Source organism: Sorangium aterium (genome assembly GCF_028368935.1).
GTDB lineage: Bacteria > Myxococcota_A > Polyangia > Polyangiales > Polyangiaceae > Sorangium > Sorangium atrum.
Map to the genome: position 1 here is coordinate 2,013,817 of NZ_JAQNDK010000001.1, position 230,686 is coordinate 2,244,502.

The 230,686-nt window shown below is 70.4% G+C and carries 141 protein-coding genes and 2 pseudogenes (2 of these 143 running past the window's edge); 79 read left to right on the forward strand and 64 right to left on the reverse strand.

The genetic code is table 11. The features are described from left to right. Positions 1 to 2,290 carry the 5' portion of a PEP/pyruvate-binding domain-containing protein gene (locus POL72_RS07270; protein WP_272094297.1) on the reverse strand. The gene continues 773 nt to the left of window position 1, outside the view, so only the first 2,290 of its 3,063 coding nucleotides appear in the window; its start codon is at positions 2,288 to 2,290; the stop codon falls past the left edge of the window. 269 nt (positions 2,291 to 2,559) lie between these two features. Between POL72_RS07270 and POL72_RS07275 the strand changes: the two genes are divergently transcribed. Next, entirely contained in the window at positions 2,560 to 3,522 is a 963-nt protein-coding gene (locus POL72_RS07275) for a hypothetical protein (protein WP_272094298.1), read from the forward strand. A 44-nt stretch (positions 3,523 to 3,566) separates the two neighbouring features. Here the strand turns inward: POL72_RS07275 and POL72_RS07280 are convergent, their stop codons facing one another. Then, positions 3,567 to 4,787, reverse strand: coding sequence for a lanthionine synthetase C family protein (locus POL72_RS07280; protein WP_272094299.1), 1,221 nt, complete (start codon positions 4,785 to 4,787; stop codon positions 3,567 to 3,569). A gap of 57 nt (positions 4,788 to 4,844) precedes the next feature. After that, positions 4,845 to 5,672 (reverse strand): SDR family oxidoreductase, encoded by an 828-nt coding sequence (locus POL72_RS07285; protein ID WP_272094300.1) that lies wholly within the window; start codon positions 5,670 to 5,672, stop codon positions 4,845 to 4,847. Between the two features lie 264 nt (positions 5,673 to 5,936). On the opposite strand from POL72_RS07285, the gene POL72_RS07290 reads away from it, so the two are divergent. After that, on the forward strand, positions 5,937 to 11,639 hold the full coding sequence (locus tag POL72_RS07290) for a CARDB domain-containing protein (protein ID WP_272094301.1): 5,703 nt from the start codon (positions 5,937 to 5,939) through the stop codon (positions 11,637 to 11,639). Between the two features lie 107 nt (positions 11,640 to 11,746). Then, the gene (locus POL72_RS07295; RefSeq protein WP_272094302.1) at positions 11,747 to 12,205 is read left to right on the forward strand and encodes a hypothetical protein; all 459 of its coding nucleotides are present in this window, start codon (positions 11,747 to 11,749) and stop codon (positions 12,203 to 12,205) included. A 16-nt stretch (positions 12,206 to 12,221) separates the two neighbouring features. On the opposite strand, the gene POL72_RS07300 is transcribed toward POL72_RS07295, so the two are convergent. Then, the gene (locus tag POL72_RS07300; RefSeq protein ID WP_272094303.1) at positions 12,222 to 12,776 is read right to left on the reverse strand and encodes an RBBP9/YdeN family alpha/beta hydrolase; all 555 of its coding nucleotides are present in this window, start codon (positions 12,774 to 12,776) and stop codon (positions 12,222 to 12,224) included. A gap of 613 nt (positions 12,777 to 13,389) precedes the next feature. Between POL72_RS07300 and POL72_RS07305 the strand changes: the two genes are divergently transcribed. Further along, positions 13,390 to 13,551 carry a hypothetical protein gene (locus POL72_RS07305; RefSeq protein WP_272094304.1) on the forward strand — a complete coding sequence of 54 codons (162 nt, stop codon included), beginning with the start codon at positions 13,390 to 13,392 and terminating at the stop codon, positions 13,549 to 13,551. A 24-nt stretch (positions 13,552 to 13,575) separates the two neighbouring features. Here POL72_RS07305 and POL72_RS07310 read toward each other — a convergent pair whose 3' ends face one another. Then, the gene (locus POL72_RS07310; RefSeq protein WP_272094305.1) at positions 13,576 to 14,334 is read right to left on the reverse strand and encodes an SDR family oxidoreductase; all 759 of its coding nucleotides are present in this window, start codon (positions 14,332 to 14,334) and stop codon (positions 13,576 to 13,578) included. 158 nt (positions 14,335 to 14,492) lie between these two features. After that, positions 14,493 to 15,527 (reverse strand): zinc-dependent alcohol dehydrogenase, encoded by a 1,035-nt coding sequence (locus POL72_RS07315; RefSeq protein ID WP_272094306.1) that lies wholly within the window; start codon positions 15,525 to 15,527, stop codon positions 14,493 to 14,495. A gap of 136 nt (positions 15,528 to 15,663) precedes the next feature. On the opposite strand from POL72_RS07315, the gene POL72_RS07320 reads away from it, so the two are divergent. Next, complete coding sequence (locus POL72_RS07320; RefSeq protein WP_272094307.1) at positions 15,664 to 17,181, forward strand: xylulokinase; 1,518 nt, start codon at positions 15,664 to 15,666, stop codon at positions 17,179 to 17,181. Positions 17,182 to 17,272: 91 nt separating this feature from the next. On the opposite strand, the gene POL72_RS07325 is transcribed toward POL72_RS07320, so the two are convergent. Beyond that, positions 17,273 to 18,637: a serpin family protein gene (locus POL72_RS07325; RefSeq protein ID WP_272094308.1), complete on the reverse strand. Its 1,365-nt coding sequence runs from the start codon at positions 18,635 to 18,637 to the stop codon at positions 17,273 to 17,275. Positions 18,638 to 18,932: 295 nt separating this feature from the next. Here POL72_RS07325 and POL72_RS07330 point away from each other — a divergent pair, with 295 nt between their 5' ends. From POL72_RS07330 to POL72_RS07365, 8 genes and pseudogenes are all read left to right on the forward strand, one after another. Further along, positions 18,933 to 19,334, forward strand: coding sequence for a type II toxin-antitoxin system PemK/MazF family toxin (locus POL72_RS07330; protein ID WP_276596391.1), 402 nt, complete (start codon positions 18,933 to 18,935; stop codon positions 19,332 to 19,334). Positions 19,335 to 19,416: 82 nt separating this feature from the next. Then, positions 19,417 to 20,145: a HEAT repeat domain-containing protein gene (locus POL72_RS07335; RefSeq protein ID WP_272094309.1), complete on the forward strand. Its 729-nt coding sequence runs from the start codon at positions 19,417 to 19,419 to the stop codon at positions 20,143 to 20,145. Positions 20,146 to 20,207: 62 nt separating this feature from the next. Next, positions 20,208 to 21,530 carry a type 2 periplasmic-binding domain-containing protein gene (locus POL72_RS07340; protein WP_272094310.1) on the forward strand — a complete coding sequence of 441 codons (1,323 nt, stop codon included), beginning with the start codon at positions 20,208 to 20,210 and terminating at the stop codon, positions 21,528 to 21,530. 194 nt (positions 21,531 to 21,724) lie between these two features. Further along, the gene (locus POL72_RS07345; protein WP_272094311.1) at positions 21,725 to 22,189 is read left to right on the forward strand and encodes a MarR family winged helix-turn-helix transcriptional regulator; all 465 of its coding nucleotides are present in this window, start codon (positions 21,725 to 21,727) and stop codon (positions 22,187 to 22,189) included. Between the two features lie 75 nt (positions 22,190 to 22,264). Beyond that, positions 22,265 to 22,804 (forward strand): carboxymuconolactone decarboxylase family protein, encoded by a 540-nt coding sequence (locus POL72_RS07350; RefSeq protein ID WP_272094312.1) that lies wholly within the window; start codon positions 22,265 to 22,267, stop codon positions 22,802 to 22,804. Between the two features lie 33 nt (positions 22,805 to 22,837). Continuing rightward, a pseudogene (locus POL72_RS07355) lies at positions 22,838 to 23,017 on the forward strand (DUF6210 family protein); the annotation flags it as partial. Between the two features lie 168 nt (positions 23,018 to 23,185). Then, positions 23,186 to 23,593 carry a VOC family protein gene (locus tag POL72_RS07360; protein WP_272094313.1) on the forward strand — a complete coding sequence of 136 codons (408 nt, stop codon included), beginning with the start codon at positions 23,186 to 23,188 and terminating at the stop codon, positions 23,591 to 23,593. 129 nt (positions 23,594 to 23,722) lie between these two features. Continuing rightward, positions 23,723 to 24,352 carry an SGNH/GDSL hydrolase family protein gene (locus tag POL72_RS07365; RefSeq protein ID WP_272094314.1) on the forward strand — a complete coding sequence of 210 codons (630 nt, stop codon included), beginning with the start codon at positions 23,723 to 23,725 and terminating at the stop codon, positions 24,350 to 24,352. A gap of 41 nt (positions 24,353 to 24,393) precedes the next feature. Here POL72_RS07365 and POL72_RS07370 read toward each other — a convergent pair whose 3' ends face one another. Further along, entirely contained in the window at positions 24,394 to 28,623 is a 4,230-nt protein-coding gene (locus POL72_RS07370; RefSeq protein WP_272094315.1) for an nSTAND1 domain-containing NTPase, read from the reverse strand. 437 nt (positions 28,624 to 29,060) lie between these two features. Between POL72_RS07370 and msrB the strand changes: the two genes are divergently transcribed. After that, the gene (gene msrB, locus POL72_RS07375; RefSeq protein ID WP_276596392.1) at positions 29,061 to 29,522 is read left to right on the forward strand and encodes a peptide-methionine (R)-S-oxide reductase MsrB; all 462 of its coding nucleotides are present in this window, start codon (positions 29,061 to 29,063) and stop codon (positions 29,520 to 29,522) included. 99 nt (positions 29,523 to 29,621) lie between these two features. Here msrB and POL72_RS07380 read toward each other — a convergent pair whose 3' ends face one another. Next, positions 29,622 to 30,674, reverse strand: a complete 1,053-nt coding sequence (locus POL72_RS07380) for an ATP-grasp domain-containing protein (RefSeq protein WP_272094316.1) — start codon at positions 30,672 to 30,674, stop codon at positions 29,622 to 29,624. An 837-nt stretch (positions 30,675 to 31,511) separates the two neighbouring features. On the opposite strand from POL72_RS07380, the gene POL72_RS07385 reads away from it, so the two are divergent. The 5 genes from POL72_RS07385 (at position 31,512) to xseB (ending at position 36,867) form a co-directional block, all read left to right on the forward strand. Further along, entirely contained in the window at positions 31,512 to 32,489 is a 978-nt protein-coding gene (locus POL72_RS07385) for a phosphotransferase family protein (protein ID WP_272094317.1), read from the forward strand. A 69-nt stretch (positions 32,490 to 32,558) separates the two neighbouring features. Beyond that, a complete protein-coding gene (locus tag POL72_RS07390; protein ID WP_272094318.1) occupies positions 32,559 to 33,860 on the forward strand; it encodes an MATE family efflux transporter in 1,302 nt (433 codons plus the stop codon). 205 nt (positions 33,861 to 34,065) lie between these two features. Further along, the gene (locus tag POL72_RS07395) at positions 34,066 to 34,689 is read left to right on the forward strand and encodes a glutathione S-transferase family protein (RefSeq protein WP_272094319.1); all 624 of its coding nucleotides are present in this window, start codon (positions 34,066 to 34,068) and stop codon (positions 34,687 to 34,689) included. 215 nt (positions 34,690 to 34,904) lie between these two features. Continuing rightward, the gene (gene xseA / locus POL72_RS07400) at positions 34,905 to 36,548 is read left to right on the forward strand and encodes an exodeoxyribonuclease VII large subunit (RefSeq protein WP_272094320.1); all 1,644 of its coding nucleotides are present in this window, start codon (positions 34,905 to 34,907) and stop codon (positions 36,546 to 36,548) included. A gap of 4 nt (positions 36,549 to 36,552) precedes the next feature. After that, positions 36,553 to 36,867, forward strand: coding sequence for an exodeoxyribonuclease VII small subunit (xseB, locus tag POL72_RS07405; protein WP_272094321.1), 315 nt, complete (start codon positions 36,553 to 36,555; stop codon positions 36,865 to 36,867). 110 nt (positions 36,868 to 36,977) lie between these two features. Here the strand turns inward: xseB and POL72_RS07410 are convergent, their stop codons facing one another. Together POL72_RS07410 and POL72_RS07415 are read right to left on the reverse strand one after the other, a co-directional pair. Continuing rightward, the gene (locus POL72_RS07410; protein WP_272094322.1) at positions 36,978 to 38,528 is read right to left on the reverse strand and encodes an outer membrane protein assembly factor BamB family protein; all 1,551 of its coding nucleotides are present in this window, start codon (positions 38,526 to 38,528) and stop codon (positions 36,978 to 36,980) included. 91 nt (positions 38,529 to 38,619) lie between these two features. After that, entirely contained in the window at positions 38,620 to 38,889 is a 270-nt protein-coding gene (locus POL72_RS07415; RefSeq protein WP_272094323.1) for a hypothetical protein, read from the reverse strand. 22 nt (positions 38,890 to 38,911) lie between these two features. Here POL72_RS07415 and POL72_RS07420 point away from each other — a divergent pair, with 22 nt between their 5' ends. From POL72_RS07420 to POL72_RS07440, 5 genes are all read left to right on the forward strand, one after another. Next, the gene (locus tag POL72_RS07420) at positions 38,912 to 39,778 is read left to right on the forward strand and encodes a hypothetical protein (RefSeq protein ID WP_272094324.1); all 867 of its coding nucleotides are present in this window, start codon (positions 38,912 to 38,914) and stop codon (positions 39,776 to 39,778) included. Beyond that, positions 39,775 to 41,970 carry a P-loop NTPase family protein gene (locus tag POL72_RS07425; RefSeq protein WP_272094325.1) on the forward strand — a complete coding sequence of 732 codons (2,196 nt, stop codon included), beginning with the start codon at positions 39,775 to 39,777 and terminating at the stop codon, positions 41,968 to 41,970. The genes POL72_RS07420 and POL72_RS07425 overlap by 4 nt, the downstream gene beginning before the upstream one ends. Positions 41,971 to 41,975: 5 nt before the next feature. Continuing rightward, positions 41,976 to 44,561, forward strand: a complete 2,586-nt coding sequence (locus POL72_RS51155; protein WP_272094326.1) for a helicase HerA-like domain-containing protein — start codon at positions 41,976 to 41,978, stop codon at positions 44,559 to 44,561. Positions 44,562 to 44,658: 97 nt separating this feature from the next. Next, the gene (locus POL72_RS07435) at positions 44,659 to 45,006 is read left to right on the forward strand and encodes a tetratricopeptide repeat protein (RefSeq protein WP_272094327.1); all 348 of its coding nucleotides are present in this window, start codon (positions 44,659 to 44,661) and stop codon (positions 45,004 to 45,006) included. A gap of 238 nt (positions 45,007 to 45,244) precedes the next feature. Further along, the gene (locus POL72_RS07440; protein ID WP_272094328.1) at positions 45,245 to 45,736 is read left to right on the forward strand and encodes a hypothetical protein; all 492 of its coding nucleotides are present in this window, start codon (positions 45,245 to 45,247) and stop codon (positions 45,734 to 45,736) included. On the opposite strand, the gene POL72_RS07445 is transcribed toward POL72_RS07440, so the two are convergent. Next, a complete protein-coding gene (locus POL72_RS07445) occupies positions 45,708 to 46,301 on the reverse strand; it encodes a TetR/AcrR family transcriptional regulator (protein WP_272094329.1) in 594 nt (197 codons plus the stop codon). The genes POL72_RS07440 and POL72_RS07445 overlap by 29 nt on opposite strands. 56 nt (positions 46,302 to 46,357) lie before the next feature. Between POL72_RS07445 and POL72_RS07450 the strand changes: the two genes are divergently transcribed. Continuing rightward, positions 46,358 to 47,332, forward strand: coding sequence for an aldo/keto reductase (locus POL72_RS07450; RefSeq protein ID WP_272094330.1), 975 nt, complete (start codon positions 46,358 to 46,360; stop codon positions 47,330 to 47,332). A gap of 108 nt (positions 47,333 to 47,440) precedes the next feature. Continuing rightward, positions 47,441 to 47,812 carry a hypothetical protein gene (locus POL72_RS07455; protein ID WP_272094331.1) on the forward strand — a complete coding sequence of 124 codons (372 nt, stop codon included), beginning with the start codon at positions 47,441 to 47,443 and terminating at the stop codon, positions 47,810 to 47,812. A 144-nt stretch (positions 47,813 to 47,956) separates the two neighbouring features. Here the strand turns inward: POL72_RS07455 and POL72_RS07460 are convergent, their stop codons facing one another. Then, complete coding sequence (locus POL72_RS07460; RefSeq protein ID WP_272094332.1) at positions 47,957 to 48,802, reverse strand: helix-turn-helix domain-containing protein; 846 nt, start codon at positions 48,800 to 48,802, stop codon at positions 47,957 to 47,959. Between the two features lie 384 nt (positions 48,803 to 49,186). On the opposite strand from POL72_RS07460, the gene POL72_RS07465 reads away from it, so the two are divergent. Together POL72_RS07465 and POL72_RS07470 are read left to right on the forward strand one after the other, a co-directional pair. Continuing rightward, complete coding sequence (locus POL72_RS07465) at positions 49,187 to 50,437, forward strand: hypothetical protein (RefSeq protein WP_272094333.1); 1,251 nt, start codon at positions 49,187 to 49,189, stop codon at positions 50,435 to 50,437. Positions 50,438 to 50,695: 258 nt separating this feature from the next. Then, complete coding sequence (locus POL72_RS07470) at positions 50,696 to 51,613, forward strand: hypothetical protein (RefSeq protein ID WP_272094334.1); 918 nt, start codon at positions 50,696 to 50,698, stop codon at positions 51,611 to 51,613. A gap of 73 nt (positions 51,614 to 51,686) precedes the next feature. On the opposite strand, the gene POL72_RS07475 is transcribed toward POL72_RS07470, so the two are convergent. The 4 genes from POL72_RS07475 to POL72_RS07490 all read right to left on the reverse strand — a co-directional run bounded on the left by POL72_RS07475 (position 51,687) and on the right by POL72_RS07490 (position 57,282). Beyond that, the gene (locus POL72_RS07475) at positions 51,687 to 52,616 is read right to left on the reverse strand and encodes a YkgJ family cysteine cluster protein (RefSeq protein WP_272094335.1); all 930 of its coding nucleotides are present in this window, start codon (positions 52,614 to 52,616) and stop codon (positions 51,687 to 51,689) included. Between the two features lie 48 nt (positions 52,617 to 52,664). Then, complete coding sequence (locus POL72_RS07480; RefSeq protein ID WP_272094336.1) at positions 52,665 to 54,137, reverse strand: protein adenylyltransferase SelO; 1,473 nt, start codon at positions 54,135 to 54,137, stop codon at positions 52,665 to 52,667. 169 nt (positions 54,138 to 54,306) lie between these two features. Then, positions 54,307 to 56,001, reverse strand: coding sequence for a DUF1592 domain-containing protein (locus tag POL72_RS07485; protein WP_272094337.1), 1,695 nt, complete (start codon positions 55,999 to 56,001; stop codon positions 54,307 to 54,309). Positions 56,002 to 56,079: 78 nt separating this feature from the next. After that, positions 56,080 to 57,282 (reverse strand): hypothetical protein, encoded by a 1,203-nt coding sequence (locus POL72_RS07490; RefSeq protein ID WP_272094338.1) that lies wholly within the window; start codon positions 57,280 to 57,282, stop codon positions 56,080 to 56,082. Positions 57,283 to 57,601: 319 nt separating this feature from the next. Here POL72_RS07490 and POL72_RS07495 point away from each other — a divergent pair, with 319 nt between their 5' ends. Further along, entirely contained in the window at positions 57,602 to 59,446 is a 1,845-nt protein-coding gene (locus tag POL72_RS07495) for a vWA domain-containing protein (protein ID WP_272094339.1), read from the forward strand. Between the two features lie 159 nt (positions 59,447 to 59,605). On the opposite strand, the gene POL72_RS07500 is transcribed toward POL72_RS07495, so the two are convergent. Continuing rightward, positions 59,606 to 60,544 carry a LysR family transcriptional regulator gene (locus POL72_RS07500; protein ID WP_272094340.1) on the reverse strand — a complete coding sequence of 313 codons (939 nt, stop codon included), beginning with the start codon at positions 60,542 to 60,544 and terminating at the stop codon, positions 59,606 to 59,608. A 171-nt stretch (positions 60,545 to 60,715) separates the two neighbouring features. Here POL72_RS07500 and POL72_RS07505 point away from each other — a divergent pair, with 171 nt between their 5' ends. After that, entirely contained in the window at positions 60,716 to 61,159 is a 444-nt protein-coding gene (locus POL72_RS07505; RefSeq protein ID WP_272094341.1) for a DoxX family protein, read from the forward strand. A 34-nt stretch (positions 61,160 to 61,193) separates the two neighbouring features. Here the strand turns inward: POL72_RS07505 and POL72_RS07510 are convergent, their stop codons facing one another. Then, positions 61,194 to 63,638 (reverse strand): substrate-binding domain-containing protein, encoded by a 2,445-nt coding sequence (locus POL72_RS07510; RefSeq protein ID WP_272094342.1) that lies wholly within the window; start codon positions 63,636 to 63,638, stop codon positions 61,194 to 61,196. A gap of 196 nt (positions 63,639 to 63,834) precedes the next feature. Continuing rightward, on the reverse strand, positions 63,835 to 65,388 hold the full coding sequence (locus POL72_RS07515) for a hypothetical protein (protein ID WP_272094343.1): 1,554 nt from the start codon (positions 65,386 to 65,388) through the stop codon (positions 63,835 to 63,837). 896 nt (positions 65,389 to 66,284) lie between these two features. On the opposite strand from POL72_RS07515, the gene xylA reads away from it, so the two are divergent. Beyond that, entirely contained in the window at positions 66,285 to 67,616 is a 1,332-nt protein-coding gene (xylA, locus tag POL72_RS07520) for a xylose isomerase (RefSeq protein WP_272094344.1), read from the forward strand. On the opposite strand, the gene POL72_RS07525 is transcribed toward xylA, so the two are convergent. From POL72_RS07525 to POL72_RS07540, 4 genes are all read right to left on the reverse strand, one after another. Continuing rightward, the gene (locus POL72_RS07525; RefSeq protein ID WP_272094345.1) at positions 67,597 to 68,133 is read right to left on the reverse strand and encodes a DUF2306 domain-containing protein; all 537 of its coding nucleotides are present in this window, start codon (positions 68,131 to 68,133) and stop codon (positions 67,597 to 67,599) included. The genes xylA and POL72_RS07525 overlap by 20 nt on opposite strands. A gap of 323 nt (positions 68,134 to 68,456) precedes the next feature. Then, on the reverse strand, positions 68,457 to 69,155 hold the full coding sequence (locus POL72_RS07530) for a response regulator (protein WP_272094346.1): 699 nt from the start codon (positions 69,153 to 69,155) through the stop codon (positions 68,457 to 68,459). Then, positions 69,110 to 70,192, reverse strand: coding sequence for a sensor histidine kinase (locus tag POL72_RS07535; protein ID WP_272094347.1), 1,083 nt, complete (start codon positions 70,190 to 70,192; stop codon positions 69,110 to 69,112). Before POL72_RS07535 ends, POL72_RS07530 begins: the two co-directional genes overlap by 46 nt. Before the next feature lie 118 nt (positions 70,193 to 70,310). Continuing rightward, complete coding sequence (locus tag POL72_RS07540; RefSeq protein ID WP_272094348.1) at positions 70,311 to 71,126, reverse strand: hypothetical protein; 816 nt, start codon at positions 71,124 to 71,126, stop codon at positions 70,311 to 70,313. A 296-nt stretch (positions 71,127 to 71,422) separates the two neighbouring features. On the opposite strand from POL72_RS07540, the gene POL72_RS07545 reads away from it, so the two are divergent. After that, positions 71,423 to 72,844, forward strand: coding sequence for a hypothetical protein (locus POL72_RS07545; RefSeq protein ID WP_272094349.1), 1,422 nt, complete (start codon positions 71,423 to 71,425; stop codon positions 72,842 to 72,844). Between the two features lie 43 nt (positions 72,845 to 72,887). On the opposite strand, the gene POL72_RS07550 is transcribed toward POL72_RS07545, so the two are convergent. Next, entirely contained in the window at positions 72,888 to 73,970 is a 1,083-nt protein-coding gene (locus tag POL72_RS07550) for an FG-GAP repeat domain-containing protein (RefSeq protein WP_272094350.1), read from the reverse strand. Positions 73,971 to 74,244: 274 nt separating this feature from the next. On the opposite strand from POL72_RS07550, the gene POL72_RS07555 reads away from it, so the two are divergent. Further along, complete coding sequence (locus POL72_RS07555) at positions 74,245 to 75,306, forward strand: DUF8021 domain-containing protein (RefSeq protein WP_272094351.1); 1,062 nt, start codon at positions 74,245 to 74,247, stop codon at positions 75,304 to 75,306. A 132-nt stretch (positions 75,307 to 75,438) separates the two neighbouring features. Here POL72_RS07555 and POL72_RS07560 read toward each other — a convergent pair whose 3' ends face one another. After that, positions 75,439 to 76,743 (reverse strand): glucuronyl esterase domain-containing protein, encoded by a 1,305-nt coding sequence (locus tag POL72_RS07560; RefSeq protein WP_272094352.1) that lies wholly within the window; start codon positions 76,741 to 76,743, stop codon positions 75,439 to 75,441. A gap of 570 nt (positions 76,744 to 77,313) precedes the next feature. Beyond that, positions 77,314 to 78,429, reverse strand: a complete 1,116-nt coding sequence (locus POL72_RS07565) for a glucuronyl esterase domain-containing protein (RefSeq protein ID WP_272094353.1) — start codon at positions 78,427 to 78,429, stop codon at positions 77,314 to 77,316. A 777-nt stretch (positions 78,430 to 79,206) separates the two neighbouring features. On the opposite strand from POL72_RS07565, the gene POL72_RS07570 reads away from it, so the two are divergent. From POL72_RS07570 to POL72_RS07580, 3 genes are all read left to right on the forward strand, one after another. Then, on the forward strand, positions 79,207 to 80,550 hold the full coding sequence (locus POL72_RS07570; RefSeq protein WP_272094354.1) for an erythromycin esterase family protein: 1,344 nt from the start codon (positions 79,207 to 79,209) through the stop codon (positions 80,548 to 80,550). Between the two features lie 75 nt (positions 80,551 to 80,625). Then, positions 80,626 to 81,306: an HAD family hydrolase gene (locus tag POL72_RS07575; RefSeq protein WP_272094355.1), complete on the forward strand. Its 681-nt coding sequence runs from the start codon at positions 80,626 to 80,628 to the stop codon at positions 81,304 to 81,306. An 83-nt stretch (positions 81,307 to 81,389) separates the two neighbouring features. Continuing rightward, positions 81,390 to 81,869, forward strand: coding sequence for a YbhB/YbcL family Raf kinase inhibitor-like protein (locus POL72_RS07580; protein WP_272094356.1), 480 nt, complete (start codon positions 81,390 to 81,392; stop codon positions 81,867 to 81,869). Positions 81,870 to 82,051: 182 nt separating this feature from the next. On the opposite strand, the gene POL72_RS07585 is transcribed toward POL72_RS07580, so the two are convergent. Beyond that, a complete protein-coding gene (locus POL72_RS07585) occupies positions 82,052 to 82,345 on the reverse strand; it encodes a hypothetical protein (RefSeq protein ID WP_272094357.1) in 294 nt (97 codons plus the stop codon). Positions 82,346 to 82,914: 569 nt separating this feature from the next. Between POL72_RS07585 and POL72_RS07590 the strand changes: the two genes are divergently transcribed. From POL72_RS07590 to POL72_RS07600, 3 genes are all read left to right on the forward strand, one after another. Further along, on the forward strand, positions 82,915 to 83,310 hold the full coding sequence (locus tag POL72_RS07590; RefSeq protein WP_272094358.1) for a hypothetical protein: 396 nt from the start codon (positions 82,915 to 82,917) through the stop codon (positions 83,308 to 83,310). Positions 83,311 to 83,424: 114 nt separating this feature from the next. Next, a complete protein-coding gene (locus POL72_RS07595; protein ID WP_272094359.1) occupies positions 83,425 to 84,213 on the forward strand; it encodes a DUF5819 family protein in 789 nt (262 codons plus the stop codon). Positions 84,214 to 84,217: 4 nt separating this feature from the next. Continuing rightward, entirely contained in the window at positions 84,218 to 85,204 is a 987-nt protein-coding gene (locus POL72_RS07600) for an HTTM domain-containing protein (RefSeq protein WP_272094360.1), read from the forward strand. Between the two features lie 76 nt (positions 85,205 to 85,280). Here the strand turns inward: POL72_RS07600 and POL72_RS07605 are convergent, their stop codons facing one another. Next, entirely contained in the window at positions 85,281 to 86,276 is a 996-nt protein-coding gene (locus tag POL72_RS07605) for a quinone oxidoreductase family protein (RefSeq protein WP_272094361.1), read from the reverse strand. A 102-nt stretch (positions 86,277 to 86,378) separates the two neighbouring features. Continuing rightward, the gene (locus POL72_RS07610) at positions 86,379 to 87,656 is read right to left on the reverse strand and encodes a PAS domain-containing protein (RefSeq protein WP_272094362.1); all 1,278 of its coding nucleotides are present in this window, start codon (positions 87,654 to 87,656) and stop codon (positions 86,379 to 86,381) included. 339 nt (positions 87,657 to 87,995) lie between these two features. Here POL72_RS07610 and POL72_RS07615 point away from each other — a divergent pair, with 339 nt between their 5' ends. From POL72_RS07615 to POL72_RS07660, 10 genes are all read left to right on the forward strand, one after another. Beyond that, positions 87,996 to 89,231 carry a DmpA family aminopeptidase gene (locus POL72_RS07615; RefSeq protein ID WP_272094363.1) on the forward strand — a complete coding sequence of 412 codons (1,236 nt, stop codon included), beginning with the start codon at positions 87,996 to 87,998 and terminating at the stop codon, positions 89,229 to 89,231. Positions 89,232 to 89,365: 134 nt separating this feature from the next. Further along, entirely contained in the window at positions 89,366 to 95,383 is a 6,018-nt protein-coding gene (locus tag POL72_RS07620; RefSeq protein ID WP_272094364.1) for an AAA family ATPase, read from the forward strand. A gap of 128 nt (positions 95,384 to 95,511) precedes the next feature. Then, positions 95,512 to 101,586 (forward strand): sensor histidine kinase, encoded by a 6,075-nt coding sequence (locus tag POL72_RS07625; RefSeq protein ID WP_272094365.1) that lies wholly within the window; start codon positions 95,512 to 95,514, stop codon positions 101,584 to 101,586. Positions 101,587 to 101,746: 160 nt separating this feature from the next. Beyond that, positions 101,747 to 107,773: an AAA family ATPase gene (locus POL72_RS07630; RefSeq protein WP_272094366.1), complete on the forward strand. Its 6,027-nt coding sequence runs from the start codon at positions 101,747 to 101,749 to the stop codon at positions 107,771 to 107,773. Between the two features lie 212 nt (positions 107,774 to 107,985). Continuing rightward, positions 107,986 to 114,018 (forward strand): AAA family ATPase, encoded by a 6,033-nt coding sequence (locus POL72_RS07635; RefSeq protein WP_272094367.1) that lies wholly within the window; start codon positions 107,986 to 107,988, stop codon positions 114,016 to 114,018. Between the two features lie 207 nt (positions 114,019 to 114,225). Beyond that, positions 114,226 to 120,255, forward strand: coding sequence for a sensor histidine kinase (locus POL72_RS07640; protein ID WP_272094368.1), 6,030 nt, complete (start codon positions 114,226 to 114,228; stop codon positions 120,253 to 120,255). Between the two features lie 503 nt (positions 120,256 to 120,758). Further along, positions 120,759 to 126,806: an AAA family ATPase gene (locus POL72_RS07645; RefSeq protein ID WP_272094369.1), complete on the forward strand. Its 6,048-nt coding sequence runs from the start codon at positions 120,759 to 120,761 to the stop codon at positions 126,804 to 126,806. 936 nt (positions 126,807 to 127,742) lie between these two features. Then, positions 127,743 to 128,534 (forward strand): hypothetical protein, encoded by a 792-nt coding sequence (locus POL72_RS07650; protein ID WP_272094370.1) that lies wholly within the window; start codon positions 127,743 to 127,745, stop codon positions 128,532 to 128,534. 144 nt (positions 128,535 to 128,678) lie between these two features. Next, positions 128,679 to 129,605: a hypothetical protein gene (locus tag POL72_RS07655; RefSeq protein WP_272094371.1), complete on the forward strand. Its 927-nt coding sequence runs from the start codon at positions 128,679 to 128,681 to the stop codon at positions 129,603 to 129,605. A gap of 326 nt (positions 129,606 to 129,931) precedes the next feature. Next, positions 129,932 to 130,288, forward strand: coding sequence for a hypothetical protein (locus tag POL72_RS07660; RefSeq protein WP_272094372.1), 357 nt, complete (start codon positions 129,932 to 129,934; stop codon positions 130,286 to 130,288). Between the two features lie 121 nt (positions 130,289 to 130,409). Here POL72_RS07660 and POL72_RS07665 read toward each other — a convergent pair whose 3' ends face one another. Both POL72_RS07665 and POL72_RS07670 read right to left on the reverse strand, forming a co-directional pair. Further along, positions 130,410 to 131,033 (reverse strand): hypothetical protein, encoded by a 624-nt coding sequence (locus POL72_RS07665; protein ID WP_272094373.1) that lies wholly within the window; start codon positions 131,031 to 131,033, stop codon positions 130,410 to 130,412. 327 nt (positions 131,034 to 131,360) lie between these two features. Then, positions 131,361 to 133,601: a DUF3160 domain-containing protein gene (locus tag POL72_RS07670; protein WP_272094374.1), complete on the reverse strand. Its 2,241-nt coding sequence runs from the start codon at positions 133,599 to 133,601 to the stop codon at positions 131,361 to 131,363. A gap of 154 nt (positions 133,602 to 133,755) precedes the next feature. Here POL72_RS07670 and POL72_RS07675 point away from each other — a divergent pair, with 154 nt between their 5' ends. The 7 genes and pseudogenes from POL72_RS07675 to POL72_RS07705 all read left to right on the forward strand — a co-directional run bounded on the left by POL72_RS07675 (position 133,756) and on the right by POL72_RS07705 (position 151,070). After that, entirely contained in the window at positions 133,756 to 134,403 is a 648-nt protein-coding gene (locus POL72_RS07675) for an RNA polymerase sigma factor (protein ID WP_272094375.1), read from the forward strand. Next, positions 134,379 to 136,025, forward strand: a complete 1,647-nt coding sequence (locus tag POL72_RS07680) for a FecR domain-containing protein (protein ID WP_272094376.1) — start codon at positions 134,379 to 134,381, stop codon at positions 136,023 to 136,025. The genes POL72_RS07675 and POL72_RS07680 overlap by 25 nt, the downstream gene beginning before the upstream one ends. Continuing rightward, a complete protein-coding gene (locus tag POL72_RS07685; RefSeq protein WP_272094377.1) occupies positions 136,022 to 137,086 on the forward strand; it encodes a hypothetical protein in 1,065 nt (354 codons plus the stop codon). The genes POL72_RS07680 and POL72_RS07685 overlap by 4 nt, the downstream gene beginning before the upstream one ends. Positions 137,087 to 137,156: 70 nt before the next feature. Continuing rightward, on the forward strand, positions 137,157 to 137,759 hold the full coding sequence (locus POL72_RS07690; protein WP_272094378.1) for a hypothetical protein: 603 nt from the start codon (positions 137,157 to 137,159) through the stop codon (positions 137,757 to 137,759). Between the two features lie 232 nt (positions 137,760 to 137,991). Beyond that, positions 137,992 to 144,019: pseudogene (locus POL72_RS07695) on the forward strand (AAA family ATPase). 165 nt (positions 144,020 to 144,184) lie between these two features. Further along, a complete protein-coding gene (locus POL72_RS07700) occupies positions 144,185 to 150,226 on the forward strand; it encodes an AAA family ATPase (protein WP_272094379.1) in 6,042 nt (2,013 codons plus the stop codon). A 109-nt stretch (positions 150,227 to 150,335) separates the two neighbouring features. Continuing rightward, positions 150,336 to 151,070 carry a DUF7873 family protein gene (locus tag POL72_RS07705; protein WP_272094380.1) on the forward strand — a complete coding sequence of 245 codons (735 nt, stop codon included), beginning with the start codon at positions 150,336 to 150,338 and terminating at the stop codon, positions 151,068 to 151,070. A 604-nt stretch (positions 151,071 to 151,674) separates the two neighbouring features. On the opposite strand, the gene POL72_RS07710 is transcribed toward POL72_RS07705, so the two are convergent. Beyond that, entirely contained in the window at positions 151,675 to 152,205 is a 531-nt protein-coding gene (locus POL72_RS07710; protein ID WP_272094381.1) for a GNAT family N-acetyltransferase, read from the reverse strand. A gap of 644 nt (positions 152,206 to 152,849) precedes the next feature. Between POL72_RS07710 and POL72_RS07715 the strand changes: the two genes are divergently transcribed. Both POL72_RS07715 and POL72_RS07720 read left to right on the forward strand, forming a co-directional pair. After that, positions 152,850 to 155,195, forward strand: coding sequence for a collagen-like domain-containing protein (locus POL72_RS07715; RefSeq protein WP_272094382.1), 2,346 nt, complete (start codon positions 152,850 to 152,852; stop codon positions 155,193 to 155,195). Between the two features lie 830 nt (positions 155,196 to 156,025). Further along, on the forward strand, positions 156,026 to 157,252 hold the full coding sequence (locus POL72_RS07720; protein WP_272094383.1) for a glycosyltransferase: 1,227 nt from the start codon (positions 156,026 to 156,028) through the stop codon (positions 157,250 to 157,252). Between the two features lie 148 nt (positions 157,253 to 157,400). Here POL72_RS07720 and POL72_RS07725 read toward each other — a convergent pair whose 3' ends face one another. Both POL72_RS07725 and POL72_RS07730 read right to left on the reverse strand, forming a co-directional pair. Further along, a complete protein-coding gene (locus POL72_RS07725) occupies positions 157,401 to 158,555 on the reverse strand; it encodes a serine/threonine-protein kinase (RefSeq protein ID WP_272094384.1) in 1,155 nt (384 codons plus the stop codon). A 444-nt stretch (positions 158,556 to 158,999) separates the two neighbouring features. Next, positions 159,000 to 163,865, reverse strand: coding sequence for a zinc metalloprotease (locus POL72_RS07730; protein WP_272094385.1), 4,866 nt, complete (start codon positions 163,863 to 163,865; stop codon positions 159,000 to 159,002). Positions 163,866 to 164,294: 429 nt separating this feature from the next. Between POL72_RS07730 and POL72_RS07735 the strand changes: the two genes are divergently transcribed. Both POL72_RS07735 and POL72_RS07740 read left to right on the forward strand, forming a co-directional pair. Continuing rightward, a complete protein-coding gene (locus POL72_RS07735; protein WP_272094386.1) occupies positions 164,295 to 164,456 on the forward strand; it encodes a hypothetical protein in 162 nt (53 codons plus the stop codon). A gap of 175 nt (positions 164,457 to 164,631) precedes the next feature. Then, positions 164,632 to 165,153, forward strand: a complete 522-nt coding sequence (locus POL72_RS07740; protein WP_272094387.1) for a hypothetical protein — start codon at positions 164,632 to 164,634, stop codon at positions 165,151 to 165,153. A gap of 33 nt (positions 165,154 to 165,186) precedes the next feature. Here the strand turns inward: POL72_RS07740 and POL72_RS07745 are convergent, their stop codons facing one another. The 3 genes from POL72_RS07745 to POL72_RS07755 all read right to left on the reverse strand — a co-directional run bounded on the left by POL72_RS07745 (position 165,187) and on the right by POL72_RS07755 (position 170,634). Beyond that, positions 165,187 to 166,749, reverse strand: coding sequence for a hypothetical protein (locus tag POL72_RS07745; RefSeq protein WP_272094388.1), 1,563 nt, complete (start codon positions 166,747 to 166,749; stop codon positions 165,187 to 165,189). Positions 166,750 to 167,296: 547 nt separating this feature from the next. Then, positions 167,297 to 168,802: a hypothetical protein gene (locus POL72_RS07750; RefSeq protein WP_272094389.1), complete on the reverse strand. Its 1,506-nt coding sequence runs from the start codon at positions 168,800 to 168,802 to the stop codon at positions 167,297 to 167,299. Positions 168,803 to 169,224: 422 nt separating this feature from the next. Further along, positions 169,225 to 170,634 (reverse strand): B12-binding domain-containing radical SAM protein, encoded by a 1,410-nt coding sequence (locus tag POL72_RS07755; RefSeq protein ID WP_272094390.1) that lies wholly within the window; start codon positions 170,632 to 170,634, stop codon positions 169,225 to 169,227. Between the two features lie 44 nt (positions 170,635 to 170,678). Between POL72_RS07755 and POL72_RS07760 the strand changes: the two genes are divergently transcribed. Then, positions 170,679 to 172,481: a monovalent cation:proton antiporter-2 (CPA2) family protein gene (locus POL72_RS07760; protein ID WP_272094391.1), complete on the forward strand. Its 1,803-nt coding sequence runs from the start codon at positions 170,679 to 170,681 to the stop codon at positions 172,479 to 172,481. A gap of 31 nt (positions 172,482 to 172,512) precedes the next feature. Here POL72_RS07760 and POL72_RS07765 read toward each other — a convergent pair whose 3' ends face one another. Further along, entirely contained in the window at positions 172,513 to 173,907 is a 1,395-nt protein-coding gene (locus POL72_RS07765; RefSeq protein ID WP_272094392.1) for an FHA and sigma-54 interaction domain-containing protein, read from the reverse strand. A 1-nt stretch (position 173,908) separates the two neighbouring features. After that, positions 173,909 to 175,402 carry a serine/threonine-protein kinase gene (locus tag POL72_RS07770; RefSeq protein WP_272094393.1) on the reverse strand — a complete coding sequence of 498 codons (1,494 nt, stop codon included), beginning with the start codon at positions 175,400 to 175,402 and terminating at the stop codon, positions 173,909 to 173,911. Between the two features lie 383 nt (positions 175,403 to 175,785). On the opposite strand from POL72_RS07770, the gene POL72_RS07775 reads away from it, so the two are divergent. The 5 genes from POL72_RS07775 to POL72_RS07795 all read left to right on the forward strand — a co-directional run bounded on the left by POL72_RS07775 (position 175,786) and on the right by POL72_RS07795 (position 182,322). Beyond that, entirely contained in the window at positions 175,786 to 176,175 is a 390-nt protein-coding gene (locus POL72_RS07775; RefSeq protein ID WP_272094394.1) for a CesT family type III secretion system chaperone, read from the forward strand. Positions 176,176 to 176,227: 52 nt separating this feature from the next. Then, the gene (locus tag POL72_RS07780) at positions 176,228 to 177,064 is read left to right on the forward strand and encodes a PspA/IM30 family protein (protein ID WP_272094395.1); all 837 of its coding nucleotides are present in this window, start codon (positions 176,228 to 176,230) and stop codon (positions 177,062 to 177,064) included. Positions 177,065 to 177,077: 13 nt separating this feature from the next. Continuing rightward, positions 177,078 to 179,900, forward strand: coding sequence for a cation-translocating P-type ATPase (locus POL72_RS07785; RefSeq protein WP_272094396.1), 2,823 nt, complete (start codon positions 177,078 to 177,080; stop codon positions 179,898 to 179,900). 176 nt (positions 179,901 to 180,076) lie between these two features. After that, positions 180,077 to 182,038 carry a sugar-binding protein gene (locus POL72_RS07790; RefSeq protein ID WP_272094397.1) on the forward strand — a complete coding sequence of 654 codons (1,962 nt, stop codon included), beginning with the start codon at positions 180,077 to 180,079 and terminating at the stop codon, positions 182,036 to 182,038. A 95-nt stretch (positions 182,039 to 182,133) separates the two neighbouring features. Beyond that, positions 182,134 to 182,322, forward strand: coding sequence for a hypothetical protein (locus tag POL72_RS07795; RefSeq protein ID WP_272094398.1), 189 nt, complete (start codon positions 182,134 to 182,136; stop codon positions 182,320 to 182,322). Positions 182,323 to 182,343: 21 nt separating this feature from the next. On the opposite strand, the gene POL72_RS07800 is transcribed toward POL72_RS07795, so the two are convergent. The 4 genes from POL72_RS07800 to POL72_RS07815 all read right to left on the reverse strand — a co-directional run bounded on the left by POL72_RS07800 (position 182,344) and on the right by POL72_RS07815 (position 187,652). After that, positions 182,344 to 183,477 carry a DUF6544 family protein gene (locus POL72_RS07800; RefSeq protein ID WP_272094399.1) on the reverse strand — a complete coding sequence of 378 codons (1,134 nt, stop codon included), beginning with the start codon at positions 183,475 to 183,477 and terminating at the stop codon, positions 182,344 to 182,346. A 732-nt stretch (positions 183,478 to 184,209) separates the two neighbouring features. Beyond that, a complete protein-coding gene (locus tag POL72_RS07805; protein ID WP_272094400.1) occupies positions 184,210 to 185,325 on the reverse strand; it encodes a hypothetical protein in 1,116 nt (371 codons plus the stop codon). A gap of 115 nt (positions 185,326 to 185,440) precedes the next feature. Beyond that, positions 185,441 to 186,568, reverse strand: a complete 1,128-nt coding sequence (locus POL72_RS07810) for a hypothetical protein (protein WP_272094401.1) — start codon at positions 186,566 to 186,568, stop codon at positions 185,441 to 185,443. A 25-nt stretch (positions 186,569 to 186,593) separates the two neighbouring features. Continuing rightward, the gene (locus POL72_RS07815) at positions 186,594 to 187,652 is read right to left on the reverse strand and encodes a hypothetical protein (protein ID WP_272094402.1); all 1,059 of its coding nucleotides are present in this window, start codon (positions 187,650 to 187,652) and stop codon (positions 186,594 to 186,596) included. A gap of 107 nt (positions 187,653 to 187,759) precedes the next feature. On the opposite strand from POL72_RS07815, the gene POL72_RS07820 reads away from it, so the two are divergent. Beyond that, the gene (locus POL72_RS07820) at positions 187,760 to 189,100 is read left to right on the forward strand and encodes a sigma-70 family RNA polymerase sigma factor (RefSeq protein WP_272094403.1); all 1,341 of its coding nucleotides are present in this window, start codon (positions 187,760 to 187,762) and stop codon (positions 189,098 to 189,100) included. 140 nt (positions 189,101 to 189,240) lie between these two features. Continuing rightward, complete coding sequence (locus POL72_RS07825) at positions 189,241 to 189,975, forward strand: hypothetical protein (RefSeq protein ID WP_272094404.1); 735 nt, start codon at positions 189,241 to 189,243, stop codon at positions 189,973 to 189,975. 349 nt (positions 189,976 to 190,324) lie between these two features. On the opposite strand, the gene POL72_RS50225 is transcribed toward POL72_RS07825, so the two are convergent. Beyond that, the gene (locus POL72_RS50225; protein ID WP_276596395.1) at positions 190,325 to 191,659 is read right to left on the reverse strand and encodes an EGF domain-containing protein; all 1,335 of its coding nucleotides are present in this window, start codon (positions 191,657 to 191,659) and stop codon (positions 190,325 to 190,327) included. 765 nt (positions 191,660 to 192,424) lie between these two features. Further along, a complete protein-coding gene (locus POL72_RS07835) occupies positions 192,425 to 194,086 on the reverse strand; it encodes a hypothetical protein (protein ID WP_272094405.1) in 1,662 nt (553 codons plus the stop codon). A gap of 384 nt (positions 194,087 to 194,470) precedes the next feature. Here POL72_RS07835 and POL72_RS07840 point away from each other — a divergent pair, with 384 nt between their 5' ends. Next, positions 194,471 to 194,977 (forward strand): hypothetical protein, encoded by a 507-nt coding sequence (locus POL72_RS07840; RefSeq protein WP_272094406.1) that lies wholly within the window; start codon positions 194,471 to 194,473, stop codon positions 194,975 to 194,977. A 148-nt stretch (positions 194,978 to 195,125) separates the two neighbouring features. Continuing rightward, positions 195,126 to 195,611, forward strand: coding sequence for a hypothetical protein (locus POL72_RS07845; protein ID WP_272094407.1), 486 nt, complete (start codon positions 195,126 to 195,128; stop codon positions 195,609 to 195,611). Between the two features lie 7 nt (positions 195,612 to 195,618). On the opposite strand, the gene POL72_RS07850 is transcribed toward POL72_RS07845, so the two are convergent. After that, entirely contained in the window at positions 195,619 to 197,913 is a 2,295-nt protein-coding gene (locus tag POL72_RS07850) for an FG-GAP-like repeat-containing protein (protein WP_272094408.1), read from the reverse strand. Positions 197,914 to 198,234: 321 nt separating this feature from the next. Further along, the gene (locus POL72_RS07855) at positions 198,235 to 200,415 is read right to left on the reverse strand and encodes an FG-GAP-like repeat-containing protein (protein WP_272094409.1); all 2,181 of its coding nucleotides are present in this window, start codon (positions 200,413 to 200,415) and stop codon (positions 198,235 to 198,237) included. An 823-nt stretch (positions 200,416 to 201,238) separates the two neighbouring features. Here POL72_RS07855 and POL72_RS07860 point away from each other — a divergent pair. Beyond that, a complete protein-coding gene (locus tag POL72_RS07860; protein ID WP_272094410.1) occupies positions 201,239 to 201,784 on the forward strand; it encodes a hypothetical protein in 546 nt (181 codons plus the stop codon). A 162-nt stretch (positions 201,785 to 201,946) separates the two neighbouring features. On the opposite strand, the gene POL72_RS07865 is transcribed toward POL72_RS07860, so the two are convergent. Genes POL72_RS07865 through POL72_RS07920 form a run of 12 tightly spaced genes read right to left on the reverse strand, consistent with a single transcriptional unit; the run spans position 201,947 to position 215,932 of the window. Further along, positions 201,947 to 202,801, reverse strand: a complete 855-nt coding sequence (locus POL72_RS07865; protein WP_272094411.1) for a transglutaminase family protein — start codon at positions 202,799 to 202,801, stop codon at positions 201,947 to 201,949. Beyond that, a complete protein-coding gene (locus POL72_RS07870) occupies positions 202,798 to 204,843 on the reverse strand; it encodes an alginate O-acetyltransferase AlgX-related protein (RefSeq protein WP_272094412.1) in 2,046 nt (681 codons plus the stop codon). The genes POL72_RS07865 and POL72_RS07870 overlap by 4 nt, the downstream gene beginning before the upstream one ends. Further along, complete coding sequence (locus POL72_RS07875; protein WP_272094413.1) at positions 204,830 to 205,549, reverse strand: glycosyltransferase family 2 protein; 720 nt, start codon at positions 205,547 to 205,549, stop codon at positions 204,830 to 204,832. The genes POL72_RS07870 and POL72_RS07875 overlap by 14 nt, the downstream gene beginning before the upstream one ends. Next, positions 205,546 to 206,604 carry an NAD-dependent epimerase/dehydratase family protein gene (locus POL72_RS07880; RefSeq protein WP_272094414.1) on the reverse strand — a complete coding sequence of 353 codons (1,059 nt, stop codon included), beginning with the start codon at positions 206,602 to 206,604 and terminating at the stop codon, positions 205,546 to 205,548. Before POL72_RS07880 ends, POL72_RS07875 begins: the two co-directional genes overlap by 4 nt. 17 nt (positions 206,605 to 206,621) lie before the next feature. Further along, positions 206,622 to 207,665: a TolB-like translocation protein gene (locus tag POL72_RS07885; protein WP_272094415.1), complete on the reverse strand. Its 1,044-nt coding sequence runs from the start codon at positions 207,663 to 207,665 to the stop codon at positions 206,622 to 206,624. Further along, positions 207,666 to 208,625, reverse strand: coding sequence for an NAD-dependent epimerase/dehydratase family protein (locus tag POL72_RS07890; RefSeq protein ID WP_272094416.1), 960 nt, complete (start codon positions 208,623 to 208,625; stop codon positions 207,666 to 207,668). Position 208,626: 1 nt separating this feature from the next. Then, complete coding sequence (locus POL72_RS07895; RefSeq protein WP_272094417.1) at positions 208,627 to 209,934, reverse strand: alginate O-acetyltransferase AlgX-related protein; 1,308 nt, start codon at positions 209,932 to 209,934, stop codon at positions 208,627 to 208,629. Positions 209,935 to 209,943: 9 nt separating this feature from the next. Further along, positions 209,944 to 211,401 carry an MBOAT family O-acyltransferase gene (locus POL72_RS07900; RefSeq protein WP_272094418.1) on the reverse strand — a complete coding sequence of 486 codons (1,458 nt, stop codon included), beginning with the start codon at positions 211,399 to 211,401 and terminating at the stop codon, positions 209,944 to 209,946. 9 nt (positions 211,402 to 211,410) lie between these two features. Continuing rightward, complete coding sequence (locus POL72_RS07905; RefSeq protein ID WP_272094419.1) at positions 211,411 to 212,451, reverse strand: sialate O-acetylesterase; 1,041 nt, start codon at positions 212,449 to 212,451, stop codon at positions 211,411 to 211,413. Then, entirely contained in the window at positions 212,448 to 214,430 is a 1,983-nt protein-coding gene (locus tag POL72_RS07910; protein ID WP_272094420.1) for a tetratricopeptide repeat protein, read from the reverse strand. Before POL72_RS07910 ends, POL72_RS07905 begins: the two co-directional genes overlap by 4 nt. Positions 214,431 to 214,439: 9 nt before the next feature. Then, positions 214,440 to 215,501, reverse strand: coding sequence for a hypothetical protein (locus tag POL72_RS07915; RefSeq protein ID WP_272094421.1), 1,062 nt, complete (start codon positions 215,499 to 215,501; stop codon positions 214,440 to 214,442). 23 nt (positions 215,502 to 215,524) lie between these two features. Continuing rightward, on the reverse strand, positions 215,525 to 215,932 hold the full coding sequence (locus POL72_RS07920; RefSeq protein ID WP_272094422.1) for a hypothetical protein: 408 nt from the start codon (positions 215,930 to 215,932) through the stop codon (positions 215,525 to 215,527). A gap of 204 nt (positions 215,933 to 216,136) precedes the next feature. Between POL72_RS07920 and POL72_RS07925 the strand changes: the two genes are divergently transcribed. Together POL72_RS07925 and POL72_RS07930 are read left to right on the forward strand one after the other, a co-directional pair. Beyond that, positions 216,137 to 216,280 carry a hypothetical protein gene (locus POL72_RS07925; RefSeq protein WP_272094423.1) on the forward strand — a complete coding sequence of 48 codons (144 nt, stop codon included), beginning with the start codon at positions 216,137 to 216,139 and terminating at the stop codon, positions 216,278 to 216,280. Between the two features lie 305 nt (positions 216,281 to 216,585). Then, positions 216,586 to 216,843, forward strand: a complete 258-nt coding sequence (locus tag POL72_RS07930; protein WP_272094424.1) for a hypothetical protein — start codon at positions 216,586 to 216,588, stop codon at positions 216,841 to 216,843. A gap of 33 nt (positions 216,844 to 216,876) precedes the next feature. Here POL72_RS07930 and POL72_RS07935 read toward each other — a convergent pair whose 3' ends face one another. Both POL72_RS07935 and POL72_RS07940 read right to left on the reverse strand, forming a co-directional pair. Next, complete coding sequence (locus POL72_RS07935) at positions 216,877 to 217,851, reverse strand: NAD(P)-dependent oxidoreductase (protein WP_272094425.1); 975 nt, start codon at positions 217,849 to 217,851, stop codon at positions 216,877 to 216,879. A 14-nt stretch (positions 217,852 to 217,865) separates the two neighbouring features. Beyond that, positions 217,866 to 218,651: an aldo/keto reductase gene (locus POL72_RS07940; RefSeq protein WP_272094426.1), complete on the reverse strand. Its 786-nt coding sequence runs from the start codon at positions 218,649 to 218,651 to the stop codon at positions 217,866 to 217,868. Between the two features lie 102 nt (positions 218,652 to 218,753). Between POL72_RS07940 and POL72_RS07945 the strand changes: the two genes are divergently transcribed. The 6 genes from POL72_RS07945 (at position 218,754) to POL72_RS07970 (ending at position 227,897) form a co-directional block, all read left to right on the forward strand. Further along, positions 218,754 to 220,538: a bifunctional serine/threonine-protein kinase/formylglycine-generating enzyme family protein gene (locus POL72_RS07945; protein WP_272094427.1), complete on the forward strand. Its 1,785-nt coding sequence runs from the start codon at positions 218,754 to 218,756 to the stop codon at positions 220,536 to 220,538. A 123-nt stretch (positions 220,539 to 220,661) separates the two neighbouring features. Continuing rightward, positions 220,662 to 221,504, forward strand: a complete 843-nt coding sequence (locus POL72_RS07950; RefSeq protein WP_272094428.1) for an ABC transporter ATP-binding protein — start codon at positions 220,662 to 220,664, stop codon at positions 221,502 to 221,504. Positions 221,505 to 221,597: 93 nt separating this feature from the next. Beyond that, positions 221,598 to 221,843, forward strand: a complete 246-nt coding sequence (locus POL72_RS07955; RefSeq protein WP_272094429.1) for a hypothetical protein — start codon at positions 221,598 to 221,600, stop codon at positions 221,841 to 221,843. Beyond that, positions 221,840 to 222,235, forward strand: coding sequence for a type II toxin-antitoxin system VapC family toxin (locus POL72_RS07960; protein ID WP_272094430.1), 396 nt, complete (start codon positions 221,840 to 221,842; stop codon positions 222,233 to 222,235). The genes POL72_RS07955 and POL72_RS07960 overlap by 4 nt, the downstream gene beginning before the upstream one ends. A gap of 335 nt (positions 222,236 to 222,570) precedes the next feature. After that, a complete protein-coding gene (locus POL72_RS07965) occupies positions 222,571 to 225,762 on the forward strand; it encodes a CARDB domain-containing protein (protein WP_272094431.1) in 3,192 nt (1,063 codons plus the stop codon). Positions 225,763 to 225,965: 203 nt separating this feature from the next. Next, a complete protein-coding gene (locus POL72_RS07970; RefSeq protein ID WP_272094432.1) occupies positions 225,966 to 227,897 on the forward strand; it encodes an ABC-F family ATP-binding cassette domain-containing protein in 1,932 nt (643 codons plus the stop codon). Between the two features lie 375 nt (positions 227,898 to 228,272). On the opposite strand, the gene POL72_RS07975 is transcribed toward POL72_RS07970, so the two are convergent. After that, positions 228,273 to 229,373 (reverse strand): sugar ABC transporter permease, encoded by a 1,101-nt coding sequence (locus POL72_RS07975; protein ID WP_272094433.1) that lies wholly within the window; start codon positions 229,371 to 229,373, stop codon positions 228,273 to 228,275. Next, positions 229,370 to 230,686, reverse strand: partial view of a sugar ABC transporter ATP-binding protein gene (locus POL72_RS07980; RefSeq protein ID WP_506377470.1) — the 3' portion only. It continues 162 nt past the right edge of the window; the window shows 1,317 of its 1,479 coding nt (coding positions 163-1,479); the start codon falls outside the window, past its right edge; the stop codon is at positions 229,370 to 229,372. Before POL72_RS07980 ends, POL72_RS07975 begins: the two co-directional genes overlap by 4 nt.

Genomic DNA, 230,686 nt, shown 5'->3' on the forward strand with positions numbered 1-230,686 from the left:
CGGCGCGGAACTCGGGATCCTGCTCGAGCTCGGCCAGGAGCTCCGCCGCGCCGCTCGCCTCGAAATGGTCCATGTAGTGCGAGAACGGGATCGCGAACGCGGCGGGCGGCACGTACAGCGGCAGCAGGTCGAGCGGGCAATACTGCCCCACGCCGCTCACGCGGTACAGCTCGGCCATGCCTGCCGCCTTGGAGCCGATGCTGTCGCCCATGGCGTAGCCCGCGGCGTCGAGCGGCACGATCCCGCGCACGGAGAGGTCGAGCGCCGGCGACAGCCGCTCGCCGGTCGGCTTGCGCTTCTCCCAGTAAGCGTCCGCCTCCTGCGCGGTGGCCTCGCGGATGTCGAAGTCCGACGCGCGCACCTCGAGCCGCACCAGCTTGCCGAAAAGGGCCTTGAGGCGCTCGTCGTCGCGCGCGCCGCGCAGGGCCATGTTCGGCGTGCCCCGGCCGCGCGCCAGCACGTTCACGTGCGCCAGCGGCGTCTGGAAAGCTTCTGTGATGAGGCCGCCCATGAACGCGGTCTCGTTCGGCACGTCGTCGGTCACCACGATCACGTTCGGTCCGAGCTCGGCCGACTCCAGATCGCGCGCCGGGACGAACGTCAGCGTGCCAAAGCCCTCGGCCGGGTTGAGCGACTGGTATGTGAGCCCCTTGTACGGCGCGTTCGGCCCCACGATGGGCGCGGTCCCTTCGATCTTCCGCAGCTCGATGATCTGGCGCCCTTCGGTGGGCCGTATCGCCCACGCCTCCGGGTCGGGCACCGCCTTCATCGCCGCGAAGAACGCGCGCCGCATCTGCTCTCCGACGATCTGGTCTCCGGGCGAGAACTCGACGGTCTTGGCGCCGTTGGTGTGCTCGACCAGGGTGCCGAGGAGGTAGCGGCGGCCCTCGGACCGGAAGTACTCGGTCTGGCTGAACAACCCCCAGCCGACGTTGAACTCCGCGGCTTGCTCCGGGTCGCAGCGATCGAGGTGCGGCTCCTTCCGGATCTGCTCGCGAACCCAGGTGTAGTGGAGCGCCCACTGGCGCGTGCTCAGGAGATGCACCGTGTCGTTCGCTGCCATGTCGACCACGAACTTGACGCCGAGCTCGCCGACCGCGGTGCCGCCCTCGGCCAGCTCGGCGAAGTCCGCGGCCGTCTCCAGCCGGTGCGCGCGCCCGCTCGCGAGCTCGCGCCCCGGGAGCTCGGCGCAGCCCTCGTTCGCGGCGCCGGGGCTCGCAGCCCCGCAGAAGCGCGGCGCCCCGGTGGCGTCGGGCACGCGGGCCAGCGACGCGCCTTCGGGCCAGGCCATGAAGTCGACGCGATCGCTCGGCTCCGGCGTGTCCTCGCGCCACAGCGTCGCCACGCCCTCGAACTCGGGCGAGGCCTCGAGGTCGGCCGTCTCGCTCGCGCTCACCGGGACGCTCACCCGCTCCCCGGGCGCGAGCGTGGCGGACGGCTCGGGCCACGCGAGCAGCGCGCCCGCGTCGGCGCCGGGCAGCGCTTGCCCCGGAGAGAGCGCCGCGAGGCGCAGCGCGAAGCCGTCGAGCGCGACGGGCGCGCCGCTCGCGTTCAGGACCTCGACGAACCCCGCGGGCCGCAGCGAGAGCTCGGAGATGACCAGCGGCCCGGCGATGGCCGGGAACGGCTCGGGCCACTGGAAAGGCGCGAAGCGGATGCTGTCGTCGAGGTTCGGTGGATCCGGCGGACCGCAGGTCTCGCCGTTCTCCCGGTCGGGCGTGGCATAGCGGCAGATCGACAGCTCGCCCGTGCCGTCGGGCAAGCGCGCGTAGCTCTCGGACCGCGGCAGCTCCGGCACATTCACCAGGTCGGCGAGCTGGCACGACGCCGACCACAGCGCCACGCGCGCGCCCGAGTTCGAGAGCTTGAACGGCAGGTGCAGCGGGCCCTGCTCCGGCGTGTCGTCGGCCCAGAGCAGCACCCCTCGCCCCGGCTCGATCGTCATCCGCGGCAGCGGCGTCGCCTTGCCGGACTTGTCGCTCACCGAGTACTCCCCGAGATCGAGCGCGCGCTGGCCGATGTTTATCAGCTCGATGAAGTCGTCCGTCTCGCCGACCTCATCGACCCAGGCGCCGTCGTTGCCCGTCATCACCTCGTTGATGCGGAGATCGCCGCTCAGCGCGGGCGCGGCGGCCACAGGAAGCTCGAAGTCGCACACCTCCGGCTCCGGCGGGGGCTTCTGGACCTCGCCCGAACAGCCGACGCCGAGGGCGAGCGACAAGAGGGCGGCCCCTGCGCGCGGCTGGGACCAAGGATGAACGTGGTGATTGCTGGGTGAGCGCTCCGTCATGTGTGCTCCCGTCGTGCCTGCTCCGTCATGCCCGCCCCATCATGCCCGCTGCGTCAGCACGCAGCGTGCCGCACGCACCCGCGCCTGGCCCATCGCAGAAAACGCATGGAACCAAGCCGCCCGGCCACACCGCCTGGCCCGCCGTGCGCCGGGCTGTGCCAGCCCCTGCGCCGTCACCGCCAGGGGGCTGCGGCGGCGCACACGGTCAACGGCTCATTCAGCCGGCGCGCGACTTGGATGCTGGTCTGAGCTCATGTAGCATCGCCCGCATGCGTGAAAGCGTGCATGGTCGATATGCATGGATCGCTCTCCTCACCTGCGCCCTGGCCGCCTGTTCGGAGTCGCCGGCCGACGAGGGCGGCGCGGGCGGCGGCGGCGCGGGTCCAGCCGGCAGCGGCGGCTCCGGCGGCGCCGCGGAGGCCAGCTCGAGCGCGGCCCAGGGCGCGACCTCCAGCGCCGCGACGGGCGCCGGGGCCGGCGACGGCGGCGGCGGCGGCGGCGGAGGAGAGCCGGAGGGCGGGTGCGGGAGCGTCTCGGAGGTGCCGTCCGAGCTGGGATTCGACCCTTTCTACAAGAAGTGCATCGACGCCGCCGGGATTCCCGTCATCAGCTCCGAGAAGGTGCCTGACGCGGCGCTGCTGCGCACGTGCTCGGTGGTCGTCCGCATGCTCGGCCACCGGGACGACGTGCGTCAGGCGATGATCGAGAACCACACGCGCGTCGCCGTGATGGCGGAGACCGAGGTGACGACCGACATCCCCGAGCACAGCGACCTGTACGAGGCGTTCCCGGGGACGGACTGGGACACGCGGGCCCGCGGCCTCGGCGCGACCCCCGCCCGGCCCGCGAGCTCCTGCGCGGAGGAGAACGTCCTGTGTTATCCGAGCGATCCGTACCTCGGCGAGGACATCCTGGTGCACGAGTTCTCGCACGCCATCGCGATCATGGGCATCGCCTTCGTCGAGCCGACGTTCGACAGGGAGCTCGAGGACGTCTTCGATGCCGCGCTCCAGGCCGGGAAATGGGAGAACACCTACGCGGCGACGAACAAGGACGAATACTGGGCCGAGGGGGTCCAGTCCTGGTTCGACGCCAACACCGAGGCGATCCCCACGAACGGGATCCACAACGAGATCGATACCCGGGCCGAGCTGCGCGACTACGATCGCCCGCTCCACGATCTCATCGCCAGGTACTTCGCCGACGACGCGTGGCGGCCAAGCTGCCCCTGAGGCCTCGTGAGCCGGGCGAGGGCCGCAGCGCCTCCAGGGCTCCGCTACGCGGGCGGATAGAAGACATCGAGCGTCGGGAAAGCTGGTTTGGCGCGGATGCAGTCCCAGAGGTAGATCGCGAACCCCAGATCGCCCGTCCAGAGCGAGTAGCGCAGCTGTCCGTACCGGCGCGCGTCCTCCTTCGTCTGAAGGATGCCGTGCATCGCGAAGGCGCGCGCGCGATGAAGCCAGAGCGCGTCGCCCGTGCGCGCGTGGAGCGTGAGGAAGGCGTAGCCGTTTCCGCCCGTGCCATGGCAAAGGTTCGAGCCTTTGCAAAGCGGGCCGGCCGCCCACGTCGCCTCGCCAGCGGCCAAGAGGAGCTCGTCGAGCGTGGGGCCGGGGAGTTCGGCAAGACAGATGACGAAGCCGGGCGCGCCATGGCAGAACTGCATGAGCCGGGGGTACGGGGCATCGCCTTGTAAAGCCAGCTGCGCCGGCCAGCTGGCCATTCTGCCTTCTCGCGTGGCTGTCCGCCCGATCGTGGTGGCGATGACCTGCTCCCAGGCTGCCCAGTCGCCCGCGTCCAGCAGGCGCCGGCCGTGGAGGAGAGCGCGCGCGGTCGCGACGAACCCGTGGACGGCGTCGAGATAGGTGCTCCGGCGGCCATAGAGGTCCTGCGACCAGTGATGGCAGCCGTGCTCGTCGGACCACTGGAGCTGCGACCAGAGGCGCGCGGCGGTGCGGCGGAAGAGCTCGGCCCAGCGCGCGTCGCCGAAGCGCTCGTGCAGGAACGACGCGGCCAGCATGGTGCCGGGCGCCCCCCACATCAGCTCGCGCGCCGGGTGGTCGAGGTTGCCCTCGATGAGCGCCGCGAGCCGGTCGGCTCGCTCGTCGGTGGGCCGCTCGCCCTGCGCCATCAGGAGGATGGGCGTGTCCCCCATCATGAACGCGGCGCTCTCATTACCCGGCATCGAGGCCAGCCATGCGCGGTTGCGAAGCAAGAGCGCGTCGAGCTGCTCGGTGGTGCGCCTCGCGCCCGGCGCTGCTCCCACCTGATGCAGGTAGCGCAGCGCCCAGATGACGCCTGCAGCGCCGTGGTAGAGTGGCAGCGCCGGCTGGCTCGGGTCGTCGCCGGGCTCGACGTCCTTCGGGTGCAGCGGCCAGTACGCGTCTTCCGAGAAGCGCCCCTCGGTGTCGCGAACGATGTCCTCGATGGCGTCGCGGGCGACGCCCTCGTCCCATGCGACGGACGCCAATGCCTCGTGGCGCTCGGGTTCGTGCAGCATACGGTGCCTTTGCCTGCTCTGCGAGCGTCGCGCTCGACCGCGGGCCGCCGCGCGGCGCTACGCCGCCAGCGCCTCGGTCAGGGCCCAGAGCCGCTCCTGCGCGGCCTCGTCGAGCGCCTCCGCCGCCGCCGGCTTGATACGGCTCTTCTCGAAGTACTCGCCCGTCACCCCGGCCAGCTCCGGCGCCGTGGCCACGTGCAGCGAGCACTCGGCCCCTCGCTCGGGCGTGAGCAGGAACAGGTTGAAGAGCTTCACAAGGAGCTTTGGATAATCGCGCATCAAGTCCGTCCTGACCACGCCCGGATGGACGGCGTTGACCGTGACGCCGGTACCCTCGAGCCGTCGGGCCAGCGCCTTGGTGAAGAGCACGTTCGCGAGCTTCGACTGGGCGTACGCCGCGGTCGTGCCGTACTTCCGCCGCTCGAACTGCAGGTCCTCCCAGTCCATCCGGCCGCGGTAATGCAGCTTCGAGGACAGGACGACGATCCGCGACGGCGCGCTCTTCTTCAGGAGCGGGAGGAGGTCCTGCGTGAGCAGCCACGTCCCCACGTGGTTCACCCCGAACGTCGCCTCGATCCCGTCCTCGGTCGTGCCGCGCGAGTTCCGCCACACCCCGGCGTTGTTCACCAGGACGTCCAGGCGCTCGTGCGCCGCGCGGAAGCGCTCGCCGAAGGCGCGGATGCTCGCCTTGCTCCCGAGATCCAGCGCGATCACCTCCACGTCCTTGCGGCCGGTGGAGCGGGCGATGTCGTCGCGCGCCGACTCCCCTCTGCCAGTGTCGCGGCACGCCAGCACCACCTTCGCGCCGCGCTGAGCGAGGCCGCGGGCCGTCTCCTTGCCAATGCCCGTGTTGCCGCCGGTGACGATGCAGACCTTCCCGTTCATGATGCTCCTCTCTCAGGTTCCGGCGGTGGGCGCAAGGCGCAAGGTCACCGCGCGCGCGCGCGCGCGCCAAGGACTACGGAAGACGTCACGGAAGACGCCGGGGAAGCGAGGCGCCCCACCTCGTGACGGCGTAACGTCCCTATCCCGCGAAACTCCGGCGAGAATCTGCGACCCCCTTGACGTGGACGTGCCCCCAGCTTCTCCTGATTCTCTATGCTCAGCCTAAGAGTATCTCGGGTGCGACGGGCGTGCTTTGTGTTCGGCATGCTGGCGATGACCGTGGGGTGCGGGACCAGCGGACCCCCGGACGATCCCGAGCCGATCGGGGCCGCGATCGGGGCGCTCACGGGCGACGAGCCCGACCTCGTGATCTCGAGCGTGAGCGCGCCCCGGAGCGCCGTGCCGGGCAGCTATTTCACGACGTCCGTCACTGTGTGCAACCAGGGTAACTCGGCGAGCTACGGCACCCATGTCGAGGTGCGCCTGTCGGACGACGACATCATCACACCATCGGATCCGGCCGTCGGCTATGCGCCGCTGGGGTACCTCGGCCCGGGGCAATGCGTCGAGGTCGGCGCCGAGACCACGGCGGCCGTGCCCGACGGCGCCTACACGCTCGGCGTCGTGGTGGACCAGCTCGACCAGGTGATCGAGCTCTCGGAGGCCAACAACACGGCGCTGGCGGGTGAGATCGGCGTCGGCTTCGGCCCGGATCTCATCGTCTCGGCGGTGAACGGGCCGCCAAGCGCCCTCCCCGGCGGCGGCTTCGAGGTCCAGGTCACGGTGTGCAACCAGGGCACGACGCCGAGCCAGAGCGCGCTCGTGGATGTGCTCCTCTCGGTGGACGCCACGATCGAGCCGCCGGATCCCCCCCTCGGCGGCGCCCCGATTCCCTGGTTGAACGCTGGCCAGTGCGAGTCGGTCAGCGTGCCGGTCAGCGCCAGTGTCCCCGAAGGCGTCTATCACCTCGGCGCGATCGCGCACGAGAGCGGCTGGAACCCGGAGCTCATCACGTCCAACAACGCGCGGGCGGGCAGGCTGCTCGGCGTCGGCTACCAGCCGGACCTCGTCGTCTCGGCGGTGAGCGGGCCGCCGAGCCAGGTGCCCGGCGCCTGGTTCGAAGCCTCGGTCACCGTCTGCAACCAGGGTACGCAGCCGAGCTACGGCACCGAGGTCGATCTCCTGCTCTCGCCCGATGGCGAGATCACGCTCGCCGATTTCCCGATCGGCGACGGCTACGTGCCCTCCCTGAGCCCCGGACAGTGCTTCTCCGCGACGATCCCTGCGAACACGTACGTGCCCGACGGCGCGTACACGGTCGGCGCGATCGTGGACGCCCCGGGCTGGGTCGTCGAGCTCATCGAGGCGAACAACGCCGCGGCGGGCGGCGCGATCGGCGTCGGCTACCGGCCGGACCTCATCGTGTCCGCGGTGAGCGGGCCGCCGAGCGCGACGTCTGGCGGCTCCTTCGACGCCTCGGTCACCGTCTGCAACCAGGGCACGCAGACGAGCTATGGCAGCAACGTGGAGCTGTACCTCTCCTCGGACGCGATCATCACGGCGGCCGACGTGCCTGTGGGCGGCGAGTTGGTGCCGTACCTCGATCCGGGGCAGTGCACCACGCGGACGCTCCACGTGGGCGCTTACGCGCCTGACGGCGCCTATCACCTGGGTGCGATCGTCGATCGGTACGGCGGGGTTCCCGAGCTCATCGAGAACAACAACGCCGCAGCCGGCGCCGTGGTCGGCATCGGCTATCGGCCGGATCTCATCGTCTCCTCGGTGAGCGCCCCGCCGAGCGCCCTTCCAGGCAGCGGCTTCAGTGCCACCGTCACCGTCTGCAACCAGGGCACGACCCCGAGCTACAGCGCCGCCCTGGAGCTGCGCCTGTCAGCCGACGACAACATCACGGGGACCGACCCGCCCGCGGGCGGCGCCCAGGCGCCGTACCTGGATCCGGGGCAATGCGCGGCGGTGACCATCCCTGCGAGCGCGTACGTGCCAGACGGCGTCTATCACCTCGGCGCGATCGTCGATCTGTACAACTGGCAAGAAGAGCTGAACGAGGCCAACAACGTCACGTCGGGCGGGCTGCTCGGCGTGGGCTATCGGCCGGATCTCATCGTCTCCGCCGTGAGCGGGCCGCCGACCGTCGTGCCCGGCAGCGGATTCAGCGCCTCCGTCACCGTGTGCAACCAGGGCACGACGCAGAGCTACGGCAGCGACATCGCCGTGGTGCTCTCGTCCGATCAGGCGATCACGCCGCTCGACGCCCCCGCCGGGGGCGGCTATGTGCCCGGTCTGAGCCCCGGGCAGTGCACCTCCGTCGCCGTGCCGGCGAACGCCTACGTGCCCGACGGCGCCTATCACCTCGGCGCCGTCGTGGACCCGGGCGGCTCGCTCCTCGAGCTCATCGAGACCAACAACGCGGCGGCAGGCAGCCTGATCGGCGTCGGCCATGGCCCCGACCTCATCGTCTCCGCCGTGAGCGGGCCGCCGAGCGTGTTCCCCGGCGGCGGCTTCGACGCCTCGGTCACCGTCTGCAATCAAGGCACGCAGACGAGCTTCGGCACCCACGTGGAGCTGCGCGTCTCCGCGGACGCGGCGGTCACGACGGCCGACTTCCTCGCCGGCGGCGGTCCCGTGCCGTACCTCGATCCGGGCCAGTGCGCCACCATGACCTTCCCGGCGAGCGCTTATGTGCCCGAGGGGGCCTACCACCTCGGCGCGCTCGTCGACCCGCAGGGCTGGGTACCCGAGCTCATCGAGACCAACAACGCGGGCTCGGGCTCTCTGATCGGCGTCGGATACTGGCCTGATTTCATCGTCGCTTCCGTGAGCGGCCCGCCCAGCGCCCTGCCGGGCAGCGGCTTCGACGCAGAGATCACGGTCTGCAACCAGGGCACGACCCCGGGCTCCAGCATGGTGGAGCTGCGCCTGTCCGCCGACGCCACGATCACGGAGGCCGACGCGCCCGCAGGCAGCGCGCCGACGCCCTACCTGGAGCCCGGCCAGTGCGCGGCCGTGACGATCCCCGCCAGCGCCTACGTGGCCGACGGCGCCTATCACCTGGGCGGGGTCGTCGATCCGCACGGCTGGCAGCCCGAGTTGATCGAGACCAACAACGCGACGCCGGGCGATCGGATCGGCGTCGGTTATTGGCCCGACCTCGTCGTCTCGTCCGTGAGCGGGCCGTCGAGCATCACGCCCGGCAGCAGCTTCAACGCCGCCGTCACCGTCTGCAACCAGGGCACGACCCCGAGCTACGGCGCCAACGTCGAGCTGCTCCTGTCGGGCGACGGGGCGATCACGCCCTCGGACATCCACGCCGGGAGCGGCGATGTCCCCGGGCTGAGCCCCGGGCAGTGCGCCTCCGTCGCCGTGCCCGCGAGCGCCTATGTGCCCGACGGCGCTCACCACCTCGGCGCGATCGTGGACCCGAACGGCGCGATCGCCGAGCTCATCGAGACCAACAACGCCGCGGCAGGCAGCGTGATCGGCGTCGGCTACGCGCCGGATCTCGTCGTCTCCGCCGTGAGCGGGCCGCCGAGCACGACCCCTGGCGGAAGCTTCGACGCGTCGGTCACGGTCTGCAACCAGGGCACACAGACGAGCTACGGCGCCCAGGTGGAGCTGCTCCTCTCCGCGGACGCGAACCTCACGTTGACCGACTCCCCTGCCGGCAACGGTCCGGTGCCGTATCTGGATCCGGGCCAGTGCGCCACCGTGACCTTCCCGGCGAGCGCGTACGTGCCCGACGGGGCCTATCACCTGGGCGCGATCGTCGACCGGGACAACTGGATTCCCGAGCTCATCGAGACGAACAACGCGGAGGTGAGCGCGTTGCTCGGCGTCGGCTACTTGCCCGACCTCATCGCCTCCGCGATCGCCGGCCCGCCCAGCGCCCTGCCGGGCAGCGGATTCGACGCTTCCGTCACCGTCTGCAACCAGGGCACGCAGCCGAGCTACGGCGCCGACGTGGATCTCTACCTGTCCGTCGACGCCACGATCACGCACGACGACACGCCGGCAGGACACGGCATGGTCCCCTTCCTGGCGCCCGGGCAGTGCACCTCCGTGCTCGTCTCCGCGAGCGCCTATGTTCCCGATGGCGCGTATCACCTCGGAGCGATCGTCGATGCACACGACTGGCACGAAGAGCTGATCGAGTCCAACAACGCCGCCTCGGGCGACCTCATCGGCGTGGGCTTCCAGCCCGACCTCGTCGTCTCGGCGGTCAGCGGCCCGCCCAGCGCCCTGCCGGGCAGCGGATTCGACGCTTCCGTCACCGTCTGCAACCAGGGTACGTCCCCGAGCTACGGCGTCGATGTCGAGCTGTTCCTGTCGAGCGACGACGCGATCACGCCCTCGGACGTCCACGCGGGGAGCGGCTATGTGCCCGGGCTGAGCCCTGGACAGTGCACCTCCGTGCACGTCGCCGCGAGCGCCTATGGGCCCGACGGCGCCCACCGCCTCGGGGCGATCGTGGATCCGGGTGGATCGCTCGTCGAGCTCATCGAGAGCAACAACGCCGTGGCGGGCGGCGTGCTCGGCGTCGGCTTCGGGCCGGATCTCATCGTCTCCGCCGTGAGCGGGCCGCCGAGCCTCGCCCCGGGTGAAGGCTTCGACGCCGAGGTCACCGTCTGCAATCAGGGCACGCAGCCGGGCTCCGGCGGCGACGTGGAGCTCCGCCTCTCGTCGGATGCGACCATCACGACGGCCGACTTCCTGGCCGCCAACGGGCCGGTGCCTTACCTGACGCCGGGCCAGTGCGCCACCGTGACCTTCCCTGCGAACGCTTACGTGCCTGAAGGCGCCTACCACCTGGGCGCGATCGTCGATCCGCACGGCTGGACTCCCGAGCTCATCGAGACCAACAACGCCGCGGCGGGCAGCGTGATCGGCGTCGGCTATCGACCGGACCTCATCGTCTCGGCGGTGGCCGCCCCGCCCAGCGCCCTCCCGGGCAGCAGCTTCAACGCCGCGGTCACCGTCTGCAACCAGGGCACGCAGCCGAGCTACGGCACCGACGTGGAGCTGCGCCTGGCGGCTGGCGACCAGGAGGTGAGCACCGGGTTCTATGCCGGAAGCGCGCCGGTGCCGTACCTGGATCGCGGCCAGTGCACGGTCGTGGCAATCCCCACCTACCTGGCGGCGCCCGACGGCGCCTATCGCCTCGCCGCCACGGTGGACCCCAACGGCTGGATGCAGGAGCTCATCGAGACCAACAACACCAACACGAGCAGCGTGTTCGGCGTCGGCTACCGGCCGGATCTCATCGCGTCCGTGAGCGGCCCATCGACCGCCGCGCCGGGCAGCGGCTTCAACGCCGTCGTCACCGTGTGCAACCAGGGCACCACCCCGAGCGGCGGGACGAGCATCGATGTGCTGCTGTCGTCCGACGGGACGGTCACGCCGTCCGATATCCATGTCGGCAACGGCTATGTCCCCGGGCTGAGCCCTGGCCAGTGCGAGAACGTCACCGTGGCCGCCGGCGCCTACGCTCCAGACGGCGCCTACCGCCTCGGCGTGATCGTGGACCTGAACGGCCCGGTCCAGGAGCTCATCGAGACCAACAACACCGCCGCCGGCGAGCTGATGGCCATCGGCTACGGCCCCGATCTCGTCGTCTCGGCGGTGAGCGGCCCGTCGAGCGCCACGCAGGGCAGCCTCTTCAACACCTCGATCACCGTGTGCAACGAGGGGACGGACCCGAGCTACGGCACCATGGTGGAGGTCCGGCTGTCGGCCGACGCGACGATCACGACGGCCGACTTCCTCGCCGGAGGCGCCTGGGTGCCAGGCCTCGGTGTCGGCCAGTGCGAGAGCCTCGTCGTCCCCTCTGACACCTACGTCCCCGTGGACACCTACACGCTCGGCGCCATCGTGGACGCCTACCGCGAAGTCCCCGAGCTCCTCGAGGGCAACAACGCCATGGCCGGCGGCGAGCTCGTCGTCAGCTTCTGATCGCCCGCTTCCACAGTTCGCGGGCGTGACGGCGCTCCTCCGACGTCGCCGGTGCACATCAACACGCCGTCGCGCACGAAGCCATCGCCCGCTTCGCCGAGCTGCGCTTGCCCCTGGAGGTCACGACCGCGGCCTCGCGCCTCCTCCAGGACGAGGCTCGCCACACCGAGCTGTGCGCACGCGCGGCCGAGGCGCTCGGCGGCAACCACGGAGCGACCCTCGCCCCCTCGGATCTCCAGCTCCCGCGAAACGGCCTCCCGACCCATCTCTTCGTTGCCCGGTGGACAGCATCGATGTTCTGCGTGGGCGAATCCGCGTCCGTCGGCATCCTCGACGTCCTCCAGCAGCACACCACCGATCCTTGCCTGGCCGACGGCGGCCCGTTGCCCGACGCGCCGCGGCCCTCCGGCCCGAACCTCGGGATCCCCTCGCGCCCGGCCGCGGCGCGCGCCTTCTACGAGCGGATCGACCGCGTGATCCTCCCCTCATTCGCCGCGCTGGGCGTGCCGGCGCACGAGGCCTGGACGCTGCGCCTCGAGGTCCCGGCCCAGGCCGAGAACCGCTGAGACGGCGCTCGCCGCCTCAAGCGCGAAACACCCGAGAGACGGGCTCGCCTATCAGCGCAGCGAGGAGCCGCTCGCCCTCGGGCCAGGGCCCGAAGCCGGCGTCGACGTTGATGTGCCCGCACGGCCCCGCATGGATGAAGCGGCTCCCCCAGGCGCGCGCGAAGGCTTCGGCTCGCTCCGGGGTGCAGTACGGGTCGTTCGAGCTCGCGACGACCATCGACGGGAACGGGAGTCTGCCGCTGGGCAGCGGGTGGAACGTCGACGCCTCGCGCGGGTAGCTCGGCGATTCGGTGTCGGCCGGCGCGACGAGCAGCGCGGCGCGCACGGGTCGCGCGCCCAGCGCCGCCCAGTGGACCGCCGTGCTGACGCCGCAGCTGTGCGCGACGAGCACCGGGGGCTCGGCGCTGGCGGTGACCGCCCGGTCGAGCGCCTCGACCCACGCGCGCCGGTCAGGGTGCTCCCAGTCGGGCATCTCCACGCGGCGCGCGAAGGAGAGCCTCTGCTCCCAGAGCGTCTGCCAGTGGCGAGGGCCGGAGCCGCTGTAGCCAGGGACGATGAGCAGCGAAAGCATCGTGAGAAGACCTCCCCGCGAACGAGGAGGGTACAGAGGAAGCGGGTGGAAATCACCCCGTCGCCACCCCGCAGACCCCGGAGCGGAGTCGACCCCTTCGACGCGTGGACAAGCCGTTGATATCACTCGCTTTTCCAGCAAGGAGGCGGGACGCGTAGAAAAAGTTGCGTTCGGCCGTGCGCGGGTCGCCCCAGGGCGTCGCGGCTCATGTCGCATGCGAGACGCCGTCGACGTTCTCCTCCTGGCTCGCGAGGCGCAGTCGCCGCCGGGACGCCATCCCCCGCCGGCGGCGATCAAGCTGCCCCTGCAGCTCCCGCATGGGACTTCCATGTCCCTCGATTCCTGTGTAAATATACCAGATGCTGGCGGCGCTGGATGTCGAATCGCCGCCGGCAGGATTCTCCTGGTTGAAACAACGTGTGACATGACCGCGAAAGGGGTTTCAATGAATCAAGGATCGTCTTCGGGGCGTCTGCCCAGGAGCCGCATCGGGAGCTCCCTCTCCGTGTTTCTATGCGTGCCCGTGGTGGCGCTCGCGCTCGCCGGTTGCGGCGCCACGGATCCCTCCTCCTCGTCCGAAGCTGACGAGTCCACGCCGAACGGAGACGAAATCATGAGCTGGGAGGAGTTCAAGGCGAACGTCTACCGCGACCCGCAGCGCGGGGTCTACGTCGTCGACGACGAGCAGGGGCTCAACGACGCGGAGCTGCGTGTCGTCTACGAGCGCTATGTCAAGACCGGGGCGCTCGTCGTGAAGCCGCTCGAACGGCGCTGACTGCACCTCACAGACTCGAATGCCTCACGCTGCGCCGGCCGACGACAGGGCGAGCCAGTCGTCGAAGCGCGTCGGCATGACGCGCGCGCCGTCGTCGGGGGTGAGCGACCGATCGTCGATCCGGGCGCCGAAATAGGTCGCCTCCGGGTCGGCGATCACCTCGCGGCGGTCCTTCTTCGCGCTCAGGTACTTGCCGACGAACTCGGCGAGCGGGCGCCTCTCGGGGCCGGCCACCTCGACGATGCCGTTCACGGGCGCCCCGAGCGTGACGTCGGCCAGGGCCTCGGCGACGTCCTCGGACGCGATCGGCTGCAGGTGCGCCGACGAGAGGCGGACCCGCTCCGCGTCGGCGCTGGAGCGCGCGATGCCGTCCATGAACTCGAAGAACTGCGTGGCCCGCAGGAGGGTGTAGGGGATCCCGGAGGCCTCGATCAGCGCCTCCTGCGCCATCTTCGCCCGAAAATAGCCGCTGACGAGCATTCGATCGGTGCCGACCACCGAGAGCGCCACATGATGTCTGACGCCCGCGGCGGCCTCGGCGGCGAGCAGGTTGCGGCCCGAGGTCTCGAAGAAGTCGAGGACCGCCTTGTCCTCGAACGACGGCGAGTTCGCCACATCGACAACGACCTCGGCTCCTGCGAGCGCTCCGGCCAGCCCTTCGCCCGTGAGGCAGTTGACGCCCGTGGAGGGCGACGCCGCGACGACCTCATGGCCCCGCTGGCGGAGCCTGCGCGCGAGCTTCGTCCCGATCAGCCCGGTTCCACCGATAACCACGATCTTCATGTCTTTCTCCCTTGTCCGTCACGCGAGCGACCGGCGCCTTGCTCCTGTGACCCCGCGCTCACCGTCGATGACGAAGTAGGTCTAGCTCGTGTGACAGGGGGCGAAGGAAAATGACAGCCGCGCTCCCTCCGTCCGGAGATCCCGCGCGACGACCCGGATCAGAACGGCGTGTCGCCTTCGTCCGGAACGATGATCGACTTCAGCGCGCCGTCCTGGCAATCCGCCTGCAGGCGGAAGCCCTTTTCGGCCTCGGACAGGTCGAACCGGTGGGTGACGATCGACTCGACGTCCACGGCCCCCTCGGCGACCAGGCGGATCGCCCGCGGGTACACGTGCCCCATGCGGCGGGAGAACTTGATCTTCAGCCCCTTGCGGCGGCACAGCGCCGCCGGCAGCGCGTAGCGGTCGCCGTCGGGGATGCCCGCCAGCAGGATCCGCCCGCCGATGCGCGCGGCCTCGGCCGCGTGGTGGAAGCCCTCGGGCGAGTTCGTCGCCTCGAGCACGAGGTCGACGCCCCGGCCGCCCGTCCACTCCGCGACGGCCGCGAAGCTCGGCGCCACGTCGTGCGCGCCCAGCCGGCGCGCGGCCTCGGCCCTGTACGCGACGGGGTCGACCGCGAAGACGCGCGCGACGCCGGCCAGGCGCGCGAGCTGGACAAGGCACAGGCCGATCGGCCCGCACCCCAGCACCACCACCGTCTCCTGCAGGTGGGGCCGCGCCAGGTCGATCGCGTGGACGGCGACGCCCAGCGGCTCCAGCATCACGGCCTTTCGCACCGAGAAGCCGCGGGGGACCGGCACGACCTGGTCGGGGCGCACCGCCAGCCGCTCCGCCATGCCGCCGTGGAGCGGCGGCGCGCCCAGGAACTCCACGTGCGGGCACAGGTTCACGTGGCCGCGGTGGCACCACTCGCAGCGGCCGCAGGCGTGCGCGGGGTCGACGGCGACGAGCTGCCCCCTCGAGAGGCCGAGCTCCGGGTGGTCGTCGACGACCCAGCCGGCGAACTCGTGCCCTGGCACGAAGGGGTCCCGGACCTGCGCCGCGCCGATCCCGCCCTCCAGGTAGTAGTGCAGATCGCTGCCGCAGATCCCGCAGCCCGCGACCTGGATCGTCACCATGCCCTCGCGCGGCCGCGGAGGTTCGACCTCGCCGAGCCGCACATCGCGGATGCCGTGAATGAAGGTTGCGCGCACCGTTCCAGACTCCCTTTCAAGACGCCGCCGGCTCCCCGGCAGGGCCGCGCTGGACGATTGTGCCGGCGCGATTCCGTACTGTAGTCTGCGCCGGTGATCGCTTGTCAATCCTGCGTTCCGGGGCGCTGACGGCGCCATGCGGGCCGACCTCGTCCTCGGCATCGACCTGAGCACCACCGCCGCCAAGGCGGCGGCCTTCGACGTCCAGGGGCGCTTGCACGCCGCCGGCCGCGCGCCGCTCTCGCTGGCCCGGCCGGCTCCTGAGCGATTCGAGCAGGATCCCCGGGACTGGTGGGCCGCCCTGTGCCAGGCGGTCGCCGGCGTCACCGCCGCGGTGGACCCGGGCCGCATCGCGGGCCTCTCCATCGCGCACCAGCGCGAGACCTTCGCCTGCCTCGGTCCCGACGGCGAGCCGCTCCGCCCCGCCATGCTCTGGCTGGACGGCCGCGCGCGGGGGCACCTCGGCGCCTTGATCGACCGCATCGGGCAAGACCGCCTGAGGGCGCTGTCCGGCAAGGCCGCGGACTTCGGCCCGGCGCTGCCCAAGATCGCCTGGCTGGCCAGCGAGGAGCCGGAGACCCACCGCCGCACCGCCCTCTTCTGCGACGTGCAGGCCTACCTCGTGCAGGCGCTGACCGGGCGCGCCCGCACCAGCTGGGCGAGCGCCGATCCGCTCGCGCTCTTCGACATCGGCGCGCACCGCTGGTCCGAGGAGCTCTGCGCCGCCGCCGGCATCACGCCCGACCGGCTGCCGGAGGCGCTCCCTCCCGGCGCGCCGCTCGGCGCGGTGTCCGCGGCCGCAGCGGCGGCGACCGGGCTGCGCGAGGGCACGCCGGTGCTGGCTGGCGGCGGCGATGGCCAGATGGCCGGGCTCGGCGTCGATGCCCTGGACCCGCGGCGCGCCTACCTGAACCTCGGCACGGCGGTGGTCTTCGGCGTCTTTTCCCCGGAGCCGCGGCAGGACCCGGCGTGGCGGACCATGACCAGCGCCTCCGGCCGCGGCTACGTGCTGGAGAGCAGCCTGCGCAGCGGGGCGCTGCTCTCGGACTGGTACCTGCGCCGCCAGCTGGGCGTCGATCCGCGCGACGGCGCCGCGATGGCCGCGCTCGAGGCCGAGGCGGCGTCGCTGCCGCCCGGCAGCGGCGGCCTGCTGCTCTTGCCCTACTGGGAGGGCGCCATGAACCCCCACTGGGATCCCGACGCCCGCGGCGCGATCCTGGGCCTCACGGACGCGCACGGGCGCGGCCACGTTTACCGCGCCCTGATCGAGGGCGTCGCGCTGGAGCAGGCGCTGGTGCTGGACCTGATGCGGGGCGCGGCGGGGATCGAGGTCGCGGAGTTCGCCGCGGTCGGCGGCGTGGCCGCGAGCGACCTCTGGTGCGCCGTGATGGCCGATGCGACGGGCGTCGCCATCCAGCGGTCCGAGACGGTCGAGGCCGCCTGTCTGGGCGCCGCCATGTGCGCGGCCGCCGGCGCCGGGCTGGCCGGGAGCATCGAGGCGGCCGCGAAGGCGATGCGCGGGAGCGCCACGGCGACGTTCCATCCCGATCCCGCGCGCCGGGAACGCTACGCGGCGCTGCTGGGGATCTACCGGGACATGTATCCGCAGCTCTCGGGGCTCCTGCGCCGCCTCTCGGCCTTCACGAGGGCGTAGGCGCACGAGCGAGGTCGAGCTTTCACGGAAGGCGTCGTGATCAGGATCCTACCGATCCGACGACGGTTGGAAGGACCTGGCCGACGTCTCCTCAGTGCGCTGTCGGATCGTTGACGCGCCCCGCGAAGAGGAGCGCCCCCGTCGGCAGATCGCTGATGAAGAAGAAGAACGGCCGGTCCAGCACGATCTCCGCGGGCTCCGGGAAGAAGCCCGCGCCCGTGGCGGCGATGAGGACTGCCGTCGCCGCCGCGGCTTTGGTCCCGGCCTCGTCCACGTCGATGACCGCCTTGTGGATGACGTCCTGGATCTGGACCCCTCCACCCGGAATGATGCCCGAGAAGTCGGCGCTGGGGCCAAAGGCGACGCCCATGCCGAGATCCACGAGCGCCTTCTTGAGAGAGGCCGAGGTGCCGAACGAGAACTTTGGCATCGTGATATCGACCGACCGCGACTGCGTCGAGGCGATGATCGTCTCGAGCCCCGCGCCGTCGAGCGACTCCGCCAGCGCGTCCGCGTTCCCCTCGGCAGGCAGGACGAGGAACATCGAGACGGGGGTGCCCGCATAAGGGATCTCCACCGCTTCCCAGCCGTCGCCGGCGCCGTAGCGCGTCTCCTGTGTGCCGTGCATCATCTGGGCGGTGACGCTCGTGCCGTCGCCGCGCTGGAACGCGCCGGGCTTGGTCGCGCCCTCGCTGAACGGCGTGTGCCACGCGGCGTCGAAGTAGATGGCGTTGGTGAGCACGACGCGCGTCTCCGGGGTCACGTTGTTGTCGAGGAGCTTCGGAATCATGCCCTCCGTCTGGTCCTTCACCCACGCGTTGATGAGGTCCTCTGCCTCCTTCGGGGCATCGAAGTCGGCGAGCCGCACGCGCGCGCCGTAGCTCTCGCCGAGCACCTTCAAGAACGGCTGTTCGAGCGCGAGATCGACGTGCGACCAGATGGCGTTGGCCGTGTGGAGACGGAACCCGCCTCCCTCGACGTTGCTCGAGCCCTCGGCGCGCTTGTGGAGCTCGAGATCCACGTAGTTGAACGCCGGGTGCAGCCGCTGCTGCGGGAGCTCGAACCGCATCGTCGCGGCCATCGCCTGCTCCGTGGTGGTCCGCGCGCCCGCGTACGTCATCGCGAGCGCCGTCGAGATGCTGTAAGGCGAGTAGACGACGTTCCCGTTCGCGCTGGGGAGCACGCGGCCGAGGTCGAGCGCGAAGCTCGCGTTGTTGCGCGTCAGCAACACCTGATCCTCCTCCGAGACGACCGGGCTCTCGATCCGCGCCGCGTCCGAGGGCAGCACGCATCCAGCCTTCTTCTCGAAGCACTCGACGGCCCCGCCGTCGCCTCCCTGGCCCGAGCCGCCCTCTCCCTGGTCCGGGCCACCGCCGCCGGTGCCGCCTCCATCGTTCGAGCTGCACCCCGCGAGAGCCGACATGAGCACGGTCGCCAAGATAATTGATGTTCTCATGATGCCAGGGATTAGCAGCCTGCGTGCCAGAGCGCCTTTTGCGCCGAAAATCGCATGTTGGTCCCGGCGACACGCGTGCAGCCGGCAAGTCTGGAGCAGATTGTGCCAAGATGAGCCGTACGCGGTGCTCACCGGCGAGCTGGGAGGGGCCGGTGATGGCGCAACCGATGGATCGGCGGGGTCGATGTGCCTGTGCTTCTTGCCAGACCCGCGGTGTGCTGGAAGGGCCGTGCAGCAGGAGCGGGTTGCGCCGAGGTGCGCCACGGACCATCCTTCGGGCCGAAGCGCGAGGCACATGAAGATGGACGAGAGCGCAGGAGAACCGACTGGCACGCGCTCGGCGCGGATCGATCGCGGCGATGTATTCTGGATAGGGCCGGACGACTCGCGGGGGCCTGTCCCGAGCTACTCCCATCCCCATGTGGTGGTCCAGGACGACGTCTTCAACCACTCGCGCATCACGACCGTGGTCGTGTGCGCGCTGACGTCGAACTTGCACCGGGCGAACGAGCCTGGGAATGTCCTGCTCGATGTGGGCGAAGGGAACCTCCCCAGGCAGAGCGTCGTGGTCGTGTCGCAGATCTCCTCGGTCGAGAAGGCCCGCCTTGGCGAGCGGATCGGGTCGCTGTCCGACGCACGGGTGGATCAGATCCTCGCCGGCCTGCGCTTCCAGCAGGCGTCGTTCTTCAGGCGGTAGCGAGCAGATGCACCTCGTGGGGCAGGTCGACTTCACCGAGGCAGCGACGTTGGACGAGCGCGGTTTCTTTGGAGGAGGATGAATGCCTCACCACGGTGATCCGGAGGACGTCTTCAAGACGGCGCTTGCCCAGGATCGGGCGCGAATCGATGCGGCGATCGAGCGTCTCTCGGGGGAAGAGCCGAAGCCCGAGCGGTTCCTGCTCGCGCTCGCCGGGGCGTGGGGCCGCCCGGTTTCATGTCTGAAGTGGCTGCCGCCGGTCGCCCCGACCGAGCGTGGCGTGAAGAGCGCGGCCCGCTGGATACATGCATCCAATCCAAACGTCCAGCGAACCGCCCTCGCCGCCCTCGCGAGAGCCGGGGTGGCTGCGCGTCCTGTCCTGAGTACGGTCGCCGACGCCCTCACGAGCAAGGAGCCCACCGTTCGGATCGCCGCGGCCCGCGTGCTCGCGCGCGCTGCGCCGTGTCCCGAGCAGGCTCCGGCGCTCCGCCGTGCGCTCTCCGACGAGCTCTTCACCGTGCGCTGGCTGGCGGTGGAGGCGCTCGCGCGCAGCGGCGATGACCATCCGCTGGCGCCGGTCCTTGCGGCGTCACGTCCACGGCTCGACGCTCGGCTCGCCCCCTATCAGCTCGAGGGCTGGTTGCGCGCGGTCGCCGCCCTTGGACGGGATGCGTCCGCGCTGTTGCCCGAGATGAACGAGCTCCTGGACCGAACCTCCCGGCTCAGCCAAAGCGACACCTGGTGGAATGAATCGAGATTCACGCTCGAGCGACTCGTACGGGAGCTTCGTGCGACCCAGGGTGAACCCTGAACGGGTTCATCTCCCGCACACGCGAGGCCATGCCAGCGCCTCCGTCCATGGACGACATGACCATGAGCCGACGACCGAGCGCCTGCCTGCGGACCGCCGTACTCGCGCTCTCCGCTGCCGGTTGCGGCGGCGTGGCGGGGACCTCCGCCGCCAACATGCCCTGCCCGCCCCCCACATCGCCTCCGGCGGCCTCGTCGGCCGATTCCGGCGGCAAGCCTGGCCGCACGAAGCTCGGCGTCGCCCTCGTCCCCTGGATCCCAGACGCCGCCGGCGATGGCTTCGCGTCCCTGCGAAAGATGATCGAGGACGCGTTCGAATCGCAGCATGCTGCGATCGATCTCGAGCTGCGCCTCGTCAAGTCCGACGACAGCTACCACAATCCGGTGCGCCTCGCCGGATGGCTCGCGTCCGGTCGCTACGATCTCGTCGAGATCGACACCATGGTGCTGGGGGATCTGATCGACGCGGACGTCCTCGAGCCGTGGCCTTCCGTGCCGGAGCGCGACTACCTCGCCGCAGCGAGGGCAGGCAGCACCGAGATCGACGGAAGCGGCAAGCCCGCCTGGTGGGGTGTCCCCCATCTCACCTGCGGGTTCTTCCTGGTCACGAGATCCGAGAAGCTCGATGCCGCTTCCAGCATCACCGGCCTCGTGAAGGCCGCGCGCGAGAGCGGGAAGCCCCTGCTCGGGAACTTCGTGAGCAGCTGGGATCTACCCGCCCTCTACCTGGACGCGCGTGTCGACAACGGGCTCGATGCCACGAATCCAGCGGCCCTGAGCAATGCCCTGAAGCCGCCCCTTGACGCCGACAGCACAGCGGCGCTCAAGCAGCTCGCCGAGCTCTGTCGGCAGGGTGACAACAATCCATGCATCGACGGCACGTACGACGAGACGCAGGATGCTCCGGTCGAGGAGTTCGTGAAGGGCCGCGCGATCGGGTACTGGGGATTCAGCGAGCGCCTGCATCGGACCGTCGCGCTCATGAAGGCTCGGGGCATGCCCGTCGCGGGGCTGCGTGTGTCGACGATCCCGCTCGGGACCAGCGCCACGCCCCTCCTGTTCACCGACGCCTTCGTGCGGCGAAAGGGATGCTCCGGCGATTCAGCCTGCAATGCCGCGGCCGCCGCGTGGGCGGAGTTCATCACCCGCGACGACGTGGTGCGCGATCTGCTCGTCTCCAGGGATGCCGGGCCGGCCGCGGTGCCGCGGTACCTGTTGCCGGCCACGAGCTCGGCGTTCCAGGCCGAGCCGATCGCCAGGGACGCCCTCTACGCGGAGCTCCGTCCTCTGGCCCAGTCGGGGAGATCCTTTCCGTCGCACGCGTCGATGTACGAGCGGCGGGGCGCGCTCGTGCACCTGATCGAGACCCAGCTCGCGGCGCGCTGAGAGCCATGTCGCTCGAGAGGCTGGCCGGCTCGCGGCGCGCGGGCCGAGCGGCTCCACGTCCCCCCTCGCCGTATCGCTCGATCAGCTGCGACGCGCGCCCGCCTCCCTCGGTCCCGCGCCCCGGCGAGGCCGCGCGGCGCGTCCCATTATTAGTTGCATTGACAAGCAAATACTTCGCGCTATGCTGGGCCATCATGCGCGACCAGTTCACGGCCGAAGGGGGGATCGTCCTCGACAACGCGCTCAGCTACTGGGTGGCTCGCGTCTACCTCGCCTCCCGCGCCGCGATGTACCGGCGCTTCCGCGCGCACGGCGTCGAGATCACGCCCGAGCAATGGATGGTCCTCGTCCGCCTGTGGGAGCAGGAGGGCGTCACGCAGACGCACCTGGCCGAGCGCACCTTCCGGGACGTGCCCACGATGAGCCGGATCGTGGCGCTCATGGAGCGCGACGGGCTCGTCGAGCGCCGGCTCGACCCGACGGATCGGCGGGCGCGGCTCGTCTACCTCACCGCGCGCGGGCGAACGCTGCGCAAGACCCTGTCGGGCGAGGCCATGGCCCTCGTGGACACGCTGCGCGCCGGCATCCCGGAGGAGGATCTCCTCACGACCCGGCGCACGCTGCAGCGCATCCTCGCGAACCTCGAGCCCGAGGGCTGAAAGGATCACGGCCCTCCGCGCCGCCTTCTTCACGACCAATTAATTGCATAGACAACCAATTCAGGAGACACCCGCATGAGCCAGACCGCTGCTTCCCCTCACTTCCCTGCGCACACGCTCGACACGGCGCCCGCGGCGGCCCGCCCCGCGCTGGAGCGGACCTCGCGGAAGTTCGGCTTCCTGCCGCTGCCCTCCGCGCGTTTCGCGACGTCGCCGCTCCTGGTGCGCGCCTTCGACGAGCTCCTCTCGGTCTTCGAGGGGGCCACGCTCTCGTCGGTCGAGCGCGAGGTCGTGGTGATGGTCGTCGCCGGCGAGAACGGCTGCGATCTCTGCCGCACGATGCACCGCGGGCTGCTCCTCCGCGCGGGGGCTTCCCCCGAGGTCGCCGCCGCGCTGTTCGAGCGAAGGCCTGCGCCCGACGCGCGCCTCCAGGCGCTCGCCTCGTTCACCGAGGCGACGCTGCGCGAGCGGGGAGAGGTGCCGGACGCCGATCTCGACGCCTTCCTCCGCGCGGGCTTCACCGCCGAGCAGGCCCTGGAGGTGATCGTCGGTATCGGCACCTACACGCTGTCGACGTTCGCGAACCGGATGACCCGCACCCACGCGCTGCGCTGATCCGCGCAGAGGCGCGGGGCCGAAGGCGACGTCGTTGATCGCATCCTGCGCGAGCGTCGCATTGCTGGCATCGTGACCGACCGGGCGCGCCTCGTGGACTCGCACGAAGCGTGGGTGCACGTTGTGATAGAAGGCGAGCCGGACTGGAGTCCTTTCACCGGGTTCGGACCGTACCCGCGTCCTGGGATTCTCACCTGGCCCAATTCGGACTGAGGGGCGCCCCGCTCGTCGGGCGGAGCCGCTCGTCGGCGGACACCAGGCGCATCGTGACCTCGGCGGTCTTCAGCTGTCCGCTCGGCACCGGTCTCTCCGGCGCGTTCGCACAGGGCCTCCTGCGCCTTCTCGCTTGCCTCGGACGACCGCAAGGGGTACCCCGTATCAATGCCCAAGGACGCCAGAGTCTTCGTCTTCGATCACGTCTCGGTCGGTGTCGAGAACCTCGAGCGTGCTGCTGAGTTCTACGACGCCTGTCTGGCGCCGCTCGGTTTTGTCCGGCTCTCGCAAAACGCCCGTAGCGTGGGGTACGGGCCCGAGGGATACGAAGCTGAGCCGCCCTTCGCCATCGTCGCGTCCGGTGCTGACGCGAAGGCTCCCGGTCGCGGCTTCCACCTCGCCTTTGCCGCCTCGAGTCGCGAGGCGGTCGATCGTTTCCATGCGGAAGCCCTCAGCAAGGGCGGTGTCGATGAGGGGCCGCCCGGCATTCGTGAGAACTACGAACCCGGCTACTACGCGTCCTTCGTTCGCGACCCCGACGGCCACCGGCTGGAGGCGGTGCTCCACGAACATTGACCGTGCGGCCCGTGCGAGCGCTCGGGGCTCTCGTCCTCCGACTCGACGGCGCGGGAGCGCGCTGCGGCGCTCAAGCGACCCGACCGACCGCCGAACCAACCGCTGCGACTCATTTCACGGGAGAGAATCATGCCGTCTGTCGTTCTCCTGGGCGATTCAATCTTCGACAATCTTGCGTATACCAATGGCGAGCCCGACGTCGCCTCGCACCTCCGCGCTCTCTTACCCTCCTGGCGAGTCACCCTGTGTGCCGTCGACGGCACGACCACTTCCGATATCGGACCCCAGCTCGATCGAATACCGAAGGACGCGACCCACGTCCTCCTCTCGCTTGGCGGAAACGACGCGCTCTCGAACGCTGAGATTCTCGGGCTGCCCGTCCGCTCGACGGCCGAGGCTCTCGACCTGTTCCGCGAGCGCGTGGATGCGTTTGAGCAATCCTACTCGTGGGCGCTCGAGGCGGTCGTCGCGCTCGGTCGACCGACCACGGTCTGCACGATCTACAACGGCGACCTCGCTCCCGATGAGGCCGAGCGAGCTCGCATCGCCTTGATGATGTTCAATGACGTCATCCTTCGCCAAGCTTTCTCGCGCGCGCTCGACGTCGTCGATCTCCGCCTCGTTTGCTCGGAGGCGGGAGACTTCGCGAACGCCATCGAGCCGTCGGGCGCCGGCGGCTTGAAGATCGCACAGGCGCTCGTCCGCGCCCTGGGCGCCGCCGCGGTCCAGAAGCGAGCGACGACCGTGACCGCGGGCTGACGGCGGGGCGTCGGGCGGACCTTCGTCCGCTCGCCTCATGCTCAGGGCGACGGGCAGTCGGAGGCGCTCGGCGCGGCCCGGACGATGGTCTCGCCTTCGAGGCGAAGCGGGACGTAGCAGCGCACGAGACGGCCGATCTCCTCGGGAGGGCGAGCCTCGAGGTGAACGTCCCAGATCCGCGCGGTCTGATCGTCGGCGGTGACGACGCGCTCGCCATCGGGGCTGAACGACGCCGAGGAGATGCGCTCTCCGTGACCTTCGAGCCGCGCCAGCTCCCTGCCGCTCCGCGCGTCCCAGATGCGCGCCGTCCGATCCTCGCTGGCAGTGACGACGCGCTCGCCATCGGGGCTGAACGCTGCCGACCACACGAGGTCCTGGTGGCCCTCGAAGACGAGGAGCTCCTCTCCGCTCCGCGCGTCCCACATTCGCGCGGTCTTGTCGAAGCTGGCGGTGACGACCCGCGCGCCGTCGGGGCTGAACGACGCGCCGAACAGCTTGGCCAGGCTCCCCTTCTTGCCTTCGAGCCGGACCAGCTCCTTGCCGCTCCCTGCATCCCAGATGCGCGCCGTCCTGTCGTCGCTGGCGGTGACGATGCGCGCGCCATCCGGGCTGAACGAGGCCGACCACACCTGACCTTGGTGGCCCTCCAGACGGACCAGCTCCTTGCCGCTCGCTGCGTCCCAGATCTGCGCCGTGTCGCTCACGCCAGCGGTGACGACGCGCTCTCCATCCGGGCTGAAGGCCACCACGACGCTGCGACCATCGTTGGCAGGGGTCGCGGTCGTTTTGCCGTCCGGGGTGGTGATGGTCACCGAGCGCGCGAGGTCGGGGCTCGCGAGGCGGACGAGCTCCTTGCCGCTCGCCACCTCCCAGACCCGCGCGGTCTTCGCCGAATCGGGGACGACGACGCGCTTGCCATCGGGGCTGAACGAGGCCGACCAGAGGGGATAGCCGCAGTCTGGAAGGCGCATGATCTCCTTGCCGCTCTGCGCGTCCCAGACGCGCGCGGTCTGGTCGAAGCTCGCGGTGACGACGCGCTTGCCGTCGGAGCTGAACGAAGCCGACCACACCTGGCCTTGGTGGCCGTCCAGGGACAGGACGCGCTCGCCGTGCACCGCCCAGAGCCGCGCGGTCTTGTCGGCGCTGGCGGTGACGACGCGTGTGCCGTCGGGGCTGAACGACGCGAACGACACCCCGTCGGTGTGGCCCTCGAGGCTCGCCGACAACCTGCCCGTGCGCGCGTCCCACAGCCTCGCGGTCTTGTCGTGGCTGGCGGTGACGACCCGCGTGCCATCGGGGCTGAATGACGCCCACCACACGACGCCGTTGTGCGAGAAGCTGGCGAGCTCCTTGCCGTTCGCGACGTCCCACAGCCGCACGAAACCATTGATGGCAGCGGTGACGACGCGCTTGCCGTCGGGGCTGAAGGACGATGTCCAGATCATCTCGCTATCGCTCTTGAGCTGGGACACCTCTTTGCCGCTCGCCGCGTCCCATAGCCGGCTGGCCACGTCTTTGCCGGAGGTGAGCACGCGCGTGCCATCGGGGCTGAACGACGCCGCGAACAAGGGCCCAGCGTGGCCTTGGAGGCGTATCAGCTCCTTGCCGCTCTGCGCGTCCCAGATGCGCGCGGTCGTGTCCCAGCTCGCGGTGACGATGCGTGTGCCGTCGGGGCTGAACGCCGCCGCCTCCACGTGATCGGTGTGCCCTTCGAGGCGCGCCAGCTCCTTGCCGCTCTGCGCGTCCCACACCCGCGCGGTCTTGTCATGGCTGGCCGTGACGACGCGTGTGCCGTCGGGGCCGAACGATGCCACCATCCGCTCTCCATCGGCGTGGCCCTCGAGGCGCGCGAGCTCCTTGCCGCTCTTCGCGTCCCAGAGACGTGCGGTCCCGTCGTCGCTCGCGGTGAGGACGCGCGCGCCGTCGGGACTGAAGGCCACCGAATACAGGCGCCTGGTGTGGCCCTCGAGGCGAGCGAGCTCCTTGCCGCTCCTCGCGTCCCACAGGCGCGCGATCGTGTCGAGGCCGACGGTGGCGACGCGCTCGCCATCCGGGCTGAAGGCCGCCGACCACAGCTTGTCCGTGTGCCCTTCCAGGCGGGCCACCTCGCGCCCCGTGAGGGCCCCCGGCAGGGCGCGCGCCAGCAGGAAGCGCGTCGCGGGCGCGGTCGGCCGATCCTTGTACGCGGCGTCGAGATAGACGGCGGCGCGCGCCGGCCGGCCGGCCAGGTACTCCTCGCGCCCCTGCTGCTCGTAGAAGCGCGCCAGGCGATCGCGGTATCGCATGCTCGCCTCCTCCGCCGCTCGTTGCTGGCGCACCGCCCACCACGCGAGGCCCATGAAGACCACCGTCACGAGCGCGGAGGACGCGGCGAGGATCCGCGCGCGCCGCGAGGCATCGACCTGGCGCCGCCGCTCCTCGGCCGCGAGGCGCGCCGCCGCTTCCTGTTCCTGGCGCTGCCGCTCCTCCGCCGCGCGGAAGAACTCCAGCTGCAACGCCGTGAGATCGCCGCCCGCCCGCTCGGCGAAGGCGCGCAGGAGATCCAGCTCCGGCGCCCGCCACAGCGAGCCCTCCTGGCGTCCGAGCGCGTCCCAGCGCGCCGCCGCCTCGCCGACGCGGCGGTGGAAGCGCACGTCATCACGGCCCTTTTCCAGCCACGAGCGCAGCTCCTTCCAGTGATCGAGCAACGCCTCGTGCGTCACCTCCGCCACGTCGTCCGAGAGCGTCACCAGGCGTGCCCGCTCGCCCGCGAAGCGACGCAGCACGCCCAGCGCCGCGTCCGCGCTCTCGCCGTGCGCCGTCAGCTCGGCCACGGGCACGCGCCGCCGCGTGTCACGCGTCCCCTCGCCGAGCTGGACAAGCCCCAGGAAGGCGCGCCGCGCGATCCTGCGCCCCTCGTCGTCCAGCTCGCCGAAGATGCGCTCCGCCTCGCCCGCCAGCGCACCGCCGACGCCGCCGATCGCCTCGAGCGTCGCCGCGGCTGGCTGCCCCGCGGCGAGGCCGGTCCAGATCTGCGTCAGCGCGAACTCGAGCAGCGGCAGCGCGCCCTCGCGCCCGTCCGCCTCGCGCGCCAAGAGCTCCACCGTGGCGTCGTCGAGCGGGCGGCCAGCGGCGAGCGCCGGCGCGGCGATGGCCCGGCGCAGCTCCGCGGGCGCCATGACCGGCACCAGCTCGTGCGCCTGGGCGATGGCGCGGTTGAGCGCGGGGTGCCTGCGCGTCGCGTCGAGGAAGTCGCTGCGCAGCGTGAGGACCACGGAGACACCGCTCGCGCGGTCGGCGGCGGCGTGGAGCAGGAGCGAGACGAAGGCGCTCTGTTCCGCGGGGTCGTTGCACAGGGCGTAGACCTCCTCGAACTGGTCGACGAGCACGAGCAGGGGACGTCGCCCGTCGCGCAGCTCGGCGTAGCGGCGCAGGCCCACGTGCTCGCCCCCCTCGACGTCGAGCAACAGCGAGCGGAGACGCCTGGCCTCCTCGATGCGCTCGGCGGCCGGGCGCGCGGGCCAGCGCGGGTCGAGCGTGCACAGGGCGTCGGCGAGCGCGGTCGTTGGCCGCTCGCCGGGCTTGAGGAGGATCACATCGGGCGCCGGGCCATCGCCGAGCGGCTCGCGCGCGACGAGCGGCACCAGGCCGGCGCGGGCGACGGAGGACTTGCCCGAGCCCGACGAGCCGACGACGGCGCACAGGCGCAGGGCCCCCTCGCGGCGCACCTGCGCGTCGAGGCGACGCCACAGGCGGCGGGTCAGGTCCTCGCGCCCGAAGAACAGCGCCTCGTCACCGGGCTCGAAGGCCGAGAGACCGCGGTAGGGCGAGGCGGCGAGCGCGGGCGCGAGGGTCGGCCGTGAAGCGGAGACGGCGGCGCGGAGGCCGTCGACCACCGCCAGCCAAGCGGCGTCGCGATCGGGCGCCAGCGTGACGGCGCGATCGTCGGGCGGCAGGACGCGGAGGCCGCCCAGCACGGGCTGCCACGGAGACGGGCGCACGATGACCGGCACGAGGCGCTGCCGGCCGTCGTCGTGACGCGCGAGGGCGCGCTCGATCAGGGCATAGCAGCGATCGGAGGCGAGGAAGTCCGCGCTGATCAGGAGCACCAGTACGTCGGCGGCCTCGATGCGCGCCTCGACCTCGGCGCCGACCGTCGCGCCGGCGAGGATGCGGCCCTCGTGCCAGCCAGCGACGATCCCGGCGCGCTCGAGGCCGGCGAGGTGGCGCACCAGCGCGTCGAGGTGCGGACGATCTTCGTCCGCGAAGGCGAGGAAGAGCTGCGCCGGCATCTCGCGGTGGGCCTCCTGAGGGTCGATCGGTCCCGCCGCGCAGGTTATCACGACGCGCCGGCGCGCGGGCCGAGAGCGCGGCCGGATCGTCGATGAGCCGATCCAGCGATGGCACCACCGCCGTGAAGTGGACGAGCAGGTGGATCGACTCCGCGGCAGCTCGCGTCGGCCGGGGGCGGTTCGCCCCTCATTTCCGTCACGTTCGATCCGGCGGCCGTCGACCGAACCCACGCCCCGCTGGCGGACCTGCAACGGCCGGGCATCGGGCCGACGACCGTTTCGATTGGGCGCCAGTCAGAGGGATGCCATTTCGAATCCACCCAGATCGCTAAAGCGGACCATGAACACACGTGCCGTACCGAGACGCAGCGCCCGCACGAGCGTGTTCTGTGCTTCGTCGTTGCGCTCGCAATGTGCGAGCGAATAGCTTAAAATTCATGTGGGCCGCCGACGCCGAGCCGAGCGCGCACGACGTCACGACCCAACGACGGGATCGAGCGATGGCGGACAGAAAGATCTCCAAGACCGAACCCGAGTGGCTGTTGCTGCTCGGGCCGCACCGCTACCGAATGCTCCGCTACGGCAACACCGAACGTCCGCATACGGGGCAGTACTGGAACCACCACGGTACGGGCATCTATCGATGCGCCGGCTGCGGCACCCAACTCTTTTCGTCGCAGACGAAGTTCGACTCTGGGACCGGCTGGCCCAGCTTCAGCGCAGTGCTCGACGAGAAGCGGATTGAGCGCCGGGCCGATCGGAAGCATGGCCTCGATCGGGTGGAGGTCGTCTGCGCCCGCTGTGATGGACATCTGGGGCACGTCTTCGACGACGGGCCAGCGCCGACGGGCGAGCGCTTCTGCATCAATTCTGCCTGCCTCGAGTTCGAGAGCGAATGACTCGCGAGACGGCGAACATCGCGTCGACGCCGTGACATGGCGGGGTGAGGCTGGAGGCGCTCACCGACGACGCCGGAACAGGATGGGAGGGGTTGGCCACTACCCGAGCAGCCATACGGCCGGGCTCTGCTCGACACGTTCGCCGGCGAGCGTCGCAGCGCTGTCGAGGATCTGGGTCCACGGCAACGCTGGGTACCCGGCACGGTGCGCGAGGTCGGCGCCGAGCGCAGCGACAAGCAGGGCGTGCGCGGAGGGCACGTTGTAACCCGCGGCATAGAGTGGGTTGAGCTCAAGAACCACCGGCTGGCCGTCTCGAGCGAACGCTACGTCAGCCACGTAGTTCGCCGGGAGATCAGCCGTGAGGAGCGCTGGGGCAAGGGCGCGAACCGCCCTCTGCACCACCTCGCTCCTGGCGGTGAGCTCATCGGAGAGGAGCCGGCGCGCGCCGTCGATGAGGACCTCGAAGGGTCCGTGGTAGCTGGCCATGAGGAGGCGGCCACCCAGCACCGTCAGCCGCACTTCGAAGGGCACCCGTATGGGGTTGCAGTCGCCGGGCAGGGTGGCGAGCTCGATGCGCTCGAGGTCGAGGTGCTCGCGCAAGGCGAGGCCACCGACATCGAGAGCGACACGCAGGCGGCGGACCACCTCGAAGACCGTGGCCTCGATGTCCGCCTGGTTGCTGCCGTAGTAGAGCTCGGGGTTGGCGGACTTGGCCGACGAGTAGAAGCCGCGGACGAAGACCCCGGCGTGGGGATCAATCTCCGCATCGAAGAGGGCGCCGTAGATCGCCTCGGTCAACAGGCGGCGCACGGCCGCGGGGGAGTCGATCGCGGCAGCGACGGCGGCGTCCACGGGCAGCAACGCCGTGCGCGGCGTGGGGACACCGGCGTTCGTGAGGACCGAGTAGAATCGATCGAGCCCGAGGACCCGCTCCACATGCTCGGGGAGGTCGAGCACGCACGCGGCGCCGGCAGCAACCGCCCGATCGAAGACGGATTGGTAAGTGGCGCGAGGGAGCATCGGCAGATCGATCCAGGACACACAGCCGCGGACCCCCTGCGGCGCGTCGAGCAGGGCCACGTCGCGGACCGCGAGGTCCCAGCCATGGAGGCGGGCAAGTTGGGTCCAGAACGCATGGCGACGCCGGATCATGGCCACGTTGCGGGGGTCGGCCTGGGCATCGAAGGCACGGTTGAGGTCGGAGATAAGGGCGACGCGGGACACGGCTCAAGCATCGCACGTTTCCGTGGCGGCGCCTCGGGTCGCCCGGTATCACGGTCGGGCTCATGCTCCGGAAGGCACCTTGAAGGACTCGATCACGTGCCGCCGCACGGCGAGCGCCGTGCCCGCGGCGCGCGCGGCCTCCGTCGCGATCTTGATTCGCAGGACGAAGCCGTCGGAGCTCCGCTGGCTCGGCGACGGCGATCTGAACCCGCGAGACGCTCCGCTCGATGTCCACGCCGCACCGCCCGGCGCCCCATCCGAGCAGTGCGCTGACGTCGCCAGCCGGCAGAGCCTTCGGCTCGATCTGCGCGAGCAAACGCGTCCGTCCGAGCGGGCGCCCGCTCGGCGAACGTCCGCCGGTCTTCTACCAGCTGGGGCTCCGCCGGCCTCGCCGGCGCCGCTCCGATCGCCGCGCTCGGTCCGGGCGTGCTCCCGCCGCAGCCTGCGAGGAGATGGCCCGCCGCGAGGGCGGACGCGACCAGGAACGAACCGCAGAAGACGCGACGAGCGCAGGGCGCGTTGACGCGCATGGTGAGCCCCCCGCGACTCCAGCTCTCCTCGGCGGCGTATGTCGGCATAGGGCGCAGGATAACACGATAACCTGCGTGAGCCCCCGCCGGCTACGCGGGCGCCTCTGGTCCCTCCTGCCCCTCCTGCTCCGGGCCCCGGCACGACTCCAGGTCGTGACTTGACAGCTTCCCAGGATCCAGCACAATGGACGCCATTTCGCTCATCACAAGGGCCGCCAATCGACGAAGGAAGACCGTGGAGAGCAAGACCAAGAACACGAAGTCACGCCCGCAGATCGCCGCCATGGTCGCCAGAGCGTTTGGCGGCATGGCGCTCGCGGGCGGCGAAGACGCCGTGGCTGAGCTGAAAGACGGCTGGTTCAATGCGGCTTACAGCGTCCGGCTCGCCGATGGCCGGGAGGTCATCCTCAAGATCGCGCCGCCCAGAGATGCGGAGGTCATGTTCTATGAGAAGAACATCATGACCACCGAGGTCGCCGCCATGCGCCTGGTCCGGCGAAACCCGGCCATCCCGGTGCCCCAGATCTACCATTTCGACGACGCTCGCGACCTGTGCGACTCGGACTACTTCTTCATGGAGAAGATCGCCGGGGGCAACCTCGAGCACGTGAAGTCGAGCCTCTCCCCCGAGACGCAGGCGTCCATCGACCTGCACATCGGCGAGATCGTCCGGGAGATCAACGGCTTCACCGGCACCTATTTTGGTTACGATGGGAACCCGGACCTGCGCGCGAGCACCTGGAGAGAGGCGTTCATCAAGATCATGGAGTCGGTGCTGGAAGACGGCGCCCGGAAAGGCGTGGTGTATGACCAGGGCTACGACGAGATCCGCGCCGCCGTCCTCAGGCACGCCCCCGCGCTGGAGGAGGTCGCCACGCCCCGCCTCGTCCACTGGGACGTCTGGAACCCCAATGTCTTCGTCAAGGAAGGCAGGGTCACCGGCATCATCGACTTCGAGAGGGCGCTCTGGGCCGATCCCTTGATGGAGGCCCAGTTCCGGCTGCTCTCCTCCGAGGGCATCAACAGCAGCATGCGCGGCTATGGCAAGACTTCCTTCACCTTCGAAGAAGAGCGAAGGTGCCGCCTCTACTCGCTGCACCTCGCCCTCGTCATGAACACGGAGTGTTATTACCGCAACTACGACACCAACTTCGTCCTCGACCTCTCCAGGCAGTGGATGGGCGAACACATGGCCTGGCTGAGCGCAAACTGAACGCTCATGGGCGAGAGCTCCAGGGTTGAAAGTCTGGGGACCGAGCGGGTCGGGAAGCTGCTGCTGGAGATGTCTTCCCAGACAACGCTCTCGCTGCTGGTCTATGCCATCTACAGCCTCACGGACATCTACTTTCTCTCCGTGGGCGTCAACTCGCTGGCCGCCGCCGCGGCCTCGATCATCTCGCCGGTCCTGATCGCCCTCGGCGCCGTCGCCACGACCGTCGGGGCCGGCGGCGCCTCGGTGGTCTCGAGGGCGCTCGGCGAGCAGGACATGGAGAAGGCCTCCCGGACGGTGGCAAACACCTTCCTGATCTTCTGGACGGCGGCGATCACCATCACGGTCCTGGGCTCGGTCTTCATCGAGCCGATCGTCCATCTGCTCGGGGCCACCGACAGCATCGCGCCCTATGCCATCGAGTACGGGCGGATCATCTTCCTCGGCGCCATCGCCGGCACCGGCTACTCGGCCATCGTCAGGGCGGACGGCAACGCCAGGTACTCGACCGCCCAGTGGATCATCCCCATCTGCGTCAACATCGCCCTGTGCTGGCTCTTCATCATCGTCTTGCAGATGGGCGTCTCGGGCGCTGCCCTGGCGACGGTCTGTTGCCAGGCGACCTCGGCTGGGATGGGTGTCCACTTCTTCTTTTTCAGGAGGAACCGCTCCTATCGCATCAAGGCGTCTTATTTCAAGCCGGACTTGCCCATCATCATCGAGGTGGTGACGATCGGGTCCCCCTCGCTCATCAAGAGCGCCAGCGTCGGCCTGATCGCCATCATCACCAACAACCTGCTCAGGCTGATCGGCGGCGACAGCGCCCTGAGCGTGTTCGCGATCGTCGGCCGGCTCTACTCCGGGCTGATCGCGCCGCTGACCGGCATCGTCCAGGGGATGCAGCCGCTGGTGGGGTACAACTTCGGCCAGAAGAAGCTCGAGCGGGTACGGGAGGCCATCCGGCTCTCCCTTGGCGCCGCGGTCGCCTATGGATCGCTCGTCTGCGGCGTCTGCCTGGTGATGCCGGCTGCGCTGATCGCCCTGCTGTCCAGGGAGAGCGCGATCATCGCCGAAGGGCAGACCGCGTTGCGGCTGCTGGCGCTCTCCTACCCGCTTGCCGGCGTGGCCATGGTCACGGCGGCCTCGTTCCAGTCGGTCGGCCGGGCCAAGGAGGCGCTGCTGCTCACCCTCGGGGGCATCCTCCTGGTCAAGCTGCCGGTGCTGCTGCTGGCCTCCCGCCTGTTCTCCCTGACCGGTATCTGGGCCTCCGAGGCGATCTCGGAGCTGATTCTTTGCATCGTCTCCTTCCTCTTTCTGAAGAATAGCCACGCTGGTTCTGGGCATGGCATGGCAAGAGCGCCTGACGCCGGCTGAGCCTGGCTCCAGGCCACCGAAATGCGGCGCAGAGTCCGTCTGCGCACCGCGAATGTGTCCGTTGACACTCGTCGCAAGGTGCGGCTATACACTCGGCCATTCGCCTGCTGGCCGACACCGTTCATTCAAAAACACAGCAGGTCCGGACGTAAGTAAACAGAAGCAACGAACCAGCCGCGGCGCGCGGCTGAGGAGGGAGGCATCGATGAAGCTCTATGAGTTCGCTCCTACCCGCTCGATCCGTGTGCGCTGGGCGCTCCAGGAGCTGGGCGTGGACTTCGAGACCGTCCAGGTCAACCTCCGGGCCGGCGAGAATCGCCGCCCCGAGTTCCTCAAGCTCAACCCTGCCGGCAAGCTCCCCGTGCTCGTCGACGGCGACCTCGTGCTCACCGAGTCCGTTGCCATCGTGCTTTACCTGGCCGAGAAGTACCCCGAGAAGGGCCTGCTCCCCACGGACCCGAGGGAGCGGGCCAAGGTCAACCAATGGCTGCTGTTCGCGGCGACCGAGCTGGAGCAGCCGCTGTGGCGCATCGCGCGTAACAAGTTTCTGTATCCGGAGGACAAACGCCAGCCTGGCGACATCCCCGTCGCCTGCGAGGACTTCAAGGCCATGGCCGACGTGCTGGAGAAGCACATGGATCAGCGGCAGTTCGTCGTCGGCGACAGCGTGACCGTCGCCGATCTCGTGATGGCCTACACCCTCGACTGGGCCAACGAGATCCACCTCCTGGACGGCTTCCCGCAGCTCCGGGCCTACATGGATCGGATGTACGCCCGCCCGCACGCGGCCCCGCGCATCGCCCAGGCGTTCGCCAGCCTCAAGGCGTGAGGGGCAGGTCGCTGGAGGAGCTCTCGTCCTCCAGTCCGAGAGCCCGCTCGTCGTCGCCACGGCGCGGGGCCATGGCGCGGGCTGCGGCGCAGCGCGCGCCCGGCCGCCACGCAGCGCACGCTCGGCCACCGCGCGGCGCAGCCGCGCGCCCCGGCAGGTCGGCCGGGAGCTCCCCCGCGATGCCCGTGCGCGACCCGCGATGATAGAGTGGCGCGATGAGCCGCCGCGTCAGCAGCGACGGGACCGGGACCCTCCAGATCCACTTCGCCTTCGATCGCAGGCTGGTGGACGTCGTGAAGTCGCTCCCGTCCCGGCGCTGGAATCCCGAACAGAAGACCTGGCGCGTCCCGGAGACACACGTGGTCGCGGTGGTGGAGGTGCTGCACGCCGAAGGGTTCGGCTTCTGCGAGGTGACGCAGCGCCTCTACCGGGAACGCGGCGGGGCCCTCGCCCTCGACGAAGGGGGCGTCACGCCGATCGCCACCGTGGAGCCGGCCCGAGCCGATGAGCCGCGCGACGGGGACGCTCGGCCGAGGCCAGCTATGGCCGCGTCCGACTTCACCGTCTCGAAGCTCAACGGGCAGGTCCGCGCCGCGCTCGAGGCGGCGTTTCCAGCCTCGATCTGGCTGGTGGGCGAGGTCTGCGGGTACAACCGGGCCGCCCACAAGAGCATCGTCGGCTTCGAGCTCGTCGAGCGCGACGCCAACGGAAAGGAGATCGCCCAGGTCAAGGCGACCCTCTTCGAGAGCGCGCGCGCCGAGATCGAACGGCGCCTCGCCGCGGCGGGCGACCCGTTCCAGATCGAGGACGAGATCCAGATCCGCGTGCGCGGGCGCGTGGAGCTCTACGTCCCCTGGGGCTCGTATCGGTTCCTGATCGAGGACCTCGACGTGGGCTACACGCTCGGCGAGGCCGCCCGGCGGAGAGAGGAGATCGTGCGCCGGCTCGCCGAGGAAGGGCTGCTCGATCGGAACCGCTCCCTGCCCTTCCCCGCCCTGCCCCTCCGCGTGGGCCTCGTGACCAGCCTGGGCTCGGACGCCTACAACGACGTGCTCGGCACCTTCAGGGAGTCAGGCTTCGCGTTCCGCGTCGTGGCGCACGGGGTCCGCGTCCAGGGGCGGCAGACGGAGCCGTCGGTCCTGAACGCCCTCGACTACTTCCGGGCGCGCGCCGCGGAGCTCGACGTGCTGCTGATATGCCGCGGCGGCGGCTCGCGCACCGATCTCGCCTGGTTCGACTCGGAGCCGATCGCCCGCGCCGTCGCCACCTTCCCCCTCCCCGTGGTCGTCGGCATCGGCCACGAGCGAGACATCTCCGCGCTCGACTTCGTGGGTTTTCGCGAGAAGACCCCGACCGCCGCGGCCGCGATGCTCGTCCAACGCGTCTCGGAGGCGAGGGATGAGGTCGAGTCGTCGCTCCTGAGCATCCTCGACCAGGGCCGGCGGGTCCTCCGGTCGGCCTCGTCGGATCTCACCCGCCGGGCGACCCGGGTCCCGCGCTCCGCGTCGCTTCTCATCGCGCGCCGCGCGGGCCAGCTCCAGGAGGCGGTCCGCCAGCTTCGCCAGGGGGCGAGGCGCGATCTCGACGCCGCCTCGCATCGGGTCGACGAGATGGCCTCGCTCCTCGGGCCGCGCTCGTCCCGGAGGCTCGCGCTCGAATCCGAGCGCCTCGAGTCGCGCGAACGGCGCCTGCGCCTCCTCGATCCGCGGCGCGTCGTGGAGCGGGGATATGCGATCCTGCGCACGACGGAAGGGGCGGTGCTCACCGACGCGGCGCGCGCGCCCCAGGGGACGACGCTCATCGCGGAGCTGAAGCGGGGCGTGCTGCGGCTTCGCTCGGACGGATCGGAGGAGACATAGGGTCATGGCAAAGCCGAAGCGCGGGACGAAGGAGCTGTCCGACGGGGACACGGCAAGCCCGCAGCGCGCCACGAAAGAGGTCTCGTATGGCGAGGCGTCGTCGCGCCTCGAGGAGATCTTGCAGAACATCGAGGAAGGTCAGGTCGACATCGACGCGCTCTCCGCGCTCGTGAAGGAGGCCGCGGATCTGGTGACGCTCTGCCGCCAGAAGATCCACGCCGCGGAGATCCAGGTGCAGACCATCACAGAGCAGCTCGAGCGCGAGGCGCCGGTGACCACGGACGCGGACGACGACGAAGACGACGAAGACGACGAGTAGGCGGGCGCAGGAGGAGGAAAGGCTTCGTGGCCGACGGACGGCCACCGGCGCCCGCGCCTGGCACCACGGCACGGCCGGCTCCGGCGTCCGCCGTCCGGCGGCGGGCAGCGCTACGGCAAGTCGAACGCGAAGAGCGTGTTGCCCGGCGTGCCGATGCCGAAGCTCTCGTAGCCGCTCCCCCAGAACACCATACCGCGCGTCACCGCCGGCCCGGCGTTGACGGAGCCGTCGGCCGGATGGCTCCAGAGGACGTCGCCCGTCTCGGCGTCGAGCGCGTGGAAGTCGCCGCTCATCGAGCCGCCGTAGACCACGCCGTTCGCGACCGTCAGCGGCCCCCTGGTCTGCGCGCCCGGCGTGGGATCGGGCGTCTGCCACAGGATGTCGCCCGTGGCGGCGTCGAGCGCGCTCCACGAACCCCAGTTGATGACCTCCCCGGAGGGCTGCAGCGTGTACTCGACCTGGCCGTTGTTGCCGATCGGCACGTAAATCCTGCTCTCGTCGACGGCGACTCCCCACATGATGCCGCCCAGCTCCCCGCCGGGGCCGACCAGCGTGCTCCACACCACGCTCCCGTCGTCCCGATCGAGCGCCCAGAAGATACCGCTCTTCTGGCCGGCGCCGACCAGATCGCGGCGCTCCGCCCCCGCGCCGGCCGTGAAGAGCGTGGCGCCCGTGCCGAAGTCGTAATCCGGGCCCGCCGGATCGGGGCACCAGTTGCCGCCGAAGTAGCAGGCTCCCGTCCAGGCGTCGAAGCCCTGGAGCCGCCGCGCCCACTTCAGCGCCCCGGTGCGGAGGTCGAGCGCGAGGACGGCGTCGATATAGTCGTCCGACGCAAGGCAGGCCTCGGCGGCGACGGTGTCGTCTCCGGCGGCCTCCACGCACGCGGAGACGGACGGCGGAACGGTGTAGTTGTTGCCGGTGGTCACGTACAGCGTGCGGCGCTTGAGGTCGAGCGCGGGCGCGCCGCCCCAGACTGCGCCGCCGGTGTAGCCGGCGGGCACCGTGTAGCGCTTCCAGAGCACCGCCCCGGTCCCCGCGTCGAGCGCGACCACGCTGCCGCGGAAGCTGCAACACGGATATGCGTTGTCCGCCGCGAAGAGCTCCTCGCGCGAGGAGACACCCACGTACACGCGGCCGCCATGCACGACGGGAGACTGCGTGATGATCGCCGCGGGGTGCGTGTCGAGCTGCCTCTTCCACAAGAGCGCCCCGGTGCGCGTGTCCACGGCGATCATGTGCGCGCCGGCGAGGGTGCTGAGGAACAGCGTGTGGCCGTGGAGCGCGGGGGTCGTGCGCGAGACGGCGCCGGCCGTGCCCGTGAGGCCCGCGATCGTGCGCGTCCAGATCGGGTGCCCGGTCCTGGCGTCGAGCTTGTACAGCTTGCCGCCCCCGTCCGGAAAGTAGACCGCGCCGTGCTCGACGGCCGGCGTCGCGGGGACGATGCCGGTCGTGGTGAAGGCCCACTTCACGGCGAGCGATGCGACGTTCGATGGCCCGATGTCGTGCTCGTCGCGCGCGTAGTGGGTGTTGGCGAGATCGTAGCCATAGACGGTCCAGCGCCCGGCGCCCGTGCCCATGGCCGTGCTCCCCAGGACGACACTGAGGAAGGCAAGACATACGGCGGCCCCGATCGCGGACCGGACCCAGAAGATACGCTTCATGGTGCTCCTCCCGGGGCATCGAGGTGAGCGGCGATCGGCCGCGCGACGCGCCAGTTCCGTCGCCTCCGCAGCACGAGGCCCCGAGTCTAGGTCACGCGGAATCGAGCTGGGCGTCAATCGGATAGAGAAAGGCGGCGCGGCGGCGCGGAGCCCCTTCCCATGGCTGGATACCGGGGTAATCTCGGCCACTCGGGAGGTGGGCCACGAACCGGAACAGCGCATCGAGTCCGCGCTCGCGGGCGACGACCACGAAGACCACTGCAGCGAGGAAGAGCAGCGCCGAGGAGCCGAAGAAGGCCGCCGCGCCGCGGAAGGCCGCCGCGCCGAAGGCTCCCGCGAGGCAGAAGGGCGCGGCGCGCAAGAAGGAGCCGCCGCCCTCGCCGGTGCCGAGGCTCCTCGGCGTCCTGGAGTCCCAGAAGCAGCTCGGCGGCGCGTCGTACCCGCCGACGCTCGAGCGGCTGACGGAGCTGACCGGTGACACGCTCGCGGTGACGAGCAAGGCGCTGACGACCAAGGAGGCGAAGGCGCGCGTGCTGCTCTCCCGCGCCGCGGGAGGCAAGAAGAAGCCAGCCCCCAGCGCCACGCTGGTGCTGCTCGCGGAGGACCTGGAGGCGATCGCGCAGTCCGATCGGCTCCTGGAGGTGCAGCTCCAGTCGGCGCGGACGGCCGACGCTCCCGCGGTCGACCTGGCGCAGCTCCCCAAGGGCCTCGTGACTCCCCTGGGCCGCGCGTTCAAGGCAGCGCTCGCTCAGCGCATCACCGAGCGCCGGCTCCCCCGCACCATCGGCGCTTTGCTCGGGAAGAAGCCGCTGTTCTTCTTCCTCGCAGACGCCGTCCTCCCGGCCGCCGGCGCGCCGGCGCGGCCCGCCGCGATCGCGACCGACGGCGCTGACCGCCCCACGGCCGACGGCCACGGCAGCTCGGCCCCCAGCAGCGCCGGCAGCTCGGCCCAGAGCGGCCCCGGCGCGCCGGCCATCTCCTTCGCCGATCGCTTCGACGCCGCCTTCTCCTCGCTCGACCGCGCGTCCGGCCGCCTCAACTACGTCACCCTCCACGCGCTCCGCGCCGCGCTGCCGGACATCCCGCGCGACACCTTCGACAAGGAGCTCGGCGCGCTCCGGCGGCAGCGGCGCTACTCGCTCGACCCGTCCGACGGGCGCCACCACCAGATGGCCGAGGCGGAGCGCGACGCCGGCATCGTGGAGGGCGGGAACCTGTTCGTCTACGTGGCGCGGAGGGACGACGCATGAGCGAGGAGCCGACGTTCGAGCGCTTCCTGGCGGCGGTCCGGGGCACCAACCCGTTCCGCAGCCACCGCATCACCGACGTCGGGGGCGGCGAGGCCACGGTCGAGTCGATCCACAAGAACGCCTTCACCAAGCTCGTGCGCGTCGTGCAGGACGCCGCGAAGGAGCCGATCAGCATCGGCGCGCTGCTCATCGGCGCGCCCGGCGTCGGCAAGAGCCACCTGCTCGCGCGGCTGTTCCAGTGGGCCGGGGAAGACAGGGCGACGGTCGTCTACCTGCACAACATCCTCGCCTCGCCCGAGCGGATGCTCCGGTACGTGCTCAGCGCGACCGTCAGCGATCTCGCGGGGCACCGCGGCAGCGACTACACGCAGTCGCGCCTGTACACGGTCCTCAACCGCGCCGTCATCCGGACGGGCGCGCTCAAGGGCCGCAAGATGATGACGGGGCCCAGGGAGATCGACGCGCGCAAGGAGGCGCTGGCCCGCCTCGGCGCCAAGATCGACCCGCAGAACGCGGTCATCCCCGTGCTCAACGCGTTCCTCACCGGGACCTCGCACGCGAGCCTCGGCGACGCCGGCGCCGAGAAGCGCGCCCAGGCGGCGGTGCTGTGGCTCTCCGGCGAGACCCTCGGGCCCGACGAGGCGCGCCTGCTCGACCAGGCGGCCGGGGAGGACGGCCTCGCCCTCGCGGACGACGCCGCGGTGGAGCGCGTCCTCCACGTCCTCTCGCACCTGTGCGCCCTCGCCGAGCTCCCGCTCGTGCTCTGCCTCGACCAGATCGACAACCTCGACGCCGACGCCGTGCGCGCCCTGATGTCCTACGCGCACGCGCTGCTCGACCGCGCGAAGCACCTCGTCGTGATCGTCTCCGGCGTGAAGCAGTCGATGCTCTCCCTGCGCACCGGCGAGGTGATCCCGGCGGCCGCGTGGGACCGCATCGCCGAGCGGATCCTCGAGCTGCACATGATCTCGCCGGAGGAGGCCCGCGCCATCCTCGAGGGGCGGCTCGACGCCGCGCTCTCCGGCTTCGACGAGAAGGAGATCGAGGAGCTCATGGCCGCGCGCAAGCGCGATCGGCTCTTCCCGCTCGGCAGCGCGTGGCTCGAGCGGCGCCTCGACGGCGTGCAGGAGCTCCGGCCGCGGGACGCGATCCTCTGGGCGCGCGACCGCTGGGAGGCGCAGCAGGATCGGCTCGCGGCCGTCGGCGGCAAGCGCTGGCTCAAGGAGTGGCCTGGCCCCGAGCGCGAGCCGAAGGAGCCGGACGGGAGGCTCGAGGACGTCATCGACGCCGAGGTGAAGAAGAAGCTCGTCGAGGGCACGACCCGCCGCCGGCTTCAGCAGGCGTCGCTGCCGCCCGACGAGGACAACCTCGCGAGCCTGACGCACCACCTGCTCGCCAGGTGCGCCGGAAAGGGCGCCTCGACGCTCCTGAGCGTCGAGCACGCGACCGCGAAGAGGCGCGGCAAGGCCGCCCCCGCGCACCACCTCGTGGCCAAGGAGAAGCGCGCGGACGGCGTCATCGTGACCACCGGCGTGACGTTCCTCTGCGCGCCGAGCGGGCACGGCGCGCGGCTGCCGCTCCAGCGCATGGTCGAGGACACGAAGCACACGGACAAGCGCATCCTCGTCACCGACGAGGAGCGCCGGCCGCTGCGGCTCGGCGGCGCCGGCAAGGCCGCGTACGACGCGCTCTGCAAGCTGGGCCGCCAGCGCTTCCTCCACCTCCACCTCGACTTCGCCGGGCACGCGGAGCTCGACTCGCTCGTGGGGCTCCTCGGCGCCGCGAGGAGCCACGACCTCGAGATCGAGCACCCGCGCGGGCAGTACCGCAAGGTGACCGAGGCCGAGGTGCTGGCGTCCTTCGAGCGCCAGAGCCTCCTGCTCGCGCACCCGCTGCTGCGCGAGCTGCTCACCGAGGAGATCGTGAAGGGCGGCGGGGACTCGACGCCGCCCCCGGCGTGGGATCCGCAGCAGACGCGGGAGCACATCATGGCCGAGCTGTCGTGGCGCCTCGGCCTGATGGCGAAGGAGCTCGCGCAGATCTTCGCGAGCCGGAAGAAGCTGCAGGAGAAGCGCTTCCCGGAGGTGTGGTCGCACATCAAGAAGACGGCGCAGGCGCTCCACGACGAGGGCCACGTCCACGCGACCGCGACCGACGACGACCTCTTCGTCCAGCTGCGGGGCAAGAAGTGAGGCTCGTGCACGTCAACGTGACCCAGCTCCGCGTCGCGGCGACGTGCCCGAGGCTCCACTGGTTCGACGCGCGCGCCACGGCCGAGCGGCAGGACGGGCGGACGGTCGTGAGCCGCATCTGGCGCAAGGGCGGCGAGGCGCCCGGCTGCGGCGCGCTGTTCCACACCGCGGTGGAGCGCTTCAACGCCGCCGCGGCGAGCTCGGACGAGGTGCTGGCGGCGCTGGAGGCCGCCGGCGACGCCCCGGGCCTCCAGCAGGCGCTGATGCGCTGGTTCAACGCCTCCTGCCTGAACCTCGACGCGCTCGCGGCGCGCCCGGTGCCGCTGCGGCTGGGCTTCATCTCGGCGGTGCAGCTCTACATGGAGGAGCTCGCGCGGCTCGCGGCGCACGCGAGGGCGGCGGGCCTGCCCGCGGCGGAGCTCCGGGCGCAGCTCTTCGGGGACTCGCGCAAGCGGGTCGACGTGACGTTCCACGTGGGGGAGGACGTCCACGTCCACGTGACCGGGGCGATCGACTACGTGTACTTCGATCCGCGGCTCGGGAAGCACCGCATCGTGGACTACAAGCTCACGCCCGCGACCTCCCCGAACAGCGATCTCTTCCAGGTCTTCACGTACGCGCTGATGCACCACCACCAGCACGGCACGCGGCCGGACGTGGCGGTGTTCTACCTGCACCCCACCCGCAGCGTCCGGGAGGCGCGCTGGGAGGAGATCGAGGCGAAGCGCGGCAAGGTCTACGAGCTCATCGCCAGCATGGTGGCCTGGTCCGACCACGCGGTGGGCGCGGGCGGGCTCCCGCCGCCGGGCGACCGCGCGTACTGCGGCGGCTGCAAGCACGAGCGCTCCGGGGCCTGCGTCGCGCAGCTCGGCCACAAGGACGTGGGCGCGTGGGACAGGCGCTGGACGGCGCTCGAGGCCACGCGCGGCGGCGGAGCGCCGGAGGGGAGAGAGCCCGCCGCCGCCAGCGCGCCGGCGGCGGACGAGCCGATGGTGGAGGACGATCCCGAGCTCGACGAGGCGCTGGCGGTCGTGAAGCCGGCCGTCGAGCGCCCGAAGCCGGCGCCGGCGCCGGCGCCGGCGCGGGGCCGTGGGCGAAAGGCGCCCGCGGAGGCGCCGCCGGGCGGTACCAGCGCCAGGCCGGCGGACGCGCCGCCGGGCGGTACCAGCGCCAGGCCGGCGGACGCGCCGCCGGGCGGTACCAGCGTCAAGCCGCCGGAGGCGCCGCCAGGCGGTGAGCGCTCGACCCCCGCGGCGCTCGACGCGGGAGCGAGGCCGCCGGAGGCCCGCACTGCGAACGTCACCGGCATGCTCCTCGGCTTCGACGACGGCGGCGCGCCCGTCTGCGTGGACCCTTCGGTGCTCCGGACGCACGTCTCGGTCGTCGGCGCGGCCGGGAGCGGCAAGACGTGGATGGCCAAGGTCATCGCCGAGGAGGCGCTGCGCGCCGGTGTCCCCGTCGTCGCGATCGACCCCCAGGGCGATCTCGTCCAGATGATGGAGGCGCGCCCGCCGTCCGACGTGCCGCCGGAGCTGCGCCGCGCCTGGGAGGAGCTGAGGGAGCGCATGGAGCCGCGCATCCTCACGCCCGGGTCCTCGCACGGCCTGCGGCTCTGCCTCGACCCCCTGCGGCTCCCGAGCGCGGGCGAGCTCTCGCACATCGCGAACCCCGCGCTCCGCGCCGAGGAGGAAGAGGGCTTGCTCGTGGCGGTGGCGGCCAACCTCGTCAGCCTCTGTGCGTGCGGCGGCGAGGAGGAGTCGCAGCGCACGTTCCTCTACCAGGTGCTGCGGCACCTGCCGCGCGCGGCGCCGGTCCGGCTGCGGGACATCGTGGCCGCCGTCACCGCGCCCGAGGACCTGGGCATCGACGATGTCGACAGCCTGATCCGCAAGTCCGAGCGCGAGCGGCTCGCGCGCAAGCTCAACACGTTCGTTCAAGGCCCGTCGGCGCGGCTCTTCTCGGGCGGAACGCGCCTCGACTTCACCGAGCTGCTCCGGCCCTCGAAGCCCGGGCGCGTCCCGCTCAACGTCGTTTACCTGAACGCGCTCAGCAACGACGACGAGAAGCATTTCTTCCTCGCCGCCCTCGCGACCGAGCTGTACCGCTGGATGATCACGACCGTGGACGCGACCTCCGGCGGCGTGAACCTGCTCTTCTACATCGACGAGGCGCGCGACTGGATCCCTGCCGGCGGCAGCAAGCCGCCCGCCAAGCAGCCGCTCATCCGGCTCTTCACCCAGGGCCGGAAGTACGGCGTGGGCTGCTTGCTCTGCACCCAGAGCCCTCGATCGGTGGATTACAACGTGTTCGGCAACACGAGCACGAAGCTCATCGGGCGGCTCGAGGCGGCCCAGGACGTGGAGCGCGTGATCGACTGGTTCACGATCGAGGGCGGGGCCCCTCCGTGGGTCGCCGCGCGCAAGGGGGCGCCGAAGGGGAGCTTCGTCGCGCGCTGGCCCGACATGCCGGCGGAGCTCGCGGGCCGCGCGTTCAAGGGGCGAACGCTCTTCACGCGCCACGCCGGCGCGTGGTCGCCCGACCGCGTGGAGCGGGCCGTCACCGAGGCGGGGCTCCGTGGCACGGGCGGGTGAGGCGGCGAGCGCGGGCGGGGTCGACGCCTCCTCACCAGCGACGTACTCCCCGGGATCGAGGGAGGAACGACGGTGGTGCATGGATCTGGACAATCCCGTGATTCGACTCTGTGCGGAGGGCACCCGGGCGGAGTTCGAAGGCAGGAAAGAGGATGCCCGGGAGCTCTATCGTCAGGCGTGGGCCATCTGCAAGGACGACTACGACGCCTGCGTGGCGGCGCACTACGTCGCACGGTTTCAGGACACGCCAGAGGAGGCGATGTCGTGGAATCGAGAGGCGCTCGTTCGCGCAAGGAGAGTCGACGATGAACGTGTCCGGAGCTTCTACCCTTCGTTGTATGTGAACCTCGGCCGCTCCCATGAGCTGCTTGGCAACCGGGAGGAGGCGGAGCACTTCTACCGGCTCGCGGCCGAGCTCGGCCTCGAGCATCGGCCGGACGTCTAGAGATCGTGACATCCCCAGAGAGCCCGCGACACGAGGAGCTGCCATGAAGATCGCGCTCGAAAGAAGGAGGCAGTTTCCTCTGATACTGCTCGCGGCCCTCACCGGGTGTCAAAGAGCGCCCACACAATCGAGCGAGATTTCAACCGCGAGCGCGACGGCCCCCGCCAGCGGCACGATCGCACCGGCGAAATCGCATGCTCCTCCGGTCGCTGGGCAGGCCGCGCCTTCGAAGAACGAGGTGGCCGAACGACTGGCGGGCATCGGCCCGGGCGAGGAGCGTGAGATCGGCGCAGGCGTCTTCATGACGATGCACAGAGTCCAGGCCACCGAGCCGCTCGGAGATGGCTGGCACCTCGCGCGATCGACGGAAGGCGCCTTCTCCGTGGAGTTGCCGCTCCCGTTCAACGACTTTCGAACGCGCGCCCGGGCGACCGACGATGTCGAGCTGCGCACGCACACGGTCGGCGGAAAGACGCCTGGACTGCTCGCCTTCAGCGCGAGCTGCATGGCGCGGCGAGATGGAAAGCTCGGGCCGGAGGCGCGCGCGCCCGGCAGTGACAGGTTGGAGGTGAAGGGGACGCCGCCGGCGGCACATCAGCGGACGGTGGATTTCGAGGACATGACCTGCTTCCTCATCGTCGAGGCCCAGGGCTCGGATCCGCTGCCGCCCGAGGCCGATCGGCTGCGCTTCCTCCAGTCGCTCAGACGGACGGGAAAGCCGGTCTGGTGAAGTTGAGCACGCGCGACACGAGCGCGAGCAGCATCTCGCGCGCGTGGCCGCCGTCGACGGCTGGATCGCGCAGCCGGATCGCCTTGCTGCCATCCAGCACGGCGAGCAGCATCGTCGCGAGGGCCGCCGCCGGCAATGTGTCGTCGACGAGGCCGGCGGCCTGTCCGCGCGCGATCGCGCTCGCGAGGAGCTGCTTCATCTCGGCGCTGTGGCGCCGGAGCCGATCCGCGATCGCGGCGTTGCGCTGCGACTCGGCGAGCAGATCGAAGAGGAGGGACGGCCCCTTGCCGCCGTAGAGGTCGGCCACGAGCGCGGGGAGGTCGCGCGCGTCCTGCACGTCACCCGACAGGTGCGCGGTCGCCTCATCGAGCACGAGCTGGAAGATGCCCTCGAGGATAGCCTCCTTGCTCGGGAAGTAGTGGTAGAGGTGCCCGGGGCTGACGCCCGCCTCGGCGCAGATGCTCGCGATGGAGGCCTGCACCCCCTCGGCGGCGAAGCGGCGCAGGGCGGCGCCGAGGAGCTCGCGACGCTTCTTCTCGTGCTGGTCGGGGTTGACAGTGCGCATGCGGCGATTCATTGATAGAGCGTTCGCTCTAACATTGAGGGGGTCGAACGATGCCCATGATACCGCGCACGCATCTCGGCAAGAACGGCCCGCTCGTCGGCGCGCTGGGCCTCGGCTGCGGCGGGATGTCGCCCGGCCGCGGCGCCGACAGCGACGCCGAGAGCATCGCCACGATCCAGGCGGCGCTCGACGCCGGGATGAACCTCCTCGACACCGCCGATTTCTACGGCATGGGGCATAACGAGGCGCTCATCGGACGCGCCATCGAAGGCCGGCGCGACCGGGCCTTCGTGAGCGTGAAGTTCGGCATGCTGCGCACCCCGGGCGGGAAGTTCCTTGGGATGGACGGCCGCCCGGCCACGGTGAAGACGTTCGCGGCCTACTCGCTCCAGCGCCTCGGCGTCGACGAGATCGACCTCTACCAGCCCGGGCGACCCGATCCCGACGTGCCCTTCGAGGAGACGATCGGCGCCATCGCCGACCTCGTGCGCGAGGGCAAGGTCCGTCACGTGGGCGTGTCCGAGGTCGGCGCGGAGCTCCTGCGCCGCGCGCACGCCGTGCACCCCATCGCCGCGCTCGAGATCGAGTACTCGCTCGCGTGCCGCTTCATCGAAGCGGAGATCTTGCCGACCGCGCGCGAGCTCGGGATCGGCGTCGTCGCCTACCGCGTGCTCGCCGACGGGCTGCTCAGCGGCGCGACGGCGCCGAGCCCTGGCGCGCACTTCGTGGCGCCGCGGATGGAAGGACACGCGCTGGAGCAGAATGTCCGCACGGCTCGCCCGCTCGTCGAGCTGGCCGCCCGGAAGCGCTGCACGCCAGCCCAGCTGGCCATCGCGTGGCTGCGCGCGCGCGGCGACGACATCGTGCCGCTCGTCGGCGTCCGCCGGCGCGCGCGGCTCGACGAGAACCTCTCGGCGCTCGACGTGCGCGTCTCCCCGGACGAGCTCGCGCAGCTCGACGCCGCGTTCGCGCCGGGCGCGATCGTCGGCGATCGGTATCCCTCGTTCGTCATGACGTACGCGGCGCGCTGAGCGACCCGGGTCGCGACCACACGCTCCCGTCACCGCCCGCCAACCGCCATGGGCGTGGATCACCCGCCCTGCTTGCCGGCGCGCCCGCGGCGTGCCTTGATCGCGCGCGTGACAACGGGGTTCTTCGAGGCGCGTGGCTTTCGTTTCCGGCTCGATCGCGAGGGCGCCGAGGTGAGCGGCGCGCCGACGCGCGCGGTCCAGGCCACCATCGAGCCCGGCGAGGCGAGCCTCGACGGTGACGAGCCGCTGGCCGAGCTCCTGGGCAGCCGGCTGTCGGCGCTGCTCGGCGCGCCGGTGAGCGACGAGGAAGGCATCTTCGACCTGGCGGTCGAGCGCGATGGGGCCGTGGTCGCGGCCGTACAGCTCTCGTGCGGCGAGGACGACGAGGACGTGCTCGAGCTGCTCGGCGAGCGGTCGCCCTCGCTCCCCGTGCGCGCGCTGGTCGAGGCCCTGGTCGAGGCGCTGCGGGGACCGGGGTGACGGCGCGCGCGGCGCGCCAGCGCGCCGTGGCGGTCCAGGTGAAGCCGATCGAGGACGATCGCGTCAGAAGCGCACCGCACCCCAGGGCTCCCGGCGCTCGAATCGACCGGAAATCGCGCTCGGCGTGACAGGCCTGCCGGACGATCACCCAGGGCGAGGCAGCGCGCGCTCGCGGGCGCGCCACGCGGCCGGGGCCACGCCGTGCCGGCGGCGGAAGAGGCGGCTGAACTGGCTGGCGTCGGCATAGCCGACCCGCTCGGCGATGATCTCGACGAGCTCGTCCGTGTCGCGCAGGCGACGCCGCGCCTCGGCGAGGCGGCCTTCGAGGATCCACGCCACCACGGAGCGCCCCGTCGACCGCTTCACCGCGGTCGTGATGTACGCGGGAGATCGGCGCACCGCGCGGGCGACCTCACCGAGGGTCAGCGGTCCCAGACAGCGCGCCTCGATCACGGCGAGCGCCTCGGCGACGATCGACGGGGCCGCTGGGAGAGCCGCGTCGCGCGGGGCGGCGCGCACGATCTCGGCGAGCAGGAGCCCGAGGAGGCTCTCGGCCACGACGGGCAGCACGCCCGAGGATCGCGACAGCTCGCGCTCGAGCTCCTCAAGCAGGCCGAGCACGTGGGGCTGCCTGCTGGTCGGCAGCTCGACGACCGGGAAAGCCCCGCGCCGGACGCGATCGAGCGGGGCGAGCAGCTCCTGAAAACGATCCTGGGGGAGGCACGAGCGACAGAAGGCCACGCCGCGGAGATCCGCCTTGCTCGCCGTGAGCCACCGGTGGGCATCACCGGCAGGGACGAGGTGGACCTGGCCCGCCGTCAGCTCCAGCTCGCCGCGGTGCTCCACGCGCACGCGGCCGCCGAGGTGAAAGGCGAGGACCGAATAGGTGTGCACGGCGGCGCGCTGCATCGGGCGGATCTCCGGCGCGCGACAGGCACGTACGTGGATCACGCCGGTCTCGAGGGCGTCAATTGTAAGCTGCGACTCCATGTCCACCACCCCAGGGTAACACACGTTGTTCGGGCACGATCATGGACGACCGGCCTGGCCAACCTCTCGCGGCTCCCTCGATCCGGCAGGCAATGCGGTGTCACACTGAACCCTACGAGCACACACCATGGCGAATGGATCACGTACGGCTGAGCTCACTTGACAGCTGGGGACCGGTCGTTTGTTCTGAAAACTGCGAGGTCACCCGGGGGTCCTTATCGCGGCGCGCCGCGACCTCGCGCGGACGCCCGAATTCACCGTGATCTAGATCGAACATGATGGCTGCGCGCCCGGTATGGGCGCGCGTCTCTCGACCGGCGCGTTCACGACATCGGGATCGTGCCGGGCGATGCTCCCCTGTCAGTTCATCACCAGGGAGGGTTTATGCAACTCAAGTTCAATTCCCATCAAGGCGTGTTATTGGCCTGTCTCTTCTTCCTTGTCCCGCTGCTGGGGGCCGGCGCCGCGGGTTGCGTCGGGCAGGAGGAGGAGTGGGACTCCGAAGAGGCCGTCGCGGCCGCCGTCCAGGCCCACCAGGCCCAGAGCGGCGAGCAGCTCTTCGAAAGAGAGACATTCGGCGGCAACGGGCGCCGCTGCGTGACCTGCCACAGCGAGGAGACAGGCACGCTGTCCCCGGCGGACGTGCGGCGGCGGTACGCGGCCAACCGGCGCGATCCGCTCTTCCGCCCGATCGACAGCGACGATGGCGTCGGCAACAGCTACACGCGGCTCCTCAACGAGGCCACGATCCGCTACGAGTTCCCGCTGCCGCCGAACATCTGGCTGCACGACGACCCCGCGGCCACCACCGTGACCGTCTTCCGAGGCATCGCCTCCATCAAGGACTCGCCAGCGCTCGATCCGCTCATCACGTTCGACACCCGTGAGCCCGACCTCGAGACGCAGGCCGCGAACGCGATCCTGCGGCATTTCGAGCCGACGGTCACGCCCACGCGGCGACAGCTCGAGAAGATCGCCGATTACGAGAGGACGCTGTTCAGCTCGCGGGAGCTGCGCCGCTACGCTCACGGCGGGCCCGAGCCCGAGCTGCCTCGTGGCTGCACGCCGTCCGAGAAGCGCGGGCGCAAGCACTTTCTCCCGAACAAACTCTGCGGACAGTGCCACAGCGGGCCCATGCTGAACACGGCCAGCGACCAGTTCGTCCTCGGGCCGTTCCTTAGGATCACGGGCGTGCTGACCGGGTTCTCGGGAGAGGTCCTCGGCACCACCGAGACGCGGCCAACGCCGAACCCGATGCGCCGCTACGATATGGTCTGCCCCTCGGACGGGAGCAGCTTCCTCTGCTCCGACCCAGACCAGTTCTTCCCGCTGATCGCCGTCTATCAGCCGCGGCTCGAGAACGGCATCCTCTCGATGCTCGCCGCCGATCCGGCCTACGCCCTCGTCCTCGGCAGCCTGGACGGCCTGGGGGACGGCAAGACCACCTCCCTCTGGGGCATCAACGAGACGGCGCCCTATTTCCACGACAACTCGGCCCATACGCTGGAGGACGTCGTCCACCACTACAAGCTGGTGTTCGAGGCCGCCCCCATCCTGGCCACCCCCCTCGGGGGGCGAACGACCCTGACCGCCCAGGAAGAGGCGGACATCGTCGCGTACATGAAGCTCCTCTGAGCGGAAGGCCCTCTCCCGGGCGGGCCGGGGGCCTCCTCGGCCCTGCGGCCCGGCCGGAAAAACAGCACCGCCGTTGAGCGGAAACCGGACGAGCGGGCACACAGGGCACGGCGCTCGACCTCCACGCGTTCGACGCCGCCGGCGCCCTGGTCACGACCACAGGCGCACCCCGACGGGGCCGACGCCGTCATCCTCGACTCGGTCGCATCGCCGGGCGCGCAGCGCCTGTCTCGGTACGATACCCAGTACGATCCGGTGGTGAAGGATCTGTCCGCGATCTGCGCCGCCGATCCGGTCTGCGGGGCGAAGCTCGGCCCCGAGCCCTGGGCGAAGCTCGACGCGCTCTTCGGCAAGCTCGCAGAAGGCCACTGCGCGGAGCTCGGCGCCGACGTCGCGCTGTTTGCCTCCATCGCTCCGCTCTTCGTGCAGATCCGGAGCCTGCGGACGCACCTCTTCCCGCTCGCTTACCGCATCGACCGCTGCGAGCCCGGCGACGTGCAGGCGGTCGGTCATTACATGCAGACGCTGCTCGAGCTGATGTCGCAGCCCGGCGGAGGCGAGCCGCGGGGATCGATCCTCCTGGGGACACACGTGGCCCTCTCCGAGCTGTGGGAAGAGCCGGCCCCCACCCCGGCCGAGCTCCAGGCGCGCTGCGATGCGCAGCGCTTCTGCCCGCGGGAGGCGCTGGAGCTCGGCCAGCTCTACGAGGCCTGGCCGCGCTACCCGCACGACCGGCTCTGGGGCGGGTGGCCGGACTCCACCGTGCCCATCCTGGCGATGAATGGCCTGCTCGACCCGCAGACGCCGATCGATCTGGCGGAGCTCTCGGCCGACGAGCTCACCGCACCTCATCAGACGTTCGTGGCCGTGCCCTGGAGCCCGCACGGCGTCGCGTTCGAGTCCCCCGTGAAGACCCCCGGCGCGGCGCCGTGCGGCACGCAGATGATGGCGAAATTCATCGCGGCCCCCGAGGCTCCGATCGATACCACGTGCCTCGACGACCTCGCGCCCGTCGCGTGGGACGAGGACCCGGCCGTCGTCGAGGTGCTCTTCGGCGCGAAGGACATGTGGGAAAACCCGGCTTCGCCCGCCCACGAGCTGCGGAGAGCGGCGCCGATCGACTGGGCGGCCGTCGCGCGCCTCGCGCGTGAGAGGACGCGCTGGCTCGGGCGGTGAATGACGCACACCTCACTCGCCTTTCTGGCGGCTGAGCCCGTATCCCACGAACCTGCACCCCGCTTCGAGCCGTTCACGGCGCCCGGCCGGGCGCGAGACCCACCGCCGCGATGAGCTCGCCCAGGCCGGGATCCGTCGCCTTGTCGGCGCTGCGCGCCGATTCGAACGGCCGCTCCCCGCGGATCCACGCGTCGGCGAGCGAGTCGGGCCCGTTCAGGAGCAGGTGCATGGCCGCCGTCAGCTCCAGGGGGCGCATGTCGAGGCGGAAGAGCTCGGACAGGCTGAGCTGCAGGCCGGCGCTGATGGCGTGGACGCCGCGAATGGGCTCCATGAACGAGCGCCCTCCCACGCCGCGCGCCAGGAACGCGGCGCGCGCCTCGGGGTCCCGCAGCCTGGTCGCGCACTCTCCCGCGTCGAGCGAGTTCATCCCTCGACAGGAGAGCGGTCGAACCTCGTAGATCGAGCACCGCCCCGACCGCAGGAAGGGGCAAGGGTGGTCCGGCGAAAACCGCTCTGCCGACGGCAGGCTCCGCGTCCTGTCGTGGCACCCGGACACGTGCTGAGCCACGCGCGCGAGCTCCGCGTCGGACAGGGTCGACCTCAGGTGGTCGGCGATCGCGAGCGCCTCCGGCGGCGTGACCCCGACCGATTGATGGCAGCAGTGATCGCAGCCCGCCCTGCACGCCACCGCGCCATCGGGCGCGCGCGCCAGGAGCCCCGCCGCGAGCCGCGACGTCGCTGCCATCGCGTCCCGCGCCAGCTCGACCGCGCCATCCACGCTCGGCTCCCCGCGCAGCGCAGCATAGGCCGTGTTGGCCGCGGCCGCCGCGATGTCGTTCTGCCACGCCTCCCGGAACACCGGGCTCCTGAGCGCCACGCGCTCATTCCCGCTCACGGGGTCGCGAAGGACCGTGAGGTGCACGCGACCCACACCGTCCTTGCGGGCATCTCGCCGGCCCTTCTTTCCTGACGCGGAGCGCGGCTTGCCTTTCCTCTGACTCATGGTGGCCGGTTCCTGGAGGGTGGTTACCGCCCGAGCGCTCGAAGAGACTCAGGTCCCGCAGAACGTGTATTGCACGCGCTCGTCCAGCTGCGGGGGCTCGCCTAGATGAGCGCTCTCCGGCTGATCGTCGTACGGTCGCCCGAGGACCCGCACCAGCGTCTCGAACGGCTCGAAGTCGTCACGGAGAACGGCCGCCTGGATGAGCGCCTCGATCCGGTGATTGCGCGGGATGAACGCCGGGTTGACGAGCCGCATCGCGCTCGCGCGCGCTTCACCGTCGACGTCCTCCCGGGCGAGCCGCCGGCGCCACGACTCGGCCCAGTCGCGGAAAGCGCCGGGCTCCGCGAACAGGGCGGCCACTTGCGTATCGGCCGCTGGATCGGCCGCTGAAGCGCAGAGCCGGCGAAAGAAGACCGTGTAATCGACGCCGTTCGACGCGAGGCGCTCCAGCAGATCCGCGGCGAGCGCGAGATCGCCCTCCTCCTCGCGCGCGAGCCCCAGCTTGGCCCGCAGGACGCGCTCGTGCGCCGCGACGAAGAGCGCGGAGAAGCGCTCCACGCGCTCGGTCGCCAGGCGGATGGACTCCTCCTCGCCCTCGGCCAGGAGGGGCAGGAGCGCCTCGGCGAGCCGCGCCATGTTCCACTGCGCGATGCGCGGCTGGTTCCCGAAGGCATACCGGCCGCCCCGATCGATCGAGCTGAACTTCTTCGCGGGATCGTACTCGTCGAGGAACGCGCACGGCCCGTAATCGATGGTCTCCCCGGAGATCGACGTGTTGTCGGTGTTCATCACGCCGTGCACGAAGCCGACGCCGAGCCAGCGCGCGACAAGGGTCGCCTGCGCGTCGACGACGCGCTCGAGCAGCGCCAGCGCGTCATTGCCGCTGCCCACCGCCTCGGGGTAGTGCCGGGAGAGCGCGTACGACGCCAGGGTGGCCAGCGCCTCGCGGTCGCCCCGCGCGGCGAAGAACTGGAACGTGCCCACGCGGATGTGGCTCGCGGCCACGCGCGTGAGCACCGCGCCGGGGAGCACCTCCTCGCGATAGACCGGCTCGCCCGTCGTCACCGCGGCGAGCGCCCGCGTCGTCGGCACGCCGAGCGCCGCCATGGCCTCGCTCACGACGTACTCGCGCAGCACCGGCCCGAGCGCCGCGCGCCCGTCTCCGCCCCGCGAGAACGGCGTCCGCCCCGCGCCCTTGAGCTGAAGATCGCGCCGCTTGCCGTCCCTGCCGACGACCTCGCCGAGCAGGATGGCCCGCCCGTCCCCGAGCTGGCTCACGAAGCTGCCGAACTGGTGCCCCGCGTACGCGAGCGCGATCGGCTCCGCGCCCTCGGCCAGCGCGTTGCCCGCGAGCACCTCGGCCCCCTCCGCCGAGGCGAGCTGCTCCGCGTCGAGCCCGAGCACCTCCGCGAGCGCGCGGTTGACCTTCACGATGCGCGGCGCGCGGACCCGGGCGGGGGAGACGCGCGCGTGGAAGCGGTCGGGAAGGCGGGCGTAGGTGTTGTCGAACGGGAGCTTCATCGGCGAACCTTACGCGCGGAGGTGCCGCTGCTCAAGCCGCCGGAAGAGCCCGTCACCGGCTGCGCCAGGACGCCGCGGGAAGCCGTCGGCGCCGGCCTTCACCCCGATGGCGTTCGGCAGGTTGCAGAGGTACTTGCGGACAGACGCTTCGTCCTACCGAATTCCCTCCTCAGTCTCCCACGACGCGCAGGCGGAAAGAGTCCGTCTGGGTGAGATCGGTGAGCAGATCGAGGAGGGTATAGCCGTCGACAGACAGGCTGGCGCTGAGCCCGTCGACGTCGCAGGCGTCGTTCCCGTTCGGCGCCCGCCCGGTGGCAAAGGCGACCCACCGCTCGGCATAATGGCGCCTGGCGCCCGGATCGGCGGCGAGCTCGTTCATCAGCTCGATGGGTGACGTGATCCTCTTGACGTTGTTGGCGCCAAAGGTGACATCGGCGGTCCCGTCGATGGCGCCGCCGAGCGGATCGATGGTCTGCACCTTGCCGACGGCGTCGTACCTCTCGAGCACGAAGCCCGGCGGGTTGACGTACGTGTCGTGGCATACCGCGCAGTTCGTGGAGGAGGTCAGCGCATCGACGACCTCACGCTCCGTGGAGAACTCGCCCGGAGGCCGCGGCGTCTCGCTCGCGCCGGGCACGGGGGCCAGGTTGACCCCGAGCAGCCTTGTGGAGACGAACGCGCCCCGGAGGATCGGGTTCGTGGCGTCATAGCGCGAGTAGGAGCTCAAGAACCCGACGCGGGTCAAGAAGCCCGGCCGCTCGTTCGGATCGAGCTCCACCCGCGTCAGCTCCGCGCCGTAGTCGGCCGCATCGAGCCCATAGAGCGGGGCGGTGTCCTGATTGACGTAACCGACGTTGCTCAGAAAGAGGTCCTTGAACGCCCCCCCCTCGAACGCCACGTCCTCGAAGAGGGCGTCCATCTCTGCCATCATCGGAGCGACAACATCCGGGGAGTAGTCGGGGAACCGGGTCGTGTCGTGTTCGATCGCTCCCCAGCGCGAACCCGTGCGAATGTCCGCATAAACACGATGGAACTGGGCCACGACCGGCGCCGTCTTTTCGCGGTCCTGGATCATCCGCTGGGCCTGCGCCAGGATCTGCGCTTTGGTAGCGAGCTGGCCAGCGTCGGCCGCGGCGTCCAGGATGTCATCTGGAATGGAATCCCACAGCAGGAACGAGAGCCTGGCCGCCACTTCGTGGCTGGAGAGCTTGATCGCGTCTCCTTCGCGGTCCTGCGTCAGCTCGGGGCGCATGAGGAACGAGGGCGAAGCGAGGAAGGCGAAGAGGATGGCCTCGGCGATCTCATCGGGCGTGCCCCGGGGCTCCACGGCGGTGAGCCGCAGCAGGCTCTGCACCTCTTCTTCGAGCAGAGGACGGCGGAACGCCTTGCGACCAAAGGTGATGATCGTCTCTTCCAGGCACGTCGGCGCCGCCGGATCACAGGCGAGGAACGTGGGTTTGTTCGGCCCGCCCATCACCTCGGCGGCGACGTGTTCGGCGGCCGCGAGATAGCCGTTCCATGCGGGGTCTGTCATGTCCCCCTCGAAGTCGGGGACGAGGAGCGCAGACGGCGGGAGGTCGCCGGCGCTCGCCAGCGTCGTCACGCCGAGCAGATCCCGCACCACCGCGTCGTACTGCCGGTCGAGCAGGCGCGGGATCTGGGACGTCACCGGGATGCCGGGGAGGCAGGGATCCCCCCCTCCGACGCCTGATCCCGCCCCGACGCCGGCCGCTGTGCCGCTGCCGCCGCCGCTCTGCTCGTCGGCGTCGGTGCCCTTGCCCAGGATCGTGATCCCGCACCCAGGGGCGATGAGCGAGAGCGCCGCGAAGCAGCAGAGCGAAGATACGGCGTGCAAGAGCCTCATGACAAAGCCTCCCGCCGTAGCAATCTCCGAGTCTCTCCCCGGGGATCACAATTTCGTCGCGCGCCGGGCGGCCGGTGATCAGAGCGAGAGACCGGCGCCGACGCGGAGCGTCCACGTGACCGCGGGCACCTCGTGGATGAGCTGCGCGGGGTTCTCGAACACGAACGATCGCCGCACCAGCGGAAATTCCGGTCCACCTTGCGCGTCGACCCGCAGGAGGGCCCCGAGCGAGGCGGTCACGCGCGCGAGGAGCCCGAGGCTGGCCCAGGGGACGGTGCCCTCCTCCACGTCGGAGATCGCCTTGCCGACCAGCCCGCTGCCATGAAGGAAGCCGCCCTCCGCGCCCACGCAGGGCCCGAGCGAGAGCCGGCGTGCCGGGCGGACGAGGTCCGCGCAGGCGTCGACCCGGCCGATCCCGCGCAGGAAGCGGGCGCCGCCCGGCCCGGCATCGACAGCGCCGGTGGAGGCCACCTCGGCAGCGACGCGGAGCGCCGCGCCGAGGCCCAGATCGGCGCGCAGCTCGACGAAGGGCCCCCCGCCGAGCAGCGCCTCGGGGGCGACCCCGGACACCGCGCTCCCCTGGAGGCCGAGCGTCCACGGGCGCTCCACGGGCCGCCGCGGCTGCGGAGAGCGCGAGGCCCCAGCGACCGGTGACGGCAGGCCGATCGGCGCGGTCGCGGGGCGCGCGGCCGGGGGCGGCGAGGCCGGGGGCGGTGGCGCAAGCTGCGGCGGGCTCCCCGCGCCGGGCGCTCCTTCGGCGGAGACGCCGGCCGCGGCCGGCTGCGCAGGACCGCCTGGATCCGCGGCGGCGGGCGCAGCGGCGTCCGGCGCTCCTCCGGCGCCCGGCGCGCCCGGCGCTCCTCCGGCGTCCGGAACCTCGGACGAGCGCGGCCCTGCGGCAGGCGGTTGCGGATCGAGAGACGCGGTGGGGTCGACCCGGAGGGCCGTGATGAGCGCGAGGGCCGCGACGACCTCACCGCACGTCGCGCCGTCGACCTCGCGGACGCGCGCGTCCGCGCCCTTGCCGAGCGTGATCCGGCCACGGCTCCTGCCCTCGCTCGAGGTGATGCGCACGCGCACGTCGAGCGCCGCTTCGTCCGCCGCGGCGGCGCGGGCGCGGTCCGTGCGCGCGGTCACCTCGCGCAGGAACGCCTCGGCGTCGGGACAGCCGTCGTGCGCCTCGTACGCGATGCGCAGGCGCTGGGCCTCCGCCCAGGCGTCACCCCCGGTCAGGGCGCCTGCGAGCACGACGACGGCTGCGAGCCAGCGCGGGTGGAGCACGGCACTCTCGAACGCACGCACGGCGCGGGAGGGTACACCGAGCCACCGTCCGCGGCGGCATTGCGGTCATCGCCGCGCCCTTCTCGCGCTCGATCCCGGGCCATGTGGCGCCTCTGCGTGGCCCAGACCCGTGAGGGCGCTCGGCCCCCCTCCTCGCCGGCGCGCGGCTGACGCGCCCCATCGTACATTGGCACACCTCGAATCGATTCAGGCCACTATGAGCCGAACACCGTGGCGCAACGAGGTGTCCATCGTCGGAATAATTGACGATTTTACCTGGCACCCCCCGTGCGAGAGCGCACGGCCCGTGGAGGTGTTCATGGCACAGTTTCAGCGTACAGCGCTCGCTCTCATCATCCCCGCCTCGTTGTCGATCGCGTGCTCCTCGTCGAGCGACGCGCCGCCGCACGAGCCGCTCCAGCTGGGCGAGGCGCCGGCGGCGATCTGCGGCGGCGGCGCGACCCGCGAGGGAGACGGCTCCGGGCGCGACCCGGTGGCGGGCGTGGGCGCGGGCACGGGCACGGGCGCGAGTGCAGGCTCGAGCGGCGGCTTCACGGACCCCAACGGCGAGCCGCCGGTGGGTGAAGGAAGCGCCACGGGCAGCGGGGGTTCCGGAGGCAGCAGCGGCGGCTCCGGAGGCGGGTGCGCCGAAGGCGGGGCCGGCGGCGGCGGCGACGGGGCCGGCGGGTGCGGCGACGAGGCAGGCAGCGGCGGCTCGGCCGGCGGCGGCTCGGGCGGCAGCGGCGGCTCGGGCGCCGCGGCGACCGGCGGCGGCACAACGGCGGGCAGCGGGGCCGGCAGCTCACGGGACGCCGGGCCCCGGCTCACGCCGCAGGCCAGCGGCGGCTCGTGCGCGGGGGTCAACCTCTCCACGCCGCTCACGCTTTACCTTTCGTCCGACGACTCGAACTCGATGGCATCTCCGGTCATCGTCCGCCGCCAGATCGAGCGCGGCGCGCCGCAGGTCGACCCTTATGTCGTCCGCACGCACGAGTTCCTCAATTACTACCGGTACTCGTTCGCCCCGGCCGATCCGGGAGAGCTCTCGATCGTATCGCAGCTCGGCTCCTGCGTGCTCACGGGCGATCTGGCGCTCCAGATCGCGGTGCAGTCGAGCCGGGCGCCCGCCGCGCGAGAGCCCATGACGATCACGCTCGTGCTCGACACCTCGGGATCGATGTCGGGAGAGCCGATCGAGCTCGAGAGGGCGGCCGTCCGGGCCATCGCGTCGACGCTCGTCGAGGGCGACGTCGTGAACGCCGTCACGTGGAATACGGGGCAGAGCCCCGTGCTCGAAGGCCACGTCGCCTCGGGCCCCGACGACCCCGTCCTGCTCGGCGTCGCGAGCGCGATCGTGGCCGACGGAGGCACCGATCTGAACAGCGGCCTCGCCGCGGGCTACGCGCTCGCCAACGCGCACAGGACCGCGGGCGGCGTCAACCGCGTCGTGCTGATCAGCGATGGACAGGCCAACGCCGGCGTGACTGAGGAAGCGATCATCGGGGCGAACGCCGAGGACGCGGACGGAGAAGGCATCTACCTCGTCGGCGTCGGCGTCGGCGACGGCGTGAACGACACCCTCATGGACGTGGTCACCGACGCCGGCCGCGGCGCGTATGTCTATCTCGACAGCGCCGACGAGGCGAGGCGCGTCTTCGTCGACCGGTTCGCCGAGACGCTCCTCGTCGCCGCGCGCGACGTGAGGATCGAGCTGACGCTGCCGCCGTACTTCGGCATCCAGAAGTTCTACGGAGAGGAGTACTCGCCCGATCCGGCCAAGGTGCGCACGCAGCACCTCGCCCCGAACGACTCGATGATGCTGTATCAGATCCTCCGCCCGTGCGACCCGTCGCTGCCGAGCGCGAACGACCCTTACCGGGTCCGCGTCACCTGGCGCGACGCGGCGACCGGCGAGGCCAGGGAGGCCGTGCAGCAAACCACGCTCGGAGGGCTCGGGATCGACGACGGCAACCTCACGAAGGCCGCGGCGATCATCGCGTATGCCGAGGCGCTCAAGCAGCTCGTCGAGCTCGACGCCGGAGGGCGCGCGAGCGCGCTCTCGGCCGCCCGGGAGACGGTACTCGCCGCGAACACGACAGGCGCGGACGCCGATCTCCTCGAGATCGCGGCGACCCTCCAGAAGATGATCGACAACCAGCCATAGAGCGGTTTTCAGCTGAGCCTAGTACGAGCGTCGCAGAGCGGCGGTCACCCGCACAGGAGACGGGTCCAGATCGGCGTTTTCGGCGCGGAAGCGCACTCCAGTGCGCTGAGCACCGAAAACGTCGAGATGGGCCCGTATCCGAAGCGGGTGACCGCCGCTCTAGCACGCGAGCCGCTTCACCCAGGCAAGGACGAAGTCGCGGAACACCACCACGTTCCGCGGCACGTGCCGCGCGCTCGGATAGACGAGGTACACCGTCCCGGCGCGCTGCGACCACTCCGGCAGCACGTGGACGAGGCGCCCGCTCGCCAGCTCGGGCGCGGCGAGGACGCGCGGGAGCGGCCCGATACCGCCCCCCGCCCGGAGCAGCGAGCGGATGAGCTGGAAGTCGTCGGTCGCGATGCGCCCGGTCGCCATCGCGTCGCGCACCGCGCGGGCGCCGTCGACGGGCTGCTGGCCGCGCCGGGCATCGGGGAGGAACACCACCCGCTCGTGGTCGGCGAGCTCCTCCAGCGCGCGGGGCATGCCGCGGCGCGCGAGGTACGAAGGAGCAGCGAAGAGCTGCACGTAGGAGTCGAGCAGCTTGCGCACGACGAGCGAGGAGTCCGGGAGCTCGCGCATCGCCCGGATCGCCACGTCGAAGCTCTCGCGCAGGAGGTCCACCCGGCGCGTGGACATGTCGACCTCCACCGACAGCAGCGGGTAACGTGCGCCGAACTCGACGAGCATCTCGCCGAGGAAAGACTCCCCACCATCCGGGGGAGCGCTCAGCCGTATCGTGCCCTGAGGCTGCCCTTGATAGGCGTCCAGCGCCTGCGCCGCGTCGCGGAGACCGGCGATGTGGGGCGCCACGTCGCCGAAGAAGCGACGGCCCGCGTCGGTCAGCGCCACGGCGCGCGGCGACCGCTGGAGGAGACGCACCTTGAGGCCGTCCTCGAGCCGCGTCACCGCGCGGCTCACCGTCGATTTCGGGACCCCGAGCTGCTCCGCCGCGGCGGTGAACGAGCCGAGCTCCGCCACCCTGGCGAACGCGGCGATCTCATCGAGCTGGGGCGCCCGGGCAGGGCGCGCTCGGGCTGCCGCGCGGGGGCTGGGCATGATAGGACCTCACGAGGGGCGGGCGGCGTCGGACGAGGGCTCACGCCAGGTTGCGCCAGCGCAACGTTGAGTTGAGCCGTTGCACGATAGCACCGGGCGTCGCGAGGGCGCATCAGGAAAGGCATGGGCGCTCCGCTCGGGAGAGCCCGCCACACCTCAGCGAGGCTCATCATGAACAACGTCAAGCGTTTCGCCCCCGCCGCTGCCCGCATCCTGCTAGGGCTCGTGTTCTTCGTGTTCGGGCTCAACGGCTTCTTGCATTTCCTGCCGCAGCCCCCGGCTCCGGAGGCCGCGGCCAGCTTCGGGGGCGCGCTCGCGGCGACCGGGTACATGTTCCCGCTCATCAAGGGGACCGAGGTCGTCGCAGGCGCGCTGTTGCTCTCGAACCGCTACGTCCCCCTCGCGCTCGCGCTCCTCGCGCCCATCGTCGTGAACATCGTCGCCTTCCACACGTTCCTCGCGCCGGGGAACCCGCTCGCGTGGTTCATCCTCGCCATCGAGCTCTACCTCGCCTTCGCGTACCGCGCCGCGTTCCGCCCGATGCTCGCGGCGCGCGTCGACGCGAGCGTCGGCGCGGAGCAGAGCAAGCTCCGGCCGGTCGAGAGCGCGGCTTGAGCCGCCCGCCCGGCGCTCCCCCGATCGGCCCCCGTCACCGCCGCGGTGAGCCCTGGTAAAGGATGCGGCCGCCGGTCTTCGCCAGGGCGTACCGGAAGCCGCGCGCCAGGTCGACGTGCGTGACCATCGCGCCGACGTCCAGGCCCTGGGCGACCATCATCTGCGCCGCTCCCGCGGTCACGCCGACGAGCACCGCCTCCGCGCCGAGCAGCGCCGCCGCCTGCGCCGCCCGGACGAGCTGGTTCGCCGCCGTGGCGTCGACCACCGCCATCCCCGTGACGTCGATCAGCACCACCTGCGCGTCGTGCTCGTGGATCTCCTTCAGCAGCGACGCGATGAAGCGGCTCGAGCGCTGGGCATCCATCGTGCCCACCACGGGCATGACAAGGATTCCATCGGCGATCGGCACCACGGGGCTCGACAGCTCATGGATCGTCCGGAGCATCGACTCCTGGAGCTCGTTGGCCCGCTCCAGCTCCGCGGTCCGCTCGGAGATCCGGCTGAACAGCCGGGCGTTCTCGATGGCCACGGCCGCGGTGCCGGCCACGCGCTCGAGGAACGGCACGTCGTCGCTCCCGCAGGCGTCCTCACGCTCGCTGCTCAGGACGAGGACGCCGACGACGCTGCCCCGCGCCCGCAGCGGCACGCCGACGAGCGTCCGCGCGCCGGCGTGCTCGCGGAGGAGGGAGGCGTCCTCTCGCCCGTCGTGCCCGGCCGGATCGATCACGATCGGGCGGCCGGCATCGAGCACACGGCCGACCAGCGAGCGCGGCGAGAAGCGCACGCGCTCCTCGACGATGGGCTCGCTGCGCGCCGCCACGCCGATCAACAGCACCTCGATCGGCCGGCCGGCCGCGTCGCAATCGATGCGCCGGCTCGCGACGCGGCGGGCCGCGTCGAGCGCGAGGTGATCGCTGAGCGTCGTGGACCACGGCGTGTGCTCGAGGGTGACGCAATCGACGCCCGTGTGGATGATGCGCGAGGCCGGCAGCTCCGCGAGGGTCGCCTCGACGCCCTGGGCGATCATCCGGTGGACGATCTCGGCGGCGCGATACCCCATATCGTACTCGCGCTGCACGATCGTCGCGTGGATCGCGCCCCGGCGGAGCAGCGCGACCGTCGCGGAGAAGAGATCGAACGCGACGATCTTGAGCTCTCCGCCCCTGCCGAGCTCCCTCGCGGCGCGGCCCCAGGCCGGCCCGCCGCCGCCCGCCACCCCGAAGGCGCCGGCGATGTCCGGCCGCTGCTGGAGGGCCGCCCGCGCGAGCACCGTCCCGAGCTCCTGGTCGTGGTCGTTGTCCTGGTGGGGGGGCAGCACGGTGAACTCCGCCCCTTCCATCGCCGCGCAAAACCCCTCGATGCGCTCGCGCGTGTTGATCGCGTCCTTCGTGGGCCGCTGCGGCGCCACGACCCCGCCGCTCGGCAGCAGCCGGCGCATCACCTCGCCCGCCAGCCTGCCCGCCGCCACGTTGTCCGTGCCGATATAAAGCGGTGCCCGGCTGCCCGGCACCGGCGGCGTGTCGACGACGACCACCGGGATCCCCGCCTCCGCCGCCCGCCGGAACCCCTCCTCGGCCTCCTCGGGGGCGCCCGGAGCGATGATGATGCCGTCCACGCCCCGGCGGATCCCGTCCTCGAGGATCTCGCTCTGGCCTCCCGGGCCGCTGGCGGGGCCGACGCGGAAATCCACGGAGATGCCCAGGCAGCGCGCGGAGTCGACCGCGCCGTCGCGCATGTTGTGGAAGTACGTCATGGGGGCCGAACGGCGGGCCCGGAACACGCGGGCTTCCTGCTCGCCCAGAGCGGCCGCGGCGCCCTCTCCGCCGCCGGCGTCCTCGACCAGCCACAGATCCACAGAGGTCCATTGCTGGTCGATCTGCACGCTCTTGATGCCGTGAGCGAGGGTGTCCAGGAGGTGGCGCGGCTCCACCGTGGTGCCCACCGCGTTCAGCACCTGCTCGAGAAGGCGAATCTCCTGTGCCAGTCTCGCCTTCTCGTCATAGAGCCTGTGCCGCTCCAGCGCGGCCCCGGCGGCGTCCAGGAACACCTCCAGCATCGCGCGGCGCTCGCCCTGCGGAGGCTCGAGGGTCGCCTGCTCCAGGGCGAGGTAGCCTGCCGGCGCTCCCCGGACGACGACGGGCGCGACCAGCACCCCCGCGTCGGCGGGCACGGCCCCCTCCGCCGCGATCGCGAGGGGAAGGTGCGCTTCATACCACGCATGTGCGCCGACGACGCACATCCCGCCCGCCGCCTCTGGCGCCGCGCGCGGGGCGCGCAGACCGCTCTCGCTGGCGAGGCACGCTTCGGTCGAGAGGATCACCCCCTGCCGAGCGAGCGCGTCGAACCCCTCGAGCGCCCTGTAGACGAGGCGGTGCCCTTCGCAGAGGAGCAGGCTGCCGCGCGGCGCCCGCGGCGCGATCGCCATGGCCCGTCGCACGATCTGCTGCAATGTCGCGAAGAGATCCACTCCATGGCGCATACGGGTCCCGCTCGATCCGCCGTCACGACGCGCGACGCGGCGGTCCAGAAAGCGCGATCGACCACAGTTCTGTCAAGGTCGATTTGCCCCTCTCCCCAGGCGTGCGGGCCGGCTCGCGGCCCGCCGTCGGCGGCCGGGGGCGTCGCGGCGCGCGCCGCGTCGTTGTGGAGGTGGCGAGTCGCCCGCGCGGCGCGCGCTACTCGCAGGGCAGGACGCGCAGAACGCGGATCGAGGTGTTCGTGCTGCCGGGCGCGGCGAAGGCCACGCTCCCGTCGGGGAACGCGACGAAGTCCTGGTAGCGATTGCCGAGCACGTCGACCTCCAGCGGCTCGCCCTCGGCCTCGCCGGTGGCGCGATCGCGCGTCTGCAGGTACAGCGCGCGCGCCGCGTCGTTGCGGGCGATATCGCCGGCCTTCGTCGTCGTCTCCCAGGCCGCGAGCATGCGGGAGCGGCCATAGGCGGCCAGGTGCGGAGCGCGGTGGTTCATGCCCGCCTCGCTGGCGATCGTGATGTCTTTGTCCGCGGCGCCGTCGGTGAAGTGGAGCAGCCGGACGTCCGCGAGCCCGTTCGCGCCCGCCGGCTGGCCCGAGCGGATATTGCTCGTCGTGAGCCAGTAGCCGCCGCCGGCCGCCGTGACGAGGTTTCCAAGGTTCGAGTAGGCGAGATCGACCGGATAGATGGTCTTGTAATTCGGCGCGAACGCGATGCGGTTGTCGTTGTCGGTCTTGCACACCGTCACGAACTTCCGGGCGCTGTCGTCCCAGAGGATGCGCTCGTAACCGCTGTGGCTGCAGCCCCAGTCGAAGCCGTCCCGCTGCAGCTCCCCGCTCGCGTCGACGACCTTCATGCGATCGCCCTGATGGATGTTGATGCACCCGCCTTGCGAGACGCTGATCGCGGCGCCGAAATAGCCCGCATAGCGCGAGCCGTCGAAGGCGATGCGGCCGTGGTGCGCGTACCACCAGATCATGTACACATCGGGCCCGGCGGGTCCGGTCGAGTAGGGCGGCAGCGCGGCGCTCGAGCTCGTGAGCTTCGTCGCCCAGGTCGCGCGCTCGCCGTCGAAGCGGACCATGTACATGTCGTGACAGGCGATCGGGGGGGACGGCGGCGTACCGCACAGGTTCGAGGGCGTTCCGCAATTCAGTGTCCCGCCGCCTTCTGCGTCGCGGGTCAGCAGCAGCACGCCGCCGCTGTCGTCAGCGTAGAGGTCGGCGAAGTCGTTCGCCGGCAACCCGAACGGGCGCCCCGCGGCCTTGTCATCGGCGTCGAGCTGGACGACGTGGACCTGCCCGTCGTCGCTCATCCATGCAAGGCGCGACCCGCCGGACGGTATCGGCGAGATGACGAGCGGCTTCAGCGCGGCCTCGTCTTCGTTGTTGATCACGCGGCCCCCGACGTCGACCTCGGTGATGCGGACGTGGTCCCGGGTGACGCCGCACGCGCCAGGTCCCGGATCCCCGCCCGCGCCTCCGCCGCTCGCGCTCGACGCCTCTCCCCCGCTGGCGCTCGACGCTCCACCCCCGCTGGCGCTCGACGCTCCACCGCCGCTCGCGCTCGACGCCCCTCCCCCGCTCGCGCTCGACGCTCCACCGCCGCTGGCGCTCGACGCTCCACCGCCGCTCGCGCTCGACGCCCCTCCCCCGCTCCCGCTCGATGCGCCTCCACCGCTGCTCGACACCTCACCGCCGGACTCGCCAACGCAGCCCGGGGGCAAGGTGACAAGAACCAAAGACCAGATGACTCGCATGCATCGTCTCGACATCTCGCCACGCTACAGCGCTGACCGGCCCCTCATGGGGCAGAATCTCTGCTCGGCGCGGAGGAGCGCTCCCGGGCTCTCCGGTGCCTGTGCGGAGATCTCGCCGGCCGGGAAACCAGGCCAGCACCCTGGACCAGAACAGCCATCGATGGCGGACATCCGCTCACCCACCGCCGCGCCATGATTCCCAGGACAGTCTCAGGCGCCCCAGAGCAGCGACCGCCCCCTCGTGGCGCGGGTCCTGGCGAGCGTTGACACGCACACGCTGGCCTGGTAGGAGACGCAAGCGTCCGTCCGAGCGCGGCCGTCGGCAAGCGATGCCGGTGAGCTCTTGCCTCGCGAGGCCACCGATGTACAGCGCTTGGCCCCGCCCAGGCGCCGCCCACGTCGAGTTCCGCCGCCAGTCGCTTTAATGCCATGTGGCTGTAAGAGACCACCACCGCGGACCGGCTCGCCCAACACGGCCGGCGTCGCAGAGGGCGGCAGCCTGAGCGCCTCGACGGATCCAGCGAGGGAAACGCAGGCAACCTCGGTAAGGTCTAGCGGCTCGTCCGCGCGGGGCAGGTTGACGCGGCACAGCTAGCCAGAGTCGACGGTGCGAGGCCCCGGCGCCGGAGGCCCGCCCTAGCCTCCGACCCGGCACCATGTTATTGCTAGCCCGCCGATTCCGCCACGCGCGCAATTGATGCGCGCCGGTGGTTCACCTGACTTGAGGAGCGCTGGAGCCACAACAACCGCAACATGCCTGGAAGCCCAACCTGGGCGTGGAGACGCCGCCTCCACCCTGGCCCGCAGACCAGAGCCCTGGGGCTTGCCGCGGACACCGTTGTCGAAAGCGCCCTCTGAACTAAGGCACACGCAAACCACGAGCTGGAGATCCGTTTATGACCGTTGTCACTGGAGACAGAGAGTACTTCCCGGGTGTTGGCAAGATCCCCTACGAGGGGCCCGAGTCCGACAACCCCCTCGCCTTCAAGTGGTACGACGCCAACCGCGTCGTTGCCGGCAAGGCCATGAAGGATCACTTCAAGTTTGCCGTGTGTTACTGGCACACGTTCTGCGGGCGTGGGCACGATCCGTTCGGCCCGGGGACGATCAACTTCCCCTGGGATGAGGGCAAGGACGCGCTGGCCCGCGCTCGCATGAAGATGGACGCGAACTTCGAGTTCATCACCAAGCTGGGCGCGACGCACTACTGTTTCCACGACATCGACCTCGTCGAAGAGGGCGAGAACCGCGCCGAGACGTCGCGTCGCCTCCAGAGCATCGTCGAGTACGCCAAGCAGAAGCAGGCGCAGTCGGGCGTCAAGCTGCTGTGGGGCACGGCGAACCTGTTCTCCAACCCGCGTTACATGAACGGCGCCTCCACGAACCCGGATTTCTCCGTGCTGGCGTACGCCGGCGCCCAGCTCAAGGACGCCCTCGACGCGACCATCGCGTTGAACGGCGAGAACTACGTGTTCTGGGGCGGCCGCGAAGGCTACATGAGCCTGCTGAACACGGACATGAAGCGCGAGAAGGCGCACTTCGCTCGCTTCTTGACCATCGCCCGCGACTACGCGCGCGCGCGCGGCTTCAAGGGGGTCTTCTTCATCGAGCCCAAGCCGATGGAGCCCTCCAAGCACCAGTACGACTTCGACGCCGAGACCGTGATCGGGTTCCTGCGCCAGCACGGCCTGGACAAGGACTTCAAGCTCAACCTCGAGACGAACCACGCGACGCTCGCCGGCCACACCATGGACCACGAGATGCAGGTGGCCGCGGACAACGGCATGCTCGGCAGCATCGACGCCAACCGCGGCGACTACCAGAACGCGTGGGACACCGATCAGTTCCCCTACAACATCAACGAGACGGTCGAGATGATGCTCATCCTGCTCCGCAGCGGTGGGTTCCAGGGCGGCGGCGTCAACTTCGACGCCAAGCGCCGCCGCAACTCGAGCGATCTCATCGACACCTTCCACGGACACATCGGCGGCATGGATGTGTTCGCCCGCTCGCTCCTCATCGCCGATGACCTGATCCGCAAGTCGCCGCTCGAGGCGATGCGCAAGGCGCGTTACGCGTCCTTCGACGGCGGCAAGGGCGCCGAGTTCGAGCAGGGCAAGCTGACGCTGGAGCAGCTGGCCGAGATCGGCAACGCCGGCGGTGAGGTCAAGCTCACGAGCGGTCAGCAAGAGCTGTACGAAAACATCGTCAATCGCTGGATCCGATAAGTCGAGCGATCGCGGGAACGACGGCCGGGCGACGCAGCTGCGCGCCCGGCTGTTTTTCTTTCCGAGGAGATGTAGATCTCCTGCGGATGATCTGCTCTGCGACGGCGACGTTGATCACCCAGCCTGCGCCCATCAGGAGCGCTCTGACGCCCTCGCTCGGCACGCCGACGAGCAACACCCACGGTACGTGGGTCAGCACCTGAGTCCCCGCCCCCAGACCGATCGCATAGCCTCGCAGCATCCAGGCGCCGTGCCCTTCGAAGTCGCGCCGCCAGATGGCGACAAGGCCGAGCACGAGCGACGTGAACATGGCAGAGCCGAACAGCACCCGGAGGACGGCGAGGGCGTCGCCGTCCCCCTTGGGGAGCTCGTAGGAAGCCTGCATCCACAGACCCGAAGCGGCAGCGACGAGCCCCGACGGGGCGACGGCCCACCCCGTCATGCGATGCCAGCGAGGCTTCCGGCGGCGAAAGCCCGAGGAGAACTGGAACGCACCCAGGACCGAGAATACGGTCACACTGAAAATGCAGCACGATGGGCACGGGCGCAGCGAAGAAGCGGGCGTTGTCCGGGGTGACCTTGGCGCCGGCGCTCAGCTCGGCCAGGCGGAAAGCGCCGGCTGCGACAGGGACCGCGCTGAGGCCGAGCAGAAGCGCGGGTACGAGCCAGTCTCGCTTCGCCGAGGGGGCCGTGGTGCTCTCGTTCGTCATGCCGCCAAGCTAGGGACGGCCATGGTTGCGTCGCAATTGGCGCAAATGTCGGATCCGAGTCGGCCGATTGCCCGATGGGGCGATCGTACTTTCGGCCAGGTGCACCGCCACCTCGCCCCGGGCCGACGGGTCAGTCCCGGACGCGACCGGTCTCGTAGGCCCAGATGGCGATCTCGACCCGGTTGCGCGCGCCGAGCTTGGTCATGAGGCTGGCGATGTGCGCCTTGACGGTGCTCAGGCTGATGTGGAGCTCGTCGGCGACCTCGGCGTTGGTTCGACCGCGGGCCACGGTGAGGAGGACCTCCTCCTCGCGGGCCGTGAGGGACTCCCCGGGCTGCGCTCGCGCCAGCTGGGGCTTGGAGGCGGCGAACGTGGAGAGGAGGCGGGCGGTGACGCGTGGAGCGATCAAGGCGTCACCGCTCGCGGCGGCGCGGATGGCCTGCGCGAGCAGGTCGGGACCGGCGTCTTTCAGCAGGAAGCCGCGGGCGCCGGCCTTGAGGGCGCCAACGACATAGTCGTCATGATCGAAGGTGGTGATCACCACGACCGCCAGGGGATGATCGACCCCTGGGCCGGCGAGCCGTCGGGTCGCTTCGATGCCGTCGATCCCGGGCATGCGAATGTCGAACAGGCACACGTCGGGACGGAGAGCGAGCGCCAGCTCCACGGCCTTGATTCCGTTGTCGGCGACGCCCACGACCTCGATGTCGGGCTGGGCGTCGAGGATGATGCTGAGCCCGGTGCGGACGATCTCTTGATCGTCGGCGACGATGACGCGAATGCTCAACTGGGTTGTCCTTTCCGAGGCAGTACGGCCGTCACCGTCCATCCGCGCTCCGGGCCCGGGCCCGCATGGCACGTGCCCCCGAGCAGCGTCGCTCGTTCGATCATGCCGACCAACCCGTATCCCGTCGACGTCGACTGGCCACCGTGGGCTCCCTGGCCGTCGTCGGTGATCCGCAAACGTACGGACGTGTCGTCGGCCGTGACCTCCACGTCAATCCGGGTCGCGTGGCGAGCGTGTCGGCGAGCGTTGGTGATCGACTCCTGCGCGAGGCGAAAGATCGCGGCGGAGACCGACGATGGCAGGTCATCGAAGCTCCCGGTCAACTTCACCTCGACAGAAGGCCCCGTGGCGGACGTGCCCGCGAGCTGTCCGAGGTCGGCGACCCGCGGGCTCGGCGCGAGCTCGGCCGACTCGCCGCGACGCAGGAGCCGGACCATCGTGCGCATCTCGCCGAGGGCGCGAGATGCCTCGTCCGCGATCACGCGGAGCGCGTCGACGGGAGCCTCGGGGCGAGACGACGCGGCGACCAGGCCAGCCTGCGCGCGGATCGCGATCGCCGATACATGGTGGGCGACGGTGTCGTGCAGGTCGCGGGCGATACGCTCTCGCTCGGCCAGCTTGGCTTCATCGAGCTCTCGCAGACGCACGCGATCCCGATAGCGCACCGCCGCGCCGAGCGCCATCGTGGAGAGCAGGACGGCGTAGCCCCCGATGACATCGCCCGTCCTGGCATGGGAACGGATCATGTCGAGCGCCGCCGAGGTCACCATGATCGGCAGCCCGATCATCGCTTCACGCCCCGTACCCCACCGGAACAACGAGTAGGGCAGCAGCACCATGTAGACCATCGCGTACAGCCCCGGCGACGCGCTGCCGGTCACCATCACGGCGAGCTGTATCGCCATGAGGAGGCCGAACGCGATCACGACCATCTCCAGCGGCCTGGTTCTCCGCCAGAGCAGCGTCGGCAAGAGCCCGAGGCAGAGGACCAGCGAGGCGATCCGCCACGGCAGGCCGCGCCGGATCGCGACCTCGAGAGACCCGAGCGCGGCGAACACGGCCAGGAGCACCCAGTCCATCCGGACGCGTCGAGGGGGGTGCGGCGCTCGTGGCTCGGACCCCACGGATCGAAAGAACTCGCGCACCTGCCTCATGACGATGGCTCACCTTCTCGGCTCGGCCACGGATCGACGCCCGTTACAAACAGAGCCCCTGCCCGCAGACGAGCCTGCATTCACAGCCGTTCTCCTGGAGGCCTCCGGAGATGTTCATGCTGGTGTTGCCGGCCGCCCTCAGGTCGGCTTCGATCCTCTCGAGAGCGCATGCCGGGACCTTGAAGTCGTCGGTGATCTGTACATCCTCGCCCACGCTGCGCAAGGCATCGAGCCGCAGCGTCGCGAGCTCCGTGTTTCGATGGATCCAGAGCCGCTCGTCGACGGCCTCGAGCTTGCGAAAATCGGCCTCCACCAGCTCGAACGCCAGGTAGATCCACAGCGTACCGCGAACTCGCGCCAGGTTCGGCATGCGGATCGCCTTGATCTTCGCCGTGACCAGCTCCCCGCTCGAGGCACCGCCCTCGGCCCGGATACCGCCGACCTCGAGCAAGCTGGGCAAGTCGAGCGTCCTGGCGAAGTCGGACCTGACCGAGATCATGCCGTTGATGGCAGAGTAAGCGCGCGCTGCGAGGGCGTCCGCGTCCGACGCGATGAGCAGATCGCCTTGGTAGACGCTGCCTTCGAGCGCCTCCGGCCCGCTCTCGCACTCTCCCCCGCCGCCTTCTCCGGAATCCCCAGCGCCCCCAGCGGAAGCCCCCGACGTCGCGCCAGGGCCCGTGTCCCCGCCCGAGCCGCCCTCCCCCGCGCCGCCGCCGTCGCTGCCTCCGCCCAGACCTCCCGACGCACCGTGAGAGGTCCCGCTCGTTGCGCCGCCCGGGCCCCCCGTGACCGTGTCGCCCGCGCTGGCGCTGTCCCCATCGCCCGAGCCGCACGCGACGAACGACGAGACCGCGGCCATCCACGTCAGCCGGCCGAGCCGAACGCCGGGTTCTCGCGCGTTCGCCAGCAGCTCCGGCAGCTGAATTCACACCGTTCATGAGAGAGGAGGAAATCGAAACGCCTCGACAACGTCAAGCCCCCAGCCGCTACGCGACGTGCTTTGAGTCGACAGAACAATCGTTTGCACGATCCGCCCCTCCTGGAAAGCGAAGTGTTCACGTGCCCACGAGCGCCCCGTGCTTGATGATTTCTTGACGCCGCCCGGGCGGCTCTTGACGTTTTCTTGAAGCCGGCGGACCTAGCTTTGGGGCTGTCATGCAGAACAGGCCACCCATCTTCGTCATCCCCACGTACCGGTTGCGCGACGTGGGCGAGACCATCCACCTCTACGACGAGCACTTCTGGCGCAACGGACATGCGATCCCGATGGTCGTCTTCGACGATTCGAACGTCCACAACCAGCAGAAATACTACGCTCTGCTCGAGGCGACGGCGACCTACAACGACCTCTACTACGTCGGTCCGCGCGAGAAGGAGGCGTTCATCGCCTACCTCAACCAGCGGCTCCGCGATCGCAAGCTCGAGCCGCTCGTCAGGAATTTGTTTAGGCCGAGCTACGGCGGGAACCGCAACTATACCCTGATGTACACGCTGGGAACCCGCATGCTGAGCGCCGACGACGACATGCGGCCTTATGCGCTGGTCGAGCACAGCCCGGAGTCGCTCGAGCAGGACGAGGTCTGCCGTGGCAAGCTCCTGAAGGCGAACGGCGACGGCTTCACCCGCAAGTCGTTCGACATCCTGGCCGCGTTCCTCGACGTGCTGGGCAGGCGCGTCGCGGACGTCCCGGCCAACCACGCGCGCGGCGAGCTGCTCCGCGACAGCGCCATGGACCTCGAGACCAACGCCACGCAGGGCCTCGTCCGCGAGAACTCGCTGCTGCTCGACCCGGGCGAGGTGCCCGACGAGGCGGTGGTCAAGGTCGCGCAGACGTTCCGGTCCGGGACGAACGACATCGACGCCATCGATTACGTGGAGATGTTCCTCGACGACGAGGGGCAGGTGGAGCTCGATGAGCTGAACGACGTCTACGTCCTCGTCAACTTCCGCCCCGCGGTCACCAACAAGAACTGGCGCATCGACTGCGGGGTGGCCGGCTATGACAACAGCTTCGGTCTTCCACCGTTCTTTCCGACGCGGCTCAGGTTCGAGGACTACATCTACCGGCTCTGGATCCAGCAGCAAGGCGTGGCCGCCGCCCACGTCGACGCCGCCCAGACGCACATCAAGAGCAACTACATGCGAAGCCCGCTCGCCGCGGAGGTGTTCAACGAGGAGGTGTCGAACCTCCTCAAGCTGAAGATCAAGTCGACCCTCTCGAAGGTCGAGGACCTCAGCATCGGCTTCGACTACGGCGGCGAGGTGACCGCGGAGGACTGCGACCGCATCCTCGGGCGGATCACCGCGCTCCATGCGCGGGTGCTGGGCACCGCGGCGGCGACGGTGAATCACGAGCGCGCCGACGCCCTGCGCCGCTTCGCCGTGACCCTCGAGAAGACCTTTTACGGGTTCGAGCCCGATTTTTTCCAGCAGAACCTCGTCCGCATCGTCGACGACGTGATCAGCCAGTTCAAGGGCTCGCTCGAGCTGTGGCCGACGCTCGTCGAGATCTGCTACCTCCAGAAGAGCCGCGCCGGTCTGCCGCAGTCGCGCGTCCAGAACGAGCGGCGGCATTGACGCGAGCGCGCCGCCGCGTGCCTGGGCGCGCGGCGGGGCCGCGTCACCCGCCGTCGTGAGGCCCCAGGATCACCGGCCCGGGAGCGAGCAGCTGCGTGCCGTCCATCAGCCAGACCGCCGCTTGGTTCGTCCCGACGGCGTACCAGAGGACGTCCGCCATGTTGTCGAAGTTCACGTCGGTGCCGGGGCGCACTTGCCAGCCGCGGCCGAGCGGCCCCGGGATCACCGGCCCCGGCGACAGCAGCTGGGCGCCGTCCATCAGCCACACGGCCATCAGGCCCTGCTCGGGGCTGTTCCAGAGCACGTCCCCCATGCCGTCGAGGTTGAAGTCCGACGACGTGACGATCTGGAAGCCGCGGCCGAGCGGCCCCGGGATCACCGGCCCTGGCGACAGCAGCTGGGCGCCATCCATCAGCCAGATCTCCATCAGGTTCTTCTCTACGTTGTTCCAGAACACATCCCCCATGTCGTCGTAGTTCACGTCCTGCGCGGTGGGCGCCGACCATCCCTCGCCGGGCGGCCCTGGGAGCACCGGCCCCGGCGCCAGCAGCTGGCCTCCGTCCATCAGCCAGATCGTTATCAGGTTCTGTCGCTCGTTGTTCCAGAGCAGATCCGACATCCCATCGATGTTGAAATCGGTCGCCGAGGTGACCGTCCATCCCTCGCCGGGCGGCCCTGGGAGCACCGGCCCCGGCGCCAGCAGCTGGCTTCCGTTCATCAGCCAGATCGTCATCAGGTTCTGGTCTGCGTTGAGCCAGACAACGTCGGCCATGCCGTCGCGGTTGAAGTCGCCCGCATTGACCGCCTCCCAGCCCTGGCCGATGGGTCCCGGGATGAACGCCCCCGGCGCCAGGAGCCGGTTCCCCTCCATCAGCCAGATCGCGATCAGGTTCTGCTCCTTGCTGCTCCAGAGTATGTCTCCCATGCCGTCGGCATCGAAGTCATTCAGGCGGACTGCCTCCCACCGGTGGCGGCCCAGCCTCGGTGTCGCGACCCCCATCAGGGACGCCGCGGGCTCATCCGCCCCACGCTCCTCGTGCAGGTCCACGCCCGCCGAGCAGGCGGCCATGGTGTGAATCGCAGCGATTACGCGCAGCGCCGCCCCTGTAGCCGCAGACCGTCTCATACCCGCCCTCTCTTGCGCCTCAGGCGCAGGCACGGGTGCCGTTCGGGCATTTCCTGTCCGGTATCCGGCCTCGTGGGCGCGCCGAGCACGCGCGCCCGTGGAGCGGCAAGGGCCAGTCCAGCGACGGCGAGCAAGCCCGGGCCAGCGTGTGAGGGGCACGTTGTGACGATATTTTTCTCTGTCTCGGAGGAGCACGCGAACATCGAAGAGATGTGCGCGATCGCTGCGAGCAAGATGGCCTTGACGTGCCGACGTGGGAGATGTAGCCGAGGATATGGCTGACCATGGCGTGATATCCACCCTCTCTGTGTGTCGCTCCCTCGCTGCCTGTCTGCCGTTGCTCGCGCTCATCGCCTGCGGCGGCGACGGCGCCAACACACCACCTACGCCGGAAACGAGCGGCAGCGGCGGCACGGGCGCGACGTCGACCAGCGAGAGCGTCGGCGCGACGGGCGGCGGCGGGGCCGGCGCGTCGCCGACCGGCGGAGTCGGCGGGGGGGCGATGTCCGCTGGAAGCGGGGCCGAGAGCGCGACCACCGGGACAGCGACAGGGACAGGGACGGGCGGAGGCGGGAATTCCACCGCTTGCACGCGCGAGCTCCTGAAGAGCACGATCGACGCTTATTTCGAAGCGCTCGCGGCGCACGATCCGTCGACATTGCCCCTCGCCGACAGCGTAAAATTCACGGAAAATGGCAAAGCCCTGACGCTCGGCCAAGAAGGGCTCTGGAAGACCGCCGGGGCGCTCAAATATGCTCACAGCGCGCTCGACACCGAGACCTGTAGCTCCGCGAGCCAGGCCGTGGTGCCGGACGGCAGCATGGACATCCCGCTCGCCCTTCGACTCAAGCTCCAGGGCCAGGAGATCACCGAGATCGAGACCATCGCCGTGCGGCCGGGGGACTACAAGGTCTCCGGGCAAAATTTCGCCTCGAACACCGGCGCCATCATCGCGAGCGGAGATACCGTCAAGTGGGAGGAGCCCGTTCCGGAGGACGAGCGCAACTCGCGGGACGAGCTCGAGGGCTGGATGGAGAAGTACTTCTGGATGTTCCCGCGCGGCGTCTGCAATACGGTCAGCAACTGCAAGCGCATCGAGAACGGCGGCGGGTCGTTCACGTGCAGCGCCGGCGCGAGCTGCGATCCTGGCCAGCCGGGCTCGGGGTCACCCGCGCTGCCCCCTCGCCTCATCTTCGCCGACGTCGAGAGGGGAATCGGGGTCGGGTTCACCATGTTCATGGGGAACACCGACATGCACATGTTCAAGATGCGCGGCGGCCAGGTCTACGGCGTGAGCGCGTTCCTGGGCGCGGCCAGCAGCTCCGGCTGGGAGTGAACGGGCCTCGCCTCCGCTTCAGGGCGGTTCGGCCATGCCTCGCAGAACGGCCCGGCCACGCGTTCTCATGACCGGGCCGCCGGGCCCCGCACCTTCGGTGCTCGGGGCCCGTCGCTCACCGACGACTCGCCGCTACGGGATCGTCGGGGCCGTCCACTCCACCCACTTCGCCTTGTCGAGCTCGTTCTTCGGCTTCCAGACATCGGTGTTCGCGCTGGCGTCGTTGAGCAGGAACTTCTTGACGAAGGCGTCGATCGCGGCCTGCTCGCCGTTCTTGTAGTCCGTGCCGCAGTGGTTGTGCCCGCTGTCGACGTACCCGATGTTCTGCTTCACGCCGAGGGCCTCGTAGACCAGCCTGGCGGCTCCGCCGGCCTGATCTGCATTGTTCGTGCTCAGCCACTCGTAGTTGAGGTTCCCGAGGATCAGGAGGCCGCGAGGCGCCACCATGCTGACCAGCTGGTGGTGGTCGAGCGGGAGCTTGGTCACCGCGCTGCCGAACTGCTCGATCGTCTTGCTGAACCACTTCTGCTCGCCGTAAGTCCTCGTGAGGTTCTGGACGCCGGCGCTGCCGGTCTGGCCCTTGTTATCGACCTCCGAGACGCGCCACGCCGCCACGCCGCCCGAGCCAGACTCCTGCGGGATCGTCAGCGCGAAGCGCGAATCCATCGCGCCGACCATCAGCGCCCCCTTGCCGTTGCGGGAGCAGCCCGTGATGGCGAGCCGCTTCGGATCGATCTGCGCGTCGGGCGTGGACTCGAGGGCATCGATGATGCGGCTCGCGCCCCAGGCCCAGGCGATCAGGGCGCCGCTCTCCGCGTTCCCATGGAACTTGGAGAAGATGCCGCCGCTCCGGTCGCTCTCCGGCTGCACCCCGTTGTGATCGTAGTTGATGATCGCGACGCCCATCTGCTTCAGATGGTTGTTGTCGAGCGAGCCGTTGCTGAGCCCGATCAGCGCAGGATAGGGAGGTGAGCCGGTGCTGGGCAGGGAGATGCTCACGGAGAAGGAGACATTTTGGGCGCCGCCGCTCACGTTGATCGTCAGCTTGCCGCCGGCGAAGCTGCCCTTGACGGTGGCCTTCTTCACCTCCTTCGGGCCGGTCTCCCAGTGCTGGACCAGCTCGGAGATCTCACGATGCCGGCACACCCACTGCGCGCGTGTCGTCACCTTCGTACCATCCATCATGGTGAAGGGATCGTGCAGCTTGTCGTACGCCTTCAGCTCGCCGAAGGAGGGCATGTTCGGCACCGGACAGTCCTCGCCGGGGGTCTCGACCCCGACCAGCGTCGTGTCCCCGCCGCCCGTCGGGTTCGAGCCGCCGCCGCCCGTCGGGTTCGAGCCGCCAACGCCCGTCGGGTCAGCGCCGCCGGCGCCCGTCGGGTCCGACCCACCGGCCCCCGAAACGCTCGTCGACGGACCGCCCGTTCCCGAGGTCACGCCGCTGGTGCTACCGCCGCCGGTGCCGGACACGGACGACGTGTTGCCAGCCGACGAAGAGCCGCTGGTCGGGCCGCCGGAGCTGGTGGTGGTGGTGTCATCCTCATCAACTGTGACGCCACCATCGCTGGGGCCGCACGCGACGAACAGGGGGAGGAGGGCAGTCAGGGGGAGAAGCTGGGAGAAGGTTGGTCGGAACGACATCATGGGACGCCCATTCCCAGCGGACGACGGTTCGATCACGCTTACCGCCGGGAATCGCATCGCTGGAGTGGGCAGCCTTCAACCCAGCCGCAAATATCCATCATACATGCAGCCGATGTAATCCATCCTGATCGGCTCTGGGAACGCCTCGCACCAAGTGGCGCTTGGGGGGGCATCCGATGAGGCGACATTTTTCGAGCAGGCTTCTCCCCTCGCGATCTCGCAGCGACTGGTCGTCTGCTCGTGCTCGTGCTCGTGCTCGTCGCCGGCGAGCGAGCCGGGCCTGGCCGGCGAATGACCGACGCCCGGGAACCACGCCGAATGGGGGCAAGGCCAGAACGGCTTTCATGCCCCCCAAGGGCATCACTACTGCAGCACGGTATCCATATCCCAGTCAATCCACATGTCTTTCCATTCGCTGACCGGCTGCTGAACGCCATTGTCCATGATGTTCAGCACGTCCGTGTTTGCGCTGGTATTGCCTTCGAACGCTCGCTTGAACATTTCGCCTGCAAGGGCGGTTTGAGAGGCCGATGCGCCGCAGTGGTTTGCGCTGTACATCTGAAAACCCATGCGCTCCGGGACACCGAGCGCTTTCCATACCGGTTTTGCTGCCCATGCGGAGAGCGCCTCACAGGTTCCACCCAGGTGACACCATGAGTTCTTGCCATTGGCATTCGTGAAGTGCACCAGATACCGTGGAGCGATGGTCGCCAGGAGCATATGCGTATCGAAGGGGAGGTTGTACACCTTCGAGGGGTCGCTTCGGAGCCAACGGGCTGCACTGGTCACCCAGGGTCCGCAGATGCCGCTGTCTTCAAGGTTGTCGATGCTCTGAGGCTTGGCGTCTGAGCACTGCCAAACAGAACCACCTTCACCGTGCCTGAACCACTCTGCCTGACGCAGGTTGGCTACACCACCACCGCCCGACTCCACGATGACGACCACCGGCGCACGACTGAAGACACCCGCCAGGTAAGCACCTTTTCCACATCCGGAGCACCCCGACACCATCACCTTCGTGGGATCGTGCCCGCTGCCCGGGTTCTGCTCCAACACGTCCATCACCCGGTCAATCATCCACCCGTTGGCGATGTTGGTGTTGACCTCGGACAAGCCGAAGAGATTTCTAATCTTGCCTTCAAAGCCGCTTCCAAACGACAGCGTTTTACTGCCTGACGGGAAGATTCCACCGGACAACTTGAGGGCGATCACACTACCGGATCCACTGATACTCGCCGAGAAGCTCTCTGTTTTTCCACCCACCTTGGCGGTGATTGAAACGTTACCTCCGGATACGGTTCCGGTCACCTCATCCGGCTCGGCGGGAACTGGACCGTAGAGGTACTTGGCTGCCATTGCCAGGATTTCCTTGCGGCGGCACTCCCACTGCTCCTTGGTGGTGACCTTCGTTCCGTTGAAGAACGTAAACGGATCCGGGAGTTTCTCGTTTACCTCGGTCAGACCGCTCGGCTCAGGCAACGTGGGCAGGGTACACGTGAAGGCGCCGCCGCCAGTCCCGCTGGTCGCGCTGGCCCCGCCAGTCCCGCTGGTCGCGCTGGCCCCGCCGGTCGGGGAGCCGCCCGTGCCGGCTCCACCCGTCGTAGCGCCGCCGCCCGAGCTGGCGGATCCGCTGGTCGCGGAAGCACCGCTGGTCGCGGAGCCCGGGCCTGTGGTGACTCCCCCGCTCCCGCTCGGCGTCCCGCCGCCTGTGCCCGAAGCATCTCCCCCGGCACCTCCGGATCCTACTTCTGAAGCGCAGCCAGGGAAGTTCAAGAGGGCGAGGACGGGAATCGCGAGAGCGGTTAACTTGCGCGAGGCACGAGAACGGACAGACATGAAGGCCTCCATGTTTCGAGTGCACATTCCCGGCGGGGGGCGGTTCGATCACGCTTATCGCTATGAATCGTACGACCGGAGCGGGCAGCGTTTGGTCAGGATGCAAATGTTCAACAAATTTGTAGTCGATGTCATCCATCCGGTTCGTCTCCGGGAACACATCACGAAAGCTCACACCTGCGGGACATCCGAGGAAGCGACACGTTTTGGGCAAGGCGTGTTCGTCGCGTCGCGTTCACGTAGAGTCTGATCGTCTGCTCGTGATCGAAGGACGAACCGGAGTCCGGCGGCGATGCGCCCGCGGAGGCACGGGCTCGGCGGCGCCGGGTGGCCCTTCTTCCGCCGCCAGGCGGCCTGCACACGCGCCCTTCTCCCGCGCGAGCTTGCCGTTCCGCCGCGGTGCCCCAGGAGGATCCCATCATGGCGCGACTGCGACGCCTCATCGAGCCGGGGACGCGCGCGACGCCCGACCTCCTGGCCGGGCTCCGCGCGCTGGCCCGGCCGCTGCGCTCCACGGCCGATCTCGACCCCTTGATCGAGCGGATCGGCGACGCGCGCTGCGCGCTCCTCGGCGAGGCGACGCACGGGACGCGCGAGTTCTACACGTGGCGCGCAGAGCTCTCCCGGCGGCTGATCGTCGAGGCGGGCGCCTCCTTCATCGCCGTCGAGGGCGACTGGCCCGATTGCTACCGCGTCAACCGGTATGTGAAGGGCTACGCGGACGCGGGGAGCAGCGCCCGCGCGGTGCTGCGCGCCTTCGATCGCTGGCCGACCTGGATGTGGGCCAACGAGGAGGTCGCCGACCTGATCGAGTGGCTGCGCAGGTACAACGAGGGTCGGTCCGAGGAGCAGCGGGTCGGCTTCTACGGGCTCGACGTCTACAGCCTCTGGGACTCGCTCCGCGAGGTCATGCGCTACCTGGAGGGGGCCGCCCCCGACGCGCTTCCGGCCGCGCGGCGCGCGCTCCGCTGCTTCGAGCCGTATGCCGACGATGCCCAGGGGTACGCCAGGGCGACGGTGCTCGTGCCGGAGTCGTGCCAGGCGGAGGCCGTCAGGCTGCTCGCCGAGGTGCGCAGGAGAGCGCCGGCGTTCGGCGCCGACGGGCGCGACGGGCACTTCGTCGCCGAGCAGAACGCGCTCGTGGTCAAGAACGCCGAGGCCTACTACCGGGCGATGGTGCTCAGCGACGCGGAGTCCTGGAACGTCCGCGATCGGCACATGGCCGAGACGCTCGATCGGCTGCTCGAGCAGCACGGCCCGCGCGGGCGCGCGATCGTCTGGGCGCACAACACGCACATCGGCGACTCGCGCTTCACCGACATGGCGGAGCGGGGTGAGGTGAACCTCGGCCAGCTCGCCCGCGAGCGCCACGGGGAGGAGCGCGTCGCGCTCGTCGCCTTCGGCACCCACCGCGGCACGGTGATCGCCGCCCGGGAGTGGGACGCGCCGATGGAGGTGATGCGCTTGCCGGTCGGGCGGCCCGAGAGCTGGGAGGACCTGCTGCACGAGACGGGCGGCCGGGATCAGCTGCTGATCTTCGAGCCGGGGCGGCTGCCGCAGGAGTCGCTGGCCTGGCGCGGCCACCGCGCCGTCGGCGTCGTCTACCACCCCGAGTACGACTGGTACGGGAACTACGTGCCGACGGTGCTGCCGCGCCGCTACGACGCGCTCCTCTTCGTGGACGAGTCACAGGCCGTCCGGCCCCTGCACCTCGCGCCGCGGGCAGAGAGGGAGCCGCCGGAGACCTACCCCACCGGCGTGTGACGCCGGCGGCATGGCGCGCGCAGCGCAAAGCGCGCTGGGGGCGCGGGCATCCCGGCGCCGGAGGAGGTGAATCCAGTGAACCGCGAGAGCGCTGTGTACGCGATCCTCTTCGACCTCGACGGGACCCTTGTGGACACGGTCTACGCCCACGTCCTGTCGTGGCAGCGCGCGTTCGCCGAGGCGGGCATGCCGATCGACGCCTGGCGGGTGCACCGGCGCATCGGGATGAGCGGCGGGCTCTTCGCTCGCGCGGTCGCGCGCGAGGTCGGCTATCCGCTGGCGGCCGAGCAGGCGCGCTTCGTCCAGGAACGCCACGGCGAGATCTTCCAGCAGATCCTGCCGGAGCGACGGCCGCTCCCGGGGGCCGTCGCGCTGCTCCGTCAGCTGCGCGAGGCGGGCGTGCCGCACGGCATCGCCACCTCCGGACGGCGGCCGGATATCGACGCTTCGCTCGCGGCGCTCGAGCTCCCGCCGGACATGGTCGTCGTCGCTCGCGGCGACGTGAGCCGCGCGAAGCCGGCGCCCGATCTCTTCTTCGCTTGCCAGCAGCGCCTCGGGGTGGCGGCCGAGGACTGCTACGTTGTCGGTGACTCCGTGTGGGACCTGCTCGCCGCGCGCCGAGCCCGCATGTTCGGGGTCGGCTTGCTCTCCGGTGGGTACGGACAGGACGAGCTGCTCGCGGCGGGGGCGTACCGGGTATACCGCGACCCCGCGGAGCTCGGCGCCGCGCTCGACGAGCTCGGCGTCCTGCCCTGAGGGCCGCCTGGTGGAGGCGGTCCGCGCGCGGCGGCGGGGATCAGGCATGGGCCTCTGGGAGGCTCTGAAGGCGAGGTGATCCGATGCTCTCGTTACAATCTCCCGATTTCCACGATGGCGATGTGATCCCGATCGTGCACACCTGCGAGGGCAAAGACGTGCCGCCCGCGCTCTCCTGGTCGGGTGTCCCCGGCGGCACGAGGAGCCTTGCGCTCATCGTCGACGACCCGGACGCGCCCGATCCGCGCGCCCCCAAGACGACGTGGGTCCACTGGGTGCTCTACAACATCCCGCCCGACGCCGGCGGCCTGCCCGAGGGCGCGCGCAAGGCCGACCTGCCGGCGGGCACGCTCGAGGGAAGGAACGACTGGAAGCGCGCCGGCTACGGCGGCCCGTGCCCGCCGATCGGCAAACACCGTTACTTCTTCAAGCTGTATGCGCTCGACACGGTGCTGCCCTCGCGAGGCGGGCTCACGAAGGTGGAGGTCGAGAAGGCGATGGAGGGACACGTCCTCGCGCGCGTCGAGCTCGTCGGGACGTACCAGAAGAGGGGCGGCCCGTAGGAGCCGAGCGCCGTCGGCCCCCTGCTCGCGTTCGCCCACGCGCGCGCCTTCGTTCGCTGCGGGCTCATCCGTGTCATTCGACTCGCTGCGGCGTACCTTCGCACGTCTCACTCGCCTTCCTGGCGGATGAGTCCGTATCACACGAATCTTCACCTCGCCGTGGACGCGCCTGCGGCCCGCGCTCAACCGCACTTGCAGACCGGGCGACCGTCATCGTCACAGTGGCACTGACATACTCCCTCGGGACACGTGACGACTTTATCGCCCTTCGGGCAGGTGGCGACGCACGAGGCGCTCGAGGCCTCCTCGGCGCCCGCCGCGACCTCGGCGTCGCTGGCCTGCGAAGGATCAGGCGCCTCGGCGTCGATCGACGCCGAGGCGCTGCGGTTTACAGGCTCCGCGCCAGCGCTCGTCCAGAGCGCCGTGGAAGCGGGCAGCATCGACAACCCGAACACCGATAACAGCGTACCGCGCATCTTCACTCCTCCTGATCAGCGATGCTTCCATGAATGGCATCATGGGTCGCCAGGGGCCGAGGCACGCGGCGTGCCGAATGGCGCGGACGGCGGCGGCGCTCGCGCCGTCGTGACGGGTACGGGAGCGCTGCCCCGCGTGTGTCTGCGGTGTTCGGACGGCGGAGCCAGCCCGGCTGCGCCGGTCGAGCTCGCCTGTCACGCCATCACCCAAGGCGGCGAGATCGCTGCCTCGAACGCGACAATCCGAGCAAAGGGTTGCGCGCGATCGTTTGCTCGAACACGCAAACCGCCCGCGGGCGGGCGGCGCCGCCGAGCGGCCGCGGCCTCACATTGGCGCGGCGAGAGCGCGCGGCGCGCGCTGCACCCGCGGTGAGCACGGCTGGCACGACGAGTGCTCTTCCGCCAAGGAGCAGGCACACACAGGGGCAGATGGCCTGCGAGCTGGCTCGATGCACCGAGTCCTGCGGAGCTGCTCGAACACAGGGGCTCCGCACGGTCGGCAAACGCAGCTGGCGTGTCTGGCCTCTCCGACCATCAACCATCACAAGATCGAACGAAAGAGGAAGAACATGACACGAAAGATCATCACCGCGGTCGCCGGCATGTCGTTGTTCGTCGGCGTGGCGATGGCCCACGCGGCGACGCTGCCCACCTCGAGCCTGAAGGGCCGCTCAGTCCTCCAGACGAACGCGAGCGCCGGGATCCCCGAGAAGGTGGCCTATTACTGTGGGTTCCCTGGGGCCAACGTGGCCACCACGACGAACATCGGCATCGCGGGCATCGCCATCGGGACCTCGGGATCCGTCGCCCAGTCGTCGGTCGCCCAGGCCGGCGGGTACGGCAACCTCGGCGTCTCGACGGCCAACGCAGGGGGCTTCCACGGCCGCGGCCCTGGAGGCTGGAGGAGCGTCGCGCTGAACGACGCGCCGGCGCCGGGTCAAGCCGACATCCTCTTCGACAACTAGCGCTCCGCCCGCCCCGGCGGCCCGCTGGGGCCGGAGCATTCACGGGCCGCGCGCGGCGCTCCGGCCGCGCGCGGCCTTCTCTCCGACGACCCCGAACCCGGGATGGACGAAACCATGCGCCGTTTACTCCGTGTGCTCTCGACGTCCGCGCCCGCGCTGCTCGCCGCGGCGCTCTGTTTTCATTTCGCGATGACAGTCGCCTACCTGACGCCGCAGAACCCGCTTCAGCTCCGCTTCGCGCGGCTCATCAGCGGGTACATGAACCCGTTCCTCCAGCAGAACTGGCACCTCTTCGCCCCCGATCCCATCACCGACACGCGCTTCGTGATGGTCGCCTGCCGCCTGCGCGAGCCGGACGGGAGCACGACAGAGACCGGGTGGACCGATATCACGACCCCTTACTGGGAATCCCACCTGGAGAACCGCCTCGGCCCCGCGACGCGCATCGGACGATCGGTGACGGGCGCTGCGCGCATGATCTACACCGTCGATCCGACGTCGCTGCAGATGGCGAAGAAGCTCGATCAGCAGCGCGCCCGCGCGCAGGCGGGCGGAGGCGGCGCCGAGGCCGCCGATGCTCAGGTGGTCGACATGCTCAGGGACCAGGTGAAGAAGGAGCAGGACGCCGGCTTTCAGCTCGGCAAGACCGTCCTGGAGCGGGCCGGCTCCGCGCACTGTGACAGCCTGTTCGGCCCGAACCGCACCGCGGCGGTGCGGCTGCGCCTGGCGGTGCTGAAGTTCCCGCGCTTCTCCCGGCGCGACCTGCCCGACGCGAAGGGTGAACTGTCGTACTACGATTTCGACTGGGCTCCGTATCAACCGGTGGCGCCGCTGGAGGCGGCGACCGAGGACAGACGCCAGACGCCCGTGGCCCTCCGGGCAGCGGCCGTGGAGGAGCGGTGACGCCATGCTGAGCAAGCTGAACGCACGCTGGCGTCGCATCGTGGAGCTCGCGAGCCGCGAGCGCTGCCTGATCGGGGCCAGCCTCTTCCGGATCGTCGCCGGGTTGACCCTCCTCCACCTCTACCTGGCCAACTATTTCCAGCGCCATTACCTCTACGGCCCCGAGGGGGTGTGGCCATTCGCGCGGTCGCTCGAGGAGGCCCACAGCACCGGCGCGTTCTCGATTTACCTGCTCAGCAGGTCGCCGCTCTACTTCGAGGTCGTCTTCCACCTCGCCATGCTGTTCGCGGCGCTGTGGGTCATCGGCTTCCGCACGCGGCTCATGTCGCTGCTCACGTATGTCGGGCTCTGGTCGCTGCATCAGCGGAACCCCGTCCTGCTCGACGGCGGCGACAACCTCGTCCGGCTCGCGCTCCTCTATGGCATCTTCGCCGAGCTCGGCGCCTACTTCTCGCTCGACGCCGACCGCCTCCGCGCGCAGCGGGAGCGCGGCGGGGACCTCCAGCGGATCAAGGGGACGCTCCACAACGCGGCGATCCTCGCCTGCGCCGTCCAGGTGTGCCTGGTCTACGGGGTCGCAGGGCTCTACAAGGTGCAGGGGGAGCTGTGGCAGAACGGGACGGCCCTTTATTACATCACCCGCGTCGGCGAGTTCACGTGGCCCGGCCACAGCGACAGCCTCTCCCGCAGCGTCGCGGTGGTGACGGCGCTGACCTACGCGACGGTCGGGTTCCAGCTCAGCTTCCCGTTCCTGTTCGCCCTGAACCGGCACACACGCAGGCTCTCGCTCGCCGCGGCGTTCCTGTTCCACGCCGGCATCGCCGTCATGATGGGGCTCGGCACGTTCGCCGCCTTCATGATCAGCGTCGAGCTGGCGCTCATCGCGGACGCGGAGTACCGGGCGATCGGCGCGTTCGCCAGGCGCCTCGTGTCCTTCGAGGCGCCCGCGCTCCGGCGCCTCCTGCCCGCGCGCCGGATCCAGACGAAGTAGCGCGGCGTGGCGCAGGCGCGCTCGAGCGCCCGCGCCATGTCCCTCCCGCCGGCGTCCCAGCGCTCCCCGCCCAGCCTCACCAGCCTTCCGCCACGCGGATCGCGATCTTCCCGATCGTGCGGCCCGACTCGATGGCGCGGTGGGCCTGCGAGAGCTCGCGCACCGGGTAGCTCGCGCTGACGATGGGCCTGATGTGGCCTTGCGCCGCCAGCTCCGCCACAGCGGCGAGCGCGCGGCCCTGCGCGTGCGGGTCGAGCCGCCAGATCGTGGCAGCGCCCATCACATGATAGATGAGCGACGCCGCCTTCATGAACAGCCGGTCCGCGACCGGCGCGGGCGTCGGCACGATGCTCACCACGGTGCCCATCGGCGCCACGGCGTCGAGCGCCTGATCCAGCGCGCGGCCGCCGGCGTTGTCGAAGGCCACCGCGACGCCCGCCCCACCGGTCAGATCCCGGCACGCCTGGCCCACGTCCTGCGTCGTGTGATCGAGCACGACCGCGGCGCCGAGCTCGCGGCAGAGCGCCGTCGACTCGGGTCGGCTGGCGGTCGCCACCACCCGTAGCCCGAGGTGACGCGCGAGCTGCAGCTGCAGGTGGCCCACGCCGCCCGCGCCCGCGGTGACCAGCACCGCGGCGCCGGGCGCGGGCCGCGCGCGCGAGAGGCATTCCCAGGCCGTGACGCCCGCGAGCGACAGGCATGCAGCCTGCTCATGAGAGAGGGCCGCCGGTTTGCGCGCGAGGGTGCGGCTGTCGGCCACCACCCGCTCCGCGTTCGCGCCTTGCCCGAACAGGCTGGGTGAGCCGAACACCTCGTCTCCGACCGCGAGCTCGTCGACGCCGGGGCCGACCGCGTCGACGATCCCGGAGACGTCGTAGCCGAGCACCAGCGGGAACTGCCGCTCGATGCGGCGGGGCCCGGGCGCCGCCGAGCGCGCCCGGATGTCCGCCGGGTTGACGGACGACGCGATCACCCGCACCCTCACCTGGTGGGGTCCGGGCGATGGCTCGGGCAGCTCCAGCGGCACGAGCTGCGAGGCGTCGCCATGGTGATGGATTCCGATTGCCTTCATGCGTTGCAGTCCTCCAGAACGACGCCGGCGCGCGGCGGCGCAGGCGCAGTGTGCCCGCCGCGCGCGGCGGCGCCAGCCCCGCTGCGCGACGCAGGCGTGGGATCAGCGGCGCTCGCGCCGCTGATGGACGATCGCCTTGCCCTGACGGGCGAGGGCATAGAGGATCCCGGCCTGGAGATCGCGCTGCGTCAGGAGGTTGCCCAGATCGATCCCCTGCGCGACAAGCGTCCGGGCGACGTCGGGTGACGCCCCGACGAGGACGCACGTGGCGCCAAGGAGCGCGGCGGCCCGCGTGGCCTGGAGGAGGCGGGCAGCCACGTCGGCGTCGAGGACCGGCACGCCCGTGATGTCGATGAGCACCGTCTCGGCCCGGTGGCGCTCGATGCCCTGGAGGAGCGTCTCCAGGAGCTGGGCGCCGCGGGCGGAGTCGATGGTCCCCACGAGGGGCACCACGAGGATGCCTTCGTGGACCGGGATGACCGGCGTGGACAGCTCCTGGATGACGTCGAGGAGCTGCCGCTGCGTCGCGAACCACACGAGCTCCTTCTGCACCGCCTCGTCGGCGCGCTTCTTCTCCGTGATGTCCTCGACCATGACCAGGAGATAGCGGCAGACGCCGTGCTCGTCTTTGAGGGGCACCTTCACCATGTGAAGCCACCGCTCCCCGGTCGGCGTGGCGATGCGCGACTCGGGCACGTCCACGATCTCGCCCTTCTCGATCACGTCGCGATCCAGGCGATCGAGCCACCTGGCCTCCTCCAGTCGATGCGGAAAAAGGTCGAAGACGTTCTTGCCGAGAACGCCGCTCCGCGGGGTGCCGAAGACCTTCTCGTAATGGCCGTTCATCCGGACGAGGCGGAATTCCGTCACCTCCTTGATGAAGACCGAGACGGGCACGTGCTCGATGATGGTGTCGAGGAAGCTCTCGATAGGCACCGTCCCTGGCGTGCTGCGCGGCGCAGCCGGGTCGTTGACGCAGACGAGCGCGCCGCGCGCGCCATCGACGCGAAGCTGCGTGACCGAGATCTCGAAGGACGGCGCGCCGGGCGCGCCGCCCCGGAGCTCGATGCCGGCCTGCTCGCGCTCGCCTTCGAGGACGGCGCGGATGGCTGCGAGCACCTCCTGCGCCTCGCCGGCGAGCCCCTCGGGCGACGCGGGCAGGACGGCCGGCGCGTGCGCGGGAGACACCGGCCAGGCGGGGAGCGCGCCTTCCGCGAGGATCTGCTCGAGGCGAGGATTGGCGCACCGGAGCGCTCCCTTTGCATCGAAGACGGCGGCGGCTACCGGGAGCGCGCAGAGGAGCGGCAGGGGGTCGACGCCAGCGTGCGGCAGGGGACCAGCGCCGACGTGCAGGCCGGGCCCATCGAGATCTAGGGTCATTCGGGATCCTTCTACGCGACACGAGCTGCCCAGCGCTCTCCGAGCCGGACGACCCGTCGAATACCCCAACCTTTCAACGCGCTCTCCGGGAATCGTGATGCGCTCGTCATCGTGTGATACATCTAACAATTTCGTACAGGTAGCGCCGTAGCTCCCCGGAAAGACCGATTGTTGCTCAAACCCTGTTCAGGCGCGCGGGCTCCGCTCGAACCCTGCTCGGGCCGCTCGCGGTGCACCGGCAAGGACACGGCCTGATCGGGCGGCCTCCAACGCGCCTGGCACGGAGATTGATACCGTTTGTATCGATGATCATATCGATGATATCGATGCTCCCCGTGGATGCCGAATACCTCTCTCGGCCGCCTGCCGCCACCGGGCCGCACGCCGCGCCCGGCCGCCTCGTCCTGCCGCTGCCCGATCGCTCGGCGCCCGGACGAGGCGGGCAGCGCGCCGTTCGCGCCCGGATCCCCGGAGCCCGCGGGAGACGCCGTGCGCGCGCGTGATCTCGGCGTCGCGCCTGGCATCTTCGATCCGGGCCCGCTGAACGCGATCACCGACGTGGGCGGCGTGCGCGTCGGGCACGCCACGGTGATCGAGGGGGACGCGATCCGCACCGGCGTCACCGCCGTATTCCCCCACGGAGGGAACCTCTACCTCGATCGCGTCCCCGCGGCGATCCATGTGGGCAACGGGTTTGGCAAGCTCGTCGGCGCGACCCAGGTCCGCGAGCTGGGTGAGCTGGAGACTCCCATTCTCCTCACGACCACGCTTTGCGTGTTCCGGGCCGCCGACGCGCTCGTCGAATGGATGCTGGCGCAGCCGGGCATGGAGGAGGTGCGCTCGCTCAACCCGGTCGTCGGCGAGACCAACGACGGCGCGCTCAACGCGGTCCGGCTCCGTCCGATCACCGCCGAGCACGTGCGCGCGGCGCTGGGCTCGGCGCGGGAGGGGCCCACGCTGGAGGGGTGCGTCGGCGCGGGCACGGGCACCGTCGCCTTCGGATGGAAGGGGGGGATCGGCACCGCCTCGCGGGTGCTGCCGGCGTCGCTCGGCGGGGCCTGCGTCGGCGTGCTCGTCCAGTCGAACTTCGGCGGCGTGCTGCAGGTGATGGGCGCGCCCGTCGGCGAGGAGCTCGGCCGGTACGCTTTCCGGTCGCAGGTCGAGGCGGCGGCGGGCGACGGCTCCATCCTCATCCTCGTCGCGACGGACGCGCCGCTGTCGGATCGCAACCTCGGACGACTCGCTGCCCGCGCGATCCTGGGCCTGGCACGCACCGGATCCTCCGGCGCGAACGGCTCCGGCGACTACGCGATCGCCTTCTCGACGAGCGCCTCGGTGCGGCGCCGCTCCGGCGCGAAGCGGCTCGCGATCACGGAGCTCTCGAACCAGGAGACGTCCGCCCTCTTCCAGGCCGTGATCGAGGCGACGGAGGAGGCCATCTACAACTCGCTCTTCACGGCCGAGACCACCACGGGGAGCGGTCGCACCGTGGACGCCATTCCGCTGGATCGCGTCCGTGAGGTGCTGTCGAGGCACGGCGTCCAGCGGCCGTCCGGCCGCTCCCGCCCTGCATGACGCAAGAGACCGCCGCAGGCGGGCCGGCGCGAGAGCTCGCCGCCATTTCCCGTGGCGCAACGAGGCGCTTTTGGCAACATCACGAATCGACCCGGCGCCTCGGAGGCCGATCCGGCCTTGGACACCCTCCCTTTATGACCGACAGTCCACGTTACCGCGTGCTGGAGGTGCTGCACCAAGGTGCGGACACGATCCTCTACCGCGCGCGGCGCGAGAAGGACGGCCGGCCGGTGGTGCTCAAGGCCCTGCGGCGCGACCACGCCAGCCCCCGCGCCCTCGGCAGGCTCCAGCACGAGCTCGAGGTCGCCAGGGCGCTGAGGTCGCCCGCGGTCGTCAAGGCCTGCGGGATCGAGCCGTTCCGCGACCAGATGACCCTGGTCCTCGAGGACTTCGGCGGCCGCTCGCTCGACCGGCTGCTCGATGGCGATGGGCCGATCCCGCTCGAGCGCTTCTTCCCCCTCGCCCTCCGCCTCGCCGCCGCGCTCGCCGAGCTCCACCGACACCACGTCGTCCACAAGGACATCAAGCCCCAGAACCTGCTCTACAACCCCGACTCCGGTGAGGTGAAGATCACCGATCTCGGCATCGCCTCCCTCTCCCACCGCGGCGCCCAGGAGCTCGCACACGACGGGCTCATCGAGGGCACGCTGGCTTACATGGCGCCAGAGCAGACGGGCCGCATGAACCGCCGGGTCGACGAGCGGACCGACCTGTACTCCCTCGGCGTCACCTTCTACGAGATGCTGACTGGCACCTTGCCCTTCCAGGCCAGCGATCCTGTCGAATGGGTCTATTGCCACATCGCCCAGGCGCCCCAGCCGCCGCACGCGCTCGTCCCCTCGATTCCACCGCAGCTCTCCGCCGTCGTCCTCAAGCTGCTCTCCAAGGCCGCCGAGGAGCGCTACCAGAGCGCCCTCGGCCTGCGCCACGACCTCGAACGGTGCTCTTCCCAGCTGCGCCAGAGCGGCGCCATCGAGCCCTTCCCGCTCGGACAGCGCGACGTCTCCGACAGGCTCCAGATCCCGCAGCGGCTCTTCGGTCGCGAGCGCGAGCTCGAGGCGCTGCGCGCCGCCTTCGAGCGCGTGGTCGCCAGCGGCCGGCCAGAGCTCGTGCTCGTCTCCGGCTACTCGGGCATCGGCAAGTCCTCGCTCGTCGCCGAGCTGCACGGGCCTGTCGTGCGCGAGCGCGGCTCCTTCCTCTCCGGAAAGTTCGACCAACTCAAGCGCGACGTCCCCTACCGCCCCCTCCTTCACGCCTTCCGGGGGCTCATGCAGGAGATCCTCAGCGCCAGCGAGCCGCAGGTCGAGCGCTGGAGAGAGCGCCTCCGCGAGGCCCTCGGCGCGAGCGGCGCGTTGCTCACCGACATGCTCCCCGAGCTCGCCCTGCTCCTCGGCCCGCAGCCGCCCGTGCCCGAGCTCCCGCCCGCCGAGGCCCAGAGCCGGCTGCTCGCCACGCTCCAGCGCTTCGTCGCCGCCTGCGCCCGGAAGGAGCACCCCGTCGCCCTCTTCCTCGACGACCTGCAATGGGCCGACCCCGCCAGCCTCCTTTTGCTCGAGCAGCTCGCCACCCTCGCGGGCGACGCGCACCTCCTCGTGATAGGCGCTTATCGCGACAACGAGGTCGGCCCCGCGCACCCGCTCCGGCTCACGCTCGCCGAGGCCCAGAAGCGCGGCGCCGCCGTCTCCGAGCTCGTCCTCGCGCCGCTCTCCGCAGCCCACGTCGGGGCGCTCGTCGCCGAGACGGTCCACGCGCCCGAAGCGCAAGTCGAGCCGCTCGCCCGGCTCGTCCACGAGAAGACCGGCGGCAACCCCTTCTTCGTGCTCCAGTTCCTCATCACCCTGCACGACGAGGGGCTCATCACCTTCGATGCCGACGAGGGCGCATGGCGCTGGGACAGCGCCGCCATCCGCGACAAGGGCTTCACCGACAACGTCGTCGAGCTGATGGTGGGAAAGCTCAATCGGCTCTCGGTCCCGACGCGCGACGCGCTCAAGCTCGCCGCCTGCCTCGGCGGCAGCATGACCCTCGACGCCCTCGCGGTGGTCGCGAGGCGGCCGACGGAGGAGCTCCGCGAGGCGCTCGAGGAGGCCGCGCGGGAGGGGCTGCTGCTCCGCCGGGACAGCGCCTATCGCTTCCTCCATGACCGGGTGCAGCAGGCCGCAACTTCGCTCATCCCGCCAGGGCAGCTCGCCGAGGTGCACCTCGGGATCGGCCAGCTGCTCTTGAAGGCACGGCGCGCGGAGGAGCCCGATGAGGCGCTCTTCGAGATCGTCGGCCACCTCAACCGCGGCGCCGCGCTCCTCCGTTCCCAGGCCGAGCGCGACGAGCTCGCCGCCCTCAACCTCCGCGCCGGCAGGAAGGCCAAGGCCGCCGCCGCCTACCAGTCCGCCGCCGCCCTCTTCGCCGCCGGCCTGGCCCTCCTCGCGAGAGATCCCCGCGAGCGCTGGGAGACTCGGTACGATCTGGCCTATCCCCTGAGCCTCGAGTGCGCTCACGCCGCCTACGTCACCGGCAGCTCCGAGGAGGCCGATCGGCTGCTCGAGGAGCTCCTGGGGCGCACGAGGAACGAGCTCGATCGCGCCGCGGTCGTCGAGCTCGCCGTCACCTTCTACCAGACCCGAGGCCGGTCCGACCACGCCGTCGAGCTCGGGCTCGCGTGGCTCCGCGCCTCGGATATCGATCTTCCTCTCCACCCCACCGACGCGCAGGTCGAGGAAGAGACCGAGGGCCTCTGGCAAGCTCTGGGCGACCGGGCGATCGAGGACCTCATCCACCTGCCCCCCATGGAGCACCCGGAGTGCAAGGTCGTGATGGCGGTGCTGCAAGCCGTGGCCGGCCCCGCGATCTTCGTGGACCAGGACCTGCACTACCTCATCGTCCTGCGCCAGGTGAAGCTCGGCCTGCGCCACGGCAACGCGGAGAGCTCCGCCCACGCGTACGCGGCCTTCGCGCGGCTGTTCGGCCCGCGGTTCGGGCGATACAAGGAGGCCTACAAGTTCGGAAAGCTCGGCTACGACCTCGCGGACAGGAGCGACCTCCTCACCGTGAAGTCGCTGGTATTCACCCTCTTCGGGCAGCAAGTCGTCTTCTGGACACGCCATTACCGGGAGACGTACCCCTACACCCGCGCCGGGTTCAGCGCCGCGGTCGAGTCCGGCGATATGCGCATGGCGTGCTTCAACTGCGTCTGGGCTCCGCTGTTCCCGCTGCTCGCCGGCGAGCCGCTGGAGGACGTCCTCCACGAGGTCGAGGAGCGCAGCCGCTTCGTGCGCAAGGCCGGCTACGAGTTCACCCACGGCGTCCTGGCCAGCGCCCGCGCCCTCATCCAGACGCTGCGCGGGAGGCCGGTCCGCTTCTCGAAGCTTGACGGCTCCGAGCTGGATAGCCAGGCCTTCGAGGCGGGGCTCGATGAGGGGGACATGAGGGGCGCCCGCGGCCTCCATTACAGCATGAAGGCGCGCGCCCTCTTCATACTCGGCTCCCACGACGAAGCGCTCGCCGCGGCGACGCGCGTGATCGTCGACCACCCCTTCAAGAGAGAGCCTTACGCGCTCATCGCCGAGAACTGCTATTTTCATGCGCTCGCGCTCGCGGCCCTCGCAGACGAGGGCGCGCGCGGAGCGCGGCGGTCGCCGGCGCGGGAGCTCCCCGAGGGCCTCCTCGACGGCGAGCGGCAGCTCGGCGCGTGGGCCGCGAGCTGCCCCGACAACTTCCTCCACAAACACGCCCTGGTCCGCGCCGAGATCGCCCGGCTCCTCGGGAACGAGGCCGAGGCCATCCGGCTCTACGAGCAGGCCATCTCCTCGGCGCGGGAGAACGGCTTCGTCCAGCAGGAGGCCATCGCCTGCGAGCTCGCCGCCCGGTTTTACCGCAACCGCGGCCTGTCCACGCCCGCCGACGCCTACCTGCGGGACGCCCGCGCCGCCTACTTCCGCTGGGGCGCGCACGCCAAGGTCGAGCAGCTCGACCAGCGTTATCCCTTCCTCGTCGAGCGAAAGCCTATCGCCCCCACCGTCACCTTCGCCGTCCGCGCCGAGCAGTTCGACGTCCTGTCCGTCGTCAAGGCCTCTCAGAGCATCTCCGGAGAGCTCAAGCTCCCGCGCCTGCTCGAGATGCTCCTGCGCATCGTGGTCGAGCACGCGGGCGCCGGAGAGGGGGTCGTGCTCCTGGTCCGGGAGGAGCGCCTGTCGACGGCGGCGGCGATCGCGACGTCCAGGGGCGCCGCGCGGCTGCTCGACGCGGGCGAGGCGTCGGCGGCGCTGCCGCAATCCATTCTCAACTATGTCCTCCGCAGCCACGAGCGCGTGCTGCTCGACGACGCGGCGGCCAGGCACCCGTTCTCGGAGGACGCGTATTTCGCGCGCAAGAGGCCGAGGTCGGTGCTGTGCCTGCCGATCATGCGGCAGGCCCGGCTGCTCGGCGTGCTCTACCTGGAGAACGGGCTCGTGGCCGGGGCGTTCACTCCAGGGCGGCTCACCGTGCTCGAGCTGCTCACCTCGCAGTCGGCCATCTCGCTCGAGAACGCCATGCTCTACGCCGATATCGAGCAGGAGAACACCGAGCGGCGCCGGGCAGAGCAGGCGCTGCAGGCGAACCAGGCGACGCTGCAGGCCATCGTCGACAACTCCGCCGCGACCATCTTCCTCAAGGATCGCGAGGGCCGGTATCTGCTCGCCAACCGCCACGCGGGGAACGTCGCCGGCGTGCCGAGCCATGAGCTCCTCGGAAAGACCGACGACGAGCTCTTTCGGGGTTCCAACGCCGAGGTCCTCCGAGACAACGACCGGCGGGTGCTCGACGCGGGCGAGCCGCTGGAGTTCGAGGAGGTGGTGATGCAAGAGGGCGAGCCGCGCACCTACCTGTCCCTCAAGTTCCCGCTCGGCGAGGGCGTCATGCCCGGCGTCGTCTGCGGCATCTGCACCGACATCACCGAGCGCAAGCGGGCCGAGCTCGCCGAGCGCTTCCTCGCCGAGGCGAGCCGCAAGCTCATGGCCCTCGGCTACGGCGCCACCCTCGAGAGCGTCGCGCAGCTCGCCGTGCCCGAGCTGGCCGACCGGTGCGTCATCGACGTGGACCTCGCCCAGGACGCCCCGGGGCGGACGGTCACCGCGGGGATGCCTGCCGAGCTCGCAGGCGCTGTGACGGACGCGCTGCGGCCTCTGACAGCGACGTCGCCGGACCGGCCCGAGATAGGCGACATCCGCGCCGCGCCTCTCCTCGATCCGCTCGGCGTTCACTCCTTCCTCCGCGTCCCGCTCCTCGCGCGCGACCGGCGCTTCGGGGTCATGACCCTGCTGGCGGCCGCGCCCCGGCACAGTTACGGCCCTGCCGACCTGTGGCTGGCCGAGGAGCTGGCGGGCCGCGCCGCGCTCGCCCTCGACAACAGCCGCCTGTTCGCCGAGGCCCAGCAGGCGATCGAGCGCCGCGACGAGTTCCTCCTCGTCGCATCCCACGAGCTCAAGACGCCGCTCACCTCGCTGAAGATGCAGGCCCACCTCCTCGCCCGGCTCCTGCCCCGCCTCCAGCGCGGGGAGGTCGCCCCGGAGCGCATCGACGCCGCGCTCCAGCTCCTCGATCGCCAGATCGCGCGCCTCGCCCACCTGGTCAACGAGCTGCTCGACGTGACCCGCCTGAACGCCGGCCAGCTGACCCTCGCGCGCGCGCCCGTCGATCTGGCCGCCCTGGCGCGCGAGGTCGTCGAGCGGATGCACCAGCAGCTCGCCGACGCCCGCTGCCGCACCCGGCTCGAGCTGGACGAGCCCGTGATTGGACACTGGGATCCTTCCCGCATGGAGCAGGTCCTCATCAACCTCCTGTCCAACGCGATCAAGTACGGCGCGGGAGGCCTCATTCACGTCATCGCGCGCCGCGAGGGCGCTCGCGCGGTGCTCGTCGTCCGCGATCATGGCATGGGCATCGCGGAGGCCGATCAGGCAAGGATCTTCGAGCGCTTCGAGCGCGCCGTCTCCGTCCGCAACTTCGGCGGCCTCGGCCTCGGCCTCTACATCGTTCGATGGATCGTCACCTCCCATGGCGGCACCATCCGCGTCGAGAGCAAGCCGGGCGCGGGCGCCACCTTCATCGTCGAGCTGCCTTTGCACCTGCCGGAGGCGGAGACGGAAGGCCAGGGCACCTTTCTCCCCCCGGCGTGAGCGTTCACCGGGAGCCTCAGCGGGCGCTGACGCGCCGCCGTTTGCTCGTGACGGGTCGCAGCGCTTTTGGCAATGTACCAAGTTGAACCGCAGCACGCTGCTGACGCTCCGGGTTCAAAGGTCCTCCTATGCCCCATAGTCCACGTTACCGCGTTCTGGAGGTGCTGCACCAAGGTGCGGACACGATCCTCTACCGCGCGCGGCGCGAGGAGGACGGCCGGCCGGTGGTGCTCAAGATCCTGCGGCGCGACCACGCCAGCCCCCGCGCCCTCGGCAGGCTCCAGCACGAGCTCGAGGTCGCGACGGCGCTCGCTTCGCCGGTCATCGCCAAGGCCTACGGGATCGAGCCGTTCCGCGACCAGATGACCCTGGTCCTGGAGGACTTCGGCGGCCGCTCGCTCGACCGGCTGCTCGACGGCGACGCGCCGATGCGCGGGATGCGCGGGATGCGCGGGATGGGCGGGATGGCGATCGAGCGCTTCCTCCCCCTCGCCCTCCGCCTCGCCGCCGCGCTCGCCGAGCTCCACCGACACCACGTCATCCACAAGGACATCAAGCCTCAGAACCTGCTCTACAACCCCGACACCGGCGAGGTGAAGATCACCGATCTCGGCATCGCCTCCCTCTCTCACCGCGGCGCCCAGGAGCTCGCCCACGACGGCCTCATCGAGGGCACGCTCGCCTACATGGCGCCTGAGCAGACGGGCCGCATGAACCGCCGGGTCGACGAGCGGACCGACCTGTACTCCCTCGGCGTCACCTTCTACGAGATGCTGACTGGCACCTTGCCCTTCCAGGCCAGCGACCCCGTCGCGTGGGTCTATTGCCACATCGCCCAGGCGCCCCAGCCGCCGCACGCGCTCGTCCCCTCGATTCCACCGCAGCTCTCCGCCATCGTCCTCAAGCTGCTCTCCAAGGCCGCCGAGGAGCGCTACCAGAGCGCCCTCGGCCTGCGCCACGACCTCGAGCGGTGCTCTTCCCAGCTGCGCCAGAGCGGCGCCATCGAGCCCTTCCCGCTCGGGCAGCGCGACGTCTCCGACAGGCTCCAGATCCCGCAGCGGCTCTACGGCCGCGAGCGCGAGCTCGAGGCGCTGCGCGCCGCCTTCGAGCGCGTGGTCGCCAGCGGCCGGCCAGAGCTCCTGCTCGTCTCGGGCTACTCGGGCATCGGCAAGTCCTCGCTCGTCGCCGAGCTGCACGGGCCTGTCGTGCGCGAGCGCGGCTCCTTCCTCTCCGGAAAGTTCGATCAGCTCAAGCGCGACGTCCCCTACCGCCCCCTCCTTCACGCCTTCCGAGGGCTCGTGCAGGAGATCCTCGGCGCCAGCGAGCCGCAGGTCGAGCGCTGGAGAGAGCGCCTCCGCGAGGCTCTCGGCGCGAGCGGCGCGTTGCTCACCGACATGCTTCCGGAGATCGAGCGCCTACTCGGCCCGCAGCCGCCCGTGCCCGAGCTCCCGCCCGCCGAGGCCCAGAGCCGGCTGCTCGCCACGCTCCAGCGCTTCGTCGCCGCCTGCGCCCGGAAGGAGCACCCCGTCGCCCTCTTCCTCGACGACCTGCAATGGGCCGACCCCGCCAGCCTCCTTTTGCTCGAGCAGCTCGCCACCCTCGCGGGCGACGCGCACCTCCTCGTGATAGGCGCTTATCGCGACAACGAGGTCGGCCCCGCGCACCCGCTCCGGCTCACGCTCGCCGAGGCCCAGAAGCGCGGCGCCGCCGTCTCCGAGCTCGTCCTCGCGCCGCTCTCCGCAGCCCACGTCGGGGCGCTCGTCGCCGAGACGGTCCACGCGCCCGAAGCGCAGGTCGAGCCGCTCGCCCGGCTCGTCCACGAGAAGACCGGCGGCAACCCCTTCTTCGTGCTCCAGTTCCTCATCACCCTGCACGACGAGGGGCTCATCACCTTCGATGCCGACGAGGGCGCATGGCGCTGGGACAGCGCCGCCATCCGCGACAAGGGCTTCACCGACAACGTCGTCGAGCTGATGGTGGGAAAGCTCAATCGGCTCTCGGTCCCGACGCGCGACGCGCTCAAGCTCGCCGCCTGCCTCGGCGGCAGCATGACCCTCGACGCCCTCGCGGTGGTCGCGAGGCGGCCGACGGAGGAGCTCCGCGAGGCGCTCGAGGAGGCCGCGCGGGAGGGGCTGCTGCTCCGCCGGGACAGCGCCTATCGCTTCCTCCACGACCGGGTGCAGCAAGCCGCAACTTCGCTCATCCCGCCAGGACAGCTCGCCGAGGTGCACCTCGGGATCGGCCAGCTGCTCTTGAAGGCGCGGCGCGCCGAAGAGCGCGAGGACACGCTCTTCGAGATCGTCGGCCACCTCAACCGCGGCGCCGCGCTCCTCCGTTCCCAGGCCGAGCGCGACGAGCTCGCCGCCCTCAACCTCCGCGCCGGCAGGAAGGCCAAGGCCGCCGCCGCCTACCAGTCCGCCGCCGCCCTCTTCGCCGCCGGCACGGCCGTCCTCGCGAACGAGCCGCAGGAACGCTGGGAGACGCAGTACGCGCTGACCCACGCCCTGAACTTCGAGCGAGCGCACTGCGCGTACATCGTCGGCAACTTCGATGAAGCCGAGCGGCTGCTCGAGGAGCTCACGGATCGCTCGATGACCAAGATCGAGAGGGCCGCCGTCGTCGAGCTCTCTGTCGCGTTGCACGTGACCCGCGGGCAGAGCGCACGCGCTGTGGAGCTCGGTCTCTCCTTCCTGCGCTCCTACGACATCCATTTGCCGACCCACCTCACCGACGCGCGCATCGAACAAGAGACCGAGAGCGTATGGCAGACTCTGGGCGACCGGGCGATCGAGGACCTCATCCACCTGCCCCCCATGGCGCACCCGGAGATCAAGATCGCGATGAGCCTCTTGAAGAGCGTCTCCGTCGCCGCGTATTTCGTGGACCAGAACCTGCATCACCTGGTCCTCGAGCGCATGGTCACGCTCAGCCTTCACCATGGCAACGCCGAGAGCTCCGCCCACGCGTACACCGCCTTCGCGCGGGTGCTCGGCCCGCGGTTCGGGAGATACAAGGAGGCTTACCTGTTCGGCAAGCTCGGCTACGACCTCGCGGAGAGGAGCGACCTCCTCGCCGCGAAGCCCACCGTGATCTTCCTGTTCGGGCAGCTGACCGTCTTCTGGACGCGCCATTACAGAGAGACCTACCCCTACAATCGCCTCGGCTTCAACGCCGCCGTGGAGTGCGGCGATCTGAACAACGCATGTTTCCATTGCGTCTGGGCATCGGTGTTCCCCCTGCTCTGCGGGGAGCCGCTGGAGGACGTCCTCCACCTGACCGAGGAGCGCCTCGGCTTCGTGCGCAAGGCCGGTTACGCGTTCATCCATGGCATCCTCCTCAGCGTCCGGTACCTCATCCAGACGCTGCGCGGGAGGCCGGTCCATTACGCGATGCTGGATGGCTCCGAGCTGGATCAGGAGGCCTTCGAGGCGGGGCTCCCTCCGGGGTCCTCGTACGGAGCTCATAGCTTGTACTACAGCCTGAAGGCGCAGGCGCTGTTCCTTCTCGGCTCTCCCCGGGAGGCGCTCGCGGCGTCGACCCGCGTCGTCGTCGATTACGACTGGAGGATGGACGCATGCGCGGAGATCCCCGAGACCTTCTATGTTCACGCGCTCGCGCTCGCCGCGGTATCTGACGACGCGCACGACGCGCACGACGCGCACGACGCGCACGACGCGCCGCCGTTGCCAGAGCGGGAGCTCCCCGAAGGGCTCCTCGCGTGCGAGCGGCAGCTCGGCGTGTGGGCCGCGAGCTGCCCCGACAACTACCTCCACAAGCACGCCCTGGTCCGCGCCGAGATCGCCAGGCTCCTCGGGAACGAGCCCGAGGCCATCCGGCTCTACGAGCAGGCCATCTCCTCGGCGCAAGAGGGCGGCTTCGTCCAGCACGAGGCCATCGCCTGCGAGCTCGCCGCCCGGTTCTACGGCAACCGCGGCCTGTCCACGCCCGCCGTCGCTCACCTGCAGCGGGCGCGCGCCGCCTACTTCCGCTGGGGCGCCCACGCCAAGGTCGAGCAGCTCGACCAGCGTTATCCCTTCCTCGTCGAGCGAAGGCCGATCGCCCCCACCGTCACCTTCGCCGTCCGGGCCGAGCAGTTCGACGTCCTGTCCATCGTCAAGGCCTCTCAGAGCATCTCCGGCGAGCTCAAGCTCCCGCGCCTGCTCGAGACGCTGCTGCGCATCGTGGTCGAGCACGCGGGCGCCGGAGAGGGGGTTGCGCTCCTGGTCCGGGAAGATCGCGTGTCGACCGCGGCGATCACGGCGTCGGGGAGCGCGGCGCGGCTGCTCGACGCGGGCGAGGCCGTGGCGGCGCTGCCGCAATCCATCCTCAACTATGTCCTCCGCAGCCACGAGCGCGTGCTGCTCGCCGACGCCGCCGCGAGGCACTCGTTCTCGGACGACGAGTATTTCGGCCGCAAGAGGCCGAGGTCGGTGCTGTGCCTCCCGATCGTGCGGCAAACGCGGCTGCTCGGTCTGCTCTACCTGGAGAACAACCTCGTCACCGGCGCGTTCACCCCAGGGCGGCTCACCGTGCTCGAGCTGCTCGCCTCGCAGTCGGCCATCTCGCTCGAGAACGCCATGCTCTATACCGACATCGAGCAGGAGAACGCCGAGCGGCGCCGGGCGGAGCGAGAGCTCCGTGAGAGCCAGGCCACGCTGCAGGCCATCGTCGACAACTCCGCCGCCGCCATCTACCTCAAGGATCGCGACGGCCGGTTCCTGCTCGTCAACCGGCGCGTGAGCCGCGCCCTCGGCAAGCCAGCCGAGCAGATCCTCGGAAAGACGAGCGCCGAGCTCTTGCCTGCCACCGCCACCGCGATCATCGAAGAACACGACCGGCGGGTGCTCGAGGCGGGCGAGCCGCTGGAGTTCGAGGAGGAGGTGCAGTTGGAGGGCGAGCTGCGCACCTACCTGTCGCTCAAATTCCCGCTCGGCGAGGGCGTCATGCCCGGCGTGCTCTGCGGCATCTCCACCGACATCACCGAGCGCAAGCGCGCCGAGCTCGCCGAGCGCTTCCTGGCCGAGGCGAGCCGGAGGCTCATGGCGCTCGGTTACGGCGCCACCCTCGAGAGCGTGGCGCAGCTCGTCGTGCCCGAGCTCGCCGACCGGTGCGTCATCCACGTGGACCTCGCCCAGGACGCCCCGGGGCGGACGGTCACCGCGGGCGTGCCGGCCGAGCTCGCAGGCGCGGTGACGGACGCGCTGCGGCCCCTGGCAGCGAGCTCTCTAGATCAGGCCGAGGTGGGCGACATCCGCGCTGCGCCCCTCCTGGAGCCGCTCGGCGTTCACTCCTTCCTGCGCGTCCCGCTCCTCGCCCGCGACCGGCGCTTCGGGGTCATGACGCTGCTGGCGGCCGCGCCCCGGCGCCGTTACCGCCCCGCCGACCTGTGGCTGGCCGAGGAGCTCGCGAGCCGCGCCGCGCTCGCCCTCGACAACAGCCGCCTGTTCGCCGAGGCCCAGGTGGCGATCGAGCGCCGCGACGAGTTCCTCCTCGTCGCATCCCACGAGCTCAAGACGCCGCTCACCTCGCTCACGATGCAAGCGCACCTCCTCGCCCGGCTCCTGCCCCGCCTCCAGCGCGCCGAGGTCGCTCCGGAGCGCATCGACGCCGCGATCCAGCTCCTCAACCGCCAGATCGCGCGCCTCGCCCACCTGGTCAACGAGCTGCTCGACGTCACCCGCCTGAACGCCGGCCGGCTCTCCCTCGCGCGCGCGCCCGTCGATCTGGCCGCCCTGGCGCGTGATGTCGTCGAGCGGATGCACCAGCAGCTCGACGACGCCCGCTGCCGCACCCAGCTCGACCTGGACGGGCCCGTGGTGGGCGACTGGGACGCTTCCCGCATGGAGCAGATCCTCATCAACCTCCTGTCCAACGCGCTCAAATATGGCGCGGGGGGCCCCATTCACGTCATCGTGCGCAGCCTGGCCAGCCGCGCGGTGCTCGTCGTCCGCGATCATGGCATGGGCATCGCGGAGGCCGATCAGGCAAGGATCTTCGAGCGCTTCGAGCGCGCCGTCTCCGTCCGCAACTTCGGAGGTCTTGGCCTCGGCCTCTACATCGTTCGATGGATCGTCACCTCCCATGACGGCACGATCCGCGTCGAGAGCAAGCCGGGCGCGGGCGCCGCCTTCATCGTCGAGCTGCCTTTGCGCTCGCCGGACACGGGGACGGACGTCCAGGGCACCTTCCTCCCGCAGGCGTAGGCGCGGCAGGCGCAGGCGCGCGCTGCGCACTCGCCGCCGACGGCTGCCTCGTCGGGCGCTGACGCGCCGCCGTTTGCTCGTGACGGGTCGCAGCGCTTTTGGCAGTGTATCGAATTGAACCGCAGCACGCCGCTGACGCCCCGGGTTCAAAGATCCTCCTATGCCCCATAGTCCACGTTACCGCGTGCTGGAGGTGCTGCACCACGGTGCAGATACCCTCCTCTACCGCGCGCGGAGCGAGGAGGACGGCCGATCGGTGGTGCTCAAGGTCCTGCGGCGCGACCACACGAGCCCCCACGCTCTCGGGCGGCTCCAGCACGAGCACGAGATCGCCAGCGCGCTCGATACGGCGGTCGTCGTCAAGGCCTACGCGATGGAATCGCTCGGCGACCAGGCCGCGCTGGTCCTGGAGGACTTCGGTGGCCGCTCGCTCGACCGGCTGCTCGATGGCGACGGGCCGATGCGCGCGATGCGCGGGATGGCGATCGAGCACTTCCTCCCCCTCGCCCTCCGCATCGCCGCCGCGCTCGCCGAGCTCCACCGACACCACGTCATCCACAAGGACATCAAGCCCCAGAACCTGCTCTACAACCCCGACACCGGCGAGGTGAAGATCACCGATCTCGGCATCGCCTCCCTCTCCCCCCGCGAATCCCAGGACCTCGTCCACAACAGCCTCATCGAGGGGACGCTGGCTTACATGGCGCCTGAGCAAACAGGCCGCATGAACCGCTGGATCGACGAGCGGACCGACCTGTACTCCCTCGGCGTCACCTTCTATGAGATGCTGACGGGCGCCCTGCCCTTCCAGGCCAGCGATCCCGTCGCGTGGGTCTATTGCCATATCGCGCAGAGCCCGGTCCCACCCCACGCGCTCGTCCCCTCGATTCCACCGCAGCTCTCCGCCATCGTCCTCAAGCTGCTCTCCAAGGCCGCCGAGGAGCGCTACCAGAGCGCCCTCGGCCTGCGCCACGACCTCGACGTGTGCTTCGCGAGGTGGCGGGTGACCGGCGAGATTCAGCCCTTCGCGCTCGGGGAGCGCGATCTCTCCGACCGGTTCCGCGTCCCGCAGCGGCTCTACGGCCGCGAGCACGAGGTCGAAGCGCTGCTCGCCGCGTTCGAGCGCGTGGTCGCGAACGGCCGGCCAGAGCTCGCGCTCGTGTCAGGGTACTCGGGCATCGGCAAGTCCTCGCTCGTCGCCGAGCTGCACAGGCCCGTCGTGCACGAGCGCGGCTTCTTCCTCTCCGGCAAGTTCGATCAGACCGCGAGGGATGTCCCCTACCGTCCTTTCCTGCAGGCGTTCCGGGCGCTGTTTCAGGAGATCCTCGGCACGAGCGAGGAGCAGGTAGAGCGCTGGCGAGAGCGCCTCCGCGAGGCCCTCGACCAGAACGGCAGGCTGCTCGCCGACGTGCTCCCCGAGGTCGAGCTGCTCCTCGGCCCGCAGCCGCCCGTGCCCGAGCTCCCGCCCACCGAGGCACAGGCCCGGCTGCACGCGACGCTCCAGCGCTTCGTCGCCGCGTGCGCCCGGAAGGAGCACCCCATGGCGCTCTTCCTCGATGATCTCCAGTGGGCCGACGCGGCCAGCCTCCTCTTGCTCGAGCACCTCGCCACCCATGCCGGCGGCGCGCACCTGCTGCTGATCGGCGCCTACCGGGACAACGAGGTCGGCCCAGCGCACCCGCTCCGGCTCACGCTCGCCGAGGCCCGAAAGCGCGGCGCCGCGGTCTCCGAGCTCGTCCTCGAGCCGCTCTCCGCAGCCCATGTCCGGGCGCTCGTCGCCGAGGCGGTCCACGCGCCCGAAGCGCAGGTCGAGCCGCTCTCGCAGCTCGTCCACGAAAAGACCGGCGGCAACCCCTTCTTCGTCCTCCAGTTCCTGATCGCGCTGCACGAAGACGGGCTCATCGCCGTCGACGCAGAGCAGCGCATGTGGCGGTGGGACATCGCCGCGATCCGCGACAAAGGCTTCACCGACAACGTCATCGAGCTGATGGCCGGCAAGCTGAACCGGCTCTCGGTCCCGACGCGCGACGCGCTCAAGCTCGCCGCGTGCCTCGGCAGCAGCTTGGACCTCGACACCCTCGCGCTGCTCGCGCGCCGTAGCCCGGCGGAGCTCCGCGACGCGCTCGACGAGGCCGTCCGGGAGGGGCTGCTCCTCCGCCAGAGCAACGGAGTTCGATTTCTCCACGACCGGGTGCAGCAGGCCGCTTATTCGCTCATCCCGGCAGAGCAGCTCGCCGAGGTGCACCTCCGGATTGGCCAGCTCCTGTTGAAAGGGCGGCGCCAGGACGAGCGCGACGAGGTGCTCTTCGACGCCGTCGGCCACCTCAACCGCGGCGCCGCGCTCCTCCGTTCCCGGGCCGAGCGGGACGAGGTCGCCGCGCTGAACCTCCGCGCCGGCAGGAAGGCCAAGGCCGCCGCGGCCTTCCAGGCCGCCGCCGCGCTCTTCACCGCGGGCCTCTCCCTGCTCGCGCCGGACTCCTGGGAGACGCAGCACGAGCTGACCTACGGCCTGACCTTCGAGCGCGCGCACGTCGCGTACATCACCGGCGCCATCGACGACGCCGAGCGGCTCCTCGAGGCGCTCGAGGATCGCGCGAGGACGAGGAGCGAGACGGCCGCCGTCGTCGAGCTCGTCATCACGCTGAAGGTCACCCGCGGGCAATACGCCCGCGCGGCGGAGATCGGGCTCGCGTGGCTCCGCACCTACGACATCGATCTTCCCGTCCTCCCCACCGACGCACAGCTCGAAGAGGAGACGAAGAGCGTCTGGCAGGCCCTGGGCGGCCGGGCGATCGAGGACCTGATCGATCTGCCCGCGATGACGCACCCGGAGATCAAGGCCACGATGAGCGTGCTGCTGGGCGCTGGCATCCCCGCGTCCTTCGTGAACCCGAGCCTGCCCTTTCTCATCGTCCTGCGCATGGTCCAGCTCAGCCTGCGCCACGGCAACGCCGAGAGCTCCCCTCACGCGTACATTTCCTTCGCGAGGATGTTCGGCCCGAAGTTCGGGCGATACAAGGAGGCCTATCGGTTCGGAAAGCTCGGCTGCGACCTCGCGGACAGGAGCGGCCTCCTCACCACGAAATCGGCGGTGTTCACCGTCTTTGGACAGCATGTCGTCTTCTGGACGCGCCACTACCGAGAGACGTATCCGTACTCGCGCGCCGGCTTCAGCGCCGCGGTCGACTCGGGCGATCTGAACCACGCGTGCTTCAACCGCATGTGGGACGCGCTGTTCCGGCTGCTCTCCGGCGAGCCGCTCGCGGACGTGATCCATCAGATCGACGAGCGCCTCGGCTTCGTGCGCAGCGCCGGTCACCCGTTCGCCTATGGCATCCTCCTCGGCGCGCGCGGCATGATCCAGGTGCTGCGCGGGAGGCCGGTCCGCCTCTCGATGCTCGATGGATCCGAGCTGGATCTGCCGGCCTTCGAGGCGCGGCTCGGCGAGGGGGACCTGCAGAACGTTCAAAGCTTCTATCATGAAATGAAGGCCCAGGCGCTCTTCGTGCTCGGCGCTCCCGGAGAGGCGCTCGAGGCGGCGGCCCGCGCGATGATCGAACATGGACACGGGGTCGTGCCGACCGCCCTCCTCGCCGAGAACTTCTATTATTCCGCGCTCGCGCTCGCGGCCCTCCTCAACGCGCCGCACGCGGAGCGGGAATCCTCGCCGCTGGAGCTCCCCGAGCAGCTGCTCGACTGCGAGCGGCGGCTCGGAGAGTGGGCCAGGAACGGCCCGGACAACTTCCTCCACAAGCACGCCCTGGTCCGCGCCGAGATAGCCCGGCTCCGCGGGCAGGAATCGGAGGCGATCCGGCTCTACGAGCAGGCCATCTCCTCGGCGCAAGAGGGCGGCTTCGTCCAGCACGAGGCCATCGCCTGCGAGCTCGCTGCCCAGTTCTACCACGCGCGCGGCCTCGCCATGGCCGCCGACGCTTACCTGGAGAAGGCCCGCGCCGCCTATTTTCGCTGGGGCGCCCACGCCAAGGTGGATCAGCTCGACCAGCGCTATCCCCACCTCGCCCCGCGCAAGCCGATCGCGCCCACCGTCACCTTCGCCGTGCGGGCCGAGCAGTTCGACGTCCTGTCCGTCGTGAAGGCCTCTCAGAGCATCTCCGGCGAGCTCAAGCTCCCGCGCCTGCTCGAGACGCTGCTGCGCATCGTGGTCGAGCACGCGGGCGCCGAGGAGGGCCATGTGCTCCTGGTCCGGCAAGATCGCGTGTCGACCGCGGCGGCGATCGCCGCGTCCGGCGGCGCGGCGCGGCTCCTCGACGCGGGCGAGGCGGCGGCGGCCGCGCTGCCGCAGTCCATCCTCAACTACGTTCGCCGCAGCCACGAGCGCGTGCTGCTCGCCGACGCCGCCGCGAGGCACCCGTTCATGGAGGACGAGTATTTCGGCCGCAAGAGGCCGAGATCGGTGCTGTGCCTCCCGATCGTGCACCGGGCCCGGCTGCTCGGCCTGCTCTACCTGGAGAACAGGCTCGTCACCGGCGCGTTCACCCCAGGGCGGCTCACCGTGCTCGAGCTGCTCGCCTCGCAGTCGGCCATCTCGCTCGAGAACGCCATGCTCTATACCGACATCGAGCAGGAGAACGCCGAGCGGCGGCGGGCAGAGCGAGAGCTCCGTGAGAGCCAGGCCACGCTGCAGGCCATCGTCGACAACTCCGCCGCCGCCATCTACCTCAAGGATCGCGACGGCCGGTACCTGCTCGTCAACCGGCGGGCGGGCCGCATCTTCGGCATGAAGGCCGAGCAGCTCGTCGGCAAGACGGGCGCCGAGCTCTTGCCTGCTACGCTCGTCGAGGCCACCAGCGACCACGACCGCAAGGTGCTCGAGGCGGGCGTGCCGATGGAGTTCGAGGAAGAGGTGCTGATAGACGGGGAGCTGCGCACCCACCTGTCGATCAAGTTCCCGCTCGGCGAGGGCGTCATGCCCGGCGTGCTCTGCGGCATCTCCACCGACATCACCGAGCGCAAGCGCGCCGAGCTCGCCGAGCGCTTCCTGGCCGAGGCGAGCCGGAGGCTCATGGCCCTCGGATACGGCGCGACCCTCGACAGCGTGGCGCAGCTCGCCGTGCCCGAGCTGGCCGATCACTGCGTCATCGACGTGGGCCCCGCTCACGGCGACCCGGCTCACGCGGTCACCGCGGGCGTGCCACAGGAGCTCGCAGGCGCGTTGATGGACGCGCTGCGACCCCTGGCAGCGAGCTCTCTCGACCGCCCCGAGGTGGGCGAGCTCCGCGCTGCGCCGCGGCTCGAGCAGCTCGGCATTCACTCCTTCCTCCGGGTCCCGCTCCTCGCGCGCGACCGGCGCTTCGGGGTCATGACCCTGCTGGCGACCGCGCCACGGCGCCGCTACGGCCCCGCCGACCTGTGGCTCGCCGAGGAGCTCGGGTTACGCGCGGCGCTCGCGCTCGACAACACCCGCCTGTTCGCCGACGCCCAGGTGGCGATCGAGCGCCGGGACGAGTTCCTCCTCGTCGCATCCCACGAGCTCAAGACGCCGCTCACCTCGCTCACGATGCAAGCGCACCTCCTCGCCCGGCTCTTGCCCCGCGTCCAGCGCGCCGAGGTCTCTCCGGAGCGCATCGACGCGGCGATCCAGGTCCTGAGCCGCCAGATCGCGCGCCTCGGCCACCTGGCCAACGAGCTGCTCGACGTCACCCGCCTGAACGCCGGCCACCTGACCCTCGCGCGCGCGCCCGTCGATCTGGCCGCCCTGGCGCGGGAGGTGTTCGAGCGGATGAAACAGCAGCTCGCCGATGCCCGCTGCCCCACGAAGCTCGACCTGGAAGGGCCCGTGGTCGGGGACTGGGATGCTTCTCGCATGGAGCAGGTCCTCATCAACCTCCTGTCCAACGCGATCAAGTACGGCGCGGGAGGCCCCGTTCACGTCGTCGTGCGCGACGAGGGCGATCGCGCGCGGCTCGTCGTCCGCGATCACGGCATGGGCATCGCCGAGGCCGATCAGACAAGGATCTTCGAGCGCTTCGAGCGCGCCGTCTCCGTCCGCAACTTCGGCGGCCTCGGCCTCGGCCTCTACATCGTTCGATGGATCGTCACCTCTCACGGCGGCACCATCCGCGTCGAGAGCAAGCCGGGCGCGGGCGCCACCTTCATCGTCGAGCTGCCTTTGCGCCAGGCGGACGCCGAGGCCGACACCCAGGGCGCTCCCTTCCCGCCGGAGTGAGCCTCCACCGGGCAGGCGCGCTCACTCGATCGGCCGCGACGGACACGCACCCTTTCCGTCCTCGCTTCCGCCGTGCATGACGGCTGCGCCGACGCAGGCGAGCCAGCGCGAGATCACGCCGCCGTTTGCTCGTGACGCGGCGCACCGCTTTTGGCAGTGTATCGAATTGGGCCATGGCACGTCGCTGACGCACCGGTTTCAAAGTTCTTCCTATGCCCCATAGTCCACGTTACCGCGTGCTGGAGGTGCTGCACCAAGGTGCGGATACCCTCCTCTACCGCGCGCGGCGCGACGAGGACGGCCGGCCGGTGGTGCTCAAGGTCCTGCGGCGCGACCACGCGAGCCCACGCGCCCTCGGCAGGCTCCAGCACGAGCTCGAGGTCGCCAGCGCGCTCGATACGGCGGCCATCGTTAAGCCGTACGCCATCGAATCGTTCGACGACCAGGCGGCGCTGGTCCTGGAGGACTTCGGCGGCCGCTCGCTCGATCGGCTGCTCGAGGGCGACGTGCCGATCCCTCTCGAGCGCTTCCTCCTCCTCGCCCTCCGCCTGACAGCGGCGCTCGCCGAGCTGCACCGGCGGCACGTCATCCACAAGGACATCAAGCCCCAGAATCTGCTCTGGAATCCCAGCTCTGACGAGGTGAAGATCACCGATCTCGGCATCGCCTGCCGTCTGCCCTGCGAATCCCAGGACGTCGTCCACAACGGCCTCATCGAGGGGACGCTCGCCTACATGGCGCCGGAGCAGACAGGCCGCATGAACCGCCGGCTCGACGAGCGGACCGACCTGTACTCCCTCGGCGTCACCTTCTACGAGATGCTGACGGGCGCCCTGCCGTTCCGGGCCAGCGATCCCGTCGAGTGGGTCTATTGCCATATCGCGCAGAGCCCGGTCCCACCCCACGCGCTCGTCCCCTCGATTCCACCGGTCCTGTCCGCCGTCGTCCTCAAGCTGCTCTCCAAGGCCGCCGAGGAGCGCTACCAGAGCGCGGCGGGCCTGCGCCACGACCTGGACGAGTGCTTCGCGAGGTGGCGGGCGAGCCGCGCCATACAGCCCTTCGCGCTCGGCGGGCGCGATCTCTCCGACCGGTTCCGCGTCCCGCAGCGGCTCTACGGCCGCGAGCGCGACGTGGAGGCGCTGCTCGCCGCGTTCGAGCGCGTGGTCGCGAACGGCCGGCCAGAGCTCGCGCTCGTCTCGGGCTACTCGGGCATCGGCAAGTCCTCGCTCGTCGCCGAGCTGCACAGGCCTGTCGTGCGCGAGCGCGGCTTCTTCCTCTCCGGAAAGTTCGATCAGACCACGAGGGATGTCCCGTACCTTCCTTTCCTTCAGGCGTTCCGGGCGCTGTTTCAGGAGATCCTCGGCGCGACCGAAGAGCAGGTCGCGCGCTGGAGACGCCACCTGCGGGAGGCGCTCGGCCAGGACGGCGGTCTGCTCGCCGACGTGCTCCCCGAGCTCACGCTCCTCCTCGGCCCGCAGCCGCCCGTGCCCGAGCTTCCGGCCACCGAGGCCCAGAGCCGGCTCCTCGCCGCGCTCCAGCGCTTCGTCGCCGCCTGCGCCCGGAAGGAGCACCCCGTCGCGCTCTTTCTCGATGATCTCCAGTGGGCCGACGCGGCCAGCCTCCTCTTGCTCGAACAGCTCGCCACCTACGCCGAGCCCGAATACCTCCTGCTGATCGGCGCCTACCGCGACAACGAGGTCGGCCCGGCGCACCCGCTCCGGCTCACGCTCGCCGAGGCCCGAAGACGCGGCGCCGCCGTCTCCGAGCTCGTCCTCGCGCCGCTCTCCGCCGCCCACGTCGGCGCGCTCGTCGCCGAGGCCGTCCACGCGCCCGAAGCGCAGGTCGAGCCGCTCTCGCAGCTCGTCTACGAGAAGACCGCCGGCAACCCCTTCTTCGTGCTCCAGTTCCTCTGCGAGCTGCACCAGGAAGGCCTCATCACGCTCGACGCCGAGCGGCGCGCATGGCGCTGGGACATCGCCGCCATCCGCGACAAGGGCTTCACCGACAACGTCGTCGAGCTGATGGTGGGCAAGCTCAAGCGGCTCTCCATCCCGGCGCGGGACGCGCTCAAGCTCGCCGCGTGCATCGGCAACACGCTGGACCTCGACCCCCTCGCGATCATCGCGCGCCGTCCGGCGGAGGAGCTCCGCGACGCGCTCGGGGAGGCGGTGCGGGAGGGGCTGCTCCTCCGCCGGGGCTCTGGCTATCGCTTCCTCCATGACCGGGTGCAGCAGGCCGCGTATTCGCTGATCCCGCCCGAGCAGCTCGCCGAGGTGCACCTCTGCATCGGCCAGCTGCTCGTGAAGGCGCAGCGCGCCGAAGAGCGCGAGGACACGCTGTTCGAGATCGTCGGCCACCTCAACCGCGGCGCCGCGCTCCTCCGTTCCCGGGCCGAGCGGGACGAGGTCGCCGCGCTCAACCTCCGCGCCGGCAGGAAGGCCAAGGCCGCCGCGGCCTTCCAGTCCGCCGCGGCGCTCTTCGCCGCGGGCCTCTCCCTGCTCGCGCAGGACTCCTGGGAGACGCGGCACGAGCTGACCTTCGAGCTGACCTTCGAGCGCGCGCACGTGGCGTACATCACCGGCGGCTTCGACGAGGCCGAGCGGCTCCTCGAAGCGCTCCGCCAGCGCGCGAGGACCCATGGCGAGACGGCCGCCGTCGTCGAGCTCGCGCTCGCGTTCTACCTGACCCGCGGGCAATGCGCCCGCGGGGTGGAGATCGGGCTCGCGTGGCTCCGCGGCTGCGACATCGAGCTCCCGCTCCACCCCACCGACGCACAGCTCGAAAAGGAGGCGGCGTGCGTCTGGCGGGCCCTGGGCGAACGGGCGATCGAGGACCTGATCCATCTGCCCCCCGTGACGCACCCGGAGATCAAGATCACGATGGGCGTGCTGCATGCGATGGCCACGCCTGCGTTCTTCGCGGACGTGGACCTGCACTGTCTCATGGTCCTGCGCAGGGTCGAGCTCAGCCTGCGCCACGGCAACGCCGAGAGCTCCGCTTACGCGTACGCCGACTTCGCGAGGGTGCTCGGCCCCAGGTTCGGGCGATACCAGGAGGGGTATCTGTTCGGCAAGCTCGGCCACGACCTGGCGGAGCGGAGCGGCCTCCTCACCACGAAATCGGCGGTGTTCACCGTCTTTGGACAGCATGTCCTGTTCTGGACACGCCACTACCGAGAGGCGTATCCGTACTCGCGCGCCGGCTTCAGCGCCGCGGTCGAGTCCGGTGACCTGAACATGGCGTGCCTCAACTGCATCTGGGTCGCGCTGTTCAGGCTGCTCTCCGGTGAGCCGCTGGAGGACGTGCTCCGCGAGGTCGACGAGCGGCTCGGCTTCGTGCGGAGGGCCGGGTACGCGTACGCACACAGCTCCCTCCTCGGCGCCCACGCGATGATCCAGGCGCTGCGCGGGAGGCCGGTCCGCGTCTCGATGCTGGACGGGTCCGAGCTGGATGCTTCGGCCTTCGAGGCGCGGCTCGACAAGGGGGATCTGCACCGGATCCGCAGCCGCTATTATAGCCTGAAGGCCCAGGCGCTCTTCGTGCTCGGCGCTCACGGCGAGGCGTTCGCGGCGGCGACCCGCGCGATCCACGAGAACCCCTTGAGGACCGAGCCGCACGCGCTCATCGCCGAGAATTGCTACTATCTCGCGCTCTCGCTCGCGGCGCTCGTCGACGCCGGCCGGGGGCGCGAGGCGCGCGAGGCCCATGATGCGCGGCCCTCCCGGCCGGTGGAGCTCCCCGAGCAGCTCCTCGAGTGCGAGCGGCAGCTCGGCGAGTGGGCCAGGAACGGCCCCGACAATTTCCTCCACAAGCACGCCCTGGTCCGCGCCGAGATCGCCCGGCTCCGTGGGCAGGAATCGGAGGCGATCCGGCTCTACGAGCAGGCCGCGTCGTCGGCGCAAGAGGGCGGCTTCGTCCAGCACGAGGCCATCGCCAGCGAGCTCGCCGCGGCGTTTTACCGCGCGCGCGGCCTCGCCACCCCCGCGGACGCCTGCCTGCAAAAGGCCCGCTCCGCCTATTTCCGCTGGGGCGCCCACGCCAAGGTGGAGCAGCTCGATCAGCGCTATCCCCACCTCGCCCCGCGCCAGGCGATAGCGCCCACCGTCACGTTCGCCGTGCGAGCCGAGCAGTTCGACGTCCTGTCCGTGGTCAAGGCCTCTCAGAGCATCTCCGGCGAGCTCCAGCTCCCGCGCCTGCTCGAGATGCTCCTGCGCGTCGCGATCGAGCACGCGGGCGCCGGAGAGGGGCACGTCCTCCTGGTCCGGAAGGATCGCCTGTCGATCGCGGCGGCGCTCTCGACATCCGGGGGTACGGCGCGGCTCCTCGACGCGCGCGAGGCGGCGGCGGCCGCGCTACCGCGATCCGTGATCAACTACGTTCGCCGCAGCCACGAGCGCGTGCTGCTCGACGACGCGACCGCGAGGCACCCGTTCCTGGAGGACGAGTATTTCAGGCAGAGGGGGTCAAAATCGGTGCTGTGCCTCCCGATCGTGCGGCATACCCGGCTGCTCGGCCTGCTTTACCTGGAGAACAGGCTCATCACCGGGGCGTTCACCCCCGGGCGGCTCAGCGTGCTCGAGCTGCTTGCGTCGCAATCGGCCATCTCGCTGGAGAACGCCATGCTGTATGCCGAGGTCGAGCGGGAGAACGCCGAGCGGCGGCGGGCCGAGCAGGCGCTGAAGACCAACCAGGCGACCCTCCAGGCCATCGTCGACAACTCCGCTGCGTCCATCTACGTCAAGGATCGCGAAGGCCGGCTCCTGCTCGCCAACCGGCACGTGGGCGCCGTCATGCGCATGCCGATCTCGGCGATCGTCGGAAAGACGGTCGCCGAGATCGTGTGTTCTCCAGTCGTCGAGACCCTGCACGACCACGACAGGAAGGTGCGCGAGGCGGGCGCGCCGATGGAGTGGGAGGAGGAGCTGCCGCTGGAGGACGGGCTTCACACCTTCCTGACGGTCAAGTTCCCTCTCGGGGAGGAGGTCATGCCCGGCGGGCTCTGCGGCATCTCCACCGACATCACCGAGCGCAAGCGCGCCGAGCTGGCCGAGCGCTTCCTCGCCGAGGCAAGCCGCAAGCTCATGGCCCTCGGCTACGGCGCCACCCTCGAGAGCGTCGCGCAGCTCGCCGTGCCCGAGCTGGCCGACTGGTGCGTCATCCACGTGGACCTCGCCGACCGGGCCCCGGGAACCACGATCACCGCAGGCGTGCCGGACGGGCTCGAAGGTGCGGTGATGGACGCGCTGCGGTCCCTGGCTGCGAGCTCTCTCGACCGCCCCGAGGTGGGCGAGCTCCGCGCTGCGCCGCTGCTCGAGCAGCTCGGCGTTCACTCCTTTCTCCGGGTCCCGCTCCTCGCGCGCGACCAGTCTTTCGGGGTCATGACGTTTCTGGCGACCGCGCCCCGACGCCGTTATGGCCCTGCCGACCTGCGGCTCGCCGAGGAGCTCGGGAGCCGCGCCGCGCTCGCGCTCGACAACAGCCGTCTGTTCGCCGAGGCGCAGGAGGCGATCGAGCGCCGGAACGAGTTCCTCCTCGTCGCCTCGCACGAGCTCAAGACACCGCTCACCTCGCTGAAGATGCAGGCGCACCTGCTCGAGCGGCTGCTGCCCCGCTACCGGCGCGCGGAGATCTCCCCGGAGCGCATCGACGCCGCGCTCCAGGTCCTCAACCGGCAGATCGCGCGCCTCGCCCACCTGGTCAACGAGCTGCTCGACGTCACCCGACTGAACGCCGGCCGGCTCACCCTCACGCGCGCGCCGTTCGATCTGGCGGCCCTGACGCGAGAGGTCGTCGAGCGGATGAGACAGCAGCTCGCGAGCGCGCGTTGCCGCGCCGAGCTCGATCTGGAAGGGCCCGTGGTCGGGCACTGGGATGCCTCTCGCATGGAGCAAGTCCTCATCAACCTCCTGTCCAACGCGCTCAAGTACGGCGCGGGGGCTCCCATTCACGTCGTCGTGCGCGGCGAGGGCGATCGCGCGCGGCTCGTCGTCCGCGATCACGGCATCGGCATCGCCGAGGGCGATCAGGCCAGGATCTTCGAGCGCTTCGAGCGCGCCGTCTCCGTCCGCAACTTCGGAGGTCTCGGACTCGGCCTCTACATCGTTCGGTGGATCGTCACCTCTCACGGCGGCGCCATCCGCGTCGAGAGCCAGCCGGGCGCGGGCGCCACGTTCGTCGTCGAGCTGCCTTTGCATGCGGCGGAGACAGAGACGGACGGCCAGGATGCCCTGCTCCCGCAGGCGTAGGTGCGCGCTGCGCGCTCGCTACCCGACTGCGCGTCAGCAGCTCGCTTTCCGTCCACGCCATCGCCATGCCTGGGCGAGGGAGTCGCCGCAGGCGAGCTGGCGCGAGGACGCGCCGCCGTTTGCCCGTGACGAGGCGCACCGCTTTTGGCAGTGTAGCGAGTTGAGCCGCAAGGCGTCGCTGGCGCCTCGGTTTTCAAAGATCCTCCTATGCTCGATAGTCCACGCTACCGCGTGCTGGAGGTGCTGCACCAAGGTGCGGATACCATCCTCTACCGCGCGCGGCGCGAGGAGGACGGACGGCCGGTGGTGCTCAAGGCCCTGCGGCGCGACCACGCCAGCCCCCGCGCCCTCGGCAGGCTCCAGCACGAGCTCGAGGTCGCCAGAGCGCTCGATTCGCCCGTCGTCATCAAGGCCTATGGGATCGAGCCATTCCGCGACCAGGTGACCCTGGTCCTCGAGGACTTCGGCGGCCGCTCGCTCGATCGGCTGCTCGATGGCGATGGGCCGACGCGCGCGATGGGGATGCCGATCGAGCGCTTCTTCCCCCTCGCCGTCCGCCTCACCGGCGCGCTCGCCGAGCTGCATCGGCACCGCGTCATCCACAAGGACATCAAGCCCCAGAACCTGCTCTGCAACCCCGACACCGGCGAGGTGAAGATCACCGATCTCGGCATCGCCTCCCTCTCCCCCCGCGAAGCCCAGGAGCTCGCCCACGACGGGCTCATCGAGGGCACGCTCGCGTACATGGCGCCTGAGCAGACCGGCCGCATGAACCGCCGGATCGACGAGCGGACCGACCTGTACTCCCTCGGCGTCACCTTCTACGAGATGCTGACTGGCGCCCTGCCCTTCCAGGCCAGCGACCCCGTCGGGTGGGTGCACTGCCACATCGCCCAGGCGCCGCAGCCGCCGCACGCGCTCGTCCCCTCGATTCCACCGCAGCTCTCCGCCGTCGTGCTCAAGCTGCTCTCCAAGGCCGCCGAGGAGCGTTACCAGAGCGCCCTCGGCCTGCGCCACGACCTCGACACGTGCTTCGCAAGGTGGCAGTCGACCGGCGCCATCGAGCCCTTCGCGCTCGGCGGGCGCGATCTCTCCGACCGGTTCCAGGTCCCGCAGCGGCTCTACGGCCGCGAGCGCGAGGTGGAGGCGCTGCTCGCCGCGTTCGAGCGCGTGGTCGCGAACGGCCGGCCCGAGCTCGTGCTCGTGTCGGGCTACTCGGGCATCGGCAAGTCCTCGCTCGTCGCCGAGCTGCACAGGCCCGTCGTGCGCGAGCGCGGCTCCTTCCTCTCCGGCAAGTTCGAGCAATTCAAGCGCGACGTCCCTTACCACGCCCTTCTCCAGTCGTTCCGGGCGCTCTCGCGGGAGCTCCTGTGCGCGAGCGAGGAGCAGCTCGAGCGCTGGCGACAGCGCCTCCGCGAGGCCCTCGGCCAGGACGCCAGTCTGCTCGCCGACGTGCTCCCCGAGCTCACGGTCCTCCTCGGCCCGCAGCCGCCCGTGCCCGAGCTCCCCCCCGCCGAGGCCCAGAGCCGGCTGCTCGCCGCGCTCCGGCGCTTCGTCGCCGCCTGCGCCCGGAAGGAGCACCCCGTCGCCCTCTTCCTCGACGACCTGCAATGGGCCGACGCGGCCAGCCTCCTCCTGCTCGAGCAGCTCGCCACCTGTACCGGCTCCGAGCACCTGCTGCTGATCGGCGCCTACCGCGACAACGAGGTCGGCCCGGCACACCCGCTCCGGCTCGCGCTCGCCGAGGCGCAGAAGCGCGGCGCCGCCGTCTCCGAGCTCGTCCTCGCGCCGCTCTCCGCCGCCCACGTCGGCGCGCTCGTCGCCGAGGCCGTCCACGCCGGCGCCGAGCAGGTCGAGCCGCTCTCGCAGCTCGTCCACGAGAAGACCGGCGGCAACCCCTTCTTCGCGCTCCAGTTCCTCATCGCCTTGCACGAAGAGCGGCTCATCGCCTTCGACGCCGACGAGGGCGCGTGGCGGTGGGACACCGCCGCCATCCGCGACAAGGGCTTCACCGACAACGTCGTCGAGCTGATGGCGGGCAAGCTCAAGCGCCTCTCGGCCCCCGCGCACGACGCGCTCAAGCTGGCCGCGTGCCTCGGCAGCAGCCTCGACCTCGAACCCCTGGCGGTGGTCGCGGGCCGTCCAGCGGCGGAGCTCCGCCACGCGCTCGAGGAGGCCGTGCGGGAGGGGCTCCTGCTCCGCCGGGGCTCTGGCTATCGCTTCCTCCATGACCGGGTGCAGCAGGCCGCTTATTCGCTCATCCCGGCAGAGCAGCTGGCCGAGGTGCACCTCCGGATCGGCCAGCTGCTCTTGAAGGCACGGCGCGCCGACGAGCCCGACGAAACGCTCTTCGAGGTCGTCGGCCACCTCAACCGCGGCGCCGCGCTCCTCCGTTCCCAGGCCGAGCGCGACGAGCTCGCCGCGCTGAACCTCCGCGCCGGAAGGAAGGCCAAGGCCGCCGCGGCCTTCCAGTCCGCCGCGGCGCTCTTCGCCGCGGGCCTCTCCCTGCTCGCGCAGGCCTCCTGGGACGCGCAGCACGAGCTGACCTACGACCTGACGCTCGAGCGCGCGCACGCCGCGTACATCACAGGCAGCTTCGACGAGGCCGAGCGGCTCCTCGAAGCGCTCATGGAGCGCGCGAGGACCAGGACCGAGACGGCCGCCGCCGTCGAGCTCATCGTCACGCTCCAGTTGATCCGCGGGCAATCGGCCCGCGCCGTGGAGATCGGCCTCTCGTGGCTCCGCACCTGCGACCTCGCTCTTCCACGCCTCCCCACGGACACACAGCTCGAAGAGGAGACGAAGGGCGTCTGGCAGGCCCTGGGTGACCGGGCGATCGAGGACCTGATCCACCTGCCCTCCATGACCGACCGGGAGGTCAAGCTGACGATGGGTGTGCTGGAGGGCGCGGGCATCGCGGCGTCCTTCATGACCCCGAACCTCTACTTTCTCATCTTCCTGCGCATGGTCCAGCTCAGCCTGCGCCACGGCAACGCCGAGGGCTCCGCTGTCGCGTACACGTCGTTCGCGAGGATGTTCGGCCCGAGGTTCGGGCGATACCAGGAGGCCTATCGGTTCGGCAAGCTCGGCCACGACCTGGCTCAGAGGAGCGGCCTCCTCACCACGAAATCGATGGTGTTCGCCACCTTCGGACACCATGTCGTCTTCTGGACTCGCCACTACAGAGAGACGTATCCGTACGGGCGCGCCGGCTTCAGCGCCGCGGTCGAGTCCGGCGCGCTGAGCATGGCGTGCTTCAACTGCATGTGGGACGCGCTGTTCCACCTGCTCTCCGGCGAGGCGCTCGACGACGTGCTCCACGAGGTCGACGAGCGCCTCGGCTTCGTGCTCAGCGCGGGTTTCGCGTTCGCGCACGGCGCCCTCCTCAGCGCCCACGCCATGATCCAGGCGCTGCGCGGGAGGCCGGTCCGCTTCGCGATGTTCGACGGCTCCGAGCTGGATCCTCCGGCCTTCGAGGCGCGGCTGAAGGAGGGAGAGCTGGAGACCACGCGCGAATTTTATTACAGCTTGAAGGCGCAGGCGCTCTTCGTGCTCGGCGCTCCCGGGGAGGCGCTCGAGGCGGCGACCCGCGTCGTCACCGAGCAACCCTTCTGGAACCAGCCGCACGCGCTCATGGCCGAGAGCTTCTATTATCTCGCGCTCTCGCTCGCGGCCCTCTCCAGCGCGCCGCACGCGGAGCGCGACTCCCCGCCGCGGGAGCTCCCGGACCAGCTGCTCGACTGCGAGCGGCAGCTCGGCGCGTGGGCCGCGAGCGGCCCCGACAACTTCCTCCACAAACACGCCCTGGTCCGCGCCGAGATCGCGCGGCTCCGCGGGCAGGACATGGAGGCCATCGGCCTCTACGAACAGGCCATCTCCTCGGCGCGCGAGGGCGGCTTCGTCCAGCACGAGGCCATCGCCTGCGAGCTCGCCGCCCGTCTCTACCGCGACCGCGGCCTGTCCACGCCCGCAGACGCTTACCTCCAGAAGGCCCGCGCCGCCTACTTCCGCTGGGGCGCCCACGCCAAGGTCGATCAGCTCGACCAGCGTTATCCCTTCCTCGTCGAGCGAAAGCCGATCGCCCCCACCGTCACCTTCGCCGTCCGCGCCGAGCAGTTCGACGTCCTGTCCGTCGTCAAGGCCTCTCAGAGCATCTCGGGAGAGCTCAAGCTCCCGCGCCTGCTCGAGATGCTCCTGCGCACCATGGTCGAGCACGCGGGCGCCGAGCAGGGGTGCGTCCTCCTGGTCCGGGGCGAACGCCTGTGGAGCGCGGCGATCGAGGCGCCGGGGGGTGCGGTGCGGATGCGCCACGCGGGCGAGGCCCCTTCGGCCGCGCTGCCGCAATCCATCCTCAACTACGTCCGCCGGAGCCACGAGCGCGTCCTGCTCGACGACGCCTCCGCCAGGCACCCGTTCTCGGAGGACGAGTATTTCACGCGCAAGAGGCCGAGATCGGTGCTGTGCCTCCCGATCGTGCGGCAGGCGCGGCTGCTCGGCCTGCTCTACCTGGAGAACAACCTCGTCACCGGCGCGTTCACCCCGGGGCGGCTCACCGTGCTCGAGCTGCTCGCCTCGCAGTCGGCCATCTCGCTCGAGAACGCCATGCTCTATACCGATATCGAGCAGGAGAACGCCGAGCGGCGCCGGGCGGAGCGAGAGCTCCGTGAGAGCCAGGCCACTCTGCAGGCCATCGTCGACAACTCCGCCGCCGCCATCTTCCTCAAGGATCGCGAGGGCCGGTATCTGCTCGTCAACCGCCAGGCGAGCAACGTCGCCGGCCTGCCGGGCCATCGGCTCCTCGGAAAGACCGACGCCGAGCTCTTGCCCGCTGCGCTCGCCGAGATCATCGGCGATCACGACCGGCGGGTGCTCGAGACAGGCGAGCCGCTCGAGTTCGAGGAAGAGGTGACGATGGAGGACGGGCCGCACACCTTCCTGTCGCTCAAGTTCCCTCTCGGGGAGGAGGTCATGCCCGGCGTGCTCTGCGGCATCTCCACCGACATCACCGAGCGCAAGCGGGCCGAGCTCGCAGAGCGTTTCCTGGCCGACGCGAGCCGAAAGCTCATGGCCCTCGGCTACGGCGCCACCCTCGAGAGCGTCGCGCAGCTCGCCGTGCCCGAGCTGGCCGACCGGTGCGTCATCCACGTGGAGCACCCCAGCTGCACCGCGGGACACACGGTGACCGCAGTCACGGCGGGCGTGCCGGCCGAGCTCGCAGGCGCGGTGACGGACGCGCTGCGGCCCCTGGCAGCGACCTCGCCGGACCGCCCCGAGGTGGGCGACGTCCGCGCCGCGCCCCGCCTGGAGCAGCTCGGCGTTCACTCCTTCCTTCGCGTCCCGCTCCTCGCCCGCGACCGGCGCTTCGGGGTCATGACCCTGCTGGCGACCGCGCCCCGGCGCCGGTTCGGCCCTGCCGACCTGTGGCTGGCCGAGGAGCTCGGGCTCCGTGCGGCGCTCGCGCTCGACAACACCCGCCTGTTCGCCGAGGCCCAGGCGGCGATCGAGCGCCGGAACGAGTTCCTCCTCGTCGCATCCCACGAGCTCAAGACACCGCTCACCTCGCTCACGATGCAAGCGCACCTCCTCGCCCGGCTGCTGCCCCGCTACCGGCGCGCCGAGGTCGCTCCGGAGCGCATCGACGCCGCGATCCAGCTCCTCAACCGCCAGATCGCGCGCCTCGCCCACCTGGTCAACGAGCTGCTCGACGTCACCCGCCTGAACGCCAGCCGGCTCTCCCTCGCGCGCGCGCCCGTCGATCTGGCGGCCCTGACGCGCGAGGCCGTCGAGCGAATGAGGCAGCAGCTCGCGGACGCCCGCTGCCGCACCCAGCTCGATCTGGACGAGCCGGTGGTCGGGGACTGGGATGCTTCTCGCATGGAGCAGGTCCTCATCAACCTCCTGTCCAACGCGATCAAGTACGGCGCGGGGGCCCCCATTCACGTCGTCGTGCGCGGCCTGGAAGGCCGCGCGCTGCTCGTCGTCCGCGATCACGGCATGGGCATCGCGGAGGCCGACCAGGCCAGGATCTTCGAGCGCTTCGAGCGCGCCGTCTCCGTCCGCAACTTCGGAGGTCTCGGCCTCGGCCTCTACATCGTTCGGTGGATCGTCACCTCCCACGGCGGCACCATCCGCGTCGAGAGCACGCCAGGCGCGGGCGCCACCTTCATCGTCGAGCTGCCTTTGCATGCGGCGGAGACAGAGACGGACGGCCAGGGCGCCCTGCTCCCGGACGCGTAGGAGCGCGCTCCCTGTTCGTCTGCCCGGCCACCTCGAGCGCATCGCGGCCCACGAGAGCCTGAGCCTCGCCCCACAGGTTCCTCCGCTGTGAACGGATCCCGAGGTTGCGCGGTCGCCTCGTCGACGACCACCTCGGTCCAGCGCTCTCGGGCGTGGAGCGGTTCGCGGACACGGAGCGCTCCGGCGAGGAGAGATCGTCGCGGTTCCATGCCGTGATCGAGGCCGAGAGAGGTCCTGTGGGACTCCCCACTCCACCGCCGAGACACCGCGTGTCAGCTGCCGTACCGTGAACGCCATTCCATTGGATCGCCTCTGTGAGCTGCTGTCCAGGTACGACGCTCCGCGGCAGTCCGACGGCTCCCGCCCTGCATGACGGAGGCTCCACAGGCGAGCCGGCGCGAGATCGCGCCGCCGTTTGCTCGTGACGAGGCGCGGCGCTTTTGGCAGTGTACCGGGTTGAATGGCGACACGCCGCCGGCGCCCCGGTTTTCAAAGATCCTCCTATGCTCGATAGTCCGCGTTACCGCGTGCTGGAGGTGCTGCACCAAGGTGCGGACACGATCCTCTACCGCGCGCGGCGCGAGGAGGACGGCCGGCCGGTGGTGCTCAAGGTCCTGCGGCGCGACCACGCGAGCCCCCGCGCCCTCGGCAGGCTCCAGCACGAGCTCGAGGTCGCCAGGGCCCTGGAGTCGCCCGTCGTCGTCCGAGCCTACGGGATCGAGCCGTTCCGCGACCAGATGACCCTGGTCCTCGAGGACTTCGGCGGCCGCTCGCTCGACCGGCTGCTCGATGGCGACGGGCCGATGCGCGCGATGGGCGGGATGCTGATCGAGCGCTTCCTCCCCCTCGCCGTCCGCCTCACCGGCGCGCTCGCCGAGATGCACCGGCGGCACGTCATCCACAAGGACATCAAGCCCCAGAACCTGCTCTACAACCCCGACACCGACGAGGTGAAGATCACCGATCTCGGCATCGCCTCCCTCTCTCGCCGCGAAGCCCAGGAGCTCGCCCACGACGGGCTCATCGAGGGCACGCTGGCTTACATGGCGCCAGAGCAGACGGGCCGCATGAACCGCCGGGTCGACGAGCGGACCGACCTGTACTCCCTCGGCGTCACCTTCTACGAGATGCTGACTGGCACCCTGCCCTTCCAGGCCAGCGATCCTGTCGAATGGGTCTATTGCCACATCGCCCAGGCGCCGCAGCCGCCGCACGCGCTCGTCCCCTCGATTCCACCGCAGCTCTCCGCCATCGTCCTCAAGCTGCTCTCCAAGGCCGCCGAGGAGCGCTACCAGAGCGCCCTCGGCCTGCGCCACGACCTCGAACAGTGCTCTTCCCAGCTGCGCCAGAGCGGCGCCGTCGAGGCCTTCCCGCTCGGACAGCGCGACGTCTCCGACAGGTTCCAGGTCCCGCAGCGGCTCTATGGCCGCGAGCGCGAGGTGGAGGCGCTGCTCGCCGCGTTCGAGCGCGTGGTCGCCAGAGGCCGGCCAGAGCTCGTGCTCGTCTCGGGCTACTCGGGCATCGGCAAGTCGTCGCTCGTCGCCGAGCTGCACAGGCCCATCGTGCGCGAGCGCGGCTTCTTCCTCTCCGGCAAGTTCGATCAGCTGAAGCGCGACGTCCCCTATCGCCCCCTCCTCCACGCCTTCCGGGGGCTCGTGCAGGAGATCCTCGGCGCGAGCGAGGAGCAGGTCGAGCGCTGGCGAGAGCGCCTCCGCGAGGCCCTCGGCGCGGGCGGCGGGCTGCTCGCCGACATGCTCCCCGAGCTCGCCCTGCTCCTCGGCCCGCAGCCGCCCGTGCCCGAGCTCCCGCCCGCCGAGGCCCAGAGCCGGCTTCTCGCCACGCTCCAGCGCTTCGTCGCCGCCTGCGCCCGCAAGGAGCACCCCGTCGCCCTCTTCCTCGACGACCTGCAATGGGCCGACCCCGGTAGCCTCCTTTTGCTCGAGCAGCTCGCCACCCTCGCAGGCGACGCGCACCTCCTCGTGATAGGCGCTTATCGCGACAACGAGGTCGGCCCCGCGCACCCGCTCCGGCTCACGCTCGCAGAGGTGCAAAAGCGCGGCGCCGCCGTCGGCGACATCGTCCTCGAGCCGCTCTCCGCCGCCCACGTCGGGGCGCTCGTCGCCGAGGCGGTGCATGCGCCCGAAGCGGACGTCGGGCCGCTCTCACAGCTGGTTTACGAGAAGACCGGCGGCAACCCGTTCTTCGTGCTCCAGTTCCTCATCGCCCTGCATGAAGAGGGGCTCATCACCTTCGATGCGGACGAGGGCGCATGGCGGTGGGACAGCGCCGCCATCCGCGACAAGGGCTTCACCGACAACGTCGTCGAGCTGATGGTGGGCAAGCTGGAGCGGCTCCCGGTCTCCACGCGCGACGCCCTCAAGCTCGCCGCGTGCCTCGGCGACGGCGTGGACCTCGACACCCTCGCGATCATCGCGCGAAGGCCGGCGGAGGCGCTGCGCACGGCGCTCGAGGAGGCCGTGCGGGAGGGGCTCCTGCTCCGCCGGGACAGCGCCTATCGCTTCCTCCACGACCGGGTGCAGCAGGCCGCTTATTCGCTCATCCCGACAGGACAGCTCGCCGAGGTGCACCTCGGGATCGGCCAGCTGCTCTTGAAGGCACGGCGCGCGGAGGAGCCCGATGAGGCGCTCTTCGAGGTCGTCGGCCACCTCAACCGCGGCGCCGCGCTCCTCCGTTCCCAGGCCGAACGCGACGAGCTCGCCGCCCTCAACCTCCGCGCCGGCAGGAAGGCCAAGGGCGCCGCCGCTTACCAGTCCGCCGCCGCCCTCTTCGCCGCCGGCCTGGCCCTCCTCGCGCGAGATCCCCGCGAGCGCTGGGAGACTCGGTACGATCTGACCTACGACCTGAGCCTCGAGCGCGCGCACGCCGCCTACGCCACCGGCAGCTTCGAGGAGGCCGAGCGGCTCCTCGACGAGCTCATGGAGCGCGCGAGGACCAAGATCGAGCGCGCCGCCGTCGTCGAGCTCGCCGTTACGCAGAACGTCACCCGCGGTCAGTGCGCCCGCGCCGTCGAGCTCGGGCTCTCGTGCCTCCGCGCCTGGGACATCGAGCTGTCGCTCCCCGTCACCGATGCGCAGGTCGAAGAAGAGACCGAGAGCGTCCGGCAGGCCCTGGGCGGCCGGGTGATCGAGGATCTGGTCGACCTGCCCCCCATGGAGCACCCCGAGATCAAGGTCGCGATGCGCGTCCTGATGGGCGTGAACATCCCTGCCTATTTCGTGGATGTGAAGCTGCACTATCTGCTCCTCGTGCGCATGGTCAAGCTCAGCTTGCGCCACGGCAACGCGGAGAGCTCCGCCCAGGCGTACACCGCATTCGCGCGGATGTTCGGCCCGCGGTTCGGGCAATACCGTGACGCCTACCTGTTCGGAAAGCTCGGCTACGATCTCGCGGACAGGGGCCACGCCCTCGCCACGAAGGGCGCGGTGTTCACCCTGTTCGGGCAGCAGATCGTCTTCTGGACGCGCCACTACCGGGAGACCGCCTTCTATGCTCGCCGCGGCTTCAACGCCGCGCTGGAGGGCGGCGACTGGAACAACGCATGTTACAATTGCATCTGGGCAGCGATGTTCCCGCTGCTCTCCGGCGAGCCGCTGGAGGACGCCCTTCACCTGACCGAGGACCGCCTCGCCTTCGTGCGCAAGGCCGGCTACGCGTTCGTCTATGACATCCTCCTCGGCGCCCGGCACCTCATCCAGACGCTGCGCGGCAGGCCGGTCCATTACGCGATGCTGGATGGCGCCGAGCTGGATCAGGCGGCCTTCGAGGCGCGCCTCGGCCGGGAGGGCGGGGTCGTCTCTGGCTGTTTCCACTTCAGCATGAAGGCTCAGGCGACGTTCATCCTCGGCTCTCCCCGGGAGACGCTCGCGGCGACGGCCCGTGTGGTCGTCGACTACGACTGGAAGTTCGACGCGTGCGCGCTGTACGCCGAGTGCTTCTATTATCGCGCGCTCGCGCTGGCCGCGCTCGTCGATGACGGCGAGGACCGCGCCGCAGCGCAGTCGCCCCGGCCGGAGCTCCCGGACGGGCTGCTCGACTGCGAGCGGCAGCTCGGCGAGTGGGCCGCGAGCGGCCCCGACAACTTCCTCCACAAACACGCCCTGGTCCGCGCCGAGATCGCGCGGCTCCGCGGCCAGGACCTGGAGGCCATCGGGCTCTACGAGCAGGCCATCTCCTCGGCGCGCGAGGGCGGCTTCGTCCAGCACGAGGCCATCGCCTGCGAGCTCGCCGCCCGGCTCTACCGCGACCGCGGCCTGTCCACGCCCGCCGACGCTTACCTCCAGAAGGCCCGCGCCGCCTACTTCCGCTGGGGCGCCCACGCCAAGGTCGATCAGCTCGACCAGCGTTATCCCTTCCTCGTCGAGCGGAAGCCGATCGCGCCCACCGTCACCTTCGCCGTCCGCGCCGAGCAGTTCGACGTCCTCTCCGTCGTCAAGGCCTCCCAGAGCATCTCCGGCGAGCTCAAGCTCCCGCGCCTGCTCGAGATGCTCCTGCGCATCGTGGTCGAGCACGCGGGCGCCGGAGAGGGGTACGTGCTCCTGCTCCGGGAAGATCGCCTGTCGACGGCGGCGGCGATCGCCGCGTCCGGGGGCGCCGCGCGGCTGCTCGACGCGGGCGAGGCGGCGGCGGACGCGCTGCCGCAATCCATCCTCAACTACGTTCGCCGGAGCCACGAGCGCGTGCTGCTCGACGACGCCGCCGGGCGGCACCCGTTCTCGGAGGACGCGTATTTCACGCGGAAGAAGCCGAGATCGGTGCTGTGCCTCCCCATCGTGCGCCAGGCGCGGCTGCTCGGCCTACTGTACCTGGAGAACAAGCTGGTGGCCGGCGCGTTCACCCCGGGGCGGCTCACCGTGCTCGAGCTGCTCGCCTCGCAGTCGGCCATCTCGCTCGAGAACGCCATGCTCTACACCGATATCGAGCAGGAGAACGCCGAGCGGCGCCGGGCGGAGCGGGAGCTCCGCGGGAGCCAGGCCACGCTGCAGGCCATCGTCGACAACTCCGCCGCCGCCATCTACCTCAAGGATCGCGACGGCCGGCACCTGCTCGTCAACCGCGAGGTGGGGCGCCTCCTGGGCATGCCGCCCGAGCAGCTCATCGGCAAGTCGACCACCGAACTCTTCCCTTCCACGGATCCCGAGATCATCGCTGACAACGACCGGCGTGTGCTCGACGCGGGCGAGCCGCTGCAGTGCGAGGAGGTGGTGATGATGGAGGACGGGCCGCACACCTACCTGTCGCTCAAGTTCCCGCTCGGCGAGAGCGTCATGCCCGGCGTGCTCTGCGGCATCTCCACCGACATCACCGAGCGCAAGCGGGCCGAGCTCGCAGAGCGCTTCCTCGCCGAGGCGAGCCGCCAGCTCATGGCCCTCGGCTACGGCGCCACCCTCGAGAGCGTCGCGCAGCTCGCCGTGCCCGAGCTGGCCGACCGGTGCGTCATCGACGTGGACCTCGCCCAGGATGCCCCGGGGCGGACGGCCACCGCCGGCGTGCCTCCCGAGCTCGCAGGCGCCGTGACGGACGCGCTGCGGCCCCTGGCAGGGCGCTCTCTGGATCACGCCGAGGTGGGCGACATCCGCGCTGCGCCCCTCCTGGAGTCGCTCGGCGTTCACTCCTTCCTCCGGGTCCCGCTCCTCGCGCGCGACCGGCGCTTCGGGGTCATGACCCTGCTGGCGACCTCGCCACGGCGCCGCTACGGCCCCGCCGACCTGTGGCTGGCCCAGGAGCTCGGGAGCCGCGCCGCGCTCGCCCTCGACAACAGCCGCCTGTTCGCCGAGGCCCAGGTGGCGATCGAGCGCCGCGACGAGTTCCTCCTCGTCGCCTCCCACGAGCTCAAAACACCGCTCACCTCGCTCAAGATGCAGGCTCACCTCCTCGCCCGGCTCCTGCCCCGCCTCCAGCGCGCCGAGGTCGCTCCGGAGCGCATCGACGCCGCGCTCCAGGTCCTCAACCGCCAGATCACGCGCCTCGCCCACCTGATCAACGAGCTGCTCGACGTCACCCGCCTGAACGCGGGTCGGCTCACCCTCGCGCGCGCGCCGGTCGACCTGGCCGCCCTGACGCGCGAGGTCGTCGAGCGCATGCACCAGCAGCTCGCCGACGCCCGCTGCCGCACCCAGCTCGACCTGGACGAGCCCGTGGTCGGGGACTGGGATGCTTCTCGCATGGAGCAGGTCCTCATCAACCTTCTGTCCAACGCGCTCAAGTACGGCGCGGGGGCCCCCATTCACGTCGTCGTGCGCGGCCTGGCCGATCGCGCGCTGCTCGTCGTCCGCGACCACGGCATCGGCATCGCCGAGGCCGATCAGGCCAGGATCTTCGAGCGCTTCGAGCGCGCCGTCTCCGTCCGCAACTTCGGAGGCCTCGGCCTCGGGCTCTACATCGTGCGATGGATCGTCGCCTCCCATGGCGGCACCATCCGCGTCGAGAGCGCGCCGGGCGCGGGCGCCACCTTCATCGTCGAGCTGCCTTTGCACCCTGCGGAGTCGGACACGGCGGCGGACGGCCGAGGGGACCTGCTCCCACAGGCCTAGCTCCGGGTCGCCCAGGTTCTTCCTTCGTTGTGAGGGAGGTGATGCCGAACCGCCCGGCCCCGTGGAGGAGGCGCGGCGCAGGGCGGCCACGGGGGGAAGCGCCGCCGCTTCCGGGCGAGAGCGAACGCGACGATGCGAAGTGGCGCCCCGGGCTCTGGGACGCCACATTGGCCCCAAGGTGAGGTCACGCTCCTCGGCAGCGCCGCTCTTCCTGATTTCTGCGGCGCTCGGCGGCAGCGCGGTCGCGCACGCTCAGCCGACCGCGGCGCCCTTGCGTATCGAGTACCGTGCGGAGGCTGGATGCCCGACAGAGGCGGAGTTTCGTGCGCGCGTCGGCGCGCGCCTCCGGCGGCACATCGCGGAAACAGACGCTGCGAGCGCGTACGTCGTGATCATCGAGAAGCGCGATCGCCGCTTCATCGGGCGCCTCAGCGTCCGCGCGGCGGACGGGACGGCGTCCGACCGCGATGTCGCGGATGATACCTGTGCCGATGTCGTCGCCGCGCTCGCCGTCGTGACCGCGCTCGCCGTCGATACCCAGGCCGGGGACGCGCCCGCCACAGCCGCCACACCCACGGTTTCCGCGTCCGCGAGCGCCGTCGCCGCGCTGCCCCCGCCGGTCGGTGCACCGCCTGCCAGCGCCCCGCCTGCTGGTGCCCCGCCACCCGGTCCCTCGCCGGCCGCTAGCACGCGGGCGCGGCCGCCGGCGCCGGAGCCCGACGCTCCGACACACCTGGTGCTCGGCGCGCAGCTCCTCGTCGGCCAGATGATCGGCCTCCCCTCCCTCGGCGCGCGCATCTCCGCGGAGCCTCCCCTCGCCGTGACGACCCGCGGCGTCGGCCCGGTGCGCTTCGACGCGGACCTCGAGGTGTCCTCCGACGTCCCCCTGGCGGGGGGCTCTGCATCGTTTCTGCGTGCCGCCCTCGCCGCCGACGCGTGCCCGCTCGGCGCGTCGCTCGGCGTCCTGCGCCTTTCCCCCTGCGCGCGCGTCGAGGGCGGCCTCGTCTCGGCAAGCCGACGAGGCATCGCCCCCGCGCGCAGCGTGACCCCTCCCCGTCTGCCGCGCCCGCGCTGAAGGCGGGCACCGGCAAGCTGCTGGCGCTCACGAAGTGGAGCCTCGGGGCGGCGATCGGCGTCGGCCTCATCGGCGCGGGCGTCGCGCTCCTCCGGCCGTCGGCGCCGCCCTCCGCGGCGGCACCGTCGAGCGCCCCGCAGGCCGCGCTCACGCCGCCCGCCGCCGGCGAGCCGCCGGCGGCGGCCGCGCTGCCGGCCGCGCCCTCGCCGGCGCCCTCCGGGCCCATGACGCGCGCGCCGCTCCCGCTCCAGGCGAGCGCCCCGCCGGCCCCAGCGCCCGCCGCCGCGAGCCCGCCGCGCCCGAAGAGCGCCGCGCCGCGCGCGGGATCCGCTCGCGGCGCGCCGGGCGATGCGCTCGGCGAGCAGATCGCCATCGACGCGCTCGGCGAGCAGGTCGCCATGATCGATCGCGCGCGCGACGCGCTCGCCGCTGGCGACGCGGCGGGATGCCTCACGGCGCTCGACGCCCACGACAGCAAGTTTCCTCGGAGCGCGATGGGCGAGGAGGCCACCGTGCTCCGCATCGAGGCGCTGATCCGCCGCGGCGATCGGTCCCGCGCCGCCGAGCTGGGCCAGCGCTTCCTCGCCTCGCGCCCGACGAGCGCGCATGCCTCGGGCGTGCGTGCGCTCCTCGGCGCAGCGAAGGAGCCTTGATCGAGCGGCGCGCGCCTCGCGCGGCCTGCTCGCCCGCCTGCGTAAACGTGCTTTCGAGGGCGCCGGAGAGCGTGCCTATCGTGTTCGGTTCGTCGAATGGTTCGAGCGCTGTCAGCGTGAGATAGTTCAACAGAGAGGTTTCGCATGGTCTGGTCGTCATGGAGCAAGCGCCACGCGCGCAAGGCGGTCCTGGTGGGAGCGGCGATGGCGCGCCTCTCGCTGCCGGTGAGCGCCGCGGCGCAGGAGGCGATCGCCCCGGCGTGGGACGAGACCGAGCGTCGGGAAGACATCGCCCAGCGACGCGAGCGCGCCGCGCTCCTTGCGACGCACCTCCCCGACGTGATCAGGCTGCACTCCGCCGGGAAAGGGGTGCCCATCCTCGTCAGCGGTATCGGCGGGGCGAGCCTCGCCTTGAGCTTGACCGCAGCCCCGGCTGAGCCTCGCTTCCTCGCCTTGACCGCCGGCTCCGCGACGTTACTCGCGGGAGGCATCGCCGCGCTCGCTGTGCCGGAGGCGTACCGGCGCGAGACGGTTGGCGCCGCCGCGCTGCTCTCGCAAGGCAGCGTCTGGCTCGGGCTCGCGTTCTTCACAGAGAGCGGTTTCGGGAGGGTGGCGCCGGTCGCGCTGTCGTCGGGGTATTACCTGTCGGGCTTGCTCTCCTGCCTGAACCTGGCGCTGTCCGGATATCCTCCCGTGTCCCGCCTCCGCGCCGATCACGCGCTGGTGGCGACGTCCGAATGGCGCGCGCGGCTGTCAGGCGCGCAGATCGCGAGCATCGAACGGGATCTGCTGACCACCGCGCCTGCGATCCCGAGCTGGGCCATCCACCTCCCGATCGCGCTCGGCGGGGTCGCCGCGACCGTGCCCGCGTGGGACGGCGATCTGCCAGCAGAGACGCGGATGTTGAGCTTGACGTCCGGTCTCCTCGCCTCCGCGTGGTCGCTCGGCGCCATGTTCGATCCCGAACATCCGGTGCAGTCCTACCAGCGGGACCTGCGCAGGGCCGGCCTGCAGGTCGCGCCTTCAGGACCCGACAGCAACGTGGGCCTCACGATCTCGGGCAAGTTCTAGAGCGACAGACGGGCCGAAGCCGCATGCAAACGGCAAGGAGTCGAATCGCCGAGGCGCCATGAGACGCCAAGACTCTTGTGTTTCTCTTGGCGTCCCTGGCGCGCTTGGCGGTTCATTTCTCCGGTTTCCAAGCTGATCTGCGCTCTGGCGGGTCATCCCCCGAGCGCCTCCAGGGGAGCGCGCTCGGGGCCAGCGCTCCGGCAGGCCCTGTCGTGGCCCGCCATCGCGCTCGTGTGTCCTCGGTCGACATCTGGAGGAGCTCGGGGACACAGCAGTGATTGTCAGCGTTTCGCGCTCCTTCGAGCGCTCATCAAGGAGGATTGGCCATGAGCAATGTTCTCATCGTCGTGTTCATGCTCATCGTGGGATGTGGCGGGGAGGCCCCGGCCGCGAGCTATGTGGCTTGCGAGTTCACCGGCAGCACCCCGGGAGGCGTGACGGTCCGTAGCTGCGCCGAGCTCGAGACCTACGATGCGGACAAGCACGAAAGCCAGTGCAAGGACACGTCAAACCTCGAGGCCGAGCTCGTCGATCGATGCTCCACCGACGACGTGCTCGGCGCTTGCGTCCTCACCGGCGACGGCGAGACCATGACGACGTACTATTACGAAGCAGGGCCGCTCACGGCGGACATCGTCAAGCCGATTTGCGACGAAGTGAATGGCACCTGGACGCCGCGCTGACCCGATGCGTGTCGCCGCGGTCTCGGAGGAGCCCCTGGCGCGCCGCCGGCGCGAGCTGGGTGGATCGCGGGTCGGTGCACCCCCGCCGCCGAGCGCCTCGACTCGCCGTGGATCGACGTGATCACGGGATCGTGTCGTCGACGTAGTATCCGGCGCTTCCAACCGGAACCGTCACGGCGCCGGAGCCGACGGTGAACGCCCCGTTCGGCGTGATGTTGGCCGGGTTCTGTCCTTGCGTGATCGTCTGGTACCAGGTCAGCCGCGTGATCTCTCCGCCGCCCGTGCCGATCCGCAGGTGCACGTTGCCGCTGTCATAGCGGTATCCACCGCTCACCTGGTCGCTCGAGAACCACGTCCAGGAGGAGCTCACCGGCAGCTGAAACTGCTGCGTTCCGCTCGGCGTCGGCGGCGCGCCGCTGCCGTCCGTGTGGCTGAAGCTCACGCCCTTCTTGCCGAGGTACTGCAGGCTCGCCGTGGTCACATCAAAGTACTCGGTGTTCGCCTGGTAGCTGCCCACGTTGCTCCCGCCGATCGCAAGGGCTCGAAAGAACGGCTGGCCGTTCGAGAAGGTCGCCGTGTACAGCCGCCATGGGGTCGACATGCCAGGGTCGAGCTGCGCTTCGCTCACCGAGTCGACCTCCTCCTCTCCTGGTTGCTCTATCCTCTCGGCGACGACGCAGCCCGACGCCGCCAGCATCGCGAAGACCGCCGTCCCTGCCTGCACCAACATGCTCTGCGCTTGCATACGAGCCGAACCTCTCTATGTGCTTTCATGGCCCAGATCCGCCGGGAGCCGACGATCCCGGGAGGCCTGCCGGACCCCAAGTAAATGGAGTAAACGAAGCAGGAGATCGGCGGGATACTCCGCGAGCTTTGCCCCCAGCGCGAGATCGAAATGGCGACAAGCGCATGAAGGCGGTCCGTTCAGGAGGCTGACGGGGGAGGCTGGCGGGGTCGATCGAGCACCATGATCCCGCTGGCGCGCGGCGGGCCCTGGTCGGCACAAGTCGGCACGACTCGGCACGAATTCAGGGGACCGCCATCGCCAGCGCCGAGCGCTGCATCGCCGGAATTAGCGAGAGACGAGGTCCGTCATCCAGGGCACGTCGGGGGTCGTTCTCAGGACCGTATGGGCCCACTGCTGGTCGTCCATCCGCTCGAAGTCCTCGGTGACGGCCTCGAAGTACGACGAGGCGAGCCCCACGAACGCGCGAGGCGCGCCGCCGCAGGGATCGGCCGTCACGACCATGAGCCGCGGCAGGCCGGTGCCCACGTGCAGCACGCGGCCGACCGGCGCGCCGCCCTCGTCGGTCGGCTGGGTGTGCACGTCGGCGATCGTCGGATCCTGCTCCAGGCTCTTCATCTGGTCGAAGAAGAGCTGCATGTACCACCCCTCGACATAGGGCGTACCGCACCCTTGCGGCTGGACCTTCACGGCCTGGTTGATGAAATCGAGGTGCTCCTGGGTGAGGGGGAGGCCGGCGCGCTCGTTCGCGGCCATCTCGCCGAGCGTCCGCGCGACGTCGTGGAGCTGGGAGAAGTACGCCGACACCCTCTCCCCGAGCTGCGGCGCGCTCGACAGATCGAGCGCGCCGACGATCTCGACGCCGTGCTCGGCCAGCTCGGCGATGCGCGTGTAGAACGCCGGGTACGGGTCGACGTACGCGTCCGGGAACTCGCACGTGTCCCCGCCCGTGTACGACTGCTTGGCGTAGAGCAGCGTGTCGTGGCGGAGCTCGGCCCAGGAGGCGAGCTGGGTGCTCAGCAGGCGACGGCCCCACGCCTCGGTCTTCGTCACGCCGGGCAGCCCCTCGCCGTCGCCGATCGCCCGCGCCGGCGACAGCTCCCGCAGCGCGCCGAGCCAGCGGTTGTAGAGGTTCTTGCCCCAGAAGTCCTCGGGGTGCGCGTCGACGAGCACGCGCATCATGTGCAGATCGGGCGCGTAGCCGAACTGCCCGAGCTCGGGGGCGAGCAGCTGGCCCGCCTGATCGTTGCCGAGCGCGGCGAAGCCCACGTCGAGCGGGTTCGGCATCATGCGCTTGACGGCGCCGCCCTGCACCCGGTCGAAGACCACGTTCGAGAAGACGTGGGAGTCGACGACGTACCGCTGGCCGAGCAGCGCGAAGCTCGACGAGAGGGGCAATGTGCCCTTGCCGAGCCCGTTGATCATGATGTGGCTCGAGATCCGCTGCGTCCCGTAGCCCTCCTTCACGATCACGTCGGCGATCCGCGCGTCCGGGACGCCGGCGAGGCCGGAGGCGTCGCCGAGGCCGAGGTCGGCGAGCAGGTCGTCGAGCTCCGGCAGGGTCATGTAGTCGCTCTCGCCGACGAAGGCCTGGACGGCGTCGTCGATGCGCTTGTAGCGCGCGAGGGTCTCCGCGTCGGCCAGGGCGCGCAGCACGTAGGCGCCCTCGAGGTGCCGCCGCTGGAAGCGCTGGGTGCCGTCCTGCTGGGTCTCGAGGAAGCGGAAATCCACGCGGCCGAGCCACATCATGCTGCGGAAGTAGCGCGCGAGCTCGGGGTACAGCTCTTCGGCGTAGTGGCCGCGGGGCTCGAACTGCGAGAAGTCCATGAGCCGCTCGGAGCCGAAGAGGCGGACCGCCGCCATGCCGTCGTGGGCCTCGGCGCCCGCGACGAGCTCGTCGATCGCCGCGGCGCTGGCGCCCGCGACGGGGGCGACGGGCGCGCCCTCGAGCAGCGCGAGCGCGACGGCCGTGAAGAGATCCGCGTCCGCGCGCGCCTCGGCGCCGAGCTCTGCTCCGGCGCCCTCGGCGAGCCGCGCGCGCATCTGCTTCAGCATCGTCCCGAGCTCGGGCGCGAGCGAGGCGTGCTCCACCGCCTTCAGGATCGCGTCGTACGAGCGGTGGACCGCGAACAGGATCGAGTCCGCGGACACGTAGAGCGGCAGGTCGAGCGCGTAGATGCTGCTGTAGCCGTAGGCGAAGGTCGGGAAGGACTTCTTGCTCGAGATGACGAAGCCGTTCTCGGAGAGCTTCGCGAGCTCGCCCTCGTCGAGGGCGAGCGCGGTGCCCTGGAGGAGCGAGAGGCCCGCGGCCTCCGCCGGCGCATAGGACAGGCCCGACGCGAAGGGGACGGGGTACCGCGAGGCGAAGTCCTCGGCGGCCATGCTCGCCGAGGCCTCCTGTTCGGCGAGCAGCGCGGTGAGCTCCGCCTGCTGCTCGGGCCCGAGCTCCGTGCCCGGCAGCTGGGTGCCGTCGGCGCCGGGCGCGGGCTGGCTCCCCTCGCCCGAACAGCCGGCGGCGAGGGCGACGAGGATCGGGACGACGTGAAGGCGAAGAAGCAGGTTGCGCATCGTGCTCCCCTTTCGAAGCGTGCCCCTCGGCCCGGGGCGTGACGGCCTCGCAAGCAAAGGTGGTGCCGTGGGCTCTTCTCCGGCCTTGGGGACGATCGCGCGACCCCCTGAGCCGTGAGCCTCCCCTCGCGGGACTTCAGCGGAGGAGCCCCGTTTGACCCGCCCCTTGAAGCTCGTCCGACCGCCGCCGCCCGCCCCGAAGCGGGCCTTCGCTGGCGACGACGCGGCCCTCGTGCACGCGTTCCGGCGGGGCGACCCGGGGGCGCGCGCCGCGCTCTACGACCGGTTCGCGGATCACGTCCACCGGGTGCTCTACCGGCTGCTGGGCTTCAGCCACGACCTGGCCGACCTGCACCACGACGTCTTCGTCCGCGCGCTCGGCTCGCTGCCGGGCCTGGAGGACCCGAGCGCGCTCAAGGGCTGGCTCACGATGATCGCCGTGCACGTGGCGCGATCGTCGATCACCCGCAGGAAGCGGCGCAGCTGGCTCTGGTTCCTGCCGAGCGAGGAGCTGCCCGAGGTCGAGTCCGGCGCGGCGTCGGGCGACGTGCTGGACGCCTTGCGCGCGACCTACGCGGTCCTCGACGCGCTCCCGGTGGACGAGCGCATCGCCTTCGCGCTCCGGTTCATCGACGGGATGGAGCTCACCGAGGTCGCCGCGGCGTGCGAGACCTCGCTCGCGACGATCAAGCGGCGGCTCGCCCGCGCCAGCGCCCGCTTCGAGGCCGAAGCCCGCAAGCAACCCGCGCTCGAGGCGTGGCTCGATGGAGGTACCCGGTGGGGCAATCCGAGCGCCCGCTGACCGCCCTGGGGCGGCACGTGGCCGAGCTGCAAAACCGGACGCCGGCGGCGCGGCTCGATCGCGAGCGCGGGCGAGCGCGGCTGCTCGCGGCGGCGCGGCTGCCCGATACGGAGCAAGCCGCTCGTGGATCGGGGCTCCGCCGCGGGTCCCCCGGAGCGCCGCGGCTGGCGAGGCTCCGCGGCGACGGCGCGGCGAGCGGCCCCGGACTGCCGGCGCCCGGAAGGCCCTTCGCGGCGCGGCGCGCCGTCTCGCTGGCGGCAGCGGCGCTGGTCGTCGCCGCGCTCGCCGTGGCGTTCGTGGCGCGCCCCCGCGCTCCCATGCGCTTCGAGCTCGGGACGGCCGAGCCAGGGGTCGTCGGCGCGTGGATCGCCGCGCCGACCACGGCGGAGCTGCCGATCCGGTTCTCCGACGGCTCGCTGCTCCGCCTCGCGCCCGGGGGGCGCGCCCGCGTCGCCTCGGTGGACGCGGACGGCGCGGAGCTCTCCCTCGAGCGAGGCGCGCTCGATCTCTCGGTCGTCCACCGCGAGGGCGCGCGCTGGACGGTGCGGGTCGGGCCGTTCCAGGTCCACGTGATCGGGACGCGCTTCGAGACCCGCTGGGACCCGGAGACCGAGCAGCTCGTTGTCGCGCTGCGCGAGGGGGTGATCACGGTCTCCGGGCCGGTGGTGGGTGATGCGCGCGCCGTCCGCGCCGGCGAGCGGCTCACCATCTCGGCCGCGACGAACACCCTCGCGGTGGGCTCGATCGACGCCGCCTCGGGCCTCACCTCGACGGCGGTCCCCCAGGGCGCGCCTGCCTCGAGCGCGGCCGCTCCAGGCGCGCCTGCCCCGAGCGAAGCCGCTCCAGGCGCGGCGCCCTCGAGCGCGACCGCTCCGAGCGCGGCGGCCACGAGCGCGGCCGCTCCGAGCGCGGCGCCCTCGACGAGCGGGCCTTTCGCGACCGCCCGCGCCCCGGGAGCGGGGACGGCCGCGCTGGAAGGGCGAGCGGGCGGCGGGGGCTCGGTCGCTCCCCTGCCCGCGCGCCGAGAGGCGTCGTCGTGGCGCGCCCTGGCCCTCGAGGCCAGGTACAGGGACGCCCTGGCCGCCGCGGAGGGCGACGGCTTCGACGCGCTCTGCGATGCAGCGAGCGCGAGCGATCTGCGCGCGCTCGGCGACGCCGCCCGGCTCGGTGGGAGCCCGGCGCGCGCCGCCCAGGCCTTCGCCTCCCTCCGCGCCCGGTTCCCTGGCTCGCCCGAGGCGGCGTCGGCCGCGTTCATGCTGGGGAGGATCGCCCAGGACCAGAGCAAGGACCACGCGGCCGCCGCAGGCTGGTTCGCCCGGTACCTGAGCGAGCAGCCGGCGGGCCCGTTCGCCGCCGACGCCGCGGGGCGCCTCGTCGAGGCGGAGGACAGGCGGGGCGACGAGGCGGGCGCCCGGAGGGCGGCCGAGCAGTACCTCGCCGCTCATCCGAGCGGCTCGCACGCGGGGTACGCGAAGCACGTGCTCGCGCGCGGCGCGAAGGCGATCACCCCCGGAGGCTCGCCAGGCAGGCCAGTCACCCCCGGAGGCTCGCCAGGCAGGCCAGTCACCCCCGGAGGCTCGCCCGGCGAGCCGGGCCCTGCCGCCGAGCCTCCGGCGCCGTGAGACGCCGCTCCGCGACGCTCCTCCTCGCCGGGGCCGCGCTCGCCGCCGGGGCCTCGCTCCCGGAGGGCGCGCGCGCCGACGAGGCCCGGACCGAAGCCCCCTCGACCATCGCTGTCCTCTGCGCCCCCGGCGATCGCTTCGGCCTGCGGATCGTGGCCGAGATCGAGTCGCTGGGCTTCCGGGCGGAGCGCCTCGACCCCGCGACCGAGCCGGCGTCGCGCGCGTCCCTCGAGGCCTCGGCGCGCGAGGTGGGCGCCATCGCCGCGATCCGCGCCGTCCCCTCCGAGCGCGGCGTCGAGATCTGGATCGCCGATCGGGTGACCGGCAAGACCGTCCTCCGCGAGATGGCGGACGACGGCGGCACGCCCGACCGCGACGCGGCGCTCGCGCTCCGCGCCGTCGAGCTCCTGCGCGCCAGCCTCCTCGAGGTCGGCCTGCCCGAGCCCCCGCCCGGAGAGGTGCCCGCGACGCCCGAGATCCGCGAGAAGCTGCGGGTGCGCGCGCCGGACACGCCGCCCGCGCCGGCCCAGAGGCCGTCGCCGGCGCTCCGGCTCTCCCTCGCTCCCGGCGTGCTGCTGAGCCCAGGCGGCTTCGGCGCGGAGGTCAGCGTCGATGTCGGCCTCTCCTGGATGCCGAGCGAGCACGTCGGCGCGATCGCGTTCGCCGCGATCCCGATCAGCGCCCACCAGATCGAGCGATCGCAAGGCACCGCCGAGCTCTCCGTCCTGCTCGCCGGCGGGGGAGCGCGCTTCCAGCTGGCCCCGCGCGACAGCCCGTGGACGGCCTCGGCAGACTTCGGCTTCTCGGCCGTGTTGCTCTGGAGCTCGGGGGTGTCCAGCCAAGGCTTCCGCTCGAGCGCATCCGCCGCGGTGGCCGCCAGCCCCTTCGCGGGCGTCGGCCTCTCCTTCGCCCTGACTCCCACCTTCCGGCTGCGCGCCGACGCCCTCGCCAGCGTGCTCGTCCAGGGTGTCTCCGTCCGTTTCGTCGAGCAGGAGACAGCGACCTGGGGCAAACCGTTCATCCTCTCTTCAGCCGGCATCGAGCTCGATCTGCTTTTATGAGCCGCCGTCACGCGCCGGAGGGACTTCACCTCTGGAGCCTGGCCTGGAGGTCGTTCGAATGAAACGATGGATGATGGTCCTCGGAGCGATGGCGGTGATGAACAGCGGATGTGAAGAGATCGTCTTCAATCCCATTCAAAATGGGGGTTGGGGGAGCCCCCCGGCCCCCATGGTGCCCGACGACGGCGATGAGGTGGACGACGACGATGTAGACGACGTGGACGACGGCGCCTCGGCCGTCCACGTCATCGCGCTGCGAGGCAGCGACGTGGTCCCCGGCTCCCTCTACTTCACGGGCAGTCCACCGCCCTGGGAGACCCCGGACGCACTCGTCCTGTACTTCAGCAACGCTGTCGAGCAGTGCGCCCAGCCCGTGCTCGATCTCGAGGCCGGCGTCGACTGTGACAAGGCAGGTACCTGGCAATTCATCCTGATGATTCCGCCCGAGCTCAACGAGCCAGGTCTCATCGATCTCTCCGCCATGCACATCCCCTTCTCCAAAACTGTGATCTTCTCCGGTTGCGGTGGCGCGAGCGGCTCGGGTCCCGGCCATGAGGGCACGCTCGAGATCGTCAGCAGCGACGAGACCTCGCTGTTCGTGAAGGTGCGGGGCGCGGGCGACGAGAACTGGCCGGTCGACGGCGATTACACGGTCCAGCGCTGCGGCACATAGCTCCACGGTCACACGGCGGCTCGCCGTCAGGCTCCCGGAGGAGCAGCACAGCGCGCCCGCGCGGCAGGCGGCGGCGGATCCTCGGCGAATTCCCTCGCTTCCCCTCGTCGTCGCAGGCGAGCGGGCGCGACGGCGCTTTGCCATTTTCCATGGCGGAGCGCGGCGCGTTTGGCAACATGCACCGACGCTCGACGCCTCGGAGGCCGCCGCGTCGGCCTTCGAAGATCCCCCTATGGCCGATAGTCCACGCTACGTCGTGATCGAGGTCCTGCACGACGGGCCCGAGACGATCCTCTACCGAGCCCGGCGCGAGGAGGACGGCCGGCCGGTGGTGCTCAAGGTCCTGCGGCGCGACCACGCGAGCCCCCGCGCCCTCGGCCGGCTGCGCCACGAGCACGAGGTCGCCAGGGCGCTCGACTCGACGGCCATCGTCAAGGCCCACGGGATCGAGGCGTTCCGGGACCAAATGACGCTGGTCCTCGAGGATTTCGGCGGCCGCTCGCTCGACCGGCTCATCCAGGGGCCGACACCGCTCGAGCGCTTCTTCCCCCTCGCGCTCCGCCTCTCGGGCGCGGTCGCCGAGCTGCATCGACACCACGTCATCCACAGGGACATCAAGCCCCAGAACCTGCTCTACAACCCCGATACCGGGGAGGTGAAGATCACCGACCTCGGGATCGCCTGCCTCTCGCCCCGCGAATGCCACGACCTCTCCCACGACGGGCTCATCGCGGGGACGCTGGCGTACATGGCGCCCGAGCAGACGGGCCGGATGAACCGCCCCACCGATGAGCGGACCGACCTGTACTCCCTCGGCGTCACCTTCTACGAGCTGCTGACCGGCGCCTTGCCCTTCCAGGCGAGCGATCCCGTGGGATGGGTGTATTGCCACGTCGCCCTGCGCCCATCCCCACCCCACGCGCTCGTCCCCTCGATTCCCCCGCAGCTGTCGGCGGTCGTCCTCAAGCTGCTCTCCAAGTCCGCCGAGGATCGCTACCAGAGCGCGCTCGGCCTGCAGCACGACCTCGACGAGTGCTCCGCCAGGTGGCGAGCGAGCGGGGCGATTCCGCCCTTCCCGCTCGGCGAGCGCGATCTCTCCGATCGGTTCCAGATCCCGCAGCGGCTCTACGGCCGCGAGCGCGAGCTGAGGGACCTGCTCGCCGCGTTCGACCGGACGGTCGCGAGCGGCCGCCCCGAGCTCGTGCTCGTGTCCGGCTACTCGGGTGTCGGCAAGTCGTCGCTCGTCGCCGAGCTGCGCGGGCCGGTGGTGCGCGAGCGGGGCTTCTTCCTCTCCGGCAAGTTCGAACAGCTGAGGCGCGACGTCCCTTACCACGCCTTCCTCCAGGCGTTCCGGGCGCTCTTGCGGGAGATCCTGTGCGTGAGCGAGGAGGAGCTCGAGCGCTGGCGGCAGCGCCTCCGGGAGGCCGTCGGCTCGACCGGCGCGCTGCTCGCCGGCGTGCTCCCCGAGCTCGCGCTGCTCCTCGGCCCGCAGCCGCCCGTGCCCGAGCTCCCGGCCGTCGAGGCCCGGCACCGGTTCCATGCGGCGCTCCAGCGCTTCGTGGCGGCGTGCGTCCAGGAGGAGCACCCCATGGTGCTCTTCCTCGACGATCTCCAGTGGGCCGACGCCGGGAGCCTCCAGCTGCTCGAGCAGCTCATCACCTACACCGAGACCGGACACCTCCTGCTCATCGGCGCTTACCGGGACAACGAGGTCGGCCCGGCGCACCCGCTGCCGCTCATGCTGGCCGACGCGCGGAAGCGCGGCGCGACCTTCAGCGACCTCGTCCTCGCGCCGCTCTCCGCCTCCGACGTCGGGGCGCTCGTCGCGGGGGCGGTCCACGCCGCGGCCCAGCGCTCCGAGCCGCTCGCGCGGCTCGTCCACGAGAAGACCGGCGGCAACCCCTTCTTCGCGATCCAGTTCCTCTTCGAGCTGCACCAGGAAGGCCTCATCGCCTTCGACGCGAAGGCCGGCGCCTTTCAATGGGACATCGCCGCGATCCGCGACAAGGGCTTCACCGACAACGTCGTCGAGCTGATGGTGGGCAAGCTGAAGCGGCTCCCCGTCCCGACGCAGGACGCGCTCAAGCTCGCCGCCTGCCTCGGCGCCAGCCTGGACCTCGACACCCTCGCGCTGGTCGCGAGCCGCCCTGCAGCCGAGCTCGGCGAGGCGCTCGCCGAGGCCGTGCGCGAGGGGCTGCTGCTCCGCCGGGGCGCCGCCTACCGGTTCCTCCACGATCGGGTGCAGCAGGCCGCCCATGCGCTGATCCCCGCCGGACAGCTCGCCGAGGTGCACCTCTGCATCGGCCGGCTGCTCCTGAAGGGCCAGCGCGCGGACGAGCGCGAGGAGGCGCTCTTCGACGTCGTGGGGCACCTGAACCGCGGCGCCGCGCTCCTCCGTTGCCAGGCGGAGCGCGACGAGCTCGCCGCGCTGAACCTCCGCGCCGGCAGGAAGGCCAAGGCCGCCGCGGCCTTCCAGTCCGCCGCCGCGCTCTTCGCCGCGGGCCTCTCCCTGCTCGCGCCCGGCTGCTGGGAGGCGCGGCACGCGCTGACCTACGATCTGACCTTCGAGCGCGCGCACGCCGCGTACATCACCGGCGGCTTCGACGAGGCCGAGCGGCTCCTGCGAGAGCTCATGGATCACGCGAGCACCGAGGCCGAGCGAGCCGCGGCCGTCGAGCTCGCCATCGCCCTGAGCGTGACCCGCGGGCAGTGCGCCCGCGCGGTCGAGATCGGGCTCTCGTTCCTCCGCTCCTGCGACGTGGACCTGTCGATCCCGCTCACCGAAGCGCGGCTCGCGGAGGAGACCGAGGGCGTCTGGAAGGCCCTCGGCGACCGGGCGATCGAGGGCCTGATCCGCCTGCCTCCCATGACGCACCCGACGTGCAAGATCGCGATGAGCGTCCTGGCGAGCGTGTCTGTCCCCGCGTACTTCGTGAACCCGGACCTGAACTACCTCGTCGTCGCGCGCATGGTGAAGCTCAGCCTGCAGCACGGGAATGCCGCGAGCTCGCCCCACGCGTATGCGGCCTTCGCGAAGGTGATCGGCCCGAAATACGGGCGGTACCAGGAGGGATATCTGTTCGGCAAGCTCGGTCATGACCTGGTGGAGAGGGACAACCTCCTCGCCATGAAGGCCATGGTCTTTTCCTTGTTCGGTAATCTGATCATCTTCTGGAAGCGCCACTACCGAGAGACGTATCCGTACACGCGCGCCGGCTTCAACGCCGCGGTCGAGACCGGCAACCTGAACGAGGCGTGCTTCCTCTGCATCTGGGCCCCGCTGTTCCCGCTGCTCGCCGGCGAGCCGCTGGAGGACGTCCTCCGCGAGGTCGAGGAGCACCTCCGCTTCGTGCGCAAGACCGGATACGAGTTCGTCTACAACATCCTCCTGGGCGCCTACGCGCTTGTCCAGGCGCTGCGAGGCAGGCCGGCCCGGCTCCCGATGATGGATGGATCCGAGCTGGATCCGGGCGCGTTCGAGGCGCGGCTGCCTCCCGGGGACATGGGCGGCGTGCTCAGCTTTTATTGCAGCTTGAAGGCCCAGGGGCTGTTCTTGCTCGGCTCCCCCGCGGAGGCGTGCGAGGCGACGCGCCGGGTGATCGTCGACAGGCCCTGGAGGACCGAGCCGCACGCGCTCGTGGCGGAGGACTTCTATTATCACGCGCTCGCGCTCGCGGCGCTCGTCGACGACGGCAATGCGCACGACGCGCGCAGCCCGCGCGAGGCGCCGCCGTCGCCGGAGCGGGAGCTGCCGGACGAGCTGCTCGACTGCGAGCGGCAGCTCGGCGAGTGGGCCAGGAGCGGCCCCGACAATTACCTCCACAAGCACGCCCTGGTCCGCGCCGAGATCGCCCGGCTCCGCGGGCAGGAACCGGAGGCGACCCGGCTCTACGAGCAGGCCGCGTCGGCGGCGCGGGAGGGCGGCTTCGTCCAGCACGAGGCCATCGCCTGCGAGCTCGCCGCGGCGTTCTACCGCGCGCGCGGCCTCGCCACGGCCGCCGACGCCCATCTTCAGAAGGCCCGCGCCGCCTACTTCCGCTGGGGCGCCCACGCCAAGGTGGAGCAGCTCGACCAGCGTTATCCCTTCCTCGTCGAGCGAAAGCCGATCGCCCCCACCGTCACCTTCGCCGTCCGCGCCGAGCAGTTCGACGTCCTGTCCATCGTCAAGGCCTCTCAGAGCATCTCCGGCGAGCTCAAGCTCCCGCGCCTGCTCGAGATGCTCCTGCGCACGGTGATCGAGCACGCGGGCGCAGAGGAAGGCTATGTGCTCCTGGCCCGAGGAGATCGCCTGTCGACCGCGGCGGCGATCGCCGGGTCCGGGGGCGCCGCGCGGCTGCTCGACGCGGGCGAGGCGGCGGCGGCCGCGCTGCCGCAATCCATCCTCAACTACGTTCGCCGCAGCCACGAGCGCGTGCTGCTCGATGACGCCGCCGGGCGGCACCCTTTCCTGGAAGAGGAGTATTTCACGCGGAAGAAGCCGAGGTCGGTGCTGTGCCTGCCGATCGTGCGCCAGGCGCGGCTGCTCGGCGTGCTCTACCTGGAGAACCGGCTCGTGGCCGGGGCGTTCACTCCCGGGCGGCTCACCGTGCTCGAGCTGCTCGCCTCGCAGTCGGCCATCTCGCTCGAGAACGCCATGCTCTACGCCGATATCGAGCAGGAGAACGCCGAGCGGCGGCGGGCGGAGCGGGAGCTCCAGACCAACCAGAAGACGCTCCAGGCCATCATCGACAACTCCGCGGCGGCCATCTACCTCAAGGATCGCGAGGGCCGGCACCTGCTCGCCAACCGCGGGGTGAGCCGCGCCCTCGGCAGGCCGCTCGATCAGATCATCGGAAAGACCAGCGCCGAGCTCCTGCCCGCCGCGCGCGCCGAGGCGCTGGACGCGCACGACCGGCAAGTGCTCGACAGGGGCGAGCCGCTCGAGTTCGAGGAAGAGCTGTTCATGGAGGACGGGCCGCGCACCTACCTGTCGGTCAAGTTCCCGCTCGGCGAGGACGTGATGTCCGGCGTGATCTGCGGCGTCTCCACCGACATCACCGAGCGCAAGCGCGCCGAGCTGGCCGAGCGCTTCCTCGCCGAGGCGAGCCGCAAGCTCATGGCCCTCGGCTACGGCGCCACCCTCGAGAGCGTCGCGCAGCTCGCCGTGCCCGAGCTGGCCGACCAGTGCGTGGTCGACGTGCGCCTCGATCCGGACACTCCGGAGCGCACGGCCACCGCGGGGGTGCCGGCCGAGCTCGCAGGTGCGGTGATGGACGCGCTGCAGCCGCTCTCGGCGGCGTCGCTGAGCCGCCCCGAGGTCGGCGACGTCCGCGCCGCGCCCCTCCTGGAACGGCTCGGCGTTCACTCCTTGCTCCGGGCTCCGCTCCTCGCGCGCGACCGGTGCTTCGGCGTCATGACCCTGCTCGCGACCTCGCCACGGCGCCGCTACGGCCCCGCCGAACTGTGGCTGGCCGAGGAGCTGGCGAGCCGCGCCGCGCTCACCCTCGACAACAGCCGCCTGTTCACCGAGGCCCAGGAGGCGATCGAGCGCCGCGACGAGTTCCTCCTCGTCGCTTCGCACGAGCTCAAGACCCCCCTCACCTCGCTCAAGATGCAGGCCCACCTCCTCGCCCGGCTCCTGCCCCGCTTCCAGCGCGCCGAGGTCGCTCCGGAGCGCATCGACGCCGCCATCCAGGTCCTCAACCGACAGATCGCGCGCCTCGCCCACCTGGTCAACGAGCTGCTCGACGTCACCCGCCTGAACGCCGGCCGCCCTCTCCCTCGCGCGCGCGCCCCTCGACCTGGCCGCCCTGACGCGCGAGGTCGTCGAGCGCATGCACCAGCAGCTCGCCGACGCCCGCTGCCGCACCCAGCTCGACCTGGACGAGCCCGTGGTCGGGCACTGGGATGCTTCTCGCATGGAGCAGGTCCTCATCAACCTCCTGTCCAACGCGCTCAAGTACGGCGCGGGAGGCCCCATTCACGTCGTCGTGCGCGGCCTGGAAGGCCGCGCGCTGCTCGTCGTCCGCGATCATGGCATCGGCATCGCCGAGGCCGACCAGGCCAGGATCTTCGAGCGCTTCGAGCGCGCCGTCTCCGTCCGCAACTTCGGCGGCCTCGGCCTCGGCCTCTACATCGTCCGGTGGATCGTCACCTCCCACGGCGGCACCATCCGCGTCGAGAGCGCGCCAGGCGCGGGCGCCACCTTCATCGTCGAGCTCCCCTTGCGCCCGGCCGAGGCGGAGACAGACGGCCAGGGCACCTCCCTCTCGCCCACGTAGGCGCTCACCCGGGCCCCCTCGGAGCGACCGGTCCACTCGCCGTCCTGCGGGCGAGCCGGTGCGAGGACGCGCCGCCATTTCCCGTGGCGAAGCATGGCGCGTTTGGCACCATCAGGCCCGACGCCGACGCCTCGGAGGCCGCTCCGGCTGCCGACGATCCGACCTATGCCAGAAAGTCCGCGTTACCTCGTGGTGGAGGTCCTGCACCAAGGTGCAGAGACGATCCTCTACCGGGCGCGGCGCGCGGAGGACGGCCGACCGGTGGTGCTCAAGGTCCTGCGGCGCGACCACGCGAGCCCCCGCGCCCTCGGCAGGCTCCAGCACGAGCTCGAGGTCGCCAGAGCGCTCGATTCGCCCGTCGTCATCAAGGCCTATGGGATCGAGCCATTCCGCGACCAGGTGACGCTGGTCCTCGAGGACTTCGGCGGCCGCTCGCTCGACCAGCTGCTCGATGGCGACGGGCCCATGCGCGCGATGCGCGGGATGGCGATCGAGCGCTTCTTCCCCCTCGCTCTCCGCCTGACCGACGCGCTGGCCGAGCTGCACCGCCATCACATCATCCACAAGGACATCAAACCCCAGAACCTGCTCTGCAACCCCGACACCGGCGAGGTGAAGATCACCGATCTCGGCATCGCCTGCCTGCTGCCCCGCGAGTCCCAGGACCTCACCCGCGACAGGCTCATCGAGGGCACGCTCGCGTACATGGCGCCCGAGCAGACGGGCCGCATGAACCGCTGGATCGACGAGCGGACCGACCTGTACTCCCTTGGCATCACCTTTTACCAGACGCTGACTGGCGCCCTGCCGTTCCAGGCCAGCGATCCCGTCGGGTGGGTGCACTGCCACATCGCCCAGGCGCCGCGGCCGCCGCACGCGCTCGTCCCCTCGATTCCACCGCAGCTCTCCGCCGTCGTCCTCAAGCTGCTCTCCAAGGCCGCCGAGGAGCGCTACCAGAGCGCCCTCGGCCTGCGCCACGACCTCGAACGGTGCTCTTCCCAGCTGCGGGCGACCGGCGCCATCGAGCCCTTCGCGCTCGGTGAGCGCGATCTCTCCGACCGGTTCCGCGTCCCGCAGCGGCTCTACGGCCGCGAGCGCGAGATCGAGGCGCTGCTCGTCGCGTTCGAGCGCGTGGTCGCGGCTGGCCGGCCCGAGCTCGCGCTCGTGTCGGGCTACTCGGGCATCGGCAAGTCCTCGCTCGTCGCCGAGCTGCACAGGCCCGTCGTGCGCGAGCGCGGCTCCTTCCTCTCCGGCAAGTTCGAGCAGCTGAAGCGCGACGTCCCTTATCTCCCTTTCCTTCAGGCGTTCCGGGCGCTCTTGCAGGAGATCCTCGGCGCGAGCGAGGAGCAGGTCGAGCGCTGGCGACAGCGCCTCCGCGAGGCCCTCGGCCAGGACGCCAGTCTGCTCGCCGACGTGCTCCCCGAGCTCACGGTCCTCCTCGGCCCGCAGCCGCCCGTGCCCGAGCTTCCCCCCGCCGAGGCGCAGAGCCGGCTGCTCGCTGCGCTCCGGCGCTTCGTCGCCGCCTGCGCCCGGAAGGAGCACCCCGTCGCCCTCTTCCTCGACGACCTACAATGGGCCGACCCCGCCAGCCTCCTCCTGCTCGAGCAGCTCGCCACCTATACCGGCACCGAGCACCTGCTGCTGATCGGCGCCTACCGCGACAACGAGGTCGGCCCCGCGCACCCGCTCCGGCTCACGCTCGCCGAGGCGCAGAGGCGCGGCGCCGCCGTCTCCGAGCTCGTCCTCGCGCCGCTCTCCGCAGCCCACGTCGGCGCGCTCGTCGCCGAGGCCGTCCACGCGCCCGACGCGCAGGTGGAGCCGCTCTCGCAGCTCGTCCACGAGAAGACCGGCGGCAACCCCTTCTTCGTGCTCCAGTTCCTCTTCGAGCTGCACCAGGAAGGTCTCATCACCCTCGACGCCGAGCAGCGCGTATGGCGCTGGGACATCGCTGCCATCCGCGACAAGGGCTTCACCGACAACGTCGTCGAGCTGATGGTGGGCAAGCTCAAGCGGCTCTCCATCCCGGCGCGGGATGCGCTCGAGCTCGCCGCGTGCCTCGGCAGCAGCCTGGACCTCGACACCCTCGCGATCGTCGCGCGCCGATCGGCGGAAGCGCTCCGCGACGCGCTCGAGGAGGCCGCGCGGGAGGTGCTCCTGCTCCGCCGGAGCTCTGGCTATCGCTTCCTCCATGACCGGGTGCAGCAGGCCGCGTATTCGCTGATCCCGCCCGAGCAGCTCGCCGAGGTGCACCTCCGGATCGGCCAGCTGCTCGTGAAGGCGCAGCGCGCCGACGAGCGCGACGCGTCGCTCTTCGACGTCGTGGGGCACCTGAACCGCGGCGCCGCGCTCCTCCGTTCCCAGGCCGAGCGCGACGAGCTCGCCGCGCTGAACCTCCGCGCCGGAAGGAAGGCCAAGGCCGCCGCGGCCTTCCAGTCCGCCGCGGCGCTCTTCGCCGCGGGCCTCTCCCTGCTCGCGCCGGGCCGCTGGGAGGCCCGGCGCGCGCTGACCTACGATCTGACCTTCGAGCGCGCGCACGTCGCGTACATCACAGGCAGCTTCGACGAGGCCGAGCGGCTCCTCGAAGAGCTCATGGAGCGCGCGAGGACCAGGATCGAGACGGCCGCCGCCGTCGAGCTCGCCGTCGCGCTGAACGTCACGCGAGGGCGGCACGCTCGCGCGGTGGAGATCGGGCTCGGGTGGCTCCGCGCCTGCGACATCGCGCTCCCGCTCGGCCCCGGCGACGCGCAGGTCGACGAGGAGACCGAGCGCGTCTGGCGGGATCTGGGCGTTCGCGAGATCGCGGACCTGATCCACCTGCCCCGCATGACGAATCCGGAGATCGAGAGCGCGATGGGCGTGCTGAACGGGGTGTCCCTCCCCGCGTTCTTCATGGACGCGAACCTGCACTACCTCGTCGTCCTGCGGATGGTCCAGCTCAGCCTGCGCCACGGCAACGCCGACAGCTCCCCCAACGCGTACACCTTCTTCGCGCGGGTGATCGGCCCGAGGTACGGGCGATACAAGGAAGGATATCTGTTCGGCAAGCTCGGTCACGACCTGGCGCAGAGGAGCGGCCTGCTCACCACCAAATCGGTGGTGCTCACCATGTTTGGACAGCACATCGTCTTCTGGACCCACCATTACAGAGAGACGTATCCGTACACGCGCGCCGGCTTCAGCGCCGCGGTGGAGTCCGGCAACCTGAATGACGCCTGCTACAACTGCATGTGGGCCGAGGTGTTCCCGCTGCTCTCCGGGGAGCCGCTGGAAGACGTGCTCCGCGCGGTCGAAGAGCGCCTCGGCTTCGTGCGCAGGGCCGGTTACGCGTTACCGCACTGCGTCCTCCTCGGCATCTCCGCCATGATCCAGGCGCTGCGCGGGAGGCCGGTGCGCCTCTCGGCGCTGGACGGCTCGGCGCTGGACCTGCTGGCCTTCGAGGCGTCGCTGGAGGAAGGGAATCCCCCGCTCGTCCGCGCCCTCTATTACAACTTGAAGGCGCAGGCGCGCTTCCTGATCGGCCCTCCCGGAGCGGCGCTCGCCGCGGTGACCCGCGGGCGCGCCGAGCACCCCTGCAGGGTCGAGTCGAACGCCATCGTCGCCGAGAGCTCCTATTACCTCGCGCTCTCGCTCGCGGCCCTCTCCAGCGAGGCTCGCGAGGCGCGCCCCGCCCCGCCGGGGGAGCCCACGGACGAGCTGCTCGACTGCGAGCGGCAGCTCGGCGCCTGGGCCAGGAGCTGCCCCGAGAACTTCCTCCACAAGCACGCCCTGGTCCGCGCCGAGATCGCCCGGCTCCGCGGGCAGGAACCGCAGGCGATGCGGCTCTACGAGCAAGCCATCTCCTCGGCGCGGGAGGGCGGCTTCGTCCAGCACGAGGCCATCGCCTGCGAGCTCGCCGCGGGGTTTTACCGCGCGTGCGGCCTCTTCACGTCCGCCGACGCCTACCTGCGAGAGGCCCGCGCCGGCTACTTTCGCTGGGGCGCTCACGCCAAGGTGGAGCAGCTCGACCAGCGCTACCCCTACCTCGCCCCGCGCAAGCCGATCGCCCCCACCGTCACCTTCGCCGTGCGCGCCGAGCAGTTCGACGTCCTGTCGGTGGTCACCGCCTCTCAGAGCATCTCGGGCGAGCTCAAGCTCCCGCGCCTGCTGGAGACGTTGCTGCGCATCGTGGTCGAGCACGCGGGCGCCGGAGAGGGGGTCGTGCTCCTGCTCCGGGAGGATCGCCTGTCGACCGCGGCGGCGATCTCGACGTCCTCGACGTCCGGCGGCGCCGCGCGGCTGCTCGACGCGGGCGAGGCGGCGGCGGTCGCGCTGCCGCAATCCATCCTCAACTACGTTCGCCGGAGCCACGAGCGCGTGCGGCTCGACGACGCCGCCGGGCGGCACCCGTTCTCGGAGGACGACTATTTCAGGCAGAGGGGGCCGGGATCGGCGCTGTGCCTCCCGATCGTGCGGCAGGCGCGGCTGCTCGGCGTGCTCTACCTGGAGAACAGGCTCATCACCGGGGCGTTCACCCCGGGGCGGCTCACCGTGCTCGAGCTGCTCGCCTCGCAATCGGCCATCTCGCTCGAGAACGCCATGCTCTACGCCGATATCGAGCAGGAGAACGCCGAGCGGCGCCGGGCGGAGCGGGAGCTCCAGGCCAACCAGACGACGCTCCAGGCCATCGTCGACAACTCCGCTGCATCCATCTACCTCAAGGATCGCGACGGCCGGTATCTGCTTGCCAACTGCCACGCGGAGAGCGCCGTCGGGCTGCCGCGCCATGGGCTCCTCGGAAAGACCGACGTCGAGGTCTTTCACGCTGCGACCGCCGAGCTGCTCCAGGACAACGACCGGAAGGTGCTCGACGCGGGCGAGCCGCTGCAGTGCGAGGAGGAGATCTTGCTGGACGACGGGCCGCACACCTTCCTGTCGGTCAAGTTCCCGCTCGGCGAGAGCGTCATGCCCGGCGTGATCTGCGGCATCTCCACCGACATCACCGAGCGCAGGCGGGCCGAGCTGGCCGAGCGCTTCCTCGCCGAGGCGAGCCGCAAGCTCATGGCCCTCGGCTACGGCGCCACCCTCGAGAGCGTCGCGCAGCTCGCCGTGCCCGAGCTGGCCGACCAGTGCGTGGTCGACGTGCGCCTCGATCCGGACACTCCGGAGCGCACGGCCACCGCGGGGGTGCCGGCCGAGCTCGCAGGGGCGGTGATGGACGCGCTGCAGCCGCTCTCGGCGGCGTCGCTGAGCCGCCCCGAGGTGGGCGACGTCCGCGCCGCGCCCCTCCTGGAGCCGCTCGGCGTTCACTCCTTGCTCCGGGCTCCGCTCCTCGCGCGCGACCGGTGCTTCGGCGTCATGACCCTGCTCGCAACCTCGCCACGGCGCCGCTACGGCCCTGCCGACCTGTGGCTGGCCGAGGAGCTGGCGAGCCGCGCCGCGCTCGCCCTCGACAACAGCCGCCTGTTCGCCGAGGCCCAGGAGGCGATCGAGCGCCGCGACGAGTTCCTCCTCGTCGCATCCCACGAGCTCAAGACCCCCCTCACCTCGCTCAAGATGCAGGCCCACCTCCTCGCCCGGCTCCTGCCCCGCTTCCAGCGCGCCGAGGTCGCTCCGGAGCGCATCGACGCCGCCATCCAGGTCCTCAACCGACAGATCGCGCGCCTCGCCCACCTGGTCAACGAGCTGCTCGACGTCACCCGCCTGAACGCCGGCCGCCTCTCCCTCGCGCGCGCGCCCCTCGACCTGGCCGCCCTGACGCGCGAGGTCGTCGAGCGCATGCACCAGCAGCTCGCCGACGCCCGCTGCCGCACCCACCTCGACCTGGAAGGGCCCGTGGTGGGCGACTGGGATGCTTCTCGCGTCGAGCAGGTCCTCATCAACCTCCTGTCCAACGCGCTCAAGTACGGCGCGGGGGCCCCCATTCACGTCGTCGTGCGCGGCCTGGAAGGCCGCGCGCTGCTCGTCGTCCGCGATCACGGCATTGGCGTCGCGGAGGCCGACCAGGCCAGGATCTTCGAGCGCTTCGAGCGCGCCGTCTCCGTCCGCAACTTCGGCGGCCTCGGCCTCGGCCTCTACATCGTCCGGTGGATCGTCACCTCCCACGGCGGCACCATCTGCGTCGAGAGCGCGCCAGGCGCGGGCGCCACCTTCATCGTCGAGCTCCCCTTGCGCCCGGCCGAGGCGGAGACGGCGACCCATGGCCAAGGGGCTCTGCTCCCATCGGCCTAGGCGCTCACGCGCTCACGACAGCGCTTCCCGAGCCCGCCGTGCGCGCTCACGCGACGGCGCTGACAGGCGCTTTGCTCCTCTGATAGGGTAGTCGTCCTAGGAGACTGCCATGCCTCGCTTGAACCAGATCATCGCCATCGAGAAGGGCGTCAAGGCCCGCTCCCACCAGCGCCTCACCGAGGCGCACCACGCGCTGCAGAAGCCGGCGCTGCTCTCCGGGATCTCGCGCGCCTACCGGTCGAAGGACGAGGAGGGCGAGCAGCTCCCGCCCGAGGCGACGAGGGTGCAGGCGAAGGCCGAGGACATCATCCGGAGCACCGTCGACATCCTGGGCGAGCTCTTCGACGTCACGGCCACCAAGGACTACGCGAACTGCAAGGCCCGCGCGGACGTGGTCGTCGACGGCAAGGTGCTCCTCACGGGGGCGCCCGTGACTTACCTGCTCTTCCTGGAGAAGCAGCTGGTCGACATGAACACCTTCATCAAGAAGCTGCCGGTGCTCGACGCGTCGGAGAGCTGGACGTTCGATCCCTCCGCGGACTCCTGGGCGACGGAGCCGGTACAGACGGCGCGGACCAAGAAGATCCCACGCAACCACGTCAAGGCCGAGGCGACGGACAAACACCCGGCGCAGGTGGAGGTCTATCACGAGGACGTGGTCGTCGGTTACTGGAAGACGGTCAAGTTCTCGGGCGCGCTGCCGGCGCGGCGCATCAACGAGCTGCTCGATCGGGTGGAGAAGCTGCAAAAGGCGGTCAAGTTCGCCCGCGAGGAGGCGAACAACCAGGCGGTCGAGGAGCAGAAGGTCGGCGCCGCCGTCCTCGGGTACCTCTTCAGCGCCTGACGCGCGCCGCCCAGGCCGCGCTTGCGCCGCGGCCGCCGGAGCGATATCGTGGCGGCGGAGTGCAAGTTGAAGCTCAAGCTCAGCTTGATGGGCTCGGCGCCCAAGCGCAGGTTCGAATCCTGCCCCCGCCACCGCATCTTCTCTCGCGGCGGGGTAGCCCAACTCGGAAGAGGCAGCGCCGGCCCGTTCAATGGTCTCAAGCTCTCACTCCAGGCTCGAGCATTCGCCGCCGATCACCCAATCGAACGGGAGGAGGCTTGAATCGTCGGATGCTGGTTCAATTCCAGCCTGGCCAGCCCGCGCCGAGGTGAGGCGTCGCCTCGCCTCGCGCGGCGCCGGGGCGCTCCCGCCCCGGCGCGCAGTCCGTGATGGCCGGTAGTTCAATGGCAGAACACGGCGGTGTAAGGACTGACCTTCGACCTTAAACGTGTGGGTGTGCGCAGATGGCGGCAAACCGAGGCCCGGGACTAGGCCACAGTCCCGGGTCTCACCTATTTCAGGGGCCTTCGGGTCGCGGGAGCTCGATCGACGACGCCTCGTTCTCCGCCGCTGACGACCGCGGGGCGGGGTGAAGCTGGGCGCAGCGCGCGAGAGCGCCGGCGGTTCAGGCCCTCAGGAGGAGCTCGAACCCTTCGGCCACGAGCCCCTTGAACACGGTCGGGCCGGTCCGGCAGAATCCTAGCTTCTCCAGCACCTTGACCGACGCGGCATTCTCGAGCATCGCGTGCGCGACGAGGCGTGGGAGCCGGAGCTCCTCGACCGCATACCGGATGCACGCGGCGGCCGACTCCGTGGCGTAGCCTCTGCCCCAGTGCTTCCGGAAGAAGCGGTACCCGAGGTCCGCGACCTCGAGGTCGTCGTGCCACCTGAGGCCGCACCAGCCGAGCTTTTCCCCCGTCGTCCGGTCCGAGACGATGAGCCGGCCCATGCGGAAGTCCTCGAACTGGCGCGCGAGCCGCGCGACGACCGCGCGCGCTTCGTCCTCGCACGCGAACGCGGTGTCGCCGGTGTAGCGGACCACTTCGGGATCCGAGTTCAGCTCCATCATGAACCGGACGTCCGCCAGCCGGTGGGGGCGGAGGCTCAGGCGCTCCGTCAAGAGGAGGGCGTCGTCGTCTGTGTCGAGGCTGGGCACCCGGCGATCCTACCCGGTCCGCCGCGTGTTCGCCATTTCCTGCCCCGTGCGCGGTCGTCTCCTGATTCTCGCCTTGATGCTCCTTGGCGCCGTTGCCTGCTCCCAGGCGCGAGTTGCTGCCTTTCCACGCGTTCGCCCTGATCTGCTCTCGATACCTGCAAATACCCCGGCTTCGCGCGGGGGCGCGGCGTTCCCCCGGCGCGAGGACGAACGATCGCCGGCGGCTCGACGGGCGGCGTGGCCGTCAACCCCTCCTCAGGGGCTTGGTGAACCGCCCCCATCAACTTAGGATCGCTCCAGACACAGCGGGTTGGCGACTGGAGCCTTCGAGCGCTGGCTGCACCTGGTCACGCCCGCGTCGTGGCGTGGCGTGTCGGGTGCCGCATCGACGAATCGCCCTGACTTTTCGTGCCGGCAATTGGTGGGACTCTCATCGAGGAGTCGGTGCGGGGCACGGGCGGAGATCCGTCCCGGAGTCGGCCTTCGCCCGATTCACTCGCCTGCTGGGCTCCACCTCATCGGAACGCGGCTGTCTGCGGGATCGAGCGCATTGAAGCTCGGAATCGATAGAAAGGCGGAGTCACATGCGAAAGTATCGAGCGAGTGCGGTTTCTGCTGGAATCCTTGCCGGGTTTGCCGGCGTGATGGCCAGCACAGGCGCGAGCTGGGCCGGCGATCCGCAAGACGTCAAGGCCGAGGCCGGGGGGTCCGACGAGGTCGGGCACCACATGCCCGGCACGGGCAAGGGGTTCGTGGGACAGCAGTATCAGCAGTATCAGAAGGGGGAGCGTGGTCCCCAGGGGCCCATGGGGCAGCGGGGGCCCGCTGGGCCGCAGGGTGAGCGCGGTCCGCAGGGTCCGCAGGGCCCCAAGGGCGAGCGCGGCGAGCCCGGCCCGCAGGGGCAGGCAGGTGCCGCAGGCACCGCGGGGCTCATCGGTCCCCAGGGCCTCCAGGGCTTCAAGGGCACTGACGGTGCGCGCGGTCCGCAGGGGCCCAAGGGCGAGCGCGGCGAGCCCGGCCCGCGGGGGCCGGCAGGCGCCGCGGGCACCGCGGGGCTCATCGGTCCCCAGGGCTTCAAGGGCACTGACGGCGCGCGCGGCCCGCAGGGACCCAAGGGCGAGCCCGGCCCGCAGGGGCCGGCAGGCACCGCGGGGCTCATCGGCCCGCAGGGCCTCCAGGGCTTCAAGGGCGTCGACGGCGCTCGCGGTCCGCAGGGACCCGCGGGGCCCATGGGACCCAAGGGCGAGGTCGGCCCCCAGGGGCCGGCGGGCACCGCGGGGCTCATCGGCCCGCAGGGCCTCCAGGGCTTCAAGGGCGTCGACGGCGCGCGCGGTCCGCAGGGACCCGCGGGGCCCATGGGACCCAAGGGCGAGGTCGGCCCCCAGGGGCCGGCGGGGCACACCGGCCTCCAGGGGCTCAAGGGCGTCGACGGCGCGCGCGGTTCGCAGGGGCCCGCGGGACCCATGGGACCCAAGGGCGAGCGTGGCGAGCCGGGCCCGCAGGGGTCGGCAGGCACCGCGGGGCACATCGGCCCGCAAGGCCTCCAGGGCCTCCAGGGCCTCAAGGGCGTCGACGGCGCGCGCGGTCCTCAGGGACCCGCGGGACCCATGGGGCCCAAGGGCGAGATGGGTCCTCAGGGGCCGGCGGGGCACAGCGGTCCTCAGGGCCTCAAGGGCACTGACGGCGCGCATGGTCCGCAGGGGATGACAGGGCCCAAGGGCGAGATGGGTCCTCAGGGGCCGACAGGGCCCAAGGGCGAGATGGGTCCTCAGGGGCCGGCGGGGCCCAAGGGCGAGATGGGTCCTCAGGGGCACAGCGGTCCTCAGGGCCTCAAGGGCGCTGACGGCGCGCGTGGTCCGCAGGGGCCGGCAGGGCCCAAGGGCGAGCGCGGCGAGCCCGGTCCCCAGGGCCCCGCGGGGCTCGTCGGTCCTCAGGGCCTCCAGGGCATCAAGGGCGTCGACGGCGCTCACGGCCTCAAGGGCGCTGACGGCGCTCAGGGCCTCAAGGGCGCTGACGGCGCGCGCGGTCCTCAGGGTCCCGCTGGACCCAAGGGCGAGGCGGGTCCCCAGGGACCGGCCGGACCCAAGGGCGAGCGCGGCGAGCGCGGCCTCCCGGGGATCGTCGGTCCTCAAGGCCTCCAGGGCATCAAGGGCGTCGACGGCGCTCACGGCCTCAAGGGCGCTGACGGCGCTCAGGGCCTCAAGGGCGCTGATGGCGCGCGTGGTCCTCAGGGCCCCGCTGGACCCAAGGGCGAGCTCGGTCCCCAGGGACCGGCCGGACCCAAGGGCGAGCGCGGCGAGCGCGGCGAGCGCGGCCTCCAGGGCCCCGCGGGGCTCGTCGGTCCTCAAGGCCTTCAGGGCATCAAGGGCGTCGACGGCGCTCACGGCCTCAAGGGCGCTGACGGCGCTCAGGGCCTCAAGGGCGCTGACGGCGCGCGTGGTCCTCAGGGCCCCGCTGGACCCAAGGGCGAGGCGGGTCCCCAGGGACCGGCCGGACCCAAGGGCGAGCGCGGCGAGCGCGGCCTCCCGGGGATCGTCGGTCCTCAAGGCCTCCAGGGCATCAAGGGCGTCGACGGCGCTCACGGCCTCAAGGGCGCTGACGGCGCTCAGGGCCTCAAGGGCGCTGACGGCGCGCGTGGTCCTCAGGGCCCCGCTGGACCCAAGGGCGAGCGCGGCCCCCAGGGGCAGGCCGGATCGCCTGGACTCGTGAAGATCCACGTGGTCTCCGTGACGCGCGAGGCGTCGCCCGGGAGCGCGTTCGTCAACGTCAAGGCGCTCTGCGACGCGGGTGAAGTCGTGCTCGGCGGCGGATTCTCGATCTCCGGCGGCGCACAGGCGACGAGCAGGGTGGTCGAGAACTCGCCGTCCGACGCCGCCGAAGGCCGCACGGGCTGGACATCGACCGCCGTGTTCGAGAGCGGCTACGGCAAGAAGGCGCAGACGGTGTCGCTGACCACCTTCGCCGTGTGCGCCGAGCTGTCCGAGCGCTGATCCCGCAAGACCGGAGGGCCCTGCTCGCCTGAGCACGGGCCCATCGCTCGACCCGCTGTCCCCCGCCCGTCCACCGTGATCCGAGGGCGGGGGCAGCTGGCTCAGCACCTCACCGTTGCGCTCTGCACGCCGCAGGGCAGCCGTGCCATCGCCGCACAGCCCCACCTGCCGCCCCGCCTGGACGGGTCACCGCGATCCGCCCGTGCTCCCCAGGAGCACGGTCAGCGACGCCGCCGGACCCAGGTCGCGGCCCTCCCCGGAGCTCCTTACAGCGCCGCATCAGCGGCCCCGCGCGACCAGAGAAGCACCGTCGACACACATTCACCCACAAAGTACGACATCCCTCGCCGTCGCGGCACCGGGGGGTACAGCTGTGCCGCAGGGACGCGTGAGGCAGCTTGCACGCTTTTCGCATGAATTCCTGGTCGGTGACTGCGTGAACAACGGGCTCTTCCACGTTCCGAAAAAAATGCGCGGCTTCCGGCATTTCTGCCGGAATGTTGGCGTGGCATCGCTGCTGCCCTGGATCAGGGAGAGCTCCGATGGCACGGACGTGAAGCCGCCGCGACGCTCTTTGTCACAGCTGTTGCCATCTGCCACAGGCGCGATTGCACGTAGTCAGCGGACGGGCCGATGAAGACATCCCCTCACGTCAATCCAGCGATACCCGGCATATCGAGGAGACACACAGAGAAATCTCCTCGCTTCGTGAATGCTGTGGTAATTTGCCCCTCCCCGGGGACGCGGACACGAAGGAGGGGTTTCTCTCAGGTCGGACCACATGCGCCCGAAGCGCACCCCAGAGGGGAACCATGAGCATAGATTACGATATGAAGACCACCGAGCATGCGACGATGACCGGAGCACGCCGCCACGACCGTCTCGTGATTGCACACGTGCTGAACTCCTTCCAGGTGGGCGGCGCCGAGCAGGTCGTGGTGGATCTGGCCGGGCTGCAGCGCGCCGCCGGACATGAGGTGATGGTCGTGGGCATCGAGACGAACCCCGACGGGCCGCGCGCGGCGCAGCTCCGGGAGCGCGACGTCGCGGTGCACATGCTGCCGAAGCGCTCCGGCTTCGACCTCAAGCTCCCCGGGAAGCTCGCGGCGTTCTTCGCCAAGCACGGTGTCTCGATCGTGCACTCGCACAACCAGCTGCCGCTCATCTACGCCACGGCCGCGGGCCGGCTGCACCGTGTACCTGTGTGCCACACGCTGCACGGCGCCATGTTCGATCAGGGACGCAGGGCGTGGCTGCGGCACATGGCCGCCAGGCTCGCCGACGCGCACGTGGCCGTGTCGCAGTCCACGGCCGACTTCATGCTGAAGCACAAAGAGGTGCCGAGCTCGAAGCTCCATGTGGTCTTGAATGGAATCGACCTCTCCCGGTTCAGGCCGGACGCCGCGGCGCGGCACCGCATCCGAGCCGAGCTCGGGATCCCCCAGGACGCGTGGGTCGCCGGGGCGGTCGGGCGCCTGTCGCAGGTCAAGAACCACGCGCTCTTGCTCCGCGCGGCCGCCGCCGCGGGGATCCTGTCGGGCGACTCGGACGACGCGCGCCTCCTCCTGGTCGGAGACGGGCCCGAAGCCGCCGCGCTGCGCGCCCTCGCCGAAGAGCTGGGCATCAGCGACCGCGTGGTCTTCGCAGGCGAGCGGCACGACGTACCGGGGCTCCTCTCCGCCAGCGACGTCTTCGTCCTGTCGTCGAAGTCCGAGGGTCTGCCGCTCTCCATGGTGGAAGCCATGGCCACGGGGCTGCCGGTGATCTCGACCGCCGTGGGCGGCATCCCTGCCCTGATCGCCGACGGGGAGACGGGCTTCCTCGTGCCGTCGGACGACGAGGGCGCGCTCGCCGCCAAGCTCGCCGCGCTCAAGGGGGATCCCACGCAGTCCGCGGCGATGGGCAAGCGCGGGAGGAAGCTCGCGCTGCGGCGCTACTCGGCCGAACGCATGATGGCGAGCTACATGGATATCTACGAGACCCTCCTCGCCCGGCGCGAGTCGGAGCGGCGAGGCGTGCTGCGGCCTAGCGAGCTGCTCGCTGGCCTGAACGCATAACCCAGCGAGCGGCCCGCAGGCTCGCCCCCGTCACCCAGCGAGCGGCTCGCAGGCTCGCCTCCACGATCCACACCCAGGCGAACCGCGAACGGCGCGGCAAGCGCGTCGCCAGGCTCCGGGGGCAGGCTGTCGCTGCCTCACGCTCGCTTCAAGGCGCGCGGGGGATCGTCGAGCGCGCACGCCGGCTCGTCGCGAGCGACGGCGGCGACGAGAGCGCCGCCGTCCGGGAAAGCCGCGCCTGGGGACGACCCGAAGGCGGCCGTTCGTCCAGCGCGCCGAGGTCGCGCGGGTCCGTCGCTGGCGCGAGCGTGCTCCGGGGCGGCGGCGCGAGCGTGCTCCGGGGTGGCGGCACCAGTGTGCTCCGGGGCGGCGGCACCAGTGTGCTCCGGGGTGGCGGCACCAGCGTGCTCCGGGGTGGCGCGAGCGCGAGCGCGACGTGCGCCTCGCGCAAAGCTGCCAGCATCGACCGCGCATCCGGCCAGCGATCCGCCTGCGCGAACTCGAGCGCGCGGTCCACCACCCGCACCACGGCCGGAAACATCGACGGCGCGACCCGCGCGAGCGACGGAATCGGGCAGGTCATCCTCAGGAAGAAGAGCTCGTTGACGGTAGGCGCCTCCTGGACGTAGCGGTCCGTCAGCAGCGAGAACATCGTCGCCCCCAGCGCCCAGAGGTCCGTCCGCGCGTCGACGAGATCCCAGCGCGCGCGGGCCTGCTCGGGCGGCATGTACGCCGGCGTGCCCATCGCGCGGAGCCCCACGAGGGAGGTTTGCCCCGAGGGGACCCGCAGGCGCGCGATGCCGAAGTCGAGGATCTTCACCCCGCGCTCTCGCGTGAGGAAGATGTTGTCAGGCTTCAGATCCCGGTGAACGACGCCCCTCGCGTGCGCTGCCGCGAGCACCTCCAGGATCTGCTCGCTCACGGAGAGGACCTCGGCCGGCGGGAGCGGGCCCCTCTGCGCCTTCCAGCGCTGGAGAAGGCTCTCTCCCTCGAGGAGCTCCATCACGAGGAACGGCGAGCCGTCCTCGGTCACGTCGTCCGCGATCACCGCCGCGACCCCCGGGTGATCGACCGTCTGCGCGATGGCCTTCTCTCGGAGAAACCGCGCGCGATCGCCCCGGTCCCTCGCCCTCTCGGGGTGCAGCAGCTTGATCGCGACCCGCTGGCCCTTCCGGTGCGTCGCGGCATACACGGCCGCCATCCCGCCGAGGCCGATCAGCGCGTCCAGCCGCCATGCGCCGTTGAGCGACGTTCCCACCCGCGCCTGCGCTCTCTGGGCGTTCGTGACATTCTCGAACTCCATCGCTGGTCCTCTCCGTACCTCGACCCAACGGCCCTCCCGGCGCAGGAGAGCCTCTCTGCTCTGCGTTTCCCGTGTCCCGGCGACGGCGCTACGGTCGAATCGGCGCTCCACGACGGAAGACCGGGGTTGCAGCTCGTCGGCACCGCGACCCGCCCGGCCGTCCCGCGTCACCGACACGAGAGCCGCAGGGGGTGGGCGATATCCAACAACACGTCATTTCATGGAAAAGTTCAGCAAAACCCGAGCCACGCCGGCGCGCCTGGAGCGCCGCGGCGAACGCGCGACCGCGTGGGGCGAATCGCCCCATGCGGCAAGATGCCCCGACCATTGTGGCCTCGCCGGGGCCTCCGCCTCGTCAATCGTGAGGCTGCCAAGGATGTGCTCGGATGTGCTCTGAGTCGTGGGGCCGCAATCGGACAGGATCGGATGTGCTCGCGCGTGGGCTCAGTGGAGGCCCTTCATCGTCGGATCACCCAGCTTGAACGCCGCCAGCGCTTGCCGGATGAAGGCGGGCACCGAGAGGTAGCTCTCGAGCGCGCCGCAAGCGCGGTTCGAGGAGCACGTGCACTTGTAGAAATCGCTGAAGTCGTCGTCGTCCGCGTCGGCGTCCGCCTTGCAGCCGTCCACGCCTTCCCGCAGGACCTCGCCGTCGTCCGCGATGGCGGCGATCGTCGGATCCCACCGCACGATCGGCTGACCGGTCTCCGGGTTCGGCTTCACCTTGTACCAGTCCGCCTTGCCGTCGCCGTCGAGGTCGGGTCCAGGCTCCGTGACATACGCCTTTGCCAGGAGCTCATTCCCGTACTCCAGGACGCGCGCGCCGATGCCCTTCTGCACGACCTTGCCAAAGACGGTCTCGGTCCCGTAGGCCTTCGCCACGAACACCTTCCCGGACGGGTGGTGGAGCTCGATCCGGTCCGGGAAGGCGGGATCTGTGTCTGCCCCGGCCTCCCAGACGTGCATCATGTCCAGCCACTTCTGCTTCTGGTTCTCCGGCAGATAGAGGAGGGTCCACGCGATGAGGAACTTCTGCTGTTCCCAGCCGATCTGCGGGTCGAGGATGGCGACCTTGGCCGGGGCCCGCGGGTTCCACGGCGCGCTGTCGGGCGCGCCGTAGGAGCTGCAGACGATGCTCCCGGCCCCGGGGAAGCAGCTCTCCGGCCCGCTCTCGGCCCACCACGAGGTCCAGCCGAGCGCGCCGGCGGGGTACCCGCTCGAGTCCCGGACCGGCCGCCCGCGCTGGTCGGCCTCGACGCGCACGCCCTTCAAGGCGTCGTCGCCCGTCAGGTTGTTGGCGAGCCAGCGGCGGTACCCTTCCGGGAAGACGTCGGCGAGCGAGACCGCGCGGTAGCGCGCGTCGAGGAAGTCGTGCCGCGAGTCGCTGATGAAGTTGTCGACCGACTCGGTCATCAGCATCGACACCCACGCCTTGTCGTAATAGGCCCCGGCGTTCATCGTGTACGACGAGTCGTACTCGCCCTTGTCCTCCGCGAGCGCGTTCTCGAGCGGCTTGCCCCCGATGGCGATGTCGCCGAAATAGCCCGTCGCGCCGTTCGGCACGACCACCAGCGGCTCCCCGGGATCGCCGAAGACATCGCTCGATGACCGGAGGACGGTATCCCCGTCCGGCAGGAAGTGCTCACCCGGCTGCGGGCGCGCCATCTGGAGCGAGAAGTGATCGAACGCGATCCCGGCCGCGAGGGTGTTCTCCTTGAAGAGGCTGTTCGCGGCCTGGACCCAGAACGTGTCGAAATCGTAGCCGCGGCCCAGCGCGAACTCGCGGTAGATGTTCATGATGAGCCCGAGGCCCTTCGCGCCGTCGCGCATCTTCGCGTTGTACCGGTTCAGGGTCCGCTCCGACGCCGCGCGCACGCTGAACGCCTGCCGGCCGCGGCGGTAGTTGTCGAAGATGTGGTTCACCTCCTGCTGCGTGACGAAGAAATTGAAGAGCTCGTAGGCGTCCGCGCCGTTGTCGTGCCGGTACACGCTCAGGTTGCCGAGGTCGGCCCACCGGTCGCTCGCGAAGCCGTAAGGCAGGCGGGTCCGCCCCGCCGGGTCCACCGAGGGCCCCTTCACGTCCTTCGGCGTCGCCAGCGCGCGCCAGGTGACATAATCGACCTTCTGCTGCCGGCACCGCGTGTATTTGCCGCCGATCGACACGATCTGGCCGTCGAGCAAGGGGTGCCAGGCGCCGTTCCGCTCCTCGTCCCAGTCCGAGGGCACGTACGCGCTCGGGTCGACCTCGACGCAGCTGCGCGGCTTGATCAGCTCGTACTTGCTCTGCAGCTCGGAGTAATGGATGTCCTCGTCGTCGTACTCGGGCTGGATGCCCAGGATGCCGCCGAAATCGTCGATCTTCGCGAGCATGCCCTTGCCGCGCGGGGTGGTCGCCTTGTAGCTCGGGTCGGCGTGCACGGCGACGGCATCGCCGTAGAACATGCGGGCCGCGGCGAAATCGTACGCGCCGAGCCCGATGAGGTCCTGCGTGGGCTCGCCGGCGTAGTCCATCGTCGACGACTGCATGAACATCCAGATCAGGTTCTTCTGCTCGTTCTCGGTGACGGGGTCGTAGTACCTCGGCCCGACGCAGGCCTCGCCGTCCTCCGAGAGCGTCTCGCACCGCGTCTTCACCCGTCCATCGTTCGTGCGAAGCTGCCAGTACTGCGGCCGGTAGCCCCAGGCGTCGGAAGAGCTCACGAAGTTGTGCCGCAGCCCGACGGAGTGGCCCATCTCGTGGAGGATCACCGAGGTGTGCGCCCGCTGCGCGAGGTAGCGCCGCATGGCCTCGGCGCGCCGCGCCTTCTGCGCGTCGTCCCCCTCGCCGAAGCGCCCGAGCTTGCTCGCGAATTTCTCCTCGAGGAGGTCCGCCAGGTTGGCGGTCGCGAGCGGCGCCGGCGCCTCGTGCATCACGCACGCGCCGCGCTCGGCGAGCGCGAGCTCCTTCAGGTTCCCGAGCTCGCGCCGCACGCTCGGGTTCGCCCCTCGGAGCGGCGAGGCGAAGCGCATCACCTCGTCCGTGAGCGGCAGCCCCTCGACGCCGGTGAGCTCCTGGATCGCCTTCGTCGTGAGCTCGGCCTCGAGCTCGGTACCCACGGCGGCCCTGCGGCGCGCCTCGTAGACCCCGCGCATGCTGTCGGGCGCCGTGGCGTCGGCCGCGATGCCGCGCACCTCCTTCGAGAGCCGCCGGAGGCTCTCGCGCAGCGCCGGGTTCTGCGGCATCTGGCCGGCGCCCTCGGAGACGGCCGCCTCGTCCACCCCGGCGGACCGGGCGATCCGCCGCGCCAGCTCCTCCCGCGTGAGCCGCGGCAGCGCGCCGCTGCGCGACGCGCCCTCGCTCGCCTGCGCCCAGTCCCGGACGTAGCCGCCGTCGGTCACGTCCTCGGTCTTGAGCTCTCCCTTGATGTAGCGGGCCGTGTCCACGACGCCCTGGCTCCAGATGTCGCTGACGTGCGTCCAGACATTGATGCTCGCCGCGACCTTCTCGCCGGTGAGCGGGTCTTCCGAGTCGCTGTAGATGCCCCAGGCGGAGGGCGATTGCGGCGCCTCGAAGTTGTTGATCTGGTGGTAGCGCAGGTCGCCGATCCGCGCGTTCAGCGCATTGCCGCACGACTTCATCAGCTCGGGATCCCGCCCTGTCTCCTTGCGGCGCTCGTCGCTGCACATCCTGGCGGTCACGCCCGCCGGCAGCCGCGGACCGCCGCACGCCTCGGGGTCGGCCGCCTCGACGGGGCTGTGACAGAGCACGATCATCTCGGGCATCTTCGCGAGCGCGATGACGCCCCTCGAGGTCCCGCGCCGCGCGCCGATCTCGTCGGCGAGCGCCTCGCAGCGCTGCCCCTCGGGCGCCGCGCCGCGCCGGCACGCGTCGACCTCGCGCGCGAGCGCGACGGCGTCGGCGTCATCGTCCATCTGCCCGTCGTAGACAGGGAACGCCTCGCCGCAGCGCGCCGCGTCCCCTTTCGTCCGGACGCACTCGGCGTACTTGGCGGTGACGACGGCGCTGCGCAGGGCGACGTCCCACTCGTGGGCTGCCATGTCCGTGGCGGCGAAATAGTCGGGGTTGCTGTCCGAGGTCACGTACCACGCCTGCGGCACGGCCTCGCGCCGCTGGTACGGCAGGGTGCACCGTTGCTTGAAGGTATCGCACCGCGAGCCGGGCCCCACCGCCTCCATCCCTCCATCCCGGGCCATCAAGGCCCCGGTGACGGCCTCGCACTCGTCCTCGGTCCCGTTCCGGTCCTGGTCGCGGTGCGGATCTGCGCCGGGGGGGGTGGTCTCGGGCGTGAAGCACGGGATCTCGCCCGTCATGCTCTCCGGATCATCGTAGTAGTGGCTGCGTTCCCAGATGTTGTAACGGGAGATCATGCGGTGCCACTTGGCGTCGCTCATGCCGTAGTTGCGGGCGTAGCCGAAGCGCTCTCGCACGAAGGCGCCGAAGGCCCGGAACCGGTAGCCGTCCCACTCGGCCGGCTCGTAGTCCCGATCGACGACGCGCCGGAACGACTGCCGGAGGGTGATCTCGACCGGGTTGCACGAGCCGACCGGCGCGGTGCCGCCCGCGAAGTCCGTGTCGAGCATGCAGGCCGGGAAGCTGTCGATGCCCCACCCGAGGTGGCTGAGATCGACGAGCTGCGGCACCGCGAAGGCCTTGTTGGTGACGTCGAAATACCCCTCCTCGGGGTCGAAATGGGGCGCGTCGGGGTGGCTCGGGTCGCTGACGTAGTAGGAGAGCGGCTCGTACTGCACGCCGCCGTAGACGCCGATGAGCGACAGCGTGTCGAAGTCGTAGGAGTCGACGTTCAGGTTCTTCGACCAATCGACCCGCATGTACTCGCGCTCATACCATGGACGGTCGGTCGTATTTTCGACGACGACGTTGCTCTCTTCCCCCGTCGCCCGGTTGTAGTCGCGCTGGATGTCGAAGTGCGAGAGGATCTTGTAGGCGACGACCACGACGCCATCGTCCGTGGCGGCGCCGGCGCCCTTGCCGTCGCTGTCTTTCACGCGCTCGTAGGTGAGGCGCCCCAGCAGGAGGTCTTCCTGGATGATCCACTTGATGCGCGCGACTTCGGCCTGAGCGTACGAGGAGGAGAAGAGCCCGTCCTGCGAGGCGCCGTAGCCCACGTCGACCACCGTGGTCCGCGCCCAGAACTCCGGATCGTCCTCCTTGCTCTGCAGATCCGCGCCGACGAAGAACGATTTCGCCAGCGCGTTCGCCTGAACCTGGCGGATGGCCGGCCGCTCCTCGGCGCAGCCCGCGATCGAGCACACCGCCGCCGCGAGCAATGCCTGTCTCACAATCCAACTCATCGCAGAGTCCTCCTCTGGCAGCTCGGTCCCGAGCGCGCATGCCCCCATGAGAACCTCGGCGTCAGTCGCCGCGACGACCGCCCCGGTCGCGCGAGGGGCGTGCCTGCTCGCCCTCGCCGGCACAGCGGCATACCACGTACCACGCGCGCAACACCCTCGCCATTCCTGGCCAATCCACGGGCATTCAATGCCTTTTCCGCCTCGCGTCCCTCTCACCGCGCGGCCGCGCTGCGCCGCCAGGCGTTAGGCGATTGACAGCCGCTGCCCCCTTTGTCGCGCGCCTCTCCGTGCGTGGACGGAATAGCCTGTTCTAATCGGCGAGCGGCTCGGCTGCTCCAGTCGTTCGCGGGAGGCCCCCGGGGCATCGGCGTTAACCAAGATCGTTCGGTCACGTTCAGGGCACGAAACCCGCCCCCATCCGTCATTAACGTGAACGTTTACGCAAACGTTCACGTGGTCGTGGACGTTTACGTGGTCGTGGTCGTGAACGTTTACGTGGTCGTGGTCGTGGACGTTTACGTGGTCGTGGTCGTGGACGTTCACGGCCTGCCGTTGACGACCACGACCACGACCACGACCACGACCACGTAAACGTCCACGACCACGACCACGACTACGACCACGTAAACGTTCGGATGTAGGAGAACGCGGTGCGAAGCTTGGTCCTCGCCTGAGGCCGCCGGCGGCTCGGCACGACCTTCGCCTCCCCTCGCCTCGCCCCCAAGGCTGCGGTATTCGACCACCTCACCCGATCGGGAGGACCGCAGTGCCTGACGGAGACGTCCTGCTCTCGAACACCGACGGCACCATCCTGGCGCAAGGCCCCGCCGTGCTCGTCTGCGAGTGCCGTGGCGACGGCCTGGACCTCGCCGTCCATCGCGTCGCCACGTTCGCGCTCGTCGCCTCGCTCGTCGTGGCGGGCATCGTGACGGCGCGCGCGGCCCCCTTTCCCATCCTCTTCATCGCGGGGACCTGGACCGCCGGAGCCACCGCCGCGCTGCTCGCCGTCCGCCGGCGCCGCCGGCTCCACGGGCTGTTCCGCCTCGACTTCGAGCGGCACGAGCTCATCCAGGACGGCCGTGGCTTCCGGCGGACCCTGCCGATCCAGGCGATCGTCGGCGTCTCGACCCCGCCCGCCTCGGACACGGACGTCGACGAGCCGGGCCTCGCGCCGCGCTGGCTGCTCCTCCACCTGTCGACCGGGGAGCAGCTGCGCCTGGGCAGGGCGCCCGCCTACGCGCTCGGACCGGCGCTCGCCTTCCTCAGGCGGGCCGGCGTCGAGCCGTGAGGGGCGCGCCCGCCGCCGGCCAGCTCCGCGCCGTCAGGGCCTCGGCAGGCTGGGGTAGGCCGGACCGAAGTCGTTGCGCATGTCGCGGACCGTCGAGAGGAACGGCGTCTTCACGGCCTCGTCCCGGTAGATCGGCCTGACGACGCACGTGTCGTCTCCGCACTCCCCTGCCTCGGGGAAGATCACGTCGGCGACGAGCCAGAACCTGTCGCCTGAGTCCTCCGGAACGAAGGCGACGGGCACCTCGGGGTCGTAGAAGCCGGTGGGCCCGAGGTCGGCCCCGAGCTCGCCGTTGCAGTAGATCTTGACCCGCGGGTGCACGTCGAACGACACGCTGCCGCCGAAGTAGTGCACGGCGATGCGCATCCAGCTGGCCTTGGGCGGGAAATCGACGTTGATGTTCTCGGGCGCGCAGAAGGTCGGGTCGTCCGGATCCGTGGTGCGGTGGGCGCAGGAGATGTTGTCGAGATCGAGCCGCGGGCTGTGGCACCCCCTGCCGTGTTCGCGCCATTCCTCCCCCACCCCGCGAGGCGCGTAGAAGCAGCTGTTGTTGGTCTCCTCCGGATCCAGGTACCAGTTCACCGGCTCGGGGGGCGTCGCCGCGTCGCTGAACCACGTGATGGCCGAGCCGCCCGAGAGGCTGTCGAGCGTGCAGTTCCCGTAGCCGCACGCGGCGCTGGAGCCGCCGACCGTCCAGGGCTGCATGTTGCTCGGCTTGTGGAGATAGAGATCCATATCGACGCTGGCCGGCTCGTGCTCCCACTCGAGCTCGACGCGGAGGCCGCGGGCGCCGACGAACAGCGGGTAAACGCAGGTCGCGGTCTCGCCGCCCGCCAGGCTCTTCGTGTACGTGACCGTGTACTCGCCCGACTGGAGCGGCTTGAAGTCGTCCGCCGGCCCCTGCCCCCCCACCGAGGGGCACGGGTTCACGCCCGGCGGGCACGTCACCGTCCACACCTCGGAGCCCGGCTGCGCGTCCTCGCTGAACGTGCCGGTGCCCTCCTTCAGATCGACGGTGGTGAACGGCGCCGCCTGGAGCGGGTGGCAGCCCGCCACGTCGTTCCGGTGGCAGTCCTGGTCCGCGTGCACGCCGCCGACGCACGGGCCCCACGTGCCCGTCTCGTCGCAGATCTGGGTCCCGGGGAAGCACCCCGGGCTGCGCCGGTACGACGGATCGCCCCGGAAGCAGGAGTGCGCCTGCCCGGCGATGCACCCGCAGCTCTCGTCGATCATCCCGTTGCAGTCGTCGTCCAGCCCGGCGTGATCCACGCCGAGCTCATCCACGCCGCACAGCTCCGTCGGACCGCAGGCGCTCCCGCACGGGTTGACCGTCACCGGCAAGCCCTCGTGCGTCCCATCATCGATATCGCCGAGGAAGCCGCCATAACCTTCCGAGTCGCCGGGCTGGGCGGTCGCCACGCCGGCGCCGCCCGCCCCGCCGGCGCTGCCGGCCTCGTCGGCGCGCGAGCCGCCGCCCGTCGTCGGATCGAACGTGAGCCGCTTTCCCTCGGCGCTGCAGCCGGCCGCGGAACCGGCGCCCGACGCCGCGATCGCGATCGCGACGGGGAGCACGGAGGAGACACGAAGACGAGACATGATACCTCCACTTGGAGACCTAGACGCGGTGTCGCGGCGGCCTGCGCCCGCTCCGCGCGACGGCGAAGCGCGCCGTGCACCAGGCACTACGGCGTGAAGCAAAGCGGATACCGGTGTCCCCAGCGCGCGCGGACGCGCGGCTCGGGACGCCAGATCACGAAGCCCCGACCCTCGTCGAGTAACAAGAACCACTGTCATGCAGACTCAGCAGGGTGAGTCGCAGGAGGAGGACTCCCTAGCACGGACTCCGTCCGGCGATGGACACAATGAGCCGCCTTCAGCCGGCGAGACGCGCCCTCGCCAGAGGCAGAGTCAGGCGAATCACCAGCTCAGCCAAGGAGCCAGACAAATCATCCTCAGACAGATCGCCACGTAGCTTGCCTTGCTGGCCGGTGTGGCGTTGCGCCTCACCGCTCCTCTGCGTGGGGCAAGGCGGCGCCGGCAGAGCTCGCGCGCTCGCGACGGCGCGCTCGTGCGCGCTGACGTCGCGAGGCCTTGCCGGTGAGCTGGATGGGATACGGTTCAGGGCGCGCGGCGCGCGCTCTCTTCAGGGCAGCGTGGGGTAGGCGGGACCGAAGCTCGCCTCGACGTCGTTCCGCGTGGTGAGCAGCGGCGTCATCGCGCTGGCGTCCTCATAGAGTGGCTGCACGATGCAGGCCGCCTGGCCGCACTCGTCCGGCTCGGGGAAGAGCACGTCGGCGACGAGCCAGAACCTCTTGTGTCCGTCCGTGGGCTTGAACGCGACGGGCCGCTCCGGGCTGTAGAACCCCGTGTGCCCCAGATCGGCCCCGAGCGCGCTGTCGCAGAAGATCTTGACCCGAGGGTGGATATCGTGCTTCGCGCTGCCCTGACCATAGTAATACACGCCGATGCGCATCCACTGACCCTTCGGCGGATAGTCGAGGTTGATGTTCTCCGGCGCGCAGAAGTCTACGCCGTTGGGGTCCGTCTCGGTGGGGTCGCATTTCCAGTTGTCGAGGTCGAGCCGCGGGTTGTGGCAGCCAAGACCGTTGGCCTCCCATTGTTTCCCCACGCCCCGAGGGGCGTTGAAGCAGCCATTGTTGCCCGGCACCGGGTCGAGGTACCAGTTCACGGGATCCGGGAGCCTCGCGCTGTTCAAGAACCAGCGGATATCCGAGCCCTTTGACGAGAAGTGGTCGATGGTGCAGTTGTAAAAGCCGCAGTCCACCGACGAGCCCGACATGCTCCAGGGTTGCGTGTTGTTCGGCTTGTGGAGGTGTAGATCGAGATCGATGTCGCCGACGTCGTGCTCCCACTCGAGCTCGACGCGCAGGCCGCCCGCGCTGACGAAGAGCGGGTACTGGCAGCTCTGGGTAGCGCCGCTCGCGACGCGCTTCGTGTACGTGACAGTGTACTCGCCCGACTGCAGAGGCTTGAAATCGTCCGCTGGATCGGTGCCGGCCACTCCGGGGCACGGGTCGACGCCGTCGGGGCAATCCACCGTCCACAGCTCGGAGCCCGCGACCGCATCCGCGCCGAACGCGCCGGTGCCCGCCTTGAGGTTCACATCGGCGAAGGGCGACGCCTGCATCGGGCGGCACGGAGCGCCGCTATCCATATGGCAGTTCTCGTCGGCGTGCACGCCGCCGACGCACGGGCCCCAGGTGCCGGTCTCGTCGCAGATCTGGGTGCCAGGAAAGCACCCCTCGCTGTTCCGGAACGACGGATCGCCGCGGAAGCAGGAGTGCGCCTGACCGGGGATGCAGGCGCACGTCTCGTCGATTGAACCATCGCAGTCGTCGTCCAGGCCGAGGGTCGCGCCGGTACATAGCTCCCTGTCGCCGCACGCGCTCCCACAAGAGTTCACCACCACATCGCCCTGCGGCTCGCGCCCTCCATCGATGTCGAGGAGCCCACCCAGCCCGTCGACTCCGCCGGTCGTGCCGCCCCCTCCCACCCCTGTATCGTGAGCTCCGCTCGAGTCGAGCTGGTTGGACGGACCCGTCGCGCTACAGCTGGCCGCGAGGCCAGCGCTGGACACGGCAGCGCCAACCACGATGAGGAGCGAGAAGGAGAACCGACGTCGACCCATGACACCTCCGCTTGAGGGATGCTCGATGCCGCGACAAAGCGGGCTCACACCCCGCTCGATACGCCGGCATTCCAGGAGCTCACGCGAGTGTAGCAAAATCAGCAAGCGACAATCGCACTGCAAGCGCGACAGAAGAATGTCGCTCGCTCACCGTATGCTGCTGTCAATCCGGGAGCGGTCGATTGCCCACATCCACCGATGCGCCGCGGGCGCTCCGCGAGCCGCGGAGCGCCCGGCCTGCGCGGGCGCCAGAGCGGCCGAGGCGCGGCGTCCTCTGGCGCCCCATAACGCAGCGCCAGGGCGCCGCCTCATTACCGGCGAGCGGAGCGCGGCGCCATTGCGCCGCGGCGTACCATTGCGCCGCAGCGTGCAGGACGGCGCCCACGCACGCACAGGGCGCGAAGCTGGCGCCAGGGGATCGCCTATCCGATGATCGGGAGCTGCCGAGCGCCCTTGGCCCCCGCGGGCCGCGGCTCCGGCTGCGGCTGCGGCTGCGCCACGGACGAAGCGGCCGTCTCCTCGATGTGCACGCCGGAGCGGAAGCGCTGCTCGCCGCCCGCGATCTTGCGGTGCGCCAGCGTGTGCTGCATGAAATTCAGCGGGAAGAAGCCCGCCAGCTGGATCCAGCTCGACTGCCGCGTGAGGGTGAACCTGCGCCATATCGAGGACGGCGAGTAGAATTTCGTCCACGCGGACACCCACCCCTCCCGGAGCCGCTCCCGCGACATCTGCTTGGGAACGAAATAGGGCGAGCCGGCGTCGTGGTCGCGGCGCAGCCACCAGCGCTCGTCCGTGAGGCGCCCCTCCGCCTTGAGGCGGCGGTACAGCTGCGTCGCGGGGTACGGGGTGAGGATGGCATACAGCGCCATCGTCAGCTTCATGTCGATGCCGAACTCCACGGTGCGATCGAACACCTCGGGATCGTCCGTATCGAAGCCGAAGACGAAGCTCCCCCAGACGGAGATGCCGTGATCGTGGAGCATCGCCATCGTGTCCTTGTACTGGGAGGGCCGGTTCTGCCGCTTTCCGGTGAACTTCACCGTCTCCTCGTCGATGCTCTCGAAGCCGATGAAGAGCGCCTTGCACCCGCTCTCGGCCATGAGCTTCACGTTCTCGAGGCGCTTGACCGCGGCGAGCGAGCACTGCCCTATCCAGTGCTTCTTCAGCGGGACCATCCGGGTGAAGAGCTCTTTCGAGTAAGCCCGGTGGATCATCACGTTGTCGTCCGCGAACATGATGAGCTTGCCGAGCGACCGGAGCTCGCTCAGCACCTCGTCGGTCGGGCGGAACCGCATCGTGGTGCCGTTCGCCGTCGACACGCTGCAGAACTCGCACGGATACGGGCAGCCGCGCATCGTCTGCACGACCTGGAACGGGATGTACTTCTTGGAGGTGAACAGGTCGCGCCGCGGCGGGGGCCTGCCCGCGAGGCTCGGCAGCTCCGGGCGGTAGATCGGCTTGAGCTCGCCGCGCTTCACGTCCGCGAGCAGGGCGGGCCAGGCGTCCTCCGCCTCGCCGACCACGACGGCATCCGCGTGCTGCAGGGCCTCGTCGGGGCAGGCCGTCGGGTGGATGCCGCCGAGCACCACCTTCACGCCGCGCCTGCGGTAAGCGGCGGCGATATCGTAGCTGCGGCGGGCGGTCTTGCTGTCGACGCTGATCCCGACGAGGTCGACGTCCTTGACGTCGCGCTGGAGATCGAAGGGCTGTACGACGTCATCGGTGTAGATGATCTCATCCTCGGGGGGCGTGAGCGCCGCGAGGGTGCCGAGCCCCACCCGGGGCAGGTACGCGGAATCTTCGCTTGCCGTGGCGATGAGCTCGATCTGCATGGCCGATCGTGCTTATCACGGAGCCCCAAGGAGACCCACGACGAATGAGCTTGCTCTCTGACGCCGCAGTCTTTCTCGGCGCGGCCGTGGTCGCCGTGCCGCTGTTCAAGCGGATCGGCCTCGGCGCGGTGCTCGGCTACCTCGTCGCGGGCGCGCTGCTCGGCCCGTGGGGGCTGCGGATCATCACCAACGTCGAAGACATCCTCCACTTCTCGGAGCTCGGCGTGGTGCTGCTGCTCTTCCTCATCGGCCTCGAGCTCCAGCCGTCGCGGCTCTGGGTGCTCCGCCGCGCCGTGTTCGGCCTCGGCGGCGCGCAGGTCGCCGTCACGGGCGCGCTCATCGGGCTGACCGGCGCCGCGCTCGGCCTGCGCGCCGACACGGCGGCCATCGCGGGCGTCGGGCTCTCGCTCTCGTCGACGGCGTTCGTCCTGCAGATCCTGGCCGAGAAGGGCCAGATGCAGTCGCAGCACGGCCGCTCCGCGTTCGGCATCCTGCTCTTCCAGGACCTCGCCGTGATCCCGCTGCTCGCGGTGCTCCCCCTGCTCAGCCACGGGGGCGGGGCCCCCGCCGAGGGGAGCGCCGTCGCCTCGTCGCTCAAGGCGGTGGCCGTGCTGCTCGCGGTCGTCGCCGGCGGCCGCTACCTCGTGCGCCCCGTCTTCCGGGCCATCGCCGCCACCCACGCCCACGAGATCTTCACCGCGGCGGCCCTGCTCGTCGTGCTCGGCACGGCGCTCCTCATGGTGCAGGTGGGCCTGTCCATGTCGCTCGGCGCTTTCATGGCGGGCGTGCTGCTCGCCGACTCGGAGTACCGCCACGAGCTCGAGGCGGACATCGAGCCGTTCAAGGGCCTGCTCATGGGGCTCTTCTTCATCGCCGTCGGCATGTCGGCGAACATCGGCCTCGTCGTCGCGCGGCCGCTGCTCGTCCTCGGGCTCGTCCTCGGCGTGATGGCGCTCAAGGCCGCCGTCCTGTTCGTCCTGGGCAGGGCGACCGGCCACGCGCGGGGCTCCGCGCGCGACCTCGCGCTCGCGCTCCCGCAGGGGGGCGAGTTCGCCTTCGTCCTCTTCGGGATGGCCGCGGGACAGGGCATCATGGACAGGCTCCTCACCGACCTCCTGGTCGTCGTGGTCACCCTGTCGATGGCGCTCACGCCGCTCGTCATCGCGCTCGGCGACGCGATCGTGAAGCGATGGCGGCGGGGCGCGCCAGAGCGCGAGTTCGACGCGATCGACGACAACGACCCCAGGGTCATCATCGCCGGATACGGCCGCTTCGGGCAGATCGTCTCTCGCGTCCTCCGCACGAGGAAGATCCCCTTCACCGCGCTCGACGCGAGCGCGACGCAGGTCGACTTCGTCCGCAGGTACGGCAACAAGATCTACTACGGGGACGCCTCCCGGCTCGACCTGCTCCGCGCCGCGCGCGCCGACAAGGCGAAGATCTTCGTGCTGGCGATCGACGACGTCGCGTCGTCGGTGAAGACGGCGGAGGTGGTGAAGCAGCACTTCCCGGACATCCGGATCTACGCGCGCGCCAGGAACCGCCAGCACGCGTATCAGCTCATGGATATCGGCGTGACGGTGCTGGAGCGGGAGACGTTCCTGTCGTCGCTCGAGGTGGCGGCGCGCGTGCTCGAGGGCCTCGGGATGCGGGAGCGGGACGCCCGCGCGACCATCGAGCGGTTCAGGGCCCACGACGAGAAGGTGCTCCTCCGCGGGCACGCTGTGCACAACGACGAGGTCAAGCTCATCGAGGCGGCGAAGCAGGCGGCGCAGGAGCTCGAAGGGCTGTTCGAGTCCGACGAGATCGCGCCGTCCGGCAGGGACGACAAGGCCGCGGCGGTGTGACGCGAGGCGAGCGAGCCGCCGTCGCGCCCGCTCACTCCTGTTCCTGCTTCGCGCCGATGCCGTGGCGGCGGAGGTAAGCCCGCACGTGCGCCCGCTCCATGCCCGCGCGCCGCGCCATCTCGCTCACGTTGCCCTTCGCGTCCTCGGACAGGGCGGCGAAGTAGTCGCGCTCGAACCGCGCGAGGACGTCGCGCTTCGCCTCCTGGAACTGGCGGCCCTTCATCGACGCGAACGAGCTGCCGGCCGCGCTGCCGCCGGCGCCCGGCGGGATCGACGGCGAGGAGGAGCTCGGGTGCACCGGCGTCTCGGTGAGGGCGCCGAGGTGCGCCGCGATGTCGATCTCCTCGCCCTCGGCGGCGAGCGCGAACGCGACGGCGACGGCGTTCCTGAGCTCGCGGACGTTGCCCGGCCAGTCGTGCCGCATCAGCCGCTCGAGCGTCATGTTCGAGACGCGCTCGTAGGCGCTCTCGTCGCCGAGATCCTTCAGCATCCTGCGGACGAGCACGGGGATGTCCTCCACGCGCTGCCGGAGCGCCGGCAGCTCGATCTTGATCTGCGCGACGCGGAAGTAGAGGTCGCTCCGGAAGTTGCCGCCGTTGACGGCCCGCACGAGGTCGCGGCGCGTCGCCGCGAGCACGCGCACGTCGACCTCGCGGTAGCTCGAGCCGCCGACGCTCTTGATGCGGCGCTCGGCGAGCGCGCGGAGGAGCTTCGGCTGCACCTCGAGCGGCAGCTCGCCGAGCTCGTCGAGGAAGATCGTGCCGCCGTCCGCCTCGATGAACGGCGAGAGGCGCTTGTCGACAGCGCCCGTGAACGCGCCGCGCTCGTGGCCGAACAGCGTCGCCTCGGCCAGGGTCGGCGGGATCGAGCCGCAGTCCACGACCACGAACGGCTTCTTCGAGCGGGCGCTCGCCAGGTGCAGCGCCTGCGCGACGAGCTCCTTGCCCGTGCCGGTCTCGCCCGTGATGAGCACCGTGAGGTCGGTCGGCGCCATCTTGGACAGGCGCTCGAAGATGGCCCGCATCCCGGGGCTGCTCGCCACGAGCGGGCCGAACGACGGGATCGCCGAGACCGTGATGCGCTCGGGCCGCAGGGGCTCGAACTGGATCTCGGTCTCGCCGAGCCGCAGCTTCGTGCTCGTGAGCAGGTAGATGTCGCCGACCCGCACGCCGCCGACGAAGGTCCCGTTCCGGCTGTCGAGATCGCGCACGCGCACGCCCTGCTCCGTGGCGACGAACTCGGCGTGCACCGCGCTGACCTTGGCGTCGTCGAGGACCAGCTGGCAGGCCGCGTTGCGGCCGACGATGACGGGATCGGTGCCGATCTCGATCCATCCGCCGCCGCGCGCGGCCGACGATTTCGTGAGGCGGATGCGCCCGCCGCGCACCTCGACCCGGTTCTTCGTGCCTACCGTTGCGTCGAGCAACTCAGTGCCTCTCTGTCTTGCGGCGCGAAGGGGGTCCCTCCGGCCGGGGAATCTCTGCGCCCCCGCCCCTGCTCGGCGGTGGCGGCGGCGCGCCCGCGCCCGCCCTGCTCGGCGGTGGCGGCGGCGCGCCCGCGCCCGCCCTGCTCGGCGGTGGCGGCGGCGCGCCCGCGCCCGCCCTGCTCGGCGGTGGCGGCGGCGCGCCTGCGCCCGCCCTGCTCGGCGGCGCCGGCGGCGCGCCCGCGCCCGCCCTGCTCGGCGGTGGCGGCGGCGCGCCCACGCCCGCCCTGCTCGGCGGTGGCGGCGGCGCGCCCGCGCCCGCCCTGCTCGGCGGCGCCGGCGGCGCGCCCACGCCGGTCCTGCTCGGCGGCGCCGGCGGCGCGCCCACGCCCGTCCTGCTCGGCGACGCCGGCGGCGCAGCGGCCCTGCTCGGCGGCGGCGGCGGCACGGTGCTCCCGGCCCTGGGAGGGGCGAGCGGAGCAGGGGGCGGCGAGCTGTGGCCGGCGTCGGTGAAGCCGCCGTTCTCCGTCATCGTCGGGGGGCCGTCGACGACCGTGGGGTTGTCTTCCAGGAACGCGTCGGGCAGCTCGGAGGGATACCTGCTCCGCTGCGAGCGGCGCGTCGCGCGGGTGATGTTCGCCGGCTGGATGGCGCGCCAGCTCGACAGCGCCTCTCCCGCGGAGCCGAAGCGCCCTTCGCGCCGGCGATCGAGCGCCCGCTCGAGGAAGCGCTCGATGCCCACCGGCCATTTCTCGCCGGTCGCCTCGGCGAGCGACGGCGCCGGGCGGTCGAGCTTCATCGCGACGAGCACCGCGGCGTTCGCCCCCTCGAACGGCAGCCGCCCGGACAGGGCCCGGAAGGCCACCGCGCCGACCGCGTAGATGTCGGCCCGCTCGTCGGCCCGCGCGGCGCCCCGCACCTGCTCCGGCGCCATGTACGCGAACGATCCCAGCGTCGCGTCGAAGGCGGTGAGCGTCGGCTCTTCCTTCTCGCGCCGCGTGAGCTTCGAGATGCCGAAATCGAGGATCTTCGCGCGCTCGCGCCGGTCCGGCAGGCCGAGGTGCTCGAGGTAGATGTTGCCCGGCTTCAGATCGCGGTGGATGACGCCCGCGGCGTGCGCGGCCACGAGCCCCTGGAGCACGTCGTCGATGATCGGCCCGACCTCGCTGAACGGCAGGTACTGCTCGCGCTTCAGCCGGTCCGCCAGCGACTCGCCGTCGAGCTGCTCGAACACGAGCAGGTGCTCGCCCTCGTCCGTCTGGCCGACCTCGAGCAGCTGGCAGACGTACGGGCTCTGGATGGCCGAGGCGATCTTCGCCTCGCGGTCGAAGCGCCGCACGAGATCCGGCTTCATCGCGGCGCGCGCCAGCAGGACCTTGATCGCAACCTGCTGATTGTCCGATTCCCGTGTTGCTGCCCAGACTTCGCCCATGCCGCCCCGCCCGAGCAGGCGGGTGACACGGTAGCCAGCAACGACGTCGCCCGGGTGGATCGCCACGTAACCTGGATCGGGACCGTACCACCGCCACTCTCGGACAGGTGAGAAAAAAGCGAGCGTCCGGGGAAAGGCGGTGATTCCCGGAGCGAGCAGAACCGATCACGGAGCGGCGCGCAATCCAGGCGCGCGGCGCGCGGCGGGCCTGGATTGCGCGCTCGTGACGTGACAGCGCGCCGATGCGATCGGAGCACGAACCCAACGAAGGGGGCGCCATGGTTCGGAGGACCACGGCGAGCCGCGCGGGCTCGATGAACGATCGTCGCGGCGTCGTCGCCGCGGCCCGCGGCCCGCAGCCCGCAGCCCGCAGCCCGCGGAATCCCGGGAAGAATCCGAGGGACGCGGCACTAGCCCGAGGCGACATGATTCTGTAGGCTCGGCGCGCCATGCCGCGCACAGCCGAGGATGTCGAAACCTACCTCCTGCAGCTCGATCGCCGGTTCGAGAACGACGCCGGTACCTACCTCGTCTCGGGGGGCGCGGGAGCGCCGCCGATCGCGATCCGCATCGACCCGCCGATCGTGGCGGTGCGCGTCTCGATCGGCCCTGTCCCCGGAGACGACGCACACCAGACCAAGCTCTTCCGCCGCCTGCTCGAGTACAACGCGACCGATCTGATGCATGCTTCGTATGGGATCGAGGCGGGCACCGTCGTCCTGTCGGCGGCGCTGGAGCTCGAGAACCTCGACATGAACGAGCTCGAGGCGATCCTGAGCGACATCGATCTCGCGCTCGCCCGCCACGTCCCCGTGCTGCACGATCTCGCACTCAGCTGAGCAGACCCGCCGCGCCTTTCGACCCTGCGCACCCGAGAGTTGGAGCTGATCTATGGGAATTTTCGCGCGCCTTGCGACCCTCATCAAGTCGAACCTGAACGACCTCATCAGCCGCTCGGAGGACCCCGAGAAGATGCTGAACCAGGTCGTCATCGACATGGCAAACCAGCTGATCGAGGCGAAGAAGCAGGTCGCCGTCTCGATCGCCGACGAGAAGCGGCTGGCCAAGCAGGCCGAGCAGGAGGCCGCGCACGCCGCGGAGTGGGAGCGCAGGGCGATGCTCGCGATCAAGGCGGGCGACGACGCGCTGGCCAAGGAGGCGCTGAACCGCAAGAAGGAGCACGACCAGCTCGCCACCTCCTACAAGGACCAGTGGCAGAAGCAGAAGCAGGCCGTCGACCAGCTGAAGACGGCGCTGCGCCTCCTGAACAACAAGATCGAGGAGGCGAAGCGCAAGAAGAACGTGCTCATCGCCCGGAAGAAGCGGGCCGAGGCGCAGAAGGCCATCCAGGAGACGATGAGCGGCCTGAACAACGCCTCCGCCTTCGAGACGTTCGACCGGATGGCGAACAAGATCGACCAGATCGAGGCCGAGGCCGAGGCCGCCGGGGAGATCGCCGAGCAGTACACGGGCGACACGCTGGCGCACCGATTCGGGCAGCTCGAGGCGACGGCGGGCGCGGACGACGAGCTGCTCGCGCTCAAGCGGAAGATGGGCGTGCTCCCGCCCGAGCCGCCGCCCGCCGCGGCGCCGCCGCCTCAGGTGCGCGTGGCCGGCGCGGGCGGCGCGCCGGCCGCCGCGCCCCAGGCCGAGCAGGACGAGCTCGCGGCGGCGATCGCGGAGCTCGAGGCCGAAGAACAACGTGAACAAGCCAGGATGAAGCGCTAGAGCACGCCTGCCCATGAGCCAAGCCGCCACGGCGCTCCGCACGGCCGGACCGAACGCCTCTCCCGCCGCTCCCATCCCAGTCCACGCCGAGGAGGTCGGCGCCTTCCTCGAGCGCATCGGGGTCAGCTCGTCCGGCGGGCTCTCCGACGCCGAGGCGCAGAGGCGCCTCGCGGAGCACGGCAAGAACCGGCTGCCCGAGACGAAGAAGAAGAGCGCGCTCGTCCGCATCCTCGAGCAGTTCGCGAACCCGCTCGTGCTCACGCTCCTCGCCGCGGCGGCGATCGCCGTGGTCGTCGGCTTCACGGCCGACCAGGACGAGAGCTTCCTCCACCGGTTCGGCGACGCGATCGCGATCCTGCTCATCGTGATCCTGAACGCCTTCCTCGGCTACTACCAGGAGCGGCGCGCGGAGGCGGCCCTGGAGGCCCTCCAGAAGCTCAGCGCGCCGAACGCGCGCGTCCGCCGCGGCGGCAAGACCGTTGTCATCGCGGCCGAGGACGTCGCGCCCGGCGACATCCTCGAGCTCGAGGCGGGCGACTCGGTCCCGGCCGACGCGCGGCTCGTGCAGACGATCAGCTTCGCGACCGAGGAGGCGGCGCTGACGGGCGAGAGCGCGGCCGCGGTCAAGGACGCGCTCGCCCCGGTCGCGCGCGACGCGCCGCTCGGCGACCGGGTCACGATGGTCTTCACCGGCACGAGCGTCGTGCGCGGCAAGGGGCGCGCGGTGGTGACCGCGACCGGCGTGGGCACCGAGCTCGGCCGGATCGGCGAGATGATCCGCTCGGTCGGCGAGCAGAAGACGCCCCTCGAAGAGCGCCTCGATCGCTTCGGCTCGGTGATCCTGCGGGTGTGCCTGGCGCTCTCCGCGGTGCTGCTCGGCTGGGGGTTCATCCGGGGCGGCCGGCCGTGGCACGAGCTCCTGCTCGAGGGCGTGAGCCTCGCCGTGGCCGCCATCCCCGAGGGGCTGCCCGCGATCACGACGATCACGCTCGCGCTGGGGATGCAGCGCATGGCGCGGCGCGGGGCGATCGTGCGCAAGCTGCCCGCTGTCGAGACGCTCGGCGCCGCGACGATCATCGCGTCGGACAAGACGGGCACGCTCACCCAGAACGAGATGACCGTCCGCCACGTGTACGCGGGCGGCCGCCGCTACACGGTGACCGGCGAGGGGTACAACCCGGCGGGCGCGCTGCGGGACGAGCACGGCGCGGAGGTCGTGGACCACGCGGCGCCCCTCACGTACCTGTTCGCGACGGTCGCGCTCTGCAACAACGCGTCGCTGGACGAGGACCGGGCGACGGGCCGCTGGAACATCGTCGGCGATCCGACCGAGGGGGCGCTGCTGACGCTGGCCGCGAAGGGCAACTACTCGCGCGAGTCGGTCGCGCCGTCGCACGCGTTCGTGCACGAGCTGCCGTTCGACAGCGACCGCAAGCGGATGACGGTGATCACGCGGGACGAGCGCGGCCGCGAGATCGCGCACGTGAAGGGGAGCGTCGACGTGCTCCTCCCCCTCTGCGTGAAGTTCGCCGACGACAAGGGCGTGCGGGCGCTGACCGAGGACGACCGCGTCGCGATCGTCGCCGAGGCCGATCGCATGAGCGCGGCCGCGCTGCGCGTGCTCGCGATCTGCCGCCGGGTGCGGCTCAGCCGCGACGAGGACGACGTCGAGCGCGAGCTCACGTTCCTCGGCCTGGTCGGGATGATGGACCCGCCGCGGCAGGGGGTGAAGGAGGCGGTGGCCGAGTGCCGCCGCGCCGGCATCCGCGCCGTCATGATCACCGGCGACCACCGGCTCACCGCGACGGCGATCGCCAAGGAGATCGGGCTCTGGGACGAGGGCGACGAGGCGCTCAGCGGCGCGGAGCTCGCGGCGATGGGCGACGAGGAGCTGGCGCGGCGGATCATGCACCTGCGCGTCTTCGCCCGGACGACGGCGGAGCAGAAGCTCCGGCTCGTGCGGGCGTTCAAGGCGCACGGCCACATCGTCGCGATGACGGGCGACGGCGTGAACGACGCGCCCGCGCTCCGGGAGGCGCACATCGGCGTGGCGATGGGGCGCGGGGGCACCGACGTGGCGCGGCAGGCGGCGGACCTCGTGCTGGCGGACGACAACTTCGCGACCATCGTCGAGGCGGTGCGCGAGGGGCGCGCCATCTACCGCAACATCCAGAAGTTCATCTTCTTCCTGCTCTCGTCGAACATGGGCCTCCTCGTGGCCGTGTTCGTCGTCTCGTTCTTCGGCAAGTGGCCGCCGCTGACGCCGCTCATGATCCTCTGGATCAACCTCGTCACGAACGGCCTGCCGGCGCTCGCGCTCGGCATCGATCCGCCGGATCCGCAGCTCATGTCCGAGGCGCCGCGGCCGCGCGACGAGGGCCTGCTCGTCAAGCGCGACTACCTCGGGATCCTGTACGTCGGCGCGATCATGGGGCTCGCCGCCGTCGCGCTCTACGCGACGTCGGACCAGACCGAGGAGGCGCTGCTCCGCACGCGCGCCGTCGCCTTCTCGCTGCTGGCGCTGTCGCCGCTCTTCCACGCCTGGAGCTGCCGGAGCCCGGTCATCTCGCTCTTCGCGTCGAAGCCGCTCATCAGCCTCCCGCTCCTCCTGGCGGTCGCGGCGAGCGCGGCGATCCACCTGATCGCGCTGCTCGTGCCCGCATTGCGCCCGGTCTTCCGCACGTACGCGATGTCGTCGAGCGAGTGGATGCTCCTGCTCGTCCTCTCGGCGCTCATCGTGCCGGCCGTCGAGATCGCAAAGCTCGTGTACCGCCGGATCCGCCCCGAAGGCGCCGGCCCCGCCCGCCTCACGCCCTCTCCCGGGCCCCACGGATGACAGCGGGTGAGGGCCTCGGCACCGCCGGGTCCCCTCGCCTGCCACGTCGAGATCGCCGCCTCGCGGCGTCCAGGGTGCCGCGTCGGGTGGGCGACGTGGGCGACGCGGAGCGATCCGGAAAGAAAGTGCTCGTGGTAAGAACAAGCGGGCGCGGAGAAGCGTCCAAACCCGAGCTTATGAGACGTAAAACACACTCGCACCGTGCGCCGGGGGCGCAAACCTCCGGCTCCCGCCTCGCCGCGCTCGCGCCGGTCGCACTGGCGGCGCTGACCACCGCCGCCCCCTCCCCCGCCCTCGCCGCCGGCACGCCGATCGCGGCGCCGCTCGTCGAGTCGAAATGGCTCAAGCTCGACGGGGTCCCGAAGGAGTGGCCGGTGGCGTTCACCTCCCTCGGCCTCAAGCTCAAGGGCAAGCCCAGCAAGGCCGATCTCGCCGCCCAGGTGGCCATCGCCTACGACGACGCGCGGATCTACGTGGCGGCCGACGTGACCGACGACACGCTGCGAGGCGGCGCCGATCACGTGAAGGTCGTGATCGGGTTCCCGGGCGGAAAGGTGCAGGAGGTCGCGCTCTACCCGGGGCAGCCGGGCAAGACAGCGGGGAGCGTCAAGGTCCCGGGCGGCAAGGCGGTGGCCGGGGCGAGGGTCGTCGAGGCCCCCCGCAGCGGCGGGTACACGCTGGAGGCGAGCGTCCCCTGGGCGGCGTTCCCCGAGGCGGCGACGACCCGGGTCGGGCTGCGGGCGGGGCTCTTTGTCCACGACGACGACGGCGGAGGGGTCGACGCCGTCGTCGGCAGCGCCGCCTCGGAGGCGTACGCGTCGCTGTCGCCGCTCGCGACCGAGCCGGAGCTCGCGCTCACCGACGGCCTCCTCCGGAGCAAGGGCATCCAGGGCCGCGCGAGCTACGACCTCGTCGCCGACGTGGCCGGCGATGCGATGCGGGAGCGGGTGCTCGTCTACGAGCGGTTCATGATCGTCCTCGGCCCCGGGTTCCGGAAGGGCGCGCAGTACTACTTCGAGGACCTCGGGGTCGACGCCAAGGACGGGATGCTGCCGTCGCTCACGGCGCGCGACCTGACGGGCGACGGCCAGGCGGAGCTCATCCTGCGGAAGCGCTCCGGCAGCGGCGCGAAGTACCGCGAGGTGATGCACGTGCTCCAGTTCGGCGCCGGCGACACGCCGAAGCCGATCTTCCAGCACGAGATCGCGATCGCGACGGACAAGGGCTCGGTCGTCAACGACGTCGACTTCGTGGCGGACGGCGACAAGGTGGCGATCCGCGTGGAGCCGGGCAAGGCGACCCGGTACGACGCGAGCAACTACGCGGAGGGGGTCGAGACGACGTACGACCCGCTGCTGTTGCCGTGGGGGTCGATCAAGTCGCAGCTCTACAAGCTGACCGGCGGGGTGTTCACCAAGGCGAGCGAGCAGCGGCAGGCGGGCGCCGCGGGGCCGCGCCCGGCGCCGGCGAGGGCCGAGGAGGCGCGGGCCGCGCCGAAGCCGGCCGGCCTCTCGCCGGCCGAGATGCTCGACAAGGTGTACGCCCTCTACCGGCGCGACCGGAGCGCCTCTGCGAGCAAGCCGCAGTTCGACCTCGGCGCCGACGTGGCCGGCGGCAAGGAGCCCGAGCGGGTGCTCCTGCACGACCGCGACATCGTGGTGTTCGGCAAGGGGTTCCGTGGCGGCGCGGGGTACGCGTTCATGACGCTCGCGCAGTTCGCCTCTCCGGCCGACATCCGCTCGGTGCGCGCGCTCGATCTCACCGGCGACGGCAAGGCGGAGATCATCGTCCACGGCACCGTCCGCGCGGCGGCGCCCAAGGAGGCGGGCGGCGGGACCGTGGACCGCGACGTCGTGATGATCTTCCGGGTCGACGGCGAGAGTATCCAGCGGATCTTCGCGGCCGAGATCGCGCGCAGCGTGGGCGGCAAGAAGATCGCCGGCGAGCTCAAGTTCGTGCGCGTGGGCGACAAGATGGGGATCGAGCTCGCCCCGGGGAAGGCCGTCGAGTGGACGGAGCAGACGTACCCCTTCAACCAGGACAAGGCGCCCGTCGGCGGCTTCGAGCCGCTGCTGCTGCCGTGGGGCGGAGCGCAGCCGGCGCGGTACGTCTGGAACGGGTCGATCTTTGCCAAGTAGGCGGGAAGAGGGCCTCGCGGCGTCGGAAAACGCTGGGTCTCACCGCGAGCGACGCGCGGGTGAGCCGAGGGCCCTCGCGGGCCTGAGGGGCGCAGGTGGCCGAGCTTCGCTTCACGACCTCGTCTGGTCCCTCCGGCGCGCCGGGGGCCACGATCGCGCTCGTGGTGCGCGGCGGCTCCGGCCAGGCGCTCGGCGAGCTCAACGCGGTCGCGGAGCGGCTCCAGGCCGAGACGCTCCGCGCGCGGGGGCTGGGGCACCTGCTGGAGGTGGTCACGCCGGAATGACGCCGCACGGAGAGGACGGGCTCACCCGCCGAGCCCGCTGAACGCGGGTGGGTTGTGCTCCACGTCGAGGATCTCCCAGCGGTAGTAGCTGAAACTCCCGCTCTCGATCTTCCACAGGACCTCCCCTTGGCTCGGAATCTGGATACCCCGGAACGTGCGCCAGTCCGAGCACGACACGGACCAGGGGGTGAGCTTCGCGTCCGCGCCGCCGCCGAGATAACGCTCTGCCTGGAGCCCGACCACGCGCCCCTGCGGATCGAACATGAACACCGCCGACGCGACCTTCCCTGCGTGCCGCATCGTCGCCTTCGCGCTCGTCGCGTCGATAGACTCCCACGCGATGTAGGGGCGGAGCGCCGCTGACGGGAACCAGACGATCTCGCCCAGAAATCGCAGCATGGCGCCCTGGTCGATCTTCTCGTCGGCCGCGTCGACGAGGCTGACGAGCGACGCCGCCTTGATGAGCATCTGGCCCTTGCCAGCGGCGTACTTGTCGCGGCCCTCGATCGGGAGGATGCCCATCATCTTCGTCGTGACCTTCCAGACGAACGCGGGCTCGTCGACCGAGAAGTACTGCTCGGCCTCCGCGGGCATCCAGGCGGCGTCTGGGCTGGTCCGGAGCTCGCCGCGCTGTCTCAGCCGGACCGTCTGAGCCCTCTCCCGGCCGACGACGCCCGAGGCCTCCAGCCAGGTGCGCACCGGCGCAGGCAGGCGCTCGAGCTCGGAGGGCTCGACGCTGGAGGCGTGCGGCTCGGCGGGGCGCGCAAGCAGCGCTCGGATCTCCGAATCGACCTCGTGGTGGAAGCGTGCGTGTTTGGCAGCGGACACGATCGCCAGGAGGATGAGCACGTTGACGAGCGTCCCGAACTTCGCCTGGGGCCACGCGAGGACGATGAGGCCCTGGGAGAGGAGCACGCCGGAGAGCGCCAGCGCCCCCCACGCGTCGCGCCGCAGGGCGCAGAGCGCTGCCGCGGCGAGCAGCACGAGCAGCGCCGCGAGCCAGAGCAGGGCGAAGACCCGACTGCCCGTGGGCGAGAGGGGCACGAGCGTGCGATCGCTCGGCTGACCCGCGGCTGCGAGCTTCGACCACTCGCGGTATCCGATGAGGTGAATCGCGCCGTGGAGCGCGATCAGGATCGCCAATCCGAGCCGCATGGAGTGTCTCTTTCTCGGAATCGCCTGCTGCGCCCAGCCGTCGCCTCGTCGTAGGCGGATGACTCCGTCTCTCACGTGCTCATTGTTACTTTTGCAGCACGCGTGCCAAACCACGAGCGACGCCGAGGGCGCGGTCCATTCGCGCGGAACCGAGCGCCGAGACGCGCAGCCCGACCGCCGTCCACGCAGATCTTGCGCGCCCCATTCGCCGTCGCTGCTGCTCCGGTTCCCCGAGGCGCACCAGCGCTCGCTCCCGCTGGACGTGCACGAGAAGCTCCGCGCGGTTCGGCCCCCGTCCGAAGGCATCGCTCTCAGCCACGGCTCCGACACCATCGACTCCTGACTCGTGGTCCACAGGCACGGGCTCAGCTGACTTGGGCCGCGATCCCTCCGGCCGCGTTCGGAGAGACGACGGGGACAGGGAATTCTCCACGTCCTCCAACCCCCCAATGGACACTAGATGTCCCTGCCACATGGCATCGCCCCACTCGACCGACGTGGACCGCTGCTTGCGTCGGTTGCCGATCTCATGCGAATGGTTCCCACGGTTGCCGCTATCGTCTCTCTCTATGGAGTCGCTCTATGTGTTGCATCTTGTGTCATGCATCCATCAGAAACTTTCCCGGAGACGGAGCCCGATACGCCAACCAGCGTTCCAGAAGCCGACGACATGACACTCGACGACGAAACGGAGAACGATCCCACGACCGAAACGGAGGGTTCACGGCCGCGTCATCCGGCGGGCTCCGGCAGGCAGCAGACGGTGGTCGGGTACGGCTCGCCGCCGGCCGGCTCGCAGAGCCCCAGCTCGTTGACCTCCCATTCGGCGCGGATGCTGCCGAGGGCCGCACCATCCTCCTCGGGACGTAAGCAGCGATCGACCTCGCCGGCAGTCACCGTCGTCGTCCCGAGGAGCGCGCCCTCGCTGCACGCGCTATCCGAGTAGGCGCTCACCCGCGCGACGCACTCCCTCGGCGTGCGCGTGGGCACGCAGACGCATGGCGTGCAGCTCCGCTCGAGGTCCTGGTCATAGAAGGTGAGCTTGTCAGAGAACCTGGGCCGCTCCCCGGGACCGGCGGGCGGATAGCACTCGCGAGGCCCCTCGTACCGCGAGATCATGCAGTACCGCCACCCGGGGGGCACGTTGGTCTCTTGCTGGTTGACCATGCACACCTCGCCGTTCTCCGGACACCAAGTATTCATCACGAGGCCACTGCACGCGACCGCGATCTTCGCAGGGCTCTTCGGCGGAGAGGGCTCGCCCACGGTGGACGGCGTGCACGAGCCATCCGGCCCCGGCGCGATCCAGATCGCGCTGAACTCCTCTGCCGGCACGGTCCCCGGAGACGTGCATTCGCCTTGCCAGTTCCGCGGCGGATTGAACGGCCGGAGCGTCGCCGCCGGGGTGTTCTCACACGACGCGTGCGAGTGCGCTGCAACGATCTCCGGCATGGAGCAGGACGGAACGCTACATTTGCACTTGGAACAGGGCTCGTCGCCCGGCAGCAGCGTCCGGAACCGGAAGGACCGCCTCGGGGCGATCTGCTCCGTGGTGCGACTCTGGAGGTCGAAGCCGGTGAGGTCCTCGCACGCCGGCTCGGGGTCGTCAGCGTCTCCGATCCACAGGAGCCTCGGGTCGTAAAAGCCGTCCATCGGCTGTATCACACACTTCCCGGCGCAGACGCCGTTGCTCGTGCCGTCCTCGTTGGTGATGAGGCAGGGATTCCACGGCTCACCGCACGGCGGCTCCGCGCTGCCGCAGCCACCCGCGACCAGCGCGCCGCCCAGCCCCCCCAGCGGCAGCGAGATCAACGCGCGCAGGAGCCACCACCTTCCGTTCCAAGTCATCGCGACCTCACCGCCTTCCCCGCGCGTTCCCGAGGAGCCCTTACACCCTGAACCTTCGGTTGGATCCGGCCGCGGCCGGCGCTCCTGCCGCCTGCCGGTTTTCTCGACCACGCGCTCACGGCGCCTCCAGCGGCTTCGGCAGACAGCAGACCGTCTTCGCCACGCCGACCACCCTGTCGTTGCTGGGATTGCCACCCGTCGGCGTGCACGTCCCGGGCTCGTTCGAGAGCCACGTTGCACTCACGCTGCCCAGGCTGGAGATCGGCTCAGGAATCAGGCAGATCCCACGCTCGGTCACATCGACGCCGACGAGGATGTCGCTGCAGGCGCCGTCCTCCCAGGCGACCACGAGCGCCTCGCACCGACTCGCCTCCGGCGCCTTGCAGGTGCACGGCGAGCACGCGGGCGCGGTCACAAGGTCCTCATAGAACACCCCCAGCCTGTCCGAGAATATCTTCTGAGGGTCCGCCCCTCCCTCGGGCTTCTGGCAGCCGAGATCCCCCTCCCCGACGATACAATGACGCCAGCCGTCGGGCAGATGGGCTGGCTGCTGCTCGAGCATGCAGAGCTCCGCGTCGTCCGGACACAGCTTCCCCTCCACCGGACCGGTGCACCCGACGGCGACCTCACCCACGCCTCCCGAGAGCGGCTGCGGAGGCTCGTCGGCCACAATCGGTGTGCACGGCTCCAAGATCGCCGGACCGATCGAGAGCGAGCCGAGCTGCTCCGGCGCCACCGTACCGGGCGACACACACGACCCGTCCCAGCCTGCCTGCAGAAGGAACGACGTCTGCGTCCCCGCGCTGCCGTCGCCGCACGCCTCGACCGACCTCGCCGTCACGGTCCGCGGGAGCGCGCACGACGGCGCCGTGCACGCGCAGGCGGGGCAGCCGTGCGTTGCCTCGGGCATGGCCCGCGCGAAGAGCGTCCGCGTGGCGCCACCGAACGGGATCCGCTCGCCGGTCCCGGGGACGACCCGCACGAGCTCGGCGCACGACGCCGGCGCGAGCACCTCGGGCCCTGTCCAGACGAGCTTCGGCGCGCCGAAGGACTCCGGCGGCGCGTGGACGCACTGCCCCCAGCAGTACCCGTTGCTGGTGCCGTCGTCGTTCCAGATCTCGCACGTGACCGCCTCCGCGCAGTCGTACGCCCCGGCGCCGTCGCACCCGCTGGCCGCCGCCCCTCCGAAGCCGAGGAGCCAAAGCCCTGCCAGCTTTCTCTGCCGCACGCTCCGCATCAGCACCGCTCCTTCCGGCTCCGGCGCAGCCTCACCAGCTGCCGGAGAAGATCACGCCCCCGCCATGCGCCGCCGCGAGCGGCGCCGCGCGCACGGCGCGCTTTCCCGGAACCGGCGCCCACAGGAGCGACGAAAGCGCGACCGCACCGACGACGCCGGCGCCGATGAAGCTCCCCCATGCCGCGACCTTCATTGTGTCGCGCGCGTCGCTCATCTCGAGCAGCACACCGCATGGTTCGGTGTATGCCTTGGACACGCATGCCGCCGCCCCGTTGTGCTGGCGGATCTGAGCGGCCTGCGCCTCCACCTCCTCGCCGCGCACCGTCGCTGCCACGACGAAGCTCATGCCCAGTACAACCCCGGCCGACGCGAGCGCGAACCCGCCGATGCGGAACACCGTGCCCGGCGACGGCCCCCCGGGCGCCGCGGCCGGCGCAGGCGCAACCGGTGCCGCGACCGGCGCCGCGACCGGCGCACTCATAACCGGCGGCGGGGGCTTGGGCTCCAGGTGAAGGCCGACCATCGACTCCCGTCCCCGCTGCGCCTCGAACGGATAAACGTCGTCGACATACCCATCGAGCTTGCCGCGCGCCTCGTGCCGCCCCGGATCGAGGTAGACGAAATACATGCCCTGTCCGCGGCCGATCCGCCGGCCGTCGATGAACACCTCGGCCTCGGGCCGGCTCACCGCGACGGTCGCGGACGAGATCTCGCGCTCCGCCTTCTCGAGCCCCGTCCGGAACCGCCGCTGCGCCGCCGGCTGGAGCGTCTCCGGATACAGCAGGGACTCCCGCAGGTGCTCCGCCGCATCCCGGAACCGCCCCAGCGCGAGCTCCGAAAGCCCGAGCTCCCCCTCGAACTCCGGCCGCGGATCCGCCTTCCACGCCGCGCGATACGACGCCTCCGCGTCCTCCCACCGCCCCGCGCGCCGCGCCCTCTCGCCCCGCGCAAACGCCTCTTCGGGCTCGGAGCGCGTCGTGGCCGCTCCGGACGGTCCAGCAGAAGGACCTTCCCCGGCGGCCACTGCCCCGCGACTCCACACGGCAGATGCGGCGGCCACCGCGAGGAGCAACCGTCCTGTGGACGCCATCTCCGCGGCATACTACGCGGCGAGTCTCGTTTCGGTCAAGCAACCTTGGTCCGGAGAAAACGACGGAATCGGCTCTACCGTCAGGCAATTCTGGTCGCGCCGCGAGAATGCTCGCCCTGCTGCGCGGCGCGCCGAGGCGGCCGCGCGCGCTCGAACGCCGCGCGCCTGGCTCGGCTCAGCGGGGCATGTCGATTCTCAAATGTCCAACGCGGCCATTAGGTAACTATGCTGGCATGAGGAAATCGTCTCGCACGCCGGACACCGCCGCCGATCAACCGCCGCTCACCATCGAGGCGATCATGGCCGAGCACCTGGATCACGTCCGCCGCTACGTGGAGCGGCAGGGCTTCCGCGGCGCGGATCGGGACGACCTGGTCCAGGAGATCTTCCTCGGCGCCTCACGGTCGCTGCCCCGGTACGATCCCCGCCTTGCGAGCGTGCGCACCTGGCTCCTGCGGATCGCGTTCAACCACATCTCCAACGAGCGCAAGCGCGCCCATCGCCGGCACGAGGAGCCCTGGCCGGAGGAGGCGCTGGACGGGCTCTCCAGCCCAGCGCCTGACTCCGAGACACGGCTCATCGAGGCGCAGCAGCGCGAGCTCCTCGCGGATCTGCTCCTGGAGGTGCCCCCGGTGCGCCGGGAGATCCTCGTCGCGCATGACCTGGAGGAGGAGGCGGTCCAGGAAATCGCCGAGGAGCGCGCGATGCCGCGCAACACCGCATGGAATCACCTGCGGCTCGCGCGGCAGAGCCTCGTCGCCGCCGCGCGCCGCTGGCGGGCCCGGAGCCGCGGCGCCCTGATCGCGCCGCTCGCCATCGCCTTTGGCGCGCTCGAGGCGCGCGCCGCCTCGCGGCCTCTCCACGCAGGCCGTTTGCGGCGGCTGCTCGATCGGGCCTGCCGGGCCTTCCGGCGCGCGCCGGCTCGCGGCGAGGCCGGCCCCGCGGCGAGCTCGTGGCGCAGGCCGCTCCTGGCCAGGAGGGCCGGCCGACGCAGCGTGGCCAGCACCGCAACCGGCGGCGTGGCCGCCGTGGCGGGCGCGCTCGTCCTGCTGGTCCCCGGCCCGCGCGGCGAGGGCCCGCTGCCGCAAGCTCACGCCGTCGCGCTGCGCTCCCCAGCGGCCGCAGCAGAGCGCCGCGGCGCCCTGCCCTCAGACCCGGAGCTGCGCCCCGAGGAGCCGCCCGCCGGCGCCGTGAGCGGCGCCCTCGAGGCGCTGCGCCCCGACGCGACGCCTCCGCGCGCTCCGCACAGCCTTCCTCGACGCGACGCCGCCGTCTCGATGCCGGAGGACCGGTTGATGCGGCAGGCCTTCGCGGCGCTCACCTCGGGTGAATACGGCGCTGTTCGGCTCCTGCTCGAGCAACACCGCCGCGACTTCCCGAAGGGCTCCTACGCCGGAGATCGCGAGGTGCTCCTGCAGCGGCTACGCGCGGCGGCGCGCCGCGACTGAAACGGGACTGCGGCCAGGTCAGTCAGCCCAGCTGAGCGTCCGATTCGTGCCATTCCATGCCGATGAGGCCATGAGCCATTGCCATGGCCCGAGGAGCTCTGCCAACATCAGCGCGTTTTGCTCAACCCAAGGAGGCGCCTATGGCAGACCCCTACATCGATCCTTTCGAGACGAAGATTTACGGGAAGTTCGCGCGCGAGCAGATGGCCGCGGTCCTGATGGGCAAGGTCGCTGCCCTCGACGGCATGGTCGAGTTCGCGATGGGCAAGCAGCTCCTCGCCGATCAGGCGATGTCCGACGTCCTCGACCGCCAGCCCAAGCCGGCGCCGGAGCTCGACACCGCCGAGGTGCTCGACGAGGCGCGCGACGTCATCGTGCGGTTCGCCTCCTACCTCGACTCGCTCAAGGGGAGGCCGGTCGATGCCCGGCTGTTCTTCCGCGGCGAGGCGCCGAGCGTCCTTGCGCGCCGGCGGCTCACGAAGCTCACCGCCGCGGTCGGGCACATCGCGGACGAGCTCGAGAGACAGCGCGACAAGGTCCGCGGCGCGGACATGTGGCTGGCCGAGCTCCGGGAGGCGCACGAGAAGCTCGGGATCATCGAGCGGCAGCAGCGCGCCACGCGCGTCGAGCGGCTCGAGCTCGGCCCCGAGGTGTCGACCGCGCGCGAGGCCTGGCTGGGTGTCTACAACGCGAACAAGAGCCTCGTGCGCGGGCTGCTCGCCCACCTCGGCAAGCCCGAGCTCCTGCCGCTCATCTTCGACGACCTGGCCGAGATCCACCGCGCGTCCGGCGTCAGCGACGCGGTCCCGCCGGGCCAGCCGGCCGCGCCTCCGGCGCCGGCCGCCGCCCAGCCGGGGCCCTCGCCGGAGGCGTGAGCCGACGGCCCGCTGCAACGCTCGATGCAAGCGTTGCAGCGGGCGACTCGGTCGCCGAGTTGGCCCTCTCAAGGCTCGAGACGGCCGACTCGGCGGCCCAGCGGGTCGTTTCAAGCCTTGAGACGGCCGACCGGGCGGCCCAGTGGGCCGTTTCAGGCCTTGAGATCGCCAACTCGGCGACCGAGTCGGGCATTTCAAGCCTTGAAGCGGGTGACTGTGCGCCAGGGAAGGCGATCTCACCGCAGAAGAGGGCTCACCGCCGCGCCGGCGGCGCGCGAGGCCGAGCCCTGACGGCCTCTGCGCTTCCGGGACTCTCCGGGACCGCTACGTGCCGGTACGACCGGTCTCGTCAGTAGACCTCGACCGCGGCGTAGATGTCGCTCCGGCCGCGTAACACGACGATTGCCCCCTGGCTGTTGGGCAGCCCCGCGACGCCCGGCGCCGAGCCGCTCGCCGCGATCAGCCGGGCATCCGCGGCCGAGACGACGCCTGATGGGTACACCATGCGGTCGAGCTGGATGCTCTCGTCGTTCAGCTGGCTGACGACGTACACATTGCCGACCGGATCGGCGTCGATCGCGCGGACGGGGTCAGGACCGTTGGCGGGAAGCCCTTTCACCTGGGTCGATGTCCCGGGCGCGGAGAGGGGGATGATGTCGATGTCCGTGCCGCCGAAGGTGCCGGTCGTGTAAAGGAGCCCGTTCGCGCTCACCCAGTCCGAGTAGAATGCTTGCCCTGGGGGGTTGGCCTCGGGGCCGAAGGTGACGCCGCCGTCCGTGCTCGTGCGGATGTGGAAAGCAGGGTCGTCCGACGACGAGATCACGGCGCCGCTGATCTTGTCGACGATCACCTCGTGGAAAGCGCTCGACTGCGCGAGGGTCGTGGAGGCCCACGCGCCGGAGTCGCCGCGCTGGTCGTTGCGCAGGATCTGGAGCTGCCCGGCGGCCGGGACGACCGAGATGTAGACGCGCTGTCCGAGCGAGTCGATGCTCACCTCCGCGTCGATGATGGGCTCCACGAGCTCCTGTACGGCCTCCCAGCTCGCGCCGCCGTCCGTCGAGCGCGTGAAGCTGAGCTTGCCGGGGCCGCGGGTCGCCGCGACGTACGCGGTATTGCCGGCGCCGCCTTCGATCGCCGCCTCGAACACGCCGGTGAGGCCGGTCGAGATCGGCGCGCTCCAGGTCTGGCCGAAATCCCGGCTCACGACCGCAAAGGCCTCGCCCCCGCAGAGCATCACGACGTAGACGTTGCCGAACACATCGCTGGAGATCTTGCGCCCTGTGTTCGAGGATTCACTGTTCGGGCACGAGAGGGCGCCGTTGATCTTCTGGGCGGGCACGCTCGTGATGGCAAGCCACTGGCAGTTGTGACAGCTGTCGGCCGGATCGGTGTCGTCACCATCGTCACATTGCTCCGTGGGGTAGTCGGTCAAGCCGTCCCCACAGACCTCCGGGCCCTTGCAGTCTGCGCGACAACCGTCGCCGGCGGTCTGGTTTCCATCGTCGCAGACCTCATCAGGCGCCTCGACGAAGCCGTTGCCGCAGCCGGGCAGGACGCACGTCACGCCGTCGCCGACATATCCCTCGTTGCAGGCGCAGGTGAACGAGCCCGGCGTGTTGGTGCACGCGGCGTTCGCGTCGCAGTCTCGCGGAGCCGGTCCTGTGACAGAGCGGGACCGTCCCATTGACGTCGACGTAGTCGCACTGCTCGGGGGTGAGCGCACCATGGGCCTCGCCCGCGGCCTCGTCGTCGCCGTCGGCCGCGGAGGGGCCGGCGCTGGAGCAGTTCGCGACCGACAGCGCGGAGAACGCCGGGATCGCCAGATAGCCGAGAAGAGAGCTCTTGAGATAGCGCATGGTGTGTCCCCCTGTTCGTGTTCAAGCCGGAGCGCGATGCCGAGCCTGCGCCGGCGGAAGAAACCTCGGTGCATCCAGGTCGACAGCTCAGGATCGATGCCTGTGCGAATACGCTGCTCGCGGAGATGATGTCGAGGCAGGCCCCTGCGCGTCTCTCGACGCGCCGTCGCGCGAGCTACCTGCTCCCGCGCTCAAATCGCGCCGAAATCAGGGAACACTGCCCCATCAAGCCCGTTTGCCCGGCGTCGCGCGCACCGCGGCGCCGGGCACGAGCGGCCCCTGCCGCCAGTCGCGCTCCGCCGCTCCCCTCGCCCGAATCCCTCAGCTGCGAAGCGCGCCCCGACCATCCTGAACGAATACGGACGCTCTGCCGCGACCGATAACAGAGCGCTGGTCTGCATATGAATGACCGGGTGAGCCATGTAAATCAGAAAATGCGCTCGCCCCATAGTTTGCCATTTTCTGGACTATTGCCGCCCGAGCACGGCTCAGGCGTCCTGCAAGCGCTCGATCTCAAGGCAAGTGCAGGCCGCCGCGAGGGTGCGCCGCACCAGCACGAGCGGCCGCGGCCGTGCTACGCCGCCGTCCCCTCTTCAACCGAGCCCTGCGAGCGCGAGCGCCTCCACGAGATCGTCGACAAGGGCCTGGTCCGCCGTCAGTCGGTTGACAACGGCCCGGGGATCCCGCGAGACCTGGGGCAGGACGGCGGCGAGCTGGCGGCCGGCGACGCGGGCCTCGGCGATGCGGCCGAGGCGGGCCAGGGCGACGGCGCTGTCGAGCGCGCTCCAGGCGAGGTTGGGGTGGGCGATGGCCCCGGCCTCGACGAGGGCAGCCTCGTAGTCGCCGCGGCGGCAGGCGTCGAGCGCGAGCGCGTGGTGGACGGCGCCGGGATAGCGCTTCGCCAGGCCCTGATGCTTGCGGAGGATGGCAGTGCCGCGCTCCCAGTCACCGGCGAGCGCGAGCAGGAAGCCCGTGAACATGAGCGACCCGCCGAGCTTCAGGGCGATCTCGGCCTCGGCCAGCGCCCCCGGTCCATCGCCGGCGTCGAGCAGCACGAACGCGAGCACCTGGCGGGCATGGGTCAGCTCCGGCTCGAGCGCCACGGCCCGCCGCGCGTGGTCCGCGGCCCGGCGAGGGTCGTGATCCCTGCCGGCGGCCGTCCACGAGGAGAGCACATGAAACAACGCGGAATACCCCAGCAGCACCCCGTCATCGGGGTCGCGGTCGAGGAAACGCGCGCAGTGGTCCGCGAGCTCGGCTTGCAGGCCGCCATCGAAGGTGGCGAGCCACCGGGGGAAGCGCAGGAGCACTTCATACGCCGAGCGCGGAGGGTGGACGGAGCGCTCCTCGGACTCGATGGCATGGACCGCGCCGAGGGGCAGCGTGACAAGCGAGGTGGTGATCTCGCGGGCGATCTCGTCCTCGACGGCGAACAGACGGCCATCGACGTCGAAGCGGTCGAACTTCTCGCCCCACACCTGGATCCCATGCGCGGTGTCGTGAAGCTTGACCGTCACGCGGAGCGCGCCGGGGATGAGGCGCACGCTCCCCTCGACCACGTAGCGCGCGCCCCGCGCCTCGGCCTCGTCCAGGGTGGCGGCGCGCGAGAGCACGCGCACGCGCGGGGCGCGAACGAAGAGGTCGCCGAGCCGGTCGGTCAGGCCGTGGGCGACGGCGCGGCTCCGCGCGCCGGTCGAGCCCGACACCGGCGGCTCGCTCTCCGGCGCGTTCGCGTTCAAGGAGGCGGAGACGGCGATGATCGAGGTGAAGGGGAGGATCGCGACGACGGGCCCTCCGGCGCTGTCCGGGACACAGCCCGATCGGGGGGACAGCGGACCCGACCCATCAGCGGGCTGCGAGTCCATCGGGGGGCGCGGGGAGGCGCCGGACGGGGCGGGGTCGGCCGCGGCCGGCCCCGTGGCGAAGACGGGGGCATAGCGGCCGCGCGGCAGCTCGATGCGCACCAGGGCGGCGGGGCTCGCGGCGTAGTAGCGCTCGAGGGCGCGCCGGAGCTTGCTCATCTCGACGCGTACGATCGAGTCCTCGACGGAGTCGAAGCCCTCGGGCCGATCGAAGACGCGGGTGGCGAGGAGAGGTGCGCGCAGATCGGCGCCGCGCCCCGCGAGGGCCTCGCCGACAAGGAAACGGAGCAGCCGGATCTGCCGCGCCGACCCACCGAACACCGGACTCGCCACCACCTGCTCCAGCTCGGCCGCGACGGCAGCGTGCTGGGCGCTCTGCGGAGAACGCTTCATTCGTCTGCACATCCTCACCCGTGGCCCTCGTGGACGCAACAGCGTGAATCGGACCGAGCTCCCACCCGGCTGGCCTCGCCCACGCTCCGTGCGCCCGGCGGTGACGCGCTCCCATGGGAGGCGCGCGAGGCGATGGCCGAGGTGCGCGAGGCGGCCGCCGCGACGCTCGGGGCAACGGCCCGGCTCTGGCCCTCTGGGGCGCCTCTCCAATCGCGGTCTTCGATGCCGCACTCCGCGAGACACAAGCCGGGCCTCCCCCTCCCCCTCGCAGCTCGGCCAGGCCCTGATCCCGAGATCCCGGGGTCCGTGTTCCTTCACTGCCCATCGACAGCCGATGCACGGACATGATTGAATGAACATTTCAATACAAAGGAGCTTTCAGCGATGCGTATCTCTCGAATCCATCTTGCAGCCACGGCGCTCGCCGCAGCGACCGGAGGGCTCTTCGCCGGCGCCGGGGGCGCTCTCGCGGAGGGCACGGACTTCGCCGGGACCTACGTGGCGAGCCTCCCGGATCGCGCGGAGATCATGCACCTTCACCGGGACGGCACGGCCGGGATGACCCTCTCGGATCAGGTCACGTTCGGCGCCGGCGGGTTCACGTTCAGCGACAGCCTGGGCTCCTGGAGGCGCTCGGGGAACCATACGATCTCCATGCGCATGCTCAACCTCAACTTCGATCTGACCGGCGCAGCGCCCGCGTTCTCCGGGATCGCCGTCGTCGACTACGTCCTGGTGTTCGCTCCTGACAAGGAGACGTTCACGGCGAGCTGCCAGGGCAAGATCTTCGCCACGGGCGTCGACCCGCTCGATCCCGCCGCCACGCCGACCACGGCGTTCGATTGCGCGTACCTGAATGGGCATCTCTACCATCGGTCGTCCGCGCCCTAGCTCTCCGCACCGAAAGAGCTTCCGGCGGCGTCGCTGCCGTGAGATAAGAGAGAGTTTCTCCACGCTCGTTTAACGGACCTGTCGCGGCGCCCTGGCGCGAGGACGCGCCGAGAGCACGCGCACCGATCCGTGGAAAGGATCGAAACGTATGCGAAAAAAGCTTCTATTTGCTCTCTCGTTGCTCCCGCTCGCGGCCCTCGGGCTCACGCTCCGGCCGGCGGCGACGCTGGCCGGCGGCTTCCCTTCCAGATGCGCCGGGACCTACCTGATCTCGGAAGGGGGCGGCGCCAGGGATTTCTGGACGTTCGCGGCCGACGGGTCCTTCTTCGGGACCACCTCGACACAGCCCCTCTACAACTTCTCCAACCAGCAGGGGAGCTGGGAGAAGGTCGGCCACAACGGCGCTCGAGGCGCCCTGTTCGCCTTCGTCTACGACGAGGACAACACCCTGATGACGACGGCCCGGATCGACATCGTCCTCGACACGGTCGGCCAGAGCTGCGACGAGATCGCCGGCTCCCTCGTCGTGCGCACCTTCGAGGACGGGGAAGATCCGCTCGACCCTTCGACCGACACCGGCGATCCCATCGCCTCCGACACCTTCACCGGCCGCCGCGCGAAGGCGAGCCCATAAAGGCGGGTCAGAGTCCGTTGGGGATCACGGTGAGGGTGCCGGATCCCGTGTTGGTCAGGACGAGATCGTCGTACCCATCGCCATCCAGGTCCGCGACGGCGATGGCGTTGGGGCCGGGCGAGGTGCCGGTCGGGACGACCGGGCCCGCGCTGAAGGTCCCGTTGCCGTTGCCGGTCATCGGGCGGACGCCGCCCGATGACGTGGTGACCAGGATGTAGGCGTCGAGCTTCCCATCGCCGTTGAAATCACTGGCCACGACCCCCAGCGCCGAGTTGGCGATCGCGCTGGACGACGCGGTGGACTGAACGCCGCTCGCGAACGTGCCGTCGCCGTTCCCTCTGAAGAAGAAGAGGTACCGGCCGGCCGCGCCGTTCGAGAGGATGTCGAGCTTGCCGTCCCCGTCGGCGTCGCCGAAGGCGATGCCCGCCGTCTGGCCGTTGGCGGAGTTGGTATAGGCGGCCGGCGCGGCGAACGAGCCGTTGCCCTGGTTGAGGAGGATCGACAGGCGCGCGGAGCCGGGGCTCGTCACCACGATATCGGAAAAGCCGTCGCCGTTCAGATCGCGGCAGGCGATGCTCGACTGCACGCCCCCGGTGGCCGCGATGGAGATGAGCGTGGGTGCGCCGAAGCTGCCCCCGCCGGTGCCCATGATCACGCTCACCTGATTCAGGGTCACGCTGGTGGTGGCGAGGTCGGCCGCCCCGTCGTGATCGAAGTCCCCGGTGCAGAGGTGGACGGAGCCCGGGATGCCGGTGGTGAAGCTCGTCGGCGCGCCGAAGGTCCCGGGCGCGCTCGGGCCCCGATTCCGGTAGACGCTGATGCTCCCGTTGCTGGTGGGCAGGTTGGTCTGGCCGTCGACGGTGACGGCGTCGAGCCACCCGTCGCCGTCCACGTCCACCGCCACGACCGCGTTGCTGGAGAGCGGGGCGCCGGTGGTGTAGAGCTCCGACTGGACGGTCGCGTCGCCGTTTCCGTGATACACGGAGAGCGACCCGGAGGGGGTCGTCGACGACCCGGATTCGGCGTTGGCCACCAGGATGTCGAGCTCACCGTCGTTATCCACATCGGCGACCGCGGGAGCCAGCGGGTTGTGGGGCGCGGAAACGCTGATCGGTGTGCCGGGGACCTGGCCGGAGGGCGGGTCCTGGCAGCCACCGTTCGAGCAGATTTGCCCCGCCGCGCACGCGTCGTCGCAGGCGTTGCAGTGGGAGGCGTCGCTCTGGAGGTTCACCTCGCAGCCGTCGGACGTGAGCCCGTTGCAGTCCGCGAGGGTGCCTTCGCACGCCTCGCAGCTGGTCCCCTCGTAGGTGGGCAAGCACTCACAGGTGTAGCTGTTGATGTCGTTGACGCAGGTCCCGCCGTTCTGGCACGGGCTTTCGGCGCACTCGTCGATGTCGGTCTCGCAGTTGTCGCCGGTGAAACCGGGCAAGCACTCACAGGTGTAGTCGTTGATGCCGTCGACGCAGGTCCCGCCGTTCTGGCATGGGCTTTCGGCGCACTCGTCGATGTTGGTGCAGGTCACACCGTCGCCCTCGTACCCCGCGTTGCAAGCGCAGGTGAAGGAGCCCGACGCATCGATGCATGTGGCGTTCGCGTCGCAGTCGTCGGTGCCCAGGGCGCACTCGTCGACGTCGGTGCACGTCACGCCGTCGCCCTCGTACCCTGCGTTGCAAGCGCAGGTGAAGGAGCCCGCCGTGTTGGTGCACGCAGCGTTCGTGTCGCAGTCGTCGGTGCCCAGGGCGCACTCGTCGACCTCGGTGCACGTCACGCCGTCGCCCTCGTACCCTGCGTTGCAAGCGCAGGTGAAGGAGCCCGCCGTGTTGGTACACGCCGCGTTCGCGTCGCAGTCGTCGGTGCCCAGGGCGCACTCGTTCACATCGGTGCATGTGCCGCTCTGGCAGGTGAGCCCGTCGCAGCACGGCGCCGTGGCGTCGCACGGCGCGTTCACGGCCAGGCAGCCCTGGCCGCCGCAGGTCGGGTCGTACAGCGGCGAGCTCGGGTCGAGGCTGGTGACATAGTCGCCGGTGTGGGCGCTGTGCGTGTCGATGCACTCTTGCTCGCTGACGCGAAGGATCGTGTACGGCTTCGTCGCGGAGCCGGTCCTGTGGCAGATCTGGACCGTACCGTTGACGTCGAAATCGCTGCACTGCTCGGGGGTGAGCACGTCATGGGCTCCGCCCGCGTCCCCGTCGTCATCGCCGTCGGCCGCGGAGGGGCCGGCGCTGGTGCAGCTCGCGAGCAGCAGGGCGGAGAATGCCGGGATCGCCAGACAGCTGAAAAGAGAGCTCTTGCGATAGCTCATGGTTTGTCCTCTGTTTTTGTTGAAGCCCGGGGGTGCCGCGCGAGCCACCGGATCCCGCGCTGAGCTCGCGCGAAAATCAGTGCACACCACCTCACCGGGCCCGTTTGCCCGGTACCGCGCACATCACGGGTTCAAGCACGAGCAGCCCCCCGGGTCAGGCGCGCTCCGCTGCTGCTGCTGCCTGAATGCCTCAGCTGCAGAGCGCGCCCCTCATCGTGCGAAACGACTCCGTACGATCCGCCGTCGATGGAGCGCTTTCAGCTCACGCAGGATGCTTCAGCCAGGCGAGCCACGTAAAGAAAAAAAGGGCGAAAAGGCGGGTCAGAGTCCATTGGGGACCACAGTGAGGGTACCGGATCCCCTGTTGGTCAGGACGAGATCGTCGTACCCATCGGCATCCAGGTCCGCGGCGGCGATGGCGTTGGGGCCGGGCGAGGTGCCGGTCGGGACGACCGGGCCAGCGACGAAGGTCCCGTTGCCGTTGCCGGTCATCGGGCGGACGCCGCCCGATGACGTGGTGACCAGGATGTAGGCGTCGAGCTTCCCATCGCCGTTGAAATCACTGGCCACGACCCCCAGCGCCGAGTTGGCGATCGCGCTGGACGACGCGGTGGACTGAACGCCGCTCGCGAAGGTGCCGTTACCGTTCCCCTTGAAGAAGAAGAGGTACCGGCCGGCCGCGCCGTTCGAGAGGATGTCGAGCTTGCCGTCCCCGTCGGCGTCGCCGAAGGCGATGCCCGCCGTCTGGCCGTTGACGGCGTTGGTGTAGGCGACCGGCGCGGCGAACGAGCCGTTGCCCTGGTTGAGGAGGATCGACAGGCGTGCTGAGCCGGGGCTCGTCACCACGATATCGGAAAAGCCGTCGCCGTTCAGATCACGGCAGGCGATGCTCGACTGCACGCCGCCGGTGCCCAGGATGGGGATGAGCGTGGGCGCGCCGAAGCTGCCCGTGCCGGTGCCCATGATCACGCTCACCTGGTTCAGGGTCACGCTGGTGGTGGCGATGTCGGCCGCCCCGTCGTGATCGAAGTCCCCGGTGCAGAGGTGGACGGAGCCCGGGGTGCCGGTGGTGAAGCTCGTCGGCGCGCCGAAGGTCCCGGGCGCGCTCGGGCCCAGGTTCCGGTAGACGCTGATGGTCCCGCTGATGATGGGCAGGTTGGTCTGGCCGTCGACGGTGACGGCGTCGAGCCACCCGTCGCCGTCCACGTCCACCGCCACGACCGCGTTGCTGGAGAGCGGGGCGCCCGTGGTGTAGAGCTCCGACTGGACGGTCGCGTCGCCGTTGCCGTGAAACACGGAGAGCGACCCGGAGGGGAGCAGCAGCGACCCGGATTCGGCGTTGGCCACCAGGACGTCGAGCTTGCCGTCGCCATTCACATCGGCGACCGCCGGGGCCAGCGGGTTGTGGGGCACGGAGACGGTCACCGGCGTGCCGGGGACCTGGCCGGAGGGCGGGGTCTGGCAGCCACCGTTCGAGCAGATTTGACCCGCCGCGCACGCGCTGTTGCAGGCGCCGCAGTGGGAGGCGTCGCTCTGGACGTTCGCCTCGCAGCCGTCGGACGTGAGCCCGTTGCAGTCGGCGAGGGTGCCTTCACATGTCTCGCAGTTGGTCCCCTCGTAGGTGGGCGCGCACTCGCAGGTATAGCTGTTGAGACCGTCGGTGCAGGTCCCGTCGTTCTGGCACGGGTTGGGCGCGCACTCGTCGTTGTCCGTGCACGTGGCGCCGTCGCCGGAGTAGCCCAGGTTGCAGGCGCAGGTATAGGAGCCCGCCGTGTTGGTGCACGTCGCGTTCACGTCGCAGTTGGCCGTGGCGGCGGCACACTCGTCGACGTCGGTGCACGTCACGCCGTCGCCCGAGTACCCGGCGTCGCAGGCGCAGGTGAACGAGCCCGGCGTGTTGGTGCACGCCGCGTTCGCGCCGCAGTTGTCGGTGCCGAGGGCGCACTCGTCGACCTCGGTGCACGTCACGCCGTCGCCGGAGTACCCGGCGTCGCAGGCGCAGGTGAACGAGCCCGGCGTGTTGGTGCACGCCGCGTTCGCGCCGCAGTTGTCGGTGCCGAGGGCGCACTCGTCAACATCCGTGCAGGTGCCGCTCTGACAGGTGAGGCCGTCGCAGCACGGCACCGTGGGGTCGCACGGCGCGTTCACGGCCAGACAGCCCTGGCCGCCGCAGGTCGGATCGTAGGTCGGCGAGCTCGGGTCGAGGCTGGTGACGTAGTCGCCGGCATGGGCGCTGTGCGCGTTGACGCACGCCTGCTCGCTGACGCGAATGATCGTGTACGGCTTCGTCGTCGAGCCGGTCCTGTGACAGAGCTGGACCGTACCGTTGACGTCGAAGTAGTTGCACTGCGCAGGGGTGAGCGCGCCATGGGCTTCGCCCACGACGTCGTCCTCATCGCCGTCGGCCGCGGAAGGGCCGGCGCTGGTGCAGCTCGCGAGCAGCAGGGTGGAGAACGCAGGGATCGCCAGAAAGCCGAGAAGAGAGCTCTTGGGAGAGCGCATGGTTTGTCCTCTGTTTGGGTTCAAGCGGGGGGTGCCGCGCGATGGCGAGCCTGCGCTGGCTGAAGAAACCTCGTGTCGTCCGGCTCAACAATTCAAGATCGATGCCAGCGCGAATACGCCGTTTGCGGAGGAGATATCGAGGCAGGCCCCTCCGCGTCTTTCGCGTTCCGCGCGCGCCACCGCACGAGCCACCGGCTCCCGTGCTGAAATCGCGCCAAGATCAGCGCACACCGCCAACTCGGGGCCGCTCGTGCCAGTCGCGCTCCGCTGCTTCCACTGCTGCTGCCTGAACGCCTCAGTCGCGGAGCGCGCCCCTCACTGTCGAGACCGACGACGGCCACGCCGTCGAGAACGACGGCAGAGTGGCCCCCGTATACTACGGACCGAGCAAGTGACGTAAATGGAAAAATGCGTCGGCGCGCGTGATTCACATCTGTGATTCACATCTGCGATTCACGTTCGTGGAGGGTCGCCATCGTTTGCATGTTGCACAGAGGGCGACGTTTGTGCATAGGCGACAGGGCTCTCAGCACATCGCTGAACCGACCCAGGTGCCCGAATGCAGCTCCGCTCCGGACGGCGCAACAGCGCAGGTCCAGCCGGCCTTCAAGGGACAGGAGCAAGCTCCGTGAGCAGATACCGCGGCGGCTCGCCTTCCCCGGCGGTTCATGGCCCGGTTCGCACAACGCGTCGGTGAGCTCTGGGCCTCGGCGCCTTGCTCGCGGCGGCGCCGAGGTGTAGGGTGCCGCCCTGCGCTCGCAGGCGATATGAGCTTGCACGTTTGGCGCGCTGCTCTCCCCGATCCTCACAGGAGGGATGACCTATGCTCCGCAACGCGAAGATCAACACGCCGCGAATCGCCCGACTCACCGTTGCCACCGTCGTGGTCGCCGCAGCCCCGGTGTGCTTCACCCTCGCCGCGCCCGCGCGCGCAGCGGTCATCGATGTTCAATGCGTGGGATCCTTCGACCGATCCTTCAGCCCGGCCGTGACCGTCACCTCCCAGACGGTCACGGTGACCGAGGCCTTCGACTACGACACGTGCGTGCTCGGCCCCAGCGCCACCGGCGCCGCCTCCATCACGCTGTCGCTCGGCTGCGTGCCCGTCTCCGCTGGACCGCCGGAGACCGAGACGGTCACCTGGAACGACGCGACCGGCGGCACCAGCACCATCACCTGGTCAGCCCCCAGCGTCGTCGGCCAGACCGCCATCTTCACCGGGACCGTCACCGCCGGGCGCTACGCGGGAGACTCTGCCACCAAGGTCACATCCGGGATCAGCTATCTCGGCAGCGTCGTCGGGTGCCTGCTCGGCACGCCCGTCAGCAACACGACAGGCCTGGTCGACAGCATCGTGCTCACCCAGTGATCGCACGGGAGGAGGAACTCCAAACACGTCGGAGGCATCACGCGCCCATCGACGGTGCTCGTCGGCGATCACCGCCGTCCCCTTCGGACCGTAGCTGCGCACGTGCGACGCGATGCGCACGCCGCCGTGCAACAGCTCCACGACGCGAGATTCCCTTGCCAATCAGTAGCTCGGCGGCAGTGGGCACGCCCGCGGAGTCGTCGCGGTCGTGCGCTCCGCTGCCAAGAGCGAAAGGTTCTGCTCGATGCCAGGCAAGTGCGGATTGGCGTTGCAAGCGCGACGGTAGCTTGCCTCCGCGCTCTCGAGATTACCGAGCAGCTGTTCGACGGCGCCAAGGCTGGCGTGCGCCTCGGACAGCTCCGGAAAGAAGCCGGTGGCGCGGATGAAGGCTGCTCGCGCTTCGGTCAGCCGTAGCTGCCGGCGCCGTTCGTTGCCGACGTTGTATTCCACGACGCCCAGCACCTCGGATTGGCTGAGTGGACGCGCATATTCGCGCGCCGAGCCGCCCGGCACCGGAAAGCGCTGGCCGTACCACGCGTCCGGCATCGCCTCACCGGCGCGCAGCAGCTCCACGTTGCGCGCACCGCCCTGCTCCTGCGCCCGCACGTAGAAGTGCCCAGGCATCATCACCCCGGACGCCGAATAGCCGAGCGCGTCAGCCAGCGCGAGAAACAAGGTACCAAGGCCAACGCAGCTTCCGCGGCGGCGCTCCAGCACGCCGGGCAGGCACACGAAGGCCAGATTCGTGTCAGCCACTTCGCGCACGAAGCTCCAACGACCGAACAAGAGCTCACTCAACACCGAAGCAGGTGAGCGCCGGGGCGACGAAGCGAGCGCGCTCTCCGCCTCGTCCACGAGACGCGAGAGCTCCGTCAGGCTCCAGGTCACCTGGCTCTCGTCGACAAAGGCGGTGTCACGGGCCAGGCCGATCAGGGCGCGGCCGAACGCAAGCTCTCGGCGCGGAGCGCGAAAGCAGCCGCTGCCCGCGAGCAAGAGCAGGAGCGCGCGGCGCTTCATGGCTTCTTCAGCGGCTCCCAGTCTTCCCAGTAGTTGTAGAGATCACGCGCCGTCATCATCCAGATGACCAGCTTCTTCGTGCCGAGCGCCTCGACGCTGCGGCGCAGCAGCTTTTGCCGCACGTTGGGGCCGCCGCCGTAGCTCATGACCAAGTCGAGCGGATACGCGATGCCACGCGCGAGGTGCGCCGAGACGCCAGCGTGCTCGGCGTCCGTCAGCTGATAAACGGCGGTGAAACTGTCGCCCAAGAGCACGACCGGGCTATCCGGGTCGTCGTCGTACGGCTTGCCGTCGGCCACGACCCGGTGCGCCACGAGCGTCTCAGGCGCGTACTTCTTCTGCTCGGCTTCCGGGAGTCGCGAATGCAGATCGCCGAAACGGGTGAAGCTGGTCTCGCGCAAGTCGTAAGCGCGCTTCTGCTTGGCGAGCTCGGCGTACCAGGGGTACTTCTTCACGCGGGTGGCCAAGAGGTCTGCGGCCAAGCGCAGCCCACGGTCGGTCCAGTGCGTGTCTTGGTGCTGGAACAGAAACGGCTCCGCCGCGCTCGTGACCTTTGCCTGCAGGAACGCCGGCAGCAGGTCCACGATCTCCACGCCTTCCTTGCTGAGCCTTTCGATCAGCTTGCGGAACGCCGGATTGATGACCTGGCCCGAGAGCGCTGTGAAAGCGGGGTCCAACTTCTCCGGATACACCTCGAGCTTCGTCGGGACCGGCACGAACAGGAAGTCGACCCCCTGCTCGTCGAGCAGCTTCTTGAACTCGAGGATCACCGGCAGCGGGTTCTTTCCCTTGCGTTGCTGCTCGAGATCACCACCGCTGACGTATTCGAGGTCGTTGCGGTAGAACAGAAAGCCATCTCGCCCGGCCAGCGCCTTGACCTTCGGCGGCATGCCTTTGAGCCGTTTCTTCAGGGCGTCATGGGTCGGCGTGAGCTTGGCCATCCACATCGGCCAAGAGCCGCCCGCCTGGGCCAGCTCGCGCTGCACCGTCTCGAGCGCCGGCGCGGGGTTCGGCGACGGACGTGTCTTGCTCAGCCGAGGCGCCGGCTTCGCGGGCGCCGCGGCCGCGGGCGCCGCGCCTTCGCCACGCACCAGAAAGACGTTGTACGTGGCTTTGCCTTGCGGCTTGCCGCGCAGCACGATGGTCGGCGCCGGAAAAGCGCGCCCGCCCAGCTCTTGCTTGATGTAGGGCTCGGTCTGCGCGTCCGGAAAGCTCGGTCCCGCCGGCATGAGATCGGTGTTGAAGGACGGGTACCAGTACGACGAGAGTTGGTTCGCCCAGGCCTTCACCTCGCTCGGCGACAGCACTGGCGCCACGTAGTCCTTCTGAATCGCAGCCACAAGCACGGGAGTGACGACGCCGGGCGCCACTCGGCCATAGAGCTCGGGAAAGCCGTCTCCGTCCTGATCGGCGGAGCCCGCAAAAGGCTTGAACCAAGGCTGAAACTCGACCTTGGCCCACAACTCCACTGCGCCCGACGCGGCCTGATGAACGAACACCTCGGTCAGGAGCTGGCCGGAGGTGCCGGGCGGCAACTGCAGGCCCCACCGCTCGCTGCGCACGGCTGAGCCAACCTCGGCCAGCGCTTCGGCCCCCGCGACCTTGTGCGCTTGCAAAAACTCCGACAGCGGCGCGAAAGCCAACGCTTGCTGCCGCTCGACCGGCGAGAGCGGCGTCTTCGCGAGATCGCTCGTCAGGCTGCCCTGGTCGAGCTGACCCGCGAACGCGTGCGAGGTATCGGGCGTGCCCGCAGCCGACATGGGCGTCTCTGGCTCCGGGTCGGCGATCATGAAGTTGCTGTGATAGGCGGCGTAGTCGAGCGCGGCGCGCGTCGGGACTGCCACCTCACGCACCCAGACCTGCGAGCGCGTCCGCGAATAGCCTTCGTTCAGCGTATGGACGTGAGCGTGTTCGACGCGCGTCCCGGCTCCCGCATCACCCCAGGGAAAGTTCGCGGACCCGGCGTGACAAGCAACAATGCCAGGCGCCGATGCGGCGGCGAGCAAGCCCCAGACCCCAAGTGCGCGCTTACGCTGCGTCATAGCGACCTCGACGATAGTTCCACATCACTCGAAGCACCCGGAGCCCGTACGTCAGCGGGTTCAGGTGCGAGACCTCGTCCCCGTAGTGCGTGGGCACCGGCGCCTCGCCGACCGAAAGCCCACGCGCCCGCGCCGAGGCGATGACCTCCAGATCGAAATCGAAGCTGTCAGACAAGTCGTGAAACGGCAGCGCTAGCGCGCGCGGCCCATAGAGAAGGTAGCCGCTGTGGTAGTCCGTCATCGAGAGCGACAGCGTCCGGTTCTCGATGCGGTTCAGCAGCGCATTGCCGACGTACTTGTAGAGGGGCATACCCCCCTGCAAGGCCGTGCCCGCAGCGATGCGCGAGCCCTGCAGCAGATCGAGCCCGCGACGCGAAAGCTCCCCGATCAGCCCAGGCAAGGCCTCCGGCGCATACTGACCGTCGGCGTGGATACAGGCGACCAGCTCCGGCGCATCGGCGCAAGCCCTGGCCAGACCGTCCTTCATCGCCGCACCGTAACCGCCGTTGTTGCGCCGCCGGACCAAGCTGAGGCGAAACGCCGACGAGCTGTAGCGCTCGACCCGACGGGCCGTGTCGTCGCGACTGCCGTCGTCGACGACCACCACGTGGGTGAGTCCCGACGAAGCCAAGCCGCCGACGCGCTCCAGCACCGACTCGATGTGCCGGGCAGCGTTGTACGCAGGGATGACGACCGTTACCTTCATGCGGAGCTCGCGAGCTGGGAGAGCGAGGATGCCGCTGCGACGCGAGCGCCGTAGCGCTCGACGTAGTCGTGCACGATCGGCGGCAAGGAGGTGGCCAGGCGTCGCTGGGGCTTCCAACCGAGCAGTCGCTGCGCTTTCTGAACGTCCGGGATGCGTTCCTGCGTGTCGTCGTAGCCGGGGCCATAGAACTCGGCGGCCGACACCGCGCGAAACTGCGCAGGCGCGCGCTCGGGTAACCGCTCAGCGAAAGCGTCGGCCAACAGCCGAGCGAGCTCCGCGATACTGACGTTATTGTCCGGATTGCCGATGTTGAAGATCTGACCTCTACTTTGCTTCGGCCGCTCGAGCACGCGGCACACGGCTTCGACCATGTCGCTCACGTCCATGAACGCCCGCCGTTGCGCGCCGCCGCCCACGAGCGGCAAAGGCTCCCCTCGCAGCAGCGCGCTCATGAAGCAGGCCAGTACGCGGGGTGTCCCCTCCCCGTCGATGCCGGGCAGGAAGTCCATGCGCGCGCCGATGGTGTTGAAGGGCCGAATGATCGTGAACGGCAACGCGCCGTGCTGACCGTGCGCCCAGATCACCCGCTCGAGCAGCTGCTTCGCGCACGAGTACGTCCAGCGCTCGCGCCCCACCGGGCCGAGCAAGAAGCACGAGTCGTCCTCGTGCATACGCGCGGTCGGCAGCCCCTGCCCGTCCAGCGCGGTGCGCCCGTAAACCTCGGCGGTCGAGAAATGGATCAAGCGCACGGCGCGCTCCGCGCAGCGCTTCACGAGCGGCAACAGGTGTGTGAAGCTGGCGTCGATGACCTCCAGCGGGATGGTCGAGTACTGGGCTGGGTTGCAAAGCGCCGTGAGCGAGATCACGACCTGACAGCGCTCGGTCACGTCCTCGACGAGCCCCGGCGCCTCGACGCGCGCCTCGATGCGCCGCACGCGCGGGTCCCAACACTCGAGCTTGGTCAAATCCACGTCGACGGCGTCGACCTGGCAGGCAAAGCGTTCAAGCAAAGCCGGCACCAGGTGCGAGCCGATGAAGCCGCCCGCGCCGACCACGGCGATGCGCGTTTCCCTCACGGTGAGCCACTCCCGGCGGACGGAATGAAGACGTCGGGCCAGCGATCATTGGCCGAGTTGTAGGTGAGGCGCGCGGCCTTCTCGGGCGGCGTGCCCACCTCCCACAGGTAAATCTCGTAGTCCGCGGTGTCGTGGTCGTGACCGCGCTGGGTGATGCCCCAGACCAGCCATTTGCCGTCGCGCGACAGCTGCGGGAAGTACTCGTGCGAGCGGCGACCCGGCAAGTCCATGAACTGGAGCTTGTCCAGGTCGACGTCCTTCGGCGGCGTGCCGTTATCGATCGGCATGCGCAGCACCCGGCTATCGCCGTTCCCGGTCGGGTGAACCCAGTAGATGGCCGTGTGATCCGGCGTCCAGTTCACCTGGCAGCCCAGCCCGGTCTGGGTCCAGGCCTTCTTGGCGATGTCCCAGATGCCGGTTTCGCGCTTCGAACCGCGCAGCGTGATGGCGAGGTACTTGCCGTCACTCGACAGCTCCGGCTGCTGCAGCAGGGCGCCGTCCAGCTCGGATACGCCCTCGCTGTCCATCAACTGCGTCTCTGCGCCGCTGCCGAGCTTGCTACGAAAGACCTTCGTGCCGCGTACGAACAGGATCTCATCCTCCGAAATCCAGCTACCCCAGCTCGCGCTCTCGACGACCTTCTTCGGCTCGGAGCCGTCCGGCTTGATCGTGTAGATGTCCCATTTGTCGCTGGCGTTGGCGTCGCGTTCGCTCACCCAGCCTTGTTTGCTGCGGCAAAACAGGATCTGCGCGCCGCTCGGGGAGAACCTCGGGAACCAGTCGACCTCGTCGCCCTTGGTGATCTGTTTGACGTCCGAGCCGTCGGTCTTCATCGTGAACAGGTCGTGATTGCCCACGCGGGAGCTGGACCAGACGATGGTGCCGTTGGCCTTCTCGCCCACCTCGCGCATCAGCGCGACGTCCTCCGCGGGCGGGGCTTCGTCGGCCCCCTTCGGGGGCTCGCCCGAAAAGGCCGAGCAGCCGAGCACAGCCGAGCAGCACAGATAACCCAATTGCCGCAGTGGGAAACGCAGGCTCATCTAATTTGTCCTTTCTCGAGCTTCACTCGCGCGGGGTGCGAGGGTGGCCGCCACGACGGCGGGTGAAGGGAAACAGCGACGCAACCCAGCGCGCACGCCGAGCGGCGCGTAGCCGAGGTCGTTCATGGCTTCGGTCGGGTCGAGGTCGGCGTCGTTGACGATGCCGGCTATCGCGCTCGAGGTGAGCGGGGGCCGCTTCATGAACACGGGGAGCACGGCTGCCAGCGCCCGGCACGCCCACACCGGCAGGTGCAAGAAGGGCCTAGGCCGATCGTGATGAAGCAGCAGCAGCTCCGCGAGCTCGCGCATCGAAATCACCTCCGCGCCGCTGAAGTTGTAGATTTTGCCGTGCGCGATCGGCGCATTGGCGAGCCGCACGAGGCCGTCGACGATATCCTCGGACCAAACGGGCCTTTTGAGCGCGCCCCCGGCGCCGATGAACGGCACCACCGGAAACCGCCGCAAGTAGTCGAGGAACATCAGGAGCTCCTGACCGCCGCCCTGCTCGTAAACCAGCGTGGGCCGCACGATCGTGTAGGTGAGCCCTGAGCCCTGGACGAGACGCTCGGCCTCGAGCTTGGACTCGGCATAGCGCGTGCGACGGGGGTAAACGACCGAGGCCGACGAGACGTACACGAAGTGCGGCACCCCCGCTTTTCGCGCCTCCGCAACGAGGTGCGCCGTGCCGTCGCGGTTGACGCGCTGAAACATCGTGGGGTCGTGGGTAATGATGATGGCGGCCAGGTGGTAGACGAGGTCGATGCCGCGACACACGCCGGCCAATGTGTTCGGATCGCTGATATCGCCTTCGCGCACGTCGCAGCCCAGCGCATCGATGCGCGCTCGCAACGGATCACCGGGCAGCACGAGCGCTCGCACTTGCCAGCCCGCTTTGCGCAGCCGCGCCGTCAAGCGGGCGCCCATCACGCCGGCGGCGCCAGTCACCAGGGCTGTCGGCATCCTACGGAGCCCCCGCAGACTCGGGAGTCGGGAGATCCAGCGGAATCCAATCTCCGACCGACAGCTCGCGCGCAGCGAACTCCCAGACCACCACGCGCTTGCCCGCCAGGCGATCTTGGCCGGCCTTCAGCTCGCGCGCGAGCGCCTGGCGCGTAGCGAAGGCGCCGGAGTCGTTCTGCGCGATCACGTCGAGGGGGCGACCAAGCGCCAGGGCCAGGTGCGGGGCCAGGCCCGACGCATTGCCCCAGCCCATCCCCTCGAGCGTGAAGATGTTGGTGAAGCTGTCGCCGAGCAGGAGCACGTCGGCGCTCTCGTCAGGCTCCCAGGGGGTGCCGGCCGCGTCCTGCACCTGGTGCACGACCACGCTCTCCGCTTGAAACAGGCTCTGATCGTCGGGCAGCTTGAGCATGTCGACCAGATCACCGACGCGCGAAGCCTGCTGCGGAACGCCGCGCATCACGGGCTTCTCTGCCAGCTTTGGCAATACCCCAAGCCCGATCACGAGCTGGCCGAGGTCGGCGGCGATGCGCTCCATGTAGCCGGGCGTATAATGCGTATCTTGAGCGAGGAAGAGCGGCTCGGTACGGGGCTCAGGCACGCTGCGGCGCGCGTCGAGCACGGCCACGCCGGCGGCTCGAAGCTCGCTCAAGAAGCGGTCGTAGTCGACATTCTGCGCCATTTCGACGCGCCCATCACGCCCAAGAAGTGGACCAGGCTCGATCCCAGCCTTGTCCGGCATCGGCAGGACCACGAGGCGGATCCCGCGTTGCGCGAGCGCTTGCTGGAACGCGAAGATGGCGGGTCGCGGATCCGGGTGGAGGGGCTCCTGGCCTGCGTCGAGGGCTTCCCTGGCGCGGCCCCGCAGCACCTCGGGCTCCAGGAATCCGGGCCCGCCGACGTGCAGCACACCGGGCGTGTAATAGAGCCAGCCGCCGTGTCCGACGACCGCGAGCTTGTTGCCCACACGACCTAGACGAGTGAGCAGCAGCTGCACGCGGGGCTGGACCCAGGCCTTGACGTACGAGGCATCCTCGATGCCCTTCTCGAGCTGACGCAGGTTCTCGGCCGTCGGTGGGCGGCGCACCAGATCCGCGAGAGGCGATTCCTCACCCTCGCTCTTCTCGAGGTAGGCCTGCGCGAGCGGAACAGCGTAGATCGCCCCCAGAAACAGCAGCGTGAGCAGCCAGGCCGCGCCGCGACTCACGTCGGTCGCGATGATACCGCGGCGCAGCTGCTCGTCGCCTGTGGGGTCGGTCGGACCGCCGCTGCGTTCGATGGCGGAGGACGAGGGAGGCAAGGTACTTTGCATCGCGCGGCCTCAGAACTGAAAGTACAGAAACGGGTTGATGGTCTGCGTCCACATCACCAACGTCGCGAGCGCCATCGTGGCCGTCACGAACGCGGTACGTGGCAAGGACAAGCGCCGCGTGAGCTCCCAGCTGTTGGGCATGCCGAAGATCACGACCGCGGCCAAAGCGAATAGCCCCACGTAGTACCGCGGGTGGAATGCGCCCGCCACGACGTCCGCCGCCGGCGAAACGGCGGCGAGCCCAAACAGTGAGCCCAGGTAGGTCACCGCCTGCTCAAGCGTCTTGGCGCGGAAGAACACCCACGACAAACACACGATCAAGAAGGTGAAGGCGACGCCGACAGCAGGTGGCAGGCGGCGCAGCGGGTGAGCTTTACCGAGCCTGCGCTCCACCCCGAGCATGCCACCGTGGATGCCGCCCCAGATGACGAAGTTCCAGCTGGCACCGTGCCAGAGCCCGCCGAGCAACATGACAGCCATCAAGTTGGCGTACGTGCGCAGGGGGCCTTTGCGGTTGCCACCGAGCGGGATGTACAAATAGTCGCGCAGCCACGTGGACAGGCTGATATGCCACCGCCGCCAGAACTCCGTGATGCTGCGCGACTTGTAGGGTGAGTCGAAGTTCTGGATCAGCACGAAGCCGAGCATCAGCGCCAAGCCCACGGCCATGTCTGAGTAGCCGGAGAAATCGAAGTAAATCTGGAACGCATAAGCTACCAGCCCGAACCACGCGTCATAGAAGTGCTTGGCGCCACCGGCGAACGCCGTATCGGCGATGTGCCCCATCGGGTTGGCCAGCAGAATCTTCTTACCCATCCCCAGCGAGAAGAACGCGACGCCGCGCGCAAACTTCTCGAGCGTGTGCTGGCGCACGCGCATCTGCTCCTCGATCGCCGCATAACGGATGATGGGGCCCGCCACCAAGTCGGGGAAGAAGGCCTCGAAACACATGTAGTCGGTGAAGCGCCGCATCGGTCGGGCGTCACCGCGGTACACGTCGATGGCGTAGCTCATCGCCTTGAACGTGTAAAAGGAGATGCCCACCGGCAAAACGACGTGCAAGACCGGCACGATCTGCGTCGAGCTGCCGAAGAGCGCGCCAAGCGCGTTGATGTTCTCGGCGACGAAGCCCGTGTATTTGAACGCCGCGAGCAGCCCGAGGTTGGTGACGATGGACGTCGCCAGCACCAGCTTCATCTGGCGGGTCCGCACGACCTCGGGGCCGATCACGGGCGGCAAGCCGTCGACGTCGGGCAGCCGTGACATCTTCAGAAGCAAGAGGCCGCACACGTAGTCGACGCTCGAGCCGAAGAACATGATCACGGCCCAGCTCGGGTTCGCCCAGCCGTAAAATACGTAGCTCGACACGGCGATGAGGGCCGTGCGGGCCCGGCCCGGCAGGGCGTAGTACGCGGCCAGTACCAGCGGCAAGAAGTAGAACAGGAAGATATGGCTGGAAAAGACCATCTCAGCGACTCACGGGGCCCACGGGCGCCAGCCCTTGTCCTTCATCGTCGCGAGCGCTCGTTGCACCCAGGTGCGATGGCCGTCCAGATTGAAGTGATGGTCGTCTTGCATGCCCACACCCTCGGCCGAGACGAGCGCGAAGTTCGACACCACGCTCGGGCACCTTTCGATCTCGGGACGGATGGCGGTCGCCACGGCGCCGCCGACCACGAACTCGCCCGAGCCTTCCACCTCGTAGTCGTTCATCAATGCAGGCAGCGTGGGCTCGCCGACATCGTTGCGAATGGCGGTCACGAGAGTATTGATGCATTCGGGAAAACCGGAGCGATCGGCGGCAGTACCGTGTCGCTCGGTGATCCCGAGATAGATGAAGATACCGCCGAAGGTCACCCGCCCCTTGATAGCCTTCGGGGCGGCGATCAGCTTGTCGTAGTAGAGGCCGCCCGGAACGAACTGGGAGCAGTAGGCCGAGGGCCACCCGAATCCGAGCGAGATGAAGTAGTAGTCGGGCGCGAGCATCGCGGCTTCCTTGACCAGCGCCGTACCCGGCCCGCCGGCGTCGGTGTCACCCGCGGTTTTCGGCTCGATCGCGAGCTCCGGCGCCGAGCCAGGGTGGTACATGAAGGCGTGCGGATGGGTCTCCGTGAAATGGAACGGGCGTGAGCTCTGGGGCCTCGTGGCGCGACCGGCCATGTTGGAGTGACCGATGTGAATGAAGGCGATCGCGCGCTCCCTCGGGACGTCCACGCCTCCAAGGTTGATGGTCACGCCCGAAGGCGCCGGCCCACCGCCGGACCCCGCGTCGCTGGTCCCGCTGCTCCCGCCGCCGCCGCTCCCGCTCGCCGCGGTCATGACACCGCCGACCGAAGCTCCACCCGTGGTGGTCCCCGCTCCAGCGCCGCTCGAAGGCCCGAAGTCGTCCCCCGCCCCGACGGACTGCGTGTCGTGCGGATGCTCGGCGACCCCGCAGGCGAGCCCGCCGACCAGCGCGAACAAGGAAACGAGCGCCCACCGAGACCTGGACAGGCTCACGTTGAGAAGTGGTTTCATCGTCGACTCTCCTCCAAGTTCACCAAAATCCGCGTCGCTTCGGGGTCGAAAGGCCGGACGCGCAAGGCACGCCGTAGAAAGCCCAGGCCTTGCGCCGATTCGCCCCTTCGCAGGGCGATCAACGCCATGAGATTCAGGCTCCCGACGTCGTCGTCCTGGGAAATCAGGCTCTGCCGGGCGAGCCGCTCGGCGGCATCGAGCTCACCCGCCGCGAAGCGAAGACGCGCTTCGAGGGCCCGGGCTTGCGGCGTGTCGAGGCTCGCGAGCGTACGCTCCGCTTGCTCGAACTGACCGAGCACGCCGTGCAACGTGGCCAGGCTCAGACGTGCCGCGGCGTGCACCTTTGGGGAATCCGCGAAGCGCTGCCCCAGCTGGACCAAGGTGCGGTCCGTCTCGCTGGCTTCACGGAACGGCTGCTCCGCGACGCCGGGCGTGAGGTCGCGGCGAGCAAACAGCACCTCCGAGCCGTCCGTGTAGAGTAGCTTCCAATCAGCGCTCGCGTAGAGGTGGCCAATCAAGCGCTGGTAGCGCTCGGGGAACATCACCGGCAAGACCACGTAGGCGAAGGAATGGCGCGCCTGAAAAGCTTCGAAACGCTCTGGCTCGTCCGCGAGCCTCAGGTATTCGGCAAACTCGTCGGCGGTGCGCAACACGAGCCGAGTGTCAATGTACGGCCGAAACCGCGGATAGAGCCGCCAGATCAGGTAGCCTCCGTGATGATCGGCCGCAAAGACGTCGCCCCCGGGCAGCGCGTCGAGGCGCGCAGCGCTCTCGGCCGGCACCCGGAACGGGCTCGGATCCGCCAGCGGCGGCTCGCGCGCCGCCGCCGACGCCGAGACGAGCAGCAGCGCGCTCAGGAGCACCGCGTTGAGACCCACCGCCACGCGCACGCCCGCGCGGCGAAAGCTCGAGACACAAAGCCGCCGGAGCGCCGGGGCCAGATTGACCGCGAAGATCGGCGCCACGACCCAGTACAGCAGGAGCACGTTGCGGTTGCTCATCAGCGCCAGCCCGGCGAAGCCGAGCAGCAGCAGCGCATGGCTCAGTCTCAAGCGGCGCCCGGCCAGGAGCACGGACAGAGCGAGCAGCGCCAAACACCATTTGAAGTGCCAGAACTCGCCGTCTGACAGGCGTTCGAGCTCGAAGGGCGGCAGGTTCTCCGCCACGTCGTGGGCGAAGACCTGGTGCTCGCCGGGCAACAAGCGCCCGAGCAGCAGCGCCGGCAACGCTGCGCCGCGCAAGCCAAACGGCGTGAGACACGTCGCCAGCAAACACCCCCCTAGCGTCGCGAACAGCTGCTGTACCCGCGCCCACGGTGCCAGCGCACCGGCGTGTTCGCGCGCAAACGGCCACGCACGCGTCTGGCCAAAGCTCGCCCAGCCGAGCGCCGCCACCGCGTACGCCGCGATCACCGCGGGGCCAAGCGCCGAAAGGCCCTGGAAATTCGCCCAAACCAGCTGCGCCAAGGGCAATAGCAGCAGGTGCCGGACCCGGCCGTCGCGCCGAAAGCGCTCGAGCGCGAACCAGAAGAACGCGAGCAGGACGAGCGTGCCTATCACGGGCCGGACGAGCAAGAGCGAGCGAGCCGCCAGGAGCCCGCCGACCAGCGACGTCACGAGGAGCCCCCTCGCCCACGAGCCGCGCCGCGCTTCGAGCGCGAAGTAGAGGAAGCCCGCGCCCAGGCCGATCAGCGCGCACTTGACCAGAACAAGCCCGACGAGGCCGACCGCCTGGTGCACCGCGTACACCGCGAGCTGAAAAAGCCAGTGCACGTCGACCCAGGCACGCCCTTGCGCGCTGACCGAGAAGGGATCGGTGAACAGGAGCCCACGCCGAGCGACCATTTCGCGACCTGCCGCGAGGTGCCACCAGATGTCACCGTCGGCCGAAGGCGCGAGCCCCGTCGAGGCCGCACCCAGGCCGAGCAACGCCGCGACGAGCGGCGTGCGATGGCGGAGCAGGGCGGCGACGGGCAACATGACCACTTCTCAGAACGGTGAGACGGTGAAGCCGATGCCTGCCGTCCACGGCTGCAGGCTCGCGCCCTGGCTGCTGCTCTCGGCGCCGTCGACGACTCCGCGCTTGTCCCAGCCGAGCGGCAGCGACACGCCCCCCAGGATCGCCAGCCAGGCGTTCGACCACTCCACGGCGAGCGTGCCGGTGACTGCCCACAGCTGCACCTCCTGGTCAAGCCCACGGTCACGATCCGCACCGAAGAAATGCGACAGCGACAGGCCGAGCGACGGCACCAGCGGCCCCCAGAAATAGCCCGAGTAGCCGTAGATCGCGGCCGCCGGTGCGCGGTAGTTGCCCAGCTCGTTTTCCCCGCCGCGGTAGCCGAACGAGCCGCCCAGCACGATCAGCCCCCACGTCTTGTCGATCGTATGGTCGAGCGTCAGGCTGCCGCTCACCTTGCCAAGGCCAAGCTGCTTTTCCTGCGTGAGATAGTCGTTCTTGTACTGGGCGTCGTGCACGCCGGTCGGGACACCGACCTGCAACGTCAGGCTGGTAGAGTTGATCTCGCCGAAGCGCCGCGTGACGAACCCCGCGACGTCGCCCACGCCGGAGTTCGAGACGTCCACGGGCAGGCCGTAGTAGTCGCGGTAGTACTTGTAGAGCAGCGGAACCACGAGCCCCACATTCCATTTCTCGTTCAAATTACGCGAAACTTGAGGGCTGAGGCTGAGGTTGTAGCCGTCGTCCAGGTGAGTGTACGTGCCGAGTGTTTGCTGCTCGAATAGCCCCCCGGTCACGCTGTGGCCGATCCACTTGATTCCGCCCCCCGCGCCCGTGGAGCTACCGGCTCCGCAGCCGCCGATCGTCTCCCAGCTCGAGAGCAGGCCTTCCAGCCGTGAAACTCGTAAAGACAGCGCTGGTCCGAGCTCGGCGAGCGCGTCGCCTCGCTCGCCGAGAGTCGCCTCCAGGCGGGCCACTCGCGCATCGTTTTGCCGAGCCGCGCGCTCGGCCGCAATGAACGGAAAGCTGGCGACCGCGGCCAAACCACATGTGACCAGCCAGGCGCCCGGGACACGTAGTCGTCTGAAGTTCAATCGAGTTTCTCCCGAGCGCAAGGTCAAGCTGGGTCGACCTGGAGGCACCAATAGCGAACGCTCCCGCGATCCGTAGCGGCATATTCGTCTACGAGTGCACCTTTCCAGATGGCTTTCAGATCAGCCGTCAACTTCATCGTGTGAACGTCGCCTTGGTTGAAGCTGCGCAGCTTGCCGCCGACCTGCTCCTTCATTTTGTCCTTGATCTTGGAGCGCGGCACGAGCGGCTTGTAGTGCGCGACAAGGATGAACTGCTTGTCGAGCGGCCCGCCCTGGACCTGGTAGCGCATCACGTAGGCGTAATCGTACAGGTCATCGGGGGGCATCTTGGAGGGAATTTCAACGAGCTTTGCCGTCAATTCCAGGGGTGCCACCCCGTCCGCCCGGGCGCTCCGCTCGACACCGGCTACGGCGAGCAGCAGCATGCTCATAAACGCTTGGCGACCAAAGTGGCGTCGGCTCGAATGCATCATCGTCGAAGAATAGGGCGAGAAAGGTCGATCTCGCAACAAGGCACGCGCCGATTCTCGAAATGAAGCAACCCACGCCGGAGATCGCTCCAGGCTGTCGGCATCTTTCCACCGTGAGGGCAGCACCACCGCTGGTAATTTACGGCGGGGTGCGCGAGAGCCGCCATGGTGACCGAGCCAAGCAGCATCGCCCGCTTCCTCTCCGCGCTCGGCGAGCCGACCGACGTTCCTGGTCGCTCACCCGACCGGGGACCGCCGTACTGGAAGAACACCGTCCTGCGCCACAAGGCGCTCGGCGACGCCGCGTAGCGCATCGCGACAACATCCCGGGCCAGATCAACGCCCGGAGGGCGAGGTGTGCCCGCGGCACGCCGACGCGCCCCTTATCTCGCTCTGCGCCGGCTGCCGTAGGAAGATCCTCGCGGATCAGGAGCGGCCTTAGGCCAAGGTGACCCTCATAGGGATCAACCCGATCGGTAGCTCGTTCATTGAGGCGCTGCCCGACCTCTCCGGCCGATTCCGGATCATCCAGATGGCTCACCAGAAGGACGTCAAGATCGCCGAGCTGATCATCAAAGGAGAGCAAGCGGCGAACATCCGATTCACGCATCGCGATGAGCTCATCACGGTGCGACATGAGCCCGGGCGGCAGGCGGCTCGAGCTCGTCTCCGCCGGCACCTTCGGCGCGCCCGCGCGGCAATGGGTGCCGGGATACCCGCTCCAGTACAATCTCCTCCTGTTCTCCGGGGGGACGATGACGGTCGAGACGCGCTGCCGCGAGGAGGTGAATGGCGCGTGGCGGCACGACGCCAGGTGGCTGCAGGGGACGAGCAGAGACCCGTTGCCTCGGTATCAGATCCGGCTGGAGTGACGCGCCGCCCGCTGCCCGGCGCGCGCCGCCGCCTCAGATCACCCGGTCGACGAGCGGCTCCCCCCGCTCGAACCGCCGCAGGTTCGCCAGGAAATGCTCGACCTGCGCCATCGGCTCTTCGCGCCGCCCGCCAGCTGTGTGCGGCGTGATGGTGCAGCCCGGGGCGCGCCAGAGCGGGTGCTCCGGCGGCAGCGGCTCGGGATCCGTCACGTCGATGTACGCGCCCGCGATGCGGCGCGCCTCGAGCGCCTCGAGCAGCGCGGCCTGGTCCACCGTGACGCCCCGGCCGACGTTGTAGAACCACGCGTCCGGCCGCATCCGCCCGAGCAGCGCGGCCGAGACCAGCCGCCGCGTGCCCTCGGCCTCGGGCAGGCTCGAGACCACGTGATCCGCCCAGGCGAAGGCGTCGCCCAGCTCCTCCCTCACGACCACGCGGAAGGGCTCGCCGCCGCGGGGGCGGGCGCGCAGGACGCGCAGATCCACATCGAACGGGGCGAGCAGCTCGGCCAGGCGGCGGCCGATGGCGCCGAAGCCGAGGAGGAGCACCCGCCGGCCGCGCAGGAGCGCGCTCCTCGACCGCACGGAGGCGTCGGGCCAGCCGCGCGGACCGAGCTGGTTCTCGAGGCACTCGGGCAGCCGCCGCGAGGCCGAGAGCAGGAACGCGAGCGCGTGCTCCGCGCAGGGATCGGCGTAGACACCGCTGCTCGTCGTCAGGGCGGCGCCGCGGGCGGCGAGCGCGGCGCGCACGGCCGCCACGTCGTAGCGGGCATACCCCGCGGTGCTGAGGTGCACCCAGCGGAGCCGCGGCGCCGCGCACACGTCGTCCGGGTGCGGCTGGCCGAAGACGACCTCGGCGCCCAGGACGAGCGGATCCGGCTCGACGACGGCGAGGTTCTTCGCCGAGCGCGCCGCGGCCAGCTCGAGCGCGTGCGGCGCGACGCCCTCCGAGAGCGAGCGCGCCGCCTCCGCCGGCAGAACAACGGTGCTCGCGATGATCAGCCGATCCACCGACGCCTCCCCCCTCACCCGTGCACGGCGCGCCCGAACTCCCGCATCCACGCCTCCTCGTCGGCGGTGAGCGGGCCCTTCGCGAGCGCGTCGAGGTTCGCCTCCACCTCGGCGCGGCTCTTCGGCCCCGTCAGCGCGAGATCCACGTGCGGGCTGGAGAGCTGGAATCGATAGCAGTCGCCGGCCGTCATCGCCGGGCGATCCCAGCCCGTCGGCTGCTTCAGCAGCCGACGCCACGCCGTCGCCGTGTAGGCGAGGATGCTCGGCTTCGCGTCGCGCACGCGCGGGAAGATGTCACGCTCCGCGCCGGGGTGCGCGGCGTTGTAGCGGATCATGAGCAGGTCGAGCGGCGACGATTCGGCCAGGCTGCCTGCCCGCGCGCGGTCGTGGATGCTCACCCCGAGCGCCCGCACCTTGCCGCTCTCGCGCAGGTGCACGAGCTCGCGCTCGGTCGCGCTCGTCCAGGCAGACCCGACGCCGAGCCAGCCGAGCAGATAGACATCGAGGTGGTCGGTCCCGAGCTCCCGGAGCAGCTTCTCGGCGCCCCGGCGCACGCCCCAGCCGAACCAGCCGGCCTGCGCGAAGCCGACCACCGCCACGCTGTCGCGGCGCCCCTTCAGCGCCTCGCGCAGCGGGTTGCCGAGCCCGCCCGAGCGCATCGTCCAGAGGAAGAGGTTGACGCCCCGGTCCATCGCCGCGCGCACCCCGCCCTCGTCGATGCCGTAGTTCGCCGCGAGCCCGAGCCGGAAGATGCGCTTGCCGCGAAAGGCGGTCGGCGCGCGGTGGAGCCAGTCGTCCATGGGCCGGATCTTACATCACCTCCGTCGATGTCACCGGCTCCGGGGCGCCGCACATTCGCCGCCCACGGCCGCCCCGACCTGTGCGAGACTCCCGGGCCACCGATGGGCCAGGACTCGCCTCCCCGGTGCGCCGGCTGCAGCGCTCCGCTCCCGGAGAACGCCCGCTTCTGCCCCTCGTGCGGCCGGCTCGTCACCGCCCCGGATCCCGGCCCGGCCCTCGCCCCGACGGCGTTCCCCGCGACGCAGCCCGGCGCCGTCGGGCTGCCGCCAACCTCCCTGCCGCTGCCGCCGGTGCGGCTCTTGCCCGGGACGGAGATCAGCGTCTATCGCATCGAGTCGACGCTCGGCGAGGGCGGCATGGGCGTCGTCTACCGCGCTTACGACCGGGCGCGCGAGCGCATCGTGGCCGTCAAATGCCTGCACTCGAACCTCTGCGGCAACCCGGAGATCCGGCGGCGGTTCGCGCGGGAAGCGCGGGTGCTCCGCTCCTGGAGCCACGACAACGTGGTCGCCGTCTACGATTTCGTCGAGCGCGATCACCTGCTCGCGATCGTCATGGAGTACGTCGACGGGTCGACGCTGGTGCGGCACCTCGAGCGGTGGCGCGGACGCATCCCCTTCCAGGAGATCCGCGCGCTGTTCGGCGGCGTCCTCGAGGCGATGGACGAGGGGCACCGCATGGGCATCATCCACCGCGACCTCAAGCCCGACAACATCCTCGTCACGACCGGGAAAGACGGCCTCTCCCCCAAGATCGTCGACTTCGGCATCGCCAAGATCCTGGAGGGGACGACGTACACGCTGAGCGGCGCGTTCCTCGGGACGTGTTGTTACATGTCGCCCGAGCAGGTGAAGAGCCCCCACGCCGCGGATCGGCGCTCGGACATCTACTCTCTCGGCGTGACGCTCTACAAGCTGACGACAGGGCAGGTGCCGTTCGACAGCCCCAACCACTTCGCCGTGATGATGGCCCACGTCGCCGACGCCCCGGCGCCCCCCTCGTCGCTGCGCCCCGACATCCCGCCGGCCCTCGACCGGCTCGTGCTCGACGCGCTGTCGAAGGACCCGGCAGGGCGGCCGGCGTCGTGCGCGGAGTTCCGGGCGCGGCTCGACGAGGCGCTCTCGGAGTTCTCGCCCGCCCCGTCGCGGCCCTCGTCCGATGGGCGCGAGCTCGCGCCGACGGTCCGCGAGAAGACCGGCGAGCAGATGATCCTCGTCCCCGGCGGGCCGTTCCTGAGCGGGCAGCAGCGCAGGAAGGTCCATGTCGACGCCTTCTACATGGATCGCACGCCGGTCACGAACCGCCAGTTCAAGGCGTTCCTCGACGTGACCGGGTATCGCCCCGACGACGACGACGCGAGCCGGCTCCTCGCCCATTTCAGGCGCGGCGAGATCCCCGCGGGCCTCGAGGACCACCCGGTGGTGTACGTGTCGTGGGACGACGCGCGGGCCTACGCCAACTGGGCCGGCAAGCGCCTGCCGACCGAGGCCGAGTGGGAGAAGGCCGCGCGCGGCACCGACGGCCGCAAATACCCGTGGGGGCGCGCCGAGCCCGGGCCCACGCGCGCGAACTACGACAACCGCGAGGGCGGGACGGTGCCCGTCGGCTCGCTGCCGGGGGGCGCCTCCCCGTATGGCATCCTCGACCTCGCCGGCAACGTGTGGGAGTGGTGCGAGGACTACGACGATCCGCACTTCTACGCGGACGGCCCCTCCCACAACCCGCGCAACACGCGGCCTTCGGATCGGCCGCTGCTCGTGATGCGCGGCGGCTCGTGGATGTACGGCGCGCAGTCGCTCCGCACCTGGGCGCGCACGAGCTTCGAGGCGCACTACCGCTTCGCCGGCGGCGGCTTCCGGTGCGTGCGAACGGCCTCGGCGAGCTGAGGGCGCGGCGGCTGCTCGGCGCGCGCGCGGCGGCCCGGCGCGCGCTCGGCTCGTTCGGCGCGGGCGCGCGGCGCACGAGCGCCTGGTCAACCGGCGGCGGCGCGGATAGAACGCCGGGCGCAGATGCAGACGAACAAGGCCAGGGCGAGCGGCGGCGTCCGCGTGCGGCTGACCGGCGTCCGGCGCGTCTTCCCGGTGCTGGACGACGCGGGCCGCGGGCCGAGGGACGGCGCCCCCGGCGTGATCGCGATCGACGGCATCGATCTCGACATCGCGCCTGGCGCGTTCGTCGCGCTGCTCGGGCCCTCCGGGTGCGGCAAATCCACCCTGCTGCGGCTCGTCGCCGGGCTGGACCGCGCCGACAGCGGCGCGGCCATCGTGGAGGCCGAGGAGGCGCAGGGCGGCGGAAGCGGCGCAGGCGGCGCGCGCGCGCCCCTCGCGTACGTCTTCCAGGACGCCCACCTCCTGCCCTGGCGGAGCGTGCTCGAGAACGCCGCCCTGCCGCTCGAGCTCGCCGGCGCGCCGCTCGACGAGCGCCACGCGGCGGCGCGGGCCGCGCTCGTCCAGGTCGGCCTGGCCGACGCGGGCGCGCGCTACCCGGCCGAGCTCTCCGGCGGCATGCGCATGCGCGTATCGCTGGCCCGCGCGCTGGTCACGCGCCCGCGGCTGCTCCTGCTCGACGAGCCGTTCGCCGCGCTCGACGAGCTCACGAGGAGCCGGCTCGACGACGAGCTCCGCGCGCTCTGGGCCGAGCTCGGCATGACGGTGCTCTTCGTGACCCACTCGATCACCGAGGCCGCCTACCTCGCCGAGCGCGCCGTCGTCCTGTCCCCGCGGCCGGCGCGCGTCGTCGCCGACCGCACGCTGGCGCTGCCGGACGAGCGGACGGCCGCGCTGCGCACCGAGCCCGCGTTCGCGCGCGAGGTGCGCGCGCTGCAAGAGGCGCTGGAGAGCGGCGGGGCGTGAGGCAGGGAGGTCCCTCCCGCTCGCCTTTGCCGTCGCGCTCTTTCGGCGGCGCCGCGAGGGTCCTGACGTGCGCTACAGTCCCTCCTGCCCACCATGGCCAACGCGATCCGCATTCGCACCCAGGTCACCTCCGATATCCTCCACATCCCGGAGCTCTCGGCGCTCGCGGGCAAGAACGTCGAGGTGATCATCCTCGAGGAGGAGTCGGCCCCGCGCAGGCTCACGCCGCCGACGCGCACGCTCGGGGCGCTCCGAGGCCTGTTCGACGTCCCTGACGATTTCGACGCTTCCCTGCCCGATGACATGCTGCGCGCCTTCGAGGGAGATGGCGAGACGTGAAGCTGCTCCTTGACACCCATGTGTGGCTCTGGGCTGTGCTCACGCCGGAGCGCATCGCCGCGACGGCCCGTCAGGCCATCGAGGATCCTCACAACACCCTCCTGATCTCCGCCGCGAGCGCCTGGGAGATCGCGGTCAAGCACGCGATCGGCAAGCTCCCGCTCCCCGAGAAGCCGGAGCTCCTCGTCCCGCGGGTCATCGCCGCGCTCGAAGCGATCGAGCTCCCCGTGACCTCCCGTCACGCGATCTCGTCCGCGGCCTTGCCGTACCATCACCGAGATCCCTTCGATCGCCTCCTCGTGGCACAGGCGCTTTGCGAAGGCGCAGCGCTCGTCACAGTGGACGAGCTGCTCACTCGCTACGGCGCCACAGTGCTCTGGGCCGGATCGTGACAGGGCAGCGACGCTGGCGCCGCCAAGTCGAACCGTCGTTCCCGCGCGCCCGCTGAGCCCGGCCCCTCCCCGGAACGGCCGTCCCCACGGCCCCCAGGGCGGTCCGCGCGCCCATTCCACCGCGCGGCTGCCCTCTGCCGCAAAGCGACGTCCATCGTGGCCATCGTGGGCAGAGCTCCCACTCGCCGCACGATCCCGCGCGCGAACGCGCTTCCATGCCGACAGCGCGCTCGTACAATCGCCTCATGCCCACGTGCCCCCGGCGGTTGCTTCCCCGCGCCCTTCCTTGGTTTTTGTTCGCTGTAGCCGCCTGCGGCGGCGATCCGGATGTCGTGATGCCGCCCGGCGATGGCGGCGGGGGCGACGGCGGCGCGAGCAGCAGCTCGAGCGAAGGCGGCGGGTTCGTCGGGTCGATGGCCGCCTCGGGCGGCGCCGGCGGCGGGACTGGCTGTGAGGGCGTGAGCTGCCGGGCGGACCAGCACTGCGAGGAGGAGGACGGACAAGGCACCTGCGTCAACAACACGTGCGACGACCTCACCTGCGACGCGACCGAGGTGTGCGAGACGCCCCCGGATGCAGGGGCGCGCTGCGTCGATATCGCCTGCGAGAGCGACCTCCAGTGCGCCGTCGACCAGTTCTGCAACGGCACCATCTGCGTCGTCGACGCCTGCACGGCCGGCGCCCGGACGTGCGACGGCGACAGCCTCCGGCTGTGCGTGTCGAACGGCAGCACGACGAGCGAGCTCTTCACGTGCGGCGGAGAGGCCTACTTCGAGAGCACGTGCACCGACGACGGCGCGGGGCACGCCAGCTGCCCCTGCGAGGACGACTGGGACTGCCCGACGTACGCCGCCTGCGAGGTCGGCTCCTGCGCAGGCACCGGCGCCGCGCCCACGTGCCTCTTGCCGCCGGAGCCGTTCGCGGGCGCCCTGCCGCAGAACGAGATCCAGTGGGGAGGGCAGGACCGCGCCAACTCCGACGCCGCCAACAGCCCGTTCAAGACCTCGGCGCAGACCGTCATGACGCCGCTCGTCGCCAACCTCGACGACGACAACGGCGACGGGCTCATCAACGAGCTCGACTTCCCCGAGATCATCTTCACGACGTTCTGCGGCTCGAATTTCGGCAAGCAGGGCGTCCTCCGGGCGATCCACGGCGGCGGGCCCCGCAAGGGAGAGAATTACTTCGCGGTGCTCGGCGCGCAGGTCTGGCACGAAGGCGACCCCATCGACGCGCCCTACGCCTGCGCCGACGCGACGCTGATGCCGACCGCCGGGCTGGCGGTCGGCGATCTCGACGGCGACGGCGTCCCCGAGATCGTCGCGATCACCGCCGTCGTGACGGGGTCTGGGGCCACGGAGGTGACGAAGACAGGGCTCCAGATCTTCAGCAACACGGGCGAGACCAAGGTCCTCATGAACGAGATCTGGACGGGCTACAACGAGCCGTCGCCCGCGCTCGCCAACATCGACGGAGAGGGGCTCCCGGAGATCGTGGTCGGGCCGCACGTGTTCACGCTCAGCGTCGACAAGGACACCCGCGCGCTCTCGATCGTCGACCACTTCAAGGGCGACAAGGCGCAAGGGATACAGGGGTCACCGACGAACCCGCAGAACCGGCTCGGGCCCATCGCGTGCGTCGCGAACCTCGACGACGACCCCCGGCTGGAGATCGTCGCGGGCAGCACCGCCTACCGGCTGCCCCGCCCGCCGGCCGGCGTGACGAGCAGGGCCGGGTGCACGCCGCCCTACGCCAACGAGGACGCGACGGCGTTCTGCGAGGGGAGGCTCCTCGAGCTCTGGGACGGGCAGATCGTCAACGGCACGGCCCAGATCCCGAACGCGCAGCGAGACGGCCTCTGCGCCGTGGCCGACATCCTCGGGCGCAACCAGGCCGCCGCGCCCGGGCCGAACAACCCGCTCGATCAGCGCCCGGAGGTGATCCTGTTCAACAACGGGCACTTCTTCGTGCTCAACGGGCAGAACGGCACCATCCAGCGCCACCAGGTGATGACGGCCGAGGGCACCACCTTCGACGGCGGCGCGCCGAACGTGGACGACTTCGACGGCGACGGCTTCCCCGAGGTCGGCACGGCGTTCGGCCTCCGCTACATGATGTTCGATCTCCAGGAGCCGACGGCCGAGTGCCCGGCGTGGCCCAACGCGTTCACCGACGCGGGGATGGGGCTCCAGGGCAACCCGCCGCGGACCCCGAACGGGAAGGCGTGCACCACCGACGAGGACTGCGGCGCCCCGGGCGCGGCGACGTGCAACCAGCAGCGGGGCACCTGCGTCTGCTACCACAACGGCTGGCAGCGCTTGACCGAGGACGACTCGAGCCGCACCACCGGGTCGAGCGTGTTCGACTTCAACGGCGACGGCGCCGCCGAGGTCATCTACAACGACGAGTGCTACTTCCGCATCTACGACGGCGTGACGGCCGACGTCCTGTTCAAGGAGCACTCGCCGAGCCGCACCCGGTCCGAGTACCCGATCGTCGCCGACGTCGACAACGACGGCAACGCGGAGATCGTGTTCGGCACCTCGAACGAGTCCAACCACTGCTCGGAGGGCGCCGACTACAACAACGGCCTCGAGGTCTGGGGCGCGCAGAAGGACCTCTGGGTCTCGGCGCGCCGCATCTGGAACCAGCACAGCTACCACGTGACGAACGTGCTCGAGAACGGCGGCATCCCCGTGCGGGAGCCCGAGAGCTGGAAGGCGTACGGCGGCCGCGTCTACAACACCTACCGCTCGAACCCGCGGTCGTACGGCATCGCGCCGGATCTCGCGCTGAGCGGCATCCAGGTCTCGTCCCCGGACGCGACCTGCGGCGAGCTCACCGACGAGATCGCCATCACGGTGCGCGTCGAGAACCTCGGCGATCTCCGCGTGGGCCCTGGCGTCGCCATCAACTTCTACGGCGAGTGGGACACGCCGGACGTCGATGAGCCGCTCTACGGTGAGGACCTCGCCCCGCTGCAGTTCGTCCTCCAGAGCAGCATCGAGCCGCACAGCTCGCTGCTCCTGACGGTGAGGTACGACGCCGCGAACAACGCGCAGGGGACGCTGCCCGCCCGCCTGCGCGCGGTCGTCGACGAGGACGCCGTCGAGCGCGAGTGCCACGAGGACAACAACGCGCTCACCGCGCCGCTCGACGCCGGCAGCGCGCGCCCGGACCTCCAGATCGAGGTCGGCCGGGTGACCGGCGCGAAGTGCAACAGGAAGCAGGTCGACGTCCCGACGACCGTCACCAACGCCGGCTCCGCGCCGGCCAGCGACGTGCGGATCCGGTACTACGCGGGCGATCCCGGCCAGGGCGGGACGGTGCTCCACGAGGAGGTCATCCCGGGGCCGATCGCGCCCGGGGCGAGCGTGGATCTCACCGCCACCATCGAGCAGTTCCCGTCGAATCTGTCGATCCTGATCTACGCCGTCGTCGATCCGGACGGGGCGATCGACGAGTGCAACGACGGGAACAACAAGGACGCCGCCTCGGACAAGCTCCTGTGCCCGGAGATCAATTGACGCGCCGGCGTCCGGCCGGCGGGCCTCCCCGCCGGCCGGGCGCGCGCCGCGCCGGCGTCGCGCGCCGCGCTGACGCACGAACACAGGCTCCCGCCCGGAGCGCGGTGCTATGCCTGTGCGCCCCGCCGCGCCGCTGACGGCGCGCCGCCCCGGCGCGCGGAGCCCCGCGCCCCGCGCGCCGCGACCCAAGCCCCCACAGCGCCATGCTCGGAACCTCGAACCTCGCAAAATCATTCGGTGATCGGACCCTCTTCGAGGGCGTCTCGCTCAAGCTGAACGCCGGGTCCCGCTACGGCCTGGTGGGCGCGAACGGCTCGGGGAAGACCACCTTCCTGAAGATCGTGGCGGGCGACGAGCCCGCGAGCGACGGGAGCGTCAGCTTCCCGAAGGACGCCCGCGTGGGTGTGCTCCGGCAGGACCGGTTCCTCAGCGACGACCAGATCATCCTGGATCTCGCGATGATGGGTGATCGCGTCGTGTGGGAGGCGCTCGTCGAGTCGCGGCAGCTCGCGGAGGACGGCGGCGACGCCGGCCGGGTGGCCGACCTGGAGGATCGCATCCGCGCCCACGACGGGTACACGCTGGAGGCGCGCGCGAGCGCCGTCCTCGAGGGGCTCGGCATCCCCGTGGAGGCGCACCGGAGGCCGCTCTCCACGCTCTCGGGCGGCTTCAAGCTGCGCGTGCTGCTCGCGCAGGTGCTCCTCGGCGGCGCGGACGTGCTGCTGCTCGACGAGCCCACGAACCACCTCGACATCCTCTCCATCCGCTGGCTCGAGAAGTTCCTCGCCGGCTACAAGGGCTGCGCGCTCGTCATCTCCCACGACCAGCGCTTCCTCGACAACGTCGCCACGCACATCCTCGACGTCGACTACGAGACCATCACGCTCTACACGGGCAACTACGCCGCGTTCGTCGTCGAAAAGCAGGCGATCCGCGAGCGCAAGCAGGCCGAGATCGCCCGCGCCGAGAAGATCATCGCGGACAAGCGCGCGTTCGTGGAGCGGTTCGGCGCGAAGGCGACGAAGGCGCGCCAGGCGCAGAGCCGGCTCAAGCAGATCGAGAAGATCGAGGTCGAGGAGCTCGCCGACACGTCGCGGCGTTCACCGGTGTTCCGGTTCGCGATCCAGAGGCCGAGCGGGCGCGACGTGCTCGAGGCGAAGGGGATCTCGAAATCGTACGGCGCGAAGCAGGTGCTGCGCGACGTCTCGCTGTCGGTGCGGCGGGGCGAGCGGGTCGCGGTGATCGGGCCGAACGGGCTCGGCAAATCGACCCTGCTCAAGATCCTCGTGGGCCGGCTCGCGGCCGACGCCGGCGGCGCGTCGTGGGGGCACGAGGCCCGCGTCGGCTACTTCGCGCAGGATCACCGCGAGCTGCTCGTCGACGGGTCGATGACGCCGCTCTCCTTCCTGTGGGCGGCGTGCCCCGACGAGTCGCCGAGCTACGTCCGCGGCCAGCTCGGCAAGGCGCTGTTCTCTGGCAACGACGTCGAGAAGAGCGTGGGCTCGCTCTCCGGCGGCGAGGCGGCGCGGCTCATCTTCTGCCGGATCATCGTCGAGCGGCCCAACGTGCTCGTGCTCGACGAGCCGACCAACCACCTCGATCTCGAGGCGATCCAGGGGCTCGTCGAGGGGCTCAAGGCGTTCGAGGGGACGGTGCTCTTCGTCTCGCACGATCGCTATTTCGTGTCCGAGCTGGCGACGCGCATCCTCGAGGTCACGCCGAGCGGGCCGCGCGATTTCCCAGGCACCTACGAGGAGTACCTGGCCGGCTGCGGCGACGATCACCTCGACGCCGACACGGTGGTGCTCAAGGCGAAGCGCGACCACCAGAAGGCGGCCGCGCCGGCCGAGGCGGGCGGCTCCTGGGAGGAGCAGAAGCGGCGTCGCAACCGGCAGAAGGAGCTGCCCGCGCGGCGCGACAAGGTGCTCGCGTCCATCGAGGCGGCCGAGGCGCGAAAGAAGGCGATCCACGACCTCTACTGCAGCGACGGCTTCTTCGAGCGCACCGGGCAGGCCGAGATCGCGGCGCTCCAGGCCGAGGACGAGGCGCTCGGGCCGCGCATCGACGCGCTCATGGCGGAGTGGGAGCAGATCGAGCAGGAGATCGCGGAGCTCGGGGCGGTCCAGGCGCAGTGAGGTCCTGCCGGGTTGCCCGGCCCCGGGAGAGGGGGTCCGCCGCGCGGCGCGGGGGCCCCGCCGAACTCGCCTGAGACGATGATCCTCCGGCTTCGCCGGAGGATCATCGTCTCAGGCTCAAACATCGGCCCATCCCCCGCGCCGCGCGGCGGACCCCCTCTCCCGGGGCCTACCGGTGCTCTGTTGATGACCCGCTCAGCACGCGGCGGCTCCCCTGGGCGACGCGAGCGGCGGCTCCCCTTGGCGACGCGAGCGGCGGCTCACCCGCACAGGAGACGGGCCCAGATCGGCGTTTTCGGCGCGGAAGCGCACTCAAGTGCGCTGAGCACCGAAAACGTCGAGGTGGGCCCGTATCCGAAGCGGGTGAGCCGTCGCTCAGTGACTTCTTGTCTTGCGGCTGGCCATGTCGATGCCGACGGCCAGGATGAGGATGATGCCCTTGATGATCGGCTGCCAGAAGCTCTCCGTGTTCATCAGGCTCATGCCGTTGTCGAGCGAGGCCATGACGAGCGCGCCGAGCAGCGCGCCCCAGATGGTGCCCTGACCGCCGAGGAGCGACGTGCCGCCGATCACGGCGGCCGCGATCGCGTCGAGCTCCATCATCCGGCCGGCGTCCGAGGTCGCGGAGCCGACGCGGGCGGTGAGCACCACGCCCGCGATGCCCGCCATCACGCCCATCAGCGTGAACACGGCGATGAGGTGACGATCGATGCTGATGCCGGAGTAGAAGGCCGCCTCTCGGTTGCCGCCGATCGCGTAGAGGTGCCGCCCGAACGTCGTGTGCTTCGCGAGCACCGTGAACGCGGTCGCGAGCACGAGCACGACCAGCACGGGGAACGGGACTCCCTCGTAGGAGTTCATCAGGGCGGCGAACGCGACGGAGAACACGGCGAGCCCGATCCACGGGTAGCGCGCCGAGCCGGTCGCGCGCGCCGCCTTGTACAGCAGCCCGACGCAGAGGACGCCAGCGCCCGCCCAGCCGAGGGCGTGCGGCACGTACGCCTGGCCCACGAACAGGTAAGGACGTGCCGGCGAGATGGACACACCGCCCGTCAAGCCGAGCATGGATCCCTGGAAGATGAGCATCCCGCCGAGCGTGACGATGAAGGGGGGAATCCGCAGCCGCGCCACGAGGGTGCCCTGCACGAAGCCAAGGACGGCCCCGAGCAGGAGCGGCAGGACGAAGGCGGCCGGCAGCGGCCAGCCGAGGCTCACGTAGATCATCGCCGATGAGGCGCCGAGCAGACCGGCGAGCGCGCCCACCGAGAGATCGATCTGCCCCGAGACGATGACCATCACCATGCCGATGGCCAGGATCGAGGTCACCGACATCTGCCGCGCGAGGAGCGTCAGGTTGCGCGGCGTCACGAACGTCCCATCCGTCGTGATGGAGAAGGCAATCCAGATCGCGATGAGCGAGCCCACCATCGAGAGGGCGCGCCAGGGGATACGCACGCGAAGCTTGGCCTCGCTCATTCCATCACCTTCCTCGTTGCAGCAGCCATCACGCGCTCCGCGGTCGCGTCCTTCCGATCGAGGCAGGCCGTCGGCCTGCCCTGGTTGAGGACCAGCACGCGGTGGCTCATGCCGAGCAGCTCCGGTAGATCGGAGGACACGAGCACCACCGCGAGCCCATCCGAAGCGAGCTTGTGGATGAGCTGGTAGATCTCCGCCTTCGCACCGACGTCGATTCCCCGGGTCGGCTCGTCGAGCAGCAGCACGCGCGGCCCCGTCATCAGCCATTTGCCGATCACGATCTTCTGCTGGTTGCCGCCCGAGAGCTGGTTCGCGAGCGCGAGCGGCCCAGACGCCTTGGTCCGGAGCGCCTTCATCTGCTCGACCGCAGTGACCTCCCGATCGGCGTGATCGAGGAAGAGCCCCTTGACGAACCGCCGCAGGGTCGCGAGCGTGATGTTGTCGAGGAGGGTCGCCTCGAGCACGAGGCCGTAGCGCTTGCGATCCTCGCTGACGAGCGCGATGCCCGCGTCGATCGCCTGCGCAGGCTCCTTGAACGGCGGCGTCGCGGGCCCGCCTCGGACCGAGATCGCGCCGGTGACGCGGCTCGTTGCAGCGCCAAATATCGTCGAGAGGAGCGCGGTGCGGCCGGCGCCCATGAGGCCGCCGACGCCCAGCACCTCGCCGGCGCGCACCTCGAAGCTCACGTCGCGCAGCACGTACCGCCCGGGGTGCCCCGCGTCCTCGACCGACCAGCCCTGGACCGACATCGCGACAGGGCCCTCCGGCGGCGGGGGGCAGGGATAGAGGTTCGTCACCTCGCGGCCGACCATGTACGAGATGACGTTGTCGGGCGTGAGCGCGGTCCGCGGCTGGGTCGTGATCGACTTCCCGTCACGGAGGACCGTGATGCGATCGGCGATCTCGAAGACCTCCTCGAGCCGGTGGCTGATGTAGATGCAGGAGACGCCGCGGGCGCGCAGGTCGCGGAGCAGGCCGAGCAACGTCCTCACGCCAGACTCGGTGAGCGCCGCCGTGGGCTCGTCGAGGACGAGGATCTTCGCGTCCTTGAGCAGCGCCTTCGCGATCTCGACCATCTGCTGCTGGCCGATGCCCAGCTCCTTGATCGGGCGCTCGGGATCGATGTCGAGCCCGACGCGCGCGAGCGCCTCCCGCGCCACGGCCCGCACCGCGTCCCAGTCGATGAGCCCCCCGCGGATGGGCTCGCGCCCGAGCACGAGGTTCTCGGCGACGGTGAGATCGGGCACGAGCGCGAGCTCCTGCGCGATCAGCGCGATCCGGTGCTCCTCGGCGCTGCGCATGCTGCTGAACTG

What these genes read in the sequence shown, in the direction of transcription:
- POL72_RS07275 (WP_272094298.1), top strand. Translation starts at nt 2,560, where the DNA reads ATGCGTGAAAGCGTGCATGGTCGATATGCATGGATCGCTCTCCTCACC.
- POL72_RS07280 (WP_272094299.1), bottom strand. Translation starts at nt 4,787, where the DNA reads ATGCTGCACGAACCCGAGCGCCACGAGGCATTGGCGTCCGTCGCATGG.
- POL72_RS07285 (WP_272094300.1), bottom strand. Translation starts at nt 5,672, where the DNA reads ATGAACGGGAAGGTCTGCATCGTCACCGGCGGCAACACGGGCATTGGC.
- POL72_RS07290 (WP_272094301.1), top strand. Translation starts at nt 5,937, where the DNA reads ATGCTGGCGATGACCGTGGGGTGCGGGACCAGCGGACCCCCGGACGAT.
- POL72_RS07300 (WP_272094303.1), bottom strand. Translation starts at nt 12,776, where the DNA reads ATGCTTTCGCTGCTCATCGTCCCTGGCTACAGCGGCTCCGGCCCTCGC.
- POL72_RS07305 (WP_272094304.1), top strand. Translation starts at nt 13,390, where the DNA reads ATGAGCTGGGAGGAGTTCAAGGCGAACGTCTACCGCGACCCGCAGCGC.
- POL72_RS07310 (WP_272094305.1), bottom strand. Translation starts at nt 14,334, where the DNA reads ATGAAGATCGTGGTTATCGGTGGAACCGGGCTGATCGGGACGAAGCTC.
- POL72_RS07320 (WP_272094307.1), top strand. Translation starts at nt 15,664, where the DNA reads ATGCGGGCCGACCTCGTCCTCGGCATCGACCTGAGCACCACCGCCGCC.
- POL72_RS07325 (WP_272094308.1), bottom strand. Translation starts at nt 18,637, where the DNA reads ATGAGAACATCAATTATCTTGGCGACCGTGCTCATGTCGGCTCTCGCG.
- POL72_RS07330 (WP_276596391.1), top strand. Translation starts at nt 18,933, where the DNA reads ATGAAGATGGACGAGAGCGCAGGAGAACCGACTGGCACGCGCTCGGCG.
- POL72_RS07335 (WP_272094309.1), top strand. Translation starts at nt 19,417, where the DNA reads ATGCCTCACCACGGTGATCCGGAGGACGTCTTCAAGACGGCGCTTGCC.
- POL72_RS07340 (WP_272094310.1), top strand. Translation starts at nt 20,208, where the DNA reads ATGAGCCGACGACCGAGCGCCTGCCTGCGGACCGCCGTACTCGCGCTC.
- POL72_RS07345 (WP_272094311.1), top strand. Translation starts at nt 21,725, where the DNA reads ATGCGCGACCAGTTCACGGCCGAAGGGGGGATCGTCCTCGACAACGCG.
- POL72_RS07350 (WP_272094312.1), top strand. Translation starts at nt 22,265, where the DNA reads ATGAGCCAGACCGCTGCTTCCCCTCACTTCCCTGCGCACACGCTCGAC.
- POL72_RS07360 (WP_272094313.1), top strand. Translation starts at nt 23,186, where the DNA reads ATGCCCAAGGACGCCAGAGTCTTCGTCTTCGATCACGTCTCGGTCGGT.
- POL72_RS07365 (WP_272094314.1), top strand. Translation starts at nt 23,723, where the DNA reads ATGCCGTCTGTCGTTCTCCTGGGCGATTCAATCTTCGACAATCTTGCG.
- POL72_RS07370 (WP_272094315.1), bottom strand. Translation starts at nt 28,623, where the DNA reads ATGCCGGCGCAGCTCTTCCTCGCCTTCGCGGACGAAGATCGTCCGCAC.
- msrB (WP_276596392.1), top strand. Translation starts at nt 29,061, where the DNA reads ATGTGGGCCGCCGACGCCGAGCCGAGCGCGCACGACGTCACGACCCAA.
- POL72_RS07380 (WP_272094316.1), bottom strand. Translation starts at nt 30,674, where the DNA reads ATGATCCGGCGTCGCCATGCGTTCTGGACCCAACTTGCCCGCCTCCAT.
- POL72_RS07390 (WP_272094318.1), top strand. Translation starts at nt 32,559, where the DNA reads ATGTCTTCCCAGACAACGCTCTCGCTGCTGGTCTATGCCATCTACAGC.
- POL72_RS07395 (WP_272094319.1), top strand. Translation starts at nt 34,066, where the DNA reads ATGAAGCTCTATGAGTTCGCTCCTACCCGCTCGATCCGTGTGCGCTGG.
- xseA (WP_272094320.1), top strand. Translation starts at nt 34,905, where the DNA reads ATGAGCCGCCGCGTCAGCAGCGACGGGACCGGGACCCTCCAGATCCAC.
- xseB (WP_272094321.1), top strand. Translation starts at nt 36,553, where the DNA reads ATGGCAAAGCCGAAGCGCGGGACGAAGGAGCTGTCCGACGGGGACACG.
- POL72_RS07410 (WP_272094322.1), bottom strand. Translation starts at nt 38,528, where the DNA reads ATGAAGCGTATCTTCTGGGTCCGGTCCGCGATCGGGGCCGCCGTATGT.
- POL72_RS07425 (WP_272094325.1), top strand. Translation starts at nt 39,775, where the DNA reads ATGAGCGAGGAGCCGACGTTCGAGCGCTTCCTGGCGGCGGTCCGGGGC.
- POL72_RS07445 (WP_272094329.1), bottom strand. Translation starts at nt 46,301, where the DNA reads ATGCGCACTGTCAACCCCGACCAGCACGAGAAGAAGCGTCGCGAGCTC.
- POL72_RS07450 (WP_272094330.1), top strand. Translation starts at nt 46,358, where the DNA reads ATGATACCGCGCACGCATCTCGGCAAGAACGGCCCGCTCGTCGGCGCG.
- POL72_RS07460 (WP_272094332.1), bottom strand. Translation starts at nt 48,802, where the DNA reads ATGGAGTCGCAGCTTACAATTGACGCCCTCGAGACCGGCGTGATCCAC.
- POL72_RS07465 (WP_272094333.1), top strand. Translation starts at nt 49,187, where the DNA reads ATGCAACTCAAGTTCAATTCCCATCAAGGCGTGTTATTGGCCTGTCTC.
- POL72_RS07475 (WP_272094335.1), bottom strand. Translation starts at nt 52,616, where the DNA reads ATGAGTCAGAGGAAAGGCAAGCCGCGCTCCGCGTCAGGAAAGAAGGGC.
- POL72_RS07480 (WP_272094336.1), bottom strand. Translation starts at nt 54,137, where the DNA reads ATGAAGCTCCCGTTCGACAACACCTACGCCCGCCTTCCCGACCGCTTC.
- POL72_RS07485 (WP_272094337.1), bottom strand. Translation starts at nt 56,001, where the DNA reads ATGAGGCTCTTGCACGCCGTATCTTCGCTCTGCTGCTTCGCGGCGCTC.
- POL72_RS07495 (WP_272094339.1), top strand. Translation starts at nt 57,602, where the DNA reads ATGGCACAGTTTCAGCGTACAGCGCTCGCTCTCATCATCCCCGCCTCG.
- POL72_RS07500 (WP_272094340.1), bottom strand. Translation starts at nt 60,544, where the DNA reads ATGCCCAGCCCCCGCGCGGCAGCCCGAGCGCGCCCTGCCCGGGCGCCC.
- POL72_RS07505 (WP_272094341.1), top strand. Translation starts at nt 60,716, where the DNA reads ATGAACAACGTCAAGCGTTTCGCCCCCGCCGCTGCCCGCATCCTGCTA.
- POL72_RS07510 (WP_272094342.1), bottom strand. Translation starts at nt 63,638, where the DNA reads ATGCGCCATGGAGTGGATCTCTTCGCGACATTGCAGCAGATCGTGCGA.
- POL72_RS07515 (WP_272094343.1), bottom strand. Translation starts at nt 65,388, where the DNA reads ATGCGAGTCATCTGGTCTTTGGTTCTTGTCACCTTGCCCCCGGGCTGC.
- xylA (WP_272094344.1), top strand. Translation starts at nt 66,285, where the DNA reads ATGACCGTTGTCACTGGAGACAGAGAGTACTTCCCGGGTGTTGGCAAG.
- POL72_RS07530 (WP_272094346.1), bottom strand. Translation starts at nt 69,155, where the DNA reads ATGGACGGTGACGGCCGTACTGCCTCGGAAAGGACAACCCAGTTGAGC.
- POL72_RS07535 (WP_272094347.1), bottom strand. Translation starts at nt 70,192, where the DNA reads ATGGACTGGGTGCTCCTGGCCGTGTTCGCCGCGCTCGGGTCTCTCGAG.
- POL72_RS07540 (WP_272094348.1), bottom strand. Translation starts at nt 71,126, where the DNA reads ATGGCCGCGGTCTCGTCGTTCGTCGCGTGCGGCTCGGGCGATGGGGAC.
- POL72_RS07545 (WP_272094349.1), top strand. Translation starts at nt 71,423, where the DNA reads ATGCAGAACAGGCCACCCATCTTCGTCATCCCCACGTACCGGTTGCGC.
- POL72_RS07550 (WP_272094350.1), bottom strand. Translation starts at nt 73,970, where the DNA reads ATGAGACGGTCTGCGGCTACAGGGGCGGCGCTGCGCGTAATCGCTGCG.
- POL72_RS07555 (WP_272094351.1), top strand. Translation starts at nt 74,245, where the DNA reads ATGGCTGACCATGGCGTGATATCCACCCTCTCTGTGTGTCGCTCCCTC.
- POL72_RS07570 (WP_272094354.1), top strand. Translation starts at nt 79,207, where the DNA reads ATGGCGCGACTGCGACGCCTCATCGAGCCGGGGACGCGCGCGACGCCC.
- POL72_RS07580 (WP_272094356.1), top strand. Translation starts at nt 81,390, where the DNA reads ATGCTCTCGTTACAATCTCCCGATTTCCACGATGGCGATGTGATCCCG.
- POL72_RS07585 (WP_272094357.1), bottom strand. Translation starts at nt 82,345, where the DNA reads ATGCGCGGTACGCTGTTATCGGTGTTCGGGTTGTCGATGCTGCCCGCT.
- POL72_RS07590 (WP_272094358.1), top strand. Translation starts at nt 82,915, where the DNA reads ATGACACGAAAGATCATCACCGCGGTCGCCGGCATGTCGTTGTTCGTC.
- POL72_RS07595 (WP_272094359.1), top strand. Translation starts at nt 83,425, where the DNA reads ATGCGCCGTTTACTCCGTGTGCTCTCGACGTCCGCGCCCGCGCTGCTC.
- POL72_RS07600 (WP_272094360.1), top strand. Translation starts at nt 84,218, where the DNA reads ATGCTGAGCAAGCTGAACGCACGCTGGCGTCGCATCGTGGAGCTCGCG.
- POL72_RS07605 (WP_272094361.1), bottom strand. Translation starts at nt 86,276, where the DNA reads ATGAAGGCAATCGGAATCCATCACCATGGCGACGCCTCGCAGCTCGTG.
- POL72_RS07610 (WP_272094362.1), bottom strand. Translation starts at nt 87,656, where the DNA reads ATGACCCTAGATCTCGATGGGCCCGGCCTGCACGTCGGCGCTGGTCCC.
- POL72_RS07615 (WP_272094363.1), top strand. Translation starts at nt 87,996, where the DNA reads ATGCCGAATACCTCTCTCGGCCGCCTGCCGCCACCGGGCCGCACGCCG.
- POL72_RS07620 (WP_272094364.1), top strand. Translation starts at nt 89,366, where the DNA reads ATGACCGACAGTCCACGTTACCGCGTGCTGGAGGTGCTGCACCAAGGT.
- POL72_RS07625 (WP_272094365.1), top strand. Translation starts at nt 95,512, where the DNA reads ATGCCCCATAGTCCACGTTACCGCGTTCTGGAGGTGCTGCACCAAGGT.
- POL72_RS07630 (WP_272094366.1), top strand. Translation starts at nt 101,747, where the DNA reads ATGCCCCATAGTCCACGTTACCGCGTGCTGGAGGTGCTGCACCACGGT.
- POL72_RS07635 (WP_272094367.1), top strand. Translation starts at nt 107,986, where the DNA reads ATGCCCCATAGTCCACGTTACCGCGTGCTGGAGGTGCTGCACCAAGGT.
- POL72_RS07640 (WP_272094368.1), top strand. Translation starts at nt 114,226, where the DNA reads ATGCTCGATAGTCCACGCTACCGCGTGCTGGAGGTGCTGCACCAAGGT.
- POL72_RS07645 (WP_272094369.1), top strand. Translation starts at nt 120,759, where the DNA reads ATGCTCGATAGTCCGCGTTACCGCGTGCTGGAGGTGCTGCACCAAGGT.
- POL72_RS07655 (WP_272094371.1), top strand. Translation starts at nt 128,679, where the DNA reads ATGGTCTGGTCGTCATGGAGCAAGCGCCACGCGCGCAAGGCGGTCCTG.
- POL72_RS07660 (WP_272094372.1), top strand. Translation starts at nt 129,932, where the DNA reads ATGAGCAATGTTCTCATCGTCGTGTTCATGCTCATCGTGGGATGTGGC.
- POL72_RS07665 (WP_272094373.1), bottom strand. Translation starts at nt 131,033, where the DNA reads ATGCAAGCGCAGAGCATGTTGGTGCAGGCAGGGACGGCGGTCTTCGCG.
- POL72_RS07670 (WP_272094374.1), bottom strand. Translation starts at nt 133,601, where the DNA reads ATGCGCAACCTGCTTCTTCGCCTTCACGTCGTCCCGATCCTCGTCGCC.
- POL72_RS07690 (WP_272094378.1), top strand. Translation starts at nt 137,157, where the DNA reads ATGATGGTCCTCGGAGCGATGGCGGTGATGAACAGCGGATGTGAAGAG.
- POL72_RS07700 (WP_272094379.1), top strand. Translation starts at nt 144,185, where the DNA reads ATGCCAGAAAGTCCGCGTTACCTCGTGGTGGAGGTCCTGCACCAAGGT.
- POL72_RS07705 (WP_272094380.1), top strand. Translation starts at nt 150,336, where the DNA reads ATGCCTCGCTTGAACCAGATCATCGCCATCGAGAAGGGCGTCAAGGCC.
- POL72_RS07715 (WP_272094382.1), top strand. Translation starts at nt 152,850, where the DNA reads ATGGCCAGCACAGGCGCGAGCTGGGCCGGCGATCCGCAAGACGTCAAG.
- POL72_RS07720 (WP_272094383.1), top strand. Translation starts at nt 156,026, where the DNA reads ATGAAGACCACCGAGCATGCGACGATGACCGGAGCACGCCGCCACGAC.
- POL72_RS07725 (WP_272094384.1), bottom strand. Translation starts at nt 158,555, where the DNA reads ATGGAGTTCGAGAATGTCACGAACGCCCAGAGAGCGCAGGCGCGGGTG.
- POL72_RS07730 (WP_272094385.1), bottom strand. Translation starts at nt 163,865, where the DNA reads ATGAGTTGGATTGTGAGACAGGCATTGCTCGCGGCGGCGGTGTGCTCG.
- POL72_RS07745 (WP_272094388.1), bottom strand. Translation starts at nt 166,749, where the DNA reads ATGTCTCGTCTTCGTGTCTCCTCCGTGCTCCCCGTCGCGATCGCGATC.
- POL72_RS07750 (WP_272094389.1), bottom strand. Translation starts at nt 168,802, where the DNA reads ATGGGTCGACGTCGGTTCTCCTTCTCGCTCCTCATCGTGGTTGGCGCT.
- POL72_RS07755 (WP_272094390.1), bottom strand. Translation starts at nt 170,634, where the DNA reads ATGCAGATCGAGCTCATCGCCACGGCAAGCGAAGATTCCGCGTACCTG.
- POL72_RS07760 (WP_272094391.1), top strand. Translation starts at nt 170,679, where the DNA reads ATGAGCTTGCTCTCTGACGCCGCAGTCTTTCTCGGCGCGGCCGTGGTC.
- POL72_RS07775 (WP_272094394.1), top strand. Translation starts at nt 175,786, where the DNA reads ATGCCGCGCACAGCCGAGGATGTCGAAACCTACCTCCTGCAGCTCGAT.
- POL72_RS07780 (WP_272094395.1), top strand. Translation starts at nt 176,228, where the DNA reads ATGGGAATTTTCGCGCGCCTTGCGACCCTCATCAAGTCGAACCTGAAC.
- POL72_RS07785 (WP_272094396.1), top strand. Translation starts at nt 177,078, where the DNA reads ATGAGCCAAGCCGCCACGGCGCTCCGCACGGCCGGACCGAACGCCTCT.
- POL72_RS07790 (WP_272094397.1), top strand. Translation starts at nt 180,077, where the DNA reads ATGAGACGTAAAACACACTCGCACCGTGCGCCGGGGGCGCAAACCTCC.
- POL72_RS07800 (WP_272094399.1), bottom strand. Translation starts at nt 183,477, where the DNA reads ATGCGGCTCGGATTGGCGATCCTGATCGCGCTCCACGGCGCGATTCAC.
- POL72_RS07805 (WP_272094400.1), bottom strand. Translation starts at nt 185,325, where the DNA reads ATGACTTGGAACGGAAGGTGGTGGCTCCTGCGCGCGTTGATCTCGCTG.
- POL72_RS07815 (WP_272094402.1), bottom strand. Translation starts at nt 187,652, where the DNA reads ATGGCGTCCACAGGACGGTTGCTCCTCGCGGTGGCCGCCGCATCTGCC.
- POL72_RS07820 (WP_272094403.1), top strand. Translation starts at nt 187,760, where the DNA reads ATGCTCGCCCTGCTGCGCGGCGCGCCGAGGCGGCCGCGCGCGCTCGAA.
- POL72_RS07825 (WP_272094404.1), top strand. Translation starts at nt 189,241, where the DNA reads ATGGCAGACCCCTACATCGATCCTTTCGAGACGAAGATTTACGGGAAG.
- POL72_RS50225 (WP_276596395.1), bottom strand. Translation starts at nt 191,659, where the DNA reads ATGGGACGGTCCCGCTCTGTCACAGGACCGGCTCCGCGAGACTGCGAC.
- POL72_RS07835 (WP_272094405.1), bottom strand. Translation starts at nt 194,086, where the DNA reads ATGAAGCGTTCTCCGCAGAGCGCCCAGCACGCTGCCGTCGCGGCCGAG.
- POL72_RS07840 (WP_272094406.1), top strand. Translation starts at nt 194,471, where the DNA reads ATGCGTATCTCTCGAATCCATCTTGCAGCCACGGCGCTCGCCGCAGCG.
- POL72_RS07845 (WP_272094407.1), top strand. Translation starts at nt 195,126, where the DNA reads ATGCGAAAAAAGCTTCTATTTGCTCTCTCGTTGCTCCCGCTCGCGGCC.
- POL72_RS07850 (WP_272094408.1), bottom strand. Translation starts at nt 197,913, where the DNA reads ATGAGCTATCGCAAGAGCTCTCTTTTCAGCTGTCTGGCGATCCCGGCA.
- POL72_RS07855 (WP_272094409.1), bottom strand. Translation starts at nt 200,415, where the DNA reads ATGCGCTCTCCCAAGAGCTCTCTTCTCGGCTTTCTGGCGATCCCTGCG.
- POL72_RS07860 (WP_272094410.1), top strand. Translation starts at nt 201,239, where the DNA reads ATGCTCCGCAACGCGAAGATCAACACGCCGCGAATCGCCCGACTCACC.
- POL72_RS07865 (WP_272094411.1), bottom strand. Translation starts at nt 202,801, where the DNA reads ATGAAGCGCCGCGCGCTCCTGCTCTTGCTCGCGGGCAGCGGCTGCTTT.
- POL72_RS07870 (WP_272094412.1), bottom strand. Translation starts at nt 204,843, where the DNA reads ATGACGCAGCGTAAGCGCGCACTTGGGGTCTGGGGCTTGCTCGCCGCC.
- POL72_RS07875 (WP_272094413.1), bottom strand. Translation starts at nt 205,549, where the DNA reads ATGAAGGTAACGGTCGTCATCCCTGCGTACAACGCTGCCCGGCACATC.
- POL72_RS07885 (WP_272094415.1), bottom strand. Translation starts at nt 207,665, where the DNA reads ATGAGCCTGCGTTTCCCACTGCGGCAATTGGGTTATCTGTGCTGCTCG.
- POL72_RS07890 (WP_272094416.1), bottom strand. Translation starts at nt 208,625, where the DNA reads ATGCCGACAGCCCTGGTGACTGGCGCCGCCGGCGTGATGGGCGCCCGC.
- POL72_RS07895 (WP_272094417.1), bottom strand. Translation starts at nt 209,934, where the DNA reads ATGCAAAGTACCTTGCCTCCCTCGTCCTCCGCCATCGAACGCAGCGGC.
- POL72_RS07900 (WP_272094418.1), bottom strand. Translation starts at nt 211,401, where the DNA reads ATGGTCTTTTCCAGCCATATCTTCCTGTTCTACTTCTTGCCGCTGGTA.
- POL72_RS07905 (WP_272094419.1), bottom strand. Translation starts at nt 212,451, where the DNA reads ATGAAACCACTTCTCAACGTGAGCCTGTCCAGGTCTCGGTGGGCGCTC.
- POL72_RS07910 (WP_272094420.1), bottom strand. Translation starts at nt 214,430, where the DNA reads ATGTTGCCCGTCGCCGCCCTGCTCCGCCATCGCACGCCGCTCGTCGCG.
- POL72_RS07920 (WP_272094422.1), bottom strand. Translation starts at nt 215,932, where the DNA reads ATGAGCATGCTGCTGCTCGCCGTAGCCGGTGTCGAGCGGAGCGCCCGG.
- POL72_RS07925 (WP_272094423.1), top strand. Translation starts at nt 216,137, where the DNA reads ATGGTGACCGAGCCAAGCAGCATCGCCCGCTTCCTCTCCGCGCTCGGC.
- POL72_RS07930 (WP_272094424.1), top strand. Translation starts at nt 216,586, where the DNA reads ATGAGCTCATCACGGTGCGACATGAGCCCGGGCGGCAGGCGGCTCGAG.
- POL72_RS07940 (WP_272094426.1), bottom strand. Translation starts at nt 218,651, where the DNA reads ATGGACGACTGGCTCCACCGCGCGCCGACCGCCTTTCGCGGCAAGCGC.
- POL72_RS07945 (WP_272094427.1), top strand. Translation starts at nt 218,754, where the DNA reads ATGGGCCAGGACTCGCCTCCCCGGTGCGCCGGCTGCAGCGCTCCGCTC.
- POL72_RS07950 (WP_272094428.1), top strand. Translation starts at nt 220,662, where the DNA reads ATGCAGACGAACAAGGCCAGGGCGAGCGGCGGCGTCCGCGTGCGGCTG.
- POL72_RS07955 (WP_272094429.1), top strand. Translation starts at nt 221,598, where the DNA reads ATGGCCAACGCGATCCGCATTCGCACCCAGGTCACCTCCGATATCCTC.
- POL72_RS07965 (WP_272094431.1), top strand. Translation starts at nt 222,571, where the DNA reads ATGCCGCCCGGCGATGGCGGCGGGGGCGACGGCGGCGCGAGCAGCAGC.
- POL72_RS07970 (WP_272094432.1), top strand. Translation starts at nt 225,966, where the DNA reads ATGCTCGGAACCTCGAACCTCGCAAAATCATTCGGTGATCGGACCCTC.
- POL72_RS07975 (WP_272094433.1), bottom strand. Translation starts at nt 229,373, where the DNA reads ATGAGCGAGGCCAAGCTTCGCGTGCGTATCCCCTGGCGCGCCCTCTCG.